The organism is Kribbella sp. NPDC058693 (assembly GCF_042715335.1).
Lineage (GTDB): Bacteria > Actinomycetota > Actinomycetes > Propionibacteriales > Kribbellaceae > Kribbella > Kribbella jiaozuonensis.
Genome location: NZ_JBHXSQ010000002.1, coordinates 1530242 through 1705238, shown reverse-complemented (window position 1 = coordinate 1705238; position 174997 = coordinate 1530242). Strand labels below are relative to the sequence as shown.

Below are 174997 nucleotides of genomic sequence, written 5' to 3'. Positions count from 1 at the left end.
CCGCCGACTGATCCCCACGACGACTCGCCCGGCCCTGGCGGGCCGGGCGAGTCGTCGTCGGGGGAGGACGCTGGAGCCGATGAGTCGCGAGCGGGCGAACCGGACCCGGCGCAGCCGGCTGACCGGACGCCTGCCGACTCGCCGCAGAGCGACTCGGTGCAGGGCGAGTCGGCGGAGGCCGACCTCGGGCGGGACCGGTCCGCGCCCGACGACTCGGCACAGGACGGCTCGGCCTCGGAGGACCAGGCGCGCGCCGGGGCGGCGCCGGTTGGAGAGGTTGTCGGTAGCTCCGCGCCTTACAAGGCTCGGCTTTTGAGTGTGCAGGGGGCGGGGGCTGGGGTTGCGGGGCGGAGGTCTCGGGCTATTACTGAGGTGGGGCGGGTGGTGGGGGAGCGGGCTCGGGTCGGGCGGGAGTCGGGGCGGCCGCATCTGCTCGCCACGCTTCGGTCTGCGGCGCCGCATCAGCAGGTTCGGGGGCGGAGCGGGCCGGGGCTCGTCGTGCGGCCGGCCGACGTGCGGCTCGCCGTACGGGAAGGGCGCGAGGGGAATCTCGTGCTGTTCGCCGTCGACGCGTCCGGCTCGATGGGGACGAAGAAGCGGATGGGTGAGGTGAAGACGGCGATCGTCTCGCTCCTGCTCGACGCGTACCAGCGGCGCGACACCGTCGGCCTGGTCACGTTCGCCGGCGCCACCGCCACGGTCGCGCTCCCGCCGACGGGCAGTGTGGAGACCGCCGTACGACGGCTCGAATCCCTCCCGACCGGCGGACGCACCCCGCTCGCCGAAGGACTCCTCCAAGCAGCAGAGGTACTGCGGATCGCCGCGATCCGGGACCCGCGCCGCCGCCCGCTCCTCGTACTCGTCACCGACGGCCGCGCCACCCATGGCGACAACGCATTCGCCCGGGCACGTCAATCCGCCGGATGGCTGGCCGAGCGCGGGATCGCGACCGTGGTCGTGGACTGCGAACCGCGCCGCGGCGTCCGCCTCGGCCTGGCGGCGGAGCTCGCGGCCGACCTCGGCGCCGAGTACCTCGATCTCGGAGACGTTGCTGCTGGCAACCTTGTCCGCACGGTGACCGAGCGGAAGGTGGCCTGACATGCCGAAGGGGCAACCGGTCGCCGTACCCGAGGACGGCCTGACCACGCGCCAGCGTCGCAACCGTCCGCTGCTGATGGTGCATACCGGCGAGATGAAGGGGAAGTCGACCGCCGCGTTCGGGATGGCGTTGCGCGCCTGGAACCACGGCTGGAACATCGGAGTCTTCCAGTTCGTGAAGAGCGCGAAATGGAAGGTCGGCGAGGAGGGCGCGTTCAAGGCGCTCGGTGAGTTGCATGAGGCAACTGGTCAGGGCGGCCCGGTCGAATGGCACAAGATGGGCGAGGGCTGGAGTTGGTCGCGCAAGGCCGGCACCGAGGAGGACCACGCCGCCGACGCGCTCGAGGGCTGGCGTGAGATCCAGCGCCGGCTCGCCGCCGAGACGCATGACCTGTACGTCCTGGACGAGTTCACCTACCCGATGAAGTGGGGCTGGGTCGACATGGACGAGGTGGTCGACACGCTCGTCAACCGCCCCGGTCATCAGTACGTAGTGATCACCGGCCGTGATGCGAATCCCAAGCTCATCGAGGCCGCGGACCTCGCCACCGAGATGACCAAGCTGAAGCATCCGATGGACGCCGGCCAGAAGGGTCAGAAGGGCATCGAGTGGTGATCCCGCGGGTCGTGGTCGCGGCGCCGTCGTCCGGCGCGGGGAAGACGACGGTCGCAGTCGGCCTGATGGCGGCGCTGCGGCGGGCCGGGCACGTTGTTGCCGGGTTCAAGGTCGGGCCGGACTACATCGACCCTGGGTTCCACGCGGTCGCGACCGGGCGCCGGGGGCGCAACCTCGACCCGATGTTGTCGGGGGAGGAACGCGTCGGACCCCTGTTTGCGCATGGGTCCGTGGGTGCGGATATCGCGGTGGTCGAAGGCGTGATGGGCCTGTACGACGGCGCGCTCGGGACGGAAGGGTTCTCGTCCACGGCGCATGTCGCGAAGTTGCTGAAGGCACCCGTGGTGCTCGTGGTGGATGCGTCCGCCGCGGGCCGGAGCGTTGGCGCTGTCGTCCAGGGTTTCGTTGCCTTCGACACCGAAGTACGGATCGTCGGGGTGATCCTCAACAAGGTTGGCTCCGACCGGCACGAGACCGAAGTACGCGCAGGCATCGCGCCCACCGGCGTCCCCGTCCTCGGCGTCCTCCGCCGCGACCCCCGCCTAACCGTCCCCAGCCGCCACCTCGGCCTCATCCCCGCCACAGAACAACGCGAACAGGCGGAAGACGCAGTAGAAGCAGCCGCCGAACTCGTCCACCAAGGCGTAGACCTCCAAGCCTTCGTAGCCGCAGCCAAAGCAGCCCCTCACCACACCACCACCCCGTGGGATCCCACCGAGGAACTCACCAGCCTCGCACCGGCATCCACCACCGTCCTGGGGTATCGCCCGGTGGTTGCGGTTGCGGGCGGTCCGGTGTTCTCGTTCCGGTACACGGAGACGACGGAGCTGCTCGACGCCGCGGGCGCCGACGTTGTGACCTTCGACCCGCTGGCCGACACGTTGCCGGAGGCAACTGCTGCGCTTTACCTCGGCGGCGGCTTCCCGGAGCTGCATGCGGAAGCGCTGTCGGCGAACGGCAAGTTGAGGGAGCAGGTCGCCGCTCAGGCGTTGGCCGGGTTGCCGGTGGTTGCTGAGTGTGCGGGGCTGCTTTATCTGTGTCGTGAGCTCGACGGGCATCCGATGACGGGCGTGCTGCCCGCGACCGGGCGGATGACGAGTCGCCTCACCCTCGGGTATCGGACGGCGGTCGCCGCGACCAGCACCGACTTCTTTGACGAAGGACGCCGCGTGCGCGGTCACGAGTTCCACCGCACCGCGATCGACCTCGACGCCGACGTACGCCCCGCCTGGCACCTCCCCGCCGGCGTCGAAGGCATCACGCTCCCGCACGTGCACGCGTCGTACCTGCACCTGCACTGGACCGCCACCCCCGACGTACCAGCCCGCCTGGTCGCCGCAGCCCGCGCACACCAGCGATGAACCTCGTCGTAGGAGTCGGCCTCCGAGCAAACACGCCGTACGCCGAACTCAGCGCCCTCGTGGACAGCGCGCTGAAGGAAGCCCCGGGCGACGTGCAACTCATCGTCACCGTCACAAGCAAAGAAGCCGAGCCAGCGCTGCACCGTCTCGCCGACGACCTGAATGCCGAGCTCCGAGCGATCCCGCCCAACGAGCTGGCCGAGCAAACACCGCCCAACCCGAGCGAGCACGTCGAGCGGTTCACAGGTACGCCGAGCGTCGCCGAAGCCGCCGTCCTGGCCGCCGGCGCCCAACTCATCCTCCCCAAACGCCGCTCAGCCAACGCGACCGTTGCCGTCGGCCGTCTCCCCGCACCCGCCTACCAGCCAGCGGATCGCGAGGTCGTACACCGCGTGATCGCCGAGCGCCGCGACGTACGACGAGGTTTCCTCAACCTCCCCATCGACAACGACCTCCTCACCAGAGTCCTGGAATCAGCGCATCGAGCCCCAAGCGTCGGATTGAGCCAGCCATGGGACTTCCTGGTCATCCGGGACCTCGCAACCAGGCGGAAGGTGCACGATCTCGCCACCGCGCAGCGGGACGCGTTCGCCGCATCGCTGCCGGACGACCGCCGCGCGAAGTTCGACGGACTGAAGATCGAGGCGATCCTCGACACCCCGGTGAACATCGCGGTGATCTGCGACCCCGGCCGCGGCGGACGGCACGTACTCGGCCGGCACGCGGATCCACGGACCACGTGGTTCTCCGCCGCGATCGCGATCCAGAACCTCTGGCTGGCCGCACGAGCCGAAGGGCTCGGCGTCGGCTGGGTCTCGTTCTTCGAACCGGCCGAAGTCGCAGACGTCCTCGACCTGCCCGCACACATCGAGCTCGTCGGTTATCTCTGCGTCGGGTACGTCGAGGAGTTCGCCGCCGCACCGGAGCTGGTGCGCTCAGGCTGGGCGAAGCGTAGGCCGCTCGAGTGGGCGATCCACCACGAGGAGTGGGGCCGACGCGAGGCCTCGATCGTCGAGGACGCGATCCAGGCCGGGCACAACGCAGTACAGGCAGTCGGCCAGCGCGTACGTCTGATCGTTGGCGGCGACAAAGCAGACCTCCAGCAGGCAGATGCGCTGGTCATCGATCTCACGCCGACCAAACCGCAAGCCGACTTCGGTGTCCTCTGGCGACCCGCGCGGACGCCGGCCGAGGCCGTCGAGTTCGGTGTCGAAATCGCTCGCGACCTGGCCCTGCAGGGTGTCGGCCAACTCGTCGTACAGCTCGCAGACCCGTCAGAAGAAGCGACCGCGCTCGCCCGCGGGCTGGAAGTCGGTGCGTCGGCCTGTGGTCTGACACACTCCCGTGCATGACAGACCAACCGCCCATGTACGTTCCCGCGTTCTCGATGAAGCAGCGGATCACGATGATGGCGAACAAGTACGAGCTGATCGCCACCAACCCGGACGGGAGTGACGGGGCGCTGCTCGCGTTCGCGCAGCAGAAGCGGATGGCGTTCAAGGAGCAGGTGACGTTCTACACCGACGACACCAAGACCCGGCCGGTGTTCTCGTTCAAGGCGCGCAAGACGATCGACCTCGGTTCGGGGTACGACGTCTTCGACGCGAACGGGCAGACGATCGGCTGGTTCAAGAAGGAGTTCGGCAAGAGCCTGCTCCGGTCCAGCTGGCAGCTCAGCGCGCCGGGCGTGGACGCGAGCGGTACCGAGCGGAACCCGACGATCGCGATCGTCCGCCGGGTCTGGGAGTTCGTCCCGTTCGTCGGCGAGATCCCGCTGCCGTTCATCTTCCACTTCGACTTCACCGAGGCGGGCTCCGGTCAGCCGGTGCTGTCGGTGGAGCGGAGGCTCTCGGTCCGGGACCGCTACCGGATCACCGTCCAGGACCAGCGCCTGGACTTCCGCGTCGCGGCCGCGATGACGGTCGCGCTGGACGCGCTGCAGTCCCGCTGAGCCCCACCTGAGCGCGATCGGGGCCCGTCTGAGTCCCGCCTGAGGGTCGGCGTACGACCTGGGTCGTACGCCGGTCTCACTCTTTCGGGTGAACCTACCCTGACAACACTTGGTTCAGCCTCCGCCGGGTGCGAGGCTGTATCCATGGGCGTAGCGCAGCGCAGTCGACGGTGGACGGTTCCGATCGCAGCAGTCGCGGTAGTGGCAGGGGTGGGGACACTCGGGCCGGTGGTCGCGGATGCCTCGCCGAAGCTGCCGAGCATCTCCGCGCAGGACCTGCTCGCGAAGGTGCAGACCGCGAAGGTGGACGGTCTGAGCGGCACCGTGCGCTCGAACGCGGACCTCGGCCTGCCGGCGATCCCCGGTATGGCGCCCGGCAGCCGCGAGCTCACCGACCTGCTGAGCGGGCAGCACACCGCGCGAGTCGCGTTCGCGAGCCCGGACAAGGCCAAGGTCTCCCTGATCGACAACCAGGCCGAGCAGCTCTGGACCACGGACGGTACGTCGGCGTGGGCCTACGACTCGTCCAAGCGTGAGGCCACGAAGCTGACGCTGCCGGCGCACAAGACGGCCAAGCCCGAAAAGACCCTGCCGGAGTCGTACGACCCGCAGGCGGTCGCCAAGCAGTTCCTCGATGCGATCGACCCGACCACCAAGGTCCAGGTCAGCGGCACCGAGAAGGTCGCCGGCCGCGACGCCTACAAGCTGCGCCTGGTCCCGAAGACCGACAAGACGACCGTCGGTTCGGTGACCCTGGCGATCGACTCCAAGACCTGGGTCCCGCTGGACGTGACCGTGATGCCGCGGACCGGCAACGACCCGGCGGTCGAGCTGGGCTTCACCTCGGTGTCGTTCGACGTACCGTCGGCGAGTTCCTTCACCTTCACCCCGCCGAAGGGCGTGAAGGTCACCGACCAGAAGGTGCCGGCCAACCGTGAGCGGCCGAAGAGCGTTCCGCCGAAGCCGGTCAAGCCGGTCAAGCCCGGTACGGCGCAGGCCGACAAGCCGACCGTGATCGGCACCGGCTGGGACAGCGTCGCGATGATCCGCGGAGCCAACGCCGCCGGCCTGGCAGCGAACCCGGCATCCGGTCCGCTCGGCCAACTGCTGGCGAAGGCGCCGACGGTGCAGGGCTCGTGGGGTAAGGGCAAGGTGTTGACCACCAAGATGGTGAGCGCGCTGATCACCGACGACGGCCGGGTCTTCGTCGGCCTGGTCACCCCGGACACCCTGCAGGCCGCCGCAGCGAAGGCCCCCCGCTGAACAGCGACATGGCGAGCGCTCCGGTCGTCACCCGCGGGCTGACCAAGCGTTTCCACGGCGGGCAGGTGGCGGTGGACGCGGTCGACCTCGAAGTACCGGCCGGGAGCGTGTACGGCTTCCTCGGCCCGAACGGGTCGGGGAAGACGACGACGATCCGGATGCTGCTCGGCCTGATCGCGCCGACGTCCGGCGAGGTCGAGCTGCTCGGCGAACCGATGCCGAAGGCACACCTGCGGGTCCTCCCGCGGGTCGGAGCGCTGGTCGAAGGACCGGCGTTCTACCCGTTCTGGACCGGCCAGGCGAACCTGCTGCGCTTCGACGCCGCCGACCGCACCGCCGACCCGAAGACCCGCAAGGCCCGCGCCGGGGAGGCGCTGGAGCGGGTCGGTCTCTCGAACGCAGCCGGCAAGAAGGTCCGCGCGTACTCGCTGGGCATGCGCCAGCGGCTCGCGATTGCGGTCGCGCTGATGCAACGGCGCGAGCTGCTCGTGCTGGACGAGCCGACCAACGGCCTCGACCCGCAGGGCACCCGCGAGGTCCGCCACCTGATCCGCGACCTGGCCAGCGACGGTACGACGGTCTTCACCTCGACCCACCTGCTCGCCGAGGTCGAGCAGGTCTGCACGCACGCCGCGATCATGAGCCGCGGCAAGCTGCTACGGCAGTCCACGGTGGCGGATCTCCGCGCCGAGCTCCGCCCACGGCTGGTCGTCCGTACGCCGGACCTCGGAGCCGCGGCCGAAACGCTGCAAAGTCTCGGGGTCACCGAGCTGAAGACGACGCCCGAGACCGTCGAGGGCGATCCCGGGGAGCTACCCATCGAGAAGTTCGCCGCGGCCCTGGTCGCAGCTGACGTCCGCATCCACGGCTTTGGCATCGAACGCCCGAGTCTCGAAGACGCTTTCGTGGCGCTCACCGGGGAGGGTTTCGATGTCGCCGAGTGAAGCGACCGCGGATGTCGTGGTCACCAGGCCAAGTGCCGGACGGCATACGTTGGCGCTGTTCATCTCGGAGCTGCGCCTCGTCTTCGGCCGCGCTCGCACGCAGGTCGGCCTCGGCGTACTCGCCGCCGTCCCGCTGCTGATCGGGATCGCGATCAAGCTCAGCGGCTCCGGAGGTGACGCCGAAGGGTTCATCGGCCAGGTCGCAGGCAACGGACTGTTCCTGATCGTGGCCAGCCTCGGCCTGTCGCTGCCGTTCTTCCTGCCGACCGCGGTGACCGTCATCTCGGGGGAGTCGCTGGCCGGTGAGGCCAGCCTCGGGACCCTGCGCAACCTGCTCACCGCACCCGCCGGCCGGTCCCGGTTGCTCGCGGCCAAGATGGTCGCGCTCACGGTCTTCTGCCTGGTCGCGACGATGACGATCTGGGTCTCCGGCCTGATCGTCGGCTTCATCCTGTTCCCGGTCGGCGACGTACTCCTGCTCTCCGGCTCGACCGTCTCGCTCGGCGAAGGCCTGCTCCGGGCGCTCGCGATCGCGCTGGTGATCTCGCTGTCGCTGCTCGGGCTGGCCGCCATCGGCCTGTTCGTCTCGTCGCTGACGTCGACCCCGCTGGCGGCGATGGCCGCGACGTTCGGCGCGTTCATCGTGCTCGGCATCATGACCGCGATCCCGCAGCTGCACGCGATCCACCCGTGGTTGCTGATGTATCGCTGGCAGTCGTTCGCCGACGTGCTCCGCGACCCGCCGTACTGGCACGACATCGGCCGCAACCTGCTCCTGCAGGCCGGGTATGTCGCCGTGTTCTACACCGCTGCCTGGGCTCGCATTACGAGCCGCGACATAACCTAGGCTGCGTGAGAGCCGATCTCGTCGCCGCCCTGCGCTGCCCGGTCTGTGCCGACGGGTTGGCGCTGGACGGTCGTACGGCGCGGTGCCCGCGCGGGCACGCGTACGACCTGGCCAAACAGGGCTACCTGAATCTGTTGCCTAAGGCATCTAACGGGATCGAGGGCGACTCGGTGGAGATGGTCGGCGCCCGGACGGTCTTCCTCGGCGGCGGCCACTACGCGGCGATCCGGGACGCGCTGATCATCGCCACCGAACTCGGGCCCGACGACCTGGTCGTGGAGGTCGGCGCCGGCACCGGCTACTACCTGGCAGGCGTCCTCGGGCTGGCTCCGCAACGACGCGGAATCGCCCTGGACGTGTCGAAGTTCGCCGCCCGCCGGGTGGCGAAGGTAGATCCGCGGATCGCCTCCGTCGTGTGTGACGCGTGGCAGGAGCTGCCGCTGCTCGACGGATCGGCGCAACTGATGCTGAACGTGTTCGCCCCGCGCAACGCCGCCGAGATGGCCCGGGTCCTCGCACCTACCGGTCGCCTGCTCGTGGTCACACCGAACCAGCAGCATCTCGCCGAGCTGGTCGACGTACTCGGACTGGTCAGTGTGGACGTGGAGAAGGACCGACGGCTGCAGGAGTCGCTGTCGGGGGAGTTCGTCCGGATCGGCAGCGAGGCGGTCGAGGAGACGATGCGGCTCGACCGGACGGCCGTTGAGCAGTTGGTGCTGATGACGCCGAGCGCGCGGCACGTGAACTATCGCGAGCTCCTGCAACGGATCGCAGTACTCCCGGAGCCTGTGATGGTGACCTTGGCGGTCACGCTGTCGGTGTGGCAGCCACGCTATCGGTCATCGTGATGCCGGCTCGAGCTCGGCACCACTGACCGGATCAGCAACAGGTCAGGCCGCGTGGCCGATCAGTTCGCGGGCGACCACCGTGCCGTGGTTCTCGGCTTCCACGTGGGCCTCGGACTCGGAGACCTTGGAGGCGTCGATCAGCTCCTCCATGCCCGGGGTGACCGGGGCCAGGGTGAGCTCGGCGGCGGCGGTGCGGATGTTCATCCCGAACAGGTCGGCGAAGACCCGCTCGAGGTACGGCGTGGCGTGGTCCCAGCCGTGCTTCGGCGTACCCGGGGCGTAGCCGCCGCCACGGGCGATGGCGAAGATCGCGGGCCGGCCGGCCAGCGGACGGGAGCCGAAGGCGAGGTCCCGGTCCATGAGAAGCAGGTCGATCCAGGTCTTCACGTTCTGGGCGATGCCGTAGTTGTAGAGCGGTACGGCGAGCAGGATCGCGTCGGCGTTCCGGGCCTCGGCCGCCAGGTCGGCGGCGATCGCCCGGGCCTCGGCGAGCGGCATCCGGTCGGAATCGGCGACCGGCTCCTGACCCACCTGGGCGGCGGCCAGCGTCGGCCACACGGTCGACGGCAGCGGGTGCTGTCCGAGGTCCCGCCGTACCACGACACCGTCCGGGTGCTCGGCCTTCCAGGCGGCCTCGGCGCTGTCGGCCAGCGCACGGGACACCGAACCGTCCAGCCGGATGCTGGCGTCGATGCGTAGCAGGGTGCTCATAGGTTCTGTCTCCATCGAGTTGAGGGGGGCGTGCTCATGTTGAGCTGCTTCGAAGATAATCTGTGAAGCAGAACATATTCAAGTCAGATCGTATTCCGAGTGGCGTACACCACGTACGATGGAGGCATGTCCAGTACTTCGCCTGAGGTCGCGACCCGGGTCGCCCGTGGGGTCGAGCCGCCGGTCGCCAGTGGTGCGCCGGTGGAAGCCGACCTCGGCTGGGCGCTGGGTGTCGTGTTCCGGCGGTACGCGAAGGCGTCCGCCGCGGCGCTCGAGGGCCTGCCAGGCGGCCCGCGCGGCTACCAGGTGCTTGCGACGACCAGCTCCGAAGGCCCGAAGCGGCAGCTCGACCTGGCCGCCCAGCTCGGCGTCGACCGGACCGTGATGACCTACCTGCTCGACGACCTGGAGAAGGCGGGCCTCGTGCAACGGCGGCCCGACCCCGCGGATCGTCGGGCCCGGCTCATCGCGCCGACCGACGAGGGCCACGAGGCTCTGTGCGACCTGGAGCGCCGCCTGCGCAGCACCGAGGAGGAGGTGCTCGGCATCCTCGACGAGTCGGAGCGCGCCAGCTTCCGGATGCTCCTGCAGCGCGTGGCGATGAAGGCCAACGCCGTCGACCCGCTGCACAACGCGTGCACCCTGGCCGAGGCGGACGACCCCGCCAGCACCTAGCTAGTGCAGCGGTACGAAGCCTGACTCGTAGGCGCGGATGACCGCCTGGGTGCGGTCCCGTGCGTTGAGCTTGGACAGCACGTTGGCGACGTGCGTCTTGACCGTCTGCAGGCCGAGGATCAGCTCTTCGGCGATCTCGGCGTTCGACAGACCGCGCGCCATCAACCGGAGCACCTCCTGCTCCCGCTCGGTCAGTTGGTACTCGTCCAAACCGCTCGGCGTCTGCGGGCCGACGTGGGCGAGCGCCAACGCCCGGATCGCCTCCGGGAACAGCAGCGACTCACTCCGCGCGACGGTCCGGATCGCCGCGATGATGTCGTCCGGCGGCGTCCGCTTCAGCAAGAACCCGGACGCGCCGGCCCGCAATGCGTCGTACACGTAGTCGTCGTTCTCGAACGTGGTGACGACCAGCACGCGCGGCGCCGGGTCGAGGTTCTCCAGCAGCAACCGGGTCGCCTGGATGCCGTCCACCGCGGGCATCCGGACATCCATCAGTACAACGTCGGCGCCGGTACGACGAACGACCGGCAGCACCTCCGCGCCGTCTCCGGCCTCACCGACCACCGTGAGGTCGGGCTCGGCGTTGATGATCGCCCGCAGCCCGCTCCGGATCAGCGGCTCGTCGTCGACCACGACCACCGACAGGTTCATGTCATCCCTTCGTCATGCTCACCGGCAGCCGGACCGCCAAGCGCCAGGCCTCGCCCTCCGCGACCGGGCCGGCATCGACCGTGCCACGCAGTACGGCGACTCTTTCACGGATCCCGGCCAGGCCGCGGCCGCCGCCGGAGTGATCCGACTTGCCGCTGACCGGATTGGTGACCGCCAGCCGCAGGCCGGACGTGTCGAGCCGGATCGACAGGTCCACGGCCAGCTCACCGGCCGGACGTCCGGCGTGCCGGATCGCGTTGGTCAGACCTTCCTGGACGATTCGGTATGCCTCCCGGGAGACCGCCGCCGGCAGCTGGTCCAGGTCGCCGGACCGATCGACCTCGATCGTGATGCCGCCTGCCCGGGTGGCCTCGACCAGACGGTCCAGACCGCCGAGGGTGGCCTGCGGTGTGGTCCGCGAGCCCGGGCGACGGTCGTCGCGGAGCAGGCCGAGCACGTGGTCGAGATCCGCGAGCGCCGCCCGGGCCGACGTCTCCATCGCGGCCAGTGCGTTCTCGGCGAAGTCCGGGTCGCTGGCAAGTACCCGCCGCGCCGCTGCGGCCTGGATGGTGACCAGGCTGAGTGCGTGCCCGACGCTGTCGTGCAGTTCCCGGGCAAGACGGTTGCGCTCGGCAAGCGTTGCGGTCTGCTGCTCGAGCAGCTCGATCCGTTCCGCTGCTGTCGGTCCGAGGACGCGCGGCGCGAGGTACGCCAGCAGTGCGCCGACCGCAGCCGACAGCAGGAACAGTCCGGCGAGACCGCCGATCGCGGCTGCGGGCATCCAGAGGTCGGTCCAGTTGCCGTGGATGTCGTACGACCAGCCGGGCACGATGTCGCGCGTTCCGGCCGACCGGAACGGTGCGGCCAGCCAGATCGCGCCGACGCCGAACACGATCGTGCTGAGGATCCCGACGACCCCGCCCGCGACGAGATGGAGGCAGAACCAGGCCGCGGTCCGCCGGCGCTGCGGCCAGGTCCGCGCCGGACCGAGCGGCCGCTCGTCGAACCGCACCGCGAGCAGTGACTCGACCGCGATGCCCTCCACCTCGCGGACCGCGGGCAGCAGGCCGAGCACGACCGGGGGCACCAGCCCCATCAGCACCCAGATGATGCCGGTGGCAACTTTCGGCATGCCGAGGTCGCCGACCACGGCGCCGAGCGCGCTGTCGACCAGGATGAACGCCAGCACGAGCGCCGACCCGAGCAGCAGGTAGACCCAGCGCAGGTACGTCGACGTACGCCACAGGCTCCCGATCGCGCGCGCGACTGCTTTCACGGTCACATCGTGTCAAAGCCGGGGGAGTGTCACCTCCCTCCCCGGAGTGAGTGCAGGGAAACCCCTGCGTTCCCGCACCCCGGAAGTGGGATGCCTCACCAAGAAGTTGAGGGTTTACGCAAATTTGACGCTGCGCAGCCCGGTTGTGCCCTCGGGGGCGTCGCGATCTGCTGCTCAGGCAGGTACGGTCTGTGGTCGGGGCGGGTGCCCGTTCGGCTACGGACAGGTATGGGGAACGGCTCCAGGACGGGTGGCCAGCATGCTCTGCGAGGACCCGGCACGGCGGACGTTAAGTCACCGTGAAGACCCCGCGGGCGGATTGACCACCCTTCCATATTTGATGTTTGATCAAATATCGGGACGAGAGAGGTCGATATGAGGTTGAGGCGTTCCGTCATCGCACTGATGGCGGTCCTGGGGCTCGCCCTGGTCAGTGCGTGCAATGGTGACGACAAAGGCAATCAGGCCGACACCGGTCTGCAGAAGGTCAACTACCTGACGTCGTTCAACACCTTCGGACGCGAGGCGTACGCGTACGTCGCGCTGGACAAGGGGTACTTCAAGGACGCCGGCTTCGACGTCAAGATCACCCCCGGCACCGGCACCGTCGACGTGATGAAGCTGGTGGCCGGCGGTCAGGCCGACTACGGCATCGGCGACTTCACCGCGGTCGTGATCACCCTCGGCAAGCAGAAGCTGCCGGTCACCACGGTCGGCATGGTCCACCAGAAGTCGCTGGCCGCGATCATGTCGCTCAAGGGCTACGGCATCGAGAAGCCGCAGGACCTGGTCGGCCAGACGATCGCCGACCAGCCGGGCTCCACCAACACGGTGATGTTCCCGGTCTACGCCAAGGCGGTGCACATCGACCCGAAGTCGGTGACGTTCCTGCCCTCGCCGCCGCCGGCGCTGCCGAAACTGCTTGCCTCCGGCAAGGTCAAGGGCATCGGCCAGTTCGTGGTCGGCAAGCCGCTGATCCAGAAGGCCGACCCGACCCACCGCGAGCCCGTCACGCTGGCCTACGGCGACGTACTGCCGGAGCTGTACGGCAACGCGATCATCACCCGGTCGGACCTGGCCAAGGACCACCCGGACCAGGTGAAGAAGTTCACCGGCGCGCTGCTCAAGGGCCTGCAGGACACCGTCACCGACCCGGAAGGGTCTGCCGCGATCCTGAAGAAGTACGTGCCCGACACCGATCTCGCCGTCGCCACCGCCGAGTTGAACATCATGAAGGACTACACGAAGCCGAAGAACTTCGACGGTCCGCTCGGCGATGTCGACGTCAACCGGGTCAAGACGATCATCTCGCTGCTGGAGCAGTCCGAGGCGATCCAGAAGGGTGCCGTCACCCCGGACGACGTCGTCACGATGAGCCTGGCTCCGAAGAGCTAGGGGTGTCTGACCACTGATGATTCGCCTGGACGGCGTGGGTCAGGTCTTCGATGGACGCGAGGGCCAGGTGACCGCCCTCGAGAAGATCGACCTGCACGTCCGCGGCGGTGAGTTCGTCACGCTGATCGGCCGGTCCGGATGTGGCAAGTCCACTCTGCTCCGGCTGATCGCGGGACTGTTGCCGCCGACCTCCGGTTCGGTCCAGGTGGCGGATGAACCCGTCACCGGACCGCGCCGGGACGTTTCGTTCATGTTCCAGCGGCCGGCGTTGCTGCCGTGGCGTTCGGTGCTGTCGAACGTGATGCTGCCGGTCGAGATCGACAAGGGCGGTGACCGCAGCAAGGCGGCGTACCGCGACCGGGCTCACCAGCTGCTCGAGCTGGTCGGTCTGCAGGGGTTCGAACGGCGGCTGCCGCACGAGCTGTCGGGCGGTATGCAGCAGCGGGTGTCGCTGTGCCGGTCGCTGATCCGCGACCCGCAGGTGATGCTGATGGACGAGCCGTTCTCCGCGCTCGACGCGCTCACCCGGACCGAGCTGTCCGAGGAGCTGCAGCGGATCAAGATGGAGCTGGCCACCACGATCGTGTTCGTCACGCACTCGATCGAGGAGGCCGTCGTACTCGCCGACCGGGTCGTTGTCCTGACGCCCCGGCCGGGCCGGATGCGGGAGGTCGTCGACATCGACATCCCGCGACCGCGCAGCCTGGCCCAGAACGCGTACGTCACCGAGGTGGCGACGATCAGCGCACGGCTGCACGGGCTGCTGTCGGAGAAGGACAGCGAGGACCGGCGATGAAGAAGCGTTCCTGGCTGACCAGTTCACCGGCCGCGGCCATCATCCTCCCGATCATCGGGCTGGCGGCGACGATCGCGCTGTGGTGGGGCGCGACGGCCGTGTTCTCGATCGAGTCGTACCTGCTGCCGACGCCGTGGGAGGTGGTGGTCAAGTTCTTCGACCAGCCGGGCGTCCTGCTGTCGGAGACCAGTACGTCGCTGCTGGAAACGATCGAGGGATTCCTGCTGGCGATCGTGATCGGGGTTCCGATCGCGCTGGTGATCGTCCGCTCGGTCGTCCTCGAGCGACTGGTGTACCCGCTGCTGCTGATGGTGAACTCGATCCCGAAGGTCGCGATCGCCCCGCTGCTGGTGGTGTGGATGGGTTTCGGTCAGTGGCCGAAGGTCGTAATGGTGCTGCTGATGTGCTTCTTCCCGATCGTGATCTCGACCGCGCAGGGGATGAAGTCGACGCCGACCGAGCTGGTCGAGCTGATGCGGTCGCTGAACGCGAGCCGGGCGCAGGAGTTCTTCAAGCTCCGGCTGCGGTACGCGATGCCGCAGATCTTCACCGGGTTCAAGGTCGCGATCTCGCTGGCGGTGATCGGCGCGGTGATCTCCGAGTTCGTTGGTGCCACCAAGGGACTCGGCTACGTGATCCAGCAGTCCGGCGCGAGCGCCGACACCACCCTGGCGTTCGCCGCGATCACGCTCCTGAGCGTGATGAGCATCGTCCTGTTCTACGGCTTGGTGCTACTCGAGCACCTGCTGCTGCCCTGGGCCCAGGAGAAGCGGTGACTCTACTGATGCCACGCCTCCGGCGCGGCGGGTCATCGGGCTGTAACTCCCGCCCTTCCCTCGTCGCTCCGGTCGCTTCGCTCCTCAGTCCAGGCCGGGAGGCCCGATGACCGCACAAGCATCGGATGCGGACAGACGCGTGCTGGTCCGGCCGGACTGGCTGCATGCCACTGTTTCGGCTGTGTTTACGGCGCTCCGGTTCGATCGGGAGGATGCCGACAAGATCGCTGCTGCGCTGGTCGAGGCTGATCTGCGTGGCGTCAGTTCGCATGGCGTGATGCTGGTGCCGATGTACGTCGAGCGCCTGAACGCCGGCGGGGTGACCCGCGAGCGCGAGCTCGACATCCTGTTCGACGCCGGCGCGGCGATGGTCGCCGACGCCCGCGGCGGGATGGGCCAGCTGTCCAGTCCACAGGCGATGGGACACGCGATCGAGCGCGCCGGCCGGTACGGTATCGGCCTGGTCTCGATCCGCAACGCACACCATTTCGGCGCGGCCAGCCGCTGGGCCATGCAAGCCGGTCAGGCCGGGTGTATCGGTATCGCGATGTCGAACACCACCCCGCTGATGCCGGCCCCGGGCGGTGCCGAGCGGATCGTCGGCAACAACCCGCTGGCGATCGCGGTACCGACCAAGGCCGGCGTGGAGATCGTCCTCGACATGGCGTTGTCGGCGGTTGCCCTGGGCAAGATCCGGCTGGCCGCCTCGGCCGGGCGGCCGATCCCCGAGACCTGGGCGACCGATCCCTCGGGCACGCCGACCACGGACCCGGAGGAGGCCGTGCTCGGCATGCTGCTGCCTGCCGCCGGTCACAAGGGCTTCGGGCTGGCGCTGATGATCGACGTACTGACCGGCGTACTGAGCGGCGGCGGCTGGGGCGACCAGGTCCGCCCGCTGTACCGCGAGCCGGACCGGCCGAACGACTGCGCGCATCTGTTCCTGGCGATCGACCCGGAGTTGATGGGCGGCGTGGAGAGTTTCCGCCTGCGCTCGTCCGGGCTGGCGGCGCGGGTCCGGGGGAGCGCGACGGCTCCGGGCGTGAACCGGTTGCATCTGCCGGGTGAGATCGAGGCCGAGCGTGCGGCGTACCAGCGCCGGCACGGTGTGCTGATCGAGCGGTCCGGACTGGACGGGCTGCTGGAGGCGGCGCGGGCGGTCGGTGCCGTCGTACCGGCGGGAGGGGTGTTGAGCTGATGGGGAAGACACAGGTGTCGACGGAGGCGCTGCGCAGCCCGAACGGGGTGTTCTCGCAGGCCACGACGATCGAAGCGACCGGGCGGTTGGTGTTCGTTTCCGGGATGACCGCCCGGCAGCCGGACGGCGGTATCGCCGGGGTCGGGGACGTCCGGGAACAGACCAGGCAGGTGTGCGAGAACGTGAAGGCGGCGGTCGAGGCCGCCGGCGGCACGCTCGCGGACGTCTGCCGGGTGGATGTGTACGTGCGCAACATGGAGGACTTCGCCAAGATCCACGAGATCCGGGCGCAGTACTTCACCGAGCCGCTGCCGGCGTCGACGATGGTCGAGGTCAGCAAGCTCGCACATCCCGATTACCTGATCGAGATCAACGCGATCGCAGTGGTCGCATGACCGGGGGTGAGTTCCGTGCGCGGTGTCGAGTGGACCTGAGATGAAGTACGTGACGGTGGAGTACGCCGGGCGCGAGGTGCCCGGCGTACTCGACGGGGACTCGATCCTGTTGCTATCGGCAACGGATCTGACCGAGGTGATCTCCGGACCGGCCGACGTGGTGGACAAGATCCCTTATGACGAGGGGATCCTGCGAGCACCGCTGCGACGATTCCGGCGGGACATCCTGTGCACCGGGTGGAACTACTGGGACCACTTCGAGGAGAGCACGGGCAAGCGCGAGGGCCAGGACGTGGACCGGCCGAAGCACCCGACGTTCTTCACCAAGGGCCCGGACGTGGTGATCGGTCCGTACGACGACATCGCCTGGGACCCGGCTGTCTCCGCCAAGTGGGACTACGAGGCCGAGGTCGCGCTGGTGATCGGCAGGACCGGCAAGAACATCGCCGTCGCCGACGCACTCGATCATGTCTGGGGCTACACGCTGGCGAACGACGTGTCGCAGCGGGACCTGCAGCGTGCGCACGGCGGTCAGTGGTTGAAGGGCAAGAGCATCGACGACACCATGCCGCTCGGACCGTGGATCGTGACCGCCGACGAGGTGGGCGACCCGCAGGACATCCACCTGCAGTGCCTGGTGAACGGCGAGGTACGCCAGGACGCGTCCACGCGGCAGATGGCGTTCGACGTGGCCACGCTGATCAGTGAGCTCTCGTTCGGTATGACGCTGCGCCCGGGCGACCTGTTGCTGACCGGTACGCCGGCCGGCATCGGCAACGCCCGCGAGCCACAGGTGTTCCTCCAGGACGGCGACGTCGTCGTCACCCGCTCCGACAAGCTCGGCGAGTTGCGCAACAGGGTGGCACGCGCATGAGCGGCCCGCTGGAACTGCTGCCAGGTGGCGGCAAGGGTGGACGCCGTACCCTCGCCGAACACGCGGCCGCCGAGCTGCACCAGCTGATCCTGTCCGGCGAGCTGCCCAGCGGTACGCCGCTGCGCCTCGTTGAGCTGGCCAGTCGCCTCGAGATGAGCCAGATGCCGGTGCGGGAAGGACTCCGCCGGCTGGAGGCGCTCGGGCTGGTCGAGATCATCCCGCACCGCGGCGCGTGGGTCCGCGACCTGTCGTTGTCCGATCTGCGCGACACGCATGAGACCCGGCTGGCATTGGAGAGTCTCGCAGTACGGGCTGCTGCGGCCCGGTTCAGTGAGGACGATCTGACGAAGGCAGCGGCTGCCCTGGCCGAGCACCTGCGACTGTCGCGGGCCGAGGACTCGGCGGGTGCCCGTGAGGCCCATGCGGACTTCCACTTCGCGATCTACCGCGCGAGCGGGTCCCAGTGGTTGCCGCGAGCAATCGAGCCGGTGTGGCAGAACAGCGAGCGCTACCGGTTCGGGAGCCGGCCGACGGCGTTCCTGATCGAGAAGAGCCGGCAGGAGCACCAGGCGATCCTGGATGCGTGCGTCGCGCAGGATCCGGATGCGGCCGAGCTGGCGTTGCGCAGCCACCTGGCCGGCGCGTTCCAGCGGATCACCGAGACGATGACGTCGAAGCAGAAGGAGACGTCATGAAGGCGAGCTTCGACGCGACCGGTGAGGTCGTGGTGATCACCGGCGGCGCACGCGGCATCGGTGCGGCGCTGGCACATGCGGTCAACGATGCTGGTGGTACTGCGGTCGTCTTCGACGTCAAGCCGCCGGACGATGGTGTCGAGTACGTCGAGGTCGACGTGGCGGACCGGTCCGCCGTACAGGCCGCGGTTGCCGGCGTACTGGAGCGGTACGGGCGGATCGACGGACTGGTCGCCGGTGCGGCCGTGCAGCCGCGGTCGACCGTGCTGGAGATGGATGCGGCCGAGTGGACCCGCACGCTGCAGGTGAACCTCGACGGCGTGGTCTGGGCATGCCAGGCCGTCGTACCGCAGATGGTGGAGCGGCAGTCCGGTTCGGTGGTGGTGTTCACGTCGGGGCTGGCGTCGACCGGGTACGCGGGCGCGTCGGCGTACGCGGCGAGCAAGGCGGCGCTGGTGGCGTTCGCGAAGTCGCTGGCGGTCGAGGTGGCGCGCGACCGGGTCCGGGTGAATGTGGTCGCGCCGGGCGTGATCGACACCGAGCAGTTCCGTAGTGCGAACGGCGGTGCGGACCGGGATCACTGGCACGACACCATAGGTATCGGCGACCCCGACGACGTGGTCGGGCCGTTGCTGTTCCTGCTGTCCGACGCGGCCGCGATGACCGGGTCGGTGCTGGCCCGGGAACGTGCCTTTGCCAAGCTCACGACGTTTGTGGAGTGAACGAGTGAACCAACTGCCTGTCGCCGTGGTGGGTGCCGGACCGATCGGTCTGACCACCGCGCTCGGTCTCGCGCACTACGGCATCCCGTACGTGCTGCTGGAGGAGGACGCGGTCCTGTCGTCCGACACCAAGGCCGGTACGACACTCAGCCGGACGCTGGAGATCTGGAACCGGTACGGCGCGGTCGACCGCATCCTGGGTGCCGCACTGCGCATCGACGAGATCGGTGACATCGACCGCGCGACGAACACCCCGCGCGCCTCGGTCCAGCTGGCCGAGCTGGCGAACGACACGCAGTTCCCGTTCGTCATCAACCTGCCGCAGCAGAAGATGGAGCCGCTGCTGGCAGCGGCGCTGCCGGAGCCGGTGCGGACGCAGCACCTGATGACGTCGTTCGAAGTACGTGACGACCGGGTCGTGCTGCAGTTGGAGACACCGGACGGTCCGCAGGAGCTGGAGGCGTCGTACCTGCTGGCCTGCGATGGCGGGCGCTCGCGGATCCGCGATGCGCTCGGGGTGAAGGTGGTGGGGGAGACCCTGCCGGAGCGGTACATGCTGATCGACGTCGTGGTGGACCTGGACGTCAACAACGCCAGGGACTACCCGTACCTCGCGTACTTCGCGGACAAGTCCGAGTGGATGGTGCTGATCCGTCAGCCGGACAACTGGCGGTTCCTGTTCCCGCTGGCGCCGGGCGCCGACGCACCGGGTGACGAGGACCTGCTGGTGAAGGTGAAGCAGTTCATCGGCGAGGTGGACCGGATCGAGCTGCTGGGCTCGGTCGTCTACAACGTGCATCACCGGGTCGCAGAGCAGTGGACCAAGGACCGCAGGGTGTTCCTGATGGGCGATGCGGCCCATCTGATCACGCCGATGTGGGCGCTCGGTCTGAACACCGGTGCGCTGGACGCTTCGAACCTGCCGTGGCGGCTGGCCTGGGTACTGCGTGGCTGGGCCGATCCGTCGTTGCTGGACGGGTACGAGCAGGAGCAGCGCCCGGTGGCGATCGAGGGCTCGGGCGAGATGGCCGAGGCCGCGCGGAAGTACATGTCGTTCCAGCGTGGTGCTGTTACCGAAGGCACCGGCGCGTGGGCCACGGCGTACAACAGGACTCTGCTCAGTGTGCGGCTCGACGTGGAGGGAGTCGGGGACTGGTCGATGGTCGCCACGTCCGCCTCCCCGCCTGCCGTACGGGCGGGGGACCGGGCGCCGGATCTGGTGCTGCAGAGTCCGACCGGCCGCACGACGATCCATGACCTGTGTCGCGACTCGTTCGTGGCGCTCTACTTCACCGACGTACGCCGTCGGCCGGAGATCCCGGTCAACCAGTCGCCGGCGCTGCAGCACTACGCCGTCTCCCGGTGGGACGCCCCGCACGACTCCGGTCTGCGTGACCGCGCCCTGTTCGATCCGGGCAGCGTCACGACCAACAGGTACGGCGTACCGCCGGAGAGCGTCGTACTGATCCGGCCGGACGGCCACATCGCAGCCGTTGCCCCGATGGCCGCCGGCGTGGCCGAGCAGCTGTACACGCATGTGACTGGTCGGGAGGTCCCGTGAGTTTCGACGAACCGTTGCGGGAGATCCTGCTGCAGACGGATGACCTGGAGTGGGTCGAGAAGTCGTTGGACGGCTTGTCCCACAAGATGCTGTGGCGGGATCCGGAGACCGAGGCGTCGATCGCTCTGGTGCGTTTCGAGAAGGGCTCCGGCATTCCGTCCGAGCACAAGCACGCGTCGAACCAGTTCATGTTCTGCCTGTCCGGCCGGTACGTGTACCTGCCGACCGGGACCACGCTGACCAAGGGCAGCTTCTACTGGAACCCCAAGGGCGTGACGCACGGACCGACGCGGGCTGAGGAGACCTCCGTCCTGCTGGAGGTGTATGACGGGCCGCACTACCCGGAGCGCCCGGACTTCTACGACAACGACGAGGACGCCCGCTGACATGGCCGGTTGGGACGTCCACACTCACCTGATCCCGCCGACCGTACTGTCGGCGGCGCACCGGGGTGAGTTCGGGCTGTCCGTCGACAGCGGTTCGCTGGTGGTCGACGGACAGCGACTGCCGCTGGGTCGGCTGGCCGACCCGGCCGCACTGCTGCACTGGATCACCGAGCAGTCGCTGGACGGCGCCGTGGTCTCCGTACCGCCCGCTCTCTTCCGGTACGACGCCGGCGTCGAGTGGGCCGAGCTGGTGAACCAGGGGCTGCGGGAGCTCGCCACACCGCAACTGCGGGTGCTGGCGCACCTGCCGCTGCTCGACCCGACCGCGCCGTCAGTGGCTGCCGGACTGGCCGGTGAGGGTGTCTTCAGCGGGTTTGCCCTGGGTACGCCGAGCTATGCCGGGCTGGATCCGGTCTGGCGGGTGCTCGACGTACTGGAGGCGTTCACGCTGATTCACCCCGGCAACAGTGACGACAAGCGGCTTGATTCGTTCTACTTGTCGAACCTGTTGGGGAATCCGTACGAGACCGGAGTGGCCGCCGCTTCGCTCGTCTTCGCCGACGTGCCGGGGCGGTTTCCAGGGATCCGGTTCTGCTTGTGCCATGGGGGTGGTGTGACGGCGGCCGTTGCCGGCCGGTGGCAGCGCGGGATCGACACGGACCGGCCCGGGATCCAGCCGGTGTCGTTGCCGGTGGCCGAGGCGCTGCGCCAGTTCTACGTCGACGATCTGGTGCACGACGACGCCGTACTGGAACTGCTGCACAAGACGTTCGGGCCCGAGCGGGTGCTGGCCGGGAGTGACTGGCCGTTCCCGATGGGCAGCGACGGGGTGTCCGCCGCGCGGTCCGCGACGGCCGAGGTGCTGACCCGGCCGCTGGCGAAGGAGGTCGCCGCGTGGTGAGACGGGTGTTCTGTCTGGTCGAGGTTGTGATCAGATATCAAATCGTGAACGGGGATGAGGCGTGAGTACACGGGGGACTGTGTTGCACAGTCACGGACCGGGTGAGCAGCTGAAGGCCGAAGAGGTCGAGCTGACTGCCGGTCCGGGTGAGACGTTGGTGGAGATGCGGCTGGCTGCTGTGACCGCACTGGACCGGTCGACGCTGGCCGGCAAGCAGCCGTCGGTGCCGTTCGTGCCGGGCTCCGAGGGAACCGGTGTGGTTGTCAGCTCGGAGGTGGTCGAGGCCGGGACGGCTGTGCTCGTCCGGGGCGACGGCGTCGGCGTGACTCGTCCAGGTGTTTGGGGTCAGTACGCAGTGGTGCCGGATGCCGCCGTACATCGGCTGCCGTCGTCGCTCGAGCCGGGAGCGGCGCTGACGTTGCTGACGCAGGCGTTGACCGCGCACACCGCAGTACGCCGGGTGGCTGACGTACTGAAGGGCGAGACCGTTGTGGTCACCGGGGTGAATGGTCTGCTCGGGCGGATGTGCGCTGCGATCGCGCGGTCGGCCGGTGCGGCGCGGGTGATTGGTCTGGTGGCGATGGAGGCGTCCGTCGATGCGGCGAGTGCGCTGGTGGACCAGATCGTTCGCGTCGACGGGCTGGGACAGGTTGGTCGGGAGCTGCAGTGGTGTGACGCGGCGATCGACACCATGGGCGGTCCGGTGACCGGTGGGGTCCTTGGGCATATCGCTCCGGGCGGGCGGATCGCCGTACTGGGTTACAAGGCCGGTGAGTTCACCACGATCGACCTGCACCAGTTGATCGGCCGCGATCTCCGGGTGCTGCCGGTGAACCTTCAGCGCACCGCGCTGACACCGGATGCGGTCGGTCAGGCACTCGCGGATATCGCACCGGCGTCCTGGCGAGCGGAGTACGACGTGGTGGCCGCAGACCGGGCTGGTGACGCGCTGGATCGGCAAGCAGGGCGGGTGTTGCTGGACTTGACGGCACTCCGGCTGGCATAGACCACTTGCGTTGGTTTGGGGTCCTAGCTGAGCAATCCGTCGCCGAAGGCCCGCAGATACCCGAGTGGCGGCTACGGTACCTCCAGAGCTGAATAGGAGAGAGGCAGCCCGCTACTGATGATCCGACGACTCGAGCTCACGCCTGGGGGGCCGACCGGCCGTCGTACGCTCGCCGAGGAAGCCGCCGCCGAGCTGCACGAACTCATCCTGTCCGGCGAGCTTCCCAGTGGTACGGCGCTGCGGCTCGAGGAGCTCGCCAAACGGCTGGACATGAGCCAGATGCCGATCCGCGAAGGGCTGCGGCGGATGGCTGCGCTCGGACTGGTCGAGATCGTCCCGCACAAGGGCGCCTGGGTCCGTGAGCTGTCGATGGAGGACCTGCGCGACACCCACGCGACCCGACTGGCGCTGGAGTCCCTGGCGGTGCGTGCGGCCGCGACGCGGTTCTCCGACACGGACGCCTCGACCGCACGGGACGCACTGGCCGAGCATGTCCGGTTGTCGAAGCTGGGCGACAACATCGCGTCCCGGCAGGCGCACACCGAGTTCCACTTCGCCATCTACCGGGCCGGCGGGTCGCGGTGGCTGCCGCGAGCGATCGAGCCGGTCTGGCAGAACAGCGAGCGCTACCGGTTCGGCTCCCGGCAGACCAAGGCCCGCATCGAGCAGACCCGCCGGGAGCACCAGGCGATCCTCGATGCGTGCGTTGCACACGACGAGACGGGCGCTGAGGCCGCGCTGCGTGAACACCTGGAAGGTGCGATGCAGCGCATCACCGAGACGATGGAGCGTCGCTCGGCCAAGCCGTGAGCTCTTCGAACTGGTCGTGCTGCCAGCCGGTCGCATCGAAGACCGCACGGAGCAGCAGGCCGTCGCTGCTCGACCGGTGAACTCCGATGAGCTCTTCGAGCGGTTTGCTGCCCAGACCGTCGTAGTACTCGTCGAGTGCCTGCCGCCTGCGCTGCTCGGACGCGCCGCTGATCTCCTCGAGAGGCGCTTCGCATCCTTTGATGTGGCCTGAGCCGACCCGCTGTCCTGGTGCGAGCTGCTGGACCAGTTGTTCACCTGCGCGCACGTCCTGCGCTCTCACGCGTGCACCGAGCGCGCGGCAGTCGACGTGCTGGAGTGCTCGCTGGACTGCTTGTGAGATCGCAATGTGGTCCGGGTGCCCGGTGAGTCCGTCACGTCCCACGGTGAGGATGAGCTCCGGCTCGATCACCTGCACCGCGGTCTCGATCTCCGCGGCCAGCTCGGCCGGATCGGCGGCTGCCGGCGTCTGCGGTCCGTTCAGACCGCCGTCGTCGATCCAGCGACCTCCACCGCCGGCGGGCTTTGCAGCGCCGTCGGCTCCGAGCCAGTCCCATTCGTCGATCCCGAGTAGTGCGCAGGAGGCGGTCAGATGGTCGGCTGCTCCATGCATCCCGGCGGTGGCGACCCGCAGTACGACGTGCCAGCCCTGATCGTGCAGTACGGAGGTGGCGGCGCCGGTGGCGAACACCTCGTCGTCCGGGTGCGCGTGGACCACCAGCGCCGTACGCATCAGTCGGCCAGGCGCGCCGGGAAGCCGCCGGTGGCGAGTGGGCCCCAGCGCTCCGGGGTGATGCGGATCAGGCACTTGCCCTGCTTCACCATCGCCTCGCGGTACTCGTCCCAGTCCGGGTGCTCACCGGAGATCGCACGGTAATAGTCGACCAGCGGCTCCACCGCGTCCGGCAGCTCGATCACCTCGCCGCTGCCGTCCACCTGCACCCACGCGCCGTTCCACTCGTCAGACAGCACGAGCACACCGGCCTTGCCGGTCCGCTTCACGTTGGTGCTCTTGGCCCGCTCCGGGTACGACGAGATGACGATCCGGCCCTCGGTGTCCACACCTCCGGACACCGGCGACGCCTGTGCCGTCCCGTCCGCCCGGTACGTGATCAGCAGCATGTGATGACGAGGCCGCACGAACTCCAGCAGCCCCTCGAGGTCGACCTTGGTGTTGGTAGCAATAGTCCTCGGCATGACTCCCACCCTATGTGCCGGGCCGGAGGTCCTGCGTGCCGAGGAGGTGTTCCAGCTCGTCCTCGGTGCGCTGGTCGACGAGGTGCTTGAGGTACTGCGCCTGGGCGGTCGTGGGCAGCTCCCCGGCCAGCAGATCGGGCAGGTCCCGGGCCTGTGGACGACCGGATTGACATGTTCGAACAGGTGTTCGAACATGGATTCATGACGGGGAGCAAGGCAGCGACGAGCCGGGTCACGGCACTCGACCAGGCACGCCTCCTCCTGGCCCAGGCCAAAGCCCAGAAAGCGGCCGCCGAGGACCTTCTCGAGGTGCCCGATCTCCCCCCACCCAGCCTCCCCACCCCCACCCATCTGGCCCCAGTCACCAGCTTCGACCCCGACACCCTCGACCACGGCTCCGACCTCGACCACGGCTTCGGCTCAGGCCTCGGCTCAGGCTCCGGCTCCGGCTCCAGCTCAGGCCTCGGCTCGGGATCGCTCGAGCCGGGTTCGTTCGATGGCGGCGCCGGGGCTCGTGGCGAGGTGGGGGTGCGGCTTGCTTCGGTTGGGGGTGGGGTTACTCGGGTGCCGTCGGTTGCGCGGGTGCAGCAGGCGCTGGACACGGCGGGGGTGGATCGGGAGCTGCCAACGCATCCGGCGGTGAGTGAGCTGCTGGCGGGGGCGAGCCTGCGCGGCGGCTCGGTGTATTCCGTGCGTGGCAGTGCCGCCCTGGTGATGGCGCTGATGGCAGGTCCGTCGGCGGAGGGCGCCTGGTGCGGTGTTGTCGGGGTGCCGTCGTTCGGCGCCGAAGCGGCGCGTGGGCTCGGGGTCGACCTGGAGCGGCTCGTGCTGGTCCCGGATCCCGGCCGGGACTGGCTCAGCGTCGTCGCCGCGCTGGTGGACGCGCTGACGGTGGTGGTCGTCCGGCCGCCCGGAGAGGTGACACCGGGGGAGGCGTCCCGGCTCGCCGCCCGGCTCCGGACCCGCGGCGCGATGCTGATCGCGTACGGGTCGTGGCCCGGCAGCGAGGCCCGGTTCGAGATCGAGAGCAACACCTGGACGGGTCTCGGCGACGGCGAGGGGCTGATCACCGCCCGCCGCGCGACGGTCGCGGTGACCGGTCGCCGGTCCGCCGTACGTGTTCGTCGCCAAGAACTCTGGCTCCCCGCCCCCGACGGCACCGTCCGCCCCGCCGAGCCCGCCCACGAACAGGCACCCGGCTGGCTCGGCCGCCCAGCCGATCCGTCTCGCGAGCAGGCACCCGGCTGGCAGGAGGAGTGGGTGGAAGAGATCGGCGCGGTGGGCTGATGGCCGGCCGTGGACTCACTCGGACGATGGTGATCTGGGTGCCTGACTGGCCGGTGACGGCGGCTGCGGTGGCGACTGGGCGGTCGCCGGACGAGCCGATCGTCGTGCTGGAGAAGGGGAAGGTGCTCGCCACCTCCGCCGCTGCGCGGGCCGAAGGGGTGCGGCGCGGGCAGCGGGCCCGGGATGCGCAGTCGCGGTGCCCGGAGCTGGTGGTGCTGAAGTACGACCCGGTGATCGACGCGCGCGCGTTCGACCCGGTGATCGCGTGCCTGGAGGCGATCACGCCGGGCGTGCAGGCGATCCGGCCGGGCATGTGTGCGTTGAAGGCGCGCGGTCCGGCCCGGTTCTACGGCAGCGAGGAGATGGCGGCGGAGAAGCTGCTCGACCGGCTGGAGACGTTCGACGTACCGGGCAGCCGGGTCGGGATCGCCGACGGTCCGTTCGCCGCGGAGCAGGCCGCGCGGACGAGTTCCGCGCGGACCAGGGTGCAGGTGGTGCCACCGGGCGGATCACCGGAGTTCCTCGCGCCGTTGTCGGTCGACCTGCTCGAGCAGCCGGAGCTCACGGATCTGCTGCGCCGGCTGGGCCTGCGGTCGCTGGGTGCGTTCGCCCAGCTGTCCGGGACGGAGGTGCTGACCCGGTTCGGGCCCGGCGGCGCCTTCGCCCATCGGCTGGCCGGCGGGGCCGACGATCGCCCGGTGACCGGCCGGGAGGTCCCGCCGGAGCTGACCCGGGCGCTCGACTTCGAGCCGTCCGTCGACCGGGTCGACCAGGTCGCGTTCGCGGTCCGTGCGATCGCCGACGAGCTGATCGTCCGGCTGACCGAGCTCGGCCTGGTGTGTACGACGCTGCGGGTCGAGGTCGGCACCGAGTCCGGGCGGATCCACGAGCGGGAGTGGCTGCACCCGCGCTGGTTCACCGCGGCGGACGTGGTGGACCGGGTGCGTTGGCAGCTACAGGGCAGCGGCACGGCGACCAGCGAGCTGACGTCGCCGGTCGTGCGGATCCGGTTGATCCCGGAGCAGGCAGATCCGGTCGGCGCGCATGTCGACGGGCTGTGGGGCGGCGGGCCGGACGAGCGGATCCACCGGGCATTGTCGAGGGTGCAGAGCATGCTCGGTCACGGTGCGGTGGTGTCGGTGGTGATCGGCGGCGGGCGAGGGTTCGCGGACCGGCAGACGCTGATCCCGTGGGGCGATCCGCCGGTGCCGGCCCGACCGCCCGACCAGCCGTGGCCAGGGGCGATCACCGGGACGAGCGCTGGGACAAGCGCCGGCGCCGAGCGCTGGCCGACCCCGGCACCGACCACGATCTTCCCGGAGCCGATCCCCGCGAAGGTGTTCGCCGCGGACGGCGCCCAGGTGTCGGTCAGCGCCCGCGGCGAGCTGTCCGGCGTACCGACCGCGTTCTCCCTGCTACCCACCAACGGCCCCGGCGTTCAAGTTGCCGACAGCAACAAAATCCACCCGATCACCGCCTGGGCCGGCCCCTGGCTCAGCACCGAACGATGGTGGGACCCCACCACCGAGTCTCGCCAGGCCCGCTTCCAGTTCCAGACCGCCGACACCCGAGCCTGGCTCTTCACCCTTCACCAAACAACCTGGCAAGCCCAAGCCACCTACGACTGACTACGTGAAGTCGATGCGCATCACCGTGCGGCGGAGGGTGGGATGGGTTACTTGCTTGAAGCCGGCTTCTTCGAAGGCTTGGTGGGGGCCGACGTGGAGTTCGCCCCAGGTGATGGTTTTGCCGGGCTGGGTGAACATCGGGTAGGCCTCGAGTGCGCGGGCGCCGTGGGTGCGGGCGTACGGGATCGTGGCGCGAGCCAGGTGGTACGTGAGGCCTTGGCCGCGGAAGCCTTTGCGGACGGTCATGCACGTGACGGCCCAGACGCTCTCGTCGTCCTTGTCCTCGTTGCGGTCCGTCCACGGCACGCGGGACGTCCGCAGCTTCGGGTACGCCGTGCGCGGTTCGAGCGCGACCCATCCGGCCGGCTCACCGTCGACGTACGCGATCAGCCCGGTCGTCGACGGCGCGTCCGGCGTACCGCACGCGGTCTGGTCCTGCAGGCGCGTCATCCGTTCGTCCAGCGTCGAGTCACGCCAGATCCACCCGCGGATCTTGAACCGCTGACACTGGCACTGTCCCGCGTCCGTCGTACCGAAGACCGTCTGCAGGTCCTCCCACGACGCTTCGTTCGCCGGTACGACGGTCACCTGCGACTCATCGATCACCATGCGGGCACGCTAACCCGAGTTCCGGACGACCACCTTCCGGAACCGCTCGGAAGTTAGGACCAACGACCCTGAAGACGCCGGAGTTCCGCGCTAGGCCGGCAGCAGAACCGGCCCTCCAAGAGGCAACACCCGGACTAGGCTCCGAGGCATGACTGAGCTTGCGGCGACGTTCCAGCAGGAGGCGGTAGCGGAGGCCTATCAGCATCGGCCGCCGTACCCGGACGAGGTCTTCGACCGCCTCGAAGCCCTGATCACCGACGAACCACGACGTGTGCTCGACATCGGCGCCGGCGAAGGCGCGATCGCCCGGCCGCTCGCGCCACGGGTCGAACACGTCGACGCGATCGACTTCTCCGCGCCGATGATCGAAGCCGGCCGGCAGCGCCCCGGCGGCGACCAGCCGAACATCACGTGGCAGGTCAGCGCGATCGAGACCGCCGAGCTCGACGGCCCGTACGCGCTGGTGACGGCCGGCGCGAGTATCCACTGGATGCCGTGGGAGGAGACGTTCGCGCGGATCGTCCCGCACCTCACCCCGAACGCCCAACTCGTCGTCATCGAACACGGCCCCGTCGACATGCCCTGGTGGGACGGCGTCATGCAAGCGATCCAGCGGCACTCCCGCAAGAAGAACCACGACCCGAAGTACAACGTGGTCGAGGCGATCCGGGACCGCGGCCTCCTCGACGCCGGCGGTACGGCGCGAACGGCGCCCGTCACCTATCACCAGAAGGTCACCGACTACATCGAGCAGTTCCACTCGACGTCGAGCCTCGCGCGCGACCTGATGACACCCGAGGAGGCCGCCGACTTCGACGCGATGGTCGAGGAGGCGGTCCGGCCGTACGCGAAGGACGGCGTACTGGAGCTGAAGATCGAGGCCGAGCTCAGCTGGGGCCGGCCGCTGGCCTGACGTCGTCATTGTTCAGCTTCCCGATGCCCGCAGGCCATTGACCCGGCCGGGCTGTCCGGCAAGGGTTCGTGACCGGACAGCCATCGTGGGAGGGGTAATGATGAGCGAACGAGTGACACTGCCGTCGATCCGGCGGCGAACGCTGTTGGGTGCCGCAGGCGCAGCAGTCGCGGCCGGCGGCGTCGTCGACGTACGGCAGGCGCACGCGAATCCGATCCGCAGCGACCCGTTCGGCCTTGGTGTCGCCAGCGGCGACCCGCTGTCGGACCGGGTGATCCTCTGGACCCGCCTGCTGCGCGACCCGGCGGACGGCGTTCGCCTCACCGATCGCGCCGTACAGGTCGGATGGCAGATCGCCACCGATGAGCGTTTCCGGCACGTGGTCAGGGCCGGGTCGGCGACAGCACGCGCGAATCTGGCTCACTCGATCCATGTGGACGCCGCCGGGTTGCGGCCGGGGCGGGACTACTTCTACCGGTTCCGCACCGGCAGATTCATCAGTCCTGTCGGGCACACCCGCACGGCGCCGGCTCCGCACAGCGCGGCCGCGCGGCTGCGGTTCGCCGTGGCCAACTGCCAGGACTGGCAGAACGGGTACTTCGGGGCGTACCGCGACATCGCCGCGTCCGACCTCGATCTGGTCCTGCACGTCGGCGACTACATCTACGAGTACGACCCGCAGCAGAACGCAGTACGGCAGCACAACGCATCCTCCGGGACCGCTGCGGGTGCCGATCAGCTGATCACGCTCGCCGACTATCGCAACCGGCATGCGCTGTACAAGTCCGACCCTGCACTGCAGGCGGCCCACGCAGCACTGCCTTTCATCTCGACGTGGGATGACCACGAGACCGAGAACAACTACGCCGGTCTGATCGACGAGCAGGACGCCCCGCCGTGGCACCAGACACCTGAGCAGTTCAAGCTCCAGCGGGCCGCGGCGTACCAGGCCTGGTACGAGCACACCCCGGTCCGGGCGACGAACCGTGGCAGCTGGTCCGACCTGCGGATCTACCGCCGCTTCGACTTCGGCACGCTGCTGCGGCTGAACGTGCTCGACACCCGGCAGTACCGCACCGACCAGCCCGGCGGCGGTCTGCCGACCGGAGGTCTGCCGTCCGACTTCGGGCCGCAGGCACTCGGCGACACGAACGTGACCGGCACGCTGACCGGTCCGGTCCAGGAGAAGTGGCTGCTGGACGGCCTGCGTACGTCGCACAGCCGGTGGAACGTGCTCGGGCAGCAGGTGATGATGGCGCCGACCAGGTTCATCGCACCGCCGCCGGCCTCGGTGGTCAACCTCGACCAGTGGGACGGCTACACGCCGCAGCGCCGTCGGCTGCTCGCTGCGATCGCCGCCAGCAAGGCCGCGAACCCGGTGGTGATCGCCGGCGACATCCACTCGACCTGGATCAACGATCTTCGGCTCACGGTGGACGACCCGTCCGCGCCGGTGGTGGCCAGCGAGTTCGTCTCGACGTCGATCACCTCGGACTTCCCGGCGGCGTTCGTGCCGATCGCCGAGCAGTCCAACGCCGCCTTCAACCCGTGGGTTCGCTACTTCAACGGCCGCACCCACGGCTGGCTGCGGATGGACGTCGACCACACCCGCTGGCTGACCGAGGAGCGTTCGGTGTCGTCGGTCGCCGTACCCGATGCGCCGTCGTCCACCACAGCCCGTTGGGCCGTGGAGGCCGGCAAGCCAGGAGTTGTCCCGGCCTGACGAGGCAACGCTAGAGCGCGTCAGCGCGGGACTGCAGGTAGCGCTGTTCGGGAAGGCTCTGCGTGAGCCGCGCGGCAAGCTCGTAAGCCTGTCGCGCGGCAACCGCGGAGCCGGACAGCTCCAGCAGATGAGCACGAACAGCAGCCAACCGATGGTGCCCCTGCAACGCGGCGTCCACATCGTCGAGCAACGCCAAGCCGGCGGCCGGCCCGTGCACCATCGCGACCGCGACGATCCGGTTCAGCGTCACCATCGGCCCCGGCGCGGTCGACTCGAGAAGTTCGTACAGCATCAGGATCTCGCGCCAGTCCGTGTCCTCGGCCTGCGCCGCCGAGTCGTGGACCGCGGCGATCGCAGCCTGCAACTGATAGCGCCCGACCGGCGCCGACTGCAGCGTGGACGTGATCAACTCGGTGCCTTCGGCAACCGCCTTGGCGTCCCACAACGTCCGGTCCTGCTCCGGCAACGGCACCAGCGCCCCGTCCGCCGTCGTACGGGCGGGCCGGCGCGCATCCGTCAGCAGCATCAACGCCAGCAGCCCGGCCACCTCACCTTCCGCCGGCAGCTGCGCCCGCAACTGCCGGGTCAGCCGGATCGCCTCCGTGCTCAGCTCGACCCGGTGCAGCGACGTACCGGACGACGCCGTGTAGCCCTCGTTGAAGATCAGATACAGCACATGCAGTACGGCGGCCAGCCGCTCGGGCTGCTCCGACGCCGGCGGCATCGCGAACCGCGCGCCCTGGAGCTTCGCCTTCGCCCGGCTGATCCGCTGCCCGATCGTTGCCTCGGGCACCAGAAATGCCCGGGCGATCTCGCCGGTGGTCAGCCCGCCGACCGCGCGCAGCGTGAGCGCGACCTGTGACTGTGACGTCAGCGCCGGGTGGCAGCACAGCATCAGCAACGTCAACGAGTCATCGACCGACGACGCGGACTCTGGATCCGGCGCGACGGCGACCGCCTCCTCCCGCCGCGTCCGCGCTGCCTCGTTCCGCAGTACCTCGATCCGCCGCCGCGACGCGACCGTGATCAGCCAGCCGCGCGGATTCGCCGGAACACCCTCACCAGGCCACTGCAGCGACGCGGCCAGCAGAGCCTCCTGTACGGCGTCCTCGCACGCGTCGAAGTCGCCGTACCGCCGGACCAGCGCGGCCAGCACCTGCGGCGCCTGCTCCCGCAGCAGCTCCTCGATCACATGTACGCGCCGAGATCACGGACCGGACGGACCTCCACGACGCTGAACGGAGCCTCCGGGATCTGCGCGACGATCTCCACCGCCCGGTCCATCGAGTCGCAGTCCAGCAGGTAGAACCCGGCCAGCTGCTCCTTCACCTCGGCGAACGGCCCGTCCGTCGTCAGCGGCTTCCCGTCGCGCACAAGCACTTGTTTGGTCAGCCCCGGATCGTCCAATGACTCCGACGCGACCAGCTCCCCGCGGGCCTCGAGCGCCTCGTGCAGACCGGCGTACCCCGCCATGCCTTCCTGCTTCTGCTCGTCGGACAGCGAGTCCCACACCGCCCGCGATTCCGGATTCCCGTAGATCAGCACCAAGAACTTCATGATCGGCCTCCCGTTCCAAGGATCACTCTCGGGTATCGATCGGGTCACCGGTTCGCACCAGCCATAGCGGACCACGAACGGGCGCGTTCAGGTAATCAGGGGAAAGCCGGGGCATGCCCCGGCATGGCCGGACGTAAACGTGTCGAGGTGCCCCAGTAGAGTTACGACGGGTATCAGGGTGAGAGAGGGAGGGGTCGCGTGCCGGACTTGGAAGTGTCCGACCGGGTTTGGACGATCCCGAACGCGCTCAGCTTCCTCAGGTTGCTGGGTGTGCCGCTGTTCCTGTGGCTGGTGCTCGGCCCCAAGGAGGACGGCTGGGCGCTGCTGGTGCTGGCGATCTCCGGGTTCACCGACTGGGCCGACGGCCAGATCGCCCGCCGGATGAACCAGACCAGCCGGCTGGGCCAGATGCTCGACCCGGTGGCCGACCGGCTGTACATCTTCGCGACCGTCGTCGGCCTGGCGCTGCGCGACATCATCCCGTGGTGGCTGGCGATCGCGCTGCCGCTGCGGGACCTGCTGCTGACGCTGACCCTGCCGGCCCTGCACCGCCGCGGCTTCAACGCGCTGCCGGTGCACTTCCTCGGCAAGTCCGCCACGTTCTGCCTGCTGTACGCGTTCCCGCTGCTCCTGCTCGGCGACGGCGACTCCACCCTCAACCTGCTCGCCCGCGTGTTCGGCTGGGCGTTCGCGATCTGGGGGACCGGTCTGTACTACTGGGCCGGCGCGCTGTACTTCGCGCAGTTGCGGCACCTCGTCCAGACGGTGAAGCCGATCAAGGACGCGGCCGGGTAGACCCGTGACACAGCAAGCCCCCCAACAACCGGCGCAGAAGCCCCGGCGCGTCGACGCGTCGATGTCGCTGCTGAACAACCTGATGGCGCACCCGATCGACGAGGGGTACGCCGTCGCCGCCCGGACCCGCCCCAAGGACGGCGCCAGGGCGCTCCGCTCCCGGCACCGGATCATGCTCGTGGCGGCGACGCTCGTGCTCGGCTTCCTGCTCGCGGTAGCCGCTTCGCAGAACTACCGCAGCGCCCCGGAGGCCGAGAAGCAGCGCAACGAGCTGATCGACCGGATCAACCAGGCCGACGACCGGCTGACCGGCCTGCGCAACCACCAGTCCGACCTCGCCGACGAGGTACGCCGGTTGCAGGCGAGCGGACTGAGCAACGACAGCACCGGCGCCGCGCTGCAGCAGAAGCTCGACGACCTGGAGCTGCAGACCGGGGCGATCTCGGTCGCCGGTCCCGGGCTGAAGGCGGTCATCGACGATGCGAAGAACGCCGACTCCAAAGAGGGCCGGCTGCTCGACGTCGATCTGCAGCAGCTGGTCAACGGCCTGTGGACGTCCGGCGCGGAGGCGGTCTCGGTGAACGGTCACCGGATCACCTCGCTGACCGCGATCCGCGGCGCGGGCAGTGCGATCACGGTCGACTACAGCTCGCTGACCCCGCCGTACACGGTGCTCGCGATCGGAGACACCGCGACCATGCCGGCCCGGTTCGCGCAGAGCTCGGGCGGGCGCTGGGTGCAGTACCTGGTCAGCAACTTCGATGTCCGGATGACGATCACGACGGAGGACTCCTTGCTGGTGCCGGCCGATGCGACCATCGCGTTGCGCTACGCGAAAGTGGGATCGAGATGATCGCCGTACTCGGACTGGTGATCGGTGTCGTGATCGGTCTGCTGGTCGCGCCCGACGTGCCGGACTGGGCCCAGCCCTACCTGCCGATCGCGGTCGTGGCCGCGCTCGACGCGGTGTTCGGCGCGCTCCGGGCGTTCCTGGACGGGATCTTCGACGACAAGGTGTTCGTGGTGTCGTTCGTCTCGAACGTGCTGATCGCGGCCCTGATCGTGTACCTGGGTGACCAGCTCGGCGTCGGCTCGCAGCTGTCGACCGGCGTGGTCGTCGTGCTCGGCATCCGGATCTTCACCAACATGGCGGCCATCCGGCGCCACATCTTCCGGGCCTGACATGGCTGACGAGAATCCCGACAGGCCCGAGCAACCGGCCAAGCCTGAGCCACCGGTCCAGCCCGAGCAGCCGGCCAAGCCTGAGCAGGTGGCCAAGCCAGCGGTCGACGCGCCGCAGCCCGCGACGCCGACACCGATGCCCAAGCCGAAGACGCCCAACCTTGCGTTGCGGCGGCTCAAGTCCGGGTTCAAACCGTCCCGCGGCCAGGCGATCGTGGCCGTCGTACTGGCGCTGGTCGCCTGTGTGGCCGTGGTCCAGGTCCGGGTGAACCGGGCCGACGACGGCTACCAGAACGCCCGCCGCGAGGACCTGATCGCGATCCTGGACGGCCTCGGCCAGAACACCCGCCGGCTGGAGAGCGAGATCGCCGACCTGGAGGAGCGGAAGAACTCGCTGTCCTCCAGCGCCGACAAGGCACAGACGGCGCGCGAGCAGGCGGAGGCCCAGGTCCGCACCCTCGGCATCCTGGCCGGTACGCTGCCCGCGACAGGTCCCGGTGTCCGGATCACGCTGAACGACCCGCAGGGCAAGATGACCTCGAGCAACCTGCTGGACGCGATCGAGGAGTTGCGCGATGCCGGTGCCGAGGCGATCCAGATCAACGGGTCGGTCCGGGTGGTCGCCAGCACCGACTTCGTGGACGACCCGCCGGGGATCCGGATCGACGGTCAGAAGGTCAACTCGCCGTACGTGATCGAGGCGATCGGGGAGTCGCACAACCTGGCCGAGGCGGCCAACTTCCCCGGCGGTCTGGTCAGCGAGGTGACCGGTCCGCAGGTGGGTGGAACGGCGGAGGTGAACGAGCTGACGACCGTCCCGATCGCCGCCTTGCACGCGCCGGAGGAGCCTCGTTACGCTCGCCCGGCGCCCAGCCCGACCAAGTAGCTGTTCTCCTTGAGTGAAAGAGGAACGAAGGTGTACCCCGAAGACCTGAAGTACACGGCCGAGCACGAGTGGCTGAAGGCCGGTAGCGACGGACCGGTGCGGGTCGGCATCACCGACTTCGCGCAGGACCAGCTCGGCGACATCGTGTACGTGCAGCTGCCCGAGGTCGGCAGCACGGTGCGGGCCGGCGACGCCTGTGGGGAGCTGGAGTCGACCAAGAGCGTGAGCGATCTGTTCGCTCCGGTGAACGGCACCGTGACCGCCGTGAACGAGGCGCTCGCCGACCAGCCGGACCTGGTGAACAGCGATCCGTACGGCGAGGGCTGGCTGCTCGACATCGAGGTCGAGGACGCGGCCGAGGTCGCCGCGCTGATGGACGCCGATGCCTATCAGGGACAGCTCGACCAGAGCTGATAGGTTTTGGGGCCTCAACCGCTGGTCGAGGGTTGAGGCCCTCTCATCTTGTTCCAGCACGTCACACTGTTCATACGGGGTCTATCGAAAACGTCGCCGGACACCCGGCGATCGGGAGGATCACAGCATGCCGTTCTGCAACCAGTGCGGGCACGAGAACTCCGAGGGCAGCCGGTTCTGCTCGCAGTGCGGAGCGATGCTGCCTGGCGCGGACCGCCCGGCGGCAGCACCGGCGACCCCTCAGCCGACGCCGGGCGTCACCGACACCGCGATGCTGACTCCGATCGGCGCGGAGCCGGAGCCGGAGCAGACCGGTGAGCCGCTGTCCGCCGACGACGAGGCCGCTGTCGGCGCGCTGCCGGCCGGGTCGGCTCTGCTGATCGTCCAGCGCGGCCCGAACGCGGGCAGCCGGTTCCTGCTCGACGTCGACGTCGTCACCGCGGGACGCCACCCGGACAGCGACATCTTCCTCGACGACGTGACCGTGTCCCGCCGGCACGCGGAGTTCCGCCGCGACGGGTACGGCGTGAAGGTCCGCGACGTCGGCAGCCTGAACGGCACGTACGTCAACCGCGACCGGATCGACGAGGTCCAGCTGAACAACGGTGACGAGGTTCAGATCGGCAAGTACCGGCTGGTGTACTACGCCAGTGGCCAGGCCTGATCCGAGCGCCGCTGATTCCACGGCCGGCGGGCCGGCGGACGGTCGCGGCATCGGCCAGGTGCTGCAGCTGCTGCAGGCCGAGTTCGCCGACGTCACGATCTCCAAGATCCGGTTCCTCGAGGCCGAGGGACTGGTGACGCCTGCCCGTACGGCGTCGGGGTACCGCAAGTTCAGTGCCGCCGACGTCGAGCGGCTGCGGTACGTGCTGACCGCGCAACGCGACCAGTACCTGCCGCTGAAGGTCATCAAGGAACATCTCGGCGCGATCGACCGCGGCCTGCGACCCGCCGCCGCGGGGCCGCCGGTCGCGCCGAGCTCGTTGCCGCAGACCCCCGGTCAGCCGGTCGCGGACGATTTCGGTGCCTCGGGCACCGAGCTGCGGCTGACCCGGGCCGAGCTGCAGGCCGCCGCTGGCGTCTCCGCCGAGTTGCTCGGCGAGCTGGAGAGCCACGGGCTGGTGGTGGCCAGCGGCAACCACTACGCGGGCGACGCGATCGTGATCGCCCAGGTCGCCGCGGAGCTGGCCGGGTACGGGCTCGAGCCCCGGCACCTGCGCGCGTTCCGTACGGCGGCCGATCGGGAGGTGGGGCTGATCGAGCAGGTCACCGGTCCCCGCCGTACCGAACAGACCGGGGAGCTGGCCGCGCTCACGGTTCGGTTGCACACCGCACTGGTCCGGTCCCGCCTGCCGCGTCCGTAACAACCGGCCGGGCACCTAGGGGCTTCCCTGCGGAGTAGGCTGAAGGGGTGCGCGAAGTCGACGTGGTCGGAGTCCGGGTTGAGATGCCCTCGAGTCAGCCGATCGTGCTGCTGAAAGAGGTCGGCGGAGAGCGGTACCTGCCGATCTGGATCGGGGCCGCCGAGGCCAGTGCGATCGCGTTCGCCCAGCAGGGCATGGAGCCGCCCCGGCCGCTGACCCACGATCTGTTCGCCGAGACCATCCGGGTGCTCGGGCACACGCTCAGCCAGGTCCGGATCGTGAACCTGAACGACGGCGTGTTCGAGGCGATCCTGGTCTTCGACGACAAGACCGAGATCTCCGCCCGGCCGTCGGACTCGATCGCGCTCGCGCTGCGTACCGGCACCCCGGTGTTCTGCGCGGAGGAGATCCTGGCCGAGGCCGGCATCCCGGTCCCGGAGAGTGAGACGGAAGACGACGAAGTGGTGGAGGAAGAGGAGGTCGAGCGGTTCCGGGAGTTCCTCGACCAGGTGACCCCGGAGGACTTCGACAAGAGTTAGCCCCACCCGTCGGTTTGGCCCCGGGTGGTACAAGATCGGCTTGGTAACGATTCGTACGGCGGTCGCGACACGCTCCCGGCTCGGTGCGGTTGTCGTTGACCCGGTTGGGGCGGCGGCTTACCGTGAAGGAGTCGTGGGGTGCTGTCACTCCACGGAGATGGCTCGTTCCAGTCGGTATCCAGGGAGGCTCAGGCGTGACACGCACCGGCGACACGGATCTGACGGCGCAGTCGACGTCCGACGCGCACGCCGAGGCTGTGGCAGCTGCTACGGCCACCGCCGGCGTCCAGGGTCTGCTGTTCGACGACGACCTGCGACCGATGCCGGAGGATGTCGGGTTCCGCGGCCCGACGGCCTGCGCCGCGGCCGGGATCACCTACCGTCAGCTCGACTACTGGGCGCGCACGGGTCTGGTTTCCCCGTCGGTTCGCCCGGCGACCGGCTCCGGGACGCAGCGGTTGTACGGCTTCCGTGACGTTCTGTTGCTGAAGGTGATCAAGCGGCTGCTCGACGCCGGCATCTCGCTGCAGCAGATCCGGACCGCGATCGCGCACCTGAGCAAGCGCGGGTTCGACGACCTGACCCAGATCACGCTGATGAGCGACGGCGCGTCGGTGTACATGTGCTCCTCGCCCGACGAGGTGATCGACCTGCTGGCCGGCGGCCAGGGCGTGTTCGGTATCGCGCTCGGCGGCGTGTGGCGCGAGGTCGAGGGTTCGCTGTCCGAGCTGCCCACGGAGCGTGCCGACGGCCACGACGAAGGCGACTCCGACGGCCACGCCGGCGATGAGCTGGCAGCCCGCCGTCGCGCCCGGATGACGGGCTGACATAGCTTTACCTTCGTGCGCCCACTCACTGCCGACTCGCTCCGTGGTGTGTGGGCGACGTTGTTGCTGCCGCTGAACGCCGACGACTCGCTCGACTTCACTCGGCTGGAGCTTGAAGCAGAAGCACTCAGCACGAGCGCGGTCGACGGCCTGTATGCCCACGGCACGGCGGGCGAGTTCCAGACGCTGACCGAGGACGAGTTCGACCAGATCAACGCGATCCTTGCGGCGGCAGGTAAACCGTTCCAGATCGGTGCCAGTCATCCGTCGGCCCAGGTCCAGCTCTCCCGCGCCGAACGGGCGGCGAAGCTCGCACCTGGCGCGATCCAGGTGATCGCCCCGGACTGGCTGCCGCTCAACGACGCTGAGTTGCTGAGCTTCTTCCGGCGGGTGGCCGAGGTGGCGGGGGATGTGCCGCTGGTCTTCTACAACCCGCCGCACGCGAAGACCGCTGTCGGACCCCAGCAGTTGCGTGAACTGGCCGAGGCAGTGCCGACTCTGATCGGGTTGAAGACCGCGGGCGGTGACAAAGCCTGGTTCGACGAGGCGTCCAAGTCCGGACTGGCGATCTTCGTGCCCGGGCACTTCCTGGCGAGTATGTCGTTACTCGGTGCGCACGGGAGCTACTCGAACGTCGCCGCGCTGTCGCCCGACGGCGCCGTACGGACTGCTCGTGATCTGGACGTCGAGCGGCGGATCGCGGAGTTCTTTGCAGGCCATGTCGCGCCGCTGCAGAAGATCGGGCTGTCGAACCCGGCGCTGGACAAGTTCCTGGCCGCGGTCGGGGACTGGGCCGACGTCGGCACCCGGGTCCGCTGGCCGATGCAGTCGGCGACCGCGGAGCAGGTCGAGGCCGCGAAGCCGGCCGCCCGGCGACTGCTGCCCGAACTGTTCCAGGATTCCTGGTAGCCTCGACTCAGCCGTAAACAGCACTCGGGAGAGACCCGTGTCATCGGGCGCCGAAGGGGCAATTCCTCCCCGGAACCTCTCAGGCCCATGGACCGAGTGCCTCAGGCGACTCTGAAGCACGTTCGTGTGACAGAGGGGGAGGCGACCGGAAGCATTGTCAGCAACGGAGCCTCTGATGACCGAACTCTCCGCAATCTTCGCCGACCGCCACATCGGGCCACGCCCCGACGAGGTCGCACGCATGGTGGAACTGCTCGGGTACGCCGACGTCGACGCGCTCGTCGATGCCGCCGTACCGGACTCGATCCGCTCGGCCGAGCCGCTCCGGCTGCCTGAGCCGGCGTCCGAGGTCGACGCGCTGACCGAGCTCCGCCAGCTCGCGGCCCGCAACAACGTCGCGACCTCGATGATCGGCCAGGGGTATTACGGCACCTTCACGCCGTCCGTGATCGTGCGACGACTGGTCGAGAACCCGGCCTGGTACACCGCCTACACGCCGTACCAGCCGGAGATCTCCCAGGGCCGCCTCGAGGCGCTGCTGAACTTCCAGACCGTCGTCTCCGACCTGACCGGTCTGCCGACCGCGAACGCGTCGCTGCTCGACGAGGGCACCGCGGCCGCCGAGGCGATGACACTGGCCCACCGCTCCAACAAGAAGAGCAAGTCCGACCGCTTCCTGGTCGACGCCGACTGCTTCGCCCAGACCGTCGCCGTCGTACAGACCCGGGCCGAGGCGCTCGGCATCGAGGTCGTCGTCGCCGACACCACCGAGGGCCTGCCCGAGGGCGACTTCTTCGGTCTCCTGGTGCAGTACCCGGGCTCCAACGGCGCCGTCCGCGACCTCAAGCCGCTGATCGAGGCGGCCCACGAGCGCGACACGTTGGTTGCCGTGGCCTCCGACCTGCTCGCGCTGACGCTGCTCGACGCACCGGGCGAGGCCGGCGCTGACATCGTGATCGGTTCCTCGCAGCGCTTCGGCGTACCGCTGTTCTACGGCGGCCCGCACGCCGGCTTCATGTCCGTGCGCTCCGGCCTCGAGCGGTCGTTGCCCGGTCGCCTCGTCGGCGTATCGGTCGACGCCGACGGCGCCCCGGCGTACCGGCTGGCGCTGCAGACCCGTGAGCAGCACATCCGCCGCGAGAAGGCCACCTCGAACATCTGTACGGCGCAGGTCCTGCTCGCCGTCGTCGCTTCGATGTACGCCGTCTACCACGGGCCGGACGGTCTGAAGGCGATCGCGGAGCGTGTCCACAACTACGCCGGCAAGCTGGCCGCCTCGCTGCGGGCCGGCGGGGTCGAGGTCGTGCACGACGACTTCTTCGACACCGTGCTCGCCCGCGTACCGGGTCAGGCAGCCGACGTGGTCGACGCCGCCCGGCAGAACGGGATCTGGCTGCGGCTCGTCGATGCGGACCACGTCGGCATCTCCTGCGACGAGAAGACCGATGTCGCCACGCTCACTCGCGTCTGCCAGTCCTTCGGCGTGCAGTACGACGACACGCTGAGCGCTGCCGCGATCGAAGTACCGCGGACAACGGAGTACTTGACGCACCCGGTGTTCAACACGCATCGGTCCGAGACGGCGATGCTGCGGTACCTACGCAAGCTGTCCGACAAGGACTACGCGCTGGACCGCGGGATGATCCCGCTGGGCTCCTGCACGATGAAGCTGAACGCGACCACCGAGATGGAGCCGGTCACCTGGCCGGAGTTCGCCGACGTGCACCCGTTCGCGCCGATCGAGGACGCGGCCGGGTACGTGAAGCTGATCGGTCAGCTCGAGCGCTGGCTGGCCGAGGTCACCGGCTACGCGAAGGTCTCGATCCAGCCGAACGCCGGCTCGCAGGGTGAGCTCGCCGGTCTGCTCGCGATCCGCGGATACCACCGGGCCCAGGGCAACGAGGACCGCAACGTCTGCCTGATCCCGGCGTCGGCGCACGGCACCAACGCCGCCTCCGCGGTGATGGCCGGTATGAAGGTTGTCGTTGTCAAAGGCAACGACGACGGCACGATCGACCTGGACGACCTGCGGGCGAAGGCTTCCGAGCACGCTGACAAGCTCGCCGCGATCATGATCACGTACCCGTCGACCCACGGCGTGTACGAGGAGAGCGTGCGCGAGGTCTGCCAGATCGTCCACGACCACGGCGGCCAGGTGTACGTCGACGGCGCGAACCTGAACGCCCTGCTCGGGCTGGCGAAGCCGGGCGAGTTCGGCGGCGACGTCAGCCACCTGAACCTGCACAAGACCTTCTGCATCCCGCACGGTGGCGGCGGTCCGGGTGTCGGCCCGGTCGGCGTCGCCGCGCACCTCGCGCCGTACCTGCCGAACCACCCGCTGCTGGACCAGGCCGGTCCCGAGTCCGGTGTCGGCCCGATCAGTGCGGCGCCGTTCGGGTCCGCGGGCGTGCTGGCGATCTCGTGGGCGTACATCCGGATGATGGGCGCCGAGGGGCTGACTGCCGCGACGAAGACCGCCGTACTGAGCGCCAACTACGTGGCGAAGCGACTCGAGGGCGCGTTCCCCGTGCTGTACACGGGTGAGAGCGGCCTGGTCGCGCACGAGTGCATCCTGGACCTGCGGCCGATGACCAAGGAGACCGGGATCAGCGTCGATGACGTCGCGAAGCGGCTGATCGACTACGGGTTCCACGCGCCGACGATGTCGTTCCCGGTCGCGGGCACGCTGATGGTCGAGCCGACCGAGTCCGAGGACCTGGACGAGCTGGACCGCTTCTGCGACGCCATGATCGCGATCCGGCACGAGATCGACCGGGTCGCGGCGGGGGAGTGGCCGGCCGCGGACAACCCGCTGGTGAACGCGCCGCACACCGCCGAGTCGGTGATCAACGACAAGTGGGAGCACGCCTACACTCGCGAGGAGGCCGCGTTCCCGCGCTCGGTGGACCGCGCCTCGAAGTACTGGCCGCCGGTCCGCCGCATCGACGGCGCGTACGGCGACCGCAACCTGATCTGCTCCTGCCCGGCACCGGAGGCCTTCGAGTAATGTCTTTGCGTTCTGACACCGCCGCTGCTCTGTACGCCGAGATCGCGGCGGCTCAGAGCGAGGGAAAGTTGCCGTCGGTGAACGGCGGCGTGCTCCGGGATGGTGCGCTGGTGTGGACCGGCGCGCGCGGGCGGTTCGCGACGGCGGGCGAGGCGGCGCCGGGGCCGGACGTGCAGTACCGGATCGGGTCGATCACCAAGACGCTCACGGCGGTCCTGGTGCTGCAGTGCCGCGACGACGGGCTGCTGTCGCTGAACGATGCCGTGGGCAAGCATCTGCCCGGGATCGCGTTCGGGGACCGGACGATCCGGCATCTGCTCGCGCACAGCGGCGGGATGAACGCCGAGCCCGAAGGCCCTTGGTGGGAACGGAATCCGGGCGTCTCGTTCGACGAGCTGACGGCGGCGATGGACGAGTCGCAGGCGGCCGGTCCGGCGGATCGTCGGCATCACTACTCGAACCTCGGGTACGCCCTGCTCGGTGAGATCGTGGCGCGGTTGCGCGGATCGTCGTGGATCGAGTTGGCGCAGGAGCGCATTCTCGATCCGCTGGAGATGCGGCGTACGACGTACTTCCCGTCGACGCCCGCGGCCGAGGGGTTCTCGGTGCATCCGTTCAGCGGGCAGCTCGTGCCGGAGCCGGCGTACGACTCGGGCGCGATGGCGCCGGCCGGGCAGCTGTGGAGCACGATCGAGGATCTGGCCCGGTACGCGTCGTTCTGGATCGATCCGGTGCCCGAGGTGCTGAGCCGGGAGTCGGTCGAGGAGATGGCGGCTCCGGTCGCGTCGGATCCGCGGGAGGGGCTGACGGCGTCGTACGGGCTGGGGCTGCGGCTGATCGCGGACGATCCGCATCTGCTGATCGGTCACACCGGCTCGATGCCCGGGTTCCTCGCCGGGCTGTTCGTCGACCGGGTACGCCGGATCGGGGCCGTGACGCTCGGTAATGCGACGTACGGGCGGGTTGCCTCGCTGGCGCCTGACCTGGTCCGGATCCTGGCGGCGTACGAACCGCCGATCGCGCAGGAGTGGGTCCCTGAGCCGACGCTTGCCCAAGGCACCGATCTGCTCGGCCATTGGTACTGGGGCAACACGCCGCTCACGATCTCCGTCTCCGCGGGCATTCTGCAGCTCAGCGGTGGTCTGACCACGCGTCTTTCCCCGCTGGGACCGGACGTCTACCAGGGCCGGGACGGCTACCTGGCAGGCGAAAAACTGCGCGTCGTTCGTGACGGTGACTCCATCTCGCACCTCGACATCGCCACATTTGTCCTGACGAGAACGCCGTACGGCAGTTAGGCTGTGACGCATTGCATGGAGTAGATCAGGGGTAGATCGCCCGGCTGTAGACCGGGAGGGCGCAGGTTCGAGTCCTGCCTCCATGTCTCTGCACGGCTAGGCAGGGAACGGGGATCCGATGGCGGAGGAGCAGCGGGCGACGGCTTCGGCGGGGTATGCGATGGCCCGGCTGGAACAGGCTCTCGAGCGCGCTCTGACCTCCGACGATCTCGCGGTACGACGGCGCGCAGCCGCCCGGGTCGATGCCTGGCGCAACGTTCTCGACGGCATGGCCTCCGGCCGGCTCACGGTCGGCTCGCGGACTCCGGTCGCGGACACGCCCGCCTGGGTCACGCTCGAGGTGGCGCACGGCGGGTTCGCGACCGGGCGGTATCTGGCGGAGGCGCCGCTGCGGGAGGACGAGCTCGCGTGGGTGCCCTCCGACGCACCCGGGGACAACGACCGGGAGCGGCTCAACCTGTGGTTCCTCAGCGACGAAGGGCTCGCCTCACTTGGGCAGGCCCTGCGGAGCGGCAACTACCGGATCGATGTGCCGGAGGAGTCGGCACTGCTGATCATCGCCTGGCTGCTCGAGCGGAAGCAGTACGCCGCGGCGCTGGATCTGACGTCCGAGCTGCGTCCGCTGATGCATCGGCTCCGGTTCACGCCGACCTTCAGCCCGTCGTCGACGCCGTCCGGTGCGGTGGTGCGGCTGCAGCCGGTGTCCGAGGTACGCAGTACGTTGCGGCAGGCAACGGTACGGCCGCAGATCGCTGCCATGCTGGAGACTCTGCGGGTCTGGAACCCGCTGTACGACCGCCTGGTGGCGCTGTGGTGCGACACGGTCGACGACGAGCTGCCGGAGCTGGACGCCGACGGCGCGGTCGTCGGCGGGTGGCCGTGCCGGGTCTGGCCGGACGACTGGGCGGAACGGCGTGCTCAGTGGCTGGACGAGTTCCGTGCCGCTGCTGAGGTCCATCGGCAACCGAGGGGCAATTTCGCCCGTCTGCAGGCGGCGCTCGAACGTTGTCCGTCCGACAGCTCGGCAATGACAGGTCGTGAGGTCGGCTGGATCCGTCGCTCGCTGGCCAACACGATCCAGGCCCACGGCGCGCCCGGGTCCGAGGCTCGTGCGGCCTTGCGGACGACGCAGAGCGCGGTCGCCGCGCGGCCGACGTACGCGACGCTGGCGCACGTCCTGAGCTGCCGGCTGGATCGGTTTCCGGCTGACGGTGGGCTGCCGACGCTCGACGCGATCGACGGTGAGGTGACTGCCGACGAGATTCCGGCGGCGGCCGGCTCAGCCATCCCGGCGCATCTGCTCGCGAAGGCGGCGCGGGCGCTCGAGGCTCCGATCGGCGAGTTGGTGGATCGCGGGGTGATCAGCTCGGGTGAGGTGCTCGCGCGAGTGCTGCCGCAGGTCACGTCGCAGTTGCTCGCCGCGAACATCGAGGACCCGTCGCTCGCCGCGGCGTACGCGCAGAGCTATGCGGCCTTTCGGTGTCGGCGGAGCCTACTGCTGCTCAACCTCGAGCACCAGGTGCGATTCGACGAGCTGCCGTGGATCGCGGCGGTGGCGCCGTACCGGGATCGGCGTGCTCAGGCGACGCGAGCCGCGGCACAGTCGCTGCGTGAGACGACGGTTCTGGCATTCACGGCCTTCCCGCAGACGATCCTGCCGAATCCGCTGGTCCGGGAGTTCGGCGCGCTGGCCTCGCAGGCGGACCTGAAGCTGCCGCTGGTCGAGGAGGTCGCGGCCGACATTTTCATGGGGACGTTCACCGAGAAGTGGCGGAGTGCGGCGACCGTCGCGAGTCGGGTGATGTTCGGGTCGCTGTACGCGCGGTACTACGACCTGCCGGCGTCCTGGCCGGCCGTGGAGCAACGTCGGTACAAGCGCTGGGGGAAGGCGACCGCGGACGACTTCGCGGAGGTCTGCCGCCAACGGTCGCGCGAGGCATCGAACGGCGGCCGCGGGCACGTCGCTCAGAACGGGACCGTGCTGGAGCAGAGCCAGATCCTGACCACGCACAACCTGGCCGTGCTGGTCGACGGGCTGGAGCTGACCGACTGGCTGCGGGAGGTCGCTCCGGAGCTGGCTGACCGTGCCTTTGCGTGGGCGGTGCAGCGGCAGACTCAGCCGATGACATTGACGGGCGTCAAGAACACGGCGTACGCCTGGCGGCAGGCGATCTTCTTCCTCAGCTTCTGCTCGCAGGCCGCGCAAGGTGAGGTGCTGGCGCGGCTGGACGAGCGGGCGGGGCCGCGGTTGGCGCCGGCTGTTGCCGGGTTGCAGCAGGTGGTCGCGGGGGAGCGTTTCGATGCAGAGGGCCGGACGGCTGGTGGCGGGCGCCGGCTGCTCGGGTGGAGTGCCGGACCGCACTGGCTGGCGCCGGCGGTTCGTGAGGATGTTCACGCTTCGGGTGGTTGAGTTGACACGGTCGGTGAGGCGGGCAAAAGTTAGGCCTGCCTTAGTAAGGGTTGCCTTACTCGACAACTTCCCGGGAGATCTGGATGTCGCAGCCCGCGCGTCTGACCGCGCTGCCAACACCCGTCCGCGATCCGTTCACCGACCGTTGGCCGCTGGCGTCGACGGTGGCGGATCGGGAGCGTGGACCGTTGCCGCACGGTTCGCCGGGTGCGGTACTGCGCCGGGCGTCCGAGGTGCTGGGTGAGCCGCGGATTCCGTCGACCGGCGTGGGGGAGTCGGCCGCGCTCGACCTGATCGCGGGCCTGCTGGACGAGAACGGCATCGACCTGAGCCACCCCCACGCGGCCGCGCACCTGCAGCCGCCGGTGCTGCAGGTCGCGGTCGACGCGGACGCGCTGGCGTCGGCCTCGAACGCCTCGATGGACACGTACGACTCGGGTCCGGCAACGCTCGCGATCGAGCAGTGGGTCGTGAAGGCGCTCGCGGGGCTGGCCGGCTTCGGGCCGGAGGCGGACGGCGTACTGACGCCCGGTGGCTCGATCTCTAACCTGCTTGCGGTCCTGATCGCCCGTGACAGTGCGGGCGCCGCCGCGGGAGTCGACGTACGGCGGAACGGTCTCGGCGGACTGGTCCAGCCGGTCGTCTTCTGCTCCGAGCTGGCGCACTTCTCCGTCCAGCGAGCCTGCGCCGCCCTCGGGCTCGGTGAGTCGGCGGCGATCACGATCCCGTCGGACGAGAACTTCCGGATGCGCACCGACGTACTGGCCGACGAGCTCGCCAAGCCCGGCCGTACGCCGGTCGCGGTGGTCGCCACGGCCGGTACGACGGACTTCGGCTCGATCGACCCGATCGCCGAGGTCGCCGCGCTGGCGCGTGCCCACGGGGCCTGGGTGCACGTGGATGCGGCGTACGGGTTCGGGGCCTTGTTCTCCGAGCGCCTCGCGCCGCTGCTCGCCGAGCTGCCGCTGGCGGACTCGGTCACGCTGGACCTGCACAAGATCGGCTGGCAGCCGGCCGCGACCAGCGTGCTGCTGGTGGCCGACCGGACCCGGTTCTCCGCGTTCGACCGGTCGGTGGACTACCTGAACCCGGCCGACGACATCGACTCCGGGCTGGACGGCCTGCTCGGGCGCAGCCTGCAGACCACCCGCCGTCCGGATGCGGTCAAGGTTGCCACCACGCTGACGGCATACGGCCGGTCCGGACTGGGCACAATGCTCGACACCTGTCACGAGCTCGCGCACGCCGCCGCGGCCCGGGTCGTTGCCGACAGCAACCTTGAGTTGCTGGCGCCGGTAACCCTGACCACGGTGTTGTTCCGGGTCGCCGGGCAGGGGCTGGAGGCATCCGCTGCGGACGCCCTCCAGGGCGAGGTCCGGCGCCGGTTGCTGACGTCCGGACGGGTGCTGATCGGCCGGACCAAGCTGCCGGCCCGCGGCGGCCGACCGGCAGCGGTCGCGTTGAAGTTGACGCTGCTGAACCCGAACGCCACCGCGACGGACATCGAGGACCTGCTCGACCAGGTCGTGGCCACCGGCCTCGACGTCCTGACCGGTGAAGGAGCGGCGTGAGTATTGCGGTTGCTGCGCATCTGAACGCAATCCTGCGGTGTTACACCCGTGAATCGTCCGTGCCGGTGGCTGTCGGTCCGTTGTCGTTCTCGGTGGGCTCGTCGACGGTGACTGCCCGGGTCTCGCACGCCTCGCGAACCGGGTTGCACCAGTTCACGGACGTGCTGGTGGACGGCGTACCGGTTGTTCCCGAGGACTTGGTGCGGGTGCTGTCTACGGACGCCGATCCGGCTGAGATCGACGATCTGGCGGCACGTACTGCGGAGTCGGTGCGGAACGTCTCGCGGTTCGTCTCCGAAGTCGACGGGGAGCGTGGGCCGGGGCGCTTCCTGGAGTTCGAGCAGGCGTTGCTGTTCGGGCATCTGAATCACCCGGCGCCGAAGAGCCGGGACGGACTGAGCGGTGCCGAGCTGGCGGCGTACTCGCCGGAGCTCGGTGGCCGTTTCGCAGTGCACTGGTTCGAAGCCGACGCCGAGCTGGTGTCGTCGGACCAGGTGGCCGGCGCGCCCTCGCTGCAGGGACTGGACGCTGTGCAGCTGATGGGCGCGCTCGCCGGTATCACCCCGTCGTCGGGCCGGGTGCTGATCCCGGCGCACCCGTGGCAGGCCGCGTCGGTGCTCTCGCGGCCGCGGGTGGCCTCGTTGGTCAGGGACGGCCGGGTGAAGGCGCTGGGTCCGCAGGGTGCGGAGTGGTATCCGACCTCTTCGCTGCGTACGGTCTTTCACCCGGACTACTCGGTGATGCTGAAGTTGTCGCTCGGATTGCGCATCACCAACTCGCGGCGCGAGTCGACGCCGACCGAGCTGCGGCGTGGGTTGGAGATCAACCGGCTGCTGGACGCGGCGCACAACGCGGGGACGGCGACGGCGCATCCGCGGTTCACGATCGTGCGGGATCCGGCGTGGGTGGCGCTCGACGAGGGTGGACCTACGCTGACCGGTCTGGACGTTGCTGTCCGGGAAGTGCCTGCCGACGTCAACAGTTACGCCTGTCTGGCGGGGCTCGTCGCGCCGCGTCCGGGCGGGGTGAGTCGCTTGAGCGCTTTTGCTGCGGACGATCCGGCTGCGTGGGTTTCGGCGTACATCGACAACGTGCTGGTGCCGATGCTGCACCTGTACGCCGAGACCGGCATCGGGCTCGAGGCGCATCAGCAGAACACGCTGGTGCGGCTGGACGGGGCCGGGCGTATTCGCGGTGGGGCTTATCGCGACAATCAGGGGTACTACCTCGCGTCGTCGTACCTGCGTGGTCTCTTGGCGGTGACGGGGCTGCATGACTCGACGCTGGCGGTGGTCGACGACCCGATTGTGGATGACCGATTGACCTACTACCTGCTGCACAACCAGGCGCTGGCCGTTGTGGGCTGTCTGGCAGTGGATGGCGTTGCTGACGAGGGCTTGCTCCTTGAGGTGGTGCGGGAGCGGCTGACGCTCGCGCTGCCGTTGCTGAAGGCTGCCGGACCCTCTGGGGACCGGCTGGCGCGGCGATGGCTCGAGGCGGAAACCCTGCCCTGCAAGGCGAACATGCTGACCCGGCTGCGCGGTATCGACGAAGTGGTGGCGCCGTTGGACGCCCAGTCGGTGTACCTCGACATCCCGAACCCGCTGCGGCTCCGGTGAGGTGTGACATCCGGCCGATGTTCCACCTGGACAACGGCTTCGACCTGCGACCGGCCGGCACTTCCGATGCGGCCCGGATCGCGCTGTGGATGGCGCAGCCGCACATCCGGCAGTGGTGGCACCAGGACTGGTCGGTCGAACGCTGGGCCCAGGAGCTGGAGCAGCAGTCGGCGGGGGAGCACTCGGTGCCCTGCGTGGTCGCAGTCGACGCGGAGGACTTCGGGTACGTCGAGCTGTATCGGGTGCGGCACGACCGGCTCGCGGAGTACTACTCCAGCGGCGAGCACGACTGGGGCGTGCACGTGGCGATCGGCGACGCGACACGGGTCGGCAGGGGACTGGGGCGGCGGCTGTTGCGTGCGCTTGCGGACGCGCTGCTGGTGGCCGACCCGGCGTGCGAGCGGGTCGTGGCGGAGCCCGACGTACAGAACATTCCGTCCGTGCGCGCATTCGTCGCGGCGGGCTTCGATCGGGTCGGGGAACTACAGCTGCCCGACAAGACAGCAGTGCTGATGGTCCGCACCCGGACTGTGGAGGATTGACATGTACGACGTGATCGCTGTCGGCTGTGGGCCGTTCAACCTCGGTCTGGCCGCGCTGGCCTCGGAGGTGGACGATCTCTCCGTTGCTGTGCTGGACAGCCGGCCGGAGTTCACCTGGCACCGGGGGCTGATGTTCTCCGACGCGATGCTGCAGGTGTCGTTCCTGGCGGACCTGGTTTCGTTGGTCGAGCCGGCGCACCACCTGTCGTTCCTGTCGTTCCTGCGTGCGAATGACCGGCTCTATCAGTTCTACGTGCGGGAGAAGTTCCATCCGACGCGGCGCGAGTACGAGACCTACCTGCGGTGGTGTGCGGCTCAGCTGGACTCACTGCACTTCGGCCACCACGTGCGTGACGTGGTCTGGGACGGCTCTGCGTTCTTGTTGACGGTCGAGCGCGGCGAGGCTGTTGAGCACTTCGAGGCTCGGCATCTGGTGGTTGGAGTTGGAACTGAGCCCGCTGTGCCTGCCGCAATGGCCGGGCTGCCTGCTGAGCGATTCCTGCACTCTGGGGACTACCTGTACCGACGGGACGACCTGCGGCGCGCCGGCCACGTGACTGTTGTCGGCTCGGGGCAGTCCGGCGCCGAGTGCTTCTTGGACCTGCTCCGCGCTGAGGGTCCCGCGGTGTCGTGGCTGACACGCACCGGGGCGTTCACGCCGCTGGACTACTCGAAGCTCGTGCTCGAGATGACCACACCGTCGTACGTCGACTACTTCCACGCGCTGGACGAGCCGGTACGCGATCGACTGGTGAAGGACCAGTGGCGCCACTACAAGGGCATCTCGTCGGAGACGCTGGAGGAGATCCACGACGTCCTGTACGCAAGAGACCTGAGTGTCAGCCCCGCTGAGCTGCAGGTCGGCGTCGGGGTCGTTTCCGCGGTCGTCCGCGCCGACCGCCTCGAACTGACCCTGCTCCACGCCGACAGCGGCAAGACCTTCCAGCACACCACCGACGCCGTCGTCGCAGCCACCGGCTACCGCAACCGCCCCCTGCCCTTCCTGGAGTCACTCCAGCCCCAGATCGAACACGACGCCTCCGGCCGCTGGGTCATCAACCGCGACCACAGCGTCTCAACCATCAACGACCTGGCCGGCCGCCTCTTCGTAGCCAACGCCGACCTCCACTCCCACGGCGTAGCCGCCCCCGACCTAGGCCTCGGCGCCATCCGCAACGCCACCATCCTCAACACCATCACCGCCCGAGAACTCTTCCCCCTCCCCAAATCCACCACCTTCACCAAGTTCGCGATCCCCGGATGACAAACCTCTGGACCGCCTGTTCCAGGGCATTGCTGGCAAAGCTGATCTCCCAGTTCTGCACCGAGGGTCTGCTGGAACCGGTCGACAACCGCTTGGACCTCGGGACCGCGTCGTACACCTTCGAAGCCACCCGCGGCGGCTTCGGCAGCTGGCGCGTCGACCCTGACTCGATCCGCCGTACAACCGCCGGCATCCTCGGCAACGACGAGAGCGAACCCGCCACCGACCCCATCCAGTTCTTCGTAGAAGCAGCCGACGTATTAGCTGTTGATGGGTCGACTGTCGCCGGCTACGTCGCAGAACTGACCAACACCCTGGCAGCCGACGTACGCATAGCCTCCACCGCCATACCCGCCACCGACCTTCTAGATCTCCACCACACCCGCCTAGAAGGCCACCTAACCGGCCACCCTCTCCTGGTAGCCAACAAGGGCCGCCTAGGCTTCTCCGCCACCGACACCGAACGCTACGCCCCCGAAGCCCGCACTCCACTCCACCTGACCTGGCTAGCCGTACGCCGAGGCCTAGCCGAATTCCGCGGCACCCCAGACCTCTCCGAACACGCCGTCATAGCCCGCGAACTAGACCCACCCGTCATCGAATCCTTCCGCGCCAAACTCGACGACCCCGACACCTACGTCTGGCTCCCATGCCACCCCTGGCAACTGGACCACGTAATCCGCACCCAATGGTCCCGAGAACTAGCCACCAACGAAATCGTCATCCTGGGCGAGTCGCCCGACGAGTACCTCCCCACCCAATCCATCCGCACCATGGTCAACATCACCCGTCCGGACCGCTACCAGGTAAAACTCCCCCTAAAAATCCTCAACACCTCCGTCTACCGAGGCATCCCCACCCACTGCTCCCTAGCCGCCCCCATGCTCACCCAATGGCTCCGCGGCCTCTGGTCCCGAGACGAACTCTTCCAATCCCTAGGCACCGAACTCCTAGGCGAAGTCGCCTCGGTCACCGTCCCCCACCCCCGACTCTCCACAACCCCCAACATCCCCTACCAATGGACCGAAACCCTCGGCGTCATCTGGCGAGACCCCTTAGACCCCCGCCTCCAACCCGACGAAACCGTCTGGCCCCTGGCAGCCGTACTCCATCCCGGCTTCACCTCAGCCGCCATCACCCGCTCCGGCACCGACCCCCAAACCTGGCTCAGCCACCTCCTCTCCACCCTCCTCCGCCCACTACTCCACCTACTCCACCACTACGGCATAACCGTCAACCCCCACGGCGAAAACCTAGCCATCATCTGCAATTCCCATGGCATTCCGGCTCGCCTGGTCATTAAAGATCTGGTCGATGACATCAATATCTCAACCGACGAAATATCGGCGCGCGGAAATACGCCTGACGCACACTCCAGAATCCTTCCAAGAAAGTCTTGGAACGTTCTTCGGCAATACATTGTAGACGCCCTCTTGCTCGGTGTTCTGAACCCGCTCGCCAGTCAGAATCAAATCCCCGAAGCAGCTTTCTGGACCCTGGCCCGAACCGAAATAGACCGCTATACGGCTGCGCATCCGGAGTACGCCGCCCGCCTGGCTGCCACAGCCTTTCTCGGCGACTCCTTCGGCCGCTATCCCCTGAACGGCTACCGCCTGACCCTCGGTTACGCGGACCTCGACACGCGTCCTCCGATCCCGTCCACCGGCACCATCCCGAACCCGCTCCACATGCCGTAGCTCGGTCCCTCTGTGAGGTGGACCATTAAGACGGTCGCCGATCTATTGACACGCTGCTGCGTGCAAGCGGTACAACACATCATGCTTTCCGCGCAGTTCCGCCCACTCAGGGTTGCTGAGTTGACACTCACTGCTACATTCGCTTCACTCTGTAAGGTCGGCGATTCGAAGGTCGCCTGGATGGAGTGCACGGGGTGACGCTTGTCGAGCGCGCTGCGGCGGAACTTTCGCCCGCAGATCATGGTTCGCCGGAGACCGACCTGAGCGACGCCGAACCGGCCGCCGTGTCGCACAGCCGGCCAGCGGTCTCGGGCCTGAGGCTGGGACTGCTGAGATGGACTCTTAAGAAGAGCAGGCATCGGCTTGCGCGCCACTGGAACGACACCACCCGGCATCCGAGGACACCACGGCTCCCTGGCGATCCGTCGTCGGTCGGGCAGTGCGGAGTCAGCTCGGCTTGGCTGATACCCAGGCTCCGTCGGTCCTGGCGATCTCAGGCTCGTTACTGCTTCGGTGACGTCCGGTTCGGTGCGGACAAAGATGTCGCGACTTTCCATTGCTGGGTCGAGATAGGTGACGAGGCATCGCCGCGGCGTTTGGTGATTGACCTGACTTTCGATCAGTTCGACCAGTTCCGCCGATTTGAGAAACTCCGTAACCGTCCGGTGCTCTGTGAATACCACGGCGACCTCACGGATTGGTCGATCGAGTACAAAGCGAACAGCCGAAGAAGTCTCGAAGAATTGCGCGGCGACTCGGTCTGGGACAGATACATAGCGCTTGATCAGGCTACGAGCCCGGTCTGGCGCAAGGCATTTCGAAGCCTCCATCAGGCGATGGCAGTCCGGTCCCGATCGGTGACCACCCAGCAGCAAGCGTCGTCGGGCGCGGCCGGTTCTGAATCCGCCCGGTCCACTGCCGCCTGAGCGCGGCTCTCTTTGGTGATGTCAGGTCGAGCTGACATCACCAATGGTCTGACAGGAGACAGCTCGCTTGTCCACCATTGCTTCGCGACCCGAGACGCTTCTGCCTGGCGGCCGGGTCGGTCCAGTGTCCCGCCCCTCGCTCGAGGACTGCCGAAGGAACAGTCCTGAGTTCGCCGACCTACTGGCCGACGCCGCCCGCGAGTACAAGGTACCTAGCCGGGCGCTGAGCGTCCGTACCCTCTTGCATCTGCCGCGACTGACTCGGTCGGACGGCAGTGTGTCCCGACGGAGTGTCGAGACCGAGTTGCACCGTCACGCCGTTCGGCTCCGGGAGGATCAGCGGAGTGTCGGTGAGCTGATTCCGCGCGATCGGTTCGACCTGTCTGATCTTCGATTCGTTCGGCTCACGAACAGCGTCGCGGACCCAATCTTCGGCCGGCTCCATTACCTGCGGAATGCTCGTGCCGGGTCTGTCAACTTTGCGCTGGTCGAGCCCCTGAGCCATCGTCCGGTGACCTTGTGCAGTGTGTCGCCGTTGGAGTGGATGCGGGTCGCGCGGCAGTTGCAGACACAATTCGACGTACCACTCGGTTCGGCCTGGGACGTGTCTCGGGTGTACTCGTTCGACGTGGCTCCCGCCAACGCGATCTCATACCTGTTGGGTAAGGTCCGGTCGGCAATTCGGCAGGAGTTGCCGAGTGTGCAAGTGCTGACCACGGCGGTCGACCCGAATCTCGGCTTCACCGGGTCCAGCTACCGCTCTGCCAACTGGCAGCGGTGGATGTCGATCACGGCCAGGCCGTACCTGTACGTCGATGGCCTCTACGCGAGCCCTCGCCAGCTCCGGAGCCGCTTCGGCGGCGCCAACCTCGCCCAGCTCAGTGCCGACAATCGCGCGCATCGATTCGAGCAGAGCCGCTTCCGCCTGCTCGACTCGGTGATCTTCTGCAGCAGGGTGCGTGGTGAGACCGAACAGGTTGCCGCCGGCGAGTACCGCCTTCTTCGGCGCTGAACGGTCAGCGAGGCCCGAGATGTGATCTGGCGAGTAACTCGTCAACGCGTTTGCGGTCGGGCATAGGGTTCGCCAGCGGAAAATCGCTCGCCGCGCAGGACATAGCGGCTGCCGCCCAGACGGCAACTTCGTCGGTGAATCTTCGGTCGTTGTCGATCAGGCGGGTTGCGAGGGCGGCGCAGAAGGCGTCACGTGCTGCGGAAGCTTCCTTGTAGATCGACGGGATGCTCGGGACGCTGAAAGGCTCGTCGAAGGCTTTCGAGTAGATGGTGCAGCCGCCGTTGACCAAGAGGCAGAGGGTGTCCAGGCCGAAGGCGAGCAGGCTGCGAGCAATCGGGTCGGGGTCGAACGGACCCGGGGCATGCGGCGCGAAGGAGGCGAGTTCCCAGGCGTGCGCGATGAGGTAGTCGATCCGGGGAAAGGCGTCCCAGGAGATCACCTTGTCCGCGTAGGGCTGACCTGGCGTGACGATGACCAGCGGTCGGCGGACCGGGACGCGATGGACAACCTCGAGCGTATGCTGCATGACGTCGCGTGGTACCTCGAAGGTCAGCAGCAGTACGTCGGCCGCCGCTAGCTCGTCGTACCGCTCGTCGATGTCCCTGGCCTCGATACAGACCTCGTTCTGATTGCGCCAGTTGACGGCGATGCTGTCGCCCATCTCCTGCTCGAGCACACCGGTGAATGGGGTCTGGGAGCTCCGGACGCGTTTGATCAGCGAGGTGTCGACGCCCTTGTTCTCGACGTAGTGCATGATCTCTTCGCCGAAGGGGTCATCCGCGACCGCAGCGATCAGCGACGTCTTGAGTCCGAGACGGGCTGCGGCCACGGCCTGAGTCAGCCCCTTGCCTCCGGGTGACCGCTCGAACCCGTGCGCCTCGGTCGACGTCTCGGGCGCCGGCAGCCCCTTGATGCGGAACTTCACGTCCATCACGGCGCCACCGACGACGATGACCCGGCCGGTTGCCGACGTTTCGGGTACCGACGTCCTGTGAGGCGCGGGCTTGGTCGACCTACCGGCTGCTGGGTCATCGGCACGGATGAGTTGGCCGGCCAGCTCCTGCAGTACGTCGACCTCGATGGAGCCGCGAAGAGCCCGGTCGCTCGGAGCGGGGGAGCGCGGATATTCGAGTGCGTCATGCAATTCCTGCCAATTGGCCAGGAGGGTCTCCCGACGCCGACCGAGCGCGGACTTGTACAGCGAGCGCTGGAGTCGATCGCCGAAGCCTTCTGAGAGCGCCTCGGCGTGCAGCTCGAGCGCCAACATCACATCCGCTACAAGTCGCTGGGAACCGTGAAGCCGCTCGCGGACACAGTCGGCGACCAGCGCGACCACGGCCTCGGCCGGGACCGCGTCAGCGGACTCCCCGAAGTGGCGTCGGGCGACCAACTCTCGCAACGGAGCGGCCAGACCGGTTCGGTCCGAGCGGAGACGATCGGCCGTCAGGCCGGCACGGGTACGGAGTTTCTCGAGAACGTTGGCGAGCAACAGGACGTCGGTCGACTGCTCGTCGCCGGTAGTGGTCATCGGACCGTGCCATCTCCTTTACCGGGGGCGCCGTGGGCCGGGTGCCCACGGCGCCGTTTCGTTGGTTCGTCAGCGCTGTTTAGTTGTCTTCGACGGCCGTTCCGCCGGGCCTGCCTGGAGATCGCTGGGGCCGGCGGTGGTCGGGGCGGAGGTGGTTGGTCCGACGGGGCGGGGGGCGACGGTGCTGTCGACCATGGCGACGATGCTGTAGACGCTGAAGCAGACAGCCGTCATTGCCAGTGCGCCGAGGAAGATGAGGACCTTCCTCCAGTTCTTGGCGATCGCGAAGGAGAAGGCGAAGATCAGCAGCAGTGCGAGTGCTTGGTTGCCGTCCATGATGTCCCCTCGATTCTTGATCCGCGTGTTCGACAGTTCCGGGGTTCCGGGCTCTGCCGAACCGCTGGCGATGCTTGGTGGCATCTGGTCTCATGGTCAGCCCGTGCAGTTGAGATCGGCAGGGGCGAGTTTTGCCACCAAATGGAGGACTTTGGCACGTGCAGGTGACTGCCTGACCAGCCACGGTTGCCAATCGGTCGACCGGTGGCTGCCAATTGGCAAGTCAGTCGTCGTCCGGGAAGAGTTCGTGATACTTCTTGTCGACGGTTTCGCGGAGCGGGTGAGCGGGTGCCCTGTGGTAGGTCTCCGCGAAACAGGCCATCGCGGCCGCTGCCCAGTGGATGTCTTGGATCGTGAGCTCGGCGTGGTCTGCCAGTCGCGCGGCCAGCGCGGCACAGAAGGCGTCGCGGGTGATCGAGGATTCTCTTAGGTCCGAGGACGGGGCCTCGATCGATTGTTGCGGCTTGCCTTGCCGGTAAACGGTGCCGCCTCGGTCGACCAAAAGGCAGAGTGAGGGCAGACCGAGGCTCAAGAGCTCGTTGCTGAGCAGTTGGGGGTCGTACATGGACTCCTCGGAGAACGCGAACTTTTCGAGCTCCCACAGGTGCGCCACGAGGTAGTCGATGTATCTCAGCGCCGAGCTGAGGAGATGGCCGTCGGCGTACGGCTGTCCTGGAGTCACGATCACGAGCGGCCGTGTCGAACTGGAGTTGACGAGGCTGAGCGTATGTCGAAGGACGGAGAGCGGCATCTCGAACGTCAGGAGCAGTACGTCGCACGACTTGATCGCGTCGGCCCGCTGATCGATGACCGAGCTGTCCAGCTCGACACCGTCGCGCCAGACGACGGCCGAACTGTTGCCCGCGGGCAGCTCGAGGATCCCGGTGGCCGGTGTTTGGAGTCTCTCCTGGTCGGAAGGGTTAGGGATGGTCCTGAGCAGCGAGGTGTCAACACCCTCGCGCATGAGCTGTGCCTTGATCTCCTCGCCGGCGCCGTCGGCGGCTATGGCCGCGATCAGCGAGACGTCGAGATTCAGGTGAGCCGCTGCGACTGCTTGGCTGAAGCCCTTGCCGCCGGGTGAACGGATGTAGTTCATCGCCATCGTGGAGGTGGCCACGTCGGGTATCGATCTGATCCGCCACAGGTGGTCCATCGCGACGCCGCCGACGACAACAACCCTTCCGGTCGTGGCCGAACGGGCACCTCGTGCTACTGGTGCCAGTGGTGGCTCGTCCGGTTCGATCAGCTCGACGACCGGAGCAGGATCCTCCAGCAGCTTGGCGAGCCGCTCGAAGACCTCGCCCTCTATTCGGTCGCGAAGTGTGTGCTCACCCGGTGGATCCGGCGTCGAGGTGGCGTCGTGCGCATGGTGAAACGCCTCCCAGTGCTCGATGAGCGTTTCGCGGCGGTTGCCCAAACCCCCGCGCTGCAGCATATACAGGGCACGGCGGGAGATGTCGTGCTCTCTGTAGAGGTCGAGGTAGATCCCCAGGTTGAGGATCGCGTCCGCGATGATGCGGTCGGTGACGGACTCGAGTTGCGGGACGTGTTCGACGACGACCTCGACGGCCGCCGCTGCCGGTTTGTTCCCGCTGCGGACCGCCTGGTTCTGAACGACCGGGAGACGGAGCAGAGCTGGGGCGGCGCGCGCCGACTGGAGGTGATTGGCTGTCAGTCCGTCGAATCGCCGGAGTGACTCGAACACGGACACCAGGATGGACGGCTCGGCCGGTCCTGGGCCATCAGTCTCGGACATGCGCGCGCCCCCCAGCACAGCGAGGTCAACATATTCATTATGCGGTTAACCGCGCTAGTCCGCGGTCCGGTCAGCGCGTCGTCGGATCGAGCAGGCGATTGATTCACTTCACGGAGCTCACCCAGTCGGTGGCTTGTGTGGGTTGGTGGTGGTGGACGGGGAGGCCGGGGGCTGGGTGGATCCAGATCGGTTGGTTGCGCCAGGCAAGGATCCCTTCGGCCGGCAGGATCATGGCCTGTGGGACGGCCTGCCACTCCGGGATGGCGGTGGGAAAGTGCGGAGGAGCGGCGGGACGGGTGGTTGGTACGGAGGGTGACTGTCCACAGATGCTTGGGGTTGTGGACAAGGCTATGGATAAGCGAGGTACGCCGGCACGAGGTCGATGGTGAGCGACAACGCGGCGCGGACCCGAGCGGGAACGTTCTGCCGTTCGGGTGCGTCTGGTCGGGGTTCTGACGTAGGCTGCTGCGGTCTGTCGATCGGCCAGGTCGGTGGGACGAACACGGGGAGCAGGATGAATAGCGGGCATGTGGAGTTGGGTAGGGCTCAGCAGGAGCGGTGGGAGGCGGCGTACGCGCGGCGGCCTCGACTGCATGGAGTGGGGCCTTCGGTGGCGGCGGAGTGGGCTGTGGGGGTGTTTGGGGCCGCGGGCATCGATGATGTGTTGGAGTTGGGGGCGGGGCACGGTCGGGATGCGCTTTTCCTGGCTCGGCAGGGGTTCAGTGTGCATGCCACCGACTTCAGCGAGGCGGCGCTCGATCAGTTGCGGCATGAGGCGCAGCGGGAAGGGCTCGATGATCGGGTGACGGCGGCGTTGCATGATGTGCGGGATCCGTTGCCGGTGGCTGATGCGACGGTCAACGCGGTGTTCGCGAATGTGCTGCTGAACATGGCGTTCTCGCCGGCCGAGTTGCGGGCGCTCGTTGCCGAGATCCATCGGGTTCTCTGTCCTGGCGGGGTTTTCGTGTACGCCGTGTGGTCGACGGCCGACCCGTGTTCGCGGCACTGGAACCGGCTCGACGACGGACTGTCGATGCACGACGGGTTCGTCGGGCGGTTCTTCGACGAGTCACTGGTGGGCGAGCTGTCCGAGCAGTGGCAGCTCGACGAGACCACGCCGTACGACGAAGGTCAGCGGCGGATGTGGCGGGTCACGATGACCAAACCCGGCCCGGAAAGCTGAAGCCGGCTCTAGATGTTCTGGTTCCGAACAGGTGAAGTTGCCTGCCGCATCGGCGTGCCAGATTGCGGTGTGGTCACCAAAGCGAAAAGTTGCATTGACGAACCCGACCGGTTCCGACAGGCTCGGTCCGCGTCTCACCTTCGACCATCGGAGATACAGCAATGCAGTGGTACATCGACGTTCTGAAGAAGTACGCCGTGTTCGACGGCCGGGCCCGCCGCAAAGAGTACTGGATGTTCGTGCTCTTCAACGTGATCGCCTCGATCATCCTGTCCATCCTGGACAAGATCCTCGGGCTCGACTTCGGCTCGGGCTCGACCAGCTCGTCCGGCTGGTTGTCGACGATCTACAGCCTGGCGGTGCTGCTGCCCACGATCGGTGTGGCGATCCGGCGTATGCACGACACCGGGCGTTCCGGCTGGTGGATCCTGATCAACCTGATCCCGTGTATCGGCTGGATCTGGTTCATCGTCCTGGCTGCCCAGGAGGGCAACGCCGGTGACAACCAGTACGGTCCGGACCCGAAGGCGGCCGAGCGGTTCGGCGGGCCGGGGCAGACCGGTCCGGCGGAGCCGGGTTACCCGACCGTCTGAGTCCAGACACAGCAGAAGGCCCCCGCGACAGCACGTCGCGGGGGCCTTCTGCATGACTCAGCTGGCCTGGCTGACGCTCGACATGTTGAAGTCGGGCACGAGCAGCGGCGGCGTCGCCGTCCGCGAGAAGTAGTCGCCCCACTCCCTCGAGTACGACGGAACCGTGGCGCCCGCGCTGGTGAACCGCGCGAGCAGGTCGACCGGGCTCTCGTTGAAGCGGAAGTTGTTGACCGCGCCCGTGACCTCGCCGCCCTCGACGAGGTAGACGCCGTCACGGGTCAGGCCGGTCAGCAGCAGCGTCTGCGGGTCGACCATCCGGATGTACCACAGACACGTCACCAGCAGACCGTTGTCGAGCCCGGCAACGAGATCGTCGGTCGAGCCGGTGCCGCCGTCGATGGACACGACATAGTTCGCGATGTCGGGCGTCGCGTCCGGTACGCCGATCAGCTCCGCCGTGTGCCGGCTCGTCATCAGGTGCTCGAGCTTCCCGCCGCGGATCCAGTCCGTCGCCTGCAACGTCAGCCCGTTGTCGAACACGCTCGACGACCCACCGGACGACCGCGCCACCGCGAACGCGAACGCCTCGAGACCGGCCAGCGCCGGATCCGAGTGCAGGTTCACGGGCTGCGATGACAGGGTGTCGCCGAGACGGGTGCCGCCGCCGGACTTCGAGAAGACGGTCTGGCCGTCGAAGGCGTCGCGCCCGTCGAGCTGCCAGTACAGGTACGTCATCAGGTCCGCGACCGCGGCCGGCGGCAGGATCGTCGGGTGCCGGCCGGCGTCGACCGAGACCGTCCGGGACGCCCAGCCGAGTCGGCGGGTGAGCTCGGTGTCGAGCGCGCCGGCATCGACATCGGCGAAGTCACGGGTCGCCGTGCCGACCCAGGCCGAGTGGCTGAGGTCCGCGTTCTTGCCGGTCGAGGAGACGTAGCCACGGGGGAGTGCCTGACGCAGCCGCAGTCCGGTCGACGAACCGACGTACAGCGTGACGACCTCGTGGTTGGCGAACCCGTACAGCCGGCGCCGCTCGAGGTCCGCGCGCTTGAGCGACTCGCCGAGCGAGGGCGCGAACTTCTCGTACACGCCGACCGTGGTCTCCTCGGGCTCGAGGTCCCAGTCGGCGCCGACCGTGCCGTCGACGAGCGGACGCGCGTCCTCGGCCGGTCCGGCGGTCCGGGCGGTCGCGATCGCTGCGGACACGATCTCGCGCAACGAGTCCTCGGTGACGGACGAGCGGCCGATGACGCCGGCCGCCGTACCCTCGCCGGATCCGACCGTCGCGATCACGGTCACGCTCGAGCCGCGCATCGCGCCGTTCGTGGTCAGGGTGTTGTTGGCCCAGCGCAGGTTCGTGCTGGAGGTCTCGGCGACGAGTACGACGCAGCCGTCGGCGCCCTCGGCCGCGGCCAGGGCCAGACCGCGCTCGATGGTGTCCTGGGGCGTGAGCTGAATCGTCACCGGCCGGCCTCCTGCGTGGTGTTGAGAATGCGGACGCTGCGGAACAGCGCGGACGGGCAGCCATGGGTGACCGCGCCGGACTGCGAGGGCTCGGCCTTGCCGCAGTTGAGCGCGCCGCCGAGCAGGTACGTCTGCGGGCCGCCGACTGCCTCCATCGAGCCCCAGAAATCGGTCGTGGTCGCCTGGTACGCCACGTCGCGGAGCTGACCGACGATCTTGCCGTCGACGATCTTGTAGAACCGCTGACCGGTGAACTGGAAGTTGTACCGCTGCATGTCGATCGACCAGGACTTGTCGCCGACGATGTAGATCCCGTTCTTCACCCGGCTGATCAGCTCCTCGGTGGATGGGCCGTCCGGCGCGGGCTGGAGCGAGACGTTGGCCATTCGCTGGATCGGGATGTGGCCGGAGGAGTCGGCGTACGCACAACCGTTGGAGCGCGGTGTGCCGAGCAGGTCCTCGTTCTTCTTCGCCATCCGGCGGTCGACCTGGTACCCGACCAGGATGCCGTCCTTGACCAGGTCCCACTGCTGACCGGCGACGCCCTCGTCGTCGTACCCGACGGTGGACAGGCCGTGCTCGACGGTGCGGTCGCCGGTGACGTGCATGACCGGCGAGCCGTACTTCAGCGTGCCGAGCTTGTCGGTGGTGGCGAAGCTGGTGCCGGCGTAGTTGGCCTCGTAGCCGAGGGCTCGGTCCAGCTCGGTGGCGTGGCCGATCGACTCGTGGATGGTCAGCCAGAGGTTCGTCGGGTCGATGACGAGGTCGTACTCGCCGGCCTCGACGGTCGGGGCGGCGAGTTTCTCGGCGAGCCAGCCGGGGATCTGGGCGAGCTCGTCATCCCAGTTCCACCCGGTGCCGGTCATGTACTCCCAGCCGCGGCCGGCCGGTGGGGCGCAGGTCGACATCGAGTCGAAGCGGTCCTCGGCGACGGCGTGGGCGGTGAGGTTCGGGCCGATGCGGACGCGTTGCTGGGTGTACGACGTGCCGGCGGTGTTCGCGAAGTACTTGCACTCGTTGATGGTCGCGACGTGGACGCTGACGTGGGCGACGCCGTCGGCCTTGAGGAGGCGGTCGCTGTAGTCGGTGAGCAGGGCGACCTTGTCGGCGCGCGGGACGGTGAACGGGTCGATCTCGTACGACGAGATCCAGGTGACGTCGTCGTACGCCGGCTCGTCGGCGAGCTCGATCGTCTCGGCGTTGATCGGGCGGGAGACCTGCGCCATGTTCACCGCCTGCTCGGCGACGCGGACCGCCTCGTCCTCGGTGAGCGCGACGCCGGCGGCGAATCCCCAGGTGCCGTCGTGGATCACGCGGACGGCGAGGCCGAGGTCCTCGTCGTCCTTCGCGCTCTCCAGGACGCTGTCGCGCAGCGAGATGGACTCGGACCGGATCCGCTCGAGCCGGAACTCGGCGTACGTCGCGCCGAGGTCGCGGGCACGCTGGAGCGCCGCTTGGGCGAGTTCATGACGGGGGAGGGCGAGGAAGCTCGCGTCAACTTCAGGCACGATGTCGACCTTATACAGGGAACCCGACAAAGCTGGGCGGTGTAGTGACAATGACAAGAAACCGCCTCGCTCCGCTCGGCGGGCTGGGTTGAGGGGCCCGGCTCCCGAGTGGGGTGGGGGGCTCGTTCGGCGGGGCTCCGCGGCTGGGTTGGTGGATGGGAGGCGTGATCGGGCAGGGCGATGAGGCTGAGGTTTTGGCTCGGGTGCGTGGGGGAGATGGGGCCGCGTACGGCGAGTTGGTGGATCGGTATGCCCTGATCGCGAAGCGGACGGCGGTGTTCTTGGGGGCTGGGGCGGACGCTGATGATGTGGTGCAGGAGGCGTTCGTCAAGGCCTACAGAGGGTTGGGCGGGTTTCGGGACGGGGCCGCGTTCCGGCCTTGGTTGTTGCGGATTGTTGCTAACGAGACCCGGAACGCGGTGCGGGCTCGGGGGCGCCGGTTGCGGCGGGAAGAGCTGGCGGCGCCGTTGGACGTCGTACTGGATCCGGCTGATGCGGCAGTGTCGCTGGAGCGTCGTACTGAGCTGCTGAACGCCGTGCGCACGCTCCCGGAGCCAATGCGGCTCGTGGTGACGTGCCGCTACCTCCTGGACCTGGACGAGCAGGAGACCGCCGTCGTACTCGGCTGGCCGCGCGGGACGGTCAAGTCACGCTTGCATCGCGCGCTGGGAAGACTCCGCGACGCCCTACCCGACAAGGAGGTGCAGCGATGAGCCTCGAAGACGAACTGCGGGCCGTCGGGCGGTCTGCCGTCGTACCTCCGGTTGACGACACCATGACAGCCACAGTGCTCACCCGCGTCGCCGACATCCCAGTCCGGAAGCGCCTCCGCGACAGGTGGCGTACCTTCCTGGCCGGCTTCCTCGTCATCCTCGCCGGCCTCGCACTAACCCCACCAGTACGCGCGACCGTCGCCGAGTGGCTGCGAATCGGCGGAGTCCAAGCCCAGCCTGTCGGCACCGGCCCGAGTACTGCGCCTCCAGTGCCGACCGTCGGAAGCCACCTGTCGCTGGAGCAGGCTGCGCAGACAGCCGGCTTCACCCCGAAGCTCCCGAAGCAGCTAGGCCCACCGATCGGAGTGGAGGCGTCGAATGGGTTCATCGCGACCAGTTGGACCGGTGTGCGGTTGGAGCAGTTCCAGACCGGCATCGATCCGCTGTACATGAAGCGGTACTACGGCAGCCTCGAGTACATCGAGGAGATCAACGCGTTCTGGTTCAAGACCCCGCACGACCTGGTGCTGGTGAACAAGCACGTCGTACGGATAGCCGGCCCCACGCTGGTCTGGGAGCGCGACGGCGTGACCTTCCGCCTCGAAGGCGTCGACAAGACACGGGCAATAGAACTGGCGAGCGGAACCTCCTGATCACCGGCGGTGTAACCACCAGTGGAAGGAGCGCCGCCATGATCCGTCGTACTCTCGCTTTGGTCGTTGCACTGTTCGCCTTCACCGCACTCCCGGCTCACGCAGGAGGTCCCACCAGCGTCCTGCTCAGCGCACCGCCCAACGTCACCGCCGTCGGTTACGACGACACGCGGTACTACGAACTCCAGAACCTGATCCAAACCCCGTCCACCGCCGATCCAGGCAGCGAGATCCACAGCATCGGCAAGTTCGTCCGTGCGACCTGGCTGATCCATGACATGAGCGTGTGGCGGATCGACATCGTCTACCCGGACGCGCCCGGCGGTCCGTGGATCTCGACCGAGGAGTTCATGGACGGCAGCAAGCCCGCCAAGCCGACCTGGCACCGCGCGGCCGATCCGGAGCGGCTGCTCGAGGTGCTCCGCTCGTTCCGGATCCTCGACGGCAAGTTCGACGGCGGCCCCACCCTCGACGACGGCTACTCGGTCGCCGACGCGCCCGTCACGACACCCGCGCCGACGCCCGCGCCTGCACAGTCCCAGGTGGCGACCACCAACGTCTTCACCGGCTGGCGCTGGATCATCCCCGGCGTCCTGATCGGCGCAGCGGCCGCAGTCCTCGCCGTCCGCCTGTTCCCGAAGCGCCGCTGGGAGCTGATCGACTAAATCGTCGCTCCGAGCTCGAAGCCCGCAAACAGCCGTCCACCGTACTCAGCGAGGATGTGGTCCACGGCAACCACCAGCCGGTCGTCCTCCGCCCGTACGCCATCCATCAACGCAGCAGCGAGCGCAGCGTCGTACGCCGACACCTCCCGCAGCAGCCCCTTGCCAGTGCCGGACCAACGCCCGGCACCGGTCAGCAACAGCCGCGCCGCGTCCTGCCACAGCACCGACGCGATCGCCAGCCGCACGTCACCGGATGCATCCGACAGGTCGTCCAGCAGATTGGTGATCGTGTAGCGCAGGAGGTCCAGCTCGTCACGGGACAGCGGCCGAGGCCCAGCAGCCACCTCGGCCAGGTACTCCTCCTTCAACCGCACCCCAGACCCATCCGTGTCCAGCAGTACGACGGACTCCCCGACGAGCCGCATTATCGTCGGCTGGCGTCGCGCCTGGTCCTTGTCGGCGAAATGACGCAGCGACTTCTCGGTGTGCACGAACAGCTCGACCGGCCACCCGCCGTACTCCAGCGACTTCCGCATCGGCGCCGGGGGACCGTCCAGCAGCACAGTGATGTCCAGGTCGGACGTAGTACTCGCGTCACCGCGCGCCACGCTGCCGCCGAGCCAGGCGGCCCGGGCATCCGGATACAGCTCCAGTACGAGTTGGCGTGCGACGTCTATCACGACAGTGTCAGCCAACGCAGCAGTTCTCGGAACGCATTTGCCGGCGGGATGTGACCGCCCACGTAGTACTTGCGCTCGGCGTGCGGCATCGCGGCTGACAGGAAGTCGACGTACTTGCCGGCACGTTCGTCGGCCGAGCCGTGCCAGAGGCTGACCGGGACCCGGATGTCGCCCAGCTCGAAGCCCCACGGCGTGGCGAAGGCCACGTGGTCGTCCAGCCAGCCGTCGTGGCTGGTGACGAAGGTCGCGGTCAGCCGAGCCATCGCCGACGGGTCCTCCCGGGCCGGGGGACCCGGATCAGCTCCCGGTTGCGGCGGGATCTCCGGGCCACCTGCCTCGACCACAGCCATGATCGAGCGGGCCGTCTCCTCGAACCCGGGCCGGAGGTCGCCGTGCACCGCCTGCCACGAGGTGCGGTTGCGGCGTGGGTCCGCGAGCTCTTCCTCCTCGGTCGGCTCCGGACCGTCCACGATCGGCGGCGCGTTGCTGCCGATCACCGCGCACCTCGTCACCCGGTCGGGCAACAGTGCAGCGCACGCCAGGGCGTGCGGCCCGCCGCCAGAGCCTCCTGTGACGGCGAAGCGGTCCCAGCCCAGCGCATCGGCCACCGCAGCAGCGTCCTCGGCCACGGACGCGACAGTCCGGCCTGGTTGGCGGGTTGACCCGCCGTAGCCGGGTCGGTCCGGGGTAGCCAGTCGCACACCGGACGACTCGATCGCCGCCAGCGCGTCCGGCCGCTTCCAGCGGGTTGACGGAGTACCGCTGAACGAGAGCGCCGGCAGCCCGTCCTCGGCGCCGTGGAGGCTGTAGAGAACCATCCGCTCACCGATCCGCACCATGCTGTCCACGAGCGGAGCGTAACCATCCCTGACCAGCTAACCGAATCCACAGTTACCAACCCGAGATTCTCGGAATTCGAGATGCAACGGCGGTGGTGGAAGGATGCGGCCTAGGTTTTGTCGGCTGTAAGAAATCAACCAGTCGGGAGTGCTTGTGAGTTCCTCGGTCGCCGGGACCGTTTCGCCCACCCGGCAAGCGTTGCGCCGGCTGCGGCGTGACCGTAGCGCGCGGGTCGGCGTCGTACTGGTCGTCGTGCTGATCGTGATCGCGGCGGCCGCGCCGTTGCTGGTGCGGCTCTCCGGCCAGGACGCGACGACGTATCACATCGACCTGCTCGATCCGAACCGCGGGAACGCGCCGGCCGGTCCGCTCGGCGGGATCAGCGGCACGCACTGGTTCGGCGTGGAGCCGTTGACCGGCCGGGACCTGTTCTCGATCGTCGTCCTCGGCCTGCGTACGTCGTTGTTCATCGCGGTCGTCGTCACCGCGATCACCACGATCGTCGGCACGCTGGCCGGCATCAGCGCGGCGTACTTCGGCGGCTGGTACGACGCGGTCATGTCGCGGCTGCTCGACTTCCTGTTCGGCTTCCCGCAGCTGGTCTTCATGATTGCCCTCGGCATCATCATCCCGGCCAGGTTCCCGCGCTGGCTGCTGCTGATCCTGGTGCTGAGCTTCTTCGGCTGGGCCGGCCTGGCCCGGCTGATCCGCAACCAGGCCCGGTCGCTGGTCACCCGCGAGTTCGTCGAGGCGGCCCGCAGCGTCGGCTCGACCGGCTGGATGGTCATCACCCGAGAGCTGCTGCCGAACCTGCTCGGCCCGGTGCTGGTGATCGCCACGCTGGCCATCCCCGGCTACATCGGCGCCGAGGCGGCGCTGTCGTTCCTCGGCGTCGGCGTACCACCGCCGACACCGAGCCTCGGGCGGTCGATCTCGGACTCGATCGCCTGGGTGTACACCGGCGCGGACCCGTGGTTCCTGCTGTTCCCGGGCACGATGCTGTTCGTCGCAGTACTGGGCTTCACGCTGCTCGGTGACGGCGTACGGGACGCGTTCGACGTCCGGTTGCGGAGGACGAGCTGATGCCCGATCTCGCCTGGTTCGTCTTCCGGCGGCTGTTCGCGGCCGTGCTCGTGATGCTCGCGCTGAGCCTCGCCGTCTACCTGGTCTTCTACGCGATCCCCGCCGACCCGGCCCACCTGGCCTGCGGCAAGCCCTGTACGCCGGACCGCCTGGAGCAGGCCCGCCACTTCATGCAGCTCGACCAGAGCACCCTGCAGCAGTATCTGAGCTTCCTGAAGGGCATCTTCGCCGGCCGCACCTTCGGTGAAGGTACGGCGGCCGTGCACTGCAACGCGCCCTGCTTCGGGTACTCGTTCCCGCTGGCCCGCCCGGTCACCACGCTGATCCTGGACCGGCTGCCGGTCACCGCCTCGATCGCGATCGGCGCCGCCGTACTGTGGCTGCTGCTGGGCGTCTCGCTCGGCGTCATCGCCGCGCTGAACCGCGGCCGCATCCTCGACCGGCTCGCGATCGGGGTCGCGCTGATCGGGGTGTCGACGCCGTCGTTCCTGCTCGGTCTGCTGGCGATCCTGGTGTTCGGCTTCTGGCTCAACATGGTCCCGGTCAACGGCTACGTCCCGCTCACCGAGAGCCCGGTCGACTGGGCCTGGCACCTGATCACGCCGTGGATCGTGCTCGCGGTCCTGCAAGCGGCGTCGTACATCCGGCTGACCCGGTCGCAGATGCTCGAGGAGCTGAACCTCGACTACATCACCACGGCCCGGGCGAAGGGCGCCGGCGAGCTGCGGGTGGTCGTGACGCACGGTCTCCGCGGCGTACTCGTGCCGGTCGTCACGCTGTTCGGCCTGGATCTCGGCGGTCTGCTCGGCGGTGCGATCCTGACCGAGAAGGTCTTCAGCATGCAGGGCCTCGGCGATCTGCTGATCAGCGCGGTCGGTGCGCTCGACGTGGCCGTGGTCGTCGGCGTGACGCTGTTCTCGGCCTTCCTGATCATCCTCGCGAACCTGGTGGTGGACATAGTGCACGGTGTGCTCGACCCGAGGGTGAGCCATGGCTGAGCCAGTTCTCGAAGTGCACGACCTGCACGTCACGTTCAACACCGAGGGCGGCCTGGTCCCCGCCGTCGACGGCATCGACTTCGCCGTCGCGCCGGGGCAGACGCTCGCGATCGTCGGCGAGTCCGGCTCCGGCAAGAGCGTCAGCTCGGCCGCCGTGATGGGCCTGCTGCCGTCGAACGCCGACGTGACCGGCGAGGTGCTGCTGGACGGCCGCGAGCTGATCGGCCTGCCGAACGACGAACTCCGCAAGATCCGCGGCAACGACATCGCGATGGTCTTCCAGGACGCCCTGTCCGCGCTGAACCCGTACTACAGCGTCGGCTGGCAGGTCGCCGAGGCGTACCGGCTGCACCACGACGTCTCGAAGAGCAAGGCGCGCCGGCGCGCGATCGAGATGCTCGACAAGGTCGGCATCCCGGACGCGGCCCGCCGGGCCGACAGCTACCCGCACGAGTTCTCCGGGGGAATGCGGCAGCGGGTCGTGATTGCTATGGCTCTGGTGAACGACCCGAAAGTGCTGATCGCGGACGAGCCGACGACCGCACTCGATGTCACCGTGCAGGCACAGATCATGCGCCTGCTCGACGACGTACAGGCCGAGTTCGGTACGGCGCTGGTCCTGATCTCGCACGATCTCGGCGTCGTCGCCGAGGTCGCGGACGACGTTCTGGTCATGTACGCCGGACGCGCCGCCGAGCGCGGTACGGTCCGCGACATCTTCTTCCGGGCCGCCCACCCGTACGCGCTGGGTCTGCTCGGGGCGATGCCGCGGGTCGACGTACCGCCGAAGCCGCGACTGACCACGATCCCCGGCAGCCCGCCCACGCCGGGCTCGATCACGACCGGTTGCCCGTTCCAGCCACGCTGCGCCTACACGCATCTGGTCGGCGAACGCTGCATCACCGAGCGTCCCGAGCTGACCCCGCGCCCCGGACAGGGCGATCACGAGGCGGCCTGCCACCTCGGCCGACGGCCGGAGGTGCTCTTGTGAGCGAAGAGCTGCTGAACCTCAAGGACGTCAAGAAGTACTTCGGTCTGCGCGGCGCCCCGTGGCGCAAGGCGCAGGCCGTCCGCGCGGTCGACGGCGTGAACCTCGTTGTCCGCAAGGGCGAAACGGTCGGCCTCGTCGGCGAGTCCGGATCGGGCAAGTCGACCCTGGCCCGCGTGGCGACGCGCCTGCTCGACCCGACCCAGGGGCGGGTCGAGATCGGCGGCACCGACGTCACCAAGGTGCGTGGCCGCCGGCTGCGGCCGGTCCGCCGGAAGATCCAGATGGTCTTCCAGGACCCGCAGGCCTCGCTGAACCCACGGCAGTCGGTCGGCACGATCCTGAGTACGCCGTTCCGCGCGCAGGGGATCCGTCCGAGCCGGGCCCAGCTGGTCGAGCTGCTGGAGCAGGTCGGCCTCGCCGAGCAGTACCTCGAGCGGTACCCGCACGAGTTCTCCGGCGGTCAACGCCAGCGGATCGGGATCGCCCGGGCGCTGTCGGTCAAGCCGGAGCTGCTGGTCTGTGACGAGCCCGTGTCCGCGCTCGACGTCTCCGTCCAGGCGCAGGTACTGAACCTGCTCGCCGACCTCCGCGACGAGCTCGGCCTGTCGTACGTGCTGGTCGCGCACGATCTCGCCGTCGTCCGGCAGGTGGCCGACCGGATCGCGGTCATGTACCTCGGCACGATCGTCGAGGAGGGTCCCGCCGCGCAGGTCTACGAGGCGCCGGCGCATCCCTACACGAAGGCGCTGCTGTCCGCCGTACCGGTGCCTGAGCCGGGCGTGGAGCGGGACCGGATCGTCCTGACCGGCGATGTTCCGACGCCTATCGACCCGCCGTCCGGCTGTCCGTTCCGGACCCGCTGCTACAAGGCGCAGGACGTGTGTGCGACCGAACGACCGGTGCTCGAGCCCGTCCAGGGTTCGACCGAACACCGGGCCGCCTGCTACTTCCCTGAGCCCCCACCCCTTGAGAGGAAAGCATGAAACGCATAACCCGAGCGGTCGCGGTAGCGGCCGCGCTGGCGCTGGCGGCGGCCGCTTGCAACGCCAATGACAAGTCCGCCTCAGGTGGCGGCAGCACCGCCGCCGCGGAGCAGGGCGGCACCCTGCACTTCCTCAGCACCGCCAAGGAGGTCAGCTACGACCCGGCCAAGAGCCAGAACCTGGGCATCAGCGGCATCCACCTGGTGCTGCGCGGCCTGACGTCGTGGAAGACCGACCCGAGCAAGCCGACCGAACTGGTCCCGGACCTGGCCACCGACACCGGTCAGGTCAGCGACGGCGGCAAGACCTGGACCTACAAGCTCAAGCCGGGCCTCAAGTACGCCGACGGGTCGCCGATCGTTGCCGGTGACATCAAGTACGGCGTCGAGCGGTCGTTCGCGCCGGAGCTGTCCGGCGGTCTCGGCTACCACAAGTCGCTGCTGGTCGGCGGCGACAAGTACACCGGTCCGTACAAGGGCGGCGACCTGGCCTCGGTCCAGACGCCGGACGACACCACGATCGTCTTCAAGCTGAACAAGCCGTACGGCGACTGGCCGTGGATCGTCAGCATGCCGGCGTTCTCGCCGGTGCCGAAGAAGGCCGACACCGACCCGGCGCACTACGGCGAGAAGCCGATGGCCAGCGGCCCGTACCAGGTGCAGTCGTACACGCCGGGCTCGAAGCTCGTGCTGACCCGCAACCCGAACTGGGACAAGTCGACCGACCCGGCCCGGACCGGTCTGCCGGACTCGATCGTGACCGACATGGGTCTGCAGCCCGACGTCGTCAACCAGCGCCTGATCGCGGACGCCGGCGACGACAAGTCCGCCGCCACCACCGGCACCTCGGTCCCGGCCGCGCTGATCCCGACCGTCACCGGCAACCCCGCGGTGAAGGCCCGGGTGGCGACGTCCACGTCCGGTGCTCTGATGTACCTGGCGATGAACACGCAACGCCCCGCGCTCGCCAAGCCCGAGGTCCGCAAGGCGATCCAGTACGCCGTCGACAAGCAGGCCGTCCAGGTCGCCGAGGGCGGTCCGGAGTTCGGCGGTGAACTCGCCACGACCCTGATCACGCCGGGTATCGACGGCTTCAGCAAGTTCGACCTGTTCCCGGCGCCGCCGGCGGGTGACCCGGACAAGGCCAAGCAGATGCTCGCGGCCGCCGGCGCCGCCAACCTCAACCTGGTGCTGGCCGCCGACAACACGACCGGTCTCGGCGTGGCGCAGGCGATCCAGCAGGGCCTGAAGCGGGCCGGGATCACGGTCACGATCAAGCCGCTGGACAGCGAGCCGCTGACCGACCTGATCACCGGGAACAAGCCGGACTTCGACCTGACCGTGTCGAGCTGGCTGCCGGACTTCCCGTCCGCGATCGGCAACATCCAGCCGCTGTTCGCGTCCTCGGAGATCGGCAACGGCGGGTACAACATCTCCCGCTACTCGAACCCGGCGGTGGACTCCGCGATCGCTGCGGCGACGGCCGAGTCGGACCGGACCAAGGCGGCCGGGATGTGGGGTGCGCTCGACAAGCAGATCATGGCCGACGCTCCGGTGGTGCCGCTGATCTACGCGCGGAACGCGTTCCTGCACGGGTCGAAGGTGCAGAACTTCTACCTGCCGCAGTACCCGCCGTACCCGAACACGCTGATCCTCGGGCTCAGCAAGTAGCAGTTACGTCCGGCCCTCGGATTCCTGGGCCTCGAAGAGGGTCGGCTGGGTCTCGGCATCGAGTCCCCAGTCGGCCCTCATCACCGTGTAGCCGGCCTTCTGCGCGGCCGCGATCACCTTGACGTCGTCGTCGACGAGTACGGCGACCGGGCGCTGCTCGGCGAGGCGTTGCAGCCGGCCGAGCTTCATCATCGTCGACGGGCGCCGGTCGGTGTTGCCGCGCATGTACAGCTTCCCGTCCGGGAACCCGTTGTCCTTCAGCCACTTCAGCGTGTCCCGCCGCAGCCGCTCCGGCCGCCCGGTCAGGTAGACGATCTCGTGCTCGGCCGCCAGCGTCGTCGCGACCGCGAGCCCCTCGTCGAGTACGGCGTCCTCCTTGGCGTGCGCGAAGAACGAGTCCCAGTCCTTCGGCTTCCGCTCGATGAGGTGGATCCGCCGGCTGGTGTCGGACAGCGTCGCGTCGATATCGAGTACGGCGTACGGTCGCTCGTCATCCATGCTGTTCAGCTTCCCAGGTCGCGCGATCGACGCCGTACTGGACCTCGCCGAACTCGGTCCCGGGGAGCGGATCGTCGAAATGCTCGTGGTAGATCTTCAGGAATCGCAGGCCGGACCGCCGCATGACGGCCCGCGAGCGATGGTTGACCGCCATCGTGTCGGCCTCGACCCGCTCCATCCCGAGGCTGAAGGCGTGAGCGATCAGCGACCGCGTGCCTTCGGTCGCATAGCCCTTGCCCCACGCGGCCCGAAGCAACCGATAGCCGACGCCGACAGTCCTGGCGTCGGTCGTGGGCTGCATCCCGAACCATCCGATGAAGACGCCGTCGGCCTCGGCGGCGAACGTCCCGAGCTGCGGGTGTTCGGCGTACACCTTGAGGATGTCCGGCAGTACGACGTTCTCGATCTCGTCGCGTGGGGTCGGCTGACCGGTCAGGAACCGCATCACCTCGGGGTCGGAGTCCAACGCCACCAGCAGTTCGACATCGGCCGGCGTGAACCGGCGGAGCGTCAGCCGATCGGTCTCGAGGTAGGTCGCCACCTCAGGATCGTAGGCTGTTCGCATGGCTGAGGTCTGGTTGATTACAGGTGCCAACGCAGGGTTCGGACGGGCGTTGACGGAGGAGGCGCTGGCGGCCGGTCACACCGTGGTCGCGGCGGTGCGGCGGCCCGAGGCGATGGGGCTGGAGCACGAGCGGTTGACGGTGGTGAAGCTGGATGTGACGGACGGCGAAGCGATTCCGGCGGTTGTCGCGGACGTGCTCGCGCGGCACGGGCGGATCGATGTACTCGTGAACAACGCCGGCCGCGGGATGGTCGGGGCGGCGGAGGAGACGACCGACGAGGAACTGCGCGGGTTGATGGAGCTGCACTTCTTCGGGCCGGTCGCGTTGACGAAGGCCGTGCTGCCGGGGATGCGGGCGCAGAAGAGCGGCACGATCGTGCAGTTGAGCAGTCAGGGTGGCCGGTTCGCGTTCGCCGGGATCAGCGCGTACAGCGGGTCGAAGTTCGCGATCGAGGGCTGGTCGGAGGCGCTCGCGGCCGAGACGAAGCAGTTCGGCATCCGCGTGATCATCGTCGAGCCCGGCGCGTTCCGTACGTCGTTCAACGAGCCGAGCGCGCTGTACGTGACCGAGATCAGCGACACGTACGAGGGTCCGGTCGGCGCCGTCCGCGACGCCCTCTCCAACGGCAACGGCACCCAGCCCGGCGACCCGGTCCGCGCCGCACAAGCCATCCTCACGGCCGTCGCAAGCCCGGAACCACCGCTGCGCCTGCCGCTCGGCTCGGACGCCGTGGACTCGCTCCAGGGCGTGTACGCCGGTGCCCAGAGCGAGGTCGCGGCCTGGGAGAACCTTTCCCGGAGCGCCGACTTCCCCGGATGACGACCGTCCGGAGTGTGGGCGGTGTGCGGCGCTTCTGAGTGTTGAGTGTGCGACTGTCGGTGGCTCGGGTTAGCGTTCATCCCGCAATGGACGAGTCGATCACGTTTCTGCACAGCTCGGACTGGCAGCTGGGGATGATGCGCCGGTTCCTGGGGCCGGACGGTCAGGCCCGGTGGGGCCAGGCGCGGCTGGATGCTGTCGCGCGGATCGGCGAGGTCGCGGAGCAGACCGGGGCGGCGTTCGTGGTCGTCACCGGCGACGTGTTCGAGCACAACCAGGTCGAGCGGCAGACGATCCTGCGCGCTTGCGAAGCGCTCAAGCGGATCCCGGTGCCCGTCGTACTGCTGCCCGGCAACCACGACGCACTCGAGCCCGGCTCACTGTGGACGTCGAGCCAGTGGCAGGCGCACGCTCCGGAGCACGTGACGGTCCTGACCGAAACGACGCCTTTCCAGATCGTGCCGGGAGTCGAGCTCGTCGGCGCGCCGTGGCGTTCGCGCCGCCCGCTCTCGGATCCGGCCGCGCCTGGGTACGCCGACCTCACGCCGGAGCCCGGGATCATCCGGATCCTGCTCGCCCACGGTCAGCTGACCAGCCTGTCCGGCGGCATGTCCGACGTACCGACGATCGACCAGACGGCGCTGGAGGCCGCGGTCGCGGACGGCCGGCTGCAGTACGTCGGGCTCGGTGACCGGCACTCGACGACGAAGGTGACCGACCGGATCTGGTTCTCCGGGACGCAGGAGGTCACATCGCCCGAGGAGGACGCGCCGGGCAACGTGCTGAAGGTGACCATCGGCGGTGACCAGATCGAGGTCGAGCCGGTGCGGGTCGGAGCGTGGCACATGGTCGACCACCGGGTCGAGTTGTTCGACGAGGAGTCGATCCAGGCGCTCGAGGACTGGTTCGCCGAGCTCCCGGACAAGGAGCGGACGTACGTACGGCTGGCCGGCGACGGCTCGTTGCCGCTGCCGTTGCTGAGTCGGCTGGACGCGATGATCGACGCGCAGGGCGAGGTGTTTGCCAGCGTGGAGCGATGGGCCAAGTTCTGGACCGTCCGGCCCGCACCGGATGCGGCCGACCTGGAGTCGTTGCAGCTGAGCGGTCCGGCCCGTGCCGCGATGGAGGAGCTACGGCAGGCGCTGGCCGGCGGCGACGAGGGCGCGGGTGCGGCGTTGTCGTTGATGCACCGATTGGCGCGGGACGCGGGATGAGATTGCACAGCTTGGCGCTACGGGACTTCCGTGGCGTCAAAGAACGCATTGTCCGGTTCCGCGCGCTCGGCACCACCGTCGTGGTCGGCGACAACGAGGTCGGCAAGTCCAGCCTGGTCGAGGCGTTCGGGCTGGTCTTCGAGCTGCCCGACGACTCGAAGTCGACCCGGATCCGCGACATCCAGCCGGTCGGCCAGGATGTCGGCCCGGAGGTCACCGCCGAGCTGAGCCTCGGCGGCCGCGAGCTGACGTACTCCAAGCGCTGGCTGAAGAACCGCTCCACCGAGCTGACCATCGTCGAGCCGGACGGACGGCGACAGTCGTGGACCGGTCGCGAGGCGCACAACGAGGCGGAGCGGCTGTTCCACGAGAACGTCGATCCGGTGCTGTGGCAGACGCTGATGGTGAGCCAGGGCCAGTCGTTGGTGCTGCCAACGCCGGCCGATGCAGAGCCGCTGATCACCGCGGTGACCGCCGAGTCGGGGACGCCGGTCGACGGCGCGTCGATGCCGCTGGTGACGGCAGTCGAGCACGAGTACCTGCGGTACTGGACGCCGCGCGGGAAACCGACCGGCGACTACGCGCGGTCCGCGAAGACCGTGTCCGCGGCCGAGCTGGGTGCGGCGCAGGCGTTGCAGGCGATGGAGGAGGTGCAGTCCGACATCCGGCGGGCCGAGCGGCTCAACCTCGACCTCTCCGACGTCGACACCCGGCTGTCCGACCACCTGAAGTCGGTCGAGGAACTGCGCGAACGCAAGAAGGCGACCGACGAGATCCTGCTGCGCCGCGATTCGGTGCGCTCGCGGGCGGAGACCGCCCGGGCCCGGCTGGAGAACCACACCCGGACCCGGCTGGATCGCGAGCGGCTGCTGGACGAGGTCGAGCGGTTCACGAAGTTCGAGGCCGAGCTGGCCGCTCGTCGGGCCGACGCGGACCTCGTCGCGAAGACAGCGGCCGAGATCGTGCAGGCCGCGGAGGCGGCGCTGGCCGAGGTCGTCGAGCTGAAGGACCTCCGGCGTACGGACGTACAGGCGGCCGAGCGGCGGGTCTCGGACCTGATGGATCGCGCCGAGCTTGATCGGCTGCTCGGGCAGCAGACCGAGCTGGTCGACGTACGTGCGCGGATCGCGGCCGCCGGGACGATCCTGGACCGGATCAAGGTCGACGACGCGATCGTTGCGGCGCTCGAGGATGCTCGGGCGGCGGTGGTCGAGGCCCGCGCGGCGCTCGCGGCCGGCGTACCTGAAGTGTCGGTACGGCGGCTTGGCGCGGAGCCCGTGGAATTGTCGGGGACCGGTCTGGACGGGGCAGTGCCGTCGGAGCTGGGGTTCGACGAGGCGGCGCAGGTGCTCGTCTCGGGCGAGCTTGTGATCGGCGTACCGGGTCAGCTCGAGGTGACCGTGCGGGCCGGTGGCGAGGCGGCGACGCTACGGTCGCGGGTCGACGACGCCGTACGGCGGGAGAAGGACCTGCTGAAGAAGGCCGGCGTGAAGGACGTCGCCGCCGCGCGGGAGTTGCTGCGGAAGGCTGACACCGCGACGGCTGAGCTGAATGAGGCTCGCCGGACGGAGAAGTCGCTGACGGCCGGAGGCGATCCGGGGGAGCGGATCGCCGTACTGTCCGCGCGGCTGGGTCCTGAGGACGAGGCGGAGGAGTCTGGGAAGCCTGCGGTTGAAGGCGTTCCGGGGCAGATGTCGCTGTTTGCGGAGTTCGCGGAGTTCGCGTCGCCGCACGACACGTTGTTCGACGACATCGACGAGCCCGCGCCGGCCCCCGACGACCTTGCGGGTGCGCAGCGAGTGCTTGAAGAGGCGCGGAGCGGTCTGGCCGAGGTCGAGCGGTTGCTGGCGGACGCGGAGTTTGCGGCTGCGCAGGCGCGGAAGGCGGCTGACGAGGATCGGTCCGAGGCGCAGAACGCACGTGCCCGGTCTGAGCTGGCGGGGGAGCGGTTGGAGTCCGCGGTCGAGGCGCTCGACGCTGCGCGGGCCGTGCTCGACGACGACGGTGTGTCGGCGGCTGAGTCCGAGGCGACGGCTGACGTCGAGGCGGTGCTCGAGGAGCTGACCGTCGTACAGGAGCAGGCGGACGCGGCCGGGGCTGATCAGGTCGCGGGCGAGCTGACGCACGCGTTGGCGGTGGCGAAGAGGCTGCAGGGCGAGCGGGACACGCTGCGCGATGCGTTGCGTACGACGGAGGGCCGGCTGGAGCAGTCCGGCCGGGACGGGCTTGCGACCCGGCGGGACGTGGCCGACCTGGAGCTGGCCGCCGTACGCGCGGAGCACGACAGCCTGGAGCGACGGGCGGAGGCGGCGCGGCGCGTGTACGAGACGCTCAGCCGGCATCGGGCCGAGGCACAGACGAAGTACTCCGAACCGCTGCAGACCCGGATCGAGTCGCTGGGACGCAGCGTCTACGGGCCGTCGTTCCGGGTCTGGCTGGACGACGATCTCGCGGTCGCGGAGCGGGAGCTGGACGGCATACGGCTGCGCGTCGAGGCGCTGTCGACCGGCGCTCAGGAGCAGCTGGCGATCATCACCCGGCTGGCGATCAGCCACCTGGTCAGCACCGGCGAGGGCAGCGTCCCGGTCATCTTCGACGACGCCCTCGGCTGGTCCGACAAGGCCCGCCTCCGCGACATGGGCGCCCTTCTCGGCCGAGCCGGCGACCACGGCCAGATCATCATCCTCACCTGCATGCCCGACCGCTACGAATACGTCCCCAAAGCAACCTTCATCAAGCTGGACGCGTGATCCGTTCCGGGGCCGAGTAGACGACGCAGCGTTCGCCTCGGGTGAAGCCGGCGAGGGTGATGTTGGACTGGCGGGCCAGGTCGACGGCGAGGCTGGAGGGGGCGCTGACGGCGACGATCATGCCGATGCCGGCGGCGACGGCCTTCTGGACGATCTCGTAGCCGGCGCGGCCGCTGACGGCGAGGACCAGGCCCTTGCGGCTGTGGTGGTTGAGGACGGTCCAGCCGACGACCTTGTCGACGGCGTTGTGGCGGCCGACGTCCTCCTTCACCACGATCTTGCGGCCGTCGGCGGTGAACAGGCCGGCCGCGTGCAGTCCGCCGGTGCGGTTGAACGTGGTCTGGCCCTCGCGGAGCAGATCGGGCAGACGCCGTACGACGTCGACCGGGACCTCGACCAGGTCCACCGGGTCGTACTCGCGCTCGGCGAGTTCGTCGAGGGACTGCTGGCCGCAGACGCCGCAGGCGGCCGATGTGACGCCGTACCGCTGGGGTGGTTCACGGTCCGGGGGACCGTCGAAGGTGACGGTGACGGTGTTGAACTGCTGCTCACGGGTCAGTGTGACATCGGTGCAGTAGGCAACCGTCCGGATCGCGTCCGGGCGCACCGCGAAACCTTCACCGAGGCAGAAGCCGGCAGCGAGCTCGAAGTCGGAGCCGGGCGTGCGCATCGTGACGACCAGTGGTTCGGGCGGTCGCCCTGGCCACTCCAGCCGCAGCTCCAGCGGCTCCTCGGTGGTGACGACGTCCTCACGCCGCGACGTCCGCTCACCATCGAGCACCTCGACTTTGAACCTCGTGGCCGGTCCCTTGGTCATACAACAACAGTAGGCGTTCACCAGCCCCGGCGTACGGCGAGCCAGTCGAGGTAGGTCCAGGCGTAGAAGCGCTGGTGCTGCCGCAAGGCCGGCGTACATCCAGGTGGTGGTGGGGCGTCGGTGTTCTTCAGCATGTAGGCGGCGATGACCGCCATGAAGGCGTCGAGGTGTTCGTCTGGTACGTCGGTGGTCAGGGGGCTGCGCTTGATCGCTGCGAAGGTGTCGATGCCTTGGTGTTGCGCGATCGGCAGCAGACCCGCCCAGTCCACCCACCGCGGCCCGAGCGTGAGCCAGTTCCAGTCGACTGTCCAGCAGGTGCCGTGCGAGTCGATCAGCAGGTTGTCAGGTCGCAGATCGGAGTGCATCGCGGTGTCGCCGACGAGGATCTCAGGTCCGGCCGCCGCCAACTCGGCCAGCTCCGGCAGCACCCGCGGCAACCACGGCTGGAACCCGATCGGCATCTCCAGCTCATCCGCCAGAATCTGCGCGGGCACGGCGACGTCCGTTCCGACCAGCTCCCCGAAGGACGTCAGGCCGCTCAACGGACTCGGTCGCAATGCGTCGGCCATCGCCTCGCAAGCGGCAGTCACCAGCCCGAAGTCGTCGGCAGTCCAGGGCGTCCCGGGCATCCGTCCGTCGACCCACTCGGAGACAACCGCGAACCAGTCACCGGCCTGGGTGGTGGCGTGGGCGGTGGTGAGGATGGCGGGGGCTCGGACGGTTTTCGGGAGTTGGGGGACGACCTCGGCCTCGCGTTGGTAGGCGCCGTAGGCGTGGGTGCTGTCGGGTGCGGCCTTGATGAAGACTTGGTGGCCGTCGGCCAGCTGAGCTCGTGCGGCGAACCCGCCGGTGAAGCCGGAGCTGACCGGCGCCGCGACTTCGGCGATCTCGGTGCCTAGGGCAACGGCCAGGGACTCGTGGAGATCCGCCGGCAACGAGTCCCAGGCAGGGCGCAGCGACGTGGCGGAGTAGTCGACGTCCGGGGCGCGGCTCATGTCCACGAACGATAGATGCGACGGAGCCACAGCGCTCGTGGTTTAGCGTCTGGCGCATGGTGCTGCAAGTGCTCGACCTGGTCGGGATCTTCGTTTTCGGGATCACCGGGGCGTTGGTCGGCGTACGGAAGAAGCTGGACGTGTTCGGGATCCAGGTGCTGGCGCTCGTGACCGGGCTCGGCGGCGGGTTCATCCGGGACGTGCTGATCGGCCAGATCCCGCCGGCTGCCCTCCGGGACTGGCGCTACCTGGTCGTCCCGATCGCGGCCGGCCTGCTGACGTTCTTCCTGCACCCCGGCATCGGCCGCGTCGAACGGCTGGTGAACATCTTCGACGCGGCCGGCCTCGCGCTGTTCTGCGTGACCGGAGCGTTGAAGGCGATCGAGTTCGGCCTGTCGCCGATCTCGGCCGCGCTGCTGGGCACGCTCTCCGGCATCGGCGGCGGCGTACTCCGGGATGTCCTCAGCGGCCGCGTCCCCGTCGTACTCCGCTCCGAGATCTACGCCACCCCGGCCCTCCTCGGCGCCGGCATCGTGGTCATCGCGTCGGCGCTGGAGTACCACGCGCTCTGGGTCCCGATCGCCGCCGCGGCGACCTGCTTCACGATCCGCCTGATCGCGATCCGTCGCGGCTGGAACGCGCCGCTACCCCGCAACCCGTGACGGCGGCGCCCATCCGTTGACCACGGCAACCAGTTCGACGTACCGATGCCACCGCGGATCAGCCGTACGACGCAGGTCGATCAGCCGTGCGCGCAGTTCCGGATCCGCTCGCAGCGGGTTGTCCCCGGCAAGGACCTGGTAGCCGGCCGTGAGGCGCCGTACCGCGGCACGGAAGTCTTCTGACGAGGCGAGCGCGGCCAACTCGAGCCACGCCTCGATCTGCTCGGGCTGGGCATCTGGAGCGAGCACCGGCGTGAGGTTCTGACGAGCCGCGGCGAGAGCGGGGTCGTCGCCAAGTGTGCTGGTGAGGAAGTCGGCGATCAGCGTCTGGCGTGCTTGTTCGAACTGGGCAGTCATGTCGGTGAGCTCCTCAGGAGTCGAGTGACGATGAGCGACCACCGATACGACGGCGTGCTGCGCCTGCAGCGTCCGGATCTGTACGGCGAGTGCGTCGGCATGCGCCGCGAGTACGTCGGCCAGCGTCCGCTCCCGCTCCAGCACAGCCCGCACGGTCTCCAGATCGAGTCCCAGAGCACGCAGCGTACGGATGAGCTCCAGCCGCGCGACCGCGGTCGCCTCGTACCGCCGATGACCGGCCGTCGTACGGCGTGACGTCAGCAGCCCGAGGTCGGAGTAGTACCGCACGGTCTTCACCGACACGCCGGCAAGCCGCGCCACCGCACCGATCGAGTGGTCCATGCCCAACACCCTCACATCTCCCGTAACCGGAGATACAAGCCTAGTTGTGGGCGAACCGCTCTTTCGGCCGCGCAAAGGTGATCGAGACGGCGGCGACGATCGCACACGCGATGCCCACGCCGAACGGGACCCAATAGGCGTTCGACGGACCCCACACGTCGACAGCGTGTCCGGCGGCCGCGTTGCCCGGCGCCACGCCGAGCAGGATGCCGGTGACGGTCCACGTGATCGCCTCGGTCAGCCGCTCTGGCGGCACCCACTCCTCGACGCAGGCGGTGACCGCGACCATCGTCGGCGCGATCGTCATACCGCAGCAGAAGAGCACCACACCGAGCATCAGCACGCTGTTGACCCAGGGGAGTGGCGCCAGCGTGACAGCGAGCGCGATCGTGCCGATCAGCAGCCGCCGCTCCACCGGAGCACGCCAGTGGACCGAGCCGTACCAGAGCCCGGCCAGCAGGCTTCCGAACGCCCAGACGGCCAGTACGACGCCAGACAGGCCCGCCTGCCCCTTCTCGGTCGTGAACGCCACCGTGATGACCTCAGCGCCACCGAGCGTTGCACCGAGCCCCAGACCGATCAGGCTCAGCAGAGTGATCGACAGCCACGGCATGGGTGCCTGCTCGGCCCCGTTTGACTTGCCACGTCCGGGTGGGTCGGAGGCGCGCAGCAGCGCCAACCAGATGCCACCGGCCAGTCCCAGTACCCCGGCGGCCGTCAGAGCGGCGTACGGACTCCACTGCGTCGCCAGCGTCGTGACCAGGACCGGGCCGACGATGAACACCACCTCGTCGCCCACCGCCTCCAGCGCGAATGCGGTCTGCAGTGCTCGTCCCCGTCCGAGCAGGTGGGTCCAGCGCGCCCGGACGAACGAGCCGACCTGCGGACGGGTGCCACCGGCAACGAACGACAACGCGTACAGAACCCAGGTCGCCGAGCCGGCACGTACTGCGACGAGCAGACCGCCCAGCGCGATCGTGCAGAGCACCGAACCGATCAGCAGCAGCCTCCGCTGCCCGAACCGGTCGACCAGCCGGCCTTGCACCGGTCCGGTCAACGCACCGGCGATGACCGCGACGCCGGAGACGGCGCCGGCCAAGCCGTACGAGCCGCTCTCGCGCGCGATCAGGATCACGATTCCGAGCCCGATCATCGAGATCGGCATACGCCCGAGGATCCCGGCGGCGAAGAAGGCGCCGGCACCGGGACGGCGCATGAGATGAACGTAAGGCTTGAGCATGAGAGACCGGCAACACCTTAACCTCCGGCCGTCTGAGAAGCTTGGAATATGTCGCCAGCTGCACCCCCGTACGACGCTGTCCTGCTGCTGTCCTTCGGAGGCCCCGAGAAGCCTGAAGATGTCCTGCCGTTCCTCCAGAACGTGACCCGCGGCCGGGGCATCCCGGACGAGCGGCTGAAGGAGGTCGGGGAGCACTATTACGCGTTCGGCGGCAAGAGCCCGATCAACGACCAGAACCGCGAGCTGCTGAAGGCACTGCGCGAGTCGTTCGACGAGATCGGCCTGGACCTCCCGATCTACTGGGGCAACCGCAACTGGGCCCCGTACCTGACCGACACCATGCGCGAGATGGCGGCCGACGGCGTACGCCGTGCCGTGGTGATCGTCACGTCCGCCTACCCGTCGTACTCCGGCTGCCGTCAGTACCGCGAGAACCTCGAGGACGCCGCCCGGGAGGTCTCGGACGCGCCGCGGATCGACAAGCTCCGGCACTACGCGAACCACCCCGGCTTCGTCGGCTCGTTCGTCGAGTCGACCGCCGACGCGCTGAGCCAGCTGCCCGAAGGCAGTGCGATCGCGTACGTGACGCACTCGATCCCGACCGCGATGAACGCGACCAGCGGTCCCGACGGCAACGGGTACGTCGACTGGCACCAGGACGTCGCCGCCGAGATCACGGCCGAGTTGGAGCGCCGGACAGGCCAGGTACGGCGTACCGACCTCGTCTACTGCTCCCGCTCCGGGCCGCCGCAGGTGCCGTGGCTCGAGCCGGACGTCAACGACCACCTGGAGGTGCTGGCCGCCGAGGGCGTGCCCGGGGTGGCCGTGGTGCCGATCGGGTTCGTGAGTGACCACATGGAGGTCATCTACGACCTCGACACCGAGGCCGCGAAGACGGCCGAGAAGCTCGGCCTGCCGATGGCCCGGGCCGCGACCCCGGGGACCGACCCGAAGTTCGTCACGATGCTCCGCGACCTGGTCGTCGAACGGGCCGCGGCCGAGCGCGGCGAGCAGCCGGCCCGGCCCTGCGTCGGCAAGCTCGGCCCGGGCTGGGACGACTGCCGTCACGACTGCTGCCCACCGCTTCGCCGACCCACTCCTCAGAAGGAAGCTGTATGACCTCGTCCTCGGTAAGCCCGCAGGATCTGCTCAAGCTCGCCGTGGAGGTGGCGGAGGAGGCGGCCGGGCTGATCGTCGAACGCCGCCGCGGCACGATCACGGTCGCCGACACCAAGAGCACCGTCACCGACGTGGTCACCGCGGTCGACCGCGAGTCCGAGGAGCTGATCCGGGCCCGGGTCCTGCAGGCCCGGCCGGACGACTCGTTCCTCGGCGAGGAGGGCGACGACGTGGTCGGCACCAGCGGGGTGCGCTGGGTGGTCGACCCGATCGACGGCACGGTCAACTATCTGTACGACATCCCGACGTACGCCGTCTCGATCGCGGTCGAGTGCGACGGGGAGACGGTCGCCGGCGTGGTGGTGGACGCGCCGAAGGGTGAGGTGTTCACCGCGACCAAGGGCGGCGGCGCGTTCGCGGACGGCAAGGCGATTCGGGTGTCGGGCGCGACCGAGCTGAGCCAGGCGCTGGTCGGGACCGGCTTCGGGTACGACCCGGCGCGGCGGCAGGTGCAGGCCGAGGTGATCCAGCACGTGATCACCAAGGTCCGCGACATCCGCCGGATCGGGGTCGGCGCGATCGACCTCTGCTACGTCGCCTGCGGCCGGCTGGACGCGGTGTTCGAACGCGGTCTGAATCCGTGGGACTACGGTGCGGGTGCGCTGATCGCGGCCGAGGCCGGGGCGACGGTCGGCGGGCTGAACGGTGCGCCGGTGTCGCCGGAGATGTCGATCGCGGCGAGTCCGGCGTTGTTCGCGCCGATCCACGACCTGCTGGCCGCCGCGGACCCATTGCGCGCGTAGACGTCAGAGAGTGCTCGTTTCTGCGCAGTATCGCGCACTAATGAGCATTTTGATGTTCGCTCCTGACATTTGTGGCGACACGCGGGCCACAGCATGGACCCAGTCGTGCATTGCGGCGCTTTATAGGGCACAATCCCGTCCTCGGGAGAGGTGATTGCCGATCCCGGCCTGGCTGTCAAGGGTTTCGGGGGACGAAGATTCAGCGCGGTGCGCCGACGCGGAATTTCTCGGCCGCTCTACCCGTTCAAGGGCTCAGCAGGCAACACCACGGGTACGAAGAGGGCAGGGAAACACCATGGCGACTGATTACGACGCCCCGCGCAAGACGGACGAGGACGCTTCCGAAGAGTCGATCGAGGAGCTCAAGACTCGCCGTCACGACAAGAACTCCGGCAAGGTCGACGAGGACGAGGCCGAGGCCGCGGAGAGCTTCGAGCTGCCCGGCGCGGACCTGAGTCACGAGGAGCTGGCGGTCCGGGTCCTCCCGCGCCAGGCCGACGAATTCACCTGTTCGAGCTGCTTCCTGGTTCACCACCGCAGCCAGCTCGCCGAGACGAAGAACGGGCAGCTGATCTGCCGCGACTGCGCAGCCTGACACCAGCGCCCTTCTTCGTAACAACTACAGCGGGACCGCTCCCAGACCCTGGGAACGGTCCCGCTGTGTTGTCTGACCAGGGCCGACCCCGGTCAGTCGTCTTTCTTCTTCACCAGGCCGGTGTCGGTACCGCGCACCAGCCGTGCCCGAGCGTCCTGCACGTAGCCGGGCGGGGCGTGCCCGGTCGACCGCAGGTAGTACGCCGCCGCCCGCCGCTCGGCGAACAGCTTCGCCGCCGCGGCCGCAGCAGCGCTGGCGGCAGCCCAGGTCATGACCTCGACGTACTCGCCCTGGCCGTCCTTCGGCGGCTTCCCGCCGGACCCGAGCTTCCAGGCCGTGGTGACCGCTTTGCTCGCGGCCAGTCCGACCACGATCGTGAAGGCGGCCTGCACCAGCTTCCAGCCGATCTTCGCTCCGACCACTGCACACACTCCTAACGCGACTGCTGACAGTCAGGATCTTCCCACGCTGTGCCCGCTCAGCGCCGCAGCCAACCGATCCGGGTGCCGCGTGGCGACCAGCCAGTACGGCGCGGGGTCGCCCGGGTCGGTGATCTGCACCCGTACGGCGCCCGGCAGGTAACTACGCAGTACCAGATAGGCCTTCGGGTCGCAGTCGCGCCCGAACGCCTGCCGCGCGTCCTCGCCGGTCAGCGCCTCGACCGTGCCCAGGTACGACCGGTCGATCTCGGCCCGCCCGGCCCGGAACCGTACGTCGTCGACCTCGACCCGCGCCCCGCCGTACCGGACGAACAACGCCACCAGCAGCACCGCCGCGAGCCCGCCGACGATCGAACCGGCGATCAGCCCGGCCGGCACCGCGGTGATGACGAACAGCGTGATCACGGCGGCGACGGCGATGATCCACCACGACACCGGCACGCGCAGACTCTCGCGATAGCTACCCACGGACCCAGCCTGGCACGAACCCGTCCCGGCGCGCTCGATAGGGTCGCCTCTCGTGACCGAGGTACTCATCCAGCGCATCGACCCCGAACTCCCGCTCCCGTCGTACGCGCATCCCGGCGACGCCGGCGCGGACCTGGTGGCAGCGGCCGACCTGACCCTGAAGCCGGGGGAGCGCGGCCTGGTCGGCACCGGCATCGCGATCGCCCTGCAGGACGGGTACGCCGCGTTCGTCCATCCGCGCTCCGGGCTCGCGGCCAAGCACGGCGTCTCGATCGTCAACGCGCCCGGCACCGTCGACGCCGGGTACCGCGGCGAGATCAAGGTCTGCCTGATCAACCTCGACCCGAACACCGAGGTGACCGTACGCCGGGGCGACCGGATCGCCCAGCTCGTCATCCAGCAGGTGGAGAAGGCGCGGTTCGTCGAGGTGACCTCGCTGCCCGGTTCCGCGCGCGGTGACCAGGGGCACGGGTCGACCGGCGGCTTCGGCGATGTGACACGCTGAGCAGGTGCATCCGTTGACCTGACGGATGCGCGAGACTACGGCGCTGTAGTAGGGCTTGGACCAGATACCGAGGAAGTAGGCAAAGAGCTGTGATCTTCCGCCGCAAGGGCAAGAACGATCCCGAGACGAACGACACCGACGCAGGGGCCGAAGACTCCGGTCCGGTGGACGTCCGCTCCGAGGGTCCGTTCGACTCGACCGAGGTCGACGCCGACGTGCTGGAAGCGGAGGACCGGATCGACCTGGGCGCGCTGGTGGTCAACGGCCTGCCCGGGATGGAGCTGGGCCTTCAGGTCGACGAGCAGAGCGGCGTGGTCCAGGCGGTTCTGCTGATGCTCGAGGACTCGGCGCTCGAGCTGCGTGCCTTCGCGGCGCCGCGGTCGAGCGGCATCTGGGACGAGGTCCGGCAGGAGATCGCCGCCGAGGCCACCCGGATGGGCGGTACGGCGACCGAGCACGACGGCCAGTTCGGCACCGAGCTGGTGCTCGTCGTACCGGTCGAGGACCCCGAGGGACAGATCTTCAGCCAGACCTCCCGCGTCATCGGTGTGGACGGTCCGCGCTGGCTGCTCCGCGCCACTGTGCTGGGTCGCGCCGCCGTCGAGCCGGATGCCGCGCTGCCGATGGAGGAGACGCTGCGCAACACGGTCGTGGTCCGCGGTGACGAGCCGATGGCCGTGCGCGAGTCGCTGCCGTTGCGGCTTCCGCCGGGCGCCCAGCCGACGCCGACCGAACAAGCCTGAGCGGACTACACTCGACGTCATGGGTAGCAGCAAACCCGCGGGGTTGTGGAAGCGTGCCTTCCGCGGCCTGGCCGGTGACCGCGATCAGCAGGACGCGGAAGTCCTTCAGGACTTCGCGCAGGACTGTGGCGCGCGTTCCATCACCGGCTGTCACGACCGGGAACTCGTCACGCTGTACGGCACGTTGCGCACGATCACGTTCAGCCCGCGCGGCGGCGTACCAGCACTGGAGGGTGAGTTGTACGACGGCACCGGCACGGTCAAGCTGATCTGGCTCGGCCGACGCAAGATCGGTGGCATCCACGCCGGATCGGAGCTGATCGCGTCCGGCCGGATCGGCGTCGTCGACGGCGACCGGGTGATGTTCAACCCGCGCTACGAGCTGCGACCCTCGGCAGCTCATGGCTGAGCCGACGTCGCGCCGCGACCAGCTCGACGAGGACCTCAACGAGAAGCTGGTGGAGATCCTGAAGCCCGAGCTCGAAGCCGCCGCCACTGAGCCTGCGTCCGACGAGCCCGCGAAGCCGGCCCGGTCCACGGACAAGGACTTCTTCCAGGCGCTCGGTGGCTGGGGTGCGCTGCTCGACATCGGGCTGCCTTGGATCGCGTTCCTGGTCGCTTATGCGGTCACTGATCACAAGCTGCAGCTGTCGCTGATCATCGCGGTGGGTATTGCTGCCGTGATCGCGGTCGTGCGGTTGGTCCGGCGGCAGCAGTTGCGCAACATCATCGGCGGCTTCATCGGGGTGTTGATCTCGGCGTGGGTCGCTAACCGGACCGGCAATGCGAAGGACTTCTATGTCCCGGGTCTGCTGACCAACCTCGGTTACGGCGCGCTGTACTTGATCACCGTGCTGGTCCGCTGGCCGCTGTTCGGCGTCCTGTACGGCGTGATCACCCAGACCGGCACCGCCTGGCGCCGCGACCCCGCGATGCTCAAGGGCTTCTCCCGGGCAACGCTGGTCTTCGTCGGACTGTTCGCGATCCGTCTGATCGTCCAGGTCCCGCTCTACTTCACCGGGTCTCTGAACGCGCTCGGCATCGCAAAGATCGGGCTCGGCCTACCGTTCTACGCACTGGCGATCTGGCTCGCCTACGCCGTACTCCGCGGCTCCCTCCCCCCAGAAAAATGGGACGAAGCCCGCGACCACATCACGCACCTACTCAAGGGCAACAAGAAGTAATACGCCCCCGCCTGCTCCGCGGGTCCCCCCGGTTCCTGACGGGAAAGCAGAAGGCCCAGCCGGTGACGTGCAGACCGGCTGGGCCTTTCTGTGCTTCGGGTGCTACTCCGACTTGCGGTGGTGGGGGGACAGCATGTCCTCCAGTTGCTCTTCGGTTTCGTCGGCTGCTACGAAGAGGAGTTCGTCGTTCAGCTCTAGCGTGCCTTCCGGGTCGGGGCGTAGTACTCGGCCCTCGCGGAGGATTACTACCAGGGCGGTGTCCAGCGGCCAGTCGATGTCGCCGACGCGTTGGCCGATCATGGGGGAGTCTTCGGGGAGGGTGAGCTCGACCAGGTTCGCGTCGCCCTGGCGGAAGGTGAACAGGCGGACGAGGTCGCCGACCGACACCGCCTCCTCGACCAGGGCGGACATGATCCGCGGCGTCGACACCGAGACGTCCACGCCCCACGCCTCGTTGAACATCCACTCGTTGCGCGGATGGTTGACCCGGGCAACGGTTCGCGGTACGCCGAACTCCGTCTTCGCGAGCAGCGAGACCACCAGGTTGACCTTGTCGTCACCGGTGCTCGCGATCGCCACCTGGCAGCGCTGCAGTGCCGCCTCCTCCAGCGACGACAGCTCGCACGCGTCGGCCAGCAGCCACTCCGCACGCGGTACCGACTCCGCCTTGATCGCCCGCGGGTCCTTGTCGATCAGCAGTACCTCGTGGCCGTTCTCCAGCAGCTCGGCGGCGATCGAACGACCGACGTTCCCGGCACCGGCGATGGCTACCCGCATCACAGCTCCTCAGGCTTCGCGCCGAGCTGGGACTCGATCGCTGCGGCGTCCCGCTCCGGCATCACGACGTGGACCAGGTCACCCTCCTGGATGACCGTGTCGGGCCGGGGCAGCATCCCCTCGCCGAGCCGGGTCAGGAACGCGACCCTCGCACCGGTGGCCGCCTCGATGTCGAACGCGAGCCGGCCGATCCACCCCGAGTGCACGTGTACTTCGGCCAGCCGGATCGTGCCCGACGGGTCCCGCCACTCCGGCTCGGACCCCTCGGGCAGCAGCCGGCGCATCATCTGGTCGACCGTCCAGCGGACCGTACCGACCGTGGGGATGCCGAGCCGCTGGTACACCTCGGCGCGTCCGGGGTCGTAGATCCGGGCCACCACGTTGGAGATGCCGAAGGTCTCGCGCGCCACCCGGGCGGCCAGGATGTTCGAGTTGTCGCCGTTGGAGACCGCCGCGAACGCCTCGGCGTCCTCGATCCCGGCCTCGATCAGCACCTCGCGGTCGAAGCCCATCCCGACGATGGTCCGGCCGGTGAAGTTCGGGCTGAGCCGCCGGAAGGCGTCGGCGGTCTGATCGATGATCGCGACCGTGTGGCCGCGTCTCTCCAGGCCACGCGCGAGCATCGACCCGACGCGGCCGCAGCCCATGATGACGACGTGCACTGAGTGATCACTCCTTGCCCCCACCTGGGGCCCGCTGGCTCGGTTCGGCAGGGATAGACGCTACACCGGAACTGGGGGCCCTCTAACATCACCGGTGTGACTCCCGCTCTAGGTGACCTCGGCAAACGGCTGCTGCTCGGTCGCAAACTGCGCAGCACGCAACTGGGTGAGACCCTGTTGCCGAAGCGCATCGCCCTCCCGGTGTTTGCGAGCGACGCGCTGTCGTCGGTCGCGTACGCCCCCGACGAGGTCTTCCTGACGCTGTCGATCGCCGGACTGGCGGCGTACAGCTACTCGTGGAAGATCGGTCTGCTGGTCGCGTTCGTGATGCTCGTCGTGGTCGCGTCGTACCGGCAGAACGTGCACGCGTACCCGTCGGGTGGCGGTGACTACGAGGTCGCGACGGTCAACATCGGCCCGACGGCGGGGCTGACCGTGGCCAGCGCGCTGATGGTCGACTACGTGCTGACCGTGGCCGTGTCGATCTCGTCCGGCGTACAGAACGCGAAGTCGGCGCTGCCGTTCCTGGAGGGCCACGAGGTACCACTGGCGGTCGGATTGGTCCTGCTGCTGACCGCGATGAACCTGCGCGGCGTCCGTGAATCCGGCGCGGTGTTCGCGGTCCCGACGTACATCTTCATGTTCTCGATCATCGGGATGGCGATCTGGGGCCTGATCCGGCTCAGCGCCGGCAACCTGCCGCTGGCGGAGAGCGCGAACTTCGAAGTACATGCCGAATCCGGCCACGAGGTCTTCACCGGACTGGCCGCGGTCTTCCTGCTGGCACGGGCGTTCTCGTCCGGGTGTGCGGCGCTGACCGGTGTCGAGGCGATCAGCAACGGCGTACCGGCGTTCCGCAAGCCGAAGAGCAAGAACGCGGCGACCACGCTGCTGCTGCTCGGCACGATCGCGGTGACGATGCTGATGAGCATCCTGTTCCTGGCCAGCAAGATCAAACTCCGGTACGCCGAGGACCCCGCGACGCAGCTGTACCAGAACGGGCAGCCGGTGGGCGACGGCTACACCCAGAAGACCGTGATCGGCCAGATCGGCGACTCGGTGTTCTCGAACTTCCAGCCGGCCTTCTACGTCGTGATCGGCGCGACGATGCTGATCCTGGTGCTGGCCGCGAACACCGCGTTCAACGGATTCCCGGTGCTCGGCTCGATCCTGGCCCGGGACGGGTACCTTCCCCGTCAGCTGCACACCCGCGGCGACCGGCTTGCCTACAGCAACGGAATCATCCTGCTGGCGCTCTGCGCGGCCGGGCTGATCATCGCGTTCGACGCCCAGGTCACCAAGCTGATCCAGCTGTACATCGTCGGTGTGTTCGTCAGTTTCACGCTCAGCCAGTTCGGCATGATCCGGCACTGGACCCGGCATCTGAAGACCGAGACCGACGCGGGCAAACGGCGACAGATGATGCGGTCCCGGGTGATCAACGCGATCGGTCTGACGATGACCGGGGTCGTGCTGATCATCGTGCTGCTGACCAAGTTCACCCACGGCGCGTACATCGCGATCCTCGCCATGGCCGGGCTGTTCCTGCTGATGAAGGGCATCCACCGGCACTACGAGACGGTCCGCAAGCAGATGACGGCCGAAGGCGACGAGCCGCTGATGCTGCCGTCGCGGGTGCACTCGATCGTGCTGGTCTCGAAGCTGCACCGGCCGACGCTGCGGGCGCTGGCGTTCGCCAAGGCGGCCCGGCCGTCGACGCTCGAGGCGATCACCGTCGACGTCGACCGGGACGAGGCGGACGAGCTGCAGGCCGAGTGGGAGGCGCGCGGGATCCCGATCCCGCTGAAGCGGCTCGCCTCGCCGTACCGCGAAATCACCCGGCCGATCCTGCAGTACGTCCGCGACATCCGGCGGCAGTCGCCGCGGGACGTGGTGATGGTCTACATCCCGGAGTACGTCGTCGGTCACTGGTGGGAACACATCCTCCACAACCAGAGCGCACTGCGGCTCAAGGGGCGGCTCTTGTTCACACCTGGTGTCATGGTTACGTCGGTTCCTTATCAGTTGCTCTCGTCGCAGGGGGCCGAGGAGCGGCAGGACCGGGTGGAACGGGTAGCCGGCCAGGTACGGCGCGGTGCCCGCAAGGCGTCAGGAGATCGGTGACAGACGAGAACAACAGTCTGGTTGGGGCAGTAGTCGAGCTGGAGGTAGGACCAGTCGCCCACGGGGGACACTGTGTCGCTCGGCACGAGGGACAGGTGGTGTTCGTCCGGCACGCGCTGCCGGGGGAGCTGGTGCACGCCCGGATCACGGAGCAGACCGCGAAGTACCTGCGGGCGGACGCGGTCTCCGTACTGACGCCGTCCCCGCAGCGGATCGAGCCGCCGTGCCCGTACGCCGGTCCGGGGCTCTGCGGCGGCTGTGACTTCCAGCACGCCAACATCGTCGAGCAGCGGCGGCTGAAGGCGACCGTGGTGTCGGATACGCTCCGGCGGATCGGCGGGATCGAGCGGACCATCGTGATGGAGTCGCCGGGCGACGACGGCCTCGGCTGGCGGACGCGGATGCGGTACGCCGTCGTGGATGAGCGCCCTGGCATGTACGCGCACCGCTCGCACGACCTGGTGCCGATCGACCGGTGCCTGATCGCGCACCCGGGGACGCCGGACGTGCTGTCATCGCGGTGGCCCGGCGTGTCGTCTGTGCAGGCCGTGGTGTCGTCGGAGGGCAAGACCGCCGTACAGACCGACCAGGACCCTGGTGAGCGCCTGGTCGAGGTGGTCCGGGAGCGGCGGTTCCTGGTGGAGGCCGGTGGGTTCTGGCAGGTGCACCCTGCCGCGCCGGAGATGCTGCTGGACGCCGTACTGAGCGGACTGGAGCCTGTTGCGGGGGAGACCGCGCTCGACCTGTACTCCGGTGTGGGGCTTTTCGCTGCGTTCCTGGCGGAGGCCGGTTGTGCGGTGCTGGCGGTCGAGGGGGACAAGGACGCGGTCCGGAACGCCCGGCGGAATCTGCGCGACCTGGAGGACGTGACGCTGGAGAACGGCGACGTCGACCGGGTGCTGAACGCAGCGGCCGGCCAGGGGCTGGAGCACGTGGACCTCGTCGTACTCGATCCACCGCGAACGGGGGCCGGCAAGGACGTCGTACGGCGGGTTGCCGCCCTCGGGCCGCGGCGGGTGGCGTACGTCGCGTGTGACCCGGCGGCGCTGGCGCGGGACCTGAAGACGTTCGGGCGGCTCGGGTACGGGATCGCGTCGCTGCGGGCTTTCGATCTGTTCGGCATGACGCACCACATCGAGTGCGTGGCGATCCTGGAGCCTGTGGACAGTGAACTGGTGACCGGGGGAACCCTCGGGTAGCGTCTGGGCCTGGATTCCAATGCGCTGGAGACCTGATGCCGCTCGTTGACCTGGACGACCCTGAGGAGTTGCGGGCCCGCTGGACCGCACTCGCAGCGGTCGCCCATGCCACGGGCTTCGACCGTCGGTGGTACGCCGACGCCGACGGCTACCACCACCAGGACGAGACTGCGTCCGTCCTGCGGCTGGCCCGGATCGGTGACGGGCGCGTGGTGCTCTGGGGCTTCCACACGCAGCACAGCGCGACTGCTGGCGCCGATCTGCTGGCCGGGTCGCCGGACTGGATCGGTCAGCCGGAGGTACGGCAGCGGCAGGCGTCGGGCGAGCTCGGGTTCGTGTACGGCGCGTTCAACGGGACGTGGGCGCGCGCGTCGTACCCAGGTGATCCGTGGCAGCCGGTCGACGACGGGTTCCAGCCGATCGGCGGCTGGATCACGTCGGACGAGGACGCGGCCGACGAGATGATCGAGTGGGTCGCGGAGTGGGCCGACTACCTCGGCGGGTTGGACGAACTGCGCCCGTACGGCGTGGAGCTGATCCGCACCGCGCAGGCGTCGGGGATCACTGGCGAGGCGCTGGCGGCGTTCTTCTCACACTTCCGGATCGACCCGCGATCGCCGCTGCAGCCCGAGATCGCCGCGGGCGTCGCGGCGGCGGAGGACTTCACCCGAAACTTTGCAGTACCGGCAAGTTTCCCCGACGACCCTGACACAGCCGAGGTGTCGGTCGTTGAAGACATCGTGATCGGAAGCCCTGACAGCCGGCCGTCCTCGTCCCCACCCGAGGACGAGGAGTCGTACGTCGTCCCACCCGGCATCAGCCCCTTCACCGGCCAACCCATCGACGACCCGCCCTACGACCCTTCCGCCGCCAACTCCCCGGCGGGCCGAGGGTCAGCGGCTCATCCGGCATACGGAGCCACCCACGAGCCTGGCGAACACGAGGCATCGGCGTACGGAGCTGTCGCCCGCGAGCCCGGCGGGCGTGGGGCTTCGGCCTACGGATCTGCCGCGCATGAGCCCGGCGGGCACGAGGCTGGCGGGCGTGGGGCTTCGGCGTACGGAGCCGCCGCCGACGAGCCCCGCGAGCACGAGGCTGCGGCGCGCGGAGCCGCGGCTCACGAGGCCGGTGGGCGCGAGGACTACGGGGTGACGGGGAAGAAACAGGGCTGGCTCCGTCGCCGCAAACACGACACCGGCTCCACGCCCGCCGTCGAGCCCGAGCCGCACCAACCTCCCGCGGGCCCCGGCCCCGGCACGTACCTGCCTCACGACGTACAGAGCCCCGGCCTGCCGACCCCGACGTACAACCCGATCCTCCCGTCGGCCGAGCCCCCACGCGTAGGCGGCGGCCAGTACGAAGGCGACGACTTCTACAACAGCCTCTTCGCCGACGCTCCCGCCGCCGCAGCCCCGTCCGCCGACGAGCAGGACTGGGAAACCGCCGAACAACCCTCCTGGTCCAACCAGGAACCCACCAGCGAATACAACCCCTTCGCCGACGACACCGCCGAAAACAACCCCGCCTGGACCGGCCCCGCCTGGATCAACGGCGAATGGGTAGAAAACCCACCCACCCACCGCACCACCGCCCACCCCACCCCAGGCCAGCCCACCCCCGCCACTCCCCAGCCAGGCCACCCCGCAGCAGGTCAGCCAGCCCACCCCGGCCCCACAGCACCTCAGCCGGGCCAACCCGGCATGCACCCCAGCCCCACCGGTCAGCAGCCAGGCCAACCCGGCGCTCACCCCGAGCAGCCCCCACACCCCGGCACGTCCGCTCGCCGCGGCGCCAACTCGGGTGGTGCCGCGTACCCCGCGCAGTCTGCTCACCCCCGTGCCCACGCAGATCAACCCACCCAGCCCGGCGGGACCGCCCCGCCCGGCGCCACCGCCCACTTCGGAGCGCCTGCGCAGCCTCTCCGGCTCTCGCAACCCGGTGCCGCCGGCCAGTCCGCCGCCCAACAGACGCCTGCGCCCCCGGCTGCGGACACTCCCGCGAACTCCCCGTTCGCCCCGGCCCCACACCCAGACACCGCCCCAGCCGACTCGCCCTTCGCGCCGACGCCTGCGACCAGCGGGCCGTCATCCGCGGATCTCGAGGACGACGACGCCCCCACGGCCGAGATCGCCGCCGTCCTCGACACACCTCCCGCAGCCGAGGAGGAGGAAGAAGATCTCGCCTCCTTCACGGGCCCATCGCCGTTCGCCCCGGTAACACCCACCGAGCCCCAGCAGCCGCAGCACGCGGAGCAGCACCCGGCAGGCAGCTACTCAACTGACGAGCGGTCGACCACTCAGCACACCAACCACCCCACGCCGTACGACGAGACCCCCGCCCCGGCGCCGACTTACGAGACACCCACACCCACCCAGGCGCCGACGTACGACGAGCCCCCGGCCCCGGCATACGACGAGAGCCCGACCCCGGCCCCGGCGTACGACGAGACGCCGACCCCGGGCCCGACGTACGAAGCAACCACCGGCAACCCGGTCGACGCGAGCGCGCCCCAGGCATCGCAGGCCCACCCGGCGGGCCGCAATCCAGCTGATCCTGCCGCGGCTGAGCGTGCTGCTGCCGAGCGTGCTGCTGGTGGGCCTTCTCCGGAGGAGCTGTCCGCCGACCTCGACGCCGAGGACCAGACAGCTGAGATCCCCGCAGTCGTCGAGGAGGCGCCGGCTGCACAGGCGCCCGACGTACGTCCCGCATCCGCAGACTCACACGAGCGTGCACAAGCCGACGACGAGCCCGCACAAACCCAGGACGAGCAGGCGCGCGGTGGATCTGCGCTTGATCGGCCGAGTGTGGGATACGACGCGGTGCGGGTGGATGACGACGAGGACGAGATCTACGGGCGGCCTGGGGCACCCCGCGACATCCGGAGCCGAGAGGCCGAAGCCGACGGTCAGTCCAGCGCGGCGGAGTCCGGCACCGAGTCCCGAATGGGCGACAGGGGCATCGAGTCCCGAGCGGGCGACGCGGGTGTCGAGTCCCGAGCGGGCGACACAGGCGCCGAGCACCGAATGGGCGAGACGGGTGCCGAGTCCCAGGTGGATGGTGCGCGGGCCGAGTCGCGGGTGGATGAGGCTGCTGATGCTCGGTGGGCTGAGGCTAAAGGTCAGGTTGATCCTCAGCCGTGGCCGCAGCCGCAGCCTCGACCGGAGCCCTGGCCGCAGCCGGAACCGCGGCCCGCGCCGTGGCCCGAGCCGAATCCGCCGCACCCGGAGCCGGCGCCGTACCCAGGACCCGGTCCTGGGCCGTATCCGGAGCCCAGCCCCGAGCCGACTCCAGGTCCCACACCGCATCCCGAGCCGTACCCCGGCCCGGGGCCGCGTCCCGAGCCGTTCCCAGGTCCGGAGCCGACGCCCAATCCGGATCCGTTCCCTGGGCCGGAGCCGCTGCCGGAGCCGTTCCCGGATCCGGAGCCGCAGCCTGACCCGGAGCCGCAGCCAGAACCCTTCCCCGAGCCGGAGCCTGAACCTGCGCCTGAGCCGTTGCCGGAACCAGAACCTCAGCCGCAACCGGAGCCTGAACCCGAGCCGTACCCGAACCCGGAGGACAGGCCGGAACACGAGCCGTACCCGGAGAGCCGGCCCGAACCCGAGCCCTACCCGGAGGACCGGCCGGAACACGAGGCGCGTCCGGAGCCGGAGAGTCGTCCGGCGCCGGAGGGTCCGCAGCCGTGGGCCGCGGAGTACGCGGACCCGGAGGATGACTGGCCGACCGGGGTTGTGCCGGTTGTTGATGATGACGCGCCGACGGGGGAGATGCAGGCCGTCGGGTTCGACGAGCTGCCTGCGGCGAACGAGGCTGGTGCGGCCGCTTGGTCGGGTGGGCGTGCCGAGTGGGGTCAGGCAGACGAGCACACGAACGGCGCGGACCGCACGCACGGCGACGGCGGTGCGGACCACCCGTACGGCGCGAACGGCGCAGACCACGTGCACGGCGCGGACCGCGCACACGGCGACGGCGGTGCAGGTCGGGCGTACGGCGCGAACGGCGCGGACCGCGCGCACGGCGACGGTGGTGCGGATCGCCCGTACGGCGCGAACGGCGCGGACCGCGTACACGGCGCGAACGGTGCCGACCAGGCGAACGGCGTGGTTCGGTCGAATGCGGCGCCGGGCGACCCGGCGTGGGCCGATGGTGGGGATTGGGAAGAGACGCTCCACGGGGAGCACGACGCGGCGGCGGCTGCTTGGTCAGGTGGACTGAACGGCGCCGGTGGAGCGAACGGCGCCGGTGGAGCGAACAGTCCCGGTGGAGCGAACGGCGACGGTGCCGGTGGACTGAACGGCTCCGGAGGCGCGAACGGTGCCGGGCGGGTTGACCTGGATGAGGTAGAGGGCCAGCAAGAGGCGGATGCTGCCGCGGTCGTGGCGCGGATGTCTATTCCTGGGTTGGGGTTGGTGGGGGGTGATGGGCCTCGGGTTGCGGTGGCGCCGGGGTCTATTGAGGAGGCTATGCGGGCGGAGGCGGAGCGGCCTCGGCCTCGGCCGGAGGAGTCGGAGGCGGTGTTGGCGTTGCGGGCCTGGTGCCGGGCTCGGACCGCGATCGTGCCTTCGGGGTTCACGATTCAGGTGCAGGTGCTCGACCCGGCCGCGCCGTCGTACCGGTTCGATCTCGAGCCGCCCGAGGTGGACGACCCGGAGTACGCCGCCGACAAGCTCAGCGGGCTGCTCGGCGACCTGTGGCTGACCGAGCAGCGGAGTGAGCAGGGCGGTTGGCTGTTCGCCCGGATCGACGCCGCCGGCCGTACGCTGCGGATCGACCGGTGGTACGACCAGGTGCCCGACTGGTGGGACAACCCGATCGAGCCGCGTCTCGACGTCAACGGGCTGGTACGCCGCCTGTACAGCCGCGGCCCGGAATGGCAGCCGTCGTACCTGGAGAAGCTGTACACCAGCGCAAGATAGCGTTGGCGCCATGCTTCTCAGGATCTTCACCGAACCGCAGCAAGGCGCCTCGTACGACGACCTCCTGGCGGTCGCCCGCAAGACCGAAGAGAACGGGTTCGACGCGTTCTTCCGCTCGGACCACTACCTCGCCATGGGCGATCGCGACGGCCTGCCGGGCCCGACCGACTCCTGGATCACGCTCGCCGGCCTGGCCCGCGAGACCAGCAGGATCAAGCTCGGCACGCTGGTCAGCTCCGCCACGTTCCGCAACCCCGGCGTACTCGCGATCTCGGTCGCGCAGGTCGACCAGATGAGCGGCGGCCGCGCCGAGCTGGGCCTCGGCGCCGGCTGGTTCGAGGCCGAGCACAAGGCGTACGGCCTGACCTTCCCCGACACCCGCACGCGTTTCGAGCTGCTCGCCGAGCAGCTCGAGCTGATCACCGGCCTCTGGGACACGGCCGTAGGCGACAAGTACGAGTTCGCAGGCGAGCACTACCAACTGGAAAACTCCCCGGCGCTGCCGAAGCCCGTGCAGCAGCCGCACCCGCCGATCATCATCGGCGGCAGCGGCAAGAAGAAGACGCCGGCACTGGCCGCGAAGTACGCCGCCGAGTTCAACGCGAACTTCTGCTCGGTCGACGCCGCTGCCGAGCTGTACCAGCGCGTCCAAACCGCCTGCGAGGCGATCGGCCGCGACCCGAAGACGCTCACGCTCTCGACGGCCCACACCGTCGTCGTCGGCAAGGACGACGCCCAGGTGAAGCAGCGTGCCGACGCGATCGGCCGTGACGTCGACGACCTGAAGGCGAACGCCATCGCCGGTACGCCGGCCGAGGTCGTGGACCGCCTCAACCAGTTCGCCGCAGCCGGCTCGCAACGCCAGTACGTCCAGATCATGGACCTGCAGGACCTCGACCACCTGGACCTGATCGCGGCCGAGGTTCTGCCCCAGGTTTCCTAACGGAGTTGGCTCGATGTCGTGTATCTTGATGTCGAGAGAGTTTCCGGCCCGAGGTTAGGGGAACCTGACCTCGCGGCCGGTCAACGCGCTGGGCAGGATGGGCGCAGCGGACATAGGGACTGACAGAGGAGCGGGTTGATGGCGAGCGTCGACAGCTTCGGTGCCAAGGGGGCACTCGAGGTCAACGGGCAGTCGTACGAGATCTTCAGGCTGGCGGGTATCGAGGGTGCGGACACGCTGCCGTACTCGTTGAAGGTCCTGCTGGAGAACCTGCTGCGCACCGAGGACGGCGCGAACATCACCGCCGAGCACATCACCAAGCTCGGCAGCTGGGACGCGAACGCGGAGCCCGACACCGAGATCCAGTTCACCCCGGCCCGGGTGATCATGCAGGACTTCACCGGCGTCCCGTGCGTGGTCGACCTGGCCACGATGCGCGAGGCGGTCGGCGAGCTCGGCGGCGACCCGACCAAGATCAACCCGTTGGCGCCGGCCGAGCTGGTCATCGACCACTCGGTCATCACCGACGTCTTCGGCCGCGCTGACGCGTTCGAGCGCAACGTCGAGTTCGAGTACCAGCGCAACGGCGAGCGCTACCAGTTCCTCCGCTGGGGCCAGACCGCGTTCGACGACTTCAAGGTCGTCCCGCCGGGCACCGGCATCGTCCACCAGGTGAACATCGAGCACCTCGCCCGCACGGTCATGGTGCGTGACGGCGTCGCGTACCCCGACACCTGTGTCGGCACCGACAGCCACACCACGATGGTGAACGGCCTGGGCGTGCTCGGCTGGGGCGTCGGCGGTATCGAGGCCGAGGCGGCCATGCTCGGCCAGCCCGTGTCGATGCTGATCCCGAAGGTCGTCGGCTTCAAGCTGACCGGCTCGGTCCCGGCCGGCGCCACCGCGACCGACGTCGTGCTCACGATCACCCAGCAGCTGCGCAAGCACGGTGTGGTCGGCAAGTTCGTCGAGTTCTACGGCGAGGGTGTCGCGGCCGTGCCGCTGGCGAACCGCGCCACGATCGGCAACATGAGTCCGGAGTTCGGCTCCACCTGTGCGATCTTCCCGATCGACGACGTCACCCTGGAGTACCTGCGGCTGACCGGCCGCAGCGACCAGGACGTCGCGCTGGTCGAGGCGTACGCCAAGGAGCAGGGCCTGTGGCACGACCAGTCGGTCGAGCCGCGGTTCTCGGAGTACCTCGAGCTCGACCTGTCGACCGTCGTGCCGTCGATCGCCGGCCCGAAGCGTCCGCAGGACCGGGTCGCGCTGACCGAGGCCAAGGAGGCCTTCCGCGGCGCGCTGACCGACTACGCCACCGAGGAGCTGGACGTCGACCCGTCGGAGACCGGGAGCTTCCCGGCCAGCGACGCGCCGAACGGGCACGGTGACGTGAACGACGAGCCGCACGTGCCGCACGGCGGCCCGGGGCGTCCGTCGAAGAAGACCGCGATCTCCCTGAACGGCCAGGAGGTCGAGCTCGACCACGGCCACGTCGTGATCGCGAGCATCACCTCCTGCACCAACACGTCGAACCCGTCGGTGATGATGGCCGCCGCGTTGCTCGCGAAGAACGCGGTCGACAAGGGCCTGTCGAGCAAGCCGTGGGTGAAGACGTCGCTGGCGCCGGGTTCGAAGGTCGTCACGGACTACTACGAGAAGGCCGGCGTCACGCCGTACCTGGACAAGCTGGGATTCCAGCTGGTCGGTTACGGATGTACGACGTGCATCGGCAACTCGGGCCCGCTGCCCGAGGAGGTCTCGGCCGGCGTGCAGGAAGCCGACCTCGCCGTCGTGAGTGTGCTGTCCGGCAACCGGAACTTCGAGGGCCGGATCAACCCGGACGTGAAGATGAACTACCTGGCCAGCCCGCCGCTGGTGATCGCGTACGCGCTCGCCGGCACGATGGACTTCGACTTCGAGACCGATGCCCTGGGCAAGGACACCGACGGGAACGACGTGTTCCTGCGCGACATCTGGCCGGCTGCCGAGGACGTCGAGCGGGTGATCGCGAGCTCGATCAGCAAGGAGATGTTCACCAAGGACTACGCGGATGTCTTCGCCGGTGACGAGCGCTGGCAGTCGCTGCCGACGCCGGAGGGCAAGACGTTCGCCTGGGACGCCGAGTCGACGTACGTGCGGAAGCCTCCGTACTTCGAGGGTATGGCGAAGGACCCGTCGCCGGTCACCGATATCGCCGGTGCCCGCGTGCTGGCCAAGCTGGGCGACTCGGTCACCACCGACCACATCTCCCCGGCCGGCTCGATCAAGGCCGACAGCCCCGCGGGCAAGTACCTGGCCGACCACGGTGTCGAGCGCAAGGACTTCAACTCGTACGGTTCCCGCCGCGGCAACCACGAGGTGATGATTCGCGGCACGTTCGCGAACATCCGCCTGCGCAACCAGATCGCGCCGGGGACCGAGGGCGGCTTCACCCGCGACTTCACCAAGTCCGACGCGCCCGTGACGAGCATCTACGAGGCTGCCCAGGCGTACGCCGAAGCCGGGACGCCGCTGGTGATCCTGGCCGGCAAGGAGTACGGCTCGGGTTCGTCGCGTGACTGGGCCGCCAAGGGTACGGCGCTGCTCGGTGCGAAGGCCGTCATCACGGAGTCGTTCGAGCGCATCCACCGGTCGAACCTGATCGGCATGGGCGTGCTCCCGCTGCAGTACCCGGAGGGTGAGTCCGCGGAGTCGCTCGGACTGACCGGCGAGGAGACCTTCGACATCAGCGGCGTGACCGCGCTGAACGACGGCGACATCCCGCGCACGGTGCACGTGACCGTGACCGGCACGGACGGGGCGAAGAAGGAGTTCGACGCGGTCGTCCGGATCGACACTCCGGGTGAGGCCGACTACTACCGCAACGGCGGCATCCTGCAGTACGTACTGCGTTCGTTGATCGCGAGCTGACGGCGGCCGACGAGATGGAGCGTCGTACTGGAGAGGACGACGGCGTCGTCCGGTTCTGGCTCGACGAGGAGGGCTGGGGCGTCGTCGACTGCCCCAGCACCCCCGGCGGCTGCTGGACCCATTTCTCGGTGATCGAGGCCGAGGGATACCGGTCCCTGCCGCCGGGCAGCTCGGTCCGCGTCCGCTGGGAGTCGCCGGGCCAGGACGGCTACGACTACCGCGCCGAATGGGCCAAGCAGGCCTAGAACTGTCGGTGGCGCGCGGTTTACTGACTTCATGAGCGACAGGGAGTCACCGCGCGACGTCGTGCGTGCCGCGTGCGCGGAGTACGGCGAGGACGTGGTGATCGACTGGTGCGTTGCGTTCCTGAGTGGCGAGATCTCGGGGGAGGCGGCGTACGGCGTTGAGCTGCCGAAGCTGGTTGCGATCACGGGGTCGGACAACCCTGGTGGGTGGAAGGCGCCGGTTGATCCGGTCAACTACTACTGGATCCGGGTCTGGGCGGCCCGCGTGTTCCTGTACGTGTGGCGCGACGACGTCGTCGACACGTTGCTGGTCGCGGCGGGCGATCCGGCGTGGCGGGTTCGTGAGCATGTCGCGCGGATCACGGCGCAGCGCGAGCTCGGGCAGCTCGTCGACGCGCTGCTCCCGATGCTCGAGCATGAACTGCCGCGGGTTCGAGCGGCGGCCGTGCGGGCGGTCGGGGCGGCGGGGGAGTTCGAGCACGCGGAGGCGATCCGGCCGCTGGCCGACGACCCCGATCACAGCGTTCGCGTCGCCGTCGAGCGCGCACTGGCCAAACTGGAGGAACGCCTTGACCGAGCCGTCTGACGCCCACCCCAAGCCGACCGATGACCGGCCCGGGAGCGGGCTGAGCGGACCGATCTCGGCCCGGCTCGCGACGGCTGCGGACGGCGCGGCCGTCGGGGAGATTCATGCTGCGTCGTGGGGTGCGGCGTATGCGCCGATGTTCCCCGAGGACGTCGCCCGGGAGGGGGTCGAGAGCCGTAAGACCCGCTGGCACAAGCGGCTGGCCAGTGGTGAAGGGCTGGTGATGATCGGGTTCGTCGGCGACCGACCGCTCGCGATGTCGTGGTCGGTGCCGTCCGAGACTCGGCCTGAGTTTGCCGAGATCTACAGCTTCTACACGCACCCCGACGGCTGGGGGAGTGGAGTGTCGGCCGCGCTGATGACCAGCACGCTTCAGCAGCTACGCGCAGACGGCTTCAACCACGTTCACCTGTGGACGTTGCGCGACACCCCGCAGTCCCGCCGCTTCTACACGAAGGTCGGCTTCACCGAGACCGGCGCCACCCAGACCCGCGACTTCGGCGACGGCAACCCGCTCCCGCAGGTCGAGTACGAGCTAGCCGGCGAGAGCGGCGCGTAGCTTCCCGGCGTACTCCGCGGCTTCTGTCTCGTCGGCGTACTTCGTGCGCGGCCAGAAGAAGCCGCGCAGACCGTCGCCCTTGGTGCGGGGTACGACGTGGACGTGCAGGTGCGGCACGGACTGCGACACAACGTTGTTGACGGCAACGAACGACCCCTGCGCGTCGAACGCCGTACGCACCGCGTCGGCAACCGACCGGGCCGCGCCGAAGAGCGGCACCATCAGCCCGTCGGGCAACTCCACCAACGTCGCCACATGCGTGCGCGGCACCAGAAGCGTGTGCCCTTTGAACACCGGCCGGACATCGAGGAAGCCGACGACCTCCGGCGTGTCCAGCACGATCTGCGCCGGCGTCGTACCGGCGATGATCGAACAAAAGAGACAGTCAGCCACCCCGCCAACCTAACCCAGCTTCTCGTCGACGAAGCACCAGCGCCACGTCTCGCCTGGCTCGAAGCTGCGCATCACTGGGTGCTTCTCTGCGTCGTAGTGCTTGCTCGCGTGCTTCATCTCCGACGAGTCGCAGCATCCGACGTGACCGCAGCCCAGGCACAGCCGCAGGTGCACCCAGGAGGTGCCGTCGGCCATGCATTCCTCGCAGCCGTCCGGAGTGTTCGGCGCGACCACCACCGGTGCCTGGTCGAGGTGCTCGCACGCCCCGCCCGGCAGCAGTTTCGGCTTCAAGTCCTCCGAGCGCCCGCCGACGTCGTCGTCCTCGTCGCGGTCGAGGATCGACTCCTCGATGTCGAGCGCGTTCTGCGCCCGCTGCAGCACCTCGTCGGCGACCAGTCCGGCGTCGCGGACCTTCAGGATGTGCGTACGTTCCGCCTCGAGCATCGCGATCCGCAACCGCCGGTACGCCTCGCTCGGCGTCTCGTACTCGCTCTCCGGCCGCCCGAGCCGCTCCCACGCGGCCTGCGCCCGCGCCTCGCCCCGCTGCCGCAGTACGTCGAGCACGGCCGGCGGGTCCGACGGCGACGAGATCTCGTCGAGCTTCTCGATCGCGGCCCGATGAGCTCCTTGCAGTACGGCGGCCTCCTGCAGCGCGTCCTCGGCCGGATCCGGCCCGGGCAGACCCAACCGCCGTACCAGCCACGGCAATGTCGACCCTTGGACGAGCAGCGTGCCAGCAGTCACGGTCAGGGCGATGAACACGAGTACTTCGCGATGCGGCGTGCTCTCGGGCAGCGTGAACACCGCGGCCAGCGTGACCACACCGCGCATACCGGCCCAACACACCACGATCAGCGCCCGCCTCGAAACGGGGCCGGGGCGCGATGGACCGAGCACCCGCCGCGAGAGCAGCGTGGTCGGAATGATCCAGATCGGCCGCAGCAGAACCACCGCGAGGAACACCGCGATCGTGGCCGCCGCGATCAACCACGCCGGCAGCGGGCTGTTGCCGAGGGCGTCGAGGATCCAGCGCGTCTGCAGGCCGATCAGCAGGAAGACCATGTTTTCGAGCAGGAACTGGATCGTCCGCCAGTTGGTCCGCTCGGACATCCGCGACTTGGCCGACTGGATGATCGGTGCCTTGTGCCCGAGCAGCAGACCGGTGACGACGACGGACAGTACGCCGGACGCGTGCACGTAATGGTTCTCGGCCGCGATGTACGCGACGAACGGCGCGGTCAGGCTCAGCGTGGTGTCCAGGACCGGATCGGTGAACCGGCGGCGGATCTTCGCCAGGACGAACGCCACCACCACACCGATGAGCACACCGCCGCCGGCCGCGCGCAGGAAGTCCAGGGTGACGTGCAGGACGGTAGGCGCGACGATGGCTGCGGCGAGCGCCGTACGTAGACAGACGAGCGCGGTCGCGTCGTTCATCAGGCTCTCGCCCTCGAGGATCGTGACGATCCGGCGGGGGAGGCCGACGCGCTTGGCGATCGCAGTCGCGGCCACCGCATCCGGCGGCGCCACGACCGCGCCGATCGCGAACGCGGCCCAGAACGGCAGCGGCTCCTGGCCGATCGAGTCCGCGACCGCGCCGAGCAACCACCAGGCGACCAGGCCGACACCGAGCGCGGTGAAGGCGACCAGGCCGACGGACAGCAGACCGATCGACCGCCGGTGCTTGGTGAAGTCGACCAGGCTGGTCTTGATCGCGGCCGAGTACAGCAGCGGCGGCAGGAACCCGACCAGGACGACCTCGGGCGCGAGCTCGATCCGGGGGATGAACGGCAGGTACGACACGGCGATCCCGATGACCACCAGCAGCAGGGGAGCCGAGATCCCAATCCGTCGCGCCAGCGCGGCACCGGCCGCGACGACGGCGACGAGGGCCACGACCTCGATCGCGATATGCACGCGCACAGTGTCGCAGTGCACAGCGGATTTGCACTGCCTGGTTCGCCCACGGCTGAGTCCGGGGCTGGTCAGGCTGGCGGTGGTCCTCTAGCGTGTGAGCAGCCGATCACCAGGAGTGACTGATGCGTCGTCGTGTGCTTGCTCTTGCAGGTGTCGTTGCTCTCCTGTTGTCGCCCGTGGTTCCAGCGGCCGCCGACACCACGGTGGTCAACGGATGCGTCGCCTCGGTGCCCGAGCCCGGTACGACGACGCCCGTACGGATCTGCTACTCGCTCTTCAAACCGGCGACGGCCTCCGCGCAGCACACAGTGCCGCTGATCTTCCACAGCCACGGGTGGGGCGGCAGCCGTACGAAGGACTCTGCCGCGTTCAAGGACTGGCTCGACGCGGGGTTGGGAGTACTGAGCTTCGACCAGCGCAGCTTCGGCGAGAGCACGGGCGTCGCGCACGTGATGAACCCGGACTACGAGGGTCGCGATGTCGTCAAGCTCGTCGACCTGGTCGCCGGCCTCGACTGGGTGACGAAGCAGCGGCCGGGCGATCCGTTGATCGGCGCGATCGGCGGATCGTACGGCGGCGGGTACCAGTTCGCCGGGGCGTTCACCGAGTTGCGCGACAGCGGGCGGACCCGGTTCGACGCGCTCGCGCCGGAGGTCACCTGGTGGGACCTCAAGCAGAGCCTCGCGCCGCAGGAAGCCGCGCGGACCATGTGGTTGTCGATCCTGTTCGCGGGCGGCGGTACGCATCTCCCGCCTGCGGTCTCGGCGGCGTTCGTGGCGCTGATCGCGACCGGCGCGTGGCCGGCGGGGAAGGCGGGTCGGGACCTCGATGCGTTCTTCGCGCAGAACGGTCCGGCGTGGCACGTCGCGCAAGGCCGCAAGCTGGATCTGCCGGTCCTGTTCGGTCAGGGGGTCTCGGACAACCTCTTCAATCTCAATCAGGGCCTTGCGAACTTCGACCATGCGTTGACGTCACGAGCACGGGCGCGGTCGATCTTCGTCGGGTACAACGGCGGTCACACGTTGCCCAGCGTCGTACCGCCCGGCTATGCGACCGCGGGCGACCCGTGCTCGATCGCGCTCGGATCGCCGAACTTCGCGAGTCTCTCGATCCGCTTCATGGAACTCCAGCTCCTGCACAAGTCGACCGGTCTGACCGGCTTCGGCACCTACCACCTGTCGACCGCCGACGGTCGTTGCCTCACGCAACAGAAATTGACGCCGAACCAGAGTTATCGGCTCGGCAAGATCGTTGCCCCGACCGGCGTCGGTCTGCCCGTCAACCTGCCGATCGCCAAGGGCCCGCTGACAATCGCCGGTACGCCGACGCTGACGGCGCGCGTCTACACGGTGATCCCGCAGTCTGCGGCGTACTTCGCGCTGAGTGTCGGCAAGAGCCCGTTGACCGCGAAGATCGTGCAGAACAACACGATGCCGCTGCGCGAGAAGCATCCGGCGCGGGGAGTCTCACGCACGATCGAGCTGCCGGCGATCGCGGTCGACGTACCGGCCGGCCAGAATCTGTACCTCACCGTCGCCCCGGTCGCCGATATGTACGCCGGGCAGCGTGGACCCCTTCCGGGTGTGATGATGCTGAAGAACGGCACGCTGCGCATCCATTCGGTGAGGTAGGACGATGCTGGTCACGGAAACGTTCGAGTACGACGGGGGTCGGGACGTCACCGCGTATGTGCCGGCCGAGACGCCTGAAGCGGTCGTGTTCGCGGGGGATGGTCAGCTGATCTCGCAGTGGGGCGAGTTCCTCAATGCGGCGGACGACGTACCGCCGACGCTGCTCGTCGCTTCGCACCGCTTGGACGATGAGATGGAGCGGCTGCACGAGTACTCGCCCGGGTTCGAACCGGAGCGGTTCGCGGCGCACGAGAAGTTCTTCGTCGAGGATGTCCGCTCGTGGGTGCGAACGCGGTTTGATCTGGAGCTGCCGGCTGAGCGTACGGCGATCTTCGGCGTCTCGGCGAGCGGCGAACTGGCGCTCGCGATCGGGCTCCGCCATCCCGACCTCTACGGAACGATCTTCTGCGCGTCACCTGGCGGGGGATACCAGCCACCCGGGGACATGGGGAGCTCGCTGCCGCGCTCGTACTTCGTCGGCGGTACCGAGGAGCCGTGGTTCCTCGAGAACGCGACCCGCTGGGCCGACGCACTCCGCGACGCCGGCGCTGACGTCGTCATCACCGAGCGGCAAGGCGACCACGGCGACGACTTCTGGCGCCAGGAACTCCCGCTGATGGCCGCCTGGGCCTTCGCCTAACGAACCTTGTCGAGGTACGTCTTGTAGACGGTCAGGAACGGCTCCTCGGTCGACACCGCTTCCACCAGCCAGTCACACGTCTCGCGCGCGGTGGCGATCACGTCGGCCGGATACCCGTACTGCACCTGATGCTCGGCGAACTCGTCCTCATCGTCGATGAACACGTTCCCGTCCCGCCGCTTGATCACATCAAGATCCAGATCGATCATCGTCACCACATCGTCGGAGAACTCCACCGGCGTGGTGATGTCCGCATAGATCTCGGTGTACCGCGGCTCGTCGTTGAACAGCGCCGTGAACCACTTACCCCGCGGAAACAGCTGCACATGAGCCTGCTCCTGCGTCACCACCGGCTCATCACCCCGCTGCGACACAGATCCCGCCGCCGCCCCCAACCACACCCCGTACTCATCCTCCCCGAGAAACCGCATCCACTGATGCCAATGCAACTTCTCGTCGTACTTGCGGTACACCACCCGGACATCACGCATAACCCCAAACCTATCGGCCGAAAGGTGCGCCCACGGAGCAGCAGCCACCCTTCGGCCGATGTCGATGTGACTCCTGAGTACGGCGGAGTTGGTCGTCTTCGGGCTGGTCCGCGGTTTCTGCAGGTTCATGCAAGTTTGCGCTGGGGAGTGGACCGGTCGCGTAATGCGACCGAGCATGGTGTGGTGCCGGAAACCCCGACACGCGTGATCGGCCCTTGTCGGCTCAGGGGGGCTCCTAGCCGACGGGGGCCGGTTGCTGTCTCCCCAGGAGCTCGCGTGGGGGCAATAGCTCGTGCCGCCGGGATCAGTCGCCCGTCGGCCGCGGCAGTTCGCACCCTTGCGAAACGTGTCGCTTGCCCATCACGCATCGGCCGCACCACGGGGCGGTCACCGCGCGGCAGCGCGCACGGGTGTGGGCGATAGCCCGCAAGTCCGGCGGCAGCCGGAAGAACCCGGCGATAGCCGGAAGGGATGCTCGGGGCGATAGCCCCGGGGGTGGGTGGGGCGGCGCGTAGGACGGCGACGAAGGAGCCGCCCGTAGCTCCGCGAGGGCTGGCCGCAGTACCTCACATGCTTCGGATGAGTTCGAGGTATGGCTTGTAGGCGGTCGTGAAGGGTTCTGTGGTGGTGATGGTGGCGGCCAAGTGGTCGCACGTGGCCTGGGCGGTGGCTACTACCTGGGGTGGGTAGTTGTAGCGGACCTGGTGGGCATGGAATTCGTCTTCGTCCATGACGTGGACGGTGCCGTCGCGCAACAACCGGATATCCAGATCCAGATCGACCAGCGTCACCGAGTCGACGCCGAACTCCGCCGGCATGGTGATGTCGCAGTAGATGGCGGTCTGGTGCGGCTCGTCGTTGAAGAGCGCGCTCCACCACTGACCGCGCGGAAAGAGCCGGACCCGGTGGTGGTCGATGGTTTTCCAGCTGCCGTCAGCCCGCTGACCCTGGGTCCCGGGGACGGAGCCGACCCACAGCCCGTGCTCGTCCTCGCCGAGGCGGATTGCCTCGACGAGCCGATGCGGCTGCCCGTCGTACTTCTGGAACAGGGTCCTCACCAGGTCCATACCGATGACTCTAAGTGAGACGCACACCACGCCGAACCAGCGACTCCCGGGAAGCGTCTTGGAGTGTGAGATTGCCCAAGACCGGCTCAACGGCCCGTTTCCGAGTTCGGATTCCGGGCGAGGCGAGCATAGACTCAAGCATTCGAGAAAGACCTGCGGGAGGAGCTCGATGGGCGTGCTGGAGACGGTAGGAGGTCCGGCGGACCTCAAGAAGCTGACTAATCAGCAGCTCACCGATCTCGCGGCGGAGATCCGGGACGTGCTGGTCGAGACCGTGTCCCGGACCGGGGGTCACCTCGGCCCGAACCTGGGGATGGTCGAGATCACCCTGGCGATGCACCGCGTCTTCGACTCGCCCCGCGACCGCCTCGTCTTCGACGTCGGTCACCAGGCCTACGTGCACAAGCTGGTCACCGGCCGCGCACCGAAGTTCGACACGCTCCGTCAGCAGGGCGGCCTGTCCGGCTACCCCAGCCACGCCGAGTCCGAGCACGACATCATCGAGAACAGCCACGCCTCGACGGCTCTCTCGTACGCCGACGGCCTGGCCAAGGCGTACCGGCTGAACAAGGAGGACCGCCACGTCGTCGCCCTGATCGGCGACGGCGGCCTGACCGGCGGTATGGCCTGGGAGGCGCTGAACAACATCGCCGCCGCCAAGGACCTCAAGCTGGTCATCATCGTCAACGACAACGGCCGCTCGTACAGCGACACCGTCGGCGGCCTGGCGACGCACCTGACCACCCTGCGCACCAACCCGCGGTACGAGAAGGTCCTCGACCTGATCAAGAAGAACCTCGGCCGTACGCCGTACGTCGGCCCGCCGATGTACGAGGTGCTGCACGGGATCAAGAAGGGCCTGAAGGACATGCTCGCCCCGCAGGGCATGTTCGAGGACCTCGGCCTGAAGTACGTCGGACCCGTCGCCGGCCACGACCGTGAGGCGATGGAGGACGCGCTCCGCAGCGCGAAGGCGTTCGGCGGACCGGTGATCGTGCACGCGGTGACCAAGAAGGGCTTCGGGTACGCCGCCGCCGAGCAGGACGAGGAGGACAACTTCCACCAGGTCCGCCCGGCCAACAAGCCGCGCGGCTGGACGGACGTGTTCTCCGACGAGCTGATCAAGATCGGCCACCGCCGCCCGGACGTGGTCGCGGTCACGGCGGCGATGCTGCACCCGACCGGCCTGGCTGCGTTCGCGGACGAGTTCCCGGACCGGACCTTCGACGTCGGCATCGCCGAGCAGCATGCGGTGACGAGTGCGGCCGGTCTCGCGATGGGCGGTCTGCACCCGGTCGTCGCCATCTACGCGACGTTCCTCAACCGCGCCTTCGACCAGGTCCTCATGGACGTCGCTCTGCACAAGTGCGGCGTCACGTTCGCGCTGGATCGCGCCGGTGTCACGGGCGACGACGGCCCGAGCCACAACGGCATGTGGGACATGTCGATCCTCCAGGTCGTCCCCGGCCTCCGGCTGGCCGCGCCGCGCGACGGCAAGCGCGTGCAGGAGCTGCTCAACGAGGCAGTCGAGGTGGACGACGCCCCGACCGTACTGCGGTACTCGAAGGGCGAGGTCGGCCCGGACATCGAGGCGATCGACCGCATCGGCCAGCTGGACGTGCTCAAGCGGACCGGCGACGACGTACTGCTCGTCGGTATCGGCGCGATGGCGGCGACCGCGATGGACGTCGCGGATCGTCTCGAGGCGCACGGCTTCGGTGTCACCGTCGTCGACCCGCGCTGGGTGAAGCCCGTCGCGCCCGAGCTCGTCGAGCTGGCGGAGTACTTCAAGCTGGTCGCCACGATCGAGGACAACGGCCGGGCCGGTGGCTGCGGCTCGATGATCGCGCAGGCGGTTCGCGACGCGGGCATTGAGACCCCGATCCGCGATTTCGGCATCCCGCAGGAGTTCCTCCAGCACGCGAAGCGTCCCGCCGTACTGCAGGAGATCGGGCTGACCGGGCAGGAGCTGGCCCGCGAGATCACCGAACTGCTGTCGGAGCACCACGGCGACGCCCTCAATGCGCCCGACCCGGCGGGCGACCGCCCGGGCAACGCCTAGACAGCGTCACTGACCAGGACCCAGGACCGTGGCTGAGGCAGGGCGGCACAGTCGCCACGGTGGTGCCCGACGCCGGTCGGGCCGGGTCTGGCCGATCCTGTTGTCGCTTGTTCTGGTCGGAGCCGCGGTCGCCGGTGGACTCGCGCTGCATCGCTCGAGCCAGCACGCCGACGACGCCGCGGCCGGCGTGGCCAGTACGGCGAACGTCGACCTGGCTGCTCGCACCGCAGCCGTCGACGTCGTACTGAAGCGGCGCGCGCATGCCGTGCTGGCCGGCACCGAGACGGAGTTCCTGGCCGACGTCGACCCCGCCAACACACGGCTGCTCGCGAGCCAGCGGACCCTGTTCACGAACCTTCGCCAGTTCGGTTTCGCCAAGCTGAGCTACCAGCAGCTGGCCCAGCAGTACGACGACAGCGTCGTGCAGAGGGACGGCCCGACGACGTACCTCGTCGCCGTCGCGATGACGTACCAGATCCGCGGGATCGACCTCGTCCCGGTCCGGGCGATGCTCGGGTACACCTTCACCCAGCGCCCGAACGGGACGTGGATGCTGGTCTCGGACTCCGACATCGACAAGCGTCTCCCGCGCGGCTCGCACCAGGAGGCGTGGGACACCGGCCCGGTCCTGGTCAAGCGGGCGCCGCGCGTGCTCGTGGTCGTCGAGAAGGGCCAGGACGCGCTGGCGGCGAAGCTGATCACGATGTCCGTCAGCGCCGTGCAGGCGGTCAGCAAGAACTGGCCCGGCGGGTGGAAGGGCTCCGGTGTCGTGATCGCGCTCGACGACAAGACCGTTCGCGGCGCGGACTACACCCAGCCGAAGAACGCCGAGGACGCGATCGCGATGGCGACCTGGGTGTACCGCACGCTGCCCGGCGAGGTCACCGCCGCGGGGGAGCGGGCCGACTCGTACGTCGTGATCAACCCGTTCAACCGCAACAAGGTCGACGCCCGGACGCTCGCCCACGAGTTCACCCACGTCGCGACCGCGCCGTACGGTCCGTACGCGCCGCGCTGGCTGGTCGAGGGCGCCGCGACGTACATCGAGTTCCTGCCGATGACGGGGCAGACCAACCTGGCGATCCCGCAGTACCGGCAGGACGTCCGGACGAAGTACCTCGCGAAGGCGAAGGGTCTGCCGGCGGACGCGACGTTCTTCGACCAGGCCGACAGCTCGTACCCGATGTCCTGGCTCGCGCTCGACTACCTGTTCACGCGGTTCGGCGGGACCGAGGTCGGCACGCTGTACCGCGAACTCGCGGCGATGGGCTCTACCCAGAAGGAACGCGACCGGATCATGCTCGAACATATCGGGATGACCGAGTCGGGACTTTTCACTGCCCTGAAGGCTGCTGCGGCAGCATAAAGCGCGGTGGGTCGAGTAGGGTAGCCCGGCTGCGACCATCGGGTACTCGGAGGGGAACGACCCGAAGTGAGTGCAACGACGCCTGTTTCAGGGCCGCCCACCGGCCCCCGCCGCTGGCTGGGGCTCGTTCTGGCGGTGGCCCTTGTCTCGGGCGGCGTGGTGTACACCGTTGAAGAGCGCGAGCGCGACGCACGCAATCGTCCGACCGCGATCCAGACCGCCACACCGACTGCTCCGAAGGCGACGAAGCCCTCGCGGATCGCCGCGCAGATCGCCGCGCGCCGGGTCGCCGTCGACTCGATCCTGCTCCGCCGTGCGCAGGCCGTGCAGACCGGCAACGAGGCGCAGTTCCTGGCCGATGTGGATCCGGCCAACAAGAAGCTGCGGGCCGACCAGAAGGTCCTGTTCGCGAACCTGGTCGAGATCGGCTTCAGCGAGGTCGGCTACAGCCAGGCCGAGGAGCGTTTCAACCCGGCCGTGGTGCGTGCTCACGGCGGTACGACGTACCTCGTGCGGGTGCTGATGCGGTACCAGATCCCGAAGGTCGACTTCACGCCGGTGACGACCGAGCTCGGCTACACGTTCATCTCCAAGGCCGGCCGTTGGCTGCTCACCGACGACAACGATCTGGACAGCGATCTCGGTCCGGGCGCGCACCGCGAGGCGTGGGACCTGGGCCGGATCGAGGTGCAGCGCGGCCCGCGGGTGCTCGTGGTGGTCGAGAAGGGCGACACGAGGCGCGGGCGGGCGATCGTGGCCGCCGCGACCGAGGGCCTGAACGAGGTGACGGCGTACTGGCCGCGCAGATGGAACGGCTCGGTGCTCGTGGTCGCTCTCGACGAGACCGACGTACGCGATGCGCGGTTCGCCGACGAGGACATCGAGTCCGCGGCCAGCACCGGTTCGACGTTCTCCTCGCTGCCCGGTCAGGACACCGCTGACGGTACGGTCGCCGGCGGATACATCGTCGTCAACCCGAACGAGCGCGACCGCGTCGACGAGATCCTGCTGTCGCACGAGATCACCCATGTCGCCACCGCGGACCTCGGCGGATACGAACCACTCTGGCTGGCCGAAGGCGCTGCGGAGTACGTGTCCTGGAAGGGCATCGAGGCGATCAGCGGACCTGGTGAGGTCAGCAAATGGGAGCAGGAGGTGATCGACGAGGCGCTGCCGCAACTGTCCGCGCTGCCGAGCGACGCCGGCTTCTACCAGAACTCCGCCGACGTGTACGGCGTGAGCTGGCTCGCCGTCCGGTACCTCGTCCAGCGGATCGGACTCGACAAGGTCGAGGACCTGTACGAGGACATGGCGATGAACGGCACCGACCAGGCCGCGCGGGACCGGATCCTGATGGAACGCACCGGTCTCACCGAGGCGACGCTGTGGACGTCGTTGGCGACGTATACGCCGCAACGCTGAGTGGCGGTTTGACCTCGCGCTGTCAGAGAGGCAACCTCGAAGGGTTCCGTCCACCTTTGAGGAGGCGCAGATGAGTCTTGTGCGGAAGAAGACGATCGAGCAGTCGATCGCCGACACGGACGAGCCGGAGTACCAGCTCAAGAAACGCCTCACAGCGATCGACCTGACCGTCTTCGGCATCGGCGTGATCATCGGCGCCGGCATCTTCACCCTGACCGGCCGCGCGGCCAAGCTGTACGCCGGTCCGGGGATCGCACTGTCGTTCGTACTGGCCGCGATCTGCTGTGCGCTGGCCGCGTTGTGCTACGCCGAGTTCTCGTCCACCGTGCCGGTGTCGGGTTCGGCGTACACGTTCTCGTACTTCGCCCTCGGCGAGATCTTCGCCTGGATCATCGGTTGGGACCTGCTGCTCGAGTTGATGCTCGGGGCAAGCGTCGTGGCGCAGGGCTGGTCGACGTACGCCGCCTTGTTCCTCGAAGAGATCGGGTTGGGCTGGCCGTCGTCGATCGGGCCTGACAGTCACGTGAACGTGCTGGCGATGTTGCTCGTGCTGGTCCTGGCGACACTGGCGACCATCGGGATCAAGGAGTCGCTGCGGGTCAACCTGGTGCTGGTCGGCATCAAGCTGTTCGTGGTCCTGTTCGTGATCATCGCCGGCCTGTTCTACATCAAGGGCTCGAACCTCTCGCCGTTCATCCCGCCGAGCGTGCCGGCGCCCAACGGCGACGTCACGATCACCACGCCGCTGTTCCAGGCGCTGTTCGGCTTCACGCCGTCGACGTTCGGCGTGATGGGTCTGGTGTCGGGTGCGTCGCTGGTGTTCTTCGCGTTCATCGGGTTCGACGTGGTCGCGACGACCGCCGAGGAGGCGAAGAACCCGCAGCGCGACCTGCCGCGCGGCATCATCGGCTCGCTGGCGATCTGCACCGTGCTGTACGTGCTGGTCTGCATCGTCATCACCGGCATGGTGAAGTACACCGACATCAACGGCGAAGCCGCGCTGGCCGAGGCGTTCCGCTCGGTCGGCCGCGGCGGCTTCGCGACGCTGATCTCCGCGGGTGCGGTCGCCGGTCTGACCACCGTCGTACTGACGCTGATGATCGGTGCGGCGCGCGTCGTGTTCGCGATGAGCCGCGACCACCTGATGCCCCGTCAGCTCGGCAAGACGCACCCGAAGTGGGGTACGCCGTACCGCCTGACGATCGGCATCGGCATCGTCGTCGCGATCATCGCCGGGGTCACCCCGATCGGCAAGCTGGAAGAGATGGTGAACATCGGCACGCTGGCCGCGTTCACGCTGGTGTCGATCGCCGTACCGCTGCTGCGGAAGAGCCGGCCGGACATCAAGCGGTCGTTCACGGTGCCGGGCAACCCGGTCGTGCCGATCCTGGCCGCGATCATCTGCGTGTACTTGATGCTGAACCTGTCGCTGGAGACCTGGCTGCGGTTCGCGGTCTGGATGGTGCTCGGGTTCGCGGTCTACGCGTTGTACGGCTACCGGCGTAGCCGGGTCGGCCTCGAGGAGAAGACGGGCGAGGCGCAGAAGGCGTGATCCAGACCCCTCGGATGGTCGGCTAGGATCAGCCGACCATCCGAGGGGAACACCAATGAATCACCCGAAACGCCTGTTCGCAGGCGTTGCCGTGCTGGTGCTCGCAGCGTCTGGTGCGGTTGTCGCCGTACGGGCCCGGAACGGCGAGGCACCAGCTGGTGGTAGTGCCGTCGCGGCTGTCGCGATGGGGGCGACTTCGCCGACGCCGGGGGAGCTCGGTCCGGCCGAAGAGTTGGCGCGCAAGCAGGCGATCGATGCGGTGCTGGCGCGGCGGTCGGCCGCCGTACTCAAGGGTGATTTGAAGGGGTTCCTGGCTTCGGTCGATCCGAAGCAGGCCGAGTTGGTTGCGCGTGAGCGGCTGCTGTTCGTGAACCTGCGGAAGTTCGGGTTCAGGTCGCTGAAGTACTTCACCGCGGATGCGTTCCGGCCGGTGCCGGGGTTGGTTTCGAAGTTCGGGCCGACGACGTTCTCGACGCGGGTGATGATGCGGTACCAGTTGGTCGGGCTGGATCCGCAGCCGGTGCAGACGGACCTCGGATACACGTTCGTCCAGCGGGCCGGCGCGTGGGTGCTTGTCGACGACACCGGGACGGACGAGAACCTCAGCCGCGACGGCCATCGTCAGCCGTGGGACTTCGACGAGGTCCAGGTGGTACGGCGTGGGACCGTCGTCGTGGTTGTGGACAAGCGGGAAGCGAGCCTGGGTACGAAGGTCGCGCAGGTTGCCGAGAAGGCGGTGAAGTCGGTCCGCAAGCGCTGGGCCCGGCCGTGGAACGGCGCCGTACTGGTGGTGGCGATGCCGCAGGACCGCGTCATGTCGACGATCTGGACCGCCGGCACCGGCGACGGCTGGACCATCGCGGCGAAGGCGGTCACGCTCTACGAGGGCGAGCAACTCGGCAAGCCGATCGGTCCTCCCATCGGCAGCCGCATCGTCATCAATCCTGCGCTTCGCAAGCGCCTCGACAAGGATCTGCTGGTGCACGAGATGACCCACGTCGCGACGTCGACGCTCGGCATCTACACGCCGATCTGGATGGTGGAGGGCATGGCGGAGTACGTCCGCTGCCGCTCGATCGAGGACGACCCGCACTGGTCGGTCGACCCGTACCGCAAGCGCGTGAAGTCGGCGTACCTCCCGAAGCTCACCGCCCTACCCGACACCACCCTCTTCGACGCCGACGCAGACCGCGCGTACGGCAGCAGCTGGTGGATCGTCGAATACCTGGCCAACAAACTAGGCGAGAAAAACCTAGCCACCCTCTACACCGACATGTCCCAACACGGCGCCACATCCCTCAAGAAAGACACGGGCCTGACCCCCGCCCAGCTGGTAGCCGGCACCAAGAAGTTCAAGGGGTAAGGCGAGCCACGGCTGTCGTTCAGGTGGCGGCTGAAAGAAGTGAGGTGACCTCTTGGGCGCATCCCCAGGCCAGGCTGACGCCGGCGCCGCCGTGCCCATAATTGTGGATGATGACATTGCCGGCCGGCGATCGCTCAGCTTCGAGACGGACCGTAGGTTTGGTAGGTCGTAGGCCTATTCGGTGTTCGATGATTGCCGCTTTCGTGAGTCTGGGCTCGAGTTCTGCACAGCGGTCGACGATGGCGGTCGCGATCTTGTCATCAGGTTTCAGGCTCCACGTGTCAGGCTCGGCGGTTCCACCCAGAATCACGTGATCGCGGTGGGGATAAATGGCGAGCAGGTCCGTGGCATGTTCTGTGTCGGCTTCCAGGAACTCGGTCAAGCCCGGGTTCTTGGCCACTACGTGGTACCCGCGGATCGGAAAGAGCTCCGGGTCCGGGACGAGTTGCCTCGCGCCGACACCCGAACAGTTCACGATCGCGACTCGCGGATCGATGCTCGCCTGGTCTAGAGAAGCCAGGCGGCGAACGGTCAGTGTTCCGCCCGCAGTTCGTAGTCTGGCCAGCAGGTAGCCGAGGTGGAGCGGCATATCAACAAGCGGTGCACTGTACCGGCTGCCGTGGCCATATCCGGTCGGAAGCTCGTCCGGCGTGCAGGGTCGCCTGTCTGCGAGTAGGTTGGCCCAGTCAGGCGCGGGGTAGCTCCTTCGGGACACCTCCATCCCCGACGCCACCCGTACGCCAGAGCCCGCATGGTGAGCGAGTTCCTGCATGACCGTCAAGCTGTGGGCGGCCCATGCGAGAACCCGCGCACGCGGTTCGACCAGCCACGGCCCCCACAGCGCACCGGCGACCGCTGAGGTCGTCGCCTGCGGCCTTTCGGCGGCCATCACCTCGACGTGAAGCCCTGCTTCGGCCAACTGGACAGCGGTGGTCAACCCAATCACGCCGGCACCGACGACAATGATGTGTTGGGTCACAGCTGCGCGTTTCTGGCGAGGCACGATTCGAGCACCGGCAGAAAGTCGCTGACGTGCTCGTTGCGCTTGGCTCTCCGCAACCGCGCAGCGAGCCGGGCGAGCACCTCGATACTTCGAGCAGAACGGACCGTTGCGGTTCGCGCCACTGCGGTGCGCCCGAGGACGCACGCCTCCTCCAGGTTGCCGCGGCCCGCGGCCGCAGTTGCCAGCCAGGCTCCCTCGAAGAGGGCACGGCGTTGCGCCTGAGCGGTGAACGGCCGATCGTGGGCGCCTTTCCGCAGCAGGGTCTCACCCTCGCGCAACATCGCGCGTCCTGCCGACGGGCTGATGTTCTCCGCGGCGAGCATGCCGGCGTGCGTCAATGCATAGCCTGCCTGTGTATCGAGGTGGCTCGGTGTCAGGTAGTACATCCAGGCCGGGTCCTCCGCGCGATCGCCATCGGCCAGCACCTCGAGTCCGGTCTTGTACGCCCGATCGAACGATGACATGTCGCCGGCGACGGCATACCCATAGGCGAGGCGCGTCTGGATCGATGCACGAACCCCCGCGGGCGCGTGCTGCGCGACCGAGACCGCAGATTCGCCGAGAGCGACCGCGTCTGAGGACAACTCGCGGCTCGCCGCCTGAAAAGCGAGATCGGCCACAATATGCGCGGCCATCGCTCTGTAGCCGCACTCGTTTGCGACACGAAGTGCGGTGAACAAGTACCGCTGCGCCGGTCCGTGCAGGCCTGCATCGAATGCCATCCAACCTGCAAGTTGACCGATCTCCGCGAGTGCCGACAGCAGGCGAGTTTCGATGGAACGGGGTTGCCCTCCGCGGCGAACCAGCAAAGCAACCGAGCGAAACTGAGCCCCGACGTATTCGAGATGGCTGCCGCCTCCGGTAGCGTCGTCGAGCCTTTGGAGTAAGGGGATTGCTTGTTCGATCTGTTCGATCAGCGGGCTGTCTGCCGCGGCGGCAGCGAATCCGCGAGGTGACTTCGCCGCTGCGAGATGGCTGGGCATCGAGGTCAGGCCGGCGCCGGAGATCGCGAGGAACCGCCGCCTGTCCAACAACCCTGTCACCACCCAGTCGTCGAGAGCCCCAAGTGTGCCAGCCCGGGTCCAGGGCTGCCGCATGCCTGCGTCCGCAGGCATGACGAGAGGTGAGTCCATCGCGCGTCCTCGCCACAGTTCGCCGACCGTCACCAAGCGCCCGAGCTGAGACGACAGCAGATGAGCTACCAACGTCGGCAGCGGGGCTCGAGGTACCCGATCCGAGTCTCGCCAGTGGTACGGCGCCGTGTCCGCGACTGTGCCAGCGCCGAAGTCCCGGTTGAGGCGGCGTGCCAGCGTACGAGGAGACCAACTCAGCTCTCGCAAGAGACCTTCCAGGACCTCGTTCGCCAACGCGCACCGCTCCTCAGCGTAGTGATCGCCTCACGATTCTCGCAGAAGTTGACGCTTTTGACGCGACTAGTACCTCCCCGTAACCGGCGTCCCCGACCGAGTCTGGAAGCCGGCGGAGCGGACGTGCCGAGAGGGGATGATCCCTCGTTCTCCTCAAATCCCTGCACTCCGCGTCCGTTCCGCCGTTCCACCAACGCAGCGACCGCTCACGCACCCGATTGGAGGACACGTCGATGCTCGCCGCACGGCGCCCCAAATCCAGCCTCGCAACGCGGCTCGCACTGCCCCGAAGGCCGGTGCACGCCCTCTTGATCGTTTCCCTGCTCGGCCTGACAGCCGAGTCGTGTCCGGCGGAAAACCCGCCGGCCGGCTCGGGCTCGCACACCGTACATTCCTGCTCGCCGAACTACACCGACCAGAACAAGCTCGGACGGTTGTCGATCCAGCAGAAGGGGCCGGGAACGTCTATTCAATGGGGGACGTATCCAAAGCTTCCCGCAGACCGCTACATCGTGAGCGTCTATGTCGGTTCAAAGAAGGTTGACGGCAAGAAACAGAGCTATCCGCCGCACGGATCACTACCGGCAAGGATCTGGAGCAACTCCAAGGATCGGTACGTGCCGATGTACAAGACAGGTCAGATCCTCAAGATCACGGGGACCTCGTACAACGCCAAGGGGGCGGTCGTGCAGGAGTTCTACATCAAGTGCAAACTAGTCTGATCTACGACCTGGGAGCTAGTCATGGACACCTCGACCGACAGCGGTACGGAGGCTGCGCAGGCGTTCGTCGTTGATCGGCTGAACGCCGACTTTGCCGGCAGCGGCCTGGCAGACGTCACTGTCCGGGTCGATCCCGCGTGGACGGGGTCGTCGGGCGACGATGTCATCTTGGTCGCCGGCGGACATGAATTTCCTGTTGAGCTTGACGGCGGTGGAGTAGAGCAGGCGTGCGCGTTCGCAGCCTTCCAGTTGCAGTCTGACGCGATGGGCGAACGGAACCGCCCTTGGCCTGAGCTGATCACCTCGACAGGTGAGACGGTCGGTGTCCTTGTCGCGCCGACCGAGGCTGTCGGCGTCGCGATCTGGGAACTGTCTGGCAAACCATTCTGCGCCGTAGGCCATCTGCAGAGGGCGGTGGCGGCAGCCGGCCTGCGGATCAAATAGGCGCTGGCACTCGGCACCCTTCGCACCCGGCTTTCGTCCTCCATACCTTGGTTGCTGGGGGCCGGAGCGGGCTTCCGGCGCCGCACCGACCCCCAGCGGTTTAGATGAGGCTGGCTGTGCCTCGGGGGAGGAAGCGGGAGCCGTTGGTCTTTTCGGCGATGCCGGTGCGGTCCAGGTAGGGGGTGATGCCGCCTAGGTGGAAGGGCCAGCCGGCGCCTAGGAGGAGGCAGAGGTCGATGTCTTGGGCCTCGGCTACTACGCCCTCGTCGAGCATGATCTTGATTTCTTCGGCCAGGGCGGTGAGGACGCGGTTGCGGAGTTCGTCGGGGGTGGAGGGCTTGTCGCCGACCGATACCAGTGACTCGACCTCCGGGTCGACGACCGGCTTGCCTTCCGGCCAGACGTAGAACGAACTCTTGCCTGCGGCAACGACCTTGGCAAGGTTCGCGGACACCGCGAACCGCTCCGGGTACGCGCGGTTCATCGTCTCCGCGACGTGCAGCGCGACCGGCAGCCCGACCAGTTGCAGCAGGACGAACGGCGGCATCGGCAGGCCGAGTGCGGACAGAGCACGATCAGCCTCCGGGATCGGCGTACCTTCGTCCACCGCCGCGCTGACCTCGCCGAGGAACCGTGTCAGCAGCCGGTTCACCACGAACGCCGGCGCGTCCTTCACCAGCACGCACGACTTCTTCAAGGTCTTGCCAACAGCAAAAGCCGTCGCCAGCGAAGCGTCGTCCGTCCGGTCCGCCCGGATGATCTCCAGCAGCGGCAGCACCGCGACCGGGTTGAAGAAGTGGAACCCGACGACCCGCTCCGGGTGCTCCAGGTCCGCCGCCATCTCGGTCACCGACAACGACGACGTGTTGGTCGCCAACACCGCGTCCGGCCGGATGATCTTCTCCAGGTCGGCGAAGATCGCCTTCTTCAGCTGCAGTTCCTCGAACACGGCCTCGATCACGAAGTCCGCGTCCGCGAACACGCTCTTGTCCACCGACCCGGTGACCAGCGCCTTCAGCTGGTTCGCCTTGTCCGCGCGCACCCGGCCCTTGGCGAGCAGCTTGTCGATCTCACCGTGCACGTACCCGACGCCGCGATCCACGCGCTCCTGATCGAGATCCGTCAGTACGACGGGAACCTCCAGCCGCCGCGCGAACAGCAACGCCAGCTGCCCGGCCATCAGACCCGCGCCGACCACACCGACCTTCGTCACCGGCCGCGCCAGCGACTTGTCCGGCGCACCCGCCGGCCGCTTGGCCCGCTTGTTGACCAGGTCGAACGCGTACAGACCGCTCCGCAGCTCCTCGCTCATGATCAGATCCGCGAGCGCCTCGTCCTCGGCCGCGAACCCACGGTCCCGATCGTTGTCGCGAGCCGCCGCGATCAGCTCCAGCGCCCGGTACGGCGCCGGCGCCGCCCCGCTGACCTTCAGATCGGCAAAAGCCTTGCCCCGGGCAACAGCCGCGTCCCACGCGTCTCCGCGGTCGATCGGAGCCCGCTCGACAACGACAGACCCCGTCAGCACCTTCGAAGCCCACAGCAACGACTGCTCGAGGAAGTCGGCCGACTCCAGCAGTACGTCGCCGATGCCGAGCTTCACCGCCTCCGGCCCGCTGAGCATCTTGTTCTGGTTAAGGGCGTTCTCGACGACGACCTTGACCGCGTTGTCCGCGCCGATCAGGTTCGGCAGCAGGAAGTTGCCGCCCCAGCCCGGGATCAGGCCGAGGAAGACCTCCGGCGTCGACAGCATCCCGGCCGCTACCGACACGGTGCGGTACGACGCGTGCAGCGCGACCTCGAGCCCGCCGCCGAGCGCCACACCGTTCACGAACGCGAACGACGGCTTGCCGCCGTCGACCAGCTTCCGCATCACGCCGTGCCCGATCTTGCCGAGCGCTAGCGCCTGCTCCCGATCGGCCAACTTAGGTACGCCGGTGAGGTCCGCACCCGCGGCGAGGATGAACGGCTTGCCGGTCACACCGATCGCGACGATCTCGTCCCGCGCCAACGCTGCGTCCAGAGCAGCGTTCAACGACCCCAGACCCTTGGGCCCGAAGGTGTTCGGCTTGGTGTGGTCGTGCCCGTTGTCCAGCGTGATGAGCGCCATCGTCCCGGCCTTGTTAGGCAGTACGACATCCCGCGAGTGCGCCAGCGTGACAACCTCGTCGGTCGACAGGGCAGAAGCGCTGTCGATCAGTTCCTGCAAGCTCACTTGGCCGCACCTTCCCAGTTGGGGTTCTCCCAGATGACGGTTCCGCCCATGCCGAGGCCGACGCACATGGTGGTGAGGCCGTAACGGACCTCGGGGCGCTGCTCGAACTGCTTGGCCAGCTGGTTCATCAGCCGGACCCCGGACGACGCCAGCGGGTGGCCGTAGGCGATCGCACCGCCGTACGGGTTGACCCGCGGGTCGTCGTCGGCGATGCCGTAGTGCTCCAGGAACGCCAGCACCTGTACGGCGAACGCCTCGTTCACCTCGAAGGCCTGGATGTCGTCGATGGTCAGCCCGGCCAGCTTCAGCGCCTTCTCGGTCGCCGGGATCGGGCCGACGCCCATCACCTCGGGCTCGACGCCGGCGAAGGCGTACGAGACCAGCTTCATCTTCGGCGTCAGCCCGAGCTCCTCAGCGGCCTCCGCCGAGGTCAGCACGCACGCGGTCGCACCGTCGTTGATCCCCGCCGAGTTGCCCGCGGTGACCCGCCCGTGCGGGCGGAACGGCGTCTTCAGCGAAGCCAGGTCCTCGACCGTGGTCCCGGGCCGCATCGGCTCGTCGGTGCTCGCAAGGCCCCAGCCCTGCTCGGCCGACCGGGTCGCGACCGGCACCAGGTCCGGCTGGATCAGGTCGTTGGCGTAGGCCTTCGCGGCCTTCTCCTGGGACGCCGCGGCGTACGCGTCGGCGCGATCCTTGGTGATGCCGGGGAACCGGTCGTGCAGGTTCTCCGCGGTCGACCCCATCACCAGGGCAGAGGTGTCGACCAGCTTCTCGGAGATGATCCGCGGGTTCGGGTCCACGCCCTCGCCCATCGGGTGCCGGCCCATGTGCTCGACGCCGCCGGCGATCACCACGTCGTACGCACCGAACGCGACACCGGCCGCGGTGGTGGTGACGGCGGTCATCGCGCCCGCGCACATCCGGTCGATGGCGTAGCCGGGCGTGGTGTTCGGCAGACCGGCCAGCAGGGCCGCGGTCCGGCCGATGGTCAGGCCCTGGTCGCCGATCTGGGTGGTGGCCGCGATCGCGACCTCGTCCACGCGTTCCGGGGGGAGACCCGGGTTCCGCCGCAGCAGCTCCCGGATGCACTTGATCACCAGGTCGTCGGCGCGGGTTTCGGCGTACTGGCCCTTGGCCTTGCCGAACGGGGTGCGAACGCCGTCGACGAACACGACATCGCGGATCTCACGGGGCACGAGTGCCCTCCTCTGGGGAGTCGGGAAAGCTACCCAAAGGCTACCCGTGAGTAACAGAAGTGCCAAACACCCTGTGGCTGTGGAGCTGCTCACAGCAACCCGTGGCGTACTGCGGGGAATCGGCGCATGCTGGGGGCAGGTAGCTATGGGGAGCCGTTCAATGAACAACCTTGATCTCGCCGTACCGGTCCTGAGCCGGGGCAAGCACCGCAATCCACGCAAGGGCGCCTGCTTCATGGAGTTCGCCTCCTATTTGGCCGGCGAACCGTGGTCCGACCACCCGGCCTGCACGCATCCACTGCTCGCCGGCGTCGCGCGGGACGTCAACGACTGCACGACCGACTCCGGGCGGTCCCGGCTGGCACCGATGATCCCGTCGGTGATCGGCATGACCCCGGACGACCCGCACGTCGTACCGCGGGTCACGGCGCGCTGCATCCAGCACGCGCTGCCGGTCGTCTCGCAGGAGCGGCAGTACATCCTGGCCGTCGCGCTACTGGTGGGGGAGAAGCAGCTGGCCGAGCTCGACGGGCGCCCGCTCGACGACATCGAGCCGGACTCGCTCGCCGTACTGCAGTCGGTCCCGTCGGCGACGAAGTGGGCGCGGGCGTTCACCGCACGCTCCCGCCGCGGTGCGCCGGACTTCGCCCGCCGTACGGCGCCGCGTGCGGTGTCCTGCGCGGTCGAAGGCATCTCGCAGGCGTGTGTGCCGGATCCGGATGACCGGCTCTACCGGCTGCTCGTCGACGCGATCGCCGAGACGAAGTCGTGGATGCCCGCACCTGCGCCGAGGCCGGTACCCACCGAGGTCGTACGCTTCACAGTGTGACTTCGGAGCTCGACGGCGGATTACCAGTTCACGAGTGGGGATCGGCCGACGCCGACGTGCCGGGAATCCTGCTCCTCCAGGAGATCTTCGGGGTCTCCGACTACATCAAGCAACGTGGGGCGGATCTGCACGCCCTCGGGTACTACGTCATCGCACCGGAGATCTACTGGCGCCTTGACGACACCGAGCTGGACGAGTCCTCGCCGGAGCTGCTGCAACAGGCCATGGGCATCGTCTCGCGGCTGGACTGGGACCTCGCGGTCAAGGACGCCGTCGCCGCGCTCCAGTACCTGAAGGCGCGCGGTAAAGGCACTGGCGTTGTCGGCTTCTGCTTCGGCGGCGGGCTCGGCTACAACGTGGCGGCGGTCTCGTCCCCGGACGTGCTGGTGAGCTACTACGGATCCGCGCTGAAGAACCTTCTCGAGCTGCAGGTGACCGCGACCAGCCTGCACCACTTCGGCAACACCGACGCGTACCTGGACGTCGACGAGATCGTCCCGAACCTGGGTGCCGCCGAGGTGCACCGGTACGACGGCGCCGGGCACGCGTTCGACAACCCGCTGCCGATGTTCCACAACGCCGACGCGTCCGCGCTCGCGTGGCGGCGTACCGAAGACTTTCTTGCCCGTCACCTCCCAACCTCCCAAGGATGAGCATGAGCCTGTACGACATTCCGCTGACCACTCTCTCCGGCGCATCGACGTCGCTCGGCGACTACAAGGGCAAGGCTGTCCTGGTCGTCAACGTGGCGTCGAAGTGCGGCCTGACGCCGCAGTACGAAGGCCTGGAGAACCTGCAGAAGAAGTACGAGTCCCGTGGGTTCACGGTGCTCGGCGCGCCCTGCAACCAGTTCGGCGGCCAGGAGCCGGGGTCGGCCGAGGAGATCGAGACCTTCTGCTCGACGACGTACGGCGTCACGTTCCCGATGCTCGACAAGCTCGAGGTGAACGGCGACGGCCGCCACCCGCTGTACGCCGAGCTGACCCTGACGCCGGACGCCGAGGGCGAGGCCGGCGACATCCAGTGGAACTTCGAGAAGTTCCTGGTCAGCCCCGAGGGCACCGTCGCGGCCCGCTTCCGCCCGCGCACCGAGCCGGAGTCGGACGAGGTCGTCACCGCGATCGAGACCCAGCTCCCGAAGTAACCCCGGATCGCCCGTCGCCGCCGCGACGGGCGATTTGTTTATAGAGGATTGCAACAACTCTTTCGAAAGAGTACTTTCGACGCATGCCCGACCCGCATCGTCGCCTCAGCGACCCTCGTGAGCTGAACGCCCTCGCCCATCCCGTGCGGATGGCGATCATCGAACTGTTGTCGGTCAGCGGTCCGCTGACCGCGACCGAGCTGGCCGACCGCCTCGACGAGACGCCGGCCAACTGCTCGTGGCATCTCCGCAAGCTGGCCCAGCACGGGTTCGTCGAGGAGGCCGAGGGTGGAAAGGGCCGGCAGCGGCCGTGGCAGGTGCCGGGGCTCGGGTTCCGCTGGGACGACGAGCATTCGTCGGGCTCGGTCGACGAGCGGCGGGCTGCGCAGGCGTTGTCCGAGGTGGCGATGGGCCGCGCGCTGGAGCGGTTGCACGAGGCGCAGCAGCGCGTGCCCGACGAGCCCGAGGAATGGCGCGCGGCGCACAGCAACACCGAGATGGTCGCCTGGCTGACGGCGGCCGAGCTCAAGGAGATGAACGAGGCGATCAGCGCCGTACTCGACCGCCACGTCGAGCGGCTGACTGATCCGAGCAAGCGTCCGGCGGGTTCGCGGCTGTGCGAGTTCGTGGCGTGGGGCGTTCCGACGTACTTCCCGGGAGTTGAGCCGGCATGAGGAAGCTGTTCGCCCAGCCCGGGTTCCCGCGTCTGTTCGCTGGCCTGAGTACGTCGATGCTCGGCGACTCGGTCATGCTGCTGGTGCTGAGCATGTGGGTGAAGACGCTCACCGGTTCGAACGCGATGGCCGGCCTGACGTTCTTCTTCATGGTGCTGCCTGCGCTCGGCGCCCCGCTGCTCGGGGTGTGGGTGGATCGCCTGCCCCGCAAGGCGATCCTCGTCTGGGGCAACTTCGCCAGCGGGGCCGCGGTCCTCCCGCTCGTCCTCGTCCGCGACGCGAACGACGTCTGGCTGATCTGGGTGGTCGCCTTCCTGTACGGCGTCTCGTTCGTCGTCCTGCCCGCTGCGCTGAACGGCCTGCTCAAGGAGCTGCTGCCGGACGAGTTGCTCGTCGACGCGAACTCGAGTCTGGCCACGATCAAGGAAGGCTTCCGCCTCTTCGGACCGCTGGTCGGGGCGGCGATCTTCGCCACCGTCGGCGGCTGGCTGGTGGCGGTCGTCGACGCAACCACCTTCGTGGCCGCCGGGCTCCTGATCGCGACGATCAAGGTCAGCGAGACGCCGACCCCGGTCAAGCAGACCTTCCGCGAGGACGTGCTGGGCGGAGTCCGGTTCCTGCTCGGCGATCGCGTACTCCGCCATGTCCTCGCCGGCCTCGGCATCTCGATCCTCGTCATCGGCTTCTTCGAGTCGTCGATCTACGCGCTGCTGGATGCCTTCGGGAAGCAGGCGACGTTCGCCGGCGCTTTCGTGACGTGCCAGGGCGTCGGCGCGATCATCGGCGGGCTCACCGCCGCCCGCGCCGTCCGCAGGTTGGGTGAGGTCTCCACCTGCACGGTCGGCCTGATCACGCTGGCGATCTCCACCGTCGTCTGCATCGTCGCGCCCACCATCGCCGTGGTGCTGGTCGGCGCGGCCATCTGCGGTCTCGGGCTGCCCTGGACGTTCGTCGCGTTCACGACGTTGATGCAGCGCCGTTCACCAGGTCATCTGATCGGCCGGGTCTCGACCGCGGTCGAAGTGCTGCTGTCCACGCCGCAGGCGATCTCGCTCGCGCTCGGCAGCCTGCTCGTGAGTCTGCTGAGCTACCGGCAGATCTTCGCGATCATCGCGACCGTGATCCTGCTCGGAGCCCTGCAGATCGTCCTGACCCTGCGCGATCAGCTCCGGCCGGAGCCGTTGGCGGCCGGCGATCCTCAGCTCCCGGCCGAGCCGGCACCCGGGGCCGATCTGCTCTAGACCCGCTCAGTCGAGCGGTTTGGCCGGTGCTTCCGACGTCATCGCGTCGGTGAGTACGTCGGCCGTCAGGCCGATCTGCCAGGGACGGGCGTGGTGGTCGCGGAGGAACGTCGTGACGACGTCGAGGTTCACGTCGGTCGGCGGGGACCAGGCCAGGCGGCGGATGGTGTCCGGCGCCAGTAGGTTCTCGGTCGGCAGACGGTGGGCCTCGGCGATCTCCGCGACGGCGGTGCGGGCTGCGGAGAGGCGTGCGGCGGCGTCCGGGTCGCGATCCGCCCAGGCACGGGCGGGCGGCGGGCCGTCGTACCGCGGTCCTTGTTTGGGGAGCTCGGAGTCGGGGAGACGGCGGGCGTGGTCGACCGCTTCCCACCAGGTCCGCATGTGCCGATGCGCGCCGCGGCCCTTGAAGGCCGTGAGCTTCTGCAGCGTGTCCCGATCGGTCGGCATCGCGGACGCGGCCTCGACGATCGCGGCGTCAGGCAGTATCCGGCCGGGGGAGATATCGGCGGACTCGGCGATCTGGTCCCGCGCTTCCCACAGCGAGCGGACGACGGCGAGGCTGCGGCGGTTGCGGACCCGGTGCATCCCCGACGTACGGCGCCAGGGGTCCGGCTTCGGCTCGCGCGGGGGAGCGTCCAGGATCGCGGCGAACTCCTGCTCGGCCCACTCCCACTTGCCCTCGCTGCGCAGCTCCTGCTCGATCGCGTTCCGCAGCTCGATCAGCATCTCGACGTCCAGGGCGGCGTACACGAGCCAGGGCGCCGGAAGCGGCCGGGTGGACCAGTCGGCGGCGGAGTGCTCCTTGCGCATCCGATAGCCGAGTACTTCGCTCACCAGCGAGGCGAGCCCGACCTTCGGGTACCCGAGGAGGCGGCCAGCCAGCTCGGTGTCGAACACCTGCCGCGGCACCATCCCGACCTCGGCCAGGCAGGCCAGATCCTGGTTGGCGGCGTGGATGATCCATTCGGTGTCGACGATGGCGTCGCCGAGCGCGGACAGATCGCCGAACGGGATCGGGTCGACCAGCGCGGAGCCCGAGCCTTCACGGCGCAGCTGGACCAGGTACGCCCGGTGCGAGTAGCGGTAGCCGGAGGCGCGCTCGGCGTCGACGGCCACCGGACCGGTGCCGGCGCGGAACGCCTCGACCGTCTCGGTCAGCGCGGACTCCTCGTCGACCACGTCGGACAGCCCGTCCCGCAGTTCCAGCAGGGGCAGGCTCGCGGTGGCGTCGTCCGAGGTGGACGGCTGAGGTGTGTTGGCTGAGGTCATCGGCCCCGCTGTCCGCGCCGGGTCGGCATCGCGACCACCCCCGGCGGAACCGGCGGCAGACCGGCCGCGGTGCAGAGCACCTCGCCCCACGCCTCGGCATGCTTGGTCACGTCCACCAGTCCACCAGGTCCCGGCACCGGGCTCCAGGACGCGCGGATCTCGATCTCCGCCGTCGCCTCGTCGTCGGCCATTCCGCCGAAGCTCTCCGATACCACTCTGGTGACGGTACCGCTCGGGGCCAGGAAGTCCGCGCCGCGGTCGGCCAGCGCCTCCATCAGCCAGGTCCAGCCCACGCCGCCGAGCAGCGCGTCGGTCACCATCTCCGGTTCGACGGCGGCTCGCACGTACGCAACACAGCGGAAGGTCGACTGCCAGGCGTCGTTCCCGGCCGGGTCGTAGAGGATGACGAGCCGGCCGGTGGCGACATCGTCGCCGTCAACCGTCACGTCGGCGCTGACCGCGGCCGCGTGCGGTGCGATCCGCTGCGGCGCGGGCATCTCCTCGACGAAAACCTCGGGCCGGAACCGGGCACCTCGTAACTGCGAGACTGCCTCGGCGAACTCCGCGGGTGGCGCGTCGACCTGCTTGCGGGCACCCATGCTTCGCAGCCTACGACCGATTACTCACCGACGCTTGTTTAGACGCGCCGGTAACAGGCGGTGTCTGACCGGCGCACGGCCCCTGGGACCCGCGTGGGATCATCTGTCTGTGCCTCTGACGCCCGCTCCGCTGGACCGTTCGCCGTACCTGCTCGCCGCTCGGGGGGAGCGGCCGTCGCACACTCCGGTGTGGTTCATGCGGCAGGCGGGGCGCGCGTTGCCCGAGTACCGCAAGGTGCGTGAGGGCATCACGATGCTCGAGTCCTGTATGCGTCCCGACCTCGTCGTCGAGATAACGCTGCAGCCGGTCCGCCGTTACGGCGTCGACGCGGCGATCTTCTTCTCCGACATCGTCGCGCCGCTCCAGTTCGCCGGTTACGACATCGAGATCAAGCCCGGTATCGGCCCGGTGGCGGCGGACCCGATCCGGGACGCCGCCGGGATCGCGGCGGTCCGCCCGGTCACCGCGGCCGACGTGCCGTACACCACCGAGGCCATCCAGCAGCTCGTCTCCGAGCTCGGCGGTACGCCGCTGATCGGCTTCGCCGGCGCCCCGTTCACGGTCGCGTCGTACCTGGTCGAGGGCGGGCCGAGCAAGGACTTCGCGAAGACCAAGGCGATGATGCACGGCAACCCGGACCTCTGGCACGCGCTGGCGGACCGGCTCGCCGACGTCGCGATCGCCTACCTGACGGTCCAGGTCGAGGCCGGCGCCTCCGCGATCCAGCTCTTCGACTCCTGGGCCGGCGGCCTCTCGCCGCGCGACTACGAGCGCTTCGTCCTGCCGCACTCCGCGAAGGTCTTCGAGGCGCTCAAGCCGTACGGCGTACCGCGGGTGCACTTCGGCGTGAACACCGGCGAGCTGCTCGGCCTGATGAGCGCGGCCGGCGCCGACGTGGTCGGAGTCGACTGGCGCGTCCCGCTGGACGAAGCGGCACGACGCGTCGGCCCGAAGCCGCTCCAGGGCAACCTGGACCCGGCGCTGCTGTTCGCCGGCTGGGAGGCGATCGAGCCCGAGATCGACCGCATCCTCGAGGAAGGCAAGGCTGCCCCCGGCCACATCTTCAACCTCGGCCACGGGGTCCCGCCGGACGCGGATCCCGACGTACTGCAGCGGATCGCGAAGTACGTGCAGACCCGGAGCGCGCAGTGATCCGTCTGCCGGACCACCCGGTGACGCTGGAGCCGCTGACCGCTGACCACGCGGACGCCGTGCTCGCCTTCGAGTTGGAGAACCGCGAGTACTTCGCGAGCTGGATCTGGGACCGCGGCGACGACTACTTCGCGAACTTCGCTGCCAAGCACGCGGCGCTGCTGGCTGAGCAGGCGGCCGGGATCTGCCGGTTCCACGTGCTGATGGACGACTCCGGCGCGGTCGCCGGGCGGGTGAACCTGGTCGACCTCGAGAACGGGTCGGCCGAGCTCGGCTACCGGATCGCGGAGAAGTGGGCGGGTCAGGGCCTCGCGACGGCCGCGGTGCGGGCGATCATCGGCCTCGCGGCGACGGAGTACGCGCGGACCACGCTGCGAGCCGGGGCCTCGGACCGGAACCCGGCCTCGCAGGCAGTACTGACCCGGACCGGCTTCCAGCAGATCGGGACCTCGAGCACCGACCTCGGGCCGGGGAAGCGGTACGAACTGATCATGGAGGGCGTGTGAGCCGGGTCGTTGTCGTCGGTGGCGGGATCAGCGGGCTGGCGGCCGCGCATGCGCTCGCAACCGGGCCGAATCCGCCGCAGATCACCGTCCTCGAGGGCTCGCCGCGGCTCGGCGGCAAGCTGTCCGGGGCTGAGATCGAGGGCGTGCCGGTCGACCTGGGTGCCGAGTCGGTGCTGGCCCGTCGGCCGGAGGCTGTTGACCTGATCAGGGCGGTGGGACTCGACATCGTCCACCCGGCGACGACCTCCGCCGGTTTGTGGGTCGGCGACCGGATCCGCGCGATCCCGCCGACCGTCATGGGCGTCCCGGTCGATCCCGCCGCGACGGCCGACGTACTCGGGCCAGAGGCCGCCGAGCAGGTCGCGCACGAGGCCGACCTGCCCGCGCCCGCGCTCACCGAAGATGTCGCGATCGGCCGGTTCGTTGCCGACCGGATGGGGTCCGCGGTCACCGACAAGCTGATCGACCCGCTGCTCGGCGGGGTGTACGCCGGAAAGGCCGAGGAGATCTCGCTCGCGGCCGCCGTACCCGATCTGTATGCGAAGCTGCGCACCGCCCCGAGCCTGCTCGCCGCCACGGCCGAGCTGCGGGAGCTGGGCCAGAAGCGTGCCGGCCAGCCGGTGTTCGCCGGCGTGGTCGGGGGTATCAACCGGATCATCACGGCACTGGAGCAGGACCTGACCGCGCGCGGCGTCGAGATCCGTCGCAAACTGACCGTACGACGGATCTCGCGCACGCCGGACGGATTCGTCCTCGAGGCCGGACCCGTGCCCGCGCCGACGTACCTGACCGCGGACGCGGTGGTGGTCGCCGTACCCGCAGCCCCGGCCGCGCGGATGCTGACCGACCTGGTGCCGACGGCATCGACCGAGCTCGCGACGATCGAGTACGCGAGCATGGCGATCGTCACACTCGCTGTCCGCAAGCGCGACTGGCCCGAGACCGCGACCGGCTCCGGGTTCCTGGTGCCGTCCGTCGAGGAGCGCACGATCAAGGCATCGACGTACTCGCACGCCAAGTGGGCGTGGTCCGCAGAGGCCGGGGGAGAGCTCGCCGTACTGCGTGCCTCGGTCGGCCGGCTCGGTGAGGAGTACGTGCTGCAGCGCTCCGACGAGGAGCTCGTGGCGCTGGCGGTCGCGGATCTGGGCAAGGCGATCGGGCTGCAGGCGGAGGTCGTCGGGTCGCTGGTGACGCGCTGGGGCGGTGGTCTTCCGCAGTACGCCGTGGGGCATCTGGAGCGGGTCGATCGGGTCGAGGCGGCGGTGGCCGACGTACCGGGGCTGGCTGTCTGCGGAGCGGCGTACCGGGGTGTCGGGATCGCGGCGTGTGTCGCGTCCGGTGGCAAGGCGGCCACCCGGGTGCTGGAGCATCTCGAGGCATTGGAGACAATGGCGAAGTGACAGGTAAGCCGAAAGCCCGTGAGCTCAACGACGTGATCCGCTACACCTTGTGGTCGGTCTTCAAGGTCGAGACGCCGCTCGGTGATGCGGACCGGGACGAGCTGACCGCCGAGCTCGCCGACCTGGTCGGCAAGCTCGCCGCCGACGACGTGGTGATCCGCGGTATCTACGACGTCGAGGGATTCCGGGCCGACGCCGACTTCATGATCTGGTGGCACGCGCCGACGTCGGACGCGTTGCAGAAGGCCTACCATGCGCTGCGCCGGTCGAGGCTCGGCCGGCACCTGGTCCCGGTCTGGTCGCAGTTCGCGCTGCACCGGCCGGCCGAGTTCAACAAGAGCCACATCCCGGCGTTCCTGGCCGACGAGGAGGCACGCCCGTACATCTGCGTGTACCCGTTCGTCCGGTCCTATGAGTGGTACCTGCTGCCGGACGAGGAGCGCCGGTTCATGCTCGCCGAGCACGGCAAGATGGCGCGCACCTACCCCGACGTACGGGCGAACACGGTCGCGTCGTTCGCGCTCGGCGACTACGAGTGGATCCTCGCCTTCGAGGCCGACGAACTGCACCGGATGGTCGACCTGATGCGCGACCTGCGCGCGTCGACGGCCCGGCGGCACGTCCGCGAAGAGGTCCCGTTCTACACCGGCAAACGCACCGAGCTCGGCGAGCTGGTCGCTAACCTGGTGTGATGACTCGTAAGGCTTTCCCGGTGTTGTACGTCCAGGACGTACGCCGGTCCGTCGAGTTCTACAAGCTCCTCGGCTACGAGTCGACGTACCAGTTCCCGCTGGAAGGCACCCCGCACTACGTCGGCCTCGAGCGGGGCGACTCGTCCCTCGGCCTGTCCGACGCGAACTGGCCCGAGGCCCAACTGGGCATCACCGTCGGTGCGGCGCCGCGCTTCGAGCTGTTCGTGTACGTCGACGACGTCGAGGCCGAGGTAGAAGTCTTCCGGGCCGCGGGCCATCCCGTCCTGCAGGAGCCCGCGACCATGCCCTGGGGCGAACGGCAGGCCTACCTCGCCGACCCCGAGGGCAATCCGGTTGCGCTGGCGACGCCGATTTAAGTTCCAGGCTTCTGCAGCAGGTAGTCCTCGGCGCGCATCGACGTGGGCGGCCGGACGTCGGCCGGGATGAGTTCGCGCAGGTCGCGCTCGGTCAGGCTGTCGGGGTCGCGGGCGGACAGCCGGGTGGCCTGGTTGGAGACGGCTTCCTCGAGCACGTTCCGGATGAAACGGCCGTTGCCGAAGCTGTGGCCACGCGGCGCGGGCGGGATGACCGTGCGGACCTTGTCCAGCACGTCCTCGCCGTAGATCATCCCCTTCTGCCGCGCCTGCAGCTCGAAGATCGCGACCAGCTGGTCGGTGTCGTACTCGCTGAACGACAGCAGCTTCGGGAAGCGTGACGCCAGACCGGTGTTCGACTCCATGAACCGCTGCATCTCGCGGTGGTAGCCGGCGACGATCACGATGCAGTCGTTGCGGTGGTCCTCCATCAACTTCAGGATCGTGGCGACGGCTTCGAGGCCGTAGTCGCCCGGCGTGTTCTCCGGCGTCAGGCTGTACGCCTCGTCGATGAACAGCACGCCGCCGAGTGCCTCACGGAACTTGCCCGCGGTCATCGGCGCGGTCGAACCGACGCTCGGGCCGACCAGGTCGGAGCGGTCGACCTCGACCACGTGGCCCTTCTCGAGCACGCCGAGCTGGTGGTAGATCCGGCTGAGCAGCCGGGCGATCGTGGTCTTCGCCGTACCGGGCTTGCCGACGAACACCATGTGCCGGGCCCGCTCGTGGCTGGGCAGGCCGAGCTCGGTCCGGCGCAGATTGGTCTTCACCTCGGCGACCATCTTGCGGACCGCGTCCTTGACCGACTCCAGGCCGATCAGCGCATCGAGCTCGGCCAGCGGGTCGTCGCTGAAGTCGAGCGGCTTCGGGAGCGGCTCGTCGAGGGTGCCGTCGTCGGACGAGGCGGGACGCCCGGCCTCCTCCTGGACCGTGTTCCAGATCGACGACAGCGAGTTGGCCTCGGACTCCGCGGCGGCGGTTGCCTCGAGCGCGCTCCAGCGTTCCCGGTCGAGGATCTGGAACAGCGAGGTCAGATCCGGGATCTCGGGCTCCGGCCACGGCGCCTTGGACAGTACGCCGGACAGGTGGATCGCGGCGCGGGTGGCTGCGGCGGCCCAGGCCCGGGCGAGGGGTGCCTGGCCGCTGCGGATCGCTCGGGCCAGCCACTGGTTGACGTGCGCCAGCCAGACCTGGCGGTTGAACGTCTGGTGGATCGAGCTGAGCGCCTTCTCCAGGTCCTGGGTGGTGTTGCCGAGGCTCCTGGCGACGGCCTGCGGGATGCCGCGAAGACCGGTGGCGAGGATCAGCTCGGCCATCAGTTGCGCGTAGTCACCGGCGTACTCGTCCGGGCTCGTCATCAGCAGCCGGGCATGGGTGTCGCGGATCGAGTTGAGCGAGTAGCGCAGGGCCGCGGTCGGGCCGCCGAGCTCGGGCAGTACGACGCGCTCGCTGTCCTTCAGCGCGTCGTTCCGCCAGTACTGCGCGATGTCGTCGTACTCGCCCGTGATGTGCAGATGGGTCGCCTCGCGGTCGCCGAGCACGCGGTCGAAGGCGGCCGTCAGCGCCTGCGCGCGGGCCGCCATCGGGGGAGCGTCGAGGAACAGGCTGACGACGTTCCGGGACAGCTGGAGCGCGTGCTGGCGGCCCTGCTCGCGGAAGCCGCGGGCGCCGGCGATCGCCTGCAGGTGCCAGTCGGTCGGCGCGACGTACACCACGTGGCCGGCGCCGCCGAGCCGGGAGGACGGCCGGTAGAAGTCGTGCGTGAGCTCGGTGCCGAGATCGGCGTACTCACCGTGCAGGACCGGGATCCATCCGGTCAGCAGGGGCGCTATCTCGTGGGTGAACCAGACGGCCGCGGGAGTGCCCTTGATGAAGTCGGGAAACGCCTCGGGGCGGAGCGGCCGCAGCGCGTCCGGATCGTCGGCCCAGGCCTGCAGCTGAGTGCGAACGCGAGTGATCCACTCGGTCGGCACCTCCCACGGCTCCCCTGCCGCCAGCACATCCAGAACTCGCGGTCTGCGGACGTCGTCTGCCACCAAATTCCTTCCCCAGGAGGAGCCACCAGCCGACCCAGTCTAGAGCTAGACCGGGCGACCGGTGGGGCAGACTCTGGCCCGAGGATCAGGCCGGCGTCAGGGTCAGGCTGATGCTGTTGATGCAGTACCGCTGGTCGGTCGGGGTGCCGTAGCCCTCGCCCTCGAACACGTGCCCGAGGTGCGAGCCGCAGTTGGCGCAGCGGACCTCGACGCGCTTCATGCCGAGGGTGCTGTCCTCGATGTACTCGACGCGGTCCTCGGCCAGCGGCGCGTAGAACGACGGCCAGCCGCAGTGCGAGTCGAACTTGGTCTCGCTGCGGAACAACTCCGCGTCACACGCCCGGCACTTGTACACGCCGACGGTCTTGGTGTCGGTGTACTCACCGACGAACGGCCGCTCGGTGCCGGCCTTGCGCAGCACGTGGAACTCGGCGGGGGAGAGCTGCGCCTTCCACTCCGCGTCGGACTTCTGGACGGAGTACTGCTTGGTTGAATCTGTCACAACACCAGTATCGGTCGCCCGGGCAGGAAAACCCCACCCGGGCGACCGATGTAAGACTGCCGAAATCCCGCGGGTCAGCGGATCCAGGACGGCAGCGGGATCAGCTTCACCACCTGCGGGTCGTGGTCGGAGATCTGGTCCGGGAACTCCGCGTTCATGTGCACCACGTCGTACGACGAGGCCGGGCGGAGGTTCTGCGAGATCAGGATCTGGTCCAGGATCTGGCTGTTGCCCTCGAACACGTAGCTGTAGCGCTCCTTCAGCGGCAGCGTCCGCGGCAGGTCGATCAGCGCGGTCTTGCCGGAGCCGACCAGGATGTCCGCGGTGCCGGACCAGTCGAAGTCGTTCAGGTCACCGAGTACGACCACGTTCGCGCCCTTGTCCTTGGCCAGGATCTGGTCCACGAACCCGCGGACCGCCTCGGCCTGCTGGTGACGCTTCGGCGCGCTGGACTGCACCGGCGGCTGGAACCGGCCCCAGAGCGGGTCGTCACCGCCCTTGGAGCTGAAGTGGTTGACCACCACGAACAGCGACTGCCCGAGCCAGGTGAACTCGCCGGCCAGCGGGACCCGGGTGTCGGCCCAGGCCGGGTTGGCCGGGTCGACTCGGCCCGGCGACGCGCTCAGGTGCGGCTTGCCGAACCGGTCGGTGGTGATCGTCGTCGCCACCGTCGAGCCGCCGCCCGCGCGGTCGATGAACTTGACCGGCTTGTCGGTCCGGAACATGAACGCGACCCGGATGTTGCCGCCCGGCTCGCCGCCTTCCTTGCCGTCGACCGGGTCGATCTCACGCCACGCGTACTTCGGTCCGCCGGCCTTCACGATCGCGGCAGCCAGCGTGTTCAGCGTGACGTCGGCAGCGACCGTGCCGGAGTTGACCGCGCCGTCGTTGTCCTGCACCTCTTCGAGGCCGAGGATGTCCGGCGAGGCGAGGTTCTTCACGACCGCCTGCGCCAGCCCGTCGAACTTCGCCGGGCCGTCGGCCGGGTCGAGGTTCTCGACGTTGAACGTCGCCACCGAGACCTGCGCGATCGAGGACTTCTTGGTGACCTCGCGCTTCACACCGCCGTCGAGCACCGTCGGCGTGACGGTCGGCAGGAACTTGAAGTTGCCGAACGAGTAGTCCAGAACACCGGTCACGACGCCGGCCAGCTTGTCACCGGTCTTGGCGTCCGGGATCGGTACCAGTACATCGTCCAGCAGCACCCGCTCCGGGTTGCTGTCGGTCTTCTGCAGCAGGATCCCGCCGCGGACCGTCCGTACGCCCGCACCGGCCGGTACGACGGACAGCTCGCGGAACGAGCTGGTCGGCCCGGTGACCTCCGGCTTGTCGATGCCCAGCCACATGCCCTCGAGCGACTCCCAGAAGTCCAGCCCGTCGTTGGCCGGGTCGAACGCCGTGCTCGTCGTCTCGACGTCGCCGTTCGAGTCGTCGTCGATCACGGTCGACGGCGGTACGCGTCCGCCCTTGCCGACGATCGTCGGGGCCGGTACGGCGGCCGTGCCGGTGACGGTGATCTTCGCGTTGGTCAGCTCGGTGGTGGTCAGGTTCGTCGTACCGCCGGAGCCGCCCGGGCGGAACTCGGCGACCGAGCCCTCGACGTTCAGGGCGTCTCCGACGGCGACCGTCGGCGCGGAGCTGGTGAAGACGAACACGCCCTCGCTGGTGGCCGGGTTGTCGTCGGGCTGCGGGTCCTGGAACCAGAACCCGTTGCTGCTCACCGCGGTGACGACACCGGTGACGTTGGAGACCCGCTTGCCCTCGAGCGGCGAGCGGTGCGCGGCGCCCTGGATGTCGTGGATCTTGGCGTCCACCGGCGGCTCGGCCGGACCACCGGTCAGCGTGCCCGGTGACGGGTTGCCCGCGGTGAAGTCGGCGTTGTTGTTGTCGGTGTCCTGCTTCGGGTCGTTGCGCGCGGCCGAGGTGGTGTTCGACAGGCCCGCCGCGGGCGCGGTCTCGGAGTCGTTCGCTGTGCCGTAGCCGACGTAGTCCTTCACGCTCGGGTCCGCGTGGCAGATCGCACCGCAGGTCAGCGCGGTCTGGGTGGTGACCAGGGCGATCTTGCCGGCCGTCGCGGACATCAGGATCGTGCCGCTGACGTTCGGGGTCGGCATCGGCTGGCCGTTCGCGCCGCCGCCCTCCTGGACCAGGTACGTCGCTCCCGGGTCGATGCTGCCGGTCAGCTTGGTGACCTGCCACGTGGTACCGGCGGCCGAGGCGTACTGGACCGACCAGCCGCTCACGTCGATCGCGGCCGAGCCGTTGTTGGTCAGCTCGACGAAGTCGTTCGTGTACGGCGCGCCGCTGTTGCCGCCACCGCCGTACACCTCGGTGACGACCACATCGGTCGAAGCGGCCTGCGCCGGCGTGGCGAGGATGGCCACCGCCGACCCGGCGGCGAGAAGACTGGTCGTGACCACGAGGGCGCCCAAGCGGCGCCGTGGTCGGTTCAGGGCAGACATGGCCCGGATTCTCACACCGGCACGTGTGCCTTCCAAGGTCCAACACATGAACAGCCGGTGCGCGCCCCGAACACACGGGTGATCATTCGCCCAGCGCGAGGAGCTGGTAGACCTCCATCGGCTCCGCCTTGCCCTTCAGACTGAGCAGCCCGAGCGACTCGGTGCGTGCCTGCGGCAGCAGCGCCTTCGTCGCCGGCCCGATCGCGACGGCCCCGCCGGGAGCCTTGCCCTCGATCCGCGACGCGACGTTGACCGTGTCCCCGATCACCGTGTGCGTCCGGCCGCCCTCGGTGCCCAGCAGGCTCACCGACGCGTTCCCGCTGTTGATCCCGACCCGGAACTCCGGCCAGTTCGGGTGCGAGGCCCGGACCGCGGCCGCTGCCGCCTGCAGCGCGAGTCCCGCGGCGGCGGCCAGGTACGCGTGGTCCGGCTGGTCGCCCCGCTTGTTGAACGTGACCATCAGCGCGTCCCCGATGATCCGGTCGACGTCCCCGCCGTGCCGCCGTACGACGGGAGGTACGACGACCTCGAAGTACGTGTTGAGCATCGCCGTGACCTCGGCCGGCTCGTGCTTCTCGGAGAACGTCGTGAACCCCTGCAGGTCCGCGAACAGCACGCTCAGCTCGCGCTCGCCGGACACGGTGTCGGCCTGGTACAGGTCGGCGAACCGCTCCTCGTACCACTGGATCCGCACACCGGCCACGACCAGGATGAACGCGGCCAGCATCAGTGCGTGCCACTCCCACCAGGACAGGTGCCAGTTCCGCGCGAACACCAGCGCGACCATCGCCTCGGCCAGCAGCACGAACGCGGAGACCATCGACAGCAGCATCAACGACGGCCGCGCCCACCACGTCTGCAGATACCGCCCGGCGGCAACGGCATAGAGGATGATCGCGGGGATGGCGAGCGCGGTCAGGATGCCGTCGGCAACTTCCGGTACAGACGTCTGGTGCAGCGGTGGCAACCGCAGTACCGAGGCCACCGCCCACAACGCCATCAGGAGCAGCAGGGCGACGCGGAGACGACGGCCCCAGGTGACGCCGGAGATGGTCAAACTCGACAGGAAGGCGAACACCGACCCCAGCGCGACGCCCACCGGGGTCGCGAGCGTGAAGCCGGCGTTCTGTGTGTCCAGCAGGACCTTCGGCGTCGCGAGCGCGTGCAGTCCGAGAAAACCGGCCGCCGACAGGAACGCCAGCGAGACGAACAGCACCCGTGCATCACCTCGCCGCAGCGCCGCGGCACCGGTCAGATACGCCAGTACGGCGCTCAGCCCCGCCGTCAGCAGCACCAGCCAGAAGTGCGTCGGGTGATGCTCCCAATGCAGATCCAGCCGCGGATTGCGCAGCAGCAACACCAGTCCCGCGATCGGTATCAGCAGCACCAGCGCGGTGAGCGCCACCATCGCCGGCGTGTAGACGAACCGCCGTTCAGGCATCCGAGGAGACCCTGAGATGGGTGTGGATCTGTGAAACGACCACGGATCCTTCGCCCACCGCCGAGGCCACCCGTTTCACCGACTCCGACCGCACATCGCCGATCGCGAACAGTCCGGGAACCGTCGTCTCGTAAGGCTGCGGCGGCCGGTCCTCCTGCCAGGCCGGATCCGCGGCCGCATCCGACCCGGTCAGCACGAACCCGCGCGGATCCCGTGCCACGCCCTCCGGCAGCCAATCGGTCCCCGGCACCGCGCCGATCATCACGAACAATCCGTCGATCGGAACGGTCTCTTCCTCACCGGTCTTGCGATCCCGCAACGTCATCCGCTGCAGACGCCCGTCGCCGCCACCGTCGACCACCTCGCTCGACGACCGGACCGTGACGTTGTCAGCGGCATCGATCGCGTCGATCAGGTACTTCGACATACTCGCCGTCAGGTCCTCGCCGCGGATCACCAGCAGCACCCGCCGGCAGTAGCGCGCGAGGTGCAGGACCGCTTGCCCTGCTGAGTTCCCGCCGCCGACCACGCAGGCGTCGCGATTCATCAGCCCGTGCGCCTCGGACACGCTCGCGCCGTAGTACACGCCGTTCCCCATCAGCTTCTCCAGCGAGGGAACGTTGAGCCGCCGGTACGTGACGCCCGTCGCCAGGACCACCGCCCGCGCGGTCACCTCGCCGACGTCACCGATCACCGCGCGGAACTCGCCTTCGCGCTTCTCGATTTGCTCGACCGTCCGCATCAGCACGAAATGCGCGCCGAACACCCACGCCTGCTGGTACCCGCGCTGCGCCAGGTCCGACCCGCGAATACCGCGCGAGAACCCGAGATAGTTCCGGATCAGCGAGCTCGTCCCGGCCTGTCCGCCGATCGACTCCCGCTCCACGACGAGCGTCCGCAGACCCTCCGACGACGCATATACCGCGGCGGCCAATCCACCCGGACCGGCACCGATCACCAGTACGTCGAACGAGGTGTCGTCCGACGCCAATGTCGTTGGCACGCCCCACGCTTCGGCGATCTCCACGTCCGTCGGATCGTGCAGCACGGTGCCGCCGATCGCCGGCATCCAGACCAGCACCCCGTCGCCGGGATCCGGCTCCCCGATGAACTCCAGGGCGTCGTTCGCGAGCGACGTACCGCTGGCCCGGAACGCACTCGGGATGCCGTTGCGGGCCAGCAGGCTGCGGATCTCCTGGCCCCGGACCGAGAGCTCGGCCGCGATCACCACGACCTCGCGCAGGTTCGCAACCTCGAACCGCGACCACTCCTGGATGAACTCGGCGACGGTCCGGTGGAACAGCTCGTCGTGCCCGATCCACGGTTTGAGTACGTAGTAGTTGATATCGCCGACCGACATCGCGGTCAGGATCGCGGATGCCGTCGTACGGTCGGCCCACGCGCCCCACTCGATCAGCAGCGCACGGCGCGCGTCCGGATGCAGGGTTCGTGCGGCCGCGAACAGATCGGCGCGTTCGTTGTCGGGCAGCGCGTTGTCTACCATGACGACGGCGACCCGCTGTTCCGACTCGTGTGCTCGGCGTAGAACGTCCAACGCAGCCGCGGTCGTCGCCTCGCCCCGCACGCGGAAGTCGGCGCCGAAGCCGCGGTCCAACTCCGTTTCGCAACGCTCCAGACGCTCCGGGTCAGCGTCGACGACGAGCAGTAGCGGTCTGGCCGCCTTCAAGCGCGGCCGTTTCGGTTCACGATGCCCCCGGGGCTCCCCACCCATGGTGTGACGGTAGGTCCGCACAAACCGTGTGGCAATGCGTAAAGCGTTTGTTCACCGGATCCCTGTCCGCCCCAGTGGGACAGGGATCCGGCAAAACCCTTTAGTTCACGGCGACTGCGGACCAGGCGGCGGCGACGGTCGCGCGCTCGATGCTGGTGGCGCCGTACAGGTCGGTGGCCGCGTTCAGCGTCGCGGTCCGGGCCTGGGCGTACGTCGTACCGCTGGTCATGTATGTCGTCAGCGCGCGGTACCAGATCTTGCCGAGCTTGTCGTGGCCGATGCCGGTGACCGACGAGCCGTTGCAGGTCGGCGAGTTGTGCGGCAGGCCGCCGATCGTCTTCGCGCCGGTGCCCTCGGCGAGCAGGTACGCGAAGTGGTTCGCGATCGCCGACGAGTAGTGCACGTCGAGGTTGCCGACGCCGGAGCTGTAGCAGTCGGGGGACTGGCCGTCCTTGCTCGGCTTGTCCATGTACCGCAGCGCCGGGCGGTCCTTCATGATCTTCTCGCCGATGTAGTAGTCGCCCGGGTCGGCCGCGCTGTTGGAGTAGAACTCGACCAGGGTGCCGAAGATGTCGCTGGTCGCCTCGTTCAGACCGCCGGACTCACCGGAGTAGGTGAGGTTGGCAGTGTGCTCGGTGACGCCGTGGGACATCTCGTGGCCGGCCACGTCGATCGAGACCAACGGACCCGCCGCGACGTTGTCGCCGTCGCCGTACGTCATCTGCTTGCCGTCCCAGAACGCGTTCACGTAGTTGGTGCCGTAGTGCACGCGGCTCGGGACGCCCTTGCCGTCGCCGAAGATCCCGTTCCGGCCGTGCACGTTCTTGTAGTAGTCGAACGTGGTCGCGGCGCCGTAGTGCGCGTCGACGGCCGCCGACGCTCGGTCGGCGGTGGTGCCGGTGCCCCAATGGTTGTCGGCGTCGACGAACTTCGTCGGCGTCGGGCAGCCGATCTGCAGGAGCTGGCAGAGGATCGAGTCGGTCTTGTTGTTCGCGTCGGCGGTGAAGCCGTTGCCGCGGGTCGCGTCAGTCAGCGTGAACCCGCCGGTGGCGGTCGACGTCTGCAGCGGGACGGTCCCGGAGTACAGGCTCTTGCCGTCACCGGTCGCCGTCTCGATGTGCTGCTCGCTGACCAGCTTGGCTCCGGTCAGGGCATCGATCGTCGTGGTGATGCGGCTCGGCGTACCGTCGGCCTGGGTGCCGCCGGTGGTGACGAGGTAGGCCAGCCGCGGCGCGCCCTTGCGGGCCTCGATCACCAGGCTGGGCTTGCCCTCGGCCTTGAGGCCCTTGGTGAGTGCCTTCGCGGTTGCGGTCGCGACGCTGACCTTCGGCGTACGGGCGACGTTCGCGGTCTTGCTCAGCGTCAGGCTGGCGCCCCTGAACGCGCCGTCCTTGGCCTGATGTACGACGACATCGCCGCCGAGCACCGGGAGCCCGCCGATCGTGCGGTCCATCCGCACGTGGCTGGAGCCGTCGGCGTCGACGATGACGTCCTTGACCACGAACGCATCGGCCGTGGTGGCCCGCAGCGCGGTCAGGTTGCTGGTGATGGCTTGCTCGGCCCTGGCGACGGCCGCGGCGGGGGTGGGGACAGGTGCCGCCGTCGGCGCGCCGGTTGCTGTGGTGGCGCTGGTCAGTCCGAGGGCGGTGGTGGTCACCACTGCGGTGGCAGCGGCGAACAGGGCGGATCTGTTCATCCTCGCGCTCCTTGTCAGGTGTCCCGGGGGCCTCACGCCCCAGGAACGAGGTGCTGGAACGTTACCGCCCGGTCACCTACCGTGGCCAGAGGTCGGGAAAACTTGCCTTTCCCGCAACCTGGTGGGGAATTCCGGGTTTTGGTCGGCGCAGGGCGATAGCGTCACGGCATGGCGAAGAGCACAGCGGTGATGCTCACTGTGGGAGACCGAGAGGTCCGGGTTTCCAGTCCCGAACGCGTCGTCTACGAGGCAACCGACTGGGCTCCCGAGGTCACCAAGCTTCAGGTCTGCGAGTACTTCATCGGAGTGGCTCCGGCGTTCATGCAGGCCTCCGGCGACCGTCCGGTCGCGCTGGAGCGCTGGCCAGGCGGTTGGCGCGAGGGTATGACGCTGTCGGTGGACGCGGTCGGTCGGCAGACCGGCGACGGGTTCTACTCCAAGCGACTCCCGAAGGGCGCCCCCGACTGGCTCGAGACCTGCCGCGTGCTGACGCCGAACGATCGCCCGATCGACGAGCTGTGCCTGACCGAGCCGGCCGCGGCCGTCTGGGCCGCTCAGATGGGCACACTGGTCTTCCATCCGTGGGCTGTCCGCAAGACCGATCTCGACCGCCCCGACGAGCTGCGCATCGACCTCGATCCCCAGCCCGGCGCGACGTTCGCGGATGCCCGGCGGGTGGCCGGGGTCGCCCGCGAACTCCTCGAGGAGCTGGGCCTTCGGGGCTATCCGAAGACCAGTGGCAACCGGGGCATCCACATCTACGTGCGGATCCGGCCGGAGTGGTCGTTCGACGAGGTCCGGCACGCCGCGATCGGCCTCGGCCGCGAGCTCGAGCGCCGCGACGACGGAGTGACCACGGCGTGGTGGAAGGAGCAACGCGGCGAGGCGTCGATCTTCCTCGACTTCAACCAGAACCTCCGCGACCGCACAGTCGCCGGCGCGTGGTCACTGCGTCCCCGACCGGGTGCGCCGGTCAGTACGCCGATGACGTGGGAACGGCTCGCCGAGGTGGACGATCCGCGGGCGTTCAACCTGCACACGGTCCCGGAGTACCTCGTCGACGGTGACCCGTGGGCGGACATGGACGAGACGGCGTACTCGCTCGACGCGCTGCTGCGGCTGTGGGAGGAGCTGCCTGGTGGCGAGCTGAACTTCCCGCCTGACTACCCGAAGATGCCGGGGGAGCCGCCGCGCGTCCAGCCGAGCAAGAAGGTCGCCGAGCACTGGGACGAGCAGGGCAACCGGATCGCGCCGGACTGACACTTCGGCGGGCCGTCTCGTCGGATGGGTATCAACACGCTCATTCGCTAGGAGATAGCTGTTATGGACGCTCGTCTGAATCTGTTCACCAACCCGGTGCTGGGCAAGTTCATCAAGCACCTCAACTCGGCCGCCCGGGTCGCCCTGGACGCGGGTGTGCCGCTCACGACTCTCGAGCTGGTCGAGTTGCGGGCCAGCCAGATCAACGGCTGCGCCGTCTGCGTCGACATGCACTCGAAGGACGCCGCACACCACGGCGAGACCGCGGTCCGGATCAACCTGGTGGCGACCTGGCGCGAGGCCACCGTCTACACCGAGGCGGAGCGCGCCGCGCTGGCGCTGACCGAGGCCGGCACCCGGATCGCCGACGCTGCCGGCGGTGTCCCCGACGACGTCTGGCTGAACGCGACCAAGTACTACGACGAGAACCAGCTGGCCGCGCTGGTCGGCGCCATCGCCGGCATCAACACCTGGAACCGTCTGAACGTCATGACCGCGCAGCCGGCCGGCGACTACGTCCCGGGCCAGTGGGGCTGATCAGATAGTGCGGAGTGCCCCGCCGTCGATCGGGATGATCGTGCCGGTCAGGTAGGAGGCGGCGGGGGAGAGGACGAACGCGGCGACCCGGCCGAACTCGTCCGGGTTGCCGTAGCGGCGGAGCGGGATCGTCTTCTCCAGGGCCCGGCGGGTCGCTTCCGGGTCGCCGCTCTTCGCGTCGAGCTCCTTCAGTCGGTCGGTGGAGATCCGGCCGGGCATCAGGCCGTTGACCCGGGTGCCGTTCGGGCCGAGCTCGTCGGCCAGCGTCTTGGCGACCATCGCCAGGCCGGGGCGGAGACCGTTCGAGATCGCGAGTCCGTTGATCGGGGACTTCACCGACGACGACAGCACGAAGGCGATCGACGTACCCTCCGACCCGGCCCGGGCGACGGCGCGGGCGATCCGCAGGCCACCGAGGAAGACGCTGTCGAACGCCGCCCGCCAATCGTCCTCCTCGCTGTCCAGCGCCGTCCCGGGCCGGGGCCCGCCGACGCTGATCAGCGCGCCGTGCAGCGCACCCCACTTGGCGATCGCGGTCGCTGCCAGCCGCTCCGCGCTCTCCGGATCGGCGTTGTCGACCGGGATGCCGACGACGTTCTCGCCGAGTTCGGCCGCGGCGCGCGAGATCGACTCCTCGTTGCGGCTGGAGATCACCAGCCGTGCGCCTTCGGCAGCAAGGGCTTTCGCGGTGGCGAAGCCGAGTCCGGCGCTGGCGCCGGTGACGATGTAGGTGCGATCGCGCAGTCCGAGGTCCACATCCCCATCCTGCCCCACTACACCGGGTAGCGCACCTCGACAGTTCGTAGCCCCGGGCAAGAACTAGTACGCGGACTTGCGCAACGGCGACTCAGCTGTGGTCAGGTGCCAGGCGGTGTTGACCAGGCCGAGGTGCGAGAACGCCTGCGGGAAGTTGCCGAGCATCCGGCCGGACGTCACGTCGTACTCCTCCGCCAGCAGGCCGACGTCGTTGCGCAGGGCAACGAGTCGTTCGTAGAGATCGCGGGCCTCGCCGACCCGGCCGATCATCGCCAGCGCGTCCGCCATCCAGAAGGAGCAGATCAGGAACGTGCCCTCGCTGTCGTTGATCCCGTCGTCGGTGTGCTCGGTCAGGTACCGCCGGACGAACCCGTCCGCCGTCAGCTCCCGCTGCACCGCCTCCACGGTCCCGACCACCCTCGGATCGTCCGCCGGCAGGAACCCGACCTGCGGGATCAGCAGTACGGCGGCATCCAGCGCCTTGCTGCCGTACGCCTGCGTGAACGTGTTCCGGTCCGCGTCGTACGCCTGCTCGCAGACGGCCCGATGGATCTCGTCCGCCCGCGCCCGCCACTCCTTCGCCGGCCCGTTCAGGCCGAACCGCTGCACCGCCCGCGCGGCCCGGTCGAACGCGACCCACGCCATCACCTTCGAGTGCGTGAAGTGCTGCCGCCCGCCGCGGACCTCCCAGATCCCTTCGTCCGGCTGGTCCCACACGTCGTCGAGGTGAGCCATCAGAGCGCGCTGCACCTGCCACGCCTCGTCGGACGCGCCGATCTGGTGCTCGCGGGCCAGCGCCAGAACGTCCATCACCTCACCGAACACGTCGATCTGCAGCTGCTCGGCGGCCGCGTTGCCGATCCGTACCGGCGCCGACTCGGCGTACCCCGGTAGCCAGCCTGCCTCGAACTCGGTCAGCCGGCGTTCACCGGTCACGCCGTACATGATCTGCAGGTCCGCCGGAGATCCTGCGATCGCGCGCAGCAGCCAGTTCCGCCAGGCCTCGGCCTCGTCGGTGTAGCCGGCGCGGAGCATCGCGGACAGCGTCATCGTTGCGTCGCGCAACCAGCAGTACCGGTAGTCCCAGTTCCGCTGGCCGCCGAGCGTTTCGGGCAACGACGTGGTCGGCGCGGCGACGATCCCGCCGGACGGCGCATAGGTCAGCGCCTTCAATGTCAGCACCGATCGCGTGACCTCTTCTCCGAAATCGGTCGAGCTGTGGCTGCGGCCGATCCACTCCTGCCAGAACGTCTCGGTCGGCTCCAACGACTGCAGCGCATCGGTCGGCTCCGGCACTGGATGGTGCGACGGATGCCAGGTCAGCACGAACCAGGCCCGGTCGTTCTCCGAGACCCGGAAATCGGCGTACGTCGCGAGGTCGCGCCCGTACTGATGGACGTCGGATCGCAACGAGACCGCATCCGGTCCGGCGATCGCGTCGATCTGGCCGTCGGACCGCCGTACCCACGGAACGACGTGACCGTAGTCGAACCGTAGCTTCAGCTCCGACCGCATCTCCACGGACCCGCTGACGCCTTCGACGATGCGTACGACGTCCGGCGCGGCATCACGTGGCGGCATGAAGTCGATCACCCGCACCGTGCCGGTCGAGGTCGACCACTCGGTCTCCAGCACGAGCGTGTCGCCTCGGTAGTGCCGGCTGCTGACGGCCTCCGCGTCCCGCGGCGCCATCCGCCAATGGCCGTTGTCGTCGGTGCCGAGCAGCGCGGCAAAGCAGGCCGGTGAGTCGAACCGCGGGAAGCACAGCCAGTCGATCGATCCCTGCTTCGACACCAAAGCTGCGGTCTGCAGGTCACCGATCAGCGCGTAGTCCTCAATCCTTCGCCCCGGCCCGGGCCTCGGGCCGTTCGACGACTTCGGGCTGCTTGTCTGCGGGCTTCTTGGCACCGCGGACCTCCTGTCGGGAGAAGTACACGAGCCCGCCGACCGCCAGCAGGGCGAAGAACCACCATTGCAGGCCGTAGAAGAAATGCGGCCCGTCGTCGATCTCCGGGCCCGGGAACCCGAGGAAGGCCGGATCGTTGGCCGGCTCCTGCTTGGTCACCATCATGTAGCCGTCGTACAGGTTCAGGCCGAGAACCTTGGCGAAGTCCGGTCCGTTGATCAGCCGCGCGGTACCGCCGTCCGGGACACCGCCGTTGGTGTGGCCGCCGCGTTCGCTGCGCTGCAGGCGCCCGGTGACCGTCACCTCACCGGTCGGCACGGCCGGAATCTTCAGCGGCATCAGTTCCGAGCTCTGCCGGGGCAGGAAGCCACGGTCGATCAGGACCGCCTTCCCGTCGGCCAGGACCAGGGGTGTGACGATCTCGAACCCCGGCCGGTCGTCGATGTTGCGGTACTTGAGCACGATCTGCTTCGACGCGTCGTACCGTCCGGTGACCTCCGCCGTACGCCAGGCGTGCTGGTCGCCGACGACGGCCGGCGGGCCGAGGATCTGGTCGATCGGCGCGGGAGCCGCCGCCAGATTCGTCCGGGTCACCTCGTTCCGAGCCTTGCGTTCGTCGAGGCGATGGAACTGCCAACGACCCAGCTGCACACACACGAAGGCGAGCACGAGCACACCCAGTGCGGCGATGATCCAGCGGACGTTCATCAAGCGACCCACGTCTCGAACTTAAGCCATGCCCTGAAACGGCTGACGCGCGGCACGTAGGCTGGTGCGGTGACAGCGATCCAGGAGGCGACTCAGACAGGTCTGGCGGACCGGTACGGCCGGGTCGCCACGGACCTCCGGGTCTCGCTCACCGACCGCTGCAATCTGCGCTGTACGTACTGCATGCCGGAAGAAGGCCTGGACTGGCTCGGCAAGCCCGAGCTGCTCACCGACGACGAGATCGTCCGGCTGGTTTCGGTCGCCGTGACGCACCTCGGCGTCAACGAGATCCGCTTCACCGGCGGCGAACCGCTGCTCCGCCGCGGCCTGGTCGGCATCGTTGCCCGTACGACGCAACTCGCGCCCCGGCCCGAGGTATCGCTGACCACCAACGGGATCGGGCTTGCCCGGCAGGCGCAGGCGTTGAAGGACGCCGGTCTGGACCGGGTGAATGTGAGCCTCGACACCATCAGGCCGGAGACCTTCAAGCAGCTCACCCGTAGGGACCGAGCGACCGATGTCATCGCCGGGCTCGAGGCGGCCCAGCAGGCCGGTCTCACCCCGGTGAAGGTGAACGCGGTCCTCATGCGCGGCGTGAACGACTCCGAAGCGCCGGAGTTGCTGGAGTTCTGTCTCGACCGCGGGTACGAACTGCGGTTCATCGAGCAGATGCCGCTGGACGCGCAGCACGGCTGGGACCGCGCGACGATGATCACCGCAGACGAGATTCTCGAAACCCTTTCGAGCCGGTTCGCGCTGACCCCCGACGACGCGTCGAAGCGGGGGAGTGCGCCGGCCGAGTCGTTCCTGGTCGAGGGCGGGCCGCAGACCGTCGGCATCATCGCCTCGGTCACCCGGCCGTTCTGCGGGGACTGCGACCGGGTCCGGCTGACCGCCGACGGTCAGGTCCGCGACTGTCTTTTCGCCCGCACCGAGTCCGACCTCCGGTCGGCGTTGCGGAACGGCGCCGACGATGCCGAACTGGCCGACCGGTGGCGGCGCGCGATGCGGAACAAACTCCCCGGCCACGGCATCAACGACCCGAGCTTCCTGCAACCGTCGCGGCCGATGTCCGCGATCGGCGGATGACCGTCATACCGGCCCAATCCGGAAATACAGTTTTTCGCTAGCGAACCATTCACTCGGTGAATGGCTGGACGTCGCGCAGGAATGACCGCCGGGCCAGGAAGTCGGACAAGCTCTCCTTGTGTTCGTCGCAGGCCAGCCAGGTCTTGCGCCGGTCGGGCGTGTGGATCTTCGGGTTGTTCCACAGCACTGCCCAGGTCGCAGGCTTGCCGCAGCCCTTGGCGGAGCAGACCGCCGGTGCGGCTTCTTCACTCATGCGCTGGCGCCATTCCTCTGCATTCCTGATGACTCAATAATCAATAGCCTGGACAAAATGAAGCGACGTCGGACAGCCACGGGGGGAGCCGTCCGACGCCGCATCAAGTCCCTGAATTTCACTCATGAACTTCAGAGCACGCGGGAGATTCTGACACGGATCACTGCAAGTTTTCCAGTCCCGGCCAAGATCACTTTTCGGTGTCGGTCCGGGGGTCGTCATGAGGGCCCTGAACCGGGTCCTCGTCCTGCGGTACGACGACCGTCGGACGCTCCCCGATCGCGAGCCTCGACGGTGCGATGTACGGGTCCGCGGCGGGCTCTGTCGCGGACCGTTGAGCGTTCGCCAGCACCACCGCGAAGTACGGCAGCGCGATCGCTCCGACGACGAACAGCCAGCGCCACGGCGACGGGGTCAGGACGGCCAGCACGAAGCAGACGATCCGGATCGACATCATCCAGGCGTAGCGCACGATCCGGCTGTCCAGATCCTCGGAGCGTCCCGGCTGTGCGCTCGTCACCGAAATGACGGGTTCGCCGCTCCGCTCACGGTGTCGCGACATCTATCCTCCTCAGCAAGAACAACGGTACGCCGCGCCGTCGCCCCGCGCGCAGCCAGGGATGAGAGGAATGTCGCATGACCGATCGGACGTACCGCGTCACCGAGATCGTTGGCACCTCCAAGGAGGGGATCAACCAGGCGATCACCAACGGCATCGCCCGGGCCGGCGAGACCCTGCGGCACCTCGACTGGTTCGAGGTGACCGAGATTCGCGGCCATGTCGTCGACAACCAGATCGACCACTACCAGGTCGGTATGAAGGTCGGCTTCCGGCTCGAAGACTCCTGATCTCCCGCGGCCCGTCCCCGGTCGAGCGGGGACGGGCCGCGGCGTTGTAGCGTTCGTGCCGCTGACTTGTGTGCTGACGGGTGAGGAGGGCTTGTGGGTAGGTCTGTGTTGGTGACCGGCGGTAGCCGGGGGATCGGGCTGGCGATCGCCGCCGCGTTCAAGGAGGCCGGCGACCAGGTCGCGGTCACGTACAACACCAGCCCGCCGCCGGAGGGCTTCCTCGGCGTGAAGTGCGACATCACCGACCAGGAGCAGGTCGACGCCGCCTTCGACACGATCGCGGAACAGCACGGTCCGGTCGAGGTGCTGGTGGCCAACGCCGGCATCACCCGCGACACGCTGCTGCTGCGGATGTCCGACGACGACTGGGACTCGGTCATCGAGACCAACCTGACCGGCTCGTTCCGGGTCGCGCGCCGGGCCGCGAAGGGCATGCTGCGGCTGCGCAAGGGCCGGATCGTCTTCATCTCCTCGGTCGTCGGCCTGCTCGGCTCGCCCGGCCAGGTGAACTATGCGGCCAGCAAGTCCGGCCTGATCGGGATGGCCCGGTCGATCGCCCGCGAGCTCGGCAGCCGCGGCATCACCGCGAACGTGGTCGCCCCGGGGTTCGTCGAGACCGACATGACCGCGGTCCTGCCGGAGGAGACCCAGAAGCAGTACCTGAGCCAGATCCCGCTCGGCCGCTTCGGCCTGACCGAGGAGATCGCGAACGCGGTCCGCTGGCTCGCCTCCGAGGAGGCCGGCTACATCACCGGCGCGGTGATCCCGGTCGACGGCGGCATCGGCATGGGCAACTAACTCTTACCACTTCAGAAAGGGCATGCCGGTGGGCATCCTCGACGGCAAGCGGATCCTGGTCGCCGGAGTCACCCTCGACTCGTCGATCGGCTTCGCCACGGCCAAGGTGGCGCAGGAACAGGGCGCCACCGTGCTGATCTCGAACTTCGGCCGCGCGCTCAGCATCACCAAGCGGATCGCGAAACGCCTGCCGGCCGAGCCGCCGGTGCTCGAGCTCGACGTCACGAACCCCGAGCACCTGGCCGCGCTGCCGGATGCGGTCCGCGAGCACGTCGACAGCCTGGACGGCGTCGTGCACTCGATCGCGTACGGCAACCCGGAGACGATCCTCGGCGGGAAGTTCCTGGACGGTCCGTGGGACGACGTGTCCCAGGCGGTGCACGTCTCGGCGTACAGCTTGAAGGCGCTGGCCGTGACGTGCGCGCCGTTGATGAGTCGTGGTGGCAGCGTTGTCGGGCTGACGTTCGACGCGACCGTGGCCTGGCCCGGGTACGACTGGATGGGTGTCGCGAAGGCCGCCCTCGAGTCGACGAGCCGCTACCTGGCCCGGGATCTGGGTGCCCAGGGCATCCGGTGCAACCTGGTCTCGGCCGGACCGCTGAAGACCTTGGCCGCGAAGGCGATCCCGGGCTTCGAGAAGTTCGAGGAGCCGTGGCTGGATCGCGCCCCGCTCGGGTGGGATCCGTCCGACCTGGAGCCGACCGGCCGCACGATCGTCGCGCTGTTGAGCGACTTCTTCCCGGCGACCACGGGCGAGATCGTCCACGTCGACGGCGGCTACCACGCGATGGGTGCGTGATAGGTGGCCACCTCGCTGGTTGAGCTCCGCGTCCTGGACGGCGCCAACCTCTACTTCAGTCGTGCCGCGGTCAAGCTGACACTCGACGTGTCGTCGATCGTGGATGCACCCGCACCGGCGGCCAAGGCGTACGCGCAGGCGATCGGTCTCGGGACCACCCGGCCCGGCCGGATCGGGTCGGGCTTCCGGCAGCGGTTCGCGATCCGCGTGACAGGTCACGTCGTACGCCGGATCGCCCGCGAGGCCGGGATCGGGCGGATCGGCGTACGGGTCCGTCCGGAGAACGACGTACGGCGGTTGGTCGTCGCGTTCCCGTGGGCGCACGAGGCCCGGGCGCGGGCGCTCGGCGCGGCGATCGTCGAAGTACTGGACGCCTTCGGGGCCGAGGATCTGAGCGAGTTGATCGCGGCCGTGGGGGAGCGGGTGCGGGACGAGCCGCCGGGCAACCCGCCGCCGACCCTGCGGCCCAAGGTCCCGGTGGTCGCGGTGACCGGGACGAACGGCAAGACCACGACCTCGCGGATGATCGCGCACATCGGTCGCGCGGCCGGGCTGCACGTCGGCTGGTCGAGCACCGACGGCGTGTACTTCGACGGCGAACTCGTGAAGTACGGCGACTTCTCCGGCCCGAGCGGCGCCGGGCAGGTGCTGTCCCAGCCTGGCATCCAGCTCGCGGTGACCGAGACCGCCCGCGGCGGGATCCTGCGGCGCGGCATCGGGGTCGCGTACAACGACGTGTCCGTGGTCACCAACGTCACTGCCGACCATCTCGGCCTGGGCGGGATCGACACCGTCGACCAGCTCGCCGAGGTGAAGGCGGTCATCACGCAGATCACCCGGCCGCGCGGCTGGTGCGTGGTGAACGGCGACGACCCGCGGACGTTCGCGATGCGGCTCGGTTCGCCGGCCAAGTGCTGGGTGTTCTCGCGTGACCCCGACTCGCCGTCTATCCGGACGGTCCTCGACGAGGGCGGTCGCGCGACGACGGTGCTCGACGGATTCGTGACGGTGCTGGACCAGTCCCGCGACCCGGAGCCGTTGCTGAAGGTTGTCGACGTACCGATGACGCTGTCGGGGCTGTCGCACTACAACGTCGAGAACACGCTGGCTGCAGCGTCGGCGGCGCTCGGGCTCGGGCTGCCGCGGGCTGCGGTGGTCGAGGGGCTGAGCACGTTCGCGCCGAACGAGAACAACCCCGGCCGGATGAACATGTACTCGCTGCGCGACTTCACCGTCGTCATCGACCTGGCCCACAACGAGGCCGGGCTCGAGGCCCTGATCGAGATCATGAACGGCGTCCGGCCGGAGGGCGGGCGGCTGATGCTGGCCCTCGGATCGCCTGGGGACCGGGCCGACGACATGGTCGCGACGCTCGGTGCGATGGGTGCGCGGGCGACCGACCGGGTGGCGATCGGTCACAAGACCGATTACCTGCGCGGACGGCCGCCGGCGGAGCTCGAGGCGGTGTTCCGGGAGGGTGCCGCATCGGTGGGCGTCGACGACGTACCGGCGTACCCGACCGAGCTCGAGGCGGCCCAGGCGCTGGTCGCGGAGGCGCGGGCCGGGGATGTGGTGGCCGTGATGTCTCTGCAGGATCGGGCGAGTCTTGACGCCTGGTTGCGGTCCGAGGGAGCTACTGTCGACACACCGGAGACCTTGAAGAGCAAGGTCGAGAGAGCCCAGCACTGAGCCCCGTCCGCCCGCCGGTTGGGGTGGGAACGGGGTTGTTATGCGCTACCTGTGGTCGATTCCGGCCGCGGTGGTCGCCTGGTTCGTGGGCGGCTTCTCCGCGACGTACCTGAAAGGGCTGCCGGACGGTGCGACGTACTTCGTGCCGCCGCGGATCGATCTCGTGCTGCTGGGCGGGTTCGCGGGCGGTGTGCTGGCCGGGCTGCTGATCGGTCGTGTGCGCGCCGCCGTACCCGTGGTGCTGGTCGTTGCCGCGGGCATGTGGTGGCTGACCGGGAACTCGTTCTCCGACCGGGACATGCTGATCACGTTGCTGGCGGCAAGCGCTGTCGGCGCGTTTTTCGGTGCCCTGGGCACCAGAAGCTCGGTGGTCGCGGCGTTCGCGCTCGCGCTGCCGGTGGCCTGGTACGCGCAGCGGCCGGCCGGGCAGCTGGCCGACTGGCAGTGGCTGTGGCAGTTGAACGGTCTGCTGGTCGGCGCCGGGCTCGCCCTGCTGCTGTACTTCGCCTGCTGGAAGCGCGGCTGGCGGTCGGTGGGCTCGTGGATTCCAATGGCCGGGTTCTACCTGGTCTGCAACGGCTTCGTCGAGGCGGTGCAGGTGGTCGCCCGCTCGAACGGCAAGCCGATGGACGCCGTCGGCGACGCGTCGACGGAGGCGTTCTTCCAGTCATTCCAGCCGCTCCTGCGCGAGTACTGGCCGTGGATGGTGGTCAGCGTGCTCCTGGCGATCCCGATGGTGGCGCTCAAGCTCCGCGCCCTCCCGCCACCACCGCCGCCCCCGGACCCGTACGCCGAGCGCACCAACGACGCCGTACTCTCCGACGACCTCGACTGGATCGACCAGCAGGAGGCCCCACGCCGCCTCCTGCCCCGCCGCCAACCGGTGAACTAGGCGACAGGCTCGGCCGGCTCCTCGTCCGGGGGGACGAAGTCGGGGTCGCCGCCCTCGTCGCCTGAGCGGGCTCCGGCCTGGGCGAGATGCGACACCGACTCCAGCTCGGCCAGGACCGACTGGTGCTGATCCACGCAGAGCACGACGAGGTCACCCCGGTTGGATCGGCTGAGCGCGTGGCGTACGGCGTCCAGCTCCTCCAGCACCGTGTCGACCTGACGGCAGCGCGCACCCTGCGCCATCGCGGCCCGTACGCCGGTCTCGATCAGCGAGGCCGACTCACCACGTTTCCGTCCGCGCAGCCGGGCATCCTCGCGCACGATGACCACGTCGAAGTGCTGCGCCGCGACCTCGCCCAGTTCGCGGATGTCGTCGTCGCGGCGGTCGCCCGCGGTCGCGATCACGCCGATCCGGGACGGCCGCCCGAGCTCGGACGACGCGGTCAGGCTCTCGCCGAGACGGTCGACGAAGTCGCCGAGCATCCGCATCGCCGGCGCGTTGTGGCAGTAGTCGACGATCACTGTCCGCCCGTCCACGTCGATCTCGTTCAACCGGCCGGGGGACAGGTAGTACGACGTACTGAACGTCCGCAGGCCCTGCCGGATGTCGTGCAGCGACGCACCCGCTGCGAACGCCGCCGCCGCGGCCGCCATCGCGTTCTGCACGTTCATCATCGCCCGGCCGCCGAACGTTGCCGGCAGCAAGTGAGTCCAGGCCAGCTGCATCGACCGGCGACCGTGCTTCACCACGATCATGTCGCCGAGGTCGGACCGCTCCAGCACGACCGCGCGACCACCGCGCCGGCAATGCCCCTCGATGTAGTCGCGGACCTCGCTGCCCGGCTCGGCCATGCTGAACCACACGACCTGCCCCGAGCACTTGCGGCGCATCTTCCGGACCAGCGGATCGTCGGCATTGAGTACGGCGTACCCCGTCCGCGGCACCGCCTCGACCAGGACCGCCTTCACGTCCGCGAGTTGCTCGAGCGTGTCGATACCCCGCATCCCGAGGTGATCGGGCTGGATGTTCAGCACGACGGCGACGTCGTTGCGCTCGTAGCCGAGGCCCTCGCGCAGGATCCCGCCGCGCGCCACCTCGAACACCGCGAAGTCGACCCGCGGGTTCTGCAGCACCATCCGCGCCGACTTCGGCCCGGACGCGTCCTGGCGGATCACCAGCCGCTCGTCGATGACGATGCCGTCGGTCGAGGTCATCCCGACCTTGCGGCCGAGGCCCTTGAAGACGTGGCTGATCATCCGCGCGGTCGTGGTCTTGCCGTTCGTACCGGTCACCGCGACGATCGGGATCCGGCTGGTCGCACCCGGCGGGAACAGCATGTCCACCACCGGCTTCGCGATGTACTGCGGTTCGCCGATCGTCGGGTTCGTGTGCATCCGGAAGCCGGGTGCCGCGTTCACCTCGCAGATCGCGCCGCCGGTCTCACGCACCGGCTGGGTGATGTCGGGGCAGATGAAGTCGATACCGGCGATGTCGAGCCCGATCATCCGGGCCGCCTCCTCGGCGATCTCGACGTTCTCCGGGTGCGCCTCCCAGGTCCGGTCGATCGAGATCCCACCGGTGGACATGTTGCCGGTGAGCGTCAGCTTCACCATCACGTCCTCCGGCGGTACGTCGTCCAGCTCGAAGCCCTGGTCGCGGACGAGCTGCCGGGCGGCGGCGTTGATCGTGATCCGGGTCAGGATCTTCTCGTGACCGACACCGCGGCGCGGGTCGGCGTTGGTGATGTCGACCAACTCGGCGACGGTGTGGATGCCGTCGCCGACCACGTGCGCGGGTACGCGTTCGGCGATCGCTTCCATCCGTCCGTTGATGATCAGGCAGCGGTAGTCCTTGCCGGTGACGAAGTTCTCCACGATCACCGAGCCGCGCCGGGACTGCTCGGCCGCGATCGGGAACGCCTCCCGGACCGCGTCGGCGTCCTGCAGATTGAGGCAGACACCGCGGCCGTGGTTGCCGTCGAGCGGCTTGCACACGACCGGGTACCCGATCTTGTTCGCAACCGTGACGGCCTCGTCGACCGTGCGGATCGATTCCGACCGCGGCACCGGCAGACCGGCCGACGCGAGCAGGCGGGTGGTGAGATCCTTGTCGCTGGCAACGTCGACCGCGATCGAACCGGTCTCGGACGTCATCGTGGCCCGGATCCGCTTCGCGTGCACGCCCTGGCCCAGCTGCACCAGGCTGGCCTTGTTCAACCGGATCCACGGGATGTCCCGGGACACGGCCTCGTCCACGATCGCCTGCGTCGACGGGCCGAACGCGGTCCGCTCGGCCTGCTTGATGAACCTCTCCAGCTCGGTAGTGAACTCGAACGCCGGATCTGGCTGGACCAAGTTGTTCACGAACCGTACGGCGAGTTCACCCGCCGCGAGGCCGACCGCTTCGTCGGCGTACGCGTAGGTGATGTTGTAGATGCCGGGGGAGCCCTTCACCTGCCGCGTCTTGCCGCGGCGCATGTCGTGGCCGGCCTCCTGCTGGAGCTGGAGCGCGACGTGTTCGGCGATGTGCCCGAGCCAGGTGCCTTCGTCCAGGCGCTCGATGAACCCGCCCCGGCGGCCGCGGGAGCAGTGGTGCTGGTCGAGCCGGGGGAGGTCGGCCAGCAGCCGCTCCTTGAAGCCGGGGATGGTGTTCGACGGGAAGTTCTCGAGCGAGCCGAGGTCGACGACGAGATGGATCGCGGGGTCGTAGCTCCAGACGTTCGGGCCGCGGTAGACGCGGGTCTCGATGATCTTGAGGTCAGGAGCGGGGGTGCCGTGCGTTTCGGTCATGTGTTTCCGTTGTCTGCTTGCGTGCGGTCGGGGAGCTCGGATTCGGCGCCGGCCGTGATCGGCTCGGTCGCCTCCGGTCTGGACTCCCCGGCCCCTACCGCTTTGGCGGACTTCTTCGTCGTCCGGCGTCCCGCACGCTTCTTCCGGTCCGCGTAGTACTTCGGTGAGACCCCCTCGGCCGCGATCTCCTTGGCCAGTTTGCGCAGGTCCGCCTCGGCAGCCTCCATCTCGGCGAGCTCCGTCGCGGGCGGCTGCTTGCCGAACGACAACAGCACCCGGTCCTGCAGGTCGAACGTCGCGGTGGCCGGCAGCACATGCAGTACGACGCCGGACGCGAGCAGCGGCTCGGACCGGCCGGCGTAGTGCCCGTTGGAGGTGATCCGGCTGCCGTCGAAGATCGTCACCGCGCCGCGGCCGACGACCTCCAGGTGTGTGCCGCGGAACACGGCCGCGGTGTCCTCGTCGACGCCGATCCCGAGCAGGCCGGGGGACTGGGCGACGAGCGACAGCAGCCGGCCGTACCGGTTCCGCTGGGCGAAGTGCTGGTCGACGATCGCGCCCTGGACCAGCCCGAGCCCGCCGGACAACTGGCTCATCCGCTGCCGCGGGGTGGCGCCGGAGCGCCCGAACGCGATCATGTGCTCGGCCAGGATGCTCGCGCCGGCCGACGTACCACCGACCGCGGCACCGCGCGCGTGGGCGGCGGTGACGGCGCGGCCGAACGCCGTACCGGTGACGACACCGGCGAGCTTGAGCTGGTTGCCGCCGGTCATGAACACACCGGTCGCGTCATTCAGCGGGGAGATGAAAGCCGGGTCGTCGGCGTCCTCCCGGTTCTCCGGGCGAACGCCGACCACACTCTCGGCCCCGAGCGCGGCGAACAGGGCCCGGTAGACGTCGATGACATCGGGCCCGAGCGCGGACGCGGTAGGCACCACCACGATCCGCGCCTTGGCCCCACCCGCCGCTTCCACGAACTCCTGCAGCACCGTCCGCTTCTTCAGCTTGTCCTCGGCCCCACCGATCGCAAACAGGGCACCAGGCCCACCCTGCAGTTCAGACATAGGCGAAGAATAGGTGCTGACCCCCTCAGTGACCGAACGTGAACCAGTTCAGGTTGACGTAGTCGGCTGGTTGGCCGCTGGTGAAGGTTATGTAGACGGTGTGGGTGCCGGTCACGGACGAGATGTTGGCTGGGATGGTTCGCCAGGACTGCCAGCCGCCGGTGTTGCCTACGGCGAATGTGCCGATGGGGGCGTTGGAGCGGCTGTCCAGGCGTACTTCGACGAGGCCGCTGACGCCTCCTGCGGCGCCGGACGCGACGCGCGCGACGAACTGGGTGGCCGCCGTGCTGCCGAAGTCGATGCCGTTGTACTGCGCCCAGTCGCCGTTGCCGATCTGCATCAGGTTCTGGCCGCCGCCGGTGTCCGTGGTGGTCTCCAGGCCCATCCCGGACTGCTGCGCGTACGACTCAGCCTGCAATGTGCCGTACGCTGAGGAGCCGCCGCCCGGCGGGGGAGTCGTCGGGGGCGGAGTGCTGCCGCCGCCCTTCGTCGAGACCGCCACGTAGTCGACCATCATCGGACGATCCGGCACAGTCGATGCGCGCGGCGTGGGGCCGTTGAGCGCATCCGGGAATGCGCCGCCGATCGCCAGGTTCAGCAGCACGAAGTACCCGGCGTGCGACGTCATGTTCGACCACGTGTCGGCCGGCAGCTGCCCCTGGCTGACCGAGTGGAACTGCTGCCCGTCGACGTACCACCGCAGCTGGTTCGGCGACACCGACGTGTCCCACTCGAACCGGTACGTGTGGAACGCGGACTGGCAGCTCGAGCCCGGGCACGCGCGGTTCGCGCCGATCCCGGTCGTCTCGTTGCACGGTCCGCCCGGGCTGACGCCGCAGTGCAGTACGCCCCACACCGAGTTGATCCCGTTGACGTTCTCCATGATGTCGAACTCGCCGATCCCCGGCCAGTTCCAGTAGTTCCCGCGGTACGGCGCACCGAGCGCCCAGAACGCGGGCCAGTACCCGAGCGCCGCATCACCGATCACGTTCGGCATCTGGATCCGGCTCTCGATCGCCAGCACACCACCCGACGGCGGCTTGAAGTCACTCCGCTGACTCTCGATCCGCGCCGACGTCCAGTTGCCCGCGGCATCTCGGCGCGGCGTGATCCGCAGGTTCCCGGTGCCGTCGAGCGACACGTTGTCCGGACTGTTCGTGTAGTTCTGGATCTCGCCGGTACCCCAGTTCCCGGGGCCGCCCGGGTAACCGTGCCCGGTGTCGATGATCCAGTTGGAGCCGGACGGCAGACTGCCGCTCGACCCGTTGAAGTCGTCACTCCACACCGTCGACCAGCCGTCGGTAGGCGGCGGCACACTCGCATGCGCGAGCGGTACGACGGCCAGCAGAGGCGCCAGCAGCGCAAGTACTAATGGGCGGGTACGCATGAACCTATGGGAGCGCTCTCATCGCGCACTGTCAACAGCTCGTCACAGGTGCGTGCGAAACACCGTCGTACTGCGTCGCACCCGCATGCCGAGGCGTTCGTACATCGCCAGCGCGCCGGTGCCGGAATGCGTCCAGAGGATGCAGGTACTGCGGCCGCGGGCGCCGAACTCCGCGCAGGTGCGATCGAGCATCGCGCGGGCGATGCCCTTCTTCCGCTGGTCGTCGCGGACCGCGAGCTGCTCGACGTACCCCTCCTCGCCGTCCAGCGCGATCACCGCGCCGACCACCTCGTCACCGGCGTACGCGAGCGTCGACACCGCCGGGAGGAACGTCGCCCGCCCGACCGTCAACTCGCTCCACTCCTCGAAGGACTTCCGCCGCGGCTGGAACGCCGCGAACGCCGCCTCGATCAGCTCGTACACCTCATGCGCCCGAGCCTCGTCGTACGCCGTAAGCCGGATCCCGTCCGGTGCAGCGACCGATCCCGAACTGATTGGTCGCTCCAACAACCAGTTGGTCGCCAGAACGTCGCAGCCGCGGGACCGCAGCAGCTCCGTCCCGGCGAGGTCCGCGTCGTCGACGATCTGCGCGAACCACTCGCTGCCACGCGCCCGCGAACCCGCCTCGGCCCAGTCGAGCAGCCGCGTCCCGATCGCGAGCCCGCGGTACGACGAATGAACGTCGATCTGCGCGTGCTTGCCGTCGTGCAACCACGCCCACGCGGCGACCTCGCCGTCCGGGGCGATGACGACCAGCGTGTCGCGCTCGAGCTGGATCATCGGCCGGCTGAGATTCGCGGCCACCTGATCAGGAATCACCTCGGCCTGGCCGTGCCACTCGCGCTCGTTCGCGGCGATCAATCGGTAGATCGCGTCCGCATCGTCAAGCGTCGCCGGCCGGTCGGTGAAGTCCATGGGCCGATCTTGCCGCATCCACCCGGACCAACCGGCCGAATTGCAGCTTGTTGCGATCAGGCCGGGGTCTCGGCGTCGGCGACTTCTACTTCTTCGCGAGTGATGCCGAGCAGGTAGAGGATCGTGTCGAGGTAGGGGACGCTGAGATGGGTGTCGGCGGCAGCACGAACCACCGGCTTGGCGTTGAACGCGACGCCCAGACCGGCCACGGCGAGCATGTCGAGGTCGTTCGCGCCGTCGCCGATGGCCACGGTCTGCGTGAGCGGAGTCCCGGAGCGTACGGCGAACTCGCGCAGCGCGGCCGCCTTGCCGGCGCGGTCCACGATCTCGCCGACGACCCGGCCGGTGAGTACGCCGTCGACGATCTCGAGCTCGTTCGCCTTCGCGTAGTCGATGCCCAGCTCGGCCGCGAGCTTGTCGGTGATCTGGCTGAACCCGCCGCTGACGATCGCGAACTGGTAGCCGAGTCGCTTCAGCGTGCGGACCAAGGTACGGGCGCCGGGCGCGAGCTCGATTTCGGCGTACACCTCGTCGAGCGCGGTCGCCGGCAGCCCCTCGAGCGCCGCGACCCGATGCCGCAGCGATTCCTCGAAGTCCAGCTCGCCGCGCATCGCCTTCTCGGTGACGGCGGCGACCTCGTCCAGCCGGCCGGCGTGCTCGGCGAGCATCTCGATGACCTCGCCCTGGATGAGGGTCGAGTCGACGTCCATCACGATCAGCCGCTTGGCCCGCCGGTACAACCCGCCGTCCTGTACCGCGACGTCCAGCCCTTGCCGCACACCTTCCAGCGCGAGGACCGTCCGCAGCGTCTCCGGGTCGGCGCCCGAGACCGCGATCTCCATCGCGGTGACCGGGTACCGCGCCATCCGGCTGATCCGGTCGATGTTCGCGCCGGTGTCGGCGATCCGGCCGGCGACCGCGGCCAGTCCGGCGGCGGACAGCGGATGACCGATCACCGTCACCTGGCTGCGGCCCTTGCGCCGCGGCTCGTTGTCGCCGACACCTTTCTTCACCGAGATGTCGACGTCGAGCATGCTGGCGAGTGCCTTCAGCTCTTCCTTCAGGTCGTTGTGGTCACGCGGCGCCGACAGCAGTACGCCGAGCACCAGGCGCCCCCGCAGTACGACCTGCTCGGCGTCGATGACCTCGAGCCCACGCGTCGCGAGCGTGGAGAGAACGGCGGAGGTCAGGCCCGGCCGGTCGGTCCCCGTCAACGTCACCAGCAGCGTCGGCCGCTCGGCCGCCGCAGTCTCGAGTTCAAGCTCCGTGGGATCAGTCATCGCACCCCGAACGCTACCTATATGAGATGACCGTCCAATGGCCGGTCCAGATCTCAAGCATGAACGGGTGGCGCGCAGGCCGCGACCAGCGCCCGGCGGGCCGCGGCCGCGAGATCGAGAAGCGCCCGCCGGCGAGCGTCGGCCTCGGCCCCGGTCACCGCTGCACCGTCATCCTCCAGCGCCGCGTCTGCGATGGCCAGACACCTCCGGGCGGTGGCCGCCGTCTTCACTGCGCGTGGTTCGTAGCCCGGAGCAAGGACGTCTCCGTCGCCGCGGCCGATCTTGCGGATGTCGATCAGCGCGTCCGCGACTTCGGGCTTCCACCGCGCGACCTCGAGCGCGGCCAGCGAATCGGCCGCGTCGATCAACGACAACCGCAGACCGCGATCTGCCTCGCCGAGGTCGGCCGGCAGCGGACTCGACGCGGGTAGCACGGACCACTGCACTGCCGGCCCGACGTACGCCGGAACGAGTCCGAGCTCGGGCCCCGTGAGTACGACGGCTTCGCCGGTCTCCAACGCGGCCTCGTTGAACGACGGCGGTCCGGCCAGGCCGATCGGGTCACCCGGGACGGGCAGCGCGAGGTGCGCCTGCGTCGTACCCGCGGCGCGGAGCAGGTTGAGCGCGACCGGCAACGTGGCCGGCTCGGGATGCCCGGCCAGTCCGGAGACATGGTGACCGACGTCGTCACCGAGGATCTTCGACGCGGCGGTGTCGGGGTCGCAGGCGCCGGTCAGCATCGCGTTCGTCCAAACGGTGAACCGTACCGAGGCGGAGGTCGTCAGCACGCCCGCAAGTCTCTCACCACCCGACCACACGTCGTCGACGGCGACCCCTTAGGTTTTGAGCATGACTGCAGTGGTGGAGCTGGCCGGGGTGACGATCGTCCGTGGTGGCGCACGGCTGCTGGACGGGATCGACTGGACGATCGACGAGGCCGACCGCTGGGTGGTGATCGGGCCGAACGGCGCCGGCAAGACGACCCTGCTGCAGATCCTCGCCGCGCAACTTCACCCGACGACCGGCGTCGCCGGCCTGCTCGGTGAAGTGCTCGGCGCCGTCGACGTGTTCGAGCTGCGGCCGCGGATCGGACTCACCAGCGCCGCATTGGCCGACCGGTTGCCGAAGAGCGAGCGGGTCTCCGATGTCGTCGTCTCCGCGTCGTACGCCGTGCTCGGTCGATGGATCGAGCAGTACGACGACCTGGATCACCAACGTGCCAACGCACTACTGGCCGAGCTCGGGATCGGGCACCTCGCGGACCGGACGTTCGGGACGTTGTCCGAGGGGGAGCGGAAGCGGGTCCAGATCGCCCGCGCGCTGATGACCGACCCCGAACTGATGCTGATGGACGAGCCCGCGGCCGGCCTCGACCTTACGGGTCGCGAACAGCTTGTCCGCTCGCTCAGCGCGATCGCGACCGCGGTCGGCGCCCCCGCGATGGTCCTCGTCACCCACCACGTCGAGGAGATCCCGCCCGGCTTCACCCACGCACTCCTCCTCAAGCAGGGCCGGGTCGTGGCCGCCGGCCCGATGGACGAAGCCCTCACCGCCGAAACCCTCAGCGACACCTTCGACCTGGCCCTCACCCTCAAGCAGGAAGACGGTCGCTACACCGCCCGCGCCCTCTGACCCCGGGATCCTGTGGCCGACCAGACGCGTCCAAACACCTGCTTGCAGGCCCCGACGTGGATAGGCTTGGGAAATGATGGATTGGCTGCGGGACAATGTGTGGGCGGCGTGGCTGACGATCGCCGCCGTCCTCGGCCTGGCTGAGCTGGCCTCGCTCGACTTCACCCTGCTGATGCTGGCCGCCGGTGCGCTCACCGCCGCGGGGGTCGCGGCGTTCTTCCCGGGACTGCTCTGGCTGCAGATCGTCGTCGGCCTGATCACCGCGGCCGCGATGCTGGGGGCGATCCGGCCGATGATCGTCCGCAAGATCCATCACGGCCAGGAGCTGAAGACCGGCTCCGCCCACGTGATCGGCCGGACCGGGACGGTGGTGAAGGAGATCCATCCCGACGGCGGCGGCTCGATCCGCCTCGGCGGCGAGCTCTGGACCGCCCGGCCGTACGACGAGATCTCGACGATCGCCCCGGGCACCCGGGTCGAGGTGATGCACATCGACGGCGCGACCGCGGTCGTCTACCCGGTCGGCGAGCCGCTGCACCACCAGCTCGACCTGCCCGAGCCGAGCCAGGACCCGAAGCCGACCGACCCGCCCCAGAGCTGAACGCAGAGCTGCACGCAGACCTGAACCAGTCGATCGGTTGAGTGGTCCCCTCCGCGCAGTAGTGTCGAAGGTGCAGGGCGGTTGATGTAGCTGCTCGATCAGGCATCCGACGCGCCGGGAACCGGTACGGCGCCTGCCCCGTCGATACGGAAGACTGTCCGTCCTGAGGGTCCGTTCGAGTGGAGGGTCAAAGTGACCGCGTTCCTCATAGTCCTGGCACTGGTCGCCTTATTGGTGATCGTGACCTTGGTCAAGTCCGTCCGGGTGGTGCAGCAGCAGACCGTCGGGATCGTCGAGCGGTTCGGCAAGTTCAAGACCGGTCTGCAGCCCGGCCTGAACCTGTTGACGCCGTTCGTCGACAAGGTCCGCTACACCATCGACATGCGCGAGCAGGTGGTCGCGTTCCCGCCGCAGGGCGTCATCACCGAGGACAACCTGATGGTGTCGATCGACTCCGTCATCTACTTCCAGGTGAACGACCCGGTCCGGGCGACGTACGAGATCTCGAACTACATCCAGGCCATCGAGCAGCTGACCATGACCACGCTGCGAAACATCATCGGTGGTATGGACCTCGAGCAGACGCTGACGTCTCGCGAGGAGATCAACGAGAAGCTGCGGTACGTGCTCGACGAGGCGACCGGCAAGTGGGGCATCCGGGTCAACCGGGTCGAGCTCCGCTCGATCGACCCGCCGCCCTCGATCCAGGACTCGATGGAGAAGCAGATGCGCGCGGACCGGGACAAGCGCGCCGCGATCCTCACCGCGGAAGGTATGCGGCAGTCCGCAGTACTGTCCGCCGAGGGTCAGAAGCAGTCCGCGATCCTCACCGCCGAAGGTGACAAGCAGTCCCGCATCCTCCGCGCCGAGGCCGAGCGGCAGGCGCGGATCCTGAAGGCACAGGGTGAGGCGCAGGCCATCACCACGGTCTTCAACGCGATCCACGCCGGCAAGCCGGACCAGGGTCTGCTCGCGTACCAGTACCTGCAGATGCTGCCGTCGATCGCCCAGGGCGACGCGAACAAGCTGTGGATCGTGCCGAGCGAGATCGGCGACGCGCTCAAGGGTCTGGGCAGTGCGGTCGGCCAGGTGGCCGGCATCACCCAGAAGGCCGAGGGCGACTGGCACGCGCCGGAGCTCTCCAACGGCGAGGTGGCCGAGCTCGACTCGTCCGCCGCTGCGCCGGCGGCAGTGGCCGAGGCCGACAACGCGGTCCGCGAGGCGATCGCGGCTGCCGAGTCCGCTGCCGTGAGCACCCGCAGCCAGGCTGCTGCACCGGCCACGCCGTCGATCCCGCCGCCTGCTCCGTCGCAGGAGCCGCCGGCCGCGGAGCCGCCGCAGCGCTGACAGTTGTACGTCGTACCACCAAGGCCTCCCCGGTCAGCCGGGGAGGCCTTTGTCTTGTCGATTGACTACCAGTCGATCGCATACTGTCTGCTCAATGTGCGGACTGGTGAGCGCGAGGCGCGATCGGGTGCGTAAAGTCAGGCAGCGATGACATGGTACGAAGCGGTGTTCGTCCTGCTGGCGGGGATGGGCGCGGGAACGATCAACGCCGTCGTGGGGTCGGGCACACTGCTCACCTTCCCCGCGTTACTTGCTGTCGGCATCCCGCCGGTGCTGGCGAACGTCAGCAATACCGTCGGTCTGGCGCCGGGTACCGCGGCCGGCGCGATCGGCTACCGGCGCGAGCTCGAGGGCCAACGCGGCCGCATGCTGCGGTTGATCCCGGCGTCACTGGCCGGCGGCATCGTCGGGGGAGTGCTGCTGCTGACGCTGCCCGACTCCGCGTTCCACGCCGTCGTACCGGTGCTGATCCTGCTCGGCTGTCTACTCGTCGCGTTCCAGCCGTGGCTGTCGAAGTGGATCAGTGCTCCGTCGCACCTGCACCGCGGCGCCTGGTGGGTGATCCCGGCCGTCTTCGCCACCGGTGTGTACGGCGGGTACTTCGGGGCCGCGCAAGGCGTACTGCTGATGGCGATCCTCGGCCTCGGACTGGACTCGAACCTCCAGCGGATGAACGGCCTGAAGAACGTGCTGGCGACGGTCGTGAACACCGCCTCCGCGATCCTGTTCATCATCGTCCACGACATCGACTGGCTCGCCGCCGGTCTGATCGCGGTCGGCTCGACCATCGGCGGCTTCCTCGGCGCCCGCTACGGCCGCAAACTCCCGCCGATCGCACTCCGCGCCCTGATCGTCTGCATCGGCATCCTCGCCATCGTCACGATGGTGTTCTGAGCTGTAGTCCGGCCAGCAGCAGGTCCAGCCCGTAGTCGAACTGTTCGTCGCCGCCTGTCGTCCGGGCCAACTCCGGTGCCAGCTCGACGACTGACGGGAACTCGCGCGCCGACAGCGACTCCATCGTCGCGCGCAGTCGCCGCCAGGCCTCGGGATCGCGACGCTCGGCTGCCATCTGGATCTCCCACGACGTCGAGCCGAGCACGTACGTGAACAAGGTCGTATGCGTGCGGGCCGCCGTCTCCGCGTCGAACCCGGCCGCCCGCAGTACGCCGAGCAGTCCCTCGGCGACCCGCGCCGTCTCGTGCCCGCTCAGCGGCCGCCCGGCGAGTAGTTGCGCAAGGCAAGGATGTTGGAGCATCAGCAGCCGCAACGACCGGCACACCGCCCGCACCTGATCGGGCCACGGCACACCATCAGGTACGGGGGGCAGCAGGCCCATCAGGTGATCGCGGACCGCGTCGTACAGCTCGTCCTTGTTACGGAAATAGGTGTAGAGCGCCATCGGGCCGACACCCAGCTCGGCGGCCACGCCGCGCAGACTGAAGGCGTCCGTGCCGCGGGACTCCATCAGCTCGAGCGCGGTCCGCACGATCAGCTCGGAGCTGAGCGTGTTCCGCGGTGTCCTGGCCATGTGACGCACCTCCCTTCGACGTTCATAACGTACAGTGTATAGTACGGTGTATGCGAGCCATTCAGATCACCGAGTTCGGTGGACCCGAGGTCCTGAAGATCAGCGAGATCCCGGAGCCGGCCGCCGGCGACGGGCAGGTCCTGATCGCGGTCGACCGCGCGGGCATCAACTACGCAGACACCCACCAGGTGGAGAACAGCTACCTGTCCCGGGCGGAGCTTCCGCTGATCCCGGGCGGCGAGGTGGTCGGCCGCACCCCGGACGGTCGCCGGGTGGTCGCGCTGGTCGGCTCGGGTGGGTATGCCGAGAAGGCGCTCATCCACCCGGCGCGCGCGTGGGACGTGCCGGACGGTGTCACCGACGGGCAGGCGCTTGCGCTGATCGTCCAGGGCACCACGGCGTGGTACATGCTGAAGCACTCCGCACACCTGCAAGCCGGTGAGTCTGTCCTGGTTCACGCGGGCGCCGGTGGCGTCGGCCACCTGTCCATCCAGCTCGCGAAGCTGTGGGGCGCCGGCCGGGTCATTGCGACCGCGTCGTCGGAGGAGAAGCGGCAGCAGACCCTGGAGCTCGGTGCCGACGTGGCCATCGACGGCGAGCCGGAGGGCCTCAAGGACCGCATCCTCGAGGCGAACGGCGGCAAGCCGGTCGACATCGTGCTCGAGATGGTCGGCGGCCCGACGTTCGACGAGTCGTTCGCGGCGCTGGCGCCGTTCGGCCGGCTGATCACGTTCGGCGCGGCGTCCCGGCAGGCCGCCAAGCCGATCGAGCCCGCCCGGCTGATGAAGGGTTCGAAGACGATCGCCGGTTTCTGGCTGGTCGACAGCCTGCGCGACCCGAAGCAGTTCGGTGCGGCGCTGACCGAGCTGTTCGACCTGACCGCGGACGGCAAGCTCCGCCCGATCGTCGGCGGCGAGTACGCGCTGTCCGACGTCGCCACCGCTCACGAAGACATGCGTGCCCGCAGGACTGTGGGCAAGCTCCTGCTCGACCCCACTCGCTAGGAGATCAGATATGACAATTGCAGTTGAGAAGGTTCTGTACGCGGCCCGCGCCACCGCGGACGGCGGCCGCGACGGCAAGGTATCTACCGACGACGGCAAGCTCGCCGTCACGGTCGCGCCGCCGGTCGAGATGGGTGGCAACGGCAACGGCACCAACCCGGAGCAGCTGTTCGCGGCCGGCTACGCGGCCTGCTTCCACAGCGCGCTGAAGCTGGTCGCGCGCAAGGCCCGTCAGGACTCCGACGGCTCGACCGTCACCGCCGAGGTGGGCATCGGCCCGATCAACGGCGGCGCCGGCTACGGCCTGCAGGTCGAGCTCGTGGTCAGCCTGCCGGGTGTCGAGCGCGCGGTCGCCGAGGAGCTCGTCGCCAAGGCGCACGAGGTCTGCCCGTACTCCAACGCCACCCGCGGCAACATCAAGGTCGACCTCAAGGTCGCCTGAGATCAGATTCGCGCGAGGGCCTCTTTGAGGAGGCCCTCGGTCGCGGACACCGGGGCCGCCGAGATCGTCAGGCCCTCCATGATCGCGACGTACTCGTCGACCTCGTCGAGCTTGTCCAGGTACAGCGCGCTGGCCGCGTGCTCGATGTAGACGATGTCGGGCAGATCGCCCTCCGGGAACCGCAGCAGGCTGAACGCGCCACCGGCGCCGGCGTACCCGACGCTGCTGAACGGCATCACCTGCAGCGTGATGTTCGGCTGCTGCGACCACATGATCAGGTGCTCGATCTGCGCCCGCAGTACCTTCTCGCCGCCGACCGGCCGGTGCAGCACCGACTCGTCGATGACCACCCAGAGGCGGGCCGGGTTCGCGCGGGTGAGGATCTGCTGCCGGGTGACCCGGAGCTCGACCCGCTGGTCGACCTCCTGGTGCGGCAGGAACGACGACTTGCCGAGCTGGACCATGGCCCGCGCGTACTCCTCGGTCTGCAGCAGACCGGGGACGAACATCACCTCGTACGTGCGGATCAGCGCCGCGGCGACCTCGAGGCCGACGTAGTTGGTGAACCAGCTGGGCATCACATCGCCGTACCGCGACCACCAGCCGGGGTTGTTCGCGGCCCGGGCCAGCTCCATCAGCCGGAACCGCTCGTCGGTGTCAGCCATCCCGTACAGCTCGAGCAGATCGCTGACATCGCGTTCCTTGAACCCGACCCGGCCGAGCTCCATCCGGCTGACCTTGGACTCCGAGGCCCGGATCTGCCAGCCCGCGTCGGCGCGACTGATCCCGGCGGCTTCACGCATCCGCCGCAACTGCCCACCCAGCATGATCCGCAGAGCGGTCGGCCCACCTTCGCCGCCGCTCACCGACACCTGATCACTCACCCTGACCCACGCCCAGCCACGCACCCATTTCAGCCCGTGATGCTACCGCCTGTCCACGGGTATCGTCCGATCGGCGCTCCGCCGATCGAGATGCGCGGCGTGTTGGGTCAAGTGCTTGACGAGGAAGCGAGCGTCGCGGTCGACGCCCTGGATGCTGGCCGAGGCGATCGCGTACTGGAAATCGAGCCCGAGAAAGTACAGGCCGGGTACGTCGGACGCCACGCCCCGCTCGTGCCGCGGCCGCCCGTCGTCCCCGAAGATCGGCAGGTCGATCCAGCTGTGGTCCGGATCGGAACCGGTGCACCACACCACGTTCATGACATCGTCGAGTACGTCGCCGTCGGCCGTCACCGGCTTGCCGTCGCGGACGCCCTCGATCCGGCTCAGCCGTTCGATGCCGGCCGCATCGAGGTGGTCGAGCTTGTTGCGGGTCAGCGGCAGACCGTTCTTCAGCGCGTTCGCGATCGCCTTGCGTCCCATCGGCGTACGTCGGGTGAGGACGTACTTGAACAGGAACATGACGACCGGCGTGAACACGTGGCCGACGGTCGAGTCGATGTCGACCGGCACCTGCCCGGGGTGCCGTCCGGCGAGCAGCGTGCGATGGGTCTTGACCGCGTCGAGGGCGACATCGGTGCCAGAGTTGGCCGCACCAACGATCAGGACGGTGCCGTCCGCAAGCTGCTCGGGGTTCCGGTACTCCAGCGAGTGCAGTTGCCGGATCGACGGATCGAGCTCATCGGCGAACGACGGCCACCATGGCGTGCTGTGCATACCGGCCGCGACGACGACCTGGTCCGCGCGCCAGTCACCGGCGTTCGTCTCCACCACGAACCCGTCGGCGTCCTGCGACAACCGCGTCACGCGTACGCCGGTCCGAACCGGCAGCTCGTGGTGTACGGCGTACTGCTCGAGGTAGTCGGCCATCTCGTCCCTGTTCGGACAGTCCTTGGTGCCGATGCGCAGCCCGGGCAGACTCGCGTACCGCGGCAGACTGAAGAGCCGCAACGAGTCGTACCGCTCCCGCCAGCAGTCACCCACCCGGTCATTCCCGTCCAGCACGACGAAGTCCTCACCCCGCCGCCGCAGGTAGTAGGCCATCGCCAATCCCGCCTGCCCCGCCCCGACCACCACAGTCCCGACCCTGTCCATAATTCAAAGTAGGTCCGGATTGTGCTGCTGCACATCGTCCGATCACGCCAACTCGGGCGAGCGGCGACTGGTCATTTCTGCCCAGTCAGGCCGTGTTCGTACGCGTAGGCCGTCGCCGCGGCTCTGCTGGAGACGCCGAGCTTCCCGAAGATGTTGCTGACATGCCGAGCCACCGTTCGTTCGCTCAGGAACAGCTGATCGGCGACTGTCCGATTCGTTGCACCCGTCGCCAGCAACCGCAGTACTTCCAGTTCCCGTGCGCTGAGTCTGCTGCCGGCATCCGATTGGTCGGGCATCGTCAGGTCACCGTCGGCGCCGAGGCGTTCGAAGACGGCTCGCGCGCCCTGCAGCTCCATCTGTTCAGCGTCGGTGTCCCCGAGCTGCCGGCAAGCGTCTGCGACCAGCAGCCGCGTGCGGGCGCCTTCGTACGGCATCTCCAGCCGCTGCCACAGCGTCCCGGCCCGCCGCAACAGCGGGATCGCGCCCTGGGGATCGCCGCACGCGACCCGTACCGCACCCTCGGCGTACGCCGCGAGCGCTTGCAGGTACAGCGATTCCGTCCGCGCGAACTCGTTCAACTCGGCCGCCGCCTTGCGTGCGGTCTCGCGGTCGTCGCATTCGATCGCCAACTCGACCCGCGCCGCGAGCAGCAGTGGGCGATTCGGCGAGAGCGAGTCCTCGGCCAACGCACGGTCCAGACCGGCGATCGCAACGTCGTACCTGCCCTGCGCGGCGCGCAGCCGGGCCAGACCAGGCTGGACGTCCATGCCGTCACCGGCCGCGAGCTGATACGCGCGTTCGGCCGTGTCGAAGTTGCCGCGCTGGCGCTCGACCTCGGCCAGGCGGTACCACGCCGATCCGACCGTGCCCGCCGACAGGCGTCGGCACGCGTCCTGCGCTGCGTCGGCGGCCTCAGTCCACGCCCCGCGGAACTGAAGGATCTGGGCACGATGCACCAGGCACGCCCCGCGGTACGGGACCAGGCCTGGCTGCGAGTCGCACCAGCCGGTGAGAGCGCGCGTCCACTCCTGGGCGCGGCGGATGTCGTACATGTCGAGGCAGAGGGCAATCACCGAGCAGTACGCCATGCCGGTGACCTCTGGGCCGATCCGGCCGCCGGTTACGTGGACCATCGCCTCGTCGAGTGCGAGGACGGCCTCGGTGCCGCGACCCAGCATGGCGAGGCAGTTCCCGCGGCCGAGTGCGGCCAGGACGATCGTGTCAGGCTCGCCGGCCCACCGCTGGCTCTGCTCGAACAAGGGGAGCGCGGTGGCTGCGTCGCCGGAGTTCATCGTCAACGCGGCTTCGGCCATCGCGAGCCGCCCGGCGAGCTCGACGTTCCCTTCCGGCACGAGGCGCATGATCCGCGCCTGCCAGCCGGCCGCGCGGGAGAGATCACCGCGCTGCTGCAGATGGAACCCGAGCCAGAACCCGCTCCGGATCGCCCCGTCGATGTCGCCGCTCACGAGGTACGCCTCGACCGCCCGCTCGCGGTACGCCGCGACCTCGTCGTCCTGACCGAGGACGAAGGCGGCGACCGCGAGCCGTTCGAGCTCGGCCGGCGGCAGGGGAGCGCCCTGGTCCGCGGCCGTCAGTTCGGCGTACTCCGCGGGCCAGTCGTGCTGCTCCATCGTCGGCCTCTAGTGCTGCGCCAGGTCCAGCACTGTTGCTGTCGGCAACTTCGCGAGCTCGGTGCCGTCGAGCAACAGCTTCGAGCCGCGGATCCCGCTGCCGATGACCACCATTCCGGCCTTCACGACCGCCTCGTCGACGAGCACCGGCCAGTCCGCGGGCAGTCCGATCGGCGTGATCCCGCCGTACTCCATGCTGGTCGTGCTGACCGCGTCGTGCTGGGCGGCGAACGAGATCTTCCGGACGCCGAGGTGCTTGCGGATCACCCCGTTCACGTCGGCCCGGTCGGTCGCCAGCACGAGCACCGCGGCGTACGACTCCTCGCCGGCCCGCTTGCCGAGCACGATCACGCAGTTCGCCGAGGCGGCCATCGGTACGTCGTACTCCGCGCAGAACGCCGCCGTGTCGGCCAGCTCGGCGTCGATCGCCGCCGCGTACGCCGTCACGTCCGCGAGCCCGTCCCGAACCGGCGCTGCCAGCAGCTCCGGAACCTCCAGCGCGGGCTGCCAGTCGAGCTTGCCCATCACCGGTGCCGTCACTGGTGGGCCTCCGGCAGTTTCACGAGGTCGGCGTACTCCGTGTGCTCCTGGAGGAACTCCTGGTAGAACGGGCAGGCCGGCCTGACCCGGAGTCCGAGTGCCCGCGCGTCGTCGAGGGACTTCGTCGCGATCCGCCCGGCCACGCCGCGGCCGCGGAACTCGGGCAGCGTCTCGGCGTGCACGAACGCGATCACGCCCGGGTGCAGCTTGTAGTCGACGAAGCCCATCAGGGTGCCGTCCGCGTCGTGTGCCTCGTACCGGCTGTTGTCCTTGGCGTCCACGACGTTGATGTCTGTCTCCATGCCGCAACTCTAGTCACCGTGACCGACGGTTTTGACTCGGTCACTCCTGGGGTACCGGCCCGGATGGTCGAAAGGAGCAGTGGATGAGCGAGCACGCGTTGGAGCACGGAAAGGCGATACCGAGTCTCGTACCGGCCAGGATGGACCGGCTGCCGTGGACCCGGTTCCACTGGATGATCGTCGTCGGTCTGGGAGTCTCCTGGATCCTCGACGGCCTCGAGATCCAGCTGGTGTCCCTGGTCGGGAACGTATTGAAAGAGCCCGAGACCCTGCACCTGAGTACGTCGCAGGTCGGCCTGATGGCGTCGGTCTATTTGGGCGGTGAGGTGGTCGGAGCACTGGTCTTCGGCCGGTTGACCGACCGGCTCGGCCGACGCAGCCTGTTCATCGTCACGCTGCTCGTGTACCTGATCGCGTCCGGTCTGGCCGGCCTGTCCTGGGACCTGACCTCGCTGCTGATCTTCCGGTTCATCGCCGGGATGGGTATCGGCGGTGAGTACGCCGCGATCAACTCCGCGATCGACGAGCTGATCCCGTCGCGGTTCCGCGGCCGGGTCGACATCGGCGTGAACGGCACCTACTGGGCCGGCGCGCTGATCGGCTCCGCGGTCGGTCTGGTGTTCCTGAACAAGGACATCGTCCCGATCGAGTGGGGCTGGCGGCTGTGCTTCCTGATCGGCCCGGTGATGGGCCTGTTCATCATCTATCTGCGCCGGCACATCCCGGAGAGCCCGCGCTGGCTGATGACGCACGGGCG

The 174997-nt window shown here is 68.7% G+C and carries 169 protein-coding genes, 1 tRNA gene and 1 riboswitch (1 of these 171 only partly in view); of the genes, 112 read left to right on the top strand and 58 right to left on the bottom strand.

Going from position 1 to position 174997, the window contains the following annotated elements; translation table 11 throughout:
* From ACFWUU_RS17775 to ACFWUU_RS17735, 9 genes are all read left to right on the top strand, one after another.
* On the top strand, positions 1 to 1098 hold a 1098-nt coding region (locus tag ACFWUU_RS17775), incomplete at its 5' end, for a VWA domain-containing protein (protein WP_380176834.1).
* 1 nt (position 1099) lies between these two features.
* Entirely contained in the window at positions 1100 to 1714 is a 615-nt protein-coding gene (gene cobO, locus ACFWUU_RS17770; RefSeq protein ID WP_380176832.1) for a cob(I)yrinic acid a,c-diamide adenosyltransferase, read from the top strand.
* Positions 1708 to 3075 carry a cobyrinate a,c-diamide synthase gene (locus ACFWUU_RS17765; RefSeq protein WP_380176830.1) on the top strand — a complete coding sequence of 456 codons (1368 nt, stop codon included), beginning with the start codon at positions 1708 to 1710 and terminating at the stop codon, positions 3073 to 3075. Before cobO ends, ACFWUU_RS17765 begins: the two co-directional genes overlap by 7 nt.
* On the top strand, positions 3072 to 4427 hold the full coding sequence (gene bluB, locus ACFWUU_RS17760) for a 5,6-dimethylbenzimidazole synthase (RefSeq protein WP_380176828.1): 1356 nt from the start codon (positions 3072 to 3074) through the stop codon (positions 4425 to 4427). The genes ACFWUU_RS17765 and bluB overlap by 4 nt, the downstream gene beginning before the upstream one ends.
* The gene (locus tag ACFWUU_RS17755) at positions 4424 to 5026 is read left to right on the top strand and encodes a hypothetical protein (protein WP_233714736.1); all 603 of its coding nucleotides are present in this window, start codon (positions 4424 to 4426) and stop codon (positions 5024 to 5026) included. The genes bluB and ACFWUU_RS17755 overlap by 4 nt, the downstream gene beginning before the upstream one ends.
* A gap of 144 nt (positions 5027 to 5170) precedes the next feature.
* Positions 5171 to 6289: an outer membrane lipoprotein carrier protein LolA gene (locus tag ACFWUU_RS17750; protein ID WP_380176826.1), complete on the top strand. Its 1119-nt coding sequence runs from the start codon at positions 5171 to 5173 to the stop codon at positions 6287 to 6289.
* Between the two features lie 8 nt (positions 6290 to 6297).
* Positions 6298 to 7233, top strand: a complete 936-nt coding sequence (locus ACFWUU_RS17745) for an ABC transporter ATP-binding protein (RefSeq protein WP_233714738.1) — start codon at positions 6298 to 6300, stop codon at positions 7231 to 7233.
* Positions 7220 to 8080: an ABC transporter permease gene (locus tag ACFWUU_RS17740; RefSeq protein ID WP_380176824.1), complete on the top strand. Its 861-nt coding sequence runs from the start codon at positions 7220 to 7222 to the stop codon at positions 8078 to 8080. Before ACFWUU_RS17745 ends, ACFWUU_RS17740 begins: the two co-directional genes overlap by 14 nt.
* A 5-nt stretch (positions 8081 to 8085) precedes the next feature.
* The gene (locus ACFWUU_RS17735) at positions 8086 to 8928 is read left to right on the top strand and encodes a putative RNA methyltransferase (RefSeq protein ID WP_380176822.1); all 843 of its coding nucleotides are present in this window, start codon (positions 8086 to 8088) and stop codon (positions 8926 to 8928) included.
* A gap of 42 nt (positions 8929 to 8970) precedes the next feature.
* Here the strand turns inward: ACFWUU_RS17735 and ACFWUU_RS17730 are convergent, their stop codons facing one another.
* On the bottom strand, positions 8971 to 9639 hold the full coding sequence (locus ACFWUU_RS17730; RefSeq protein ID WP_380176820.1) for an FMN-dependent NADH-azoreductase: 669 nt from the start codon (positions 9637 to 9639) through the stop codon (positions 8971 to 8973).
* Between the two features lie 126 nt (positions 9640 to 9765).
* Here ACFWUU_RS17730 and ACFWUU_RS17725 point away from each other — a divergent pair, with 126 nt between their 5' ends.
* The gene (locus tag ACFWUU_RS17725; protein ID WP_380176818.1) at positions 9766 to 10314 is read left to right on the top strand and encodes a MarR family winged helix-turn-helix transcriptional regulator; all 549 of its coding nucleotides are present in this window, start codon (positions 9766 to 9768) and stop codon (positions 10312 to 10314) included.
* Here ACFWUU_RS17725 and ACFWUU_RS17720 read toward each other — a convergent pair whose 3' ends face one another.
* Positions 10315 to 10965, bottom strand: a complete 651-nt coding sequence (locus ACFWUU_RS17720) for a response regulator transcription factor (RefSeq protein ID WP_137254746.1) — start codon at positions 10963 to 10965, stop codon at positions 10315 to 10317.
* Between the two features lies 1 nt (position 10966).
* Positions 10967 to 12241: a sensor histidine kinase gene (locus tag ACFWUU_RS17715; RefSeq protein WP_380176816.1), complete on the bottom strand. Its 1275-nt coding sequence runs from the start codon at positions 12239 to 12241 to the stop codon at positions 10967 to 10969.
* Between the two features lie 375 nt (positions 12242 to 12616).
* Here ACFWUU_RS17715 and ACFWUU_RS17710 point away from each other — a divergent pair, with 375 nt between their 5' ends.
* The 13 genes from ACFWUU_RS17710 to ACFWUU_RS17650 all read left to right on the top strand — a co-directional run bounded on the left by ACFWUU_RS17710 (position 12617) and on the right by ACFWUU_RS17650 (position 23753).
* Positions 12617 to 13636 carry an ABC transporter substrate-binding protein gene (locus ACFWUU_RS17710; protein WP_137254747.1) on the top strand — a complete coding sequence of 340 codons (1020 nt, stop codon included), beginning with the start codon at positions 12617 to 12619 and terminating at the stop codon, positions 13634 to 13636.
* Positions 13637 to 13652: 16 nt separating this feature from the next.
* The gene (locus ACFWUU_RS17705) at positions 13653 to 14432 is read left to right on the top strand and encodes an ABC transporter ATP-binding protein (RefSeq protein WP_137254748.1); all 780 of its coding nucleotides are present in this window, start codon (positions 13653 to 13655) and stop codon (positions 14430 to 14432) included.
* On the top strand, positions 14429 to 15208 hold the full coding sequence (locus tag ACFWUU_RS17700; RefSeq protein ID WP_380176814.1) for an ABC transporter permease: 780 nt from the start codon (positions 14429 to 14431) through the stop codon (positions 15206 to 15208). The genes ACFWUU_RS17705 and ACFWUU_RS17700 overlap by 4 nt, the downstream gene beginning before the upstream one ends.
* 106 nt (positions 15209 to 15314) lie before the next feature.
* A complete protein-coding gene (locus ACFWUU_RS17695; protein ID WP_380176812.1) occupies positions 15315 to 16403 on the top strand; it encodes an Ldh family oxidoreductase in 1089 nt (362 codons plus the stop codon).
* A complete protein-coding gene (locus tag ACFWUU_RS17690; protein WP_137254751.1) occupies positions 16403 to 16798 on the top strand; it encodes a RidA family protein in 396 nt (131 codons plus the stop codon). The genes ACFWUU_RS17695 and ACFWUU_RS17690 overlap by 1 nt, the downstream gene beginning before the upstream one ends.
* A gap of 40 nt (positions 16799 to 16838) precedes the next feature.
* Positions 16839 to 17672: a fumarylacetoacetate hydrolase family protein gene (locus tag ACFWUU_RS17685; protein WP_380176810.1), complete on the top strand. Its 834-nt coding sequence runs from the start codon at positions 16839 to 16841 to the stop codon at positions 17670 to 17672.
* Positions 17669 to 18367, top strand: a complete 699-nt coding sequence (locus tag ACFWUU_RS17680) for a GntR family transcriptional regulator (RefSeq protein ID WP_137254753.1) — start codon at positions 17669 to 17671, stop codon at positions 18365 to 18367. Before ACFWUU_RS17685 ends, ACFWUU_RS17680 begins: the two co-directional genes overlap by 4 nt.
* A complete protein-coding gene (locus ACFWUU_RS17675; RefSeq protein ID WP_380176808.1) occupies positions 18364 to 19089 on the top strand; it encodes an SDR family NAD(P)-dependent oxidoreductase in 726 nt (241 codons plus the stop codon). The genes ACFWUU_RS17680 and ACFWUU_RS17675 overlap by 4 nt, the downstream gene beginning before the upstream one ends.
* A 4-nt stretch (positions 19090 to 19093) precedes the next feature.
* Positions 19094 to 20650, top strand: a complete 1557-nt coding sequence (locus ACFWUU_RS17670) for an FAD-dependent monooxygenase (protein ID WP_202877698.1) — start codon at positions 19094 to 19096, stop codon at positions 20648 to 20650.
* On the top strand, positions 20647 to 21036 hold the full coding sequence (locus tag ACFWUU_RS17665) for a cupin domain-containing protein (protein ID WP_363877438.1): 390 nt from the start codon (positions 20647 to 20649) through the stop codon (positions 21034 to 21036). The genes ACFWUU_RS17670 and ACFWUU_RS17665 overlap by 4 nt, the downstream gene beginning before the upstream one ends.
* A gap of 1 nt (position 21037) precedes the next feature.
* Positions 21038 to 21937, top strand: a complete 900-nt coding sequence (locus tag ACFWUU_RS17660) for an amidohydrolase family protein (RefSeq protein ID WP_380176806.1) — start codon at positions 21038 to 21040, stop codon at positions 21935 to 21937.
* Positions 21938 to 21998: 61 nt separating this feature from the next.
* On the top strand, positions 21999 to 22943 hold the full coding sequence (locus ACFWUU_RS17655; protein WP_380176804.1) for an alcohol dehydrogenase catalytic domain-containing protein: 945 nt from the start codon (positions 21999 to 22001) through the stop codon (positions 22941 to 22943).
* Positions 22944 to 23060: 117 nt separating this feature from the next.
* Positions 23061 to 23753, top strand: a complete 693-nt coding sequence (locus tag ACFWUU_RS17650; protein WP_137254759.1) for a GntR family transcriptional regulator — start codon at positions 23061 to 23063, stop codon at positions 23751 to 23753.
* On the opposite strand, the gene ACFWUU_RS17645 is transcribed toward ACFWUU_RS17650, so the two are convergent.
* Positions 23716 to 24483, bottom strand: coding sequence for a PIG-L deacetylase family protein (locus tag ACFWUU_RS17645; RefSeq protein WP_380176802.1), 768 nt, complete (start codon positions 24481 to 24483; stop codon positions 23716 to 23718). The two genes, ACFWUU_RS17650 and ACFWUU_RS17645, sit on opposite strands and share 38 nt — an antisense overlap.
* Positions 24483 to 24947, bottom strand: coding sequence for a PPOX class F420-dependent oxidoreductase (locus tag ACFWUU_RS17640; RefSeq protein ID WP_137254761.1), 465 nt, complete (start codon positions 24945 to 24947; stop codon positions 24483 to 24485). Before ACFWUU_RS17640 ends, ACFWUU_RS17645 begins: the two co-directional genes overlap by 1 nt.
* On the opposite strand from ACFWUU_RS17640, the gene ACFWUU_RS17635 reads away from it, so the two are divergent.
* From ACFWUU_RS17635 to ACFWUU_RS17625, 3 genes are read left to right on the top strand one after another with little or no spacing between them, the layout of a single operon-like run.
* Positions 24946 to 25152: a hypothetical protein gene (locus ACFWUU_RS17635; protein WP_380176800.1), complete on the top strand. Its 207-nt coding sequence runs from the start codon at positions 24946 to 24948 to the stop codon at positions 25150 to 25152. The genes ACFWUU_RS17640 and ACFWUU_RS17635 overlap by 2 nt on opposite strands.
* On the top strand, positions 25149 to 26234 hold the full coding sequence (locus ACFWUU_RS17630) for a hypothetical protein (protein WP_380176798.1): 1086 nt from the start codon (positions 25149 to 25151) through the stop codon (positions 26232 to 26234). Before ACFWUU_RS17635 ends, ACFWUU_RS17630 begins: the two co-directional genes overlap by 4 nt.
* A 38-nt stretch (positions 26235 to 26272) precedes the next feature.
* A complete protein-coding gene (locus ACFWUU_RS17625; protein ID WP_380176796.1) occupies positions 26273 to 27862 on the top strand; it encodes a DNA polymerase Y family protein in 1590 nt (529 codons plus the stop codon).
* Here the strand turns inward: ACFWUU_RS17625 and ACFWUU_RS17620 are convergent, their stop codons facing one another.
* Positions 27863 to 28471 (bottom strand): GNAT family N-acetyltransferase, encoded by a 609-nt coding sequence (locus ACFWUU_RS17620; RefSeq protein ID WP_380176794.1) that lies wholly within the window; start codon positions 28469 to 28471, stop codon positions 27863 to 27865.
* A gap of 148 nt (positions 28472 to 28619) precedes the next feature.
* On the opposite strand from ACFWUU_RS17620, the gene ACFWUU_RS17615 reads away from it, so the two are divergent.
* Together ACFWUU_RS17615 and ACFWUU_RS17610 are read left to right on the top strand one after the other, a co-directional pair.
* Positions 28620 to 29384 (top strand): class I SAM-dependent methyltransferase, encoded by a 765-nt coding sequence (locus ACFWUU_RS17615; RefSeq protein ID WP_380176792.1) that lies wholly within the window; start codon positions 28620 to 28622, stop codon positions 29382 to 29384.
* Between the two features lie 100 nt (positions 29385 to 29484).
* Positions 29485 to 31107 carry an alkaline phosphatase D family protein gene (locus tag ACFWUU_RS17610; protein WP_380176790.1) on the top strand — a complete coding sequence of 541 codons (1623 nt, stop codon included), beginning with the start codon at positions 29485 to 29487 and terminating at the stop codon, positions 31105 to 31107.
* Positions 31108 to 31117: 10 nt separating this feature from the next.
* Here the strand turns inward: ACFWUU_RS17610 and ACFWUU_RS17605 are convergent, their stop codons facing one another.
* Together ACFWUU_RS17605 and ACFWUU_RS17600 are read right to left on the bottom strand one after the other, a co-directional pair.
* Positions 31118 to 32299 carry an RNA polymerase sigma factor gene (locus tag ACFWUU_RS17605; RefSeq protein ID WP_380176788.1) on the bottom strand — a complete coding sequence of 394 codons (1182 nt, stop codon included), beginning with the start codon at positions 32297 to 32299 and terminating at the stop codon, positions 31118 to 31120.
* Entirely contained in the window at positions 32296 to 32664 is a 369-nt protein-coding gene (locus tag ACFWUU_RS17600) for a YciI family protein (protein ID WP_380176786.1), read from the bottom strand. The genes ACFWUU_RS17605 and ACFWUU_RS17600 overlap by 4 nt, the downstream gene beginning before the upstream one ends.
* A 198-nt stretch (positions 32665 to 32862) precedes the next feature.
* Between ACFWUU_RS17600 and ACFWUU_RS17595 the strand changes: the two genes are divergently transcribed.
* The 21 genes from ACFWUU_RS17595 to ACFWUU_RS17495 all read left to right on the top strand — a co-directional run bounded on the left by ACFWUU_RS17595 (position 32863) and on the right by ACFWUU_RS17495 (position 54926).
* Complete coding sequence (locus ACFWUU_RS17595; protein WP_137254768.1) at positions 32863 to 33459, top strand: CDP-alcohol phosphatidyltransferase family protein; 597 nt, start codon at positions 32863 to 32865, stop codon at positions 33457 to 33459.
* A 4-nt stretch (positions 33460 to 33463) separates the two neighbouring features.
* A complete protein-coding gene (locus ACFWUU_RS17590) occupies positions 33464 to 34312 on the top strand; it encodes a DUF881 domain-containing protein (RefSeq protein WP_233714742.1) in 849 nt (282 codons plus the stop codon).
* The gene (locus tag ACFWUU_RS17585; RefSeq protein WP_012920789.1) at positions 34309 to 34641 is read left to right on the top strand and encodes a small basic family protein; all 333 of its coding nucleotides are present in this window, start codon (positions 34309 to 34311) and stop codon (positions 34639 to 34641) included. The genes ACFWUU_RS17590 and ACFWUU_RS17585 overlap by 4 nt, the downstream gene beginning before the upstream one ends.
* A 1-nt stretch (position 34642) precedes the next feature.
* A complete protein-coding gene (locus ACFWUU_RS17580; protein ID WP_380176784.1) occupies positions 34643 to 35527 on the top strand; it encodes a DUF881 domain-containing protein in 885 nt (294 codons plus the stop codon).
* A 30-nt stretch (positions 35528 to 35557) separates the two neighbouring features.
* Entirely contained in the window at positions 35558 to 35941 is a 384-nt protein-coding gene (gcvH, locus tag ACFWUU_RS17575; protein WP_134098793.1) for a glycine cleavage system protein GcvH, read from the top strand.
* 127 nt (positions 35942 to 36068) lie between these two features.
* Positions 36069 to 36605 (top strand): FHA domain-containing protein, encoded by a 537-nt coding sequence (locus ACFWUU_RS17570; protein ID WP_137254771.1) that lies wholly within the window; start codon positions 36069 to 36071, stop codon positions 36603 to 36605.
* Positions 36592 to 37305: a MerR family transcriptional regulator gene (locus tag ACFWUU_RS17565; protein ID WP_380176781.1), complete on the top strand. Its 714-nt coding sequence runs from the start codon at positions 36592 to 36594 to the stop codon at positions 37303 to 37305. Before ACFWUU_RS17570 ends, ACFWUU_RS17565 begins: the two co-directional genes overlap by 14 nt.
* A gap of 47 nt (positions 37306 to 37352) precedes the next feature.
* Positions 37353 to 37844 (top strand): bifunctional nuclease family protein, encoded by a 492-nt coding sequence (locus ACFWUU_RS17560; protein WP_137254773.1) that lies wholly within the window; start codon positions 37353 to 37355, stop codon positions 37842 to 37844.
* A gap of 320 nt (positions 37845 to 38164) precedes the next feature.
* Positions 38165 to 38671: a MerR family transcriptional regulator gene (locus ACFWUU_RS17555; protein WP_233714804.1), complete on the top strand. Its 507-nt coding sequence runs from the start codon at positions 38165 to 38167 to the stop codon at positions 38669 to 38671.
* Positions 38672 to 38686: 15 nt separating this feature from the next.
* Positions 38687 to 39580 (top strand): dihydrodipicolinate synthase family protein, encoded by an 894-nt coding sequence (locus ACFWUU_RS17550; protein ID WP_380176779.1) that lies wholly within the window; start codon positions 38687 to 38689, stop codon positions 39578 to 39580.
* Positions 39581 to 39595: 15 nt separating this feature from the next.
* Positions 39596 to 39685: riboswitch (glycine riboswitch) on the top strand.
* A 70-nt stretch (positions 39686 to 39755) separates the two neighbouring features.
* Positions 39756 to 42587: an aminomethyl-transferring glycine dehydrogenase gene (gene gcvP / locus ACFWUU_RS17545; protein WP_380176777.1), complete on the top strand. Its 2832-nt coding sequence runs from the start codon at positions 39756 to 39758 to the stop codon at positions 42585 to 42587.
* The gene (locus ACFWUU_RS17540; RefSeq protein WP_380176775.1) at positions 42587 to 43885 is read left to right on the top strand and encodes a serine hydrolase domain-containing protein; all 1299 of its coding nucleotides are present in this window, start codon (positions 42587 to 42589) and stop codon (positions 43883 to 43885) included. The genes gcvP and ACFWUU_RS17540 overlap by 1 nt, the downstream gene beginning before the upstream one ends.
* 14 nt (positions 43886 to 43899) lie before the next feature.
* Positions 43900 to 43971: transfer RNA gene (locus ACFWUU_RS17535), tRNA-Tyr, on the top strand.
* 32 nt (positions 43972 to 44003) lie between these two features.
* On the top strand, positions 44004 to 46295 hold the full coding sequence (locus ACFWUU_RS17530) for a hypothetical protein (RefSeq protein ID WP_380176773.1): 2292 nt from the start codon (positions 44004 to 44006) through the stop codon (positions 46293 to 46295).
* A gap of 83 nt (positions 46296 to 46378) precedes the next feature.
* Complete coding sequence (locus tag ACFWUU_RS17525) at positions 46379 to 47866, top strand: pyridoxal phosphate-dependent decarboxylase family protein (protein WP_380176770.1); 1488 nt, start codon at positions 46379 to 46381, stop codon at positions 47864 to 47866.
* The gene (locus tag ACFWUU_RS17520) at positions 47863 to 49485 is read left to right on the top strand and encodes an IucA/IucC family protein (RefSeq protein WP_380176768.1); all 1623 of its coding nucleotides are present in this window, start codon (positions 47863 to 47865) and stop codon (positions 49483 to 49485) included. The genes ACFWUU_RS17525 and ACFWUU_RS17520 overlap by 4 nt, the downstream gene beginning before the upstream one ends.
* Positions 49486 to 49502: 17 nt before the next feature.
* Positions 49503 to 50027, top strand: coding sequence for a GNAT family N-acetyltransferase (locus ACFWUU_RS17515; RefSeq protein WP_380176766.1), 525 nt, complete (start codon positions 49503 to 49505; stop codon positions 50025 to 50027).
* Between the two features lies 1 nt (position 50028).
* The gene (locus ACFWUU_RS17510) at positions 50029 to 51291 is read left to right on the top strand and encodes a lysine N(6)-hydroxylase/L-ornithine N(5)-oxygenase family protein (protein WP_380176764.1); all 1263 of its coding nucleotides are present in this window, start codon (positions 50029 to 50031) and stop codon (positions 51289 to 51291) included.
* Positions 51288 to 52988, top strand: a complete 1701-nt coding sequence (locus ACFWUU_RS17505) for an IucA/IucC family protein (RefSeq protein WP_380176762.1) — start codon at positions 51288 to 51290, stop codon at positions 52986 to 52988. Before ACFWUU_RS17510 ends, ACFWUU_RS17505 begins: the two co-directional genes overlap by 4 nt.
* A 194-nt stretch (positions 52989 to 53182) precedes the next feature.
* Positions 53183 to 53914 carry a hypothetical protein gene (locus tag ACFWUU_RS17500; RefSeq protein WP_380176761.1) on the top strand — a complete coding sequence of 244 codons (732 nt, stop codon included), beginning with the start codon at positions 53183 to 53185 and terminating at the stop codon, positions 53912 to 53914.
* A gap of 526 nt (positions 53915 to 54440) precedes the next feature.
* Positions 54441 to 54926, top strand: a complete 486-nt coding sequence (locus ACFWUU_RS17495) for a hypothetical protein (RefSeq protein WP_380176759.1) — start codon at positions 54441 to 54443, stop codon at positions 54924 to 54926.
* Between the two features lie 4 nt (positions 54927 to 54930).
* Here the strand turns inward: ACFWUU_RS17495 and ACFWUU_RS17490 are convergent, their stop codons facing one another.
* From ACFWUU_RS17490 to ACFWUU_RS17480, 3 genes are all read right to left on the bottom strand, one after another.
* Positions 54931 to 56454: a carbohydrate kinase family protein gene (locus ACFWUU_RS17490; RefSeq protein WP_380176757.1), complete on the bottom strand. Its 1524-nt coding sequence runs from the start codon at positions 56452 to 56454 to the stop codon at positions 54931 to 54933.
* 69 nt (positions 56455 to 56523) lie between these two features.
* Positions 56524 to 56790 (bottom strand): hypothetical protein, encoded by a 267-nt coding sequence (locus tag ACFWUU_RS17485; RefSeq protein WP_380176755.1) that lies wholly within the window; start codon positions 56788 to 56790, stop codon positions 56524 to 56526.
* 223 nt (positions 56791 to 57013) lie between these two features.
* Positions 57014 to 58546 (bottom strand): PfkB family carbohydrate kinase, encoded by a 1533-nt coding sequence (locus ACFWUU_RS17480; RefSeq protein WP_380176754.1) that lies wholly within the window; start codon positions 58544 to 58546, stop codon positions 57014 to 57016.
* A 382-nt stretch (positions 58547 to 58928) separates the two neighbouring features.
* On the opposite strand from ACFWUU_RS17480, the gene ACFWUU_RS17475 reads away from it, so the two are divergent.
* A complete protein-coding gene (locus ACFWUU_RS17475) occupies positions 58929 to 59729 on the top strand; it encodes a class I SAM-dependent methyltransferase (RefSeq protein ID WP_380176752.1) in 801 nt (266 codons plus the stop codon).
* Positions 59730 to 59890: 161 nt separating this feature from the next.
* Positions 59891 to 60322 carry a DUF805 domain-containing protein gene (locus ACFWUU_RS17470; protein ID WP_137254790.1) on the top strand — a complete coding sequence of 144 codons (432 nt, stop codon included), beginning with the start codon at positions 59891 to 59893 and terminating at the stop codon, positions 60320 to 60322.
* 57 nt (positions 60323 to 60379) lie between these two features.
* On the opposite strand, the gene ACFWUU_RS17465 is transcribed toward ACFWUU_RS17470, so the two are convergent.
* Positions 60380 to 61783 (bottom strand): metallopeptidase TldD-related protein, encoded by a 1404-nt coding sequence (locus ACFWUU_RS17465; protein ID WP_380176750.1) that lies wholly within the window; start codon positions 61781 to 61783, stop codon positions 60380 to 60382.
* Positions 61780 to 63291, bottom strand: coding sequence for a TldD/PmbA family protein (locus ACFWUU_RS17460; RefSeq protein WP_380176748.1), 1512 nt, complete (start codon positions 63289 to 63291; stop codon positions 61780 to 61782). Before ACFWUU_RS17460 ends, ACFWUU_RS17465 begins: the two co-directional genes overlap by 4 nt.
* Positions 63292 to 63446: 155 nt before the next feature.
* Between ACFWUU_RS17460 and ACFWUU_RS17455 the strand changes: the two genes are divergently transcribed.
* The 3 genes from ACFWUU_RS17455 to ACFWUU_RS17445 are packed head-to-tail and all read left to right on the top strand — an operon-like array spanning position 63447 to position 65322.
* A complete protein-coding gene (locus ACFWUU_RS17455; protein WP_380176746.1) occupies positions 63447 to 64004 on the top strand; it encodes an RNA polymerase sigma factor in 558 nt (185 codons plus the stop codon).
* Positions 64001 to 64657 (top strand): hypothetical protein, encoded by a 657-nt coding sequence (locus ACFWUU_RS17450; RefSeq protein ID WP_380176744.1) that lies wholly within the window; start codon positions 64001 to 64003, stop codon positions 64655 to 64657. Before ACFWUU_RS17455 ends, ACFWUU_RS17450 begins: the two co-directional genes overlap by 4 nt.
* 38 nt (positions 64658 to 64695) lie before the next feature.
* On the top strand, positions 64696 to 65322 hold the full coding sequence (locus ACFWUU_RS17445) for a hypothetical protein (protein WP_380176742.1): 627 nt from the start codon (positions 64696 to 64698) through the stop codon (positions 65320 to 65322).
* On the opposite strand, the gene ACFWUU_RS17440 is transcribed toward ACFWUU_RS17445, so the two are convergent.
* Positions 65319 to 66017, bottom strand: a complete 699-nt coding sequence (locus tag ACFWUU_RS17440; protein ID WP_380176740.1) for a nucleotidyltransferase domain-containing protein — start codon at positions 66015 to 66017, stop codon at positions 65319 to 65321. The genes ACFWUU_RS17445 and ACFWUU_RS17440 overlap by 4 nt on opposite strands.
* A complete protein-coding gene (locus ACFWUU_RS17435) occupies positions 65999 to 66841 on the bottom strand; it encodes an alpha/beta fold hydrolase (protein ID WP_380176871.1) in 843 nt (280 codons plus the stop codon). Before ACFWUU_RS17435 ends, ACFWUU_RS17440 begins: the two co-directional genes overlap by 19 nt.
* A gap of 154 nt (positions 66842 to 66995) precedes the next feature.
* On the opposite strand from ACFWUU_RS17435, the gene ACFWUU_RS17430 reads away from it, so the two are divergent.
* The 5 genes from ACFWUU_RS17430 to ACFWUU_RS17410 are packed head-to-tail and all read left to right on the top strand — an operon-like array spanning position 66996 to position 72567.
* Positions 66996 to 67925, top strand: coding sequence for an ABC transporter permease (locus ACFWUU_RS17430; RefSeq protein WP_380176738.1), 930 nt, complete (start codon positions 66996 to 66998; stop codon positions 67923 to 67925).
* Positions 67925 to 68923, top strand: a complete 999-nt coding sequence (locus tag ACFWUU_RS17425) for an ABC transporter permease (protein ID WP_137254797.1) — start codon at positions 67925 to 67927, stop codon at positions 68921 to 68923. Before ACFWUU_RS17430 ends, ACFWUU_RS17425 begins: the two co-directional genes overlap by 1 nt.
* Entirely contained in the window at positions 68916 to 69914 is a 999-nt protein-coding gene (locus tag ACFWUU_RS17420; RefSeq protein ID WP_380176736.1) for an ABC transporter ATP-binding protein, read from the top strand. Before ACFWUU_RS17425 ends, ACFWUU_RS17420 begins: the two co-directional genes overlap by 8 nt.
* Entirely contained in the window at positions 69911 to 70897 is a 987-nt protein-coding gene (locus ACFWUU_RS17415; protein ID WP_380176734.1) for an ABC transporter ATP-binding protein, read from the top strand. Before ACFWUU_RS17420 ends, ACFWUU_RS17415 begins: the two co-directional genes overlap by 4 nt.
* A complete protein-coding gene (locus ACFWUU_RS17410; RefSeq protein WP_380176732.1) occupies positions 70894 to 72567 on the top strand; it encodes an ABC transporter substrate-binding protein in 1674 nt (557 codons plus the stop codon). The genes ACFWUU_RS17415 and ACFWUU_RS17410 overlap by 4 nt, the downstream gene beginning before the upstream one ends.
* A 3-nt stretch (positions 72568 to 72570) precedes the next feature.
* On the opposite strand, the gene ACFWUU_RS17405 is transcribed toward ACFWUU_RS17410, so the two are convergent.
* Both ACFWUU_RS17405 and ACFWUU_RS17400 read right to left on the bottom strand, forming a co-directional pair.
* Positions 72571 to 73065 carry an HAD family acid phosphatase gene (locus ACFWUU_RS17405; protein WP_380176730.1) on the bottom strand — a complete coding sequence of 165 codons (495 nt, stop codon included), beginning with the start codon at positions 73063 to 73065 and terminating at the stop codon, positions 72571 to 72573.
* Positions 73058 to 73606 carry a GNAT family N-acetyltransferase gene (locus ACFWUU_RS17400; protein ID WP_380176728.1) on the bottom strand — a complete coding sequence of 183 codons (549 nt, stop codon included), beginning with the start codon at positions 73604 to 73606 and terminating at the stop codon, positions 73058 to 73060. The genes ACFWUU_RS17405 and ACFWUU_RS17400 overlap by 8 nt, the downstream gene beginning before the upstream one ends.
* A 22-nt stretch (positions 73607 to 73628) precedes the next feature.
* Here ACFWUU_RS17400 and ACFWUU_RS17395 point away from each other — a divergent pair, with 22 nt between their 5' ends.
* The 3 genes from ACFWUU_RS17395 (at position 73629) to ACFWUU_RS17385 (ending at position 78414) form a co-directional block, all read left to right on the top strand.
* A complete protein-coding gene (locus ACFWUU_RS17395; RefSeq protein ID WP_380176726.1) occupies positions 73629 to 74450 on the top strand; it encodes an oxidoreductase in 822 nt (273 codons plus the stop codon).
* Between the two features lie 86 nt (positions 74451 to 74536).
* Positions 74537 to 75664: an exonuclease SbcCD subunit D gene (locus ACFWUU_RS17390; RefSeq protein ID WP_380176723.1), complete on the top strand. Its 1128-nt coding sequence runs from the start codon at positions 74537 to 74539 to the stop codon at positions 75662 to 75664.
* On the top strand, positions 75661 to 78414 hold the full coding sequence (locus ACFWUU_RS17385) for an AAA family ATPase (RefSeq protein ID WP_380176721.1): 2754 nt from the start codon (positions 75661 to 75663) through the stop codon (positions 78412 to 78414). The genes ACFWUU_RS17390 and ACFWUU_RS17385 overlap by 4 nt, the downstream gene beginning before the upstream one ends.
* Here ACFWUU_RS17385 and fdhD read toward each other — a convergent pair.
* Positions 78398 to 79231 carry a formate dehydrogenase accessory sulfurtransferase FdhD gene (fdhD, locus tag ACFWUU_RS17380; protein ID WP_380176719.1) on the bottom strand — a complete coding sequence of 278 codons (834 nt, stop codon included), beginning with the start codon at positions 79229 to 79231 and terminating at the stop codon, positions 78398 to 78400. The genes ACFWUU_RS17385 and fdhD overlap by 17 nt on opposite strands.
* A 17-nt stretch (positions 79232 to 79248) precedes the next feature.
* Entirely contained in the window at positions 79249 to 80226 is a 978-nt protein-coding gene (locus tag ACFWUU_RS17375; RefSeq protein ID WP_380176717.1) for a phosphotransferase family protein, read from the bottom strand.
* Between the two features lie 56 nt (positions 80227 to 80282).
* On the opposite strand from ACFWUU_RS17375, the gene ACFWUU_RS17370 reads away from it, so the two are divergent.
* Entirely contained in the window at positions 80283 to 80888 is a 606-nt protein-coding gene (locus tag ACFWUU_RS17370; RefSeq protein WP_380176715.1) for a trimeric intracellular cation channel family protein, read from the top strand.
* Here ACFWUU_RS17370 and ACFWUU_RS17365 read toward each other — a convergent pair.
* Both ACFWUU_RS17365 and ACFWUU_RS17360 read right to left on the bottom strand, forming a co-directional pair.
* Positions 80871 to 81587, bottom strand: a complete 717-nt coding sequence (locus ACFWUU_RS17365) for a MerR family transcriptional regulator (RefSeq protein WP_380176713.1) — start codon at positions 81585 to 81587, stop codon at positions 80871 to 80873. The two genes, ACFWUU_RS17370 and ACFWUU_RS17365, sit on opposite strands and share 18 nt — an antisense overlap.
* Before the next feature lie 40 nt (positions 81588 to 81627).
* Positions 81628 to 82803, bottom strand: a complete 1176-nt coding sequence (locus ACFWUU_RS17360) for an MFS transporter (protein WP_233714746.1) — start codon at positions 82801 to 82803, stop codon at positions 81628 to 81630.
* A 72-nt stretch (positions 82804 to 82875) separates the two neighbouring features.
* On the opposite strand from ACFWUU_RS17360, the gene ACFWUU_RS17355 reads away from it, so the two are divergent.
* The 3 genes from ACFWUU_RS17355 (at position 82876) to ACFWUU_RS17345 (ending at position 85344) form a co-directional block, all read left to right on the top strand.
* Positions 82876 to 83946, top strand: a complete 1071-nt coding sequence (locus tag ACFWUU_RS17355; RefSeq protein WP_380176711.1) for a ferrochelatase — start codon at positions 82876 to 82878, stop codon at positions 83944 to 83946.
* Positions 83943 to 84749, top strand: coding sequence for an inositol monophosphatase family protein (locus ACFWUU_RS17350; protein WP_380176710.1), 807 nt, complete (start codon positions 83943 to 83945; stop codon positions 84747 to 84749). Before ACFWUU_RS17355 ends, ACFWUU_RS17350 begins: the two co-directional genes overlap by 4 nt.
* A 295-nt stretch (positions 84750 to 85044) precedes the next feature.
* Positions 85045 to 85344, top strand: a complete 300-nt coding sequence (locus ACFWUU_RS17345) for a DUF4193 domain-containing protein (protein WP_130379292.1) — start codon at positions 85045 to 85047, stop codon at positions 85342 to 85344.
* 92 nt (positions 85345 to 85436) lie between these two features.
* On the opposite strand, the gene ACFWUU_RS17340 is transcribed toward ACFWUU_RS17345, so the two are convergent.
* On the bottom strand, positions 85437 to 85766 hold the full coding sequence (locus ACFWUU_RS17340) for a DUF4235 domain-containing protein (protein WP_380176708.1): 330 nt from the start codon (positions 85764 to 85766) through the stop codon (positions 85437 to 85439).
* 30 nt (positions 85767 to 85796) lie between these two features.
* Complete coding sequence (locus tag ACFWUU_RS17335; RefSeq protein ID WP_233714747.1) at positions 85797 to 86252, bottom strand: DUF3093 domain-containing protein; 456 nt, start codon at positions 86250 to 86252, stop codon at positions 85797 to 85799.
* A gap of 52 nt (positions 86253 to 86304) precedes the next feature.
* Between ACFWUU_RS17335 and dut the strand changes: the two genes are divergently transcribed.
* The 4 genes from dut to ACFWUU_RS17315 all read left to right on the top strand — a co-directional run bounded on the left by dut (position 86305) and on the right by ACFWUU_RS17315 (position 88684).
* Positions 86305 to 86757, top strand: a complete 453-nt coding sequence (gene dut, locus ACFWUU_RS17330) for a dUTP diphosphatase (RefSeq protein WP_380176706.1) — start codon at positions 86305 to 86307, stop codon at positions 86755 to 86757.
* An 89-nt stretch (positions 86758 to 86846) separates the two neighbouring features.
* Positions 86847 to 87500 (top strand): DUF3710 domain-containing protein, encoded by a 654-nt coding sequence (locus ACFWUU_RS17325; protein ID WP_137254815.1) that lies wholly within the window; start codon positions 86847 to 86849, stop codon positions 87498 to 87500.
* 19 nt (positions 87501 to 87519) lie between these two features.
* Entirely contained in the window at positions 87520 to 87909 is a 390-nt protein-coding gene (locus tag ACFWUU_RS17320) for an OB-fold nucleic acid binding domain-containing protein (protein WP_137254816.1), read from the top strand.
* On the top strand, positions 87902 to 88684 hold the full coding sequence (locus ACFWUU_RS17315; RefSeq protein WP_380176704.1) for a DUF3159 domain-containing protein: 783 nt from the start codon (positions 87902 to 87904) through the stop codon (positions 88682 to 88684). The genes ACFWUU_RS17320 and ACFWUU_RS17315 overlap by 8 nt, the downstream gene beginning before the upstream one ends.
* A gap of 102 nt (positions 88685 to 88786) precedes the next feature.
* Here the strand turns inward: ACFWUU_RS17315 and ACFWUU_RS17310 are convergent, their stop codons facing one another.
* Together ACFWUU_RS17310 and ACFWUU_RS17305 are read right to left on the bottom strand one after the other, a co-directional pair.
* The gene (locus ACFWUU_RS17310; protein ID WP_130450480.1) at positions 88787 to 89461 is read right to left on the bottom strand and encodes a TrkA family potassium uptake protein; all 675 of its coding nucleotides are present in this window, start codon (positions 89459 to 89461) and stop codon (positions 88787 to 88789) included.
* Positions 89461 to 90123 carry a potassium channel family protein gene (locus ACFWUU_RS17305; protein ID WP_380176702.1) on the bottom strand — a complete coding sequence of 221 codons (663 nt, stop codon included), beginning with the start codon at positions 90121 to 90123 and terminating at the stop codon, positions 89461 to 89463. The genes ACFWUU_RS17310 and ACFWUU_RS17305 overlap by 1 nt, the downstream gene beginning before the upstream one ends.
* A 96-nt stretch (positions 90124 to 90219) precedes the next feature.
* On the opposite strand from ACFWUU_RS17305, the gene ACFWUU_RS17300 reads away from it, so the two are divergent.
* The 8 genes from ACFWUU_RS17300 (at position 90220) to ACFWUU_RS17265 (ending at position 103608) form a co-directional block, all read left to right on the top strand.
* Positions 90220 to 92247, top strand: coding sequence for an APC family permease (locus ACFWUU_RS17300; protein WP_137254819.1), 2028 nt, complete (start codon positions 90220 to 90222; stop codon positions 92245 to 92247).
* A complete protein-coding gene (locus ACFWUU_RS17295; RefSeq protein WP_380176700.1) occupies positions 92244 to 93446 on the top strand; it encodes a class I SAM-dependent RNA methyltransferase in 1203 nt (400 codons plus the stop codon). The genes ACFWUU_RS17300 and ACFWUU_RS17295 overlap by 4 nt, the downstream gene beginning before the upstream one ends.
* A 35-nt stretch (positions 93447 to 93481) precedes the next feature.
* Complete coding sequence (locus ACFWUU_RS17290) at positions 93482 to 98362, top strand: hypothetical protein (RefSeq protein WP_380176698.1); 4881 nt, start codon at positions 93482 to 93484, stop codon at positions 98360 to 98362.
* Between the two features lie 10 nt (positions 98363 to 98372).
* On the top strand, positions 98373 to 99305 hold the full coding sequence (locus ACFWUU_RS17285; protein WP_380176696.1) for an LLM class F420-dependent oxidoreductase: 933 nt from the start codon (positions 98373 to 98375) through the stop codon (positions 99303 to 99305).
* Between the two features lie 138 nt (positions 99306 to 99443).
* Positions 99444 to 102218, top strand: coding sequence for an aconitate hydratase AcnA (acnA, locus tag ACFWUU_RS17280; protein WP_380176693.1), 2775 nt, complete (start codon positions 99444 to 99446; stop codon positions 102216 to 102218).
* Between the two features lie 14 nt (positions 102219 to 102232).
* Positions 102233 to 102463 (top strand): cold shock domain-containing protein, encoded by a 231-nt coding sequence (locus tag ACFWUU_RS17275; RefSeq protein ID WP_380176691.1) that lies wholly within the window; start codon positions 102233 to 102235, stop codon positions 102461 to 102463.
* A 31-nt stretch (positions 102464 to 102494) separates the two neighbouring features.
* A complete protein-coding gene (locus ACFWUU_RS17270; protein ID WP_380176689.1) occupies positions 102495 to 103049 on the top strand; it encodes a HEAT repeat domain-containing protein in 555 nt (184 codons plus the stop codon).
* Positions 103033 to 103608, top strand: a complete 576-nt coding sequence (locus ACFWUU_RS17265) for a GNAT family N-acetyltransferase (RefSeq protein WP_380176687.1) — start codon at positions 103033 to 103035, stop codon at positions 103606 to 103608. The genes ACFWUU_RS17270 and ACFWUU_RS17265 overlap by 17 nt, the downstream gene beginning before the upstream one ends.
* Here the strand turns inward: ACFWUU_RS17265 and ACFWUU_RS17260 are convergent.
* Both ACFWUU_RS17260 and ACFWUU_RS17255 read right to left on the bottom strand, forming a co-directional pair.
* A complete protein-coding gene (locus ACFWUU_RS17260; protein ID WP_380176685.1) occupies positions 103585 to 104001 on the bottom strand; it encodes an HIT family protein in 417 nt (138 codons plus the stop codon). The two genes, ACFWUU_RS17265 and ACFWUU_RS17260, sit on opposite strands and share 24 nt — an antisense overlap.
* A gap of 9 nt (positions 104002 to 104010) precedes the next feature.
* Positions 104011 to 105918 (bottom strand): Na+/H+ antiporter, encoded by a 1908-nt coding sequence (locus ACFWUU_RS17255; protein WP_380176683.1) that lies wholly within the window; start codon positions 105916 to 105918, stop codon positions 104011 to 104013.
* Between the two features lie 122 nt (positions 105919 to 106040).
* Here ACFWUU_RS17255 and ACFWUU_RS17250 point away from each other — a divergent pair, with 122 nt between their 5' ends.
* A complete protein-coding gene (locus ACFWUU_RS17250; protein WP_380176681.1) occupies positions 106041 to 107549 on the top strand; it encodes a CocE/NonD family hydrolase in 1509 nt (502 codons plus the stop codon).
* 4 nt (positions 107550 to 107553) lie between these two features.
* Positions 107554 to 108189: an alpha/beta hydrolase gene (locus tag ACFWUU_RS17245; RefSeq protein ID WP_380176679.1), complete on the top strand. Its 636-nt coding sequence runs from the start codon at positions 107554 to 107556 to the stop codon at positions 108187 to 108189.
* On the opposite strand, the gene ACFWUU_RS17240 is transcribed toward ACFWUU_RS17245, so the two are convergent.
* Together ACFWUU_RS17240 and ACFWUU_RS17235 are read right to left on the bottom strand one after the other, a co-directional pair.
* On the bottom strand, positions 108186 to 108680 hold the full coding sequence (locus ACFWUU_RS17240; RefSeq protein WP_380176677.1) for a DUF402 domain-containing protein: 495 nt from the start codon (positions 108678 to 108680) through the stop codon (positions 108186 to 108188). The genes ACFWUU_RS17245 and ACFWUU_RS17240 overlap by 4 nt on opposite strands.
* 566 nt (positions 108681 to 109246) lie before the next feature.
* The gene (locus ACFWUU_RS17235) at positions 109247 to 109747 is read right to left on the bottom strand and encodes a DUF402 domain-containing protein (RefSeq protein ID WP_137254830.1); all 501 of its coding nucleotides are present in this window, start codon (positions 109745 to 109747) and stop codon (positions 109247 to 109249) included.
* Positions 109748 to 109916: 169 nt separating this feature from the next.
* On the opposite strand from ACFWUU_RS17235, the gene dxs reads away from it, so the two are divergent.
* The 5 genes from dxs to ACFWUU_RS17210 all read left to right on the top strand — a co-directional run bounded on the left by dxs (position 109917) and on the right by ACFWUU_RS17210 (position 117512).
* The gene (gene dxs / locus ACFWUU_RS17230) at positions 109917 to 111809 is read left to right on the top strand and encodes a 1-deoxy-D-xylulose-5-phosphate synthase (RefSeq protein WP_380176675.1); all 1893 of its coding nucleotides are present in this window, start codon (positions 109917 to 109919) and stop codon (positions 111807 to 111809) included.
* A 28-nt stretch (positions 111810 to 111837) separates the two neighbouring features.
* Positions 111838 to 113175 (top strand): hypothetical protein, encoded by a 1338-nt coding sequence (locus tag ACFWUU_RS17225; protein ID WP_380176673.1) that lies wholly within the window; start codon positions 111838 to 111840, stop codon positions 113173 to 113175.
* 135 nt (positions 113176 to 113310) lie between these two features.
* Positions 113311 to 114597 (top strand): hypothetical protein, encoded by a 1287-nt coding sequence (locus ACFWUU_RS17220; protein WP_380176671.1) that lies wholly within the window; start codon positions 113311 to 113313, stop codon positions 114595 to 114597.
* 70 nt (positions 114598 to 114667) lie between these two features.
* Positions 114668 to 116149, top strand: coding sequence for an APC family permease (locus ACFWUU_RS17215; RefSeq protein WP_380176669.1), 1482 nt, complete (start codon positions 114668 to 114670; stop codon positions 116147 to 116149).
* Positions 116150 to 116204: 55 nt separating this feature from the next.
* Positions 116205 to 117512 (top strand): hypothetical protein, encoded by a 1308-nt coding sequence (locus ACFWUU_RS17210; protein WP_380176667.1) that lies wholly within the window; start codon positions 116205 to 116207, stop codon positions 117510 to 117512.
* Positions 117513 to 117531: 19 nt separating this feature from the next.
* On the opposite strand, the gene ACFWUU_RS17205 is transcribed toward ACFWUU_RS17210, so the two are convergent.
* Positions 117532 to 118491 carry an FAD-dependent oxidoreductase gene (locus ACFWUU_RS17205; RefSeq protein ID WP_380176665.1) on the bottom strand — a complete coding sequence of 320 codons (960 nt, stop codon included), beginning with the start codon at positions 118489 to 118491 and terminating at the stop codon, positions 117532 to 117534.
* Positions 118488 to 119648, bottom strand: coding sequence for a transcriptional regulator (locus ACFWUU_RS17200; RefSeq protein ID WP_380176663.1), 1161 nt, complete (start codon positions 119646 to 119648; stop codon positions 118488 to 118490). Before ACFWUU_RS17200 ends, ACFWUU_RS17205 begins: the two co-directional genes overlap by 4 nt.
* Positions 119649 to 120115: 467 nt before the next feature.
* On the opposite strand from ACFWUU_RS17200, the gene ACFWUU_RS17195 reads away from it, so the two are divergent.
* Both ACFWUU_RS17195 and ACFWUU_RS17190 read left to right on the top strand, forming a co-directional pair.
* Positions 120116 to 120604, top strand: a complete 489-nt coding sequence (locus ACFWUU_RS17195) for a hypothetical protein (RefSeq protein WP_380176661.1) — start codon at positions 120116 to 120118, stop codon at positions 120602 to 120604.
* A 21-nt stretch (positions 120605 to 120625) separates the two neighbouring features.
* Positions 120626 to 121048, top strand: a complete 423-nt coding sequence (locus tag ACFWUU_RS17190) for a hypothetical protein (protein WP_380176659.1) — start codon at positions 120626 to 120628, stop codon at positions 121046 to 121048.
* Between the two features lie 100 nt (positions 121049 to 121148).
* On the opposite strand, the gene ACFWUU_RS17185 is transcribed toward ACFWUU_RS17190, so the two are convergent.
* Both ACFWUU_RS17185 and ACFWUU_RS17180 read right to left on the bottom strand, forming a co-directional pair.
* The gene (locus ACFWUU_RS17185; protein WP_380176656.1) at positions 121149 to 123260 is read right to left on the bottom strand and encodes a 3-hydroxyacyl-CoA dehydrogenase NAD-binding domain-containing protein; all 2112 of its coding nucleotides are present in this window, start codon (positions 123258 to 123260) and stop codon (positions 121149 to 121151) included.
* The gene (locus tag ACFWUU_RS17180; protein ID WP_137254836.1) at positions 123257 to 124456 is read right to left on the bottom strand and encodes an acetyl-CoA C-acyltransferase; all 1200 of its coding nucleotides are present in this window, start codon (positions 124454 to 124456) and stop codon (positions 123257 to 123259) included. The genes ACFWUU_RS17185 and ACFWUU_RS17180 overlap by 4 nt, the downstream gene beginning before the upstream one ends.
* A gap of 160 nt (positions 124457 to 124616) precedes the next feature.
* On the opposite strand from ACFWUU_RS17180, the gene ACFWUU_RS17175 reads away from it, so the two are divergent.
* The 5 genes from ACFWUU_RS17175 (at position 124617) to ACFWUU_RS17155 (ending at position 128344) form a co-directional block, all read left to right on the top strand.
* Positions 124617 to 125285 carry a hypothetical protein gene (locus ACFWUU_RS17175; RefSeq protein ID WP_137254837.1) on the top strand — a complete coding sequence of 223 codons (669 nt, stop codon included), beginning with the start codon at positions 124617 to 124619 and terminating at the stop codon, positions 125283 to 125285.
* Positions 125282 to 125938 (top strand): dienelactone hydrolase family protein, encoded by a 657-nt coding sequence (locus tag ACFWUU_RS17170; protein ID WP_380176654.1) that lies wholly within the window; start codon positions 125282 to 125284, stop codon positions 125936 to 125938. The genes ACFWUU_RS17175 and ACFWUU_RS17170 overlap by 4 nt, the downstream gene beginning before the upstream one ends.
* A gap of 2 nt (positions 125939 to 125940) precedes the next feature.
* A complete protein-coding gene (locus ACFWUU_RS17165; RefSeq protein WP_380176869.1) occupies positions 125941 to 126429 on the top strand; it encodes a glutathione peroxidase in 489 nt (162 codons plus the stop codon).
* 83 nt (positions 126430 to 126512) lie between these two features.
* Positions 126513 to 127103, top strand: a complete 591-nt coding sequence (locus ACFWUU_RS17160) for a winged helix-turn-helix domain-containing protein (RefSeq protein ID WP_380176651.1) — start codon at positions 126513 to 126515, stop codon at positions 127101 to 127103.
* Complete coding sequence (locus tag ACFWUU_RS17155) at positions 127100 to 128344, top strand: MFS transporter (protein WP_380176649.1); 1245 nt, start codon at positions 127100 to 127102, stop codon at positions 128342 to 128344. The genes ACFWUU_RS17160 and ACFWUU_RS17155 overlap by 4 nt, the downstream gene beginning before the upstream one ends.
* A 6-nt stretch (positions 128345 to 128350) precedes the next feature.
* On the opposite strand, the gene ACFWUU_RS17150 is transcribed toward ACFWUU_RS17155, so the two are convergent.
* A complete protein-coding gene (locus ACFWUU_RS17150; RefSeq protein WP_380176647.1) occupies positions 128351 to 129613 on the bottom strand; it encodes a ribonuclease D in 1263 nt (420 codons plus the stop codon).
* Positions 129610 to 130212, bottom strand: a complete 603-nt coding sequence (locus tag ACFWUU_RS17145; RefSeq protein ID WP_137254843.1) for a DUF3000 domain-containing protein — start codon at positions 130210 to 130212, stop codon at positions 129610 to 129612. The genes ACFWUU_RS17150 and ACFWUU_RS17145 overlap by 4 nt, the downstream gene beginning before the upstream one ends.
* A 115-nt stretch (positions 130213 to 130327) precedes the next feature.
* Between ACFWUU_RS17145 and hemE the strand changes: the two genes are divergently transcribed.
* From hemE to ACFWUU_RS17120, 5 genes are read left to right on the top strand one after another with little or no spacing between them, the layout of a single operon-like run.
* Positions 130328 to 131365, top strand: a complete 1038-nt coding sequence (gene hemE / locus ACFWUU_RS17140; RefSeq protein WP_380176867.1) for a uroporphyrinogen decarboxylase — start codon at positions 130328 to 130330, stop codon at positions 131363 to 131365.
* Positions 131362 to 131871: a GNAT family N-acetyltransferase gene (locus ACFWUU_RS17135; RefSeq protein WP_380176645.1), complete on the top strand. Its 510-nt coding sequence runs from the start codon at positions 131362 to 131364 to the stop codon at positions 131869 to 131871. Before hemE ends, ACFWUU_RS17135 begins: the two co-directional genes overlap by 4 nt.
* Positions 131868 to 133271: a protoporphyrinogen oxidase gene (hemG, locus tag ACFWUU_RS17130; RefSeq protein ID WP_380176643.1), complete on the top strand. Its 1404-nt coding sequence runs from the start codon at positions 131868 to 131870 to the stop codon at positions 133269 to 133271. Before ACFWUU_RS17135 ends, hemG begins: the two co-directional genes overlap by 4 nt.
* Entirely contained in the window at positions 133268 to 133963 is a 696-nt protein-coding gene (hemQ, locus tag ACFWUU_RS17125; RefSeq protein WP_380176641.1) for a hydrogen peroxide-dependent heme synthase, read from the top strand. The genes hemG and hemQ overlap by 4 nt, the downstream gene beginning before the upstream one ends.
* Positions 133963 to 134340, top strand: a complete 378-nt coding sequence (locus tag ACFWUU_RS17120; RefSeq protein WP_137254846.1) for a glyoxalase/bleomycin resistance/extradiol dioxygenase family protein — start codon at positions 133963 to 133965, stop codon at positions 134338 to 134340. The genes hemQ and ACFWUU_RS17120 overlap by 1 nt, the downstream gene beginning before the upstream one ends.
* On the opposite strand, the gene ACFWUU_RS17115 is transcribed toward ACFWUU_RS17120, so the two are convergent.
* From ACFWUU_RS17115 to ACFWUU_RS17090, 6 genes are all read right to left on the bottom strand, one after another.
* Positions 134337 to 136373, bottom strand: coding sequence for an AAA family ATPase (locus ACFWUU_RS17115; protein ID WP_380176639.1), 2037 nt, complete (start codon positions 136371 to 136373; stop codon positions 134337 to 134339). The genes ACFWUU_RS17120 and ACFWUU_RS17115 overlap by 4 nt on opposite strands.
* A gap of 85 nt (positions 136374 to 136458) precedes the next feature.
* Complete coding sequence (msrB, locus tag ACFWUU_RS17110; RefSeq protein ID WP_380176637.1) at positions 136459 to 136875, bottom strand: peptide-methionine (R)-S-oxide reductase MsrB; 417 nt, start codon at positions 136873 to 136875, stop codon at positions 136459 to 136461.
* A gap of 74 nt (positions 136876 to 136949) precedes the next feature.
* The gene (locus ACFWUU_RS17105) at positions 136950 to 139337 is read right to left on the bottom strand and encodes a lamin tail domain-containing protein (protein ID WP_380176635.1); all 2388 of its coding nucleotides are present in this window, start codon (positions 139335 to 139337) and stop codon (positions 136950 to 136952) included.
* A gap of 82 nt (positions 139338 to 139419) precedes the next feature.
* Entirely contained in the window at positions 139420 to 140778 is a 1359-nt protein-coding gene (locus tag ACFWUU_RS17100) for an adenylate/guanylate cyclase domain-containing protein (RefSeq protein WP_137254850.1), read from the bottom strand.
* Positions 140771 to 142510, bottom strand: a complete 1740-nt coding sequence (locus ACFWUU_RS17095) for an FAD-dependent oxidoreductase (RefSeq protein WP_380176633.1) — start codon at positions 142508 to 142510, stop codon at positions 140771 to 140773. The genes ACFWUU_RS17100 and ACFWUU_RS17095 overlap by 8 nt, the downstream gene beginning before the upstream one ends.
* A 100-nt stretch (positions 142511 to 142610) precedes the next feature.
* Positions 142611 to 144206 carry a M4 family metallopeptidase gene (locus ACFWUU_RS17090; protein WP_380176631.1) on the bottom strand — a complete coding sequence of 532 codons (1596 nt, stop codon included), beginning with the start codon at positions 144204 to 144206 and terminating at the stop codon, positions 142611 to 142613.
* Between the two features lie 168 nt (positions 144207 to 144374).
* Between ACFWUU_RS17090 and ACFWUU_RS17085 the strand changes: the two genes are divergently transcribed.
* Both ACFWUU_RS17085 and ACFWUU_RS17080 read left to right on the top strand, forming a co-directional pair.
* Positions 144375 to 145466: a DNA polymerase domain-containing protein gene (locus ACFWUU_RS17085; protein WP_137254853.1), complete on the top strand. Its 1092-nt coding sequence runs from the start codon at positions 144375 to 144377 to the stop codon at positions 145464 to 145466.
* Between the two features lie 63 nt (positions 145467 to 145529).
* Positions 145530 to 146003, top strand: coding sequence for a carboxymuconolactone decarboxylase family protein (locus tag ACFWUU_RS17080; RefSeq protein ID WP_137254854.1), 474 nt, complete (start codon positions 145530 to 145532; stop codon positions 146001 to 146003).
* On the opposite strand, the gene ACFWUU_RS17075 is transcribed toward ACFWUU_RS17080, so the two are convergent.
* The 3 genes from ACFWUU_RS17075 to ACFWUU_RS17065 all read right to left on the bottom strand — a co-directional run bounded on the left by ACFWUU_RS17075 (position 146004) and on the right by ACFWUU_RS17065 (position 149385).
* On the bottom strand, positions 146004 to 146759 hold the full coding sequence (locus ACFWUU_RS17075) for an SDR family oxidoreductase (RefSeq protein ID WP_137254855.1): 756 nt from the start codon (positions 146757 to 146759) through the stop codon (positions 146004 to 146006). It lies immediately after the preceding gene.
* A 63-nt stretch (positions 146760 to 146822) separates the two neighbouring features.
* The gene (locus ACFWUU_RS17070) at positions 146823 to 148667 is read right to left on the bottom strand and encodes a glycoside hydrolase family 15 protein (RefSeq protein ID WP_380176629.1); all 1845 of its coding nucleotides are present in this window, start codon (positions 148665 to 148667) and stop codon (positions 146823 to 146825) included.
* Entirely contained in the window at positions 148594 to 149385 is a 792-nt protein-coding gene (locus ACFWUU_RS17065) for an SURF1 family protein (RefSeq protein WP_380176627.1), read from the bottom strand. The genes ACFWUU_RS17070 and ACFWUU_RS17065 overlap by 74 nt, the downstream gene beginning before the upstream one ends.
* A 57-nt stretch (positions 149386 to 149442) precedes the next feature.
* Between ACFWUU_RS17065 and moaA the strand changes: the two genes are divergently transcribed.
* A complete protein-coding gene (gene moaA, locus ACFWUU_RS17060) occupies positions 149443 to 150462 on the top strand; it encodes a GTP 3',8-cyclase MoaA (protein WP_380176625.1) in 1020 nt (339 codons plus the stop codon).
* Between the two features lie 49 nt (positions 150463 to 150511).
* Here moaA and ACFWUU_RS17055 read toward each other — a convergent pair whose 3' ends face one another.
* Positions 150512 to 150715 carry a hypothetical protein gene (locus ACFWUU_RS17055; protein ID WP_137254857.1) on the bottom strand — a complete coding sequence of 68 codons (204 nt, stop codon included), beginning with the start codon at positions 150713 to 150715 and terminating at the stop codon, positions 150512 to 150514.
* Between the two features lie 190 nt (positions 150716 to 150905).
* A complete protein-coding gene (locus ACFWUU_RS17050; RefSeq protein WP_137254858.1) occupies positions 150906 to 151277 on the bottom strand; it encodes a DUF3099 domain-containing protein in 372 nt (123 codons plus the stop codon).
* 74 nt (positions 151278 to 151351) lie between these two features.
* Here ACFWUU_RS17050 and ACFWUU_RS17045 point away from each other — a divergent pair, with 74 nt between their 5' ends.
* The 5 genes from ACFWUU_RS17045 to ACFWUU_RS17025 all read left to right on the top strand — a co-directional run bounded on the left by ACFWUU_RS17045 (position 151352) and on the right by ACFWUU_RS17025 (position 155742).
* Entirely contained in the window at positions 151352 to 151564 is a 213-nt protein-coding gene (locus ACFWUU_RS17045) for a dodecin (protein WP_130450393.1), read from the top strand.
* 93 nt (positions 151565 to 151657) lie between these two features.
* Positions 151658 to 152362, top strand: a complete 705-nt coding sequence (gene fabG, locus ACFWUU_RS17040) for a 3-oxoacyl-[acyl-carrier-protein] reductase (RefSeq protein WP_130450391.1) — start codon at positions 151658 to 151660, stop codon at positions 152360 to 152362.
* Between the two features lie 22 nt (positions 152363 to 152384).
* Positions 152385 to 153161 carry an enoyl-ACP reductase FabI gene (fabI, locus tag ACFWUU_RS17035; protein WP_137254859.1) on the top strand — a complete coding sequence of 259 codons (777 nt, stop codon included), beginning with the start codon at positions 152385 to 152387 and terminating at the stop codon, positions 153159 to 153161.
* A gap of 3 nt (positions 153162 to 153164) precedes the next feature.
* Complete coding sequence (locus tag ACFWUU_RS17030; protein ID WP_380176623.1) at positions 153165 to 154850, top strand: Mur ligase family protein; 1686 nt, start codon at positions 153165 to 153167, stop codon at positions 154848 to 154850.
* 40 nt (positions 154851 to 154890) lie between these two features.
* Positions 154891 to 155742: a hypothetical protein gene (locus ACFWUU_RS17025; protein ID WP_380176621.1), complete on the top strand. Its 852-nt coding sequence runs from the start codon at positions 154891 to 154893 to the stop codon at positions 155740 to 155742.
* Here the strand turns inward: ACFWUU_RS17025 and cphA are convergent.
* Genes cphA through ACFWUU_RS16995 form a run of 6 tightly spaced genes read right to left on the bottom strand, consistent with a single transcriptional unit; the run spans position 155739 to position 163965 of the window.
* Positions 155739 to 158531 (bottom strand): cyanophycin synthetase, encoded by a 2793-nt coding sequence (gene cphA / locus ACFWUU_RS17020; RefSeq protein WP_380176619.1) that lies wholly within the window; start codon positions 158529 to 158531, stop codon positions 155739 to 155741. The two genes, ACFWUU_RS17025 and cphA, sit on opposite strands and share 4 nt — an antisense overlap.
* Complete coding sequence (locus ACFWUU_RS17015; RefSeq protein WP_380176617.1) at positions 158528 to 159595, bottom strand: cyanophycinase; 1068 nt, start codon at positions 159593 to 159595, stop codon at positions 158528 to 158530. The genes cphA and ACFWUU_RS17015 overlap by 4 nt, the downstream gene beginning before the upstream one ends.
* A gap of 25 nt (positions 159596 to 159620) precedes the next feature.
* A complete protein-coding gene (locus tag ACFWUU_RS17010) occupies positions 159621 to 160982 on the bottom strand; it encodes a glycoside hydrolase family 16 protein (protein WP_380176615.1) in 1362 nt (453 codons plus the stop codon).
* Positions 160983 to 161024: 42 nt separating this feature from the next.
* Positions 161025 to 161897, bottom strand: a complete 873-nt coding sequence (locus tag ACFWUU_RS17005; RefSeq protein ID WP_380176613.1) for a GNAT family N-acetyltransferase — start codon at positions 161895 to 161897, stop codon at positions 161025 to 161027.
* 56 nt (positions 161898 to 161953) lie between these two features.
* Entirely contained in the window at positions 161954 to 163177 is a 1224-nt protein-coding gene (gene serB / locus ACFWUU_RS17000; protein ID WP_380176611.1) for a phosphoserine phosphatase SerB, read from the bottom strand.
* A 53-nt stretch (positions 163178 to 163230) separates the two neighbouring features.
* Positions 163231 to 163965 carry a hypothetical protein gene (locus ACFWUU_RS16995; protein WP_380176609.1) on the bottom strand — a complete coding sequence of 245 codons (735 nt, stop codon included), beginning with the start codon at positions 163963 to 163965 and terminating at the stop codon, positions 163231 to 163233.
* A 61-nt stretch (positions 163966 to 164026) separates the two neighbouring features.
* Here ACFWUU_RS16995 and ACFWUU_RS16990 point away from each other — a divergent pair, with 61 nt between their 5' ends.
* From ACFWUU_RS16990 to ACFWUU_RS16975, 4 genes are all read left to right on the top strand, one after another.
* On the top strand, positions 164027 to 164809 hold the full coding sequence (locus ACFWUU_RS16990; protein WP_137254867.1) for an ABC transporter ATP-binding protein: 783 nt from the start codon (positions 164027 to 164029) through the stop codon (positions 164807 to 164809).
* A gap of 73 nt (positions 164810 to 164882) precedes the next feature.
* Entirely contained in the window at positions 164883 to 165410 is a 528-nt protein-coding gene (locus ACFWUU_RS16985; RefSeq protein ID WP_137254868.1) for an NfeD family protein, read from the top strand.
* A 192-nt stretch (positions 165411 to 165602) separates the two neighbouring features.
* Positions 165603 to 166757 (top strand): SPFH domain-containing protein, encoded by a 1155-nt coding sequence (locus ACFWUU_RS16980; protein WP_371401862.1) that lies wholly within the window; start codon positions 165603 to 165605, stop codon positions 166755 to 166757.
* Positions 166758 to 166904: 147 nt separating this feature from the next.
* Complete coding sequence (locus ACFWUU_RS16975) at positions 166905 to 167651, top strand: sulfite exporter TauE/SafE family protein (RefSeq protein ID WP_380176607.1); 747 nt, start codon at positions 166905 to 166907, stop codon at positions 167649 to 167651.
* On the opposite strand, the gene ACFWUU_RS16970 is transcribed toward ACFWUU_RS16975, so the two are convergent.
* On the bottom strand, positions 167635 to 168285 hold the full coding sequence (locus ACFWUU_RS16970; protein WP_380176605.1) for a TetR/AcrR family transcriptional regulator: 651 nt from the start codon (positions 168283 to 168285) through the stop codon (positions 167635 to 167637). The two genes, ACFWUU_RS16975 and ACFWUU_RS16970, sit on opposite strands and share 17 nt — an antisense overlap.
* A gap of 50 nt (positions 168286 to 168335) precedes the next feature.
* Here ACFWUU_RS16970 and ACFWUU_RS16965 point away from each other — a divergent pair, with 50 nt between their 5' ends.
* Together ACFWUU_RS16965 and ACFWUU_RS16960 are read left to right on the top strand one after the other, a co-directional pair.
* Entirely contained in the window at positions 168336 to 169289 is a 954-nt protein-coding gene (locus ACFWUU_RS16965) for a zinc-binding alcohol dehydrogenase family protein (protein WP_380176603.1), read from the top strand.
* Positions 169290 to 169299: 10 nt separating this feature from the next.
* Positions 169300 to 169731 carry an organic hydroperoxide resistance protein gene (locus ACFWUU_RS16960; RefSeq protein WP_380176601.1) on the top strand — a complete coding sequence of 144 codons (432 nt, stop codon included), beginning with the start codon at positions 169300 to 169302 and terminating at the stop codon, positions 169729 to 169731.
* Between the two features lie 2 nt (positions 169732 to 169733).
* Here the strand turns inward: ACFWUU_RS16960 and ACFWUU_RS16955 are convergent, their stop codons facing one another.
* The 5 genes from ACFWUU_RS16955 to ACFWUU_RS16935 all read right to left on the bottom strand — a co-directional run bounded on the left by ACFWUU_RS16955 (position 169734) and on the right by ACFWUU_RS16935 (position 174240).
* On the bottom strand, positions 169734 to 170558 hold the full coding sequence (locus ACFWUU_RS16955; RefSeq protein ID WP_380176865.1) for a helix-turn-helix domain-containing protein: 825 nt from the start codon (positions 170556 to 170558) through the stop codon (positions 169734 to 169736).
* A 99-nt stretch (positions 170559 to 170657) separates the two neighbouring features.
* Entirely contained in the window at positions 170658 to 171767 is a 1110-nt protein-coding gene (locus tag ACFWUU_RS16950) for a flavin-containing monooxygenase (RefSeq protein WP_380176599.1), read from the bottom strand.
* A gap of 71 nt (positions 171768 to 171838) precedes the next feature.
* Complete coding sequence (locus tag ACFWUU_RS16945) at positions 171839 to 173398, bottom strand: LuxR C-terminal-related transcriptional regulator (protein WP_380176597.1); 1560 nt, start codon at positions 173396 to 173398, stop codon at positions 171839 to 171841.
* Positions 173399 to 173407: 9 nt separating this feature from the next.
* A complete protein-coding gene (locus tag ACFWUU_RS16940; RefSeq protein ID WP_137254875.1) occupies positions 173408 to 173938 on the bottom strand; it encodes a YbaK/EbsC family protein in 531 nt (176 codons plus the stop codon).
* Positions 173935 to 174240, bottom strand: a complete 306-nt coding sequence (locus tag ACFWUU_RS16935) for a GNAT family N-acetyltransferase (RefSeq protein WP_380176595.1) — start codon at positions 174238 to 174240, stop codon at positions 173935 to 173937. Before ACFWUU_RS16935 ends, ACFWUU_RS16940 begins: the two co-directional genes overlap by 4 nt.
* Positions 174241 to 174323: 83 nt before the next feature.
* Here ACFWUU_RS16935 and ACFWUU_RS16930 point away from each other — a divergent pair, with 83 nt between their 5' ends.
* Positions 174324 to 174997, top strand: partial view of an MFS transporter gene (locus tag ACFWUU_RS16930; protein WP_137254877.1) — the 5' portion only. Its footprint extends 853 nt past the window's final position; only the first 674 of its 1527 coding nucleotides appear in the window; it begins with the start codon at positions 174324 to 174326; its stop codon lies off the right edge, out of view.

Bases quoted from the DNA above. Each gene is read 5' to 3' on its own strand.
- ACFWUU_RS17315 (WP_380176704.1), top strand. From the start codon at position 87,902: ATGGCTGAGCCGACGTCGCGCCGCGACCAGCTCGACGAGGACCTCAAC.
- ACFWUU_RS17290 (WP_380176698.1), top strand. From the start codon at position 93,482: ATGCCGCTCGTTGACCTGGACGACCCTGAGGAGTTGCGGGCCCGCTGG.
- ACFWUU_RS17360 (WP_233714746.1), bottom strand. From the start codon at position 82,803: ATGCGCCGTCCCGGTGCCGGCGCCTTCTTCGCCGCCGGGATCCTCGGG.
- ACFWUU_RS17450 (WP_380176744.1), top strand. From the start codon at position 64,001: ATGAGCCTCGAAGACGAACTGCGGGCCGTCGGGCGGTCTGCCGTCGTA.
- ACFWUU_RS17585 (WP_012920789.1), top strand. From the start codon at position 34,309: ATGATCGCCGTACTCGGACTGGTGATCGGTGTCGTGATCGGTCTGCTG.
- ACFWUU_RS17675 (WP_380176808.1), top strand. From the start codon at position 18,364: ATGAAGGCGAGCTTCGACGCGACCGGTGAGGTCGTGGTGATCACCGGC.
- ACFWUU_RS17200 (WP_380176663.1), bottom strand. From the start codon at position 119,648: ATGGACTCACCTCTCGTCATGCCTGCGGACGCAGGCATGCGGCAGCCC.
- ACFWUU_RS17245 (WP_380176679.1), top strand. From the start codon at position 107,554: ATGCTGGTCACGGAAACGTTCGAGTACGACGGGGGTCGGGACGTCACC.
- ACFWUU_RS17405 (WP_380176730.1), bottom strand. From the start codon at position 73,065: ATGGATGACGAGCGACCGTACGCCGTACTCGATATCGACGCGACGCTG.
- ACFWUU_RS17105 (WP_380176635.1), bottom strand. From the start codon at position 139,337: ATGTCTGCCCTGAACCGACCACGGCGCCGCTTGGGCGCCCTCGTGGTC.
- ACFWUU_RS17445 (WP_380176742.1), top strand. From the start codon at position 64,696: ATGATCCGTCGTACTCTCGCTTTGGTCGTTGCACTGTTCGCCTTCACC.
- ACFWUU_RS17600 (WP_380176786.1), bottom strand. From the start codon at position 32,664: ATGAAGTTCTTGGTGCTGATCTACGGGAATCCGGAATCGCGGGCGGTG.
- ACFWUU_RS17505 (WP_380176762.1), top strand. From the start codon at position 51,288: ATGACAAACCTCTGGACCGCCTGTTCCAGGGCATTGCTGGCAAAGCTG.
- ACFWUU_RS17090 (WP_380176631.1), bottom strand. From the start codon at position 144,206: ATGAACAGATCCGCCCTGTTCGCCGCTGCCACCGCAGTGGTGACCACC.
- ACFWUU_RS17145 (WP_137254843.1), bottom strand. From the start codon at position 130,212: ATGGGTGCCCGCAAGCAGGTCGACGCGCCACCCGCGGAGTTCGCCGAG.
- ACFWUU_RS17345 (WP_130379292.1), top strand. From the start codon at position 85,045: ATGGCGACTGATTACGACGCCCCGCGCAAGACGGACGAGGACGCTTCC.
- ACFWUU_RS17540 (WP_380176775.1), top strand. From the start codon at position 42,587: ATGTCTTTGCGTTCTGACACCGCCGCTGCTCTGTACGCCGAGATCGCG.
- ACFWUU_RS17745 (WP_233714738.1), top strand. From the start codon at position 6,298: ATGGCGAGCGCTCCGGTCGTCACCCGCGGGCTGACCAAGCGTTTCCAC.
- ACFWUU_RS17270 (WP_380176689.1), top strand. From the start codon at position 102,495: ATGAGCGACAGGGAGTCACCGCGCGACGTCGTGCGTGCCGCGTGCGCG.
- ACFWUU_RS17240 (WP_380176677.1), bottom strand. From the start codon at position 108,680: ATGCGTGATGTCCGGGTGGTGTACCGCAAGTACGACGAGAAGTTGCAT.
- ACFWUU_RS17635 (WP_380176800.1), top strand. From the start codon at position 24,946: ATGACTCCCACCCTATGTGCCGGGCCGGAGGTCCTGCGTGCCGAGGAG.
- ACFWUU_RS17730 (WP_380176820.1), bottom strand. From the start codon at position 9,639: ATGAGCACCCTGCTACGCATCGACGCCAGCATCCGGCTGGACGGTTCG.
- ACFWUU_RS17055 (WP_137254857.1), bottom strand. From the start codon at position 150,715: ATGAGTGAAGAAGCCGCACCGGCGGTCTGCTCCGCCAAGGGCTGCGGC.
- ACFWUU_RS17375 (WP_380176717.1), bottom strand. From the start codon at position 80,226: ATGAGCCGCGCCCCGGACGTCGACTACTCCGCCACGTCGCTGCGCCCT.
- ACFWUU_RS16935 (WP_380176595.1), bottom strand. From the start codon at position 174,240: ATGGAGACAGACATCAACGTCGTGGACGCCAAGGACAACAGCCGGTAC.
- ACFWUU_RS17705 (WP_137254748.1), top strand. From the start codon at position 13,653: ATGATTCGCCTGGACGGCGTGGGTCAGGTCTTCGATGGACGCGAGGGC.
- ACFWUU_RS17725 (WP_380176818.1), top strand. From the start codon at position 9,766: ATGTCCAGTACTTCGCCTGAGGTCGCGACCCGGGTCGCCCGTGGGGTC.
- ACFWUU_RS17615 (WP_380176792.1), top strand. From the start codon at position 28,620: ATGACTGAGCTTGCGGCGACGTTCCAGCAGGAGGCGGTAGCGGAGGCC.
- ACFWUU_RS17155 (WP_380176649.1), top strand. From the start codon at position 127,100: ATGAGGAAGCTGTTCGCCCAGCCCGGGTTCCCGCGTCTGTTCGCTGGC.
- ACFWUU_RS17570 (WP_137254771.1), top strand. From the start codon at position 36,069: ATGCCGTTCTGCAACCAGTGCGGGCACGAGAACTCCGAGGGCAGCCGG.
- ACFWUU_RS16990 (WP_137254867.1), top strand. From the start codon at position 164,027: ATGACTGCAGTGGTGGAGCTGGCCGGGGTGACGATCGTCCGTGGTGGC.
- ACFWUU_RS17710 (WP_137254747.1), top strand. From the start codon at position 12,617: ATGAGGTTGAGGCGTTCCGTCATCGCACTGATGGCGGTCCTGGGGCTC.
- ACFWUU_RS17350 (WP_380176710.1), top strand. From the start codon at position 83,943: ATGACCTCGTCCTCGGTAAGCCCGCAGGATCTGCTCAAGCTCGCCGTG.
- ACFWUU_RS16945 (WP_380176597.1), bottom strand. From the start codon at position 173,398: ATGGAGCAGCACGACTGGCCCGCGGAGTACGCCGAACTGACGGCCGCG.
- ACFWUU_RS17740 (WP_380176824.1), top strand. From the start codon at position 7,220: ATGTCGCCGAGTGAAGCGACCGCGGATGTCGTGGTCACCAGGCCAAGT.
- ACFWUU_RS17100 (WP_137254850.1), bottom strand. From the start codon at position 140,778: ATGCCTGAACGGCGGTTCGTCTACACGCCGGCGATGGTGGCGCTCACC.
- ACFWUU_RS17490 (WP_380176757.1), bottom strand. From the start codon at position 56,454: ATGACCACTACCGGCGACGAGCAGTCGACCGACGTCCTGTTGCTCGCC.
- ACFWUU_RS17150 (WP_380176647.1), bottom strand. From the start codon at position 129,613: ATGACCTCAGCCAACACACCTCAGCCGTCCACCTCGGACGACGCCACC.
- ACFWUU_RS17045 (WP_130450393.1), top strand. From the start codon at position 151,352: ATGACCGATCGGACGTACCGCGTCACCGAGATCGTTGGCACCTCCAAG.
- ACFWUU_RS17365 (WP_380176713.1), bottom strand. From the start codon at position 81,587: ATGGACCACTCGATCGGTGCGGTGGCGCGGCTTGCCGGCGTGTCGGTG.
- ACFWUU_RS17555 (WP_233714804.1), top strand. From the start codon at position 38,165: ATGCCGGAGGATGTCGGGTTCCGCGGCCCGACGGCCTGCGCCGCGGCC.
- fabI (WP_137254859.1), top strand. From the start codon at position 152,385: ATGCCGGTGGGCATCCTCGACGGCAAGCGGATCCTGGTCGCCGGAGTC.
- ACFWUU_RS17085 (WP_137254853.1), top strand. From the start codon at position 144,375: ATGGCGAAGAGCACAGCGGTGATGCTCACTGTGGGAGACCGAGAGGTC.
- ACFWUU_RS17755 (WP_233714736.1), top strand. From the start codon at position 4,424: ATGACAGACCAACCGCCCATGTACGTTCCCGCGTTCTCGATGAAGCAG.
- ACFWUU_RS17435 (WP_380176871.1), bottom strand. From the start codon at position 66,841: ATGGTGCGGATCGGTGAGCGGATGGTTCTCTACAGCCTCCACGGCGCC.
- ACFWUU_RS17470 (WP_137254790.1), top strand. From the start codon at position 59,891: ATGCAGTGGTACATCGACGTTCTGAAGAAGTACGCCGTGTTCGACGGC.
- ACFWUU_RS17395 (WP_380176726.1), top strand. From the start codon at position 73,629: ATGGCTGAGGTCTGGTTGATTACAGGTGCCAACGCAGGGTTCGGACGG.
- ACFWUU_RS17210 (WP_380176667.1), top strand. From the start codon at position 116,205: ATGAATCACCCGAAACGCCTGTTCGCAGGCGTTGCCGTGCTGGTGCTC.
- ACFWUU_RS17370 (WP_380176715.1), top strand. From the start codon at position 80,283: ATGGTGCTGCAAGTGCTCGACCTGGTCGGGATCTTCGTTTTCGGGATC.
- ACFWUU_RS17080 (WP_137254854.1), top strand. From the start codon at position 145,530: ATGGACGCTCGTCTGAATCTGTTCACCAACCCGGTGCTGGGCAAGTTC.
- ACFWUU_RS17015 (WP_380176617.1), bottom strand. From the start codon at position 159,595: ATGTCTGAACTGCAGGGTGGGCCTGGTGCCCTGTTTGCGATCGGTGGG.
- dxs (WP_380176675.1), top strand. From the start codon at position 109,917: ATGGGCGTGCTGGAGACGGTAGGAGGTCCGGCGGACCTCAAGAAGCTG.
- serB (WP_380176611.1), bottom strand. From the start codon at position 163,177: ATGACTGATCCCACGGAGCTTGAACTCGAGACTGCGGCGGCCGAGCGG.
- ACFWUU_RS17510 (WP_380176764.1), top strand. From the start codon at position 50,029: ATGTACGACGTGATCGCTGTCGGCTGTGGGCCGTTCAACCTCGGTCTG.
- ACFWUU_RS17120 (WP_137254846.1), top strand. From the start codon at position 133,963: ATGACTCGTAAGGCTTTCCCGGTGTTGTACGTCCAGGACGTACGCCGG.
- ACFWUU_RS16975 (WP_380176607.1), top strand. From the start codon at position 166,905: ATGACATGGTACGAAGCGGTGTTCGTCCTGCTGGCGGGGATGGGCGCG.
- ACFWUU_RS17610 (WP_380176790.1), top strand. From the start codon at position 29,485: ATGAGCGAACGAGTGACACTGCCGTCGATCCGGCGGCGAACGCTGTTG.
- fdhD (WP_380176719.1), bottom strand. From the start codon at position 79,231: ATGACCAAGGGACCGGCCACGAGGTTCAAAGTCGAGGTGCTCGATGGT.
- ACFWUU_RS17515 (WP_380176766.1), top strand. From the start codon at position 49,503: ATGTTCCACCTGGACAACGGCTTCGACCTGCGACCGGCCGGCACTTCC.
- cphA (WP_380176619.1), bottom strand. From the start codon at position 158,531: ATGACCGAAACGCACGGCACCCCCGCTCCTGACCTCAAGATCATCGAG.
- ACFWUU_RS17485 (WP_380176755.1), bottom strand. From the start codon at position 56,790: ATGGACGGCAACCAAGCACTCGCACTGCTGCTGATCTTCGCCTTCTCC.
- ACFWUU_RS17385 (WP_380176721.1), top strand. From the start codon at position 75,661: ATGAGATTGCACAGCTTGGCGCTACGGGACTTCCGTGGCGTCAAAGAA.
- ACFWUU_RS17525 (WP_380176770.1), top strand. From the start codon at position 46,379: ATGTCGCAGCCCGCGCGTCTGACCGCGCTGCCAACACCCGTCCGCGAT.
- cobO (WP_380176832.1), top strand. From the start codon at position 1,100: ATGCCGAAGGGGCAACCGGTCGCCGTACCCGAGGACGGCCTGACCACG.
- ACFWUU_RS16970 (WP_380176605.1), bottom strand. From the start codon at position 168,285: ATGGCCAGGACACCGCGGAACACGCTCAGCTCCGAGCTGATCGTGCGG.
- ACFWUU_RS16950 (WP_380176599.1), bottom strand. From the start codon at position 171,767: ATGGACAGGGTCGGGACTGTGGTGGTCGGGGCGGGGCAGGCGGGATTG.
- ACFWUU_RS17165 (WP_380176869.1), top strand. From the start codon at position 125,941: ATGAGCCTGTACGACATTCCGCTGACCACTCTCTCCGGCGCATCGACG.
- ACFWUU_RS17250 (WP_380176681.1), top strand. From the start codon at position 106,041: ATGCGTCGTCGTGTGCTTGCTCTTGCAGGTGTCGTTGCTCTCCTGTTG.
- ACFWUU_RS17695 (WP_380176812.1), top strand. From the start codon at position 15,315: ATGACCGCACAAGCATCGGATGCGGACAGACGCGTGCTGGTCCGGCCG.
- ACFWUU_RS17285 (WP_380176696.1), top strand. From the start codon at position 98,373: ATGCTTCTCAGGATCTTCACCGAACCGCAGCAAGGCGCCTCGTACGAC.
- ACFWUU_RS17310 (WP_130450480.1), bottom strand. From the start codon at position 89,461: ATGCGGGTAGCCATCGCCGGTGCCGGGAACGTCGGTCGTTCGATCGCC.
- ACFWUU_RS17275 (WP_380176691.1), top strand. From the start codon at position 102,233: ATGGAGCGTCGTACTGGAGAGGACGACGGCGTCGTCCGGTTCTGGCTC.
- ACFWUU_RS17190 (WP_380176659.1), top strand. From the start codon at position 120,626: ATGGACACCTCGACCGACAGCGGTACGGAGGCTGCGCAGGCGTTCGTC.
- ACFWUU_RS17700 (WP_380176814.1), top strand. From the start codon at position 14,429: ATGAAGAAGCGTTCCTGGCTGACCAGTTCACCGGCCGCGGCCATCATC.
- ACFWUU_RS17690 (WP_137254751.1), top strand. From the start codon at position 16,403: ATGGGGAAGACACAGGTGTCGACGGAGGCGCTGCGCAGCCCGAACGGG.
- acnA (WP_380176693.1), top strand. From the start codon at position 99,444: ATGGCGAGCGTCGACAGCTTCGGTGCCAAGGGGGCACTCGAGGTCAAC.
- ACFWUU_RS17650 (WP_137254759.1), top strand. From the start codon at position 23,061: ATGATCCGACGACTCGAGCTCACGCCTGGGGGGCCGACCGGCCGTCGT.
- ACFWUU_RS17355 (WP_380176711.1), top strand. From the start codon at position 82,876: ATGTCGCCAGCTGCACCCCCGTACGACGCTGTCCTGCTGCTGTCCTTC.
- gcvP (WP_380176777.1), top strand. From the start codon at position 39,756: ATGACCGAACTCTCCGCAATCTTCGCCGACCGCCACATCGGGCCACGC.
- ACFWUU_RS17455 (WP_380176746.1), top strand. From the start codon at position 63,447: ATGGGAGGCGTGATCGGGCAGGGCGATGAGGCTGAGGTTTTGGCTCGG.
- ACFWUU_RS17160 (WP_380176651.1), top strand. From the start codon at position 126,513: ATGCCCGACCCGCATCGTCGCCTCAGCGACCCTCGTGAGCTGAACGCC.
- bluB (WP_380176828.1), top strand. From the start codon at position 3,072: ATGAACCTCGTCGTAGGAGTCGGCCTCCGAGCAAACACGCCGTACGCC.
- ACFWUU_RS17640 (WP_137254761.1), bottom strand. From the start codon at position 24,947: ATGCCGAGGACTATTGCTACCAACACCAAGGTCGACCTCGAGGGGCTG.
- ACFWUU_RS17475 (WP_380176752.1), top strand. From the start codon at position 58,929: ATGGTGAGCGACAACGCGGCGCGGACCCGAGCGGGAACGTTCTGCCGT.
- ACFWUU_RS17425 (WP_137254797.1), top strand. From the start codon at position 67,925: ATGCCCGATCTCGCCTGGTTCGTCTTCCGGCGGCTGTTCGCGGCCGTG.
- ACFWUU_RS17010 (WP_380176615.1), bottom strand. From the start codon at position 160,982: ATGCGTACCCGCCCATTAGTACTTGCGCTGCTGGCGCCTCTGCTGGCC.
- ACFWUU_RS17095 (WP_380176633.1), bottom strand. From the start codon at position 142,510: ATGGGTGGGGAGCCCCGGGGGCATCGTGAACCGAAACGGCCGCGCTTG.
- ACFWUU_RS17320 (WP_137254816.1), top strand. From the start codon at position 87,520: ATGGGTAGCAGCAAACCCGCGGGGTTGTGGAAGCGTGCCTTCCGCGGC.
- ACFWUU_RS16985 (WP_137254868.1), top strand. From the start codon at position 164,883: ATGATGGATTGGCTGCGGGACAATGTGTGGGCGGCGTGGCTGACGATC.
- ACFWUU_RS17750 (WP_380176826.1), top strand. From the start codon at position 5,171: ATGGGCGTAGCGCAGCGCAGTCGACGGTGGACGGTTCCGATCGCAGCA.
- ACFWUU_RS17680 (WP_137254753.1), top strand. From the start codon at position 17,669: ATGAGCGGCCCGCTGGAACTGCTGCCAGGTGGCGGCAAGGGTGGACGC.
- ACFWUU_RS17215 (WP_380176669.1), top strand. From the start codon at position 114,668: ATGAGTCTTGTGCGGAAGAAGACGATCGAGCAGTCGATCGCCGACACG.
- ACFWUU_RS16955 (WP_380176865.1), bottom strand. From the start codon at position 170,558: ATGCTGGGTGGGCAGTTGCGGCGGATGCGTGAAGCCGCCGGGATCAGT.
- ACFWUU_RS17645 (WP_380176802.1), bottom strand. From the start codon at position 24,483: ATGCGTACGGCGCTGGTGGTCCACGCGCACCCGGACGACGAGGTGTTC.
- ACFWUU_RS17660 (WP_380176806.1), top strand. From the start codon at position 21,038: ATGGCCGGTTGGGACGTCCACACTCACCTGATCCCGCCGACCGTACTG.
- ACFWUU_RS17620 (WP_380176794.1), bottom strand. From the start codon at position 28,471: ATGGTGATCGATGAGTCGCAGGTGACCGTCGTACCGGCGAACGAAGCG.
- ACFWUU_RS17025 (WP_380176621.1), top strand. From the start codon at position 154,891: ATGCGCTACCTGTGGTCGATTCCGGCCGCGGTGGTCGCCTGGTTCGTG.
- ACFWUU_RS17235 (WP_137254830.1), bottom strand. From the start codon at position 109,747: ATGGACCTGGTGAGGACCCTGTTCCAGAAGTACGACGGGCAGCCGCAT.
- ACFWUU_RS17195 (WP_380176661.1), top strand. From the start codon at position 120,116: ATGCTCGCCGCACGGCGCCCCAAATCCAGCCTCGCAACGCGGCTCGCA.
- ACFWUU_RS17720 (WP_137254746.1), bottom strand. From the start codon at position 10,965: ATGAACCTGTCGGTGGTCGTGGTCGACGACGAGCCGCTGATCCGGAGC.
- ACFWUU_RS16965 (WP_380176603.1), top strand. From the start codon at position 168,336: ATGCGAGCCATTCAGATCACCGAGTTCGGTGGACCCGAGGTCCTGAAG.
- ACFWUU_RS17390 (WP_380176723.1), top strand. From the start codon at position 74,537: ATGGACGAGTCGATCACGTTTCTGCACAGCTCGGACTGGCAGCTGGGG.
- ACFWUU_RS17420 (WP_380176736.1), top strand. From the start codon at position 68,916: ATGGCTGAGCCAGTTCTCGAAGTGCACGACCTGCACGTCACGTTCAAC.
- ACFWUU_RS16960 (WP_380176601.1), top strand. From the start codon at position 169,300: ATGACAATTGCAGTTGAGAAGGTTCTGTACGCGGCCCGCGCCACCGCG.
- ACFWUU_RS17530 (WP_380176773.1), top strand. From the start codon at position 44,004: ATGGCGGAGGAGCAGCGGGCGACGGCTTCGGCGGGGTATGCGATGGCC.
- ACFWUU_RS17410 (WP_380176732.1), top strand. From the start codon at position 70,894: ATGAAACGCATAACCCGAGCGGTCGCGGTAGCGGCCGCGCTGGCGCTG.
- ACFWUU_RS17175 (WP_137254837.1), top strand. From the start codon at position 124,617: ATGAACAACCTTGATCTCGCCGTACCGGTCCTGAGCCGGGGCAAGCAC.
- ACFWUU_RS17630 (WP_380176798.1), top strand. From the start codon at position 25,149: ATGACGGGGAGCAAGGCAGCGACGAGCCGGGTCACGGCACTCGACCAG.
- ACFWUU_RS17050 (WP_137254858.1), bottom strand. From the start codon at position 151,277: ATGTCGCGACACCGTGAGCGGAGCGGCGAACCCGTCATTTCGGTGACG.
- ACFWUU_RS17005 (WP_380176613.1), bottom strand. From the start codon at position 161,897: ATGGACTTCACCGACCGGCCGGCGACGCTTGACGATGCGGACGCGATC.
- ACFWUU_RS17480 (WP_380176754.1), bottom strand. From the start codon at position 58,546: ATGTCCGAGACTGATGGCCCAGGACCGGCCGAGCCGTCCATCCTGGTG.
- ACFWUU_RS17580 (WP_380176784.1), top strand. From the start codon at position 34,643: ATGGCTGACGAGAATCCCGACAGGCCCGAGCAACCGGCCAAGCCTGAG.
- ACFWUU_RS17685 (WP_380176810.1), top strand. From the start codon at position 16,839: ATGAAGTACGTGACGGTGGAGTACGCCGGGCGCGAGGTGCCCGGCGTA.